Consider the following 228,647-nt stretch of genomic DNA (forward strand, 5'->3'; position numbering starts at 1 on the left):
CATCGCTGCGCGATGTGCAAGGGGCGCGGGCGCTGCGCTCCCTTCGCCCACGCGGAGCGTGGGCGCCTCCCTCCGCTGCGCTCCTGGAGGCAGTGGGGCGGGCCGCTGCGCGCCCGGTTGGCCGCGCATCGCGCGGCCGTGCCGCTGGGGTGTGGTGGTGCGGCTAGTGGGGCCTCCAGTGCGGGAGTTGGGGGAGCGCGGGGCGCTCCCGGCGGGTCCGCTGCGCTCCCCCGCCTGACGGTCCTTCCGGCTGCGCCTCCAGGACCTGGGGCCCGCTGGCGCGGGCCGGGCTGGCTATGAGGGGTGGGGGCGGCGGGTTTGCGAGTCGTGCCCTTCTGGAAGAATGCACATGTAGAGTTGGTGGAAGCAGGGCACATCCCCTGATGCCCGGAAGGGCTCTTCTCAGGAACGGAACGCGCATGTGGAACCGCCTTTTTGCAGCTTATCGAGGAGTTCGCTGATGTGGTGTGCGGATGACGTGGCCCGGGACGTGGTGCGCCGCCGGGGAGCGGGGCTGAGTGCGGCGGAGGTGTTGGGGAAGGTGGCCGAGGCCGCGGTGCGGGAGCGTGAGACCGCCGGGGGGCTGACGGGCTGGGCCCGTCAGTCGTCCAGTGAGCTGTCGTATGAGGATCCGCAGCATCTGGCCGAGGTGTGGAAGGCCCGGCATGCGGAGTGGCGTCGGGTTCGGGACTGGATCGCCGCCGCTGGAACGGCTGCGTATGACCCTGAGCAGGACAGCGTGGGCAGTGCGTGGGCCCGTGAGCGTGTGGAGCGGAGGGCCGCCGCTCTCACCGGCCATGCGGCGTGGATGGCTCAGCGGCGCGGGGCGAAGGACGAACTCCGTGCGGAGGTGTGGCTGGACGCCTCCACCGGCCGGCGGCTTCGTGCGGTGGCCGAGGGCGCGGGACTCGCCGCGGAGCAGGTCCTCGCCCAGCTCGCGCAGCACGTCGTGCTCGGCCCGGACGGCACCCTCTCCGTTCCGCCTTTCACGCCGGTCAATTCCTAGAAAGGGACCAGGGAATGCCTGCTATTCAGCTTCGGGAACACCAGGTGGATGCGAATGCACGTATCCGGAAGTGGGTGGGGTTCCCTGCAAGAACTGCTGTGCCGGAGGGTGGTGCCCGTGCCACGGTCGTGTCGGCGACCGGGTCCGGCAAGACGATCACCTCCGCCTGGGCCGCGCTCGACAATTTCCGGGACGGGCGGATCCTCGTCATGGTCCCCACCCTGGATCTGCTCGTGCAGACCGCTCTGGTGTGGCGCAGGGTCGGGCATCACGCGCCGATGGTGGCGGTGTGTTCGCTGGAGAAGGACGACGTCCTGGAGCAGCTCGGGGTGAACACGACCACGAACCCGATCCAGCTGGCGTTGTGGGCAGGGCACGGGCCGGTGGTCGTGTTCGCCACGTACGCCTCCCTCGTGGACCGCGAAGACGTCGACGCCCCCTCGGGCCAGGAGAAGGTGCGGGGGCCGCTGGAGGCCGCTCTCGCGGGTGGGGAGCGGTTGTTCGGTCAGTCCATGGATGGCTTCGACCTGGCTGTGGTGGACGAGGCGCATGGTACGGCGGGTGATCTTGGCCGGCCGTGGGCGGCGATCCACGACAATGCCCGCATCCCGGCCGCCTTCCGGCTGTACCTCACCGCCACCCCTCGCATTCTGGCCTCCCCGCGGCCCCAAAAGGGCAAGGACGGCAAGGAGCTGGAGATCGCCAGCATGACCTCCGATCCGGCAGGCCCCTACGGTGAGTGGATTTTCGAGCTGGGTCTCTCGGAGAGCGTCGAACGGGGCGTACTGGCCGGGTTCGAGATCGACGTCATCGAGATCCGCGACCCCGAACCGGTCCTGGGCCTGTCCGAGGAAGCGCTGCGCGGCCGGCGCCTCGCACTCCTCCAGACCGCTCTGCTGGAGCACGCCGCGGCGAACAACCTGCGCACCGTCCTGACGTTCCACCAGCGGGTCGAGGAGGCCCGAGTCTTCGCGGAGAAGCTGCCCGAGACCGCGGCCGAGCTCTACGCCACGGAGGCATCGGACCGGTTCCTCGAGGACGCTGCCAAGCTGCCAGCGTCCTCGATCGACGCGGAACTCTACGACCTGGAGCCGTACCGGCATGTCCCGCCGGACCGGGTCTGGGCGGACTGGCTGTGCGGCGACCACCTCGTGTCCGAGCGGCGTGAAGTGCTCCGTCAGTTCGCCAACGGCATCGACGCCGATGACCGCAGGGTGCACCGGGCATTCCTCGCCTCCGTCCGCATCCTCGGAGAAGGCGTCGACATCGTCGGCGAGCGAGGTGTCGAGGCCGTCTGCTTCGCGGACACCCGCGGGTCGCAGGTCGAGATCGTGCAGAACATCGGGCGGGCCTTGCGCCCGAAACCGGACGGGGCCACGAAGGTCGCCCGGATCATCGTGCCGGTGTTCCTTCAGCCCGGTGAGAACCCCACCGACATGGTCGCCTCCGCCTCGTTTGCACCCCTTGTAGCCCTCCTCCAGGGCCTCCGCTCTCACGACGAGCGCCTGGTCGAGCAGCTCGCCTCCCGCGCCCTGACACGGAGCAGCAGGGAGCGGCCCGTACATGTGAAGCGGGACGCGGACGGGCGGATCATCGGCGCCGAGGGTGAGGGCGAGGACGTCGAGCAGGAGGACGGCACGGAAGCCGTGGTCGAGTCGGCGCTGCTGCACTTCTCCACGCCGCGTGATCCGGCGACGATCGCGGCGTTCCTGCGGACCCGGGTGTTCCGGCCCGAATCGCTGGTGTGGCTGGACGGATACCAGGCACTGCGGCGCTGGCGCGCGGAGCACGAGATCACCGGGCTGTTCTCGGTGCCGTACGACACCGAGACCGAGGTCGGCGTGGTGCGGTTTCCCCTTGGGCGGTGGGTGCATCAGCAGCGCCGGGCGCAGCGGGCCGGTGAACTCGACCCCCACCGCAAGGAGCTCCTCGACCAGGAGGGCATGGTGTGGGAACCGGGCGATGAAGCGTGGGAGACGAAGCTCGCCGCATTGCGGTCCTTCCACCGCGCCCACGGGCACCTCGCGCCACGGCAGGACGCCGTATGGGGTGAGGCGGATGACGAGCTGGTGGCGATCGGGCAGCTGATGGCGAACCTGCGCCGAAAGGACGGCCTGGGCAAAGACCCGGAACGGGCCGGGACGCGGGCCGAGCAGCTGGCCGCCATCGATGAGGACTGGAACTGCCCGTGGCCGCTGGACTGGCAACGGCACTACCGGGTCCTCGCGGACCTCGCCGACACCGAGGCCGGCGGGACCTTGCCCGCCATCCAACCCGGTGTGCTGTTCGAGGGTGACGACCTGGGGAAGTGGCTGGCACAGCAACGGCGGGCGCACACCTGGGCGCAGCTGAGCGGTGAGCAGCAGGAGCGGCTCGGCGGGCTCGGCGTAACACCCGACGCGCCGGAACCCGCCCCGGTGACAGCCCGCGCGGGAAGAGGGGCGGGCGGGCTGTCGGCACCCTTCCGGCGAGGGGTCGCGGCCCTCGCCCAGTACCTCCAGAGGGAAGGACACGAACGGCCCGTCCCGAGGAAACACGAAGAACCCATCGACATCGACGGCCAGAAACACCTCGTGAAACTCGGCGTATTCATCAGCAACACCAAGAGCCGACGCGACAAACTCACCCCCGAACAACTCGACGCACTACGCGAACTCGGCGTGGAATGGGCCTGACACGGTCTGGCGCTGAGCCGCAGCGCGCGACAGCCCGGGCCGCAATGACCTGGGCTGTCGAGCTTGTACCCGCTCCGGCTTTGGAGGTGACGGCAGCTTGTATAACTTCCTTATGGGGGCGGAGCTTATGGAGCCAGCAACTGGTCGAAGAACCCGCTCAGCATGAGCTTGGCAGCCTGTGGGTCCACGAACTCGGCGCCGCCAAACCGGTACACCTCGTACCCCTGAAGACGAATCCGCCGATCTTCTCGGACCATGTCGGCGTATAGGTCGGGTGCGGCCTTCCCATCACGCGTGTAGTGCTCCTTCCCGTCCAGCTCGAGAACGTATCGGCGACCGCCGGGAGCGAGCATCAGGAAGTCCATCCGCTGCCGCGTCAGCACCTTGCCTTCCGCCCGTTGGTTCCGCTGATGTTGCGCCAAGGGGTCGTAATGGAGATAGACCTGTGGCAACAGAGCAGGAGAGTCTCCGAAGCCTCGCTGCATCGCGTGATCCCAGTAGGTGTCCAGCAACAGCTGCTCCGGGGCGTTGAGTGACCCCCTCAGCCGCTTCAGGAGCGCCTGCAGCCTGAGATGCTCAGACATCCCGTACATGCCGTCCTGGAGGTGCCACCACTTGCTGAGTGCGCTCCAGGTGAGGCCTGAGGCTCCCACTGGGCGGTCATATAGCAGGCAGTGGTCCTTGTTCTTCGTGATCTCGATGACACCACCCGCGACGTCCCTCCAGACGATCTCTGGCTTCTGCGCGGCGGCGAAGATGAGGTTGCGCAGCTCGCCGCGCAGCCCCCGCAAGCCTCCGGTGAAGGTGGTCTGCTCGCGTCGTTCCAGCGCTGCGCGTGCTGGGGCGAAGACCCTGGTCAGGTCAGTAATGAGGCCATTTTTGTGCTCCATCCGGAACGAGTAGTAGCCCTGCTTGTCGTGAAAGGGGATGTCGAACTCGATGCCGAGGCGGCGGAGTACGGCCTTGAGGCACCGTATGACCGCTCCCGTCTCCGAGTTATCCATCAGTCCGTCGTGCTCAGGGTCCTGGGGCAAGTCGTCGATCAGCAGGTCGATGAGAGCGTGCGCAGCCTCTTCGTCACCGCCGGCGGCCGGGGCGGTGCGAAGCTCGTTGATGGCCGCGCGGTTCAGCCTCGTGTATGAGTAGTGGTCACGCTGGACGGTTTCAAAGAAGAGTTTTTGCGGCACCCTGTCCCCCTCAGCCCTCGTCGTCCGGCAGAACCCGAACGCCGGAATGATGATCTCGTAGGCCACTGACATCGAGCAGGAACTTTTGAAGGCTTTGCGTTGCGGTGGCACTCCCGGCGATAGCGGCACTGGCGACCACGCCACCGATGAGGACGCTTTGGCCGGTGCAGAAGGACCGCAACGCCAGGGGGCCCCTCGCATGCTGGCTTGCTTTGCACGTTCCGCGTAGGTCCCGGCTATGGCGCTGGTCTGGGGGACCGAACGCGTTCCGGCACCCGCTCTACTCGTCAGTGGAGACCATGCGGAAGCGGTCGAACCGCTTCGGCGCACTGAACATGGGGCGTCTCCAGTAGCCGCCGGTGTCCCGGCGCTTGAGTACATCCTCCACGACCTCTCCTGCATCGCGGTCGAAGTCGGCGGAAGCGAGAGAGACGCGGTGGCACAGCAGGTCCGACTCGTCCTGCGAATACCCCTCCCACTTGCCGGAGTCGTAGCGCTTCTCAGGCCTGATGACGTCGAGGAGCTGGTAGGCGTCGAGGGCTTGGTGTGTCTCGTATGCCTTCCGCCCCAACCCGTAAAGGCCCTGCCTCACGTCGCCGGTGACGTAGGTGATGGTGAGTGGTTCGCCCTCCTCGGCGCCGACTACGACGCCGGTGTACTTGAGGCGGTCGAACCACATGAGCAGGGCGGCGATCTCGCTGTTGGTGAGCACGCGCACCCAGCCGTGAGTGAAGAACTCGACCGGGATCTCGATGTACGGCTCGGTGTCGTCTGCGGCGGTGTAGGGGATGGCTGAGCTGACGGTGCTGGTCCCGTTCTCGCACAGGAGCTGCAAACCGGTGCTGAAGCGGCCGGGCCCGGTGTTGGCCCGCACGAGCGCCATCGATTCCAGCGTATTCAAGGCCTGTGTGATCTGGCGTCGGCGGTTGACATCCTCGGACGCCAGCTGGATGCCGGGACCGGCGTGTTGGCTGATGGAGGCCGACAAGCTCATCCATGACACCGGGTGCTGCGCCGTCGACTCCACGGCATAGGGGGCGTCCCACTGCTTGCCTGGCCCCACGGCGCACTGCGCGGCGTAGAGCATCGTCAGCATGAGCCGAAGCTGGAGTCCCTTGGGGGTGACCATCCGGGCCGCGAACGGCTGCTGCTCTTTCGGAAGCGGCTTCCGCTCGTCCTCCAGGGTCCTCATCTCGTCAAGCCGGTAGAAGGCCTGGCGGACTCGAACGGAGGTCGGCTTTTGTCCTTGCTCCCAGATCTGGCGCATGACCTGGTTGACACCTTCGAGCATGCGGGCTCGAAGGGTCTGGAGGTGTGCAAGGCGGGTGTCGACCTTGCCGTCCTTGGGGCGCATCTCGATACCTTTTGAAAACTACGGATTGATTCTCATGCTGCCGCGATTCATCGCTTACTCAGCCATGTTCAATTTCTCTAGGTGTCATTCATGCGAATCAATGCGTAGTTGAGAGTACCGGACGCCCCCTCAGACGGGCTACATCATTTGATGTGTGGGGCGCTGAACAGGGGCCCACATGCGGCCTGGAGGCTTCTCCAGCCGAGTCCAATCGGGGAGCCTCGGAGCACCGACGCCGGCAAGCACTTGGTGCTCCGGGTCCCCAATCGCGAAAGAGGCGGTACCTCTGACGATGGAACGTACAACAGGAGAGCGCACCGAGCCCAGCCCGCGAGCTGAGCTCCCAGACGTAGTCGGTGAGAAGTCCAGCCGGTTCCTGCGATGGATGACCTTCGGATACACGGCGGTCTGCACCGTGGGCGGTACGGTCATCGCACTGACGGTCTCCCCGCCGGTCGGACTGGCTCTGCTTGCCGTTGCGGCTCCCGCCATCACCATCCAGATCCGCCGGTGAATCTCGGCTGGCCGCAGTTCTCGGGCTGCGGCCAGCGAAGCCACTCCCGTGCTCGCCGAGAACCAGAAGCAGAGTTCACGTCATGGGTGCCGGGATCGTGGGCAACGACGTCGACACCATGCTGTTGGGTCAGGAAGGGATCTGGCCTTCAAGGATCGCGGTGACCTTGTCACTCATGAACTCCAACCACTCGTCTCGGTCGTGGCCGTTCAGCGGATGGAGCACTGCGGGTAGCGGGGCTCGGCACAGCGATCGGAGATCGGCTGCCGTTCGGTCCTCGCCGTACTGCAGCCAGTGGTCAACAACAGCCCACCCTTGCCCATCCACCACCGACTGACCGGCATGATGCGCGCTCCCCCGGCCGCTGGGTGTGAGGGTCCAGGCCAGGGGGCGGAAGTAGACTTCCGAGAAGACGTCGTAGTGCTGCGTGTGCTCAATGACCCGGACGGCGTTGTACATGCCCGCCAAACGGGTGTGCCGGTCCAGGCATATGGCCAGGCGCAGACTGGCTCCGTCCGGCATCGTGATGCGATCGCGCCGGTTGAGGAGGTCCTCGGCAAGCTCGCGGAACATCACCCGCAGATGCGGGCTGGTGGCGAACATGCCGATGAGAATGGATCGGGCCACACGGGCCGGTGCCAGGCGCACAGGCGGCAGGTAGAGACGCTGTTGCAGGTTCACCCGCGCCAGCACGGCGTTGCTGAAGTCCGCGTAGGCGGCGTCGTAGTGGACGCCGGCCATGCTGTTGCAGTCGCTGCACAGGCTGTAGAACCACATACCGCCCTGTGCGGCGCGCCCGTGACCCAGGACCCGGTCCGCCAAGCGTACGTTCGCGCTGACTACCCGGTCCCTGTTGCCGGCGGCCTGGGGCGGCACATGGGCCTTGGTCATTTTTCGGACGTCACCGCAGAGACCGCACGGGCGGCTGCCTGCGCTACGCAGGTCAATCCCCAGAGTTCCAGGCGGTCTTCTGTCAGCCACGTGGAGAGCCTAACCGGAGCCTCGGACAAGGCCGGAACGGTTTAACGCCTGCTCCCACCTCCGAGGCCCACCCCCTGCTCTGCCACCTTCACCCGGTCAAGGGTGTGCCACGGCTGGGGAGCGAGGCGGTGGGTGCTCAACAGTCCAGCGATGTTCGATGTTCTGGCCGGGCGGAAAAACGGGATACTCCAAGACGTACTGAGGAGCAGAGTGCGTCTGCCCGTCCCATGGTTTGGGCTGGCCCGGGCTGTTCGGCTTCCAATGCTTCCAGGGGTCGTGCTGCGGGTGGTGGATCACGAACTGGTCGGCCACGTCATAGGCCACCTCCACAAGTGCGAAGCCGATGGCACCCTTGGCGTGCATCAGATGGTCCACCCACTTGCGCGGGTCGGCGGCTCGGGTAGCGGGACCGGGCAGGAAAAGGAAGCGGTGAGGGTCCAGCGGGAGCATGACGTCGCTCAGTGCGGCGGCGCGCAGCTGGTCTTCGTCGTCGGGGCGGTTCCATACGGCAATCGGGGTATCGCTGGTCAGCAGGCACATGTCGCTGAAGCCGAGCGCCCACGGACGTGCTTCCAGGGCGAGTGCCAAGGTGGCGATGTTCTCGACGATGTAGAGCAGGTGGGGGTTGTTCTGCGCGAGCGTGCGCACTTCCTGCGGAAGGCCGGTGATGTCCGGTGCTTCGGCCCGCTGATGGATAAGCCGTTTCCTCTGGCGGGTAGTGCGCAGGATCTGGGCAGCCATCCACCAGGCGAGGACATGGCGCTGGTCCGGGCCCAACGGCCAGTCCGGCGTAAGCGCCCATTCCTGGTCGTGCAACAGCACCTTCAGTACTGGGTCGGCACGTGTCTCAAGGGAGGTGAACAGCTTCTCAGCAGCATGGTGAGGGACTCCCTCAGCACTGATTCCCCAGTAGTAACCGGTCTCAGCAGCGATGCCAGTAGGCGTCACCCGAAACGGTTCGTTGATCTTGTCGAGGCGTCGCACCTTCAGCTCGTACTTACGGCGTCCCATGTGCTGGGCGAAGTGCTTCAGGTACATCTGAGCAGGGCTTGATCAAGTTCCGTTGAGGTCGGGCTTGTAGGTGATGCCCAGGATTGGGAGGGCTCGTTCGGGTTGGTCGCGGATGGCGCGAGTGGTCTTAGAGGCCGCGCGGATAGGGATGCGGTCATAGTCGGTGGTTCGGGCGTTCGTCCCAGCGGTGAGTCGTCCATGCCCGCCGGATCAGACTACGCACGGTGATGATCATGTCCGCGAGGTCGAAGAATGCCTCGATGACGGTGGCGCGTCGCTAGTAGGAGTGGGCGAGGAGATTGCTTCGGGAGCCTGGATCACGAGGTGTTGCTCGCAATTCTGGAGGATAGAATCCACGATGGACGATTTCTGCCGCTGATCCGGCAGATGATCAAGGCCGGGTATTTAGAGGACTGGCGGTGGAACCCCACGCTCAGCGGCGCACCGCAGGGTGGCGTGACTTGCTGCCGGAACAGGCCGACTACCTGGTCCGCCGCGCCCGTCCTCAGTTGGCCTCCCGCACTCTCGCAGCGGTCCGCTCGGCGAGCTCGCGGACGCCGTTCGCGGCGTTCTCCGAGAGCTCGCCGAGTATGGCGTCGGCGGCCGTGAGGAGGGCACAGGTCTCCTCGGGGCGGCCAGCGTCGGCCAGGGCGAGGGTGAGCCGGTAGTGCTCCTCGGCGATGTAACGGCCGAGGTTGACCTGCTGCCAATGGCGCAGTGAGTCGTCGCCCGGGGTGGCCAGGGCGTCGCGCACGGCGGCCAGGCTGTCCGCCGCCTGCGGCAAGCGGCCCGCCTCCCGCTCGAGGCGGGCCAGGGTGTGCCGGGCCGAGGCCCGGTCCCATGCCGTCTCCTGAAGGGCGGCGTACAGGCGCTGGGCGCGCAGCGCCTGGGTAAGGTCGCCGAGTTCCTCGAAGTCCCGGGCGAGCCCACTCAGCGGAGCCGTGGCCAGGGTGCGGGGCGCCTCGGGGCGGCGGAGTCTGCTCTGGTCCATGAAGATGTTGTCGAGTTCGCGGATCAGCGTCACCCGAGCGAGGCCCGTCATCCCCTGGTCCCGCGCCAGGTCGGTCCATGTGGAGACCGGCTCGTCCGACGGGTCCGTCCCGAACATCGACTCGTCGAGCGCCCGCGCCCACTGTTGCAACTCGTCCGCGCTTGCGCCCGGTTCCGGTATCCCGCCCAGGCCGCACGCCGTGTCGAAGTCCGTCTCCCGGACCTCAAGCAGCAGCGGCAGATCTCCGGTGTCCCCGCGCAGCCCCACCAGCACGGCCGCGAGCCGCAGTTCGTTCGTCATCGATGACCGTGTTTCGTGCCGCAGCAGATGCCGCAGCAGCTCCAGATCGTCCTCGGCTCGGTCGAACTGCGCGGCCCGCAGGGTGATCCGGCGCCGCACCGGGTCCTCGGCGACTTCACGCCATGCCATGCGGTCGCCCTCCCGCAACCAGGCGAGATCGGCGCGGCCCACCGCGAGCACCGGTTCCCACAGCGGGGGACCGGCCGGGCCTATCCGGTCGTACGCGCACCCCTCATCCGCGTTGAGCAGTACAAAGTCCGGCTCGGTGCGCAGCAGCGCGGCACGCAGTCTGCCGACCAGCTCGACCGGGGAGCGTTTCGGGAAGCCCAGCGCCGCACGGAGCTCGGCCCGCTCCTCATCGATTCCGTAGTACTCGCGGATCTCGTCCTCGGTCTCCGCGATGCACGCCAGGATTTTCTCCTCGTTGTCGTCCGGCGACAGATGTGTGTAGCCGCGCCAGCCGGGCAGGCCGATCACTAGCTCCAGGGTCTCGTCGACACTTGAGCCGATGATCCCCGCGGCGCCCTCCGAGTCGGCGTAGAGCACCGAGCCGTCCGCGCACACGAAGTACGTACCGCCGGTATCGTCCCCGGCTACCGTCTCCAACGGCCCGCCCGAGGCGAGGCGGACTTCCTCGACATGGCCATGGGCGGCGCGGTCCAGGTCGAAGTCGAAGGGGAAGGCGGCCAGTTCGGCCAGGCGGCGGTCCTGCCGCAGCAGCCGTAGCGCGTGATCGGTCATGTCACAGAACGTAACACCGTCCACTGACAAGGGACTCGCGGCCTCTGTAGGAAGCCGTGCGGATAGCGGTGCGATCATGGTCGGCGGTTCGTGCGTTCGTGCCAGCGGTGGGTCGTCCATGCCTGTCGGATCAGACTACGCACGGTGATGATCGTGTCGGCGAGGTCGAAGAATGCGTCGATGACGGTGGTGCGCCGCTCGTAGCAGCGGGCGAGGCGGTGGAAGGCGTTCTGCCAGGCGTGAGTGCGTTCGACATGCCAACGCCGACTGGCCTGGATGGGCGCTTTCTCACCCTTGTGTGCGATGCGGCCGTGCAGGCCGCGTTCGCTGAGCAGAGTGCGGGTCTTGTCCGAGTCGTAGCCGGCGTCCAGATGCACGGTGATGTCGTCGGGTAACGGCCCCAGGTCGTCCAGGCGGTCCAGGGTCGGGGCGAGCAGCGGGGAGTCGTGGCGGTTGGCACCGGCCAGGACACGACCCAGTGGAATGCCGTACCCGTCCGTCATGCCCGAGCGTTTCAGGCCCTGTTTGCCGCGGTCGACCGGTGAGCGACCGGCCACCTCGCCGCCTCCGGGAGCCTTGGTGATGGAGCCGTCCACGGCGATCTGGTCGAGGACGAGGCCGACGATCCGGTCGTAGGAGTCCAGCGCGATCTGCTTGAGCTGGGCGAAGACGCCGAGTCGTATCCACTCGTCGCGACGGCTGCGGATCGTGGTGGCCGAGCAGGTCGTGTCGGCGATCGCCTCGTAGGAACAGCCGAAGCGCAGCAGTTGCAGGAGCTTGTCGAAGATGATGCGGTCGCTGATGCGTCGGCGGTGGCAGCCGAGTGGATGGCCCGGGTGGAACTCGGGACGCTCGGAAAGCAGTGCCACGAATTGGTCCCAGAGCGGCTCGGTGAGCCATGGTGGCAGCGCGGGCACAGGTCTCCCTCGTGATCACAGAGCGTCGTAATCCCATGATCACCGGGACCTGTGCCTGTTCTGTTGCCGGGCCCTCAACCACGCCTATCCGCGCGACCTCTTAGCGATGTTGGTCGCGCCGAGGGCTTTGAGGGCTCCGATCGCGAGGTTGCGGAGGGTGGCCATGACGTGGGGTGCGTTGCCGGCGTGGACGGTGGAGGCGTCTTCGGCGAAGGTACGGTCGCGGATGTGGTGCTGGGCTTCCACGGTCCAGTGTCCGCCCAGGTGGGAGGCGAGTTCGGCCGGTTTCGCCTGGTGGGCGTCGAGGCTGGTGACCGCGTAGACGGTCTCGCGGGTCTCCTTCCTGCCGGTTGCTTTGCGGCGGCGGTGGACGCGGAGGGCGAGCTTCGCGTGGGGGAAGGCGATGCCGCCGAGGTTGTCGGCGATGGCGAGAGTCTTGACCGAGCGAGACTCGCGACGGCCGTGTCCCTTGTTCGAGGCGGTGTGCTGGATGGCCACCGCGTGCCAGTCCAGACCGTCCAGCTGGGCCCAGGCGGTGGGCTGGTTGGGCTTGATCACGGCCACGTAGTGCGCCTTCTTGGTCTCCACCAGCCAGGCGACATTGGCCCTCACCGAGTGCAGCGCGTCGAAGGTGACCACGTCTTCTTCCAGGTCGAGCGGTGCAAGCAGGGGCTGGAAGTGCCGTGTCTCGTTGGTCTTGGACCCAACCTCGGTCTGGGCGAGGGTGACCGGGCGGCCGTGGGTGACGGCGGACAGAAGGTGCCGGCGGGGCTGATCCAGGCGGGCGGAGCCGCGCAGTGCCTTGCCGTCCACGGCGATCACCCGTCGTCTGTCCGGGGCTGCGGCGGTATGGCGGTGAGCCAGCCAGGCTCCGACGGCCGCATCGAGTGCGTCGGCGTCGAGACGCTCGAGGACCCTCCCGATCGCGGACCTGGACGGTGCATGCCGCCAGTGCAGCAGGTGACGGCGCACGTCGAGCGCGGCGAGCAGCCCGGCGTCGGCACAAGGGCGCCCCACTCGGCGAGTTCGTCGATGGTCCGGGCTCCTGAGACCGCGGCGGCCGCGCAGACCAGCAGGATCGAGGCCAACGAGTACCAACGGCCCCGCCGGGAGCGAGGATCGGGCACCGCCTCCAGGAAGAACCGCAGGTCAGCCACGTCGTCCGGGTTGAGCGGACCCAACTTGGCCAACACGGCAGGGATCGGGGAAGATGAGACAGCGGACACGGGAACCCTCTTGATCACTCGGCTTAGACACCTGAATGATCACGGATTCCGTGTCCGCTCTGTCATCCACCCCAACTCGCCGCAACCTCACGCCAGTTGGGCGAACCCGGAACTGCGCAAGCCCTGCTCCGCCCTGACCGGCGTCTGCAACATCGCCGCCGGCCTCCGCCGGACAGCCCGGCCCGCACTCTCACCCTGCTCGGTCTCACATGATCAAGAAGGACGAGGCCCAACTACGCCGAGGCCCTGCTCCTGAAACTGAACCGTAGTTTTCTTCTCACCGGTAAGAGCGAAGCGCACGGTGCAGTGCAGCAAATTCCTTCGATGGCGTAATACCGGGAATTTGCATCACTTCCCGCACTCTGCGAGCGTTACTTCCCATGCAGCTTGAAGATTCAGGCGCGATTTTCCAGGTCATGCCGCTGGGGTAGAAATATTCATCCTCGCCAGGGCTGAGGATAGCTAGGGGGCCAATACCGAGGTCAGTACCATCCGCGTCGTGGAGCTGAATCGTCACGACTCCCATCCAAGGCGACTTGCCGGCCTCCTTCGAATCGGGGCCGACGGTCAGGGAAAAACGGTCGTTCTCCCCGGACTTCACATCGAAGACCACATCTTCTTCGGTAGCTTTAGTGAATGGAGGTTTCTGCGAAAGAGGGATTTCGATGGCGTAGTGTGCCGAAGTCCCCAGGTCCCCACCCGTCCCTCCGCAGGTTTTGAGGTTCTCCGAGATTTCCACATTCGCACTTACCTTCGTAATGATCGCCGAGCCACTTCCACGATTACGGACGGCGATATTGATCTCTGAGCCGCTGAGTCCTGTGACCTCCTTCTTTGAATCTCTCGATGTCTCGACCCCTTTCAACTTGTCAGTAAACCGTGCGCTTACAGCAGTGACTTCCAGAAGCCCCCTGCGCTCGGCTTCCTTCTTCCCTGTCTCCGCTTGGCTGTCACCGCTCATTGCCGAGTCCCACGCAGGAATCAGTGCGACGATGCTGAGAACCAGCGCCACAGACGCGATCAGTGTGCCGGGTGTGCGCCAGCCGTCTGCTTGCTGCGGCGGCACAGGCGGATTCGCACCCTGCTGCGGCGGCACAGGCGGATTGGCACCCTGCTGCGGCGGCACAGGCGGATTGGCACCCTGCTGCTGCGATGACAAAGCATCCCTCCCGTTATCCTAAATAGACACAAAAGCTTCACCGTATCGAATATCAAAGCGAAACTTAGCCAAAGAATAGGTCACCTGTGGAAACGTCGTAGACTGTGATCTCCTCTCCGTTGTGGCAATAAATCAGATCGTTGGTGACGATCTGAACCGCACCTTTCAAGGGGGATGACCAAATATCCTCGCCTCCTGCCGTGTCGACGGCGCGAACCTTTGGCCCTTGAGTGTTGACCAAAATCACCCCTGAAGGCCCTGGAAGCATTTCAGATGACAGTTCACCCCCTACTCGCCACTGCTCCTTACCCGTTTCAGGATCAAGCGCAAGAAGAGAATATTCTCCGTTGACGCGAACGGAAAAATGGACAATGAGAAGGTCATCGTGAAGCACCATTTGCAGCGGCGTTACCGGCTCCGGCAGCGGAATGGACCAGACTGTCCTACCCGTGTCGCTATGCAGGGTAATTAATTTCTCATCCGTCACTAGGTGAAGGAGTCCTCCCCCCGAGAGAAATGAGGCATCCGAAGACATTAATGCTCGAGTCCATTCAACTCGATCATTTTCAACGGAAAGCGTACGCAATTCCCCCGGCGCGGTAACGAACACAGTAGTTCCGTCATCCTGGCGCCTTTCGACATTGCGAATCCCAACCAAATGAACCAAACTGCCGGCCACTTTGATTCCCAAGTCGCTAGCGTCTGGGATTTCTTCAGCCCAAATTAATTTCCCTGTCTCACGATCCAGCGCCATAGCCCCGAACGGCTCCACACCTTTATGGGTGAAAATAAGAATGTTTCCGTGCGCGATAATTTGACCCGCTTGAAATACCTTGACTCGCCAGAGGATCCTGCCCGTTTTCGCAGACAATCCAAATACGTGGTCCTGCGTGGCGGCTACGACAAAGGCGCCAGATTTAGCAATCTCCACTACCTGGTTTCCAGGTAACTTTCGCCGCCACATGCGCTTTCCGTTGGCTGCGCATAGCGCTACGACCTCGCCGGTCGTGTCCCCGTCGCCACCCCCAACCAGGACCTGCCCCCCGGCTGCAATCACTTGCGGATAGTACGGCTCGCCCCATTTATCCGGCTCACCTGCATTCCCTGCAGAGCTGCGCCATTTGAGGCGGCCGCTGCGCGCTTCCCTCAACCACACTGTGCGGTCCCCCTCTGCCCCGCTCAACCAGGGCCCAGACAGAGAAAGCGAAGTACGTAAAGCACCCGAGAAAGGCACAGGCCACACCGGCGCCCCGGGCGACGGGGTCAACTCAGGCCAGGACGGGCAGCGATGGGCGACACGATCTTTCCCGTCTGTCGCGCTGTCGCCCGAGCAGCCAGAAATCCCAGCAAGGGCACAAGCCGAAGACGTACCCCACCATACGAATGATCTTCTCGTCATGCCGCTGGATGTCACGAGCCCACCGTCCATCGCTGCACCCCTCCAGGAGAGTCACGCCACACGCCAGCCGCCACCCAGCTTGATCGCGCGTGACGAGCTCAACGGACCTCAGATCTTACGGCTCGTCAGGTGGCGACAAGGGGCCAACTTGAAATCATCAGGAGAATCTGCCTGCTCCTGCCGGTGGGGGGAACTTCACAATGATCACGAAGACCGTGCCTGCTCTGCTATGCACGCCAACCGGTCACTACCCGACCAACCGCACGACCCCGGAACTTGCAACCGCCCTGACATCTGAGGCACTGTGTGATCCCGAGTTCCCCCGGCCTTGGTCGCGCGCTTCCCCGACGATGCTTTACCCACCCGTTTTCCCTCCCTGCCTAGTCGTACGTTCCATTCGTACACGGAACCGCGACGCTGATGCCCACGCTTTCGGCAGGCCGCGGTCGGCGCGTGCCAGCAGGGCGGCCGGGGAAGGTGACGCTTCACGCCGGGAGCAGCGAGCGGAGGACGCGCGTCGGCGTGAAGCGCAGAGGCAGGAGGTGGAGATCCGTCCAGGTAGCGCCGTAAGGCGTGGCTGGCTTCCCCGCTTGTCAGAAGGCCCAGCGGAGGCGCGATGAAGCCAAGGCGCGGAGGGACGCACAGAAGGCCCGGGGTCCGGTGTTGTGGCCGTGGATCGGTCGGTGTTCGCAGGTCAGGGGCGCAACGCGGACTCTGTTGCACAGGGCGGTGTTGCGCGAGGCGCTGTGATCCTTCGTGCGGTCGGGCGCGGTCCCGGGCCTCGGGTGCGAGGGCGCCGGGATCCCCGGCTACCGACGGCGCGTGATGCCGAACCGGCCGCGGGGCCTTGCCGCGCGTTCGGTCTCATGCGCCTGGCGGCGCGCGACGCGCTCAGCCTTCGCGCGGTCGGCGGCCTCCGTCGCGCACGGCCCGCACAGCCGGTCCCACTCCCCCGGCCACGAAGACCGCATGGTCTCCTGCCAGCGCTCGTCGGTGAACTTCCTTCCGCGGCGCCTGCGGGTCGCTGTTGGGGGCACGACGCTGTTGGCCCCGGTCCGGAGGCAGCCGGACGCGAGTTCGTCCGGAAGACCACCGCAGAGCGCACGTCGGACCGGGATCACCGGATCAGGGGAAGATCCCCGAACTCCCGTGCCCTCCCCCAGGGCGGGGGGGTTGAGGTTGTGGCATGGGCTCGATGCGGTGGGGGAGGACCGGGGTGTCGGTGGTGGCCGGGACGGCAGCGGCCGTTCAAGAACTCGACGTGGGCCAGCGCGCAGCGCTCGACGCCTGCGTGGTCGCGGCGTTGGCCTTGAGTAGCAGCGAAGGCGAGGCACAGGGGCGGATGCGGCTGCTGATGGAGTGCCATGGTCGCTACGTGCGCTCGTTCGGGGTCCTTGAGCAGGCACCGTCGTACGAGGTGTTCACCCGTTGGCTCTGCGGAAGCCGGGTGGCCGACCTTTTGCCGGGACGGCCCCAGGGATCAGTGCTCGGCAAGCTGTGGCTGCTCGATGACGACGGCATGCCCAGCTCGGCGCTGCACCGGCTCGCGGTGGAGGCCTCTGAGCACGGCCACCAGGCCCCGGGGATCGGTGCCGACATCCGCCATCTGCACAGCCTGCTGCGGGCGGTGGGAATGCTGCCGGTGAGTACCGGGCTGTCACGGATCTCCGGCGAGACCGTCCAGCACGCCGTCTTTCGCGCGCTGGGGGCCGCCGGCTTCGAGGCGTACACCCGGGGCCGGGAGGCGATGGTCCGCACGCCCGTCCTGACACGGCGTGTTTTGTCCCGGAACACCGCGTTGGTCGAGCTGGGCGCGTACACCGGTATCTCCCCGACGCGGCAGTTCGGCGGCCTGTGGGCAGCGTGTCCGATGTGCAGTTGGACGATGCGGGCCGTCTACCGCCCCAACGGCGTGGTGGATGTCGAGTGTGAGGACGAGCGCCACAGCCTGCTGGGCGCCCGGTACCGGGCCGAGCCGACTGCGATGGAGGGCTGGCGCCTGGCCCCGTGCGGCGAACTGCGCACCGTGCCGGAGCTGCTGCCCGTGGAGGGCTATGTGGCGTTGCCCTACGCCCTGTGGCTGTGGGTGACGCTCCCGGGCCTGCTGGAGGTCGAGCTGCGCGACCGGCTGGTCGCTTTGGGCGCGGAGGTGCGGCTGTGGCCGTTCGGCGACGCGTATGACCTGCATGTCACTCGTCCCGGCTGGTCCAGGGTGTGGCGCGTCGACGTCAAGACCTGGGCCGATCCGTACGGGCTGGCCCAGAAGTTGCGCGAGGATCCCGAGGGGCCCGGCGAGCTGTGCTTCGTGGTGCCTGAGCACCTGCGGGGGTATCTGCCGCTGCTGCGCCGGGTGGTGCGGAGCAGCGGGGCCCGGGTGCTGACCGATGCCGACTTGGTGGCGGAGGTGGAGGGGGCGTGAGCAGGACGCTTGCCGGTGCTCTGGCCTTGGCCGAGTATCTTCTTCCCGCCCGGTTCCGCGACGGGCGGCAGGTGGTGCGCGTCGCGGACGCCCATGTCCTGCTGAGCGGGCACGCGCCGCGTGTCGTGGCGGGCTGGGCGCAGTGGTCGGAGGCGGACAAGCAGCGCCTCGGTGCGCTGTTGGGCACCCGCCATCGGGGTGAGGCGCTACTGCACCACGTCGAACGGACCGTCTACGACGTCTTCCACACCCCGGACGCGGACGACCCGCTGCCCGCTCTCTACGCGCTCGGGTACCACGAGCGTGGGCGGGCGTTTGAAGTGCTGCCGGCTCACGGGCAGGACCCTTCGGACGTCGCCGAACGCCTGCTCGCGCCGGCTAAGCCTCGGCGGCTGCTGCGGGTCGCGAGCGGATCGGGCTGGTCGGCGCCGACATCGCGTGGGCGAGTCCAGCTCGCTTTCCCCGACGAGCAGGGGGTGTACAGGCCGCCTCAGGTCGTGACCGCGCCGGCGGTTGAGTTGGTGGTGGACGCCGATGAGCTCGGCTGGCAGAGCCGGGACACCGACCAGGATATGCAGGGCCCGGCTTTCCGTGAGAAGCAGATCGCGCTGCTGCTGCGCGGGACCATCGGTGGCGGGCAGCGCCCCTTGGAACCCGTCGTCCTGCCGCCGGGCCGGACGCACCTGCTGAGTGCGCCCCCGGGCGTGGGCAAGAACGTCTTCGGCCGAGGCCTGGCGATCCAGCAGGCGGGCCTGGACCGCACCACCGTGCTGGTGGTCAGTGACAACGGCGATGTCTACGGCGAGGCCTCCACCTTGCAGCAGGAGCTGCGGGCGGCGGGCGTCAAGGAGACGGCCACGCCGTTCATCGCCCCCAACAGCCGGTACAAGTTCGCGCTGCGCTCCGCCGCGAAGCTGGAGGGCACCGGCGTGCCGCTGGCGCAGGCCTCGGCCAGCATTGCCTTCCTCGTCAACAACTCCGCCTACGGGTGCGCCGCGCAAGCGCAGCTGGAGGGACGTGACGCCTTTGAGGGCGGCAGGGAGCCGTGCACGGTTGCGGCGTCGGATGCTTTTGGCCAACCGGAGCGGGCTCTGTGCCCGTATGTGTCGTCCTGCGGGAAGTTCTCCCACGTCGAGGCCGCAACGACGGCCAGGATCATCGTGACCACCCACGCCTGTTTCCAGTCCGGGATGATCAAAGTTCCGGTGGAGGTCGACGGGGAGGTCCGCAACAGCATCAGCGTGCGGGAGTTCCTTCTGCGCCTGGCGTCCTATGTGGTCGTCGATGAGGTTGATGCCTACCAGTCGCGGGGGTTCGGTGAGTGCGGCGAGCTGGAGCTCGCGTCCCGCTCCCGCCCGACCACGGTGCTGCGGCGCATCCGCGACAGCCTGCACCAGGCGCCGCCTCGGCTGGCGGTGGCGGTGCGCCGGCCCCTGACCCGGGCGGTATTCCTGGCTGAGCAGCTGCTCGACCTGGTGGCCGGGGAGGAGGTCTGCACCGAGGTCGCCCAGGCCCAGGCCCTGGCCCGTGGGCAGGACCCGCGCCGGACGCGGCAGGTCCTGCAGGACCGCAAGCGCTGGTATCAACCCCATCAGTGGGACCGGCATCTGCTGGAGAACCTGATCGGGGTGGATCCCGAGGCCGCGGCCACCGCCGAGCAGGCCGACTGTCTGCAGGCTCTACTCCCGCGCGTGGCCACCCGGCCGGGCGACCGGCCTTCCTGCGCTGTCCTGCCGGATCGGCTGCGGCCCGTCCCGGGCGTGCTGGAGCGGATGCTCACGATCGACGAGGGCGGGGAGTGGCAGCTTGCTTCCTTCAAGGACGAACTGCGGGAGATCGTCTCCACCGCGCTGCCCGCCTTCTGCGCTGCCGAGAACGGAGCCGACGGAGCACCTGCCGAGTCCACGGTGCCGGCACAGCGCGGGCTCGACCGGCCGGAGCCGGTGCAGGCGCTCACGCGCACCGAGGTCACCGCGGGCGTCCTGCACGCGTTGATGATGAAGACGTGGCTGACGGCCATCGTCCACACGATGTTCACCCTGACGGACAGGGCCGGCGAACTCACCGGGCACGGCATCGACGCTGCCTCCGAGCTCTCCGACGCCATCGGCCACCGGGGCTCCGGCACCGTCGTCCCGTTCGGTCCTTTGGGCCGGCAGCTGGGCGGTTTCCGCTTCGAGGGGCTGGACGATCCGGGTGGCCACGCGAGTTTCAAGATGGAGGTGCTGCGCGCCGATCCCCATACCGAGACGCAGTTCCTCGGCAGCATCGTCTCCCTCGCCCTGAGCGGCCGCCAGCGCACTGTCCTAGGCATGTCCGCCACCGGGTTCATGCCGGGCGCGGCACGCACCCACCTGCTCGCCCGCCCCGACTGGGCGATGCCCGACACCCTCCGAGATGGTCTGACCATCTTCAACAGCACCCCTGTCGCCGACGGCAAGCTCTTGGCTGTCGGCAGCACCCCCTACCGCGAACGCGACCAGCGGGTCATCTCTCTGGCCGCCGGCTACGCACCGGGCCTGGTGCGCGACCTGGACCGGCTGGCCGCAGACGCGCGCACCCGCCATCGTGCGCGGGCCCTGATCACCGTCAACTCCTACCGGCATGCCCGCCTGTTCGCCCAGGCCCTGTACGACACCGCGCTCGCCCTCGGACGGCGGCTGCGGATCTACGTCGCCGTCGCGGATACTCCCGACCCGTCTCTGCCGCCGGTCTGCGATGCGATCGGCCAGCTCACCCGCGACCGTTTCGCGGAGCTGGCGGACCTCGACGGTGAGGTGCTCATCTCGCCGCTGCCGCGCACCGAGCGGGGCTTGAACGTGCTAACCGTGTTCGAGGGCATCGCCGTGTCGGCCATCACCCTGATCGCCATGGGTGTGCGGCCGGTCATGCCGGCCGAGGACCCTGCGGTGCTGGCGGCCAGTGTCGCCGCCCGGGCCTGGCGCGACACCGTACCCGGCGACGACCCCGCCGCCGTACTGGCCCGGGCCCGCGCGGCGGCCGACGCGCACCTGCGCCTGAACCTCAACGCACCCAAGCGCTTCTCCGCCCTGCCCGACGAGCTGAAGTACGAACTCGTCGCCACCCTCCTCGGGCAGAGCGTCCAGTTGGCAGGCCGCGGACGCCGCGGGCAGACCCACGTCGAGCTCCACTTCATCGACGGCGCCTTCCACGACCCCACCTGGGGATCCGACCTGCCCACCCTGATCCGGGGATGGCTCGAGCAGTCCCCGCAGGACGACCTCGCCCAGCTCGGCGCTTCCTACGGCCACACCGTCGAGGAATTCGCCGAGTACGCCCACGCCCAGCACATGCTCCCCGCGCTGCGCGCGGGCTTTGACTCCTACCTGGGAGAGTACGCATGAGTCGCCCGCTCGACAGCGTCGCTCGCAAGCAGGCGCGCCTGCTGCAGTTCCGCACCGCTCCCGCCGACCTGGGCGAGGTCATCGCCTACCGGCCCGAGGCTCCCGTGCTGGATCTGGCCATGGAGCTGTCGCGCGAGTACAAGCGCAACGTCGGCACCGGTCTGGACGTGCAGCCCCCCTACCGGGCACTGGAGTGTGTCCTGCGCGCGGCGGCGGGCACCTGGGCGCGCTGGCAGTGGAACGACGGCTGCTACGAACTCCTGTGCGCGGCGCCGATCAGCGCCGAGGACCGGCACGACGTGTTCCGCTACTGGGCCGAAGCCGTGGTCCTCGGGCCCGACGGCCAGCGCATCGGCGAACAACTGGCCGAACTCCTCGCCCGGGCCGAGCCCCGCTCCGCCGTCCTGCCCGCGCCGCCGAGCGCCGGCAAACGCTCGCGCGCATGGTGGCCGGGCGAACTCGCCCGCTGGCGCCTGGCCGAGGAACTCGCCGCCCTCGAGTGGCCCCGCAACAACGGCACCCCCGTCCGTTTCACCCTGTGCACCGACGGCCGGCTGGCCGCGATCGGCCACGAACTGCCCGCCCAACCCGACCGCAAGGGCGTCGTGCGGCACCTGCTGCCCCGTATCACCATCGGCACCGCCGCCAGCGGTCACTCCCGGCGCCACGCGGTGACCGTGAACGCCACCACCACCCTCCTCGCCACCTCCTGGAAGAGGGTCGCCACCGTCCTGCTGGCCAACCCTGACCAGCCGCTCGTCGTCTCCGCAGCCGCCGACGGCCCGCCGTGGAAACGCCGCCTGAACGTCCCCGCGGTAGCCGCCAGTCGCCGCCTGGCCGCCCTGCCCCGCCTGAGCGCGAACGTGCCTCCCTTCCCCGAGCACCTCGCCGACGACGCCCTGGCCGACACCGCCCCGGGGCCGGTCTGGGCCGTCGCCCCAGCCAGCGCCCGCACCCCCGGCCTGGGCCGCGGACACGGCATGGAGTTCTTCCGCCACATCGAAGAAGCCATCGACAGCCGGTGCGAGAAGTACAGCCACCGCAGCCCCGTGTTCATCGAGGTCCCCGGCATCAAGGTGCCTCCCACCGAGAGCGGCTCACGCGTCAGCGGACCGATCCCCTTCGAACGGATCCCCGCCGCCCTGGACGCCGCCGGCGTGGGCACCCTCCTCGTCCCCGTCCTGTGGAGCACCGACGAGGTCCGCGCCCGGGTGAAGGGCGCGATCGCCGACCAGTGGGGCCCCGGCGAGGACTGGAAGGCCGTCGACGGTGTCGCCGAACCCGTCGCCGGCGGGCGTATCGAGGTCGTCTTCCTCCACGACAAGACCGATGCCCTCGGCCACGGACCGCGCACCAGCGCGGAGCGCGAGCGGGACCTGGCGCAACTGCTCGCCCCCTACACCCGCGAGGACATGCTCGTCGCGGCGATCTGCGAGACCGACTGGGACCCCGAGCGCTGGTACCCGAGCGTCGAAGCCCGCGAGAAGGCCGAGGCCGAGGACGGCAAGTGGCCCTCCAAGCAGGCTCTCGCGCGCCTCGCAACGACCTCCCAGTACATCAAGCAGGCCCCGCCGCCGGTCCCCACCCACACCCGGGAGGGCAAGCCCTACAACGAGAAGTACCGCGCGAAGAAGGTCGCCTCCCGCCAGAGCGGCCTCGACAGCTCGACCGCGAACGTGCTGCGCGAGATCCTCAGCGGCGTCGGCGCCACCGACCACCGCCTCGGTGCCGCGTTCGGCAAACTGCCGCTCGAGAACTGGTGGCACATCGGCATCCACGTCCGCCGCCACGCCCAGCGCCGCACACCCGGCAAGCGCCGTACCACCGAACCAGCACCGATCACCGCAACCCTCACCGCGATGCGCCCCACCGGCGGGAAGGACGACCCCTGGCAGGTCTGGGCCTACAGCCCCCAGGCCGGGCAGTGGCAGCCCCACAGCCCGGCCACAACAGCGCTGCACGCCACCGACCTCGCATGGGACGTCAGCGGATACCGCGCCGCCGCGGACGAGACACTCCAGGCCCGTGCCGCCGCGGACATCGTCGAGCAGGCCCTCATCGCCATCCGCACCCAACTCCCCGCAACAGCCCCCGCCGTCCTCTACGTCGACGGCGACGCCGCCGAGTACATCTGGGCGGGCCTAACCGACGAAGCCCTGGGCCAGGACCCGCCCCCCGGCATGCCCCGGCCGGCATCCTGGCTGCCCGGCCACAGCCTCCCCCGCGCCCAGCGCCCCCTGGCCACCGTCCGCGTCATCGGCGACCTGGAACGCATCGGCCGCCCCACCGGGGCCCACATGCGCACCAGCGACGGCACCTGGCGCGCCACCGACACCACCAACAGCCTCTTCCAACTCGCCACCGACACCGGTGCCGTCACCTTTCCCGATCTCCTGCTCGTCAATGTCCCCCGCACCTGGGCCGCCGGCCCCGCCGGCCGCTTCGGCAAGGACGAGACACGCTTCGACAGCGGCATCCAGAGCAAGAACGGCTACGCCCACACCGCCACCCGGTTCACCGTCATCGCCCAGAGCCCCGACGCCGACTGCGACCTCATCGGAGCTGTCGCCGCCGTCCTGACCAACCAGGGCATCACCTCCGACGTCCGCCAAAGCGCCCCCACCCCCCTCCACCTCGCCCGCAGGATGGACTCCACCCACCCCTACTACCGCCGCACCGCGGAAAGCACCGAAGACGCCCCCGATGCCACCGAAGACGGGAACACCGCGCAGGAGGAGACCACCAGCCTGTAGCCAAGGCGCGCTCACCCCGACGAGGAGTCCCTTGAGGAATTCCGGGATACCGACGCCAAAGCTGACGCCGATGCCCTCCACGCCGCTACGGTCCTGGGACAATCTGGCCATGGCGCTCATCCGTGCCATCACCGCGGCCGACTACTCAGTGGTGGCGGCGCTGCTGGCCGCGAACGGTCTGGGAGACGGCTGGGGCTACGAGCCCGAGGGGCTGAGCGTCGTTGTCGCCGAGCTCCACGAAGCCGTCGTCGGGGTGGCCGAGTTCCAGCTCCACTGCGACTTCGGACACGACGCGTCGTTCAATGTCCGGATCGCTGCCCCGGTGCCGGCCCTGCCCACGCGCAAGCAGCGGGACGGCGGGACCGTCGGGGTCGACCTGGGCGTGGCTGTCATCGCGGCGGCCTCCGAGCCGGTGATCACCGCGCAGGGTAAAACGCAGTTGTTCGAGAACCCCCGGCACCTGGACAACGCGGTGCGCCAGCTGACGAAGTGGCAGCGGCGGATGTCCCGCCGCCACGTGCGAGGGCTTCCCGCACACAGGCAGAGCGCGGGCTGGCGGGAGGCCCGGGACCAGGTCGCACGGCTCATGGGGCTGGTCGCGCAGCGGCGCGCCTCGACACAGCATCTGCTGACGAAGCAGCTCGTGACCCAGTTCGCGCACATCGCGGTCGAGGACCTGCGGGTGAAGAACATGACCCGCTCCGCGCGCGGCACCCAGGACGCACCCGGGCGGAACGTGGCGGCGAAGGCCGGGCTGAACCGGGCCATCCTCGATGTCGGCTTCGGCGAGATCCGCCGGCAGATCGAGTACAAGGCCAAGCGCCACGGCGTCAGGGTCACCGCGGTCAACCCCGCCTACACCTCACAGACCTGCCACCAGTGCGGGCACGTCGACCGCAAAAGCCGGCGCACCCGCTCCGTCTTCGAATGCACACAGTGCGGACACGCCACCCACGCCGACATCGGCGCCGCCCACAACATCAAACACCGCGCACTCGACACCACCGACCAGCGGTAAGAACCAGGCACTGAAGGTCGAGGACACACCATGAGTGAGACAGCACAGATGACCGGCGGCCCGCTGAACGGGCAGACCGTCGAACTCCACCCCGTCCAGGAGCAGAACGGTGAGTACGGCGCCTTGGTGGGCGGGGACACCGGCCCCGGTGACCCCGCCTACGTACGCGACGGACACGGCCGGTGGTGCTGGCAGGGCAAACCCTGGCCCACCAACTGACCGGCACCGCCGCACCCGCGCCCCCAGCCCAGCGCTGGCGGGGCCGAAGAAGCCACCTGGGCTACCACGCGTCGACGTCGCATCCGACGAACGAGAACCGCAGGTGGCCACCCGTACCACCGAACAGGTCAGCCACGCCATCCTCCTCACAGCTGAGGCCGGTAGCGGTATCTTGCCGTGCGACGCATCCGCAGAATGATCAACTATCGCGACTGACGAATCCGAAACCGGGGGAAACGTGAAGGAAGACGATGGTGAAGAAAACGGGGAATTTAGCACTGAATCCAACACCGAATCCAACGGTATTCTAACTGGCATCTGGAGTTACTTAGGAATTGGCGTCGGGCTATTTCTGATGCTTGATTATGTATACTCCCTCGACCTTAAACCTGGTGAAAAACCGTCATGGGAGCAAGACGTGGTCTTCTGCTCTCTCCTCCTCGGCCCTATAGCTCTTCTCTCACTACTCGGAGAGGAGTTGGCTCGAGAGATAAGAAAGGGAAAGCTCTCTTATTCAACATACTGGTCAACCTTTTTCGCTGTCACCGCAGCCGTGTGCACATTTCTAGGCATCACAAGTATTGAAGATGTTAAAAAGATATTCGATTCGTGGGATTGGTGAATTCACTTCAGCTCCCGCGTTACCGGATCGGTCACAGTGAGCCTTTTCCACTTGATCAGGTGGCGAGTTCGAGAGCTGGTACTGCTGGACGAAGCCGGGGTCCTTCAGCCGGTCGGGCTCGGGCAGCTGCTTGTGCGGGTCAGACCGGCGCTGCCCGGCGAGCGACCAGCCCATGGGGCGCAGTCCGGCACGGCCCATGTCCCGGTCGACTCCCGCCAGGTAGTCCGCGTCGACGGGCAGCTCCCAGTTCGACTGCCAGATCAACCCGTCCAGGGCGATGGGGAGGTGCGGGAATCCGAAGAGGAAGCCCAGACAGCGCTCGCGCAGCACTGCCGCGCTCTGCTCGGGGCTCAGCGGGACGCCCTTCTCTTCGTTCCCGGGGCCGGGGAGTGCGGTCCTGCAGTCGGTGTCGGGGAAGATGTCGATCTCCCCGATCACGACGTGCGCCGTTGCGTTCTCACGGTCGGGGTAGGACCAGTGCTTCGGCACAAGGACGATCACGTCGTGGGTGCCGAGAGCGTCGGTCACCGCCGACGTGAGCGGGCTGCGGTCGGTGCGGGGCAAGCCGCGGTCGCTCTCCTGCGAGGCGTGGCGGACCTGCCACATGCAGGCGTGGTGTGTCAGGAGGCCGGGGCCGTCCGGCGAGGCCCACAGCGTGCTGGTCGTCGGCTCCGGCGGGGTGGCCGGCTCAATCTTGCGGCGGCCCCGGCCGCGACGCGCGCCGCTCATGGTCCAGCTCCAGTAGTCCTCGGCTTCCTCGAGGAGCAGGACCCGCTGTCCACTGTGTGCCCAGGCCGCCGCGATCCCGCCAACCAGGTGGTAGAGGTTCCCTGAGCGCTCCGCCAGGAACCGCAGGACGTGTGGTGCGTGCGGCGCATCGCCGGTCCCCGCACGGCGCAGGGCCTCGGTGTACTTGGCTCCGCCCCGGCTCGCCCTGCGGGCGGTCTGTGCGGCGGTGGACTGGTTCTTCGGCATGACGTACTCCTCTGCCGGGCCGGGCCACGCCCCCGGTCCCGGCTCGTACGACTGCCGTGGACACGACGGAACGCAGAACGGGAAGGAGCGGGCCCCGCAGGACCTTGACCCCCGCGTCCGGCGGCGTGGCTCCGGAGGCGGGCGGTGATCGGCAGTACGCACTAGTGTGATGCGCCAGAAATCCCATGGTTAGTCAGTACCCTGTTGTCATGTCACATCCCGGCCCTTCTGCTGTGAAGATCACGTTGTCAGGGGAAGAGCGTGCCGAGTTGGTGCGCCGGACGGAATGGCCAGACCGGCGCTCGGCCGAGAAGGCTCGGATCCTCCTGGCGTGCGCTGAGGGCATGTCGAACGCGGGTGTCGCACGCGTCGTCGGTGTCCAGGCCAAGACGGTTGGCAAGTGGCGTCGGGCTTTCGCCGCAGAGCGGATGGCCGGGCTTGAGGACGCCGGCTGGATCGGCCGACCCAAGGCCGACCTGGTCCTGAACGAGGCTGAGCGGACGCAGCTGACGCAGTGGGCGCGGCGGGCGAAGACCGCCCAGTTCCTCGCGTTGCGAGCCAAGATCGTGCTGCGCTGCGCGGAGGGCGGGACGAACCAGCAGGCCGCGGCCGACCTCGGCGTCGACAGATCGACCGTGGACCGCTGGCGGGCCCGGTTCATCGCCCAACGCCTCGACGGTCTGCACGACGAGCCCCGCTCGGGTCGGCCACCCTCGATCCTTCTCGACCAGGTCGAAGAGGTCATCGTGGCCACCCTGGAGTCGACCGCGGGCAGAGACACCCACTGGTCACGGGCCTCGATGGCTCAGCGCACCGGCCTGTCGAAGTCGACCATCGGCCGGATCTGGAAGAAGTTCGACCTCAAGCCGCACCTGCAGGACTCCTTCAAACTGTCCACCGACCCGCAGTTCGTCGCCAAGGTCGTCGATGTCGTCGGTTTGTACCATCACCCGCCCGAGAAGGCGGTCGTGCTCTGCGTGGACGAGAAATCCCAGATCCAGGCCCTGGACCGCTCACAGCCGGTCCTGCCGATGATGCCGGGCATGCCCGAACGCCGGACCCACGACTACTACCGGCATGGCATCACCAGCCTGTTCGCCGCCTTCAACATCACTGACGGAACCGTTGTCGGCGTACTCGCGTATGTGCAGAGGTGCGTACGGTTGAACGTGCAGAGCAAGTAGCCGCCCGCTGCGCTCATTGCCATGCGAGAGGATGGGGCGGTGGACCTTCGTTACTTCAATCAGACCGGCTGGACCGCGATCTTCAATGGCACCGAGACCGAGATTGGCCGCATGGTGCGGGTGGAGGCATGGGACCCGGCAACTGGAACGGCGCTTGTAGTCGACCCGAGGCGAGGAGCTATGCGTCCCGTCACGGACTACGAGGCCTTCTCCCACCTTGAGAAGGCCGACCAGGTCGTAGCCGCCGTTCCTGGTGGCGGGTGGCGGGCCCACTGGAAGGACGAGGGCCCGGGAAACACCCCGCTCACGGAACAGGTACTCGCGTGGCTGATCACCTCGCAGGGCCGGGCAACGGCCATCACGATGGACGCTCACGGGCATGTTGAGGATGCCGACAGTGCCGACGCCTTCATCCCGCCGGGCGAGGAGCTGGGCCAGGATTGAGTCCCCGGATCAGGCGACTTCCGTCTCGCGCTCGATGGCCTTGAGGCGGTTCTTCAGCCGGTAGCTGGGGCCGTTGATGGCGACGACTTCGCAGTGGTGCAGGAGGCGGTCGAGGATGGCGGTGGCGAGGACTTCGTCGCCGAAGACCTGGCCCCATTCGCTGAAGGTCTTGTTCGAGGTCAGGATGATTGAGCCCTTTTCGTAGCGCTTTGAGATGACCTGGAAGACCAGGTTCGCCTCGGCGCGTTCGAGGGGCTGGTAGCCGACTTCATCGACCACGAGAACGCTCGGCCGCAGGTAGGAGCCCAGTTTGCTGGTCAGACGTCCGGCCGCCTCGGCTGCTTTGAGGTTGCGGACCATGTCGTCGAGGCTGGTGAAGTAGATCGAGTAGCCGGCCCGGCAGGCCGCGACCGCCAGCGCGATCGCAATGTGGGTCTTGCCGACGCCGGGCGGCCCCAGCAGGGCGGCATTGGCCTTTGCTTCGACGAAGGACAGGGTGGCCAGGTCTTTGATCTTGCGCGGGTCGAGCTCGGGCTGGAACGAGAAGTCGTACTCATCGATCGTTTTGTGGTGCGGCAGCCGGGAGAGCCGCAGGCCCTGTCGGAAGCGGCGGTCGTCTCGGACGGCGAGTTCCTCGGAGAGAACGAGGTCGAGGAAGTCGAGGTAGCCCATCTTCCCCTCGTCCGCCCGCCGGGTGTACTCGTTGATGGTTTCCGCCAGGTGGGGCAGGCCGAGCTTGGTCGCCGTGGTGCGGATGCGGTTGCCGGTCAGCTCGCTCAAGACGATTCCTTCGTCGCTCGGTTACTGGTGAAAGGGCGGGTCCCGGTCAGCTCGTCATAGACCGACAACGGTCGGCGGCCGACCTCGACGCGGGTCGCCGCAGCCCGGTTGAGGAGAGCTTGCAGCGGTCCGGCCTCCTCGCCCAAGGGGCGTTCGTGACGCGGCCGGGGCAAGGCGTCGCCGGTGGTGGTCCGGCGTCCTTTGCCGGTGGGCAGCTCGTCCCAGTGCTGTTCTTCGACGACACGGACCCCGCGTCCGACTGCCCGTGGATGCATGGCAAGCAGCGTCTCGCCACCGGAGTCGGCAATGGTGGAATGCAGCATGACCTGCGACTTCGTGGCCCTGATCTCCACCAGCTGACGCGGTCGGACCTTGCGGGCGGGGACTGAGTAGAGGTTCCCGCCGAAGGCGACCAGACAGTCCTTGCCGACCGGCCGCAGATGACGTTCGGCCACCAGATACGGAGTGGGTGGCAACGGCTTGAGAGCCGCGTGGTCACGAGCTGCCCGCTCACCGATGACCTGCTGGTGAGTCCGGTGCGTCTGGGCTCGTCGTTTCGGCACCCAGGCGGTGAAGGCGGCGTCCATTTCCTCGATGCAGGAGAAGGCCCGGCCGGAGAGAACGTGGTCGCGGACGATCAGGACCTGGCGTTCGACGCGGCCTTTGCCCTGGGGGCGGTAGGCGGCCAGCACATCGATGTCGAAGTCGTAGTGGCCGGCGAATCCGACCGCCTCCGGATGCAGTGGAACCGCCTCACCTGGGGCGACGTGACGGCGGACGACTGTCTTGGTCCGGTCATAGACGATCGTCATCGGCACCCCGTTGAAGTGCGCGAATGCCCGCCGATGGCAGTCGAAGAACGTCTGCAGGTCCAGGCTGGTGGTGAAGCAGCAAAACGGATCACGCGAGTACGACAGCACCATGTGGAAGGAGTAGACCTTCGGGATGCCCATGTGGGCCAGGATCCTGCCCTCATCGCCCCAGTCCACCTGAGCCTGAGCACCCGGGATCACCTCGAACCTGCGATGCATCCCTGCCAGCTCTCGCGGGGTGATCCCCAGTTCCTCCGCGATCCTTGGGCGGGCTTCCTGCACGTAGAGCTTGACCCGCTGATAGTTCCCGGTGAACCCGTACTCCGTGGCCAGCCGCTCGTGAATCACCGCGGCCTTCATCAGGACCTCGGCCCGCAGCATCGCGTCGATCAGCGGAGCGACGTCGTCGACCACTCGCTTGCGCGGCTGACCACTCGCCGTCCGGCGCGGAGGCGCGGACGAGTCAGCAGACAGGTACTTGCTGACCGTCCGCCAGTTCAGCCCGGTTTCCTTGGCGACCTCCGACAGGCTTATCGCCCCGGACTCCACCAGGCCGCGGAAACGCCGAAGCTCCAGCCACCGCTGCGGGTCCAGGACCATGGCCCACCCCTCTCTGCAACTTTGGACGACAAGCAGCAGCGTGCCGGGGGCCGGCCCTCAGCGCATCAAAAGCTCTGTACGTTCATCCGTACGCGGCTATGTGCGTTCACGTGTACGCCGACAACCGTCATATCTCAGCTTCACCGCCGCCACCGCGCGATTGAGTTCAAGAAGTTCCTGATCCGGATCGACAAAGCGGTGCCCGTCGGGCTCGACGTCCATCTCGTCTGTGACAACTGTGAGGATCGTGGATGTGCCGCAGGGGGCCGGAGCCTGACCCGTGTGACAACTGGCCGCAGCTGCCTTGGTGTGGAACTGTCGGCCCCGGCCTCCTGCGGTGCGTACTGCCGCCGGCCCGGTGAGCGTGTCCCGATAGGGGCTTTGCTGCACAAAGCACCGTCACAGTTCTGACCGCCCACCGGACCGGTGCCAGCCACCAGACCCAGTCCAAGGGAGCCTCGTGACCGTCACCAGCATGCCCCAGCCGGCGCTGCCCGCGCAGCACCTCCCCCGGCCGGCGGAGGAAGTGGTCCTCGGGGTGGACACTCACAAGGACGTCCATGTCGCCGCCGTCATCACCGTCCTGGGCGCCTCACTCGCCCACCAGGAGTTCCCGGCCACCGCCGCCGGATATCACCAGCTACTGACCTGGGGACAGTCGTTCGGCGTTCTGCGTCGGGCGGGGGTCGAGTGCACCGGATCCTTCGGAACTGCACTGACCCGTCTTCTGCGTCGGGAGGGCATCGAAGTCGTCGAAATCAACCAGCCCGACCGTGCCACCCGGCGCAAGCGAGGCAAGACAGACGCCCTCGACGCGGATGCGGCCGCCCGCGCGGTGCTGTCCGGACGGGCCACCACCGTGCCGAAGAGCGCGGACGGGCCCGCGGAAGACATGCGGGTCCTGCGACTGGCCAAGGAATCAGCGGTCAAAGCCCGCACCCAGGCGCTGAACCAGCTCAAGGCCGTCCTCATGTCCATCGACCCGGACCTGCGAGAACTGCTCACCAGACTCAGCAATCCCGCGCTGGTCGCGACCTGCGCGGCCCTCGACATCGGCGACCGGGGCGAGGCCGTCTTCACCATGCGTCTGCTCGCCCGCCGCGTCCAGTACCTGTCCGACGAGGTCAAAGAGCTCACCCGGCGCACCACTCGGGCCGTCCGCTCCTGCCGCCCCGAGCTGCTGGACCTGGTCGGCGTCGGACCCGACAGCGCCGCAGTCCTCCTCATTGCCGCAGGTGACAACCCAGACAGGATCACCGACGAGGCGTCCTTCGCTGCTCTGTGCGGTGTCAGTCCGCTCGAGCAGTCCTCCGGCAAGACGCAACGCCGGCGCCTGAACCGCGGCGGCAACCGCCAGGCCAACGCCGCGCTCTACCGCGTCGTGCAGACCCGCATACGCTGGGACGAACGTACCCAGAAATATCTGGAGCGACGCACCGCCGAGGGCATGTCCAAGCGCGAGATCATCCGGTGTCTGAAGCGGTATGTCGCCCGCGAGCTCTACCGGCACATCCAGCCCCGAGCCGCCAACCCGGTCCCCTCTGCGGCTTGACGAAACATAGGGGCTTCTACGCCACCCACAACACCGCCGAGATCAAAACCTGGCTGGGCAAACACCCCCGCTTCCACATCCACTTCACTCCGACCGGCTCCTCCTGGATGAACCAGGTCGAGCGGTGGTTCGGCCTACTGACCGACAAGCTCATTCGCCGCGGCGTCCACAGGTCCGTGAAGGCCCTGGAGGACGACATCACCGCATGGATCGACACCTGGAACGAGAACCCAAGGCCCTTCACCTGGACCAAGACCGCCGACGAGATCCTCAACTCCCTCGCCGATTACCTCGCCAAGGTCGGAACCGATAGCCAGCAGACAGGGCAGAACTAACCATCAGGATTTCTGGCGCATCACACTAGGGCGTGTATCGAGTCGGGATCAATCGACGGTCCGGGTGAGGTCTTTGATCCAGATCATCGAGGCACGCAGTTGCAGGCCGGCAAGGTAGCTCTCGGGGGTCTTGTCGTAGCGGGTGGCGATGCCGCGCCACGCCTTGAGCTTGTTGATCAGGCGCTCGACAGTGTTGCGTTCCTTGTACAGGTCGGTGTCGTGGGTGAGGGGTCGGCCGCCCTGGCGGCCCTTGTTCTTCCGGTGGGTGGTCTGGTCCTTCTTCTCAGGGATGACAGCCTTGATGTTTCGTCTGCGCAGGTAGGCGCGGTTGCCGCGGGAGGAGTACGCCTTGTCGCCGGCGACGGCGCCGGGCCGGGTGCGGGGTCGGCCGGCCGGGCCGCGGACCCGCAGCTTGTCCAGGACCGGGATGAACTGCGGGCTGTCGGCGGCCTGGCCCACGGTCAGGGTCAGTACGAGCGGTCGGCACTTGCGGTCGCAGGCGATGTGTACCTTGCTGGTCTGGCCGCCCCGCGAGCGTCCGAGCAGGGCGGCTTTCAACCGGAGCTTGCGGCGGTGCCGGAGGCGTCTTCGCGCGGCGACGCCATCGGCGCCCGGTCCGGTTTGTTCTTCTTCGGTGCCCCCTTTGACCGGACCTTCTCTTCCTCCGCGGCCTTCTCCAGGGCGTCGAGCACGCCGGGGGCCAGACGCATACCGGCCGCGTCCTGGTGGGCCCGGGCGGTGGTGGAGTCCACGCTGACCAGGGAGAGGTCCACCTCACCCCGCGCGGCCGCCTGCGCGATCAGCCCTTCCAGCAGGGTCTCGAAGACTCCGGCGTCCCGCCACTGCCGGAAGCGGTTGTGCACGGTGGACCACGGGCCGAACTCGGCCGGCATCTCCCGCCACTGCGCTCCCGAGCGGAACTTCCAGATCACGCCCTCGAACTGCTGCCGAAGTCGTGCGGGATACGGACCGTACTCGCCGATCGGCAGGTACGGCTCGACGTACTCCCACTCCTGGTCCGTCAGTTGCCGCCGTGTCATACACACCGGACTACCCGATCCACCCGCTCCACGAGAACAAAACCCACAGATTGATCACGACCCGATACACGCCCTAGTTGGCAAAAACGGCGGCAGGGCGCCCCAAGGCAGGGAGCTGTGACGCCTCGTAGTTGGCAAGGATGCCGCAGGTTAGTTGGCAACCAGTGATCACGAAATGTGACCGGCCTATCCGAGGATCGTGTTGGCAACGCCCTGGTGCTGTTCACCACCCGCTACATGGACGCAGCCCTCGACCAGCTCCGCACTGAGGGCTTCGAGGTCCGCGACGAGGAGGTGGCCAGGCTCTCCCCGTTCGTGCGTCACCACGTCAACATGCTCGGCCGGTACTCCTTCCATCTGCCGGAGCTGCCCGGGGCCTGCGGCCCCTGCGCGATCCGGATGCCGCCGACCAGGGGTGAACGTGGCCTCGACGGCCAGACGCGTGTGGCGGTCCTGTCCGGGTTTCCGGACGGGACCGCTCAGCACGGGCTGTTACGGAATGAGCAGGTAGAACGGCTGGTTCGCCGCTGCCCCGTCGGTGCTGGTGGTCACGCGGATGGAGTTGGCCGGGCAGGAGGAGTCGTTGCGAGAGACGCGGACGCCGCTGTTCCGGGGGGCGGTGTTGCTGAGGGTGGCCATCGGGATGGACTTGGAGGCCTGAACGCCCGATGCCAGGACGACGCAGTACGAGCCGGTGGCGGGCCTGCTGACCGAGGTGACGGTGTTGGTCTTCTGGGAGGTGCCGCCGTCCGAGTTGACGGTAGCGGCGGCCTGCGCGTAGGGGGCCACGGTGTTGCTGGTGGGATCGGCGGCCATCGCGATCCCGCCCAGGGTGGCGCCCACGGTGACGACGCCGAGGCCGGCCAGGACCAGCTTGGAACGCATGCGCATGTGAATCGTGCCCTTTCTAGGTCCTGTTTCTCGGATCTCCTGACCTGCGAGGGGTGTTGGGGCCAGGCTGGGTTCATGGGCCGTGGGGATCTGACGAATGCGGAGTGGGATCGGCTGGAGTCGTTCCTACCTCCTGGTGGTACGCGTGGAGGTCGGTGGAGCGATCACCGCCGGGTGATCAACGGGGTTCTCTACCGGGTGCGGACCGGCGTGCAGTGGCGGGATCTGCCGGAGCGATTCGGGCCATGGGAGACGGTCTATAAACGACATCGTCGCTGGTCAGCCGATGGAACCTGGCAGATGCTGCTGTCTCGCATCCAGGTAGCCGAGGACGCCGAGGGCGGCATCGACTGGGACGTGTCGGTGGACTCGACAGCCGTGCGAGCCCACCAGCACGCCGCCGGTGCGAGGAAAGCGCCCCCGGCCGCCGTCCCTCAAAGGGGGGCCAAGTGGGGGACGAACCAGGTCGATCCGGTACTGCGGAGACTGACCATCCGCCTGGAGGAGGTGGTCAGGTCGGCGAATGTCTGGGACGTTCCCGCGGAGGATTCACCACCAAGATCCACCTCGTTGCCGAGGGACGATGCCGGCCCCTCGCCTTCGTCCTGACACCCGGACACTACGGAGACGGACCCCAGCTCGAGCGGGTGCTGGAACAGGTTCTGGTGCCGCGAGCCGGAGTCGGCCGGCCACGCACCCGGCCCGACCATGTCTTGGCGGACAAGGCCTACACGTCCCGGAAGAACCGCCGCTACCTGCGACGACGCGGAATCCGGCACACCATCCCCGAACGTCTCGACCAGCAGAGACACCGCAAGAACCGAGGTTCACGCGGCGGTCGGCCTACCGGTTTCGACAGCGAGCTCTACAAGAAGCGCAACACCGTCGAACGCACCATCAACCGCCTCAAAGGCTTCCGCGCCGTCGCGACCCGCTACGAGAAACGCGCCTACATCTACCTCGGCACCGTCACACTCGCAGCACTCATGATCTGGCTCCGTACATGATCCGAGAAACAGGACCTAGGCAGAGGTAAGGCCCGGTCGGAAACCGGGAGCTCCTCATTCACTCCCGCCGCCCACGTCTCGCCCCAGCCGCGTTCACCCCTGAGGATGATCACGGCCTCTGCAACCACCCGAACGGCCGCCCTCGGCCGCCGGCTGCGGGAAGTGCTTCTCCTGGCAAGCATCTCCGTGGATGCCGCGTTCATCGCACCGTGGACAGCCAGAGTCGCCGTACGCCACCGCTCTGGACAGCGGCCCCAGAGCCGTTGACCAATCTGGCACTCCGCAGAGTAACCACAGGACAACATCGGCGACGCTTGCCAACAAGCGTGCTGCTTTGCCAACTGCGCTGCGTCGTCACAATCAACCGGCGGGGGAGAGGTCTCCCTCCTCAGCGGCCGGACTCTGTCCACAGGGCCGCAAATAGAGGCTCCTCTTGAGGCCGCCGCGATCAGCGGGGCGGCCCGTACGTGAGGAGTCGTCATGCCCGAGAACACCGTCACCGCGCCGCTCGCCCCGATGGAGCCGGAGGGTGTCGTCGGCGCCTTCGCCTACATCCAGGCGTTGCAGGCCGGCGACATCGATACCGCCTGCGCGGTCGTCGACGGCATGGGCCCGGAGGTGCTCAAGATGCTCCTGGACGTCGCCGCGCGCATCTTCATCCCGGTCACCGCCGTGGACGACCACGACGGGGAGCCCTGCGCGCATTCCTTCCTGGCGGCGGCGCTCGGACGGCTTCTGCTGGAGCTCCTGCGACGGCGAGTGCCTGGCCGGTGCGCCGGGCATCGCCCAGACCATCATCCGCTTCACCGAGAACATCCTCACCGACGACCACGGCAACGTCGCCGATGTCCTCCGGCAGCTGGAGGCCGCGGGGATGAAGCAGGCGATGGAGGCGCACCTGGTGCGCCGGACCACCGCGTAGAGCGCATCCGGGACTGTGGTGGTGCGGCGCGCGCCGCACCACCACACCGCACCGCGTATCCGGGGCGCACCACCGCACCGCGTATCCGGTGCGCGCCGCCGCACCGCGCCGCACCGGGCGCGCGGCGGCGGGCCCTATATCACAGACCCCCTAGACCGCGACCTGATCGGCGGCCGGGACCTGCTCTGACAAGGGGAAACGCTCCGCTATCCAACGTGGTCAAGGAGAAACGTGCGCCCGTCCGGACCTGGACAAGGGGTGGGCGGGCTCCCGCCCGAAGCTGGACAAGGGGTGCCGGGTCGCCCGTCCGGAGCTGGACAAGGGGTGGGCGGTTGGCCGGTGCGCCCGATCCGGGAGGTGCGCTTCGCGTGCGGTGCGGAGCATCGGATGCCGGACATCGTCCACTCGATGCTGAGCATCGTGGGTTCCACTCGGTGGGCGATGCCCGGCATCGTCACCACAGCCAGGCACTGGAGTGCCGCACACGGGACAGGGCGCGGGCATCGCGGCGCGCGGCCGCGTTGCCGATCCGGCTCTGCCGGGAGCGGGGCCGGCGGGACTCCCCGGCCGCGAGGCGGCGCTTTCCGGCGTCCTGGAGCCGCCGCCGCTGCTTGTGCAGCTCCAGCTTCTTCGCCGCCTTCGACTTCGGTGTCCGGGGCCGCTTCCAGACCGGCTGCCACCCCGCGGGCTCATCGGGCTCGGGCTCCTGGTCCTCGTCGAGCGCGGTGGCCATCTCCTGGTGGGCTGCGCGAGCTCGGGCGAGGGCGTCCTGCGGGTTGGGCAGTTCTCCGGGGTACTCACGCGACTCCTCCTGTGGGTCGGCCCGGCGTGTGCTGGATGCCGGGCTGCTGGGTGTGCGGCGCCGGGGCGGGCTGTGGGCGGAGGCCGTGAGCGACTTCGCGTGCCCGCTTGCTGTCCTGGATCGTGGCGGCCAACTGCGCGGCGGCGGCTTCCATGGTCTGGCGGGTCCGCTCCACCGTCTCGACGCCGGTCTCCGGCTCCAGGAGGCGGCCGCCGTTCGGTCCGGTGCGGAACGGGCGCGGGTGCGAGCTCGAGGTAGCGGGCACGGCGACGGTGCGCGGCCGGGTGCGGGAGCCCAGTCGCTCCGCACGCCGCGCCGCGTTGACCCGGGCTGCCAGGGCACCGGCAGCGAGGCGGGCCCGCTCGTACGGGGGCGCGGTGCGCTTGCGGGTCAGCGGGCGCAGCACGGCCTGGTCGTCAGTGTCGCGCGGGTACAGGGCGCGCAGGTCGGCGGTCCTCGTCCGGCCCCGGCCGACGGGGCGGGTGTAGTCGTCGACGGCCGTCTGCACGATCTGTTCGTCCAGGCCCGGCTGGTGGGGGCGGCCGCGCAGGACGTAGGAGAGGTGGCGGCGGGCTTCGGCAAGCAGGTGGTGGCGTTTGAACGCCCCGCGCATGACGTACACCACGGCGACGACGTCGACGGCGGCCAGAACCACGTCGACCACCGGCCGTACCCGCGCCCACACCGCCGCGGCGGCTGCCGCCCGCGCCCGCTCCGCCAGCCGGGAGACGACATCGGCGCCGAACGCGGCGATGGCTGACTCCCGCCATCCCTCGCGCAGCTCGGACAGCGACCGCAGCACGGTGCGCTTGTGCGGGCGCGTCCGGTCGGCGGCCTGGCAGGCCAGCGCGTGGGCGGCCCGCTCCCCCGGCGTGTGCCCGTGCTTCTTCTCGTACGTGGCAGTCAGGACGGACATGGCGTCCTCGATCTGCTGGCGGCGGGTCGACTGCCAGCCGATGAGCCGCTGGTCGATACCTGAAATCTCCATGACGGGCCGGCGGCCGGGCGTCACCTCGCGCGGCTCCCAGGACCTCCTTCACCGCGCCGGCTGCGAACTCCAGACCGCGGTCGATCCGTACGAGCTCGGGCACCGCGCCGAACGGCGAGACGTCGCTCTCGTGGGTGAGCGCCATGCGCATCGCGGTGAGGACCGTGCCGGAGGTCGGGGCGGTGGCGATGGCCCAGCCGCGCAGGGCCCGGGTGCCGTCGTCCACCACGGTGGTCGGGGTTCCCCATGGCACCCCGGGCCCGTTCGGCATTCACCGCCCAGAGGCGGAGACGGACGATCCGCCGCAGGACGCGTACGCGGCTGCTGTTCCCGCCCCACGCGACGGGCGCGGCCGGTGAGCGGAATCTGGCGGCAGGTCCTGGCCGCGTACACCACCGACCAGCATGACGAGCGCGACCGCGAGCAGCTGCTCGCCCTGGGCGCCGCCGAACTCGCCCACGCCCGCAGCAGCGAGGGCAGTCCCGCCACCGCCGAGGACGTCCAGCACATCGCGCTCCAGGAATTCGGTCTCCTGCTCGGCATCACCCAGGCCCGCACCGCGCTGCGCGAACGCCGTACCCGCCACGGGTAACCGTCGCGGCGGTCGGGCGTTAGAACGGTGTGACCAAGACGACGACGCGGCCCGCCACTCAGATCAGCGACCGCGCCGCACCGCCGCCTCCCGCTCCGCCAGGTGAGCCGATCTTCGCGGCGCTGGCCGCGCACTGGATGGCGGCGGGGCGTGTCGTGCCCGGTCAGGTGGACCGGGAGTGGGTCATGCTGGCAGGCAGCCCGTGGCCCCTGCGATAGAGACCAGTGTGGTGCGGTGGTCGCCCCACGGCCCGCACCCGCTGCACCCGGCCGGCAGCCTCGGAGTCTGTCCGGTCACCGAGGCTGCCGGACCGGCCGGTCACGTTGGGCCCCTTCCGGTCCGGCAGCCCCACCCTCGTCACAGCGTTTTCACGGGCCTCCCAGACGATTGCGGGCCGCGGCTCCGGTCAACCGCCCCAGCCGCGCCTGCGTCTTCTTGCCGGCATCGCGCGGCGCAACGCCGATGCTTCGACGGCCCTGTCGACCGGGACGCCGAGGCGTTCCGGTCGACGTGCATGAAAGGAGGCGACGAAGTGGCCGATGCCAGGCGTCTCAGGGCACGGCCGTGGGATTCGCCGATTCGGCGGCGCGGCGGTGTTCGGCATTGATGCGCTGGGCCTCTTCGAGCTGGTCTTCGAGGATGACGATGCGGCAGGCGGCCTCGATGGGGGTCCCGTTGTCGACGAGCTCACGCGCTCGGGCCGCGATGCGCAGCTGGTAGCGGGAGTAACGGCGGTGCCCGCCAGCGGAACGGAGCGGGGTGATGAGGCGGGCTTCGCCAATCGCGCGGAGGAAGCCCTGGGTAGTACCGAGCATGTCGGCGGCCCGGCCCATGGTGTAGGCGGGGTAGTCGTCGTCATCGAGACGGCCGAACGAGTCGTCTGCTGTCATTGCACCTCTCTGTGAAACACGCTGGAGGGGCCCTGGTGCCATTGGCACCAGGGCCCCGAAGGAACTGCTACACCATCTGCCGGCCCTGGAACTGCGCCGGCCTTCTGTTTCCGCTGGCCCGACCTGAGTTCTGTCGGGGATGCGGGGATCGCGGTTGCTTGACCGGAGACCACCTCACTATCGATGTCCTGCGGTACCCGGGCTCAGCGATTCCGCCCGGGCGATCCTGATGGCGCCTGGCTCCTCCGTTCTTCCCTCTTGATCAACTACTGCTTTGCACTGCTGGTGATGCGAACTGCTGGTGACCTGAACAAGCGCCACTCTCCGGCAGCCAGCCCCGTCGCCCGTCCTGCGTCTTCTCTGGCTTAGAACCCCACTGCCGAACCTCCCGGCACGCGCGTCCGCAGCCGACGCCTTTACCGAGGAACCACTGACAACCGCACTGCGGTCCTGCGAACTGCACATTCGGGTACTGCCACCGCGTTCGCCGCGGCCCTGCTCACGGCGGCCCCTGAACCTGCGGGCCACCCGGTCCGGCCGTCAGTCCCGTCGCCGTCCTGCAACAACCCTGGCTTCGAAACTCCACCACCGCACCGTCCTGCTACCTGCAACTGCGTGCTGCTGCCCGCCAGTTCGTCTCTGCCGGGCCTCGCTGATCTCGGCTACGAGAGAAACCATAACCACGCTGCCACCCAATGTCTACTCCGACCGACATAGATTTCCATGTGCTCGACAGCGAGATAATCGGACCTTGCCGGTTGAGGGAGGCGGGCGCTGTCACGTTGTTGGGTGTGTGAGTGCCTGATGGTGTGTCGGGTGTGGCGGGGGGTTGGGTTCCGGCTCCGTGCTCAGGCCGCGGCGGGCAGGTCGGCGACGCCGGTGACCTGGTCCCAGATGGCGAAGCGGGTGGTCATCTCGGTGCGGTATTCGGGGGCGGTCATCAGGTGGCGGTGGGGTCGGAAGTGGGGTGAGATGCCCGGCACTGTCACGTTGACTGACCGGGTGGGATGATCTTCTGGTTGGTCATGCTGGGAGGGGGCGTCCGTGGACAGCGCATCGCCGTCGTACAAGGGGCACCGGTACCCGGTCGAGGTCATTGCCCACTGTGTGTGGCTGTACCACCGCTTCCCGCTGTCGTTCCGCGAGGTCGAGGAGCTGATGCTCGAGCGTGGCGTGGTCGTCTCCCACGAGACGGTCCGCCGCTGGTGTGCGAAGTTCGGGCAGGCCCACGCCAACGGCCTGCGCCGCCGCCGGCCCCGGCCCGGGGACAAGTGGCACTTGGACGAGGTCTTCGTGAAGATCAACGGAGAGCAGAAGTACCTGTGGCGGGCCGTCGACGCCGACGGCAACGTGCTCGACATCCTGGTCCAGTCCCGCCGGGACAAGGCCGCGGCCCCGGCGCTTCTTCCGCAAACTGCTCAAGAGAACCTGCTCGGTGCCGAGGGTGATCGTCACCGACAAGCTCCGCTCCTACGGCGCGGCCCACCGCGAGGTCATGCCCTCCGTCGAGCACCGCGCCCACAAGGGCCTCAACAACCGGGCCGAGAACAGCCACCAGCCCACCCGGCAGCGCGAACGCGCCACGAAAGGCTTCCGTAGCGTCGGCGGAGCCCAGCAGTTCCTGTCCGCGTTCAGCGGCATCTCACCCCACTACCGACCCCACCGCCACCTGATGACCGCCCCCGAATACCGCACCGAGATGACCACCCGCTTCGCCATCTGAGACCAGGCCACCGGCGTCGCCGACCTGCCCGCCGCGGCCTGAGCACGGAGCCGGAACCCAACCCCCCGCCACACCCGACACACCATCAGGCACTCACACACCCAACAACGTGACAGCGCCCCTCGGCGCTCCGTCGCGAGCAGCACAGCGGTCGGCCTGCCGGAGAGGAGACAGCCGCCGAAGAGTCCTGCGACTCGGTGTGCGGCCCCGGTCTGCTGCGGCGGATAACCGCAGACAAGTGAGCAACAACCCGCGTTGAGCCAGCGGCGGGGCGACGACCCCGCCGCCGGCCCCGTACCTACGGTGGATACATGCGTATACGTCAATTCCTGCCGATCTACCTCGCAACGATCGCTCTGCTCGCCGGCTGTGCCGAAGCGAACAAGGAGCCGAACGGCGCAACGGACCGGTCGTCGGCGCCCGCCGACCGGCAGAGCAAGCCGCCGGGTGACGGCAGCCGTGCCTGGGAGCCGGACGACGCGCTGCAACGGGCAGAGCGGGCTCTGAGATCGGCCTCCGACAGCGACGCGCGTCCGGAACTCGTCCACACCGCTAGCGCGTTCGTCGCGAGCGGCCTGGACAGGAAGCAGAAGACGCCCGGCGACCGGCCGTACCTCCTCAGCATCACCTGTGACACAGACGGGATCGGGGAACTCACCCTCACCCTGTCGCGAGGCGATCAGGAGCAGGCGTACGGAATCGAGTGCGGGGACCGGGAGGCCGACCAGTTCAACATCCCCGCGGGTAAGCCGTTCACCGCACGGGTCGACCCGGTCAAGAACGGCACCGGCCTGATCCTGTGGCGCCTGGACACCATCGCCCGGGATGTGGTGGACGGGTGTGACGACGACATCGATGGTTGTGACAGCTGAGCGGTGGACGTTCTTTGAGCAACGGTGGCGGAGCAACCTGGGTTCTGTGCGGCCACGATCCGCACCCACGTGGCGTACCGGGCACGCGCGGTCCGGTGTCGCCGCCCGAAGCGCCCGAGGGGTCTCCGGTGCCCGACACTCGGGGGCGGAGGGCCATCAGCGAGGGTCCTTCCACCTGCTGGTGTCGACCAGGAGTTGAACGCTCCCACGCAACGAGGAAGCTCCTGGTAGACGGGTTCTCGACCAAGATCGCCCGCACCGCCAGGAGCTCCGCGTACTCGTGCACCCGTCGTCGATCAATCTGTCCAGCCGTTCCCTGCGCTACTCGACCAGCCAACTCGCTACCCGGAGGCGGGAGGCCGGTACGCGATGGCAGCGCCTCGGTGCCGGTCGTCAGGCTCTGCTCGCACTGGCTCATCTGCGGTGCGACGACACCTACGCCAAGCTCGCCGCCGGGTTCGGCATCGGCATCGCGACCGTCTGCCGTTCTCGATGCGCCAGCTGAGCTTCGCGGTGCGCACGAGGACGGGCAACGTGGTGGTTGCGGGGTGGAGTGACCCCCGAAATTCCGACACCTGGACGCTGGATGTTTCGTCATCCAGGGGAAGTGATCCAAGGTGGCAAAGCGGAAGAACTCCCCGAAGAGTTCGAGCGGGACGCGGTGGACCTGGTGGGTTCCTCTCCGGACCGTTCCCTCACCGACATCGCTCACAGCCTGGGGATCCATCTGGAGACCCTGCGCAAGTGGGTCCGGGAGGACCGGACCCGTGTCCAGGCGGCGGACGGCGGGGGTGACGCCGGCATGACCTCTGACGCGAAGGAAGAGCTCAAGCGCCTGCGGCGGGAGAACGCCCGGCTGAAGGAGGACAACGAGATCCTCCGGAAAGCCGCCGCCTATATGAAGGTGAAGGCGGCGGGTGCGGTGGCCCGCAAGAAGCTGGGCATGCGCTACCGGATGGCCGTGGTCCCGCTGGACCCGGCTCCGGTGCGCGGCAGCCACGGCAGGCTGCCGGAGCGGCCCGAGGACGGTCCCGTACTCCTGTGCTCGCGCCCCGGCGAGGTGAGCGGAACGCTCCCCGCCACGGAGGTCAAGTCGCTGCTGCTGCGACTCGCGGGGCTCACCTGAGGTTGTCGAGAGCGCTACGGAGCGTGTCGATGCGCCAGCCCCCGTCCGCCTCGCGGCGCAGGTGAAAGCGGTAGGCCCCGGAGACGGCCAGTGAGGAGGTGGCATCCTGGATGCGCAGCTGGATCATGTAGGCATGCGCGGTCGCCTCGTCGCCGGACAGGTCGATCACGTGGTTGCTGAACAGGTGGCGCCGCTGGTCGCCCTGCTGGGGCCAGAGCGCCGCTTCGGCCGCCGCGATGGTCTCGGCGCCCCGGTGCAGCGGGGTCTCGATCTCTCCCATGACCGTGGCCTGCCAGGTGGCGTCGGCGGTGAAGCACTCGGCGAGGGCGGCCTGGTCGCGCTCGTCGTAGGCCCAGCCGTAGCGGGCGATGCGCTCGGTGATCAGCAGACGGTCCAGGGTCGGACCGCCGTGCTCGCCACTCGGGGGGCGCGGCGGAGTGAGAGCGAGAATCCCGGCGGCGGTGCCCCAGCCGGGGGTGGGGCGGGCAGTGGTGTCCATGACACTCCCTGTCTGGATATGGACCGGTCCGGGCGGTAGGCACCGCCCGGACCAGTCATGACGCCTGTCACCTGGCCAGTCGGGCCGGCTCGTCGAGGCGTGTCAGCTTGTGAGGGTTGCGCACCACATAGATCCGTGTAATGAGGCCGTTCTCGACCTCGATGCTCACCGCGGCCGGCTCGCCGTCGAACTCGATACGGCCCGCGGGGGCGCCGTTGAGCCACACGGGCGTCGTCTCGAGCGCCTCGACGAGCCGCTCCGCCCTGGCGAGCACCGGCGCCACCTGGGCGGCACCGCAGATCGGCACCAGAGCGGCCGACACGATCCCGCCCCCGTCGGCGATCATGACCACGTCAGGGGCCATGACCTCCAGCAGGTCCTGAAGCTTCCCGGTACGCAGTGCGGTCAGGAACCGCTCCACCACGACCTGCTGTTCCGAGCGGCTCACCTGCATCCGCGGCCGGCGGGCCGCCACGTGCTCGCGTGCGCGCCGCGCGATCTGCCGTACGGCGGCCGCCGACTTGCCGACGGCTTCCGCGATCTCCCCGTACGGCATGTCGAAGACCTCGCGGAGCACGAAGACGGCGCGTTCGGTGGGCGCGAGTGTCTCGAGCACGGTCAGCATCGCGATCGAGACACTCTCCGCCAGTTCGACGTCCTCGGCCACATCGGGGCTGGTCAGCAGCGGCTCCGGAAGCCACTCCCCCACGTAGTCCTCGCGGCTGCGCGACAGCGAGCGCAGCCGGTTGAGGGACTGGCGGGTGACGGCCCGCACCAGATACGCCCGGGGCTCGCGCACCTGGGAGTGATCGACGTCGGCCCACCGCAGCCAGGTCTCCTGCAGCACGTCCTCCGCATCGGCCGCGGAGCCGAGCATCTCGTAGGCGACGGTGAACAGCAGGCTGCGGTGGGCGACGAACGGGTCGCCGGTCATGGCGTCATGAGTCACACCGATCATGGTGTCAGACTGCGCCGGCCGTCCGGGGCCGCTCGGCCAGCGGGATCTGGCAGGCTTCGGAGTAGCCCTGCGAGGTGATCCCGTGCGCGGTGTTGACCCGGGTGGAGAGGTTGGCGAAGCCGACGAACACGGTGAGCTCGACCAGGCCCGCCGGGCCGAGCTGCTTGAGCAGGCTCGCCGACAGCTCGTCCGAGACGGTCGGCGGGGTGTTCGTCATGGCCTCCGAGTACTCCATCACCTCGCACTCCAGCGGGGTGAACGCGTCGGAGTCACGCCAGTTGGGCACCTGGCTGGCCTTGGTCAGGTCCAGGTTCTGGTTCAGCGCGGCGAAGTAGTTGATGTCCAGGCACCAGCTGCAGCCGACCTGGGCCGCCACGGCCATGTGCGCGAACGTCTTGAGGCCCTCGTCCACCGCGTCCCACGCGGCGGCCTTCGCCGAGAACTCCAGGTTGGAGGTGGCGACGGCGGGGTTGTTGAAGACCACCTCAACGGGCTCGGGCACGGAGCCGAGCTGCTGGATGAGAGCTTCCTTCATCTCGGCGGGAAGCTCGGCCTTGGGGATACGCGGTGTCATGGTGTTCTCCTTGTTTCAGCGGCCTTGCGGCCTGTTTGACATGAAGACACCGCCGGGCGCACGAGTGTGACAACTGTGAGGATCGTGGATGTGCCGCAGGGGGCCGGAGCCTGACCCGTGTGACAACTGGCCGCAGCTGCCTTGGTGTGGAACTGTCGGCCCCGGCTCGCCCGTCCGGGTGCGGTCTTTTTCGCAGCGGCGAACATCGCTAACCTCAGGAGTCGCAATTGACAGCCGCGTATCTCATGCGGTGAGAACGGGGGAGCCATGGACGTCACGGTGATCGCAGAAGGCCCCGACGGAGGAGAAAAACTCCGTTCCTTACGGGGATGGTTGGTCGATTCTCAGGAGTTGCGGGGGCGGGTCGACAGCGTGGAGCGGCCGCCGAAGACCGGCACGCTGGGCCCGGTGCTGGACGCCCTGTCGGTCGCACTCGGCCCGGCCGGTGCGGCGAGCGCGTTCGCTACCGGTCTCATCGCCTGGCTGCGCACCCGCCGGGGTGATGTACAAATCAAGGTCACGCTCCCGGACCGTAGTTCGCTGGAGCTGACCGCGAAGCGGGTATCCGGTCTCGACGCTGACGCCCTGCAGCAGCAAGTGACCGAGGTCACCGATCTGTTGAGCCGACAACAAGGAGACACGGGCGGGGCCGAGCGTCGCGAGCTGCCATGACGGACCTGTCCGGCGCGGGCGTACGGGTCCTGCTGATCGCGACCGCCACGCACGAAGGCGCCCTGCTGACGTCGGTGCCCGCAGTCGCCACCTCCTGCCAGGATCTGCGCACCGCCTTGATCGAACGCTGTGGGGTGCGGCCCGACCACCTGCGCCCGCTGCTTGACCCGGCCGACGCGCAGACCATGGCGCGGGCCGTCACCGAGGAGGCGCAGCGCGCGGAAACCGTGCTGCTGGTCTACTTCATCGGGCATGGTCTGCTCGGTCCGGACGGGGAGCTGTACCTGGCGGCGACCAGCACCGACCGCCTCACCCCTGGAATGGCCGAGCACCAGGCACTGTCGTTCTCCTCGCTGCGCCAGGCGCTGGAGGCGAGCCGGGCGTCGTCCGTTGTCGTCGTACTCGACTGCTGCTTCTCCGGGCGGGTCTCCTTGAGCGGCAGCCCGTCCCTGCCTGCGTTCACAATGACGCCCGCGCACGGCATGTACCTCATGGGGTCCGCCGAACAACTGGCTCTCGCGCCTCCCCACGCCGTGCACACCGCGTTCACCGGTGCGCTCATCGAGCTGCTGACGCACGGCGACCCGCGCGGGCTCCAGCCGCTGACCCTTGATGCCGTGTTCGACGGGGTTTTCCGGGCGATGAGTGACCGGCAGGGGCCGCTGCCCCGGCGTCAGGCCGGGGACCGCTCGGGACACCTCGTCATCGCACCGAACTCGGCGGTGCCAACGCAGGCGGGTCCTCCAGAGGAAGCGGAGCCCGCGCCCGGCCGCTGCCCGTATCTGGGCTTGGATGCCTTCGGGGTGGACGACGCCGACGTGTTCTTCGGGCGTGACGGTATGACGGAGCGGGTGTTCGCCGCGCTGACGGAGGTGGCCGCGACGGATGAGCCGGGCCCGCTGGTTCTGGTGGGCCCGTCCGGTTCGGGAAAGACCTCTCTGCTCAGCTCCGGTCTCATGGCCGGGCTGCGTGAGCGGGGCTTGCTCGGCACCACCTCCTGGCTCTCCCTGCGCCTCACCCCCGGCAGAAGCCCGCTGCGGCGGCTGGCAGCTCGGTTCGACACCAGCCCCGAGTCCGTCGATCTGATCCGGGAGGATCCCGACCGCGCGGCCGAGCTGGCCGAACGGCTGCTGGCCGGCCGGCCGGAGCAGAGGCTGATCGTCGTTGTCGATCAGCTGGAGGAACTGTTCACGCTGTGCACGGACCCGTCGGAGCGCACCGCGTTCCTGCGGGCGGTAACTGCCCTGGCCCGGCTTTCGGGCGGGTGCCGGCCGGGGGCGCTGGTGGTGCTCGCGCTCCGGGCGGACTTTTACGGTCAGGCGGCCGCGCACCCCGAACTGCTCGCCGCTCTGCGCGACACCCAGCTGTTGGTCGAGCCGATGACCGCCGACGAACTCCACGCCGCCATCGAGGGACCAGCCGCCGCCGGGGGGCTGGTCCTCGACGAGGGCCTCGCCGACGTGATCCTGCACGAGTTCGGCGCGACAGCAGACCGGCAGCCGGCCGCGGGGGCACTGCCGCTGCTGTCCCATGTCCTGTGGGCGACCTGGCTGCGCCGCGCCGGATCGCGGCTCACCGTCGCCCAGTACCGGGCCGCCGGTGGTATCGCGGAGGCGATCAAGACCACCGCCGACGACACGTACGACGGGCTCGACCTGCAGGGCCGGGAAGCCGTACGGCTCATGTTGCCCCGGCTGGTGCGCGTGGGAGAGGACTCCGCCGACACAGCCCAGCCGGTGGACCGCTCCGCGCTTCTGCATGGGCTGCCTGACACAGCGGCCGCACAGCGGGCCATTGACCAGTTCACCGAAGCCCGCCTACTCACGCTCGATCACGACTCCGCGCGCATCAGCCACGAGACGCTGCTGCGCGCCTGGCCCCGGCTGACGGAGTGGGTCGACGCGGACCGGGACTGGCTACGCGCCCGACAGCAACTCGCCGCCGATGCCCGGGCCTGGGAGAAAGCCGGGAGGGAATCCTCGTTGCTGTACCGGGGGAGCAGGCTGGTTGCTGTACGGGAACGCGCCGAGTCGTCACCGGTGAGCGCCGTCGAACCGGAGTCTGAGCTCGCCAAGTTCGTGGACGCCTCTTGGCATCAGGAGCGCCGGGGTGTGCGCCGGGTCCGAATCGCGGTGGCGTTCCTCGTGGCTCTGGTCGTGCTCGCCACATACGGGCTGATCGGTTCCGTCGCCTTCCAGCGGCGGGCCGAGCGGGCGGGCGAACGCGACTTGGCCCGGTACCTCGCCGCCGAATCCGAGGACCTCCGTGACCAGCAGCCCGGTCTGGCCAAGCAGCTCAGCCTGGTCTCGTACCGGATGAACAAAGACGCGGGGCGCGGGGCGCTACTCAACAGCCGGCGCACGCCCGGTGTGATCAACGCAGAAGAACCTGCCCAAGACCTCGCCTACAGCGGTGACGGCCGCATCCTCGCAATCTCTGTCTTAGACAGGATCGAGCTGCGCTTCCCGGGCGGCTCCGCGCGGGTCGGAGCGGGCGTGATCGGCCCGGTCACGATCAGCCGGGACGGCCAGACACTCGCCGCAGTCACCTACGACAAGCGTCGGCCGAAAACGGCGCGGGTGCAGCTGTGGGACATATCGGATCCCGCCCACCCGAGGCAGACCGCCGCGCCGCAGCTGGACCACGCCGTCCACGCGCTCGCCCTCAGCACGAACGGCAAGACCCTGTACGGCGGTCTGACGACCGGTGAGATCCGCGTCTGGGACATCGGCGACCAGGCCGCACCGAGACCACTGCCCACACTCCGGGCACATTCGGCGCGGATCGACTCCCTGGCAGTGTCCCCCCAACGTGACCTGCTCGCCAGCATGAGCGACGACGGCAGAATCCAGCTCTGGAAGGCGGCCGACTCCGGGCGCCCCGAGCGCGTCGCCATGCTCAAGGGGGCATCGTACGGCCGCAGCATTCTCATAAACCCCAGACCGCTGCACCGGGTGGCCTTCAACCCCACCGGACGGATGCTCGCAGCTCCCCTCGCCGTGAAGAATGGGGACAAGCTCGGGCTGTGGGAGTTAGACGCGCCCGACAAGCCCCGAAAGATGGAGAAGAAGAAGGACGACTCGACGATCGACACATCCACCTCCTGCTACGAAGGCCTGAATTCCCTAGCGTTCAACCCGACCCGCGACTACGTCGCCGGGACCTGCGGCAGCACCTGGCGAGTATGGATCTACCAGAAGACCCTCGTTCCCGGCGCACTTCTGTCCGGGGCGTCGGGCGGCGGCCAGGGAAGCGGCGACGAGGTGGGGATGGTCCTGTTCGACCCCGCCAAGCCCCGCAGACTGTTGCAGGCCACCGACCACGGCGTGCGCGTTTTCTACATCAACAACTCCGCCCAACCAGGTGCCGAGGCATTCCTTCCAGCGACGCCCGGAACCGGAGGCCAGTTCGACTACCGGTTGGCAGGCAAGAGGCAACTGATTGCTCTTCAAGGAGTGGGCTTGAACTACCTGTGGGACGTGACAGAGATGCCGGACTCGGCCACGCTCTTGGCCGCGACCCGCTCCCCCGACATGTTCACCGGCGGGGATATCGCCCTCAGCCCGGACGGACGCCTCCTCGCCGACGTGGAAGTGTACGAGGGCAGTAGGGTCGACAAGAAGGGCAAGAAGCAGGAGAAAGTCGGTCTGCGGCTGCGCAGCACCTCGGCGCCCCGAAGAAGCGCACCGCTGGCTACCATCGACGAGTTGGACAACGGTGTGGCGGCGATCGCCTTCAGTCCCACCGAGCCCGTCCTGGCCGTGTCCGACATGAACGGCTTCAGAGACAACAACCACAAGACACCCGTCGTACGGCTCTACGACATCGCGAACCCCAAACGCCCGCGGCAGATCGCCCGAATCCATGCGGCGACCACAAAGCTCGACTTCTCCCCCGATGGTAAGTCGCTCCTCCTCACCAATTCCCCCTTCGCCGACCCGGACGATCCCCAGCCCCAGCCCGCACAGAAGTTGGAGAGCTGGGACCTCACCAACCCAGCGCAGCCCGAGGAGCAGTGGGCGCGCCCCGTTGAGACCGGAATCGACTCAGTGCACGTCGCGTTCCGGCCGGACGGCAAGCTGCTCGCCGTCTACGACAATGGGGGCACGCTGAGGCTGTGGCGCGTCGAAGGACACCGGCTCACCGAGGAGCTGTCTCGCGTCACCGTGGGCGTTCATGGCGGCACGATCGCCTTCAGCCCCGATGGAACCCACCTCGCCCTGACCGCGACGAAAACCATCCTTGCCGACGAACGTCCCGAGATCTGGGACCTGACCGATCCGAAGTATCCCAGACGATACTCCTACCTGCCCAGCTCATCGCGCGCCGCCGATTTCTACGCACTCCAGTTCAGCCCGGACGGCGAATTCCTCGCCATCGTCAGGGCATCCGCGGGCGTCGAGATATGGGACACCAACCCGGAACGGGTCATCGCCGACCTCTGCGACTCGGCGGGCGATCCCATCAGCGGGCAGGAATGGAAGCACTACCTGCCCGACAAACCGTACGAGCCGCCGTGTCGTCCGTCCTAGTCACGGGCGGAGCGGCGGAGCGGATCTGGACCTGCCGATCGGTCGGGGCATCGACACTCATGCCGCCCTCACTCCGCGATAGTCGCCGCGGGCCTGACGGCGCAGCTCAATCCGGTCCGCCGGCCTGCCGGGCGGTCGGGTGTTCCAGAAGGGGTGCCACCAGATGCGGGCGGACAGGAGAAGCAGGCGGCGGCGCAGTGCGGTGTTGCCGTGCTGGCGGGGTGCTGCGAGGGCGTCGTACGTGGCGTTGAGGTCGCGCTGGGCCTGCACCAGGTCGGCAGGGAAGGTGGGGGCATTCATCCCCGCATTAGATCGTGTGTTCGATTTTCTTGTCACGTCTGGACACGCGCGTCCGTGCTCGCTGCCCGATCATCCGCACGACCCTACCGGCAGCCACCGAACATGGCGGGGGCCTGCAACGCACGGCCCTGCACCGGCTCCACGCACCTCCATCCAGGGCATCGGCGCAGTTCAGGGGTGAAACGTGCAGGAGCGTTTCACCGGTCGCGTTTCACTGCCACAGGCTGGTGTTGCACCTGTATGGGCTGCGCAGCGGGCAGGGACTCTTCGTGGTGAAGTCGCGCCGATTCCCGTGCTGGTGGACCCGCGTCGCACCAGACTGGTCGCATGACACAGGGACCGAGGGTGTGCGGCAGCGAGCGTGATGACCCGGAGCACGGGCCACAGCCCGGCCGCGACTACCGCGAGCTGACCGGTGGGCGGACGGGCAGCTGATCGAGGTGACCGGCTGGACTGAAGAGGAGATCACCACCGGCGCGTACCTGATCACCCCTCATAGCGCATACGGGCCGGGCGGGCGGGCCTCCTACGGGCCTACCTTCAGCCGTCCTGGCGGTCCGTGGGTATGGGAGGGTGACACGCCCTGATCGGCTGAGGGCGCGGCAGGCTGACCGGTTGCGGTCTCCAGGCGGTCCAGGCGTGCGTAGAGGGCACGAACAAGCCGCGCACGGCTCTGGGCGCAGCGGACGGTGCCCTCGATCATCGTGGACAGCCGGCCTTCCGCCTCACGCAGGACGACGTCGGCGAGTGCCTTCGGCCCGCTGTCCTTGGGCAGCTGGTCGGCGCGGCGGCGGACGTCGGCGGCGACCGCGCGGGCGTGACCTGTGAGCTGGAGGGCGATCTGCTCCAGGTCTCGGGTGGTGAGCGTGTCCTCCCCGGTCCATGCGAGGACGGCCGTGACGAGACACTCGTACGACTCGCGGTCGAGCGGGAGCTCCGCCTCGATGAGGCCGTCGGGGTCGTACAGGACCGTGTGGGCGCTGGTGTGCACGGCGGGCCTTGCTGCTGGGGCGTCTTCGCGCGGGTGGCCGGCGGTCACCGCTGGGGGTCCTCGCCGTCGCCGTGCCTGTCGTCCTGGTCCTCGGTCCGCGGAGCGAGGAACCTGGCGAAGCCCCGGTCCGCGCGGGCCAGCAGGGCCGGTGAGGGGATGCCGTAGGCGGGCGACTGGAGGCCGCGGCCCACCGGCTCGGGGGCGGGGGTGTCGGTATGTACGCGCATGGGGACCCGCCTCTCCGGCCGGTGGTTCGTCGGTGACTTCGACGCTACGCAGCGTTGGGGCCCGTCCTCAACGAAGTTGCGAGTAATTGCGGAGGTTCACTCCAGGGCATCGATCGCGGCCTGGATGAGCGTGCGGGCGGCGTCGCCGTACACGGCCATCTCCGCGAGGCCGGTGAACGCCTTCGCGTAGTCGGCGAGCTCGCGCGGCTGCGTCACGTTGATCTCTGCGGTGAGTGTCTCCACCACGGCCTGGAAGTCGTCATGCAAATAGAACGCCTCGAGCGGCCACACGGTGCGCTGCGCGGTGAACGGGATGATCCCCAGCGAGACGGACGCGAGCGGCATCACGGCCAGGAGGTGGCGCAACTGCCCGCGCATGGCATCGGGGTCTGCGGTGCGGAAACGCAGGACGGACTCCTCGATGAGGACGACGAAGAGCCGGCCGCCCTCGTAGAGGAACCGGGAGCGGGCGACGCGGGCGGCGACAGCTTCGGAGACGTCGTTCGGAGTGCCCTGGAAGCTGGTGATCTGGTTCATGAGGGCGGTCGCGAAGCCGGGGGTCTGGAGGAACCCGGGCGGCACGTTGGAGAGGTACGCCCGGCAGACGCGGGTGCGCTCGTAGAGGGCGTAGAAGTCTTCCTGGACCTTGCGCATGCCGCCCTGGTGCAGGCGGCGCCACTCCAGGTACATGGAGTCGACGGCGCGGGCGGTGGCAATCAGGTCGTCGGCCTGGTCGTCGGCGCCGCACGCCTGGCACCAGGTGCGGATGTCCGTATCGGAGGGCGGGGCGGCGCCCTTCTGGATCCGGGTGGTCTTCGCGGGGTGCCAGCCGCACCGGGCGGAGAGTTCGCGCCCGGTGAGGCCGGCGTCTTTGCGCAGGTGCTGCAACCGCACGGCGAGCGCCTCGCGGGCTCCCTGGGCGCTGGACGATGGAGATGCGGTCATGTGGCTGCTCAGGGGCCTAGACGGTGTACTTCTCGTGCGGGATGCCGCGCTCCCAGACGGTCTCGAACGCGGCCGCGCACAGGCGCACCGCGGCCGGGTCCTCGGTGATCTCGCAGCCGGGGGCCACCCAGTCGCCGTCGCCGCTGAAGAAGTGGAACATCGCGAGGCGTCCGTCGATCAGCCAGTAGTCGTTGCCCGGCAGGGCGATGTCCGAGGCGTTGCGGCGGGGCAACCAGCGGACCTGTTCGCCAGCGCCCACGTTCATCTCGGTCACCGCGTGCTCCCACCGGATGTAGTCGGTCACCGGCTCCGAGACGATCCGCGCGCGGCGCATCACCACGCCCCGGGCCAGGGTCTCCTTGACCAGACCGAGCCACTCGGGCCACCAGCGGGCAGTGGGGTCCAGCGTGATTTCGCCGGTCCGCGCGAACTGAGCGATCTCTTCGGCCTCATCGCCAACGCCGTAGTGGTCGCGCATCTCCAGATGCACCGCGCTGTGCTGAGCGCCCCTCAGCAGTTCAGCGAAGTCCGGAACGCTGCTCTGCGACATCACACGCCTCCCTCAGAATCGACGCCATCCGCACCGGGATACGGATCACCGTCTCGTGCGGCGGGACGCCCACCGCGTGGCCAGGTACCCACTCGGTCCCGCCGATCATCGCCTTCAACAACGCTTCGGCCTCCGCACCCTGGAGGACCAGGTCGGCGCTCTCTTCCTCCACCCACACCGTCGGCGACCCACCGCCTCCCGTGTTCGGGTCGATCCCGACGAACCGTAACGTCATGGCGCTCTCCCGTGTCGAGTCGGTTGCGCTTAGTTGCGCCAACCGTCTCGCGCACCGGCACTCTCGGTCAAGACCGGGGGCCGCTCGGTCCCACGTTCGGTCAACAGCGTGCTCAATCCGACAGCCGGGTGGGCCGGGTGAGTGAACGGCGAGCCCCGGGCGTAGCCCGGTCGGCGTGCTGCCGGTTGGTGGGTTCAGCGGACCGATCGGCCCGCGCACGGGGCCACGTCTGCGAGGCACAGCATGGGACGTCACAAGCAGCACAAGCCGCGCCGCCCCCGGAGCGAGAGCGGCCAGCCGACCACGGAGTGGTTCGGCACCGCGTTCCACTCCACCGAGGGAATGCAGCACCTGGACGTTCGCCAGTCCGGCAACGGCATCCTGATCACGTCCTCCCCTGCCGAGATCGACGGTCTTCCGGCCTCCTGGCCGCTGCGCCTACGCAACGACGTCGACGGCGGGCTGAACGAGGTGGGCACGGCCCTCGCGGCCGGGCGCGGCCACGTCTTCGGCGTGACCGAGGGCCCCGGCTACAGGACCGTCCTGGCGTTCATGCCCAACCACCCGGATAGAGCGCGTGCAGGTATGAGGGTCGTCTGTCGCCGTAGCGGGTGTGGCACGACGCAGTTCAGTTGGCAAATCAGCATGCTTGTTGGCGCAGCGGCCGCCAGGTCACACTGGTCGGCAGGGAACCATTGGACCTTGAGGACCCTTCGCTGCCGCCGCACGCGACCCGCGGCGACTACCAGCTCGGCGTCCCCCTGCGCCTGGTCGACCCCGACCAGCCCAAGCTGGTCCTGGGCGAGATCGACCACGCCGACGCCACGGTGAGTCTCGCCAGGTAACGCCTGGACCGAGTTACGCCGGGGTTGGTCAGGATCCCGAACCACCTTCGCGGTTTGCCTTGCTGACCCGCGGTAGCGCAGCCGGCGCTCATCGACGCATGCGCGCCGGCATCCCTTGGAATCGATCAAGGACATCTGCCTGGGGGCGGGTGAGGGCGGTGAGGGCGTGGAGGTCGGCGACGACGGGATAGTCGAAGGCCAGGGGCCGTGGGCCGGTCTGGTCGGGCGGGGCAGGGAAGCGGCCGGTGTCGTCCTGGCAGGAGAGCAGGCAAGCGGTCGCGGCGGCGGTGGCGTGGGGTGGGCCGTAGCGGGCGAGGACGGGGATGGCCTGGGCGGTGGACAGCGGGTCGGTGTCGTGGTCGGGCGTGTGGCCCCATCCTCCGTCGGGTTGCTGGGTGGCGGTCAGCCTCGCCACGGCGCGCGTGATCGCTGCGGCGGCCCGTACGGAGTCGACGCCCAGGGTGTCGCGGGCAGCGTGCAGGGCGTCGACGGCGCGCAGGATGACGCTGGACTCGCTCAAGGTCCAGCTCCGCTGCCAGGTGCCGTCACCGTGTTGGGTGTCGAGGATGTAGTGGGTGGCGGCGGTGACCAGTGGCGCGTGCGTGCGGCCGTGAGGTGTCAGGGCGAGGACGGCGCCTGCGGTCATGTCGAGGTCGGGGTCGTCGCCTTCTCTCCAGGTGGGGAAGCCGCCGTCGGGTCCGGCTTTCGCGGCGAGGTAGGCGGCGCCCCGTGCGAGGTGGGTGCGGTAGCGGTGGGGGTCGAGGGCGTGGAGGAATTCCATGCAGCGGGCGGCGGTGTCGACGTCGGTCTGGCGGATACCGGCCGCGAAGGGCCAGCCGCCGTCCGGGGCCTGCCAGGCGGCGACGAACGCGCCCATCCGTGCCGTGTAGGGGCGCAAGGATCGCCGGGCCAGGAAGGCGAGGCCGCCCACGGCGGACAGCCATACGTCCTGGCTGTCGAGGAACGGCATTGCGCCGTCACTGTCGCGGGCCAGGAGCAGGCCGGTCACGGCCGGGGCGACCACCGGGTGGCCGGGCCGGCAGGACTGCAGGGCGTTCAGCGCGAGGAGATGGGTGGCGGCGCTGGCCTCCCACAGCAGCCTGCCGCTCCCCTTCTCCAGCACGTCGGCCAGCTGGAACCGTTCACCGGTTGAAACCGCGTGCGGCCGGTCGGTCGCCTGGGCGTAGATGACGCGTACGGCCAGGAGGTTGGCCAGCGTGAACGTGGACACGGTGCCACCGGCCGCGGGGGGAATCTCCGCCGGGTTCAGTCTCAGGCCGCCGAGCACGTGGAGTACGGCGTGGAGCATGCTCCGCTTGAGCCGGCCCCGCCTGCCCGCAGATGACACCGCATCGCCGACGAAGGGGGCCGCCGCTGCGGCGGCGTCGGCCGGCAGGGTCTGGGGGCGCAGAACCGCGTCGATGAGCATCCCGTCGAGTGCGTCGGCGCCAGCACGCCGCTCCTCGAGCCAGCACGCCAGCTCCCGCTCCTCCTTAGGGTAGGTATCGCGGGCGCGGAGCAGGGCCAGGAGCAGCGCCGTCTCCAGCACGCGGCCCGCGCACCGGTCCGGCAGCGCCCCGCCTGGCGCCACCGCCAGTGCCAGCCGCCGCTCCAGCCGGACGGCGGCGCTCTCTATCGGATCCGCGGCCCGGTTACGGGGGGCATGCTGTACGGGGAGGGTGGCGCGGTAGCGGCGGCTCTCGTACTGCCAGGCCACCGCCCCGTACAAGAAGGTACGCACCCGCTCGATCCGCGAACGGACACCCCCGTCATGCGGATTCAAAACCGCGAGGCGTTCGGCGGCTGACTCGAAGTCGTCCAGGCGTTCCTCGATCATGGCGCGGGCCATCGCGGCCGCCTCACCGCGCCCGACCCCCCGCTCCCGCGCCAGGACACCCACCAGGCCGATCTCACCGGCGTGCTCCGTACCGGCGTCGAACACGTCGTTTGTCCAGGCCACGGCATCGGAGCAGACATCGTGCAGGACTTCAGCCTGCGGCCACGCGTCCAGGAGGCGCTCGGAGACCAGCAGCAGCGGGGCCACCGTAATCGTGCGCCGCCGCACCGCGATGTACTCCGCCACCGACGGCGTGTACGACTCCTGCCGCCACCGCGCCTCCTCGCAGGTCGCCTTCGCGAACGACGCGTACGACGCCGCGAAGCGTGCACACCACCCCGGCGCCGTCCCCACGACGGTGCGCCGCCACAAATCTTCAAGAGCGGCCACCGCGGGCGCATCGCACCCGGCCCGGGCACCGGTCGTCCCCTTGAGTACCTCGACCAGAGGATCGAGCACAGCCCGCACCTCGGACACCGAGGCATGTTCACCGCCCTGGTCGAAGCCGTCGTCGACCAGCGTGATGAACGCACCCCAACAGGCCAGCACTTCCAGCTCCGCCGACGAGCCCGCAGGCGCCACGAACCCCGCCATCCGGCCGTGTCCCATCCCCGCCAGACGCCGCGCCTGGGCCGCATCCCCCACCAGGCCCCACCGCTTGGCCCACGACCGTGCCCCGAGCTCGGCCCCCTGCCACCAGGCACTGCACACCCCCGCCCCCGCAAGACCGCCGCCCCCACGCACCAGGAGCGAGAGCCCTTCGTCCGCACCAAGGAACCGAGGCGGATTACTGCGCAGATAATCGTTCATGGCCTGCCCAACGCAGACCCAGCCCTTTGGTAATGCCAGGTTCACGCACAATGACGGGCTGTCAGAGAGATCACCGCCCGTGACCACAACGTGCCAACTGACTTGCGCTCGGCTTGCCAACTACCGGACGTCACGGTCGGCTCACCAGCGACGAAGCAGGCCGCTCCTTGCCAACAAGGCTGCTTCGTCACAGCGGCCGGTGTCAGCGCCGCACAGCGCTGTACAAAAACGGTGTGCTCATTGAGGGCAGTGAAGCAGTGTCCGGCATTCAGTCGGCCGCGGGTTTCGGCTTCCAGACCACCGCCGGGCAGACGTTCCTGCACACCTTCGCCGCCCAGGACCAAGTGGCGCTCTACGCGCACCGCCAAGGGCCCGCGGCCGGCGTCGCTGCCGTCAGCAGCGGTGGCGACGGACGCACCGGAGTCATGGCTCACTGGGTGAGCCCAGGGTTCTGAACTGCTATCGGGACGACTCCTCGGCCTGAGCAGCTAAGGGTCGCCCGTGCCGAAACCGGGGGCGGATCCTAAGCGACGAATGCGATGCGGCACGGCGTGATGCTGCCGTGATCATGCGAGGCGCTGGCGGCGGCCACCCTCGAGAGGGGAGGTTCAGGCAACGCGGAGAGGGCGGGGCCAGCTATTCGTGATCTTCGGTGTGCAAGACCGCCACGCCCTTGCGTCCGAGCCGTTTCTTCAGCGCGAGGTTCTCTGCGTAGAGGTTCGCCGTCACCGTGGCGAGGGCATCGAGCTTCCCCTGCTGCTCGGCGACTTGCGCCTTCGCCCCGCGCAGCTGCTTGCGGAGCTCGGCGATCGTCTCGTCACGCTGGACCTCCCCGGGTGTGCGCAGGACGGGGCGGACGACCTGCGCGTCCCACTCGGCGAGGACGTCTTCGGCGCGGTGCACTGTTGCGTGGCTGACCTGTGCTTCGCGGGCGAGGTTCTCCTTGGTGAGCGCGCCGTCGGTGTGCAGGGGCTTGCCGGCCAGCAGCCGGGCCATGGCCGCTCTCAGTTTCTCGGCGGACGCTGCGGATACCGGCATCAGGCGGTGCCTTCCTCTTCGAGTGCGCGCGTGATGCGCTGGACGTCGGCGAGTCGGACGAAGACCGCCTCTCGGTTCGGGGGCGACAACCGCAGGTCCTTGGACAATGCGATCAGGTCGTCCTCTTCCGCGACCCAGTACGGGGCGTGGGCACGGGTGATGGTCGAATTGCGGCAGCGGGCCGGCTGGCAGGCGCCGATCAGCGGGGCCAGCCCGCGCTGATCCTCAGGGAGCTCGTCCTGGCACTCGGCCTGCGGGGCGTCGAACATGCAGTGGTTGACGGTGCCCAGGTGGAGGTTGGGGAACTCGTCGGCGAGCAGGGCCTCTTCGACCCGTTCGTCGGCGATCTGCGCCCGTAGCTGTGGATCGTTGTCGATGGTGGCGATGACCTTGTCGAGGCCGGCGTGGAGCCGGGCGGCGCCGGGTCCGACCGCGACGCGCTCGCCCTGGCGGCGGCCACGCAGCAAATCCACGAGTTTGCGGGCGGCGGCCTACTGCAGTTCGGTGTCGAACTCCTTGGCCCAGCTCGCGTCCATCTGTGCGTACGCCTGGGTGGTGCGGTTGGCGAACGCCCGGCGCGCGGCGTGCTTGAGCTGGAGGCCGAGCGCGATCTCCGAGTCGGGTTCACGTCCGGCGAGCTGCGACATGGTCTTGCGGAACATGTGCGAGCGGACGTGCGCGGGCGGGATTTTGGCCAGGCCGGGCTGGTGAGCAGTGGTGTTGACGGCGTTGATGAAGAAGTCGATCTCGGCCTCGGATTGGATTCCGGGCTCGGTGTGGGTCTGTTTTCCGGTGGGCGGGGCCAGCGCCACGAACAGGTGCGTGGAGTGCCAGGACAGCTCCTCGATGACCGCGAGAGCCTCAGCGACCGGCTCGATGATCCACCAGTGCAGTTCCGGGCGCGCCGGGTCCATCTTGGTCTTGCGGGAGACGATGGCTGGGGAGCCGAAGTAGGTACGTACGGCGTCGCGCTGAATCTCCTGGACCTCCGAGTCGCGCATCAGGCTCAGCGCCGCGACGAACACGTACACCGCTGCTCTGAGCATGTGCAGTTCGAAGGTGAGCTCTATGGCACTGATCTGTGCTCGCCACGGCGCCGATGTGCCGTCCTCACGGTGGATGTGGGCGGCGTCCGGGCACTGCAGGGGGTAGGCGCGCCAGCCCACTCCGACGCCAAGATCGACGGGCAGGCCGCGGCCGGCGGCCACGGCCTGCCTCAGCAGTCGCATGCGTGCCGCTCCTGTCCGGTGGCGCGGGTCGAATCTCTTGGCGTACCGCTTCCGGTGGGCCCCTGGGGGAGGGGGACCCCAGATCATGCGGGCGGCCATCGCCCAGATCGGTTCTCCCGTCTTCCCGTGGTCGTCGGTGGCGTGCACGGGCACCAGCGTGGAGGGATCGGCCAGCCAGCGTCGTACGTCGTCGTCCAGTTGTTCCTGGGTGACGCCCGGACCGGTGCCCGGCGCGATGTAGCTCGGCGCGGCGGAGCCTTTGCCACGGCCCACGCCCGCCGTTGCGGTCGCCACGCGGCCTTCACCGATCGCGGCGAGGACGATGGCTCGTCGCTTCTCTGGCCTGCTGCTCGTGTTGTTCGCCCCGAAGATGTTCATCGTTCTGCCGTTGGTGACCATCTTGCTGAGGGCAGTCCACATAGGCGTCCCCGCCTTGGTGTTCTGGTAGTCGACCTCGTGGACCGGCACCGCGTTGCCCGGCGCACTGAGCCACTCCTCCAAGAGGGTGTCGGTGTCTTCGGCAGGGGTCGGTCGTGCGCTGGTGGAAAGCGGTGTATCGGGCCGTGGTTGCCTCTGCTGGGCGAAGTGGTCGCGCCAGCGGAAGATGTCGGGGGCGAAGGTGTGGATGTAGGTCCAGGCTCCGCGCAGGAGCGGCCACCAGGTCTCGGGCGGGATGGACGGGGTGGCGAGCGTGTCTTTGCTGGGGATGTCCTCGTCGTACGCTTTGGCTCCGATGGCCTCGGCTGTCTCGTCGCCCCACGGGTCGTCGAAGGGGCTGATGCCGGTGATGACCTCGGCGAGCTGGCGCAGGCGGCGGATAGCCGTCACGTGGAAGGCGACGGTCTTCGCGCCTTCGACCTGGGACGCCTTGTGAACGATCGCCTCGTGCCAGTCTTCCTGGTCCCACAGGCCAAGGTCTGCCGGCAGTCCCTGTTCGCGGCCCCAGCGCATGACCTTCCTGATCTCCAGCATCGACGCATTGATGGTGGCGACGGCAAGCGGCACGGCGGGCAGGAAGATCAGCGACTTACGCAAGACCGGGTGGGAGGGGTTGAGCAGGGCAAAGCAGTACTCCCGCAGCTGCAGATTGATCAGCGGGTCATCCTGGGAGAAGGCGAACCGCCACTCCGACGGCTTCCGATTGGCCGGGCGGCCGAGGCAGTCGGCCGGCCAGCACCGGGTGTCGCCGAACTGCGGCACCGCAATGTCGTCGAGGAGTTGGTAGCCGCCGTGGCTGAAGACCTTCTCGTCGTCCCGGAAGGTGAGCGACGACAGGGGCGCGGGAGCAGGGCGGGCCGTCATCGGTCGAACTCCGTCCTCATGCCCAGGGGGAGATCGAGGCGCAGGCCGCGTTCGGCGATCTCGCGGCGCGCGGCCGGCACGAGGTCGGCGCACTCCTCGAAGACCTCCGCCAGAGCGGCCGCCTGCCGACCCCACAGAGCTTGCCAGTGCGGCGGGGCGAGGGTGGTCCGCATCCGTTCGATGTGATCGGACAGGAGCAGAAGGCGCGGGATCGGCGCTGTCACGGGTGAAGGGCGCGGGCCGCCCAGTTCAGGCGTGGCCCGGCGTTGTCGGTGAACAGGGCGGCGGCCTCGTGCAGCGGGCAAGAGGCGTCGCCGTCGCGGTCGGTCTGCTCCGCCCGCCGTGCGGCGGCCGAGACGAGCTGCGCAAGCGCGGGAAAGAGGCCGCCGGGGACGTCGATGTCCTCCTGGACCTCGCGCAGGATCGCGGCGGGGCGGGGTGTCACCGCAGCAGGCTGGGTTGCCGACGCTGGGTGCTTGGCGGGCCAGGCGGCCCCGAACGCGGGCGGCGAGGTGAACGTGGACATCGACGGGGTGCTGGTCTCGCGCACTCGCAGAAGGAACACGCGGCCGCGACCTGGCGGAAGGCCTTCGGTCATCACTCGCTGTTCGCGTTCGTCGACCCCGGCCGGGCAGGGTCCGGCGAGCCCGTCGGCGCTCTGCTGCGGCCGGGGTCTTGTGGGTGGCCGACGGATGCCGGGCCGCCACGCCAGGTTGGACTTTCGTCGTTGGCCGTCGCGACCAATGGCCGGTGCGGAGCGGGTTGAGAGGGGCTTAACGTGACCGGGTGACTCGTGTGGAATCTACGGCCCTTAAAGCATCGGCTCGCCAGGCACTGGCAGCGAGGCTGCGTTCGGCTACCCTGCGGCTGGCTGCCCCGGGCAGGGCTCTCTTGGTTCCCGGAATGTGGTCTCCCTGGCGCATCGTGGGCGAATCGCTGCTGAGCGTAGCGTTTGGGCTGCTGGGAGCAGGTCTCGCGGCCCTGGACCACGGCGGCACCGTACGGATCGCTGCCGCCGGGCTGGCGATCGCAGCGCTGTCACTTCTGCGCCGGACGTTGCCCGCGTCCGTGCTGCTGGTGACGGCCGTCGGCTCTGTCCTGTTCGGCGGTCTCGCTCCGTTGGTCCTTGTCGCCGCGTGGTCGGCGGGGCGGCGGATCGACGGGGTCGGCAGGGCCGTCGGCACCTTCGCCCTCGCATACGTCCTCAACCTCGGCCTGGCAGTCGTGCAGGCGCTGCCTCACCTCTCACTGCCCCGCTTGGTCTTCGGCGTCCTGTGGCCGCTGGTCGCGATCATCGTTCCCGGCCTGGCCGGCCGCTACCGGTCGCAGCACCATACGCTGACCGACACGCTTCGGGAGTACGAGGCCCAGCAGCAACGCGAGCGCGCGATGATCGCCGGACAGGCCCGGGCGCGGGAGCGTCAGCGCATTGCGCAGGACATGCACGACAGCCTCGGCCATCAGCTGGTGCTCATCTCGGTGCACGCGGGCGCGCTGGAGGTGGACCGCGAGCTGACCGGACGGCAGCGGGAGGCAGTGGGGGTGCTGCGCGAGGCGTCGGTGGCCGCGATGCATGAGCTGCGCGAGGTGGTACAGGTGATGCGGGACAGCACGGAGGCTCCACACGAGGACCGCACCACCCCAGGCGTCGCGGCTGCTGCGGCGGAGGCGGAGGACACCACGGCGCTGTCGCGCGGGGTGGCGGGCATCGAGGGCCTGGTAGGAACGTCCCGGAGCGTGGGCGCGGCCGTGAAGCTGCGGCACTCCGGCGAGCCGTGCCCGCTCCCCCCGACCGCCGATCACGCGGCGTACCGCATCGTCCAAGAGGGCTTGACCAACGCCCACAAGCACGCCCCGGGCGCCCCGATCACCGTCGAGCTGCGGTATGAGCCGGACTCGCTGGTCGTGGAGGTCGCCAACGGTCCCGCAACCAGGACGACGGACAACGGCCGGGGCGTGGTGAGCGGCGGCCAGGGGCTGACCGGGCTCGGTGAGCGGACCCGGCTCATCGGGGGCCTGGCGCACGCGGGCCCGACGGCGGACGGCGGCTTCCGGCTGGCGGGCGTGCTGCCGTACACATCGCCGGAAGGCGGGATCCCGAGCCCCGAGCCCGGCAACGTGACGACGACGTTCGTTGATCCAACGAACACCTTTTGGCAGCAGACCCCGGGGGACTCCTTGGACGAGGGTGGTCCCGTCATGAATGGGAACGGTCTGAAGGAGCTGGCCAAGGCAATGAGCAGGAAGAACGGAAGCGGCATAGCCATCGGCTGCGGGATGGCGGTACTGATTTCTCTGCTGCTGGTGATCGCCGCCCTCGGCGTCGGGGGATACTTCCTCCTGAACAAGGCGGAAGAGGCCAGGATCGAGCCGAAGCAGTACGACGCGGTGAAGGTGGGCCAGTCCGAGGCAGAGATCCGCAAGCAGTTGCCCAAGGAGAACTCCTTCGTGACCGACGGCCTGGAAACGGATGCGCCGCCCGTGCCCAAGGGCGCGAAGTGCCTCAGCCTGACTTCCACGGAGTCCAGCAACAATCCGGACAAGGAGCCGGTCTTCCGGTTCTGCTTCAAGGACGGCAAGTTGACCGAGAAGAAGTCTTTCGAGGTGAGGAACTGAGGAGTAGCGGGCGCTCGATCAGGGATGATGGCGAGTGACCGCAGGTAGACACTCAAGGACCGCGCAGGGGAGTCATGATCAAGGTTCTCGTCACGGATGACGAGCCGCTCATCCGGGCAGGCGTCAGGATGATCCTCTCCTCCGCCGACGACATCGAAGTCGTCGCCGAGGCGGTGAACGGCCGTGAGGCTGTCGAACTGGCCCAGACCCGCCGCGTGGACGTCGTGCTGCTCGATATCCAGATGCCGGTCATGGACGGACTGACGGCCCTGGCCGAGCTGCACCGGACCGTGCCTGACACGCGGGTGCTGATCCTGACAACCTTCGGGGAACAGCGAAACGTACTGCGCGCACTGACTGGGGGCAGCGTGGGCTTTCTGCTCAAGGACTCGGCGCCCGCGGAACTCATGCGCGCGGTCCGGGCTGCCGCGGCCGGAGACGCGTACCTGTCGCCGGGTGCCACCCGCCGTGTCGTGGACTCGTTGGCGTCCAGCCAGAGCGCCCACCGTGCTGAGCAGGCCCGCTGCCGGCTGGACGCGCTGACCAACCGCGAGCTGGAGGTCCTGGCACTGCTGGGTGAGGGCCTGTCCAACGCGGACGCTGGTCAGCGGATCCATATGAGCGAGGCCACGGTCAAATCGTACGTGAGCCGGATCCTGACCAAGCTGGACTGCGAGAACCGAGTGCAGGCCGCACTGCTGGCACGAGACGCCGACCTGGGAACCTGACCACACCACTCCGTCACTGTCGAACCGGGCTGCAAGATCGTTCGATGACCTCCGCTGACGTGGCGCTCGGGCTGACATGGGGTGTCGAAGAGCGATCTTGCAGGCCGAGGTCGCCATGCTGGCGCCAGCGGTTGACCCACTTGGATGTGCAGGCTCGTGAGATTCCCATCTCAGCCGCGACGTGGGCGATGGGGCGGCTCTTGCAACGTTCGATCAGTCGTCGTCGTCCTTCAACAGACAAAGAAGCGTTGGCGTGCGTCGTCATGACTTCACCTCTGCGCTCTGCTCGCCTCCGGCCGGAAGGGACGCCATGATCGGGCTTGTGCTCGCCGTCCGCCTGGTCTGGGTCGCGAGCACCAGGGCGGCCAGGACGGCAAAGGCCGCGCCGGTCCACATCGCTACGGCGGGGTCGTCTCCGAACAGGCTGATGGTGATGGCGCTGATAGCGGTCCCCAGGGTGACGCCCATAGTGATGACCGCGGTGTGCACGGTGCTGACCAGGTTGCCGACACCACCGATCTCGGCCACCCGGGTGACCAGTGCCGGGTTCATCGTCACCCCGGAGAGGCCGACGACGAGCACCATCCCGAGTGCCACGGCCGGCACATGGCCGCGCAGCGCCAGCAGTCCCAGTGAGACGAACAGCAGCGTGTGCCCGAACCGCAGCACCTTCACTGCGTGCTGGTCGGCGAACTTGCCGACGATCAGATTGCCGACGTAGGAGCAGAGGCCGTAGCCCAGCAGGATCAGGGTCGTGGTGTCGGTGGCGAAGTCGGCGCTCTGTTCAAGGAGCGGGGTGAAGTAGGAGAAGGAAGCGTAGGCGGCCCCGACCGTGAGCAGGCTGACCAGGTACCGCGACCACAACCGGGGTGAGCGCAGGTTGCGTATGTCCTGGGCGGCATCATCCTGAGAGGCAGCTGCCAGAGGCGGAAGTGCGACCGCACTGATCACGAACAGCAGGAACGCGGCGGCCCCGAGTACGTAAAAGCTGGACTGCCATCCCCACCGGCCAGCGATGAAGTGGGACAAGGGCAGGCCGATCACGGTCCCGACCATGATTCCGCCGAGCACGACCGAGATTGCTTCACCGATCTTCTCCGGACGCGGCGCCAGGCGTGCCCCGAAGGTGACCGACAGTCCGAACCCGGCACCGGCCAGGCATCCAGTCAGGATGCGGACCAGTGCCACCCACCAGTACGCGTGCACGAGCGGAACCATCACCTCTATTACGGCGTAGGCCACGACCACGGTCAGCAGAGCTCGCTTGGGTGGGCTGTGCCGGAAGACGAAGGCGAGCAGCGGGCCTCCGATCGCCATGCCCAAGGCGTACAAGGAGACCAACAGGCCTACTTGGCTGGTGCTCACACCGAAATCGTCGGCGATCGCCGGCATCATTCCGGCGATCTGGAGCTCGCTCATCACCACGACGAGGATCGTCAGCATGAGCACATAGAGCTGTCGTTTCACTTCAGGACCTTCCTCCGCCGATCGACGAGTCCGTGTGTCGACCGGCGAATCCATTCTTTTGTATTTGAGAATTCAAAATCAGGGCATACGGAAGTGACGCCCACAAGGACGCTAATGCTTGACCGTTTGTGACGCTCAGGCCACGAGCGCCCCAAGCGCCAGTCGTGCGATCCGGTCGAGCTCTTCAGGTCGAGTACCGGCCTGGGCCATGACCCGCAACCCAGAGATGAGGGCGACGACGGACAGCGCAGCCTCCCGCACCGGCAAGTCCGACCTCAAGGTGCCATCGAGCCGTCCCGCACGGAGGGCCTGACTGAGCAGCGCGATCTGCTGCTGCAGAGCCCCGTCGAGAATCCGCTCGACGCGAGCGTCTCGCACTCCCAGATCCGGATTCATGCGTGTGGCCACCGCCATGCATCCAGCGGCGTGCCCTCGGACAGCCGCCTCGCGCTCCTCGCCGATCACGAGACCGAGCAGGCCGGCCAAGCGCGCCGCGCCGCTGAGCTTCTCATCGGTCAGGATCGACTCATGCCTGCCGCCAGTGACGTTCACATAGCGCTCCAGCGCCCTTACGAACAGTTCCTCTTTAGAGGTAAAGGCGTTGTAGAGGCTGCTACGCCGCACGCCCGCCGCTTCACAGAGCTTCTCGGTCGACGTGTCGGCGAAGCCGTGCACGCGGAACTCGCCCGCCGCCGCGTCGAGCACGTCGGACTCTCTGAATGACCGTGGCCTACCCATGCCGCTCACCGTAACGCTTTATAGATTCTGAAGTCCAGAATCTATCGGCTCGCCGCACGCCGGCAAGCGAGCGCCATCAACGTCATGCCCCGCAACAACTAGCGGTGGTTTGTTAGGTCCTGTTTCTCGGATCATGTACGGAGCCAGATCATGAGTGCTGCGAGTGTGACGGTGCCGAGGTAGATGTAGGCGCGTTTCTCGTAGCGGGTCGCGACGGCGCGGAAGCCTTTGAGGCGGTTGATGGTGCGTTCGACGGTGTTGCGCTTCTTGTAGAGCTCGCTGTCGAAACCGGTAGGCCGACCGCCGCGTGAACCTCGGTTCTTGCGGTGTCTCTGCTGGTCGAGACGTTCGGGGATGGTGTGCCGGATTCCGCGTCGTCGCAGGTAGCGGCGGTTCTTCCGGGACGTGTAGGCCTTGTCCGCCAAGACATGGTCGGGCCGGGTGCGTGGCCGGCCGACTCCGGCTCGCGGCACCAGAACCTGTTCCAGCACCCGCTCGAGCTGGGGTCCGTCTCCGTAGTGTCCGGGTGTCAGGACGAAGGCGAGGGGCCGGCATCGTCCCTCGGCAACGAGGTGGATCTTGGTGGTGAATCCTCCGCGGGAACGTCCCAGACATTCGCCGACCTGACCACCTCCTCCAGGCGGATGGTCAGTCTCCGCAGTACCGGATCGACCTGGTTCGTCCCCCACTTGGCCCCCCTTTGAGGGACGGCGGCCGGGGGCGCTTTCCTCGCACCGGCGGCGTGCTGGTGGGCTCGCACGGCTGTCGAGTCCACCGACACGTCCCAGTCGATGCCGCCCTCGGCGTCCTCGGCTACCTGGATGCGAGACAGCAGCATCTGCCAGGTTCCATCGGCTGACCAGCGACGATGTCGTTTATAGACCGTCTCCCATGGCCCGAATCGCTCCGGCAGATCCCGCCACTGCACGCCGGTCCGCACCCGGTAGAGAACCCCGTTGATCACCCGGCGGTGATCGCTCCACCGACCTCCACGCGTACCACCAGGAGGTAGGAACGACTCCAGCCGATCCCACTCCGCATTCGTCAGATCCCCACGGCCCATGAACCCAGCCTGGCCCCAACACCCCTCGCAGGTCAGGAGATCCGAGAAACAGGACCTAGACCGGGGAGTAGAGATCGAGTGGGTGGCCTGCGCCGACGGCGTTGATCAGGGCTTGAAGTTCGGGTGGCGGGGGTGCGTTGCTCCAGGCTCGCCAGCAGCGTTGGAGGGTGGTCCAGGGGTCGAGCCAGGCCCGGACGGCGCGGATTGCCTGCGGCCAGCTGGCCGGTTGGGGCTGGTGGGTTCTGCTTGGGCCCCCTCTCAGCCGGCCCCACCGCTGTGACAGTCGGCGGGGCCGTGGGGACGACGGCGGGCTCCCGGTCCGGAGGTTGAGCGAACCAGGTGTCCCAGCAGAACGAGAACGCGCAGGTGACCAGGGTCTGGTGGCGGCGGATGGCGGTATCGGAGCGGACCTGGAAGTCGGCCCAGCCCAGTTCGTCCTTGATCTGCTTGTAGCTCTGCTCGATCCAGTGCCTGATGCCGTAGATCCGGACGACTTCATGCAGGTCGGCGGCCGGTTCAGGGTTGTCGGCCTCGCGGGGTCCGCCGGGGCGGGGCAGGTCGGTGGCCAGATACCAGGTGGCTTGCGGGGGAAGGGTGGCCGGGTCGGTGGTGGCCACGACGAGACGGACGTTCCCGTCGGGTCCCCACCAGCCAAGGGTCGCGTCGGCGGCCCACCAGGTCTCGGTGTGTCCGTCGCGGAAGGTGCGCTCGACGGAGGTCCAGCCACCCGGGTGCTCGGGGTCCGTCCAGGTCAAGGCGTGGGCGGCATGGACGGGGGTGTAGGCATCCTTGCCGTGGGCCCAGGTGCCGTGGCTCGGTTTGAGAGCCATGACGAACGGCAGTCCTGCCGAGGCGAGTTGTCTGCGGAAGCCGTCCTGGTCGCCGTAGGCGCAGTCGGCGGCCACGGCGCGGAAGGCCACCCCGGCAGCCTTCGCGGTGTGGGCCAGTTCTGCGGCGATCTGCAGCTTCGTGCGGAAGCCGGTGTCGCTCTTGCCCTTGGGGAAGTGATGGGCGGGGCTGTAGGGCACGGCGTGCAGCGGGTAGTAGAGGTTCTCGTCGGCCCAGCAGGTGGTCACGGTGACGATGCCGTTGTCGGTCTTGCCCAGCCGGCCCAGCCACTGGCGGCCGATGTGCGCGGTCGCCTTGCCGTCCTTGCGGTCGCCCGAGTCGTCGATCACCAGCACCCCGCCTGGGTGCGGGGCGGTCGCGGGATCGGTCAGCAGCAGTTCCAGTCGGCGGGCGTTGACCTGCTCGTGGTCCCAGGACGACTCGGACAGGAAGAACTGCAGCCGCTGTACCGAGGCGCGCTGGGCCCCGACGACGGGTTCGGCGCCGGCCAGGCAGCTCAGTGTCTTGTTCCGGTCCCGCGGCAGCAGCAGTCCCGCGAGGTACTCGCGGAACCCGCGGCGCTGTGCCAACGTCGAGAGCAGGTCATCGAAGCGCGCGGCGTAGGCTTCCAGCGGGCCCGGAGCGGGCGGACACGGCAGACGGCGAGTCATCACAAGCCCCCAGGCGGCGAGGCGACGTTCCTCTGCTACCGGCCTACTACGGCCCTGACCCGCCGTCAACAAACCACCGCTAGCTGATGCGCGGCCAGGCACAGTGCCGGCCTGTGCGGAAAACCTGGGCGCCCGGGGCGACCGGTCGCGTCTAATGGCGCCCATGACCCCATCACCTTCTGCCTTGTGGCGCTTCGTCGACGAGGACGATGCCACCGCGCTGACGCTCGTCGTCGACCCTCCGGCCGGGGTCTACACCCGCCGTGTCCCGCCGGCGCTGCCTCTGGCCCCGGGCGTCGAGCACGGCCCTGCGGCGGAACAGGCGGCCCATCATGCCGCGGCGGCCTGGGGTCTGCCCGACTTCGTCTTCCGCCAGGCCGCCCACGCCCAGAAAGGATCAGGCCTCCGTGAACTCGGTGACCGCCTGCTGCTGGCCGGCCATCGAGGTGCGGTCGTGCAGGTCAAGGCCCGCACCATCGCGCCCAAGGACGACACCGCAGAAGCCGCCTGGATCAAGAAGGTGGCCACCAAGGCGATGAGCCAGGCGAAAGGGACCGTCCGGCAACTGCGGATGATGCCAGCCGACATGGTCAACGGCCGTGAGCGGATCCTGAACGTCGACGGCAACGCCTACGAGTGGATAGCCGTGTTCCTGCTCGACCACCCCGGTGTCCCCGCGGGCACGGTGGTCACCTGGCAGGAGATCGGCATGCCGGGGATCGCGCTGACCCGCCGCGACTGGGACTTCCTCTTCGACCAGTTGCGCTCCACCACTGCAGTGCTGGACTACCTCTTCCGCGCCGCGAAGGAGCCCTCTGTCCCACTCGGCGAGGAACCGGTGCGCTACTACGAGTTCGCCGCCGCGGACGCCGACGCCTCGCCGGCGCAGTTCGACACGGAGCTCGTGGGCCCCGGAGGCGTTGCCTACTCCACCCCGCTGCTGCCTCAGGCCCCGGCCGGGGACGACGGCACCCAGGCCCACCTCGTGATCCGCCTGCTGTTCGAGGACATAGCCCTCAGCCCCCTGAAGCCCCCGCTGACCGAAGCCAACCGTTTCGCTCTCCTGTACGACCTCGACCGGCTGCCCGTCGACGCCCGCACCGAATGGGGTCACCTGCTCGCCGACATGCTCCGCGACGTACCCGAGGTTCCCGAGGAACACTGCAAATGGCGTTTTCGGCGCATGCTCCACGAGGACGACACCCGCCAGCTCATCTTCGGAGCGGCCACCCTTCTCGACTCCCGCGTCAAAGCCGCTTTTCAGGCTTACGTGCTGCTGCGGCATCACGAGGTCACCACGCGTACCGGACTGGCTGAGCAGACCGCCACGCTCGGTGTCCTGCTCACCCCCCGCCGCGGCGGGAACTCACCGTGGGACACCACCAGCATCCGCGTCGAAGGCCACCTGGACCTCCCCGACGACGAACTTCAGCGCTACCGGCAGGCATGGAACCGCACCCCCGAAGACGGCACTCCCGGGCTGACCGGCTCACCGGCCCGCCGTACCGGTGAGCCCCGGACGCCACGCCGAAGGGGCCAGATGTGCCGGGAGCCGTGCTGCGCGTCAGGTGACGGTGGGGCTGCGGCGTTCCAGGAGGACGACGTCGCGCCAGTGGCGGCCGATGCGCTCACGATGGCCGATGACGCGGAACCCGGCGCGCTCGTGGAGGGTGAGGCTGGCGTCCTCGCCGTGCTCCTCCCGCCCGACCGGCCACCGTTCCCCGTCATCGACAGCGACACCCTGCATAGCCTTGACGCGCTCATCGGCCTCGACACGCTGCACAGCCGCCTCGGCCCACTCCTCGCCGCCCCAGCAGACCCCGACAACCCCCAGAACGAACACCCGGCACGCATCCTCCAAGCACTCCGGGAACACCGCGGCAACCCCCCAGTCAGCGGCTGACCACCCCCTGCCGCATCCCTCCGGACAAGACGGAGCAGCAAGCCGTGACAGACCAACCACTCGCCCTCGCGCCCGATCGATGGCAGCGCCTCGCCGCCGCCCACCAGGCCTACACCGAGACCGTCAGCCCTTACTACGACGAGACCCTGCAGGAAGTGACACGCCGTGCGTGCACCAGCGGAAGCATCGGCAAAGCCGACATCGGAGCACTGCTGATGTGGAAACGGCTCAGGGCCGATACGCCCTGGGCCTCTGAACTCATGGCGCTCGCGGACGCTGACGTACGCCGCGCAACCGCCGCGGCCGCGACCGCCGCCCGGGACACCTCTCTCAGCCGCAGCTCGGCAGCGCAAGCCGGCCGAGCAGCCCTGGCCTCACTACCCGGTTTCCGCACCGGTGACGCCCTCGCCTCCGCCGTCCTCACAGCAGCCGCACCGGACCGCATGGCCGTCTACGACCGCCGAGCCCACAACGGACTGCACACCCTCGGCATCAACCTCAGCCACGCACCCGGACGCTACAGCCGCTACATAGAAGCGATCGACCAGCTCCTGACCGCCGCTCCAGACCCCATCCGCAACTGGACCGCCCGCGACATCGACACCGCCCTGTACTGGATGACCACATACCAGCACTCAACGAATCTGATCAACACACCCGGAGCATGACCACACCTGACCAGCACCCGCTCCACCTGATGAAACAGCAGCTCAGCTCAGAGAACTGAAACCCGGTCCCCCATCACCAAGCGGTGAGAGCTCGACCCGGAACACTATCGCCACCCACACCAAACTGATCAGCCCAGGCCAGCCCACCACCCACTGATCAGAAAAACCGCCCCTGGACAGCGCTGTGCTGACCGCCGCCGGGATGCAGCTGTGACCTACGCCGTCAAGACCGTAGCCGCCGCCCTCACAGCTGGCTATCTACTCGGACGGCTGCGGCCTTGGCAGCGGCTGGGCGCCTGGGCAGCCGATCAGATCCGGTTCACCGGATCATGGGCCCGGGGCGGCAACGGCCGCCAGGCCGTCGTTGTCCTGGCGGCCACCGTGACAACGCCACGCACCAGCTGGCGCATCCTACGCACCCCGGCCACCGAGACGCGGGCACCAGCGCCCGTACGCGATCCGGAGTGGATCGCCCACCGCACCCAGGAAGACAGGGGAGGCACAGCGTAAGCCTCAGCAGGGCGGGCCGCGTGGTCTTGTCGACGACTGCTGCTGTTACGGCTGCGTACCGAAACCCCTGGCCTCACCCGCAGATCCGTGACGGTGGCATCCTCGGCGTACCGGGATGGGCGACGCGTGCGGGGAGTTGCGGACGTTGCGGGTTGGCGTGTGGGGGCGGGGCCGGTGGCGGTACATGCTTGGCCGACTGCTGTAGAGACCACGGTGGCGGGCGGGATCACGTCGGCATTCGCACGGGTCAGGCTGGAGGCGACGGTCCGCTCCCGACACTTCCGGGCGGCCTGTGTCCCGGCTCCGCCACGACCCGTTCAGCCGACCGCGCCGCCTGCCCCACACGGTGACAAGCAGCAGCCGCGCGGATACAACGCCTGCGAAGGCCCGTTGCAGAGCGCATGCAGAAGACGGCGAAAAAAGCTCGCCGGACCGCTGGACGCTTTGCGGCGTGCCGACGGCATCCCTTGTACAGGGCAGTGCGCTGTCGAAGATCTCGGGAGGGGCCGGATGCGCAACCAACGGGCAGGGGCGGATAGCGGGAGGTGGAGCACAGGATGACGATCACCTCCGAGCCTGTCTGCTCCCAACCGGTCTGCCGTCGCACGGAACCCGAGCCCGACTGCCGCACCTGTCCCTGGGCGCTTTCGGCGAAACCTGCGGTAGACACCGGCGTCGGTCAGGGGATCCTTCCGCACGAGCTGGCGGACTTCCACGACGTTCACCGCGTGGTGTTCCTGAAGTACGCGCGCAGTCGCGGTATCACCCGTGACGAGGCCGAAGACGTGGTCAGCCAGACATTCCTGCACCTGTATCGGGCCGGGCAGTCGTTCCTGTCGGCGGACAACCGACCGGCATTCGGCTTCAAGGTCCTGCGAAACGTGCTGGCGGACCACTTCCGGGCAACAGACCGCAGGCCCAGGGCCTTGCCGCTGACGACCATGAACGAACGGCCGGCTACGGACGGGGGCATCAGCGAACTGATCTGCCGCCTCGACGTGGAGAAGGCGCTGGAACTGCTGCCACTACAGCAGGCCGACTGCCTCCGCCTCCACCTCTTCCTCGATCTGTCGCCCACACAGATCGGCTTCTACCTGGACATCACGCGTTCAACGGTGTCCTCGCATCTCTCCGCCGGACGACAGCGGCTGGCGGAACACCTGGAGAACTACCGCCCGTCCTGGTTCGGCCGCGGAAAGGAGCAGCACGCATGAACATCGACGAGCTGGCACAGGCAGCCCGTGCCGCCCTGGACGAGGAGTACGCCGACTATGACCCGGCCATCGGCCACAGTCGGCTGGAGGACGACGCCATCGGCCAAGCACTCACCACCGACGCCGTCGGCATCACCCAGACCTCGGCCGATACCGCGACCTCGCCCAGGCACTCCTCCGACTGGGTCACCGACTGGATCAGCCAGGCAGCGTGCCGCACCACCGGTCCGGATGATTTGTTCGTCCTGGGCGCCGCACAGAACAGGGCGAAGGCCGTATGCACGGGATGCCCCGTGCGGACCGAATGCCTGGGGGACGCCCTGGACAACCGGATCGAGTTCGGCGTCTGGGGAGGCATGACCGAGCGCGAGCGCCGGGCCCTGCTGCGCCGTCGCCCCACAGTGACCTCCTGGCGCCTGCTGCTGGAGACCGCGCGTCGGGAGTACGAGCGCAGTGCGGGGATCCTGCCGCTTGAGGACGAAGACCTCACCATCATCTTGGAGCAGGTCATGTAGAGAGCGGGCGCGGCGCGTACCGCGCGCGCAACCACCGCCACAAGCACGGCGTTCAAAGGCGGCCGGGCTACTCCGTGATGCCGCCATACACCCCAACCAATGCAGAAACCGTCAGGCGAGACCCGACACACACTCCACCCGCCACCGACCCGTGAGGAACGACCGATGGCCTCTACCAATCCCCCCGAGCCCGACGCGAACAGGCCACTGCTCAACCAGCGATCCGCCATGATCTTCCTGCTGGCCACACTCGTCGGCCTTGGTGCCGGCCTGCTGACCTTCCTCGCCGCGAACCCCTGGCCAGTGGCAGTCACGGCTGGCGCGGCAGCAACCGCCGCCGGAGTCCTGTTCTTCGATCGGATTATCGAATAGACCCACACCATCCAGCCGGGATGTCAGCGGACGCCGCCAAGTTCGATGCCGGGGCCCTCTCAGGCGCCTTCCGAAGTGGTGAACATCTGCTGTCGGGTTCTCGGGTTCTGGCACACATTCCGTTTGACCGCTGTCATCCAATCGAGGCATTTGACAGCGAACCCAGCCGTTTCGGCTTCTATGACAGCGAACCTAGTCGTGCGGGGTGAGCGCGCTGGGGGTGTTGTATGGCTGTACCGGCTGGGACGGACGAGGCCGTGCCGTACGTCGAGGTGTCGTGCGTGGATGCCGCAGGCAGGCGTCGGCGGCGTCCCCTGCTGGACTGTGCGACGGTCAGGTTCGAGGACGTGGTTCCGGTACGGCCGTTTCGGTGGGCAAGAGGTTCGCGCCATTTCCCGGGCTGGTACTGGTCGGCGACGACCGGGCAGCACGTCGGCTTCGAGTCGTGGCTGGAGCGGGACCGCTCCACATGCCTGCATGCTGAAAACGGGAGTCGAGTTCGCCGGTGATCCGAGAAGGAGACGCTTGTGAGGATCGGGTCCGCGAAGCGGCCGGAATGTGTAGCTGTCATCGGAGTGGGCACCCTCGGAGCCAGCGTGGGCTGGAACCTGTCCCGGCACGGTGCCAAGGTGGTCTTCATCGACGCAGGCCAACCGGGCGAAGGCGTCACCAACTGGTCTTTCTCTTGGGTCAACGCCAGCAACAAGACCGCGCGCAAGTCCTACTTCGACCTGAACGTCGCGGGCATGGCAGCGCATCATGAACTTGCCAGGACCATCGGGCCAGACTCCTGGTGGTATCCCACTGGCCACCTGCGCTGGGCAGACAATCCCGCAGCCCAGGCGAAGCTCCTGAAAACAGCCGAACTGCTGGCTAGCTGGGACTACCAAGTCGAGGTACGCACGGGGGCCGAGGTGCGCCGCCGCCTCGAACCTGCTCTCACCATGCCCGGCGAGGTTCCAGTCGTGTTCTACCCCGACGAAGCCTGGGTGCACGGACGTCATCTCGTCGGCCGCCTGGTCAGCCAGGCCGTAGCATCCGGCGCCGAACGCCGCTCCGGCACCGCGGTCTGTGACATCAGTATCGGTGCTGACGGGAGCATCCGGACAGTTGCCCTATCCGATGGGACCAATCTCGACGTCAACATCGTCGTGAACGCAGCGGGCCCCGGCGCCTCCCACGTCGCCGGACTCATCGCACGGCACCTGCCGATGCGCCGGGAACCCGGCGTCGTCACTCGGATCGGCTGTGCTCAGGTCCCGGTTCACCGGGCCATGCACGCGCCTCACATCGAGATCCGTCCTGACGGAGACTCTTCGGTGGTCCTCCACAGCCGCGAGATCGACGCACTCATCGACACAGGCGAAGACCCAGCGGAACTCGCAGGGCTGCTCCACGAATCGGCGCGGCACGTCGTTCCCGAGCTCGGCAGCTCACAAATCGCTCAGACGCGGGTAGCCAACCGACCCATCCCAGCCGACGGATTCCCTTCGGTGGGAGCGGTACCGTCCGTGCCGGGCTACTACGAGGCCGTTTCCCACAGCGGCATCACGCTCGGGCCGGTAATCGGCCGGCTGCTTGCTTCGGAGATCCTGAGCGGGAAGAGAGACGAGATGCTCGCGGACTTCCGCCCGGAGCGGTTCTCCCCGTGACAGCCCGGGCAAGTGCCACCAGCACCGCGACCAGGCGGGGGCGTCTCCGTGCGTCTGAAACAGGCCCGTAAAGCCGCGCTACTGCGGCACAGAGGCCGGAAGGGAGGACGGTCCGCCACCTCTGCCACTCCACCTCGCGCATGAGTTACCCGCGTCTCAGTGAGCACCACGCCAAGAGACGTGTCGCAACCGGCACCAGCCACAGAATATGTCAGTAGGAACATGACCGTCGTGTCAGCGAGGTTCCGGACATCACCCCGAACAGCGTCAGCACGAGCAGACTCATTGACATCCAACCTAGCCTCGGGCTTTCGCGAGTGAGCCTGTCCGGGTCTTGATCAAATAAGCGGAGAGTGCTTCTGACCTGCAACGATGGGACTTGTCTAGGGTCCTGTTGGCTGCACGGAAAGAAGCACTCTCCAGGTGAGTAAGCGTATCGGGTTGTACCCGCGTGTCCGTGTCGAGGGCGGTGGCAGCGGGACGGTCTCGCAGGCCGGCGCGGTGCTGTTGGTCGAGACGGTCCGCAAGTTGGGTCTGGACACCGCGATATCGACGGCGTTGGAGCCGTGGCGCGAACCGCGGACGGTGCATGATCCAGGCAAGATCCTTCTGGATGTCGCGCTCGGAGTCGCTCTGGGCGGGGACTGCCTCGCCGATGTCGCCATGCTGCGGGCCGAGCCCGACGTGTTCGGACCAGTGGCATCCGACCCGACGGTTTCACGGCTCATTGACGCCCTTGCCGCTGCCGGACCGAAGTCGCTCACCGCGATCCGGTCGGCTCGGGCGGAAGTACGCTCGCATGTCTGGGAACTGGCCGGGGCGAACGGTCCCGCCGCCGACGGCTCGGCGATCGTGGACATCGACGGCGTGCTCGTCCTTGCGCACTCCGAGAAGCAGGACGCCACCGCGACCTGGAAGAAGACCTTCGGTCATCATCCGCTCGTCGCGTCCGTCGACCACGGCCAGAGCGGGTCCGGGGAACCGGTGGCCGCGCTGCTGCGGCCCGGCAACGCCGGGTCCAACACCGCGAGCGATCACATCGAGACCACCCGCCTCGCCGTGGCTCAACTTCCCAAGCACCTGCGGCGGGGACGGCAGACGCTGATCCGCACCGACTCCGCCGGCGGGACCCATGCCTTCCTCGACTGGCTCTCCAAACCGGGCCGGTGGCTGTCGTATTCCGTCGGAATGACCATCACCGACGCCATCCACCAGGCCGTCCTGAAGATCCCGAAGAAGGCATGGACACCGGCCTACGACGCCGACGGCACCGAGCGGCCCGGCGCCTGGGTCGCAGAGATCACCGACATGCCCGACCTGACCACCTGGCCGAAAGGGATGCGGCTGATCGTCCGCAAAGAACGCCCGCACACCGGAGCCCAGTTGCGCTTCACCGACCTCGACGGACTCCAGCTCACCTGCTTCGCGACGAACACCAAGGGCAGCCAGCTCGCCGACCTGGAACTACGTCATCGACGGCGGGCCCGCTGCGAGGACCGGATCCGAAACGCCCGCGACACCGGCCTGCGCAACCTGCCGCTGCACGACACCGCACAGAACCAGATCTGGCTGGAGATCGTCTCCCTCGCACTCGACCTCCTCGCCTGGATGCCGATGCTCGCCCTGACCAGCAAAACCCGCCGCTGGGAACCCAAGCGGCTCCGCCTTCGGCTGTTCTCCGCTGCTGCCCAGCTGGTCACCACCGGCCGCCGCCGCTGGCTCCGCTTCACCGCCCGATGGCCCTGGACGGATGTAATCACCCGCGCGATCCAGCGACTCGCAGCCCTGCCGAACCCCGGCTGACCAACCACTTCAACCGCCCCGACGAACCAGCAACATCCCGGAGCAGTGGAACCCGGCGCCCACCCAACGCGACAGCCGGGCCGCCAACCTGCCCCAGCCCACGAAATTCCGCACCTCGCAAGCACAGAGTCCCCATCAGCGAACCGACGAGGACCCATGAACGATCGAGGCTAAACGGCAGCCACTTGGTCACCTCATGACAGCAGACCAGCACACGCCCACACCGCATGACCAGCCAATCAACAACCGAACACCGCTGACGCACAACCGCTGCCACCGACACGCCCACTCACACCGGATGCCCAGGCCGGTGCCGGAGAACCGGCACCGGACCGTACGGAGGCGTGACCTATCGGGTCAGGCGCAGGTTCCAGCCGTTGGCGCCGTGTGGTCGTCGTCGTAGCAGACCAGGGCCGGGGCGTAGGTCTCGGAGGTCGGGCGCCCGGCCTTCTCCGGCCCCGGGGGCTTGCCGCTTTGTTCAGCCGTGCTCGGGCTCCACCGGGAGCCACAGTTCGGCGTCGGCCTCGGTCTTCTCCGGCGACAGGCGGGTGCGCAGGATCTCAGGGCCGGTGCGGGTGCGGTACGGGTTCGACGGGAACCATTCGGTGAACACGTCCCGCCACAGCTCCTGGATGGCCAGCGGTACCGGCCCGGACGTGGTGAAGACCGCCCAGGTGCCAGCCGGGACAGCCAACGTGGTCGTGCCCTCCAGAGCGGCCGGAGAGGTGATGACGCCGTGGTGATAGTCGAGTTCGGTGCCCTCGGCGCGGCTGGGGTCCATGCCGTCGCAGACTGCGACGATGCCGTGCGGCTCCTGGTCCGACAGTTTCTCCAGGCGCTCCAGGGTCGGCGGGTCGATCCCGCGGACAAAATCCATGATCGCCTGGTTCGGCCCGGCATGCACCAGCGGTACCCGGGTCTTGAGTCCGACGACGTTGAAGTCCGCCTTGTCCACAACGCGGTATCGCATACTGCTCCTCCCTTCGATGGTGAGGCGGAAGGCCATCCGGGACTGGGAGTTGAGCGCGGCGCCGGCACGTCGGGCCTCGCCCGGTCCGATGCCGTGCATGGCACGGAACGCCCGCGCGAACGCCTCGCCGGAGCTGTAGCCATAGCGCACCGCGATCTCCAGCAGCGTCTCACGTCCCGCGAGTACTTCGGCGCCTGCGAGGGTGAGCCGACGGCGCCGGATGTACTCCGACAGCGGTATGCCCGCGAGCGCGGAGAACATCCGGCGCAGGTGGTACTCAGAGGTGGCCGCGATGCGTGCCAGCTCCTCCATGTCGACGGCCTGGTCGAGATGGCACTCGATGTGCTCCATGGCCTGGTTCAGCCGCTCCAGCATGCCCGGCCTCCTTCCTCTTCTCTCACGGCCACTTTGCCAGCGGTGGTCGTGAGGCACGGTTACGCTGCGCTGCAATCGGTGCCGTCCCCGTCCGGGCCGGGGGTGTCCTGGCCCAGGCCCCGGCGGATCGCGATCTCCACGGGTGAGTACGCGCCGTCGGCCCGCTCCAGTTCGTACGGCGCGGCCGGCATCAGCGGCGGCTGGGCCATGAAGCGCGGCCGCACCCCATGGTGCGGTTGCGCCGCGTGCACCAGGAACGGATGGCACAGGAAAACGTCGCCCGGGGACCCGGTGGCGAGGACGACGGGCCGGTGGCCGGACGCCGCCACCAGGTCGGGCGCGAGGGCCAGCCCGCTCGCCCCGTCCTCCCCGTGCTTCTCCAGCACCTTCGGCACATCGAGGTGCGAGCCGACCCGGATCCGGGTCGGGGCGTCCTCCTCACCGACCTCGCTGAACAGGAACAGCATCAGCAGCGCCCGGCCCCGGGAGCGCAGATTGGTGAAGTACCAGCTCTCGCCCTCCGGCAGATAGCTCCCCTCGATGTGCCAGCCCGCGTCGTCCGGCTCCTCCTCGTGCGGGAAGCGCAGCGGGAACGTGCCCAGCGAGTAACGCGGCTCCCAGCATCCCGCGCCGACGAGCAGGTCGTACGCGTGCTGCAGGGACGGAGAGTTGGGCGCGGCGGCGAACGGCCCCTGCGCCATGCCGGCCACCCAGTGCACGGGCTGCGTCCACGTCGCCGGATCGTCCGGGTCGCAGCCCGTCTCCCGCCACAGCAGCCGCGCACAGTCCGCGGCCACACGCGGCGCTACCGCGCCCTCCAACTTCACGAAGCCGTCGCGCAGGAAACGGGATACCAAGGTCGTGTCATCCATGCCCCCATCGTGCGGCGACACCGGCCCCGATCACCCGACATTCCCCGCACCGCCTTTGTCGGGTGATCACCGGAGCGCGGTCAGGCGGCGCACCGCCCAGCCGACCGTGATCGGCTCAGCGGTACTTCCTGTACCGCAACTACACACCCGCTCTTCCTCGTATGTCCCCAAGGGGCCCGGCAGGCCGGGCGTGACGCCGAGCTGGGCCGCGCCGCCCTTGGCCCGATGGAAGGCGGGGATCACTTGCTGCCCTCCAGCTGGCGCGGGACGCGGGAGGTCCGCAGTTCCTTGAGGTCCGGGATGTGGTTGTAGAGCGTGCCGACCGAGACGCCGAGGATCTTGGCGATGGTGGTGACGCTGTTCTCGGGGTTGGGCAGCATGTCCCGGGCCGCCCGGATGAGGTCGTCGTTGACGACCGACGGCCGCCCGCCGACCTTGCCTCGGGCGCGGCGGCGGCTACTGAACTTGATTGGGTGATGTCGGGCCGTTCGCCTGACATCACCCAATCAAGTTCAGTAGTGAGACGGGAAGGTGCACGCGAGGAATCAGTGCTTGACGCCCCGTAATTACGACACCGGTCCAACCTGGCGGATGCGGGCCGGATGCAGTGTACGGTCGCCGATGGCGGCGGCCGACTCCGAAGCCGGATCTACCTACCGGTGGGGAGGCCACGCCGAAAGCCTGCGGCGTAAGCGTGGCGATGCTGCCGGGGTAGAGCTGGGCACCTCACCCGTCAATCGATTCCGTGGTGAACGTGGGAACTGCCCGCAGTCGCCCGATGCCGGATATCCAGTCCGGTGGAGGGCAGGCCCATCGCCGGCTGATGGCCGTCGGGCAGGACGGAGGCTCCGTAGTACTCCGAGGCCGGGAAAGCCGGCCACATGGGGAAGGGGGCCAGCAAGTCGGCAGTAAGGATGCTGGAATGCCAGGAGGTGGTCGCCGGTGAATTCCGGCGAGCTGGCATGGGCCTTGATGAAGGCCGAACGCCGGGTACTGGAGATCCAGACCAAGCTGCACCGTTGGGCTGCTGATGATTCTCATCGCAGGTTCGACGATCTGTTCAACCTCGTGGCCGATCCCGCCTTCCTGTTGGTGGCGTGGGACCGTGTCCGGGGAAACAAGGGTGCCCGCACGGCCGGAGTGGACGGGAAGACCGCCCGCTCCATTGAGGCCGGGCAGGGAGTCGAGGTGTTTCTCGGCAGGCTGCGGGCTCAGATCAGAGATCGCAGCTTCCGGCCGGTTCCCGTGCGTGAGCGGATGATTCCCAGGGCGAACGGAAACTCCGTCGCCTTGGAATTCCGACCGTGGCGGACCGAGTGGTCCAGGCGTCCTTGAAACTGGTGCTGGAGCCGGTGTTCGAAGCGGATTTCCTCCCGTGTTCCTATGGGTTCCGCCCGATTCGCCGGGCTCATGACGCGATCGCCGAGACTCGCTACCTCGCCAACCACGGATATGAGTGGGTGGTGGAGGGCGACATCACGGCGTGCTTCGATGAGATCTCGCACCTGTCTCTCATGGAGCGGGTGAGGCATCGAGTCGGGGACAAGCGGGTGCTGTCCTTGGTGAAGGCGTTCTTGAAGTCCGGGATCCTGTCCCGGGACGGAGCCTTCACGGACACACGCACCGGGACCCCGCAGGGCGGGATTTTGTCGCCGCTGCTGGCCAACATCGCGCTCTCGGTTCTGGACGATTACATCGCCCAGGGGATTGGAGGATCAGGTAACACCTCCGAGGATCGACGCAGGAGACGGCGCCGTGGATTGCCCAACTATCGGCTGGTCCGGTATGCGGATGATTTCCTCGTGCTTGTCTTCGGGCGCCGTGAGCATGCCGAGGCATTACGCGACGAGGTCACGGAGGCGTTGAAGCCGATGAGCCTTCGCCTGTCGGTGGAGAAGACAAAGATCACGCACATTGACGAGGGCCTGAATTTTCTCGGATGGCGCATCCATCGTCACCGGAAACTGGGCACTGACCGGCAGTACATCTACACCTATCCGGCACGGAAGTCAGTACGTTCCGCGACGGGCAAGGTGAAGAAACTGACCGGACGGCAAAACGTCGGCTTGTCGCTGGAGTCCCTGCTCCAGCGGTGCCGACAGGCGGCCGGCGGCTTCGCGGAGGACGACTTCGGCAAGGGCGCCGCGGCCGTCACTCCTGGGCAGCGCGGCGGCGTGGCGCCGGACGTCGGAGGCGACCGCACGGGCGTGCCCGGCGAGCCGGAGAGCGATCTGCTCGTAGTCGCGGATTGCGAGCGTGTCGGGGCCGGTCCACGCGAGAGAATAGCCTTGACTCTGGGGCACCGTACCAACAGGGCTCACGACAGCCGAGATAGACTTATTGTGCGCCGTCAGAGCCATTCGCTGAAAACGTAGGCGACAGCCTGACGGGTCAATTCCTCCTCGATATGAAGCTGCCGATCGCTAATTGGGCGAGGGGTTATCTCCACCTTCGGGATGCGTGCCCACCATCGGGGATGCCCTCCGGGCAGAGCAAGAAGTCCACCGAACCTCACGTCACCCGCGAACCAGACCACTCCTCGCCCGTCAGTCAGTCCGGTCCATACGTCCTCGGGCATGGGGGACTGATACGTGCAGGCCACCTCTCCCTCGGGGCCTAGGAGCAGCACCGCCTTGTCGCCTACCCCGGCTATTTCCTGCACTCGGCAGGGCCAAGCTTGCCAGGGGCTCGCAACTGCCGCCGTTGAAACGCGCTCGAAGTCGGCCAACTCTTCTTTTGCCTGCCCGCTATTTTTCTCGGCAGAATGGCCGATCGCCAGAGCGAGAGCTATGGCGACAAGAAGTATAGGAAGCGTCTGAGTTGTGATCGCGAAAACAAAGCCTCCGATGATTAGGAAAAGTCCCCCGACGTAGGCACCGCCGGGTTCCTGCTTCTCCACCCACTGCTTCTTCACTTCCAGCAGTGAGGCGACATCCGTCCGCACTTCTGGTGTCATCTCTCCTGCCGGTCTTGGCGAGACCTGGTATCCGAAGTCCTCTGCCAACATGACGCCCCCCTGCGGTCGCCTTCCATCCCGGATGAGCGTGCGCCGACGCCCTCATCGCCCTCGCCATGCTCAACCTCGGCGGACACCGACCCCACCTACCAGGCGTCAAGCCGCATGAACCCATCCACGGAAGCGACCGAAGAGCCTCATTTCCCCGGTACGGCGGGACTCGCGCCGTACCGTGCCCGGAGGCGCAGCGCCACGCCGAATACGCGGTCGCCCGGGAAGTAACCGGCCTGCCGGGAGTCGGCGCTGGCTTGGGGGTTGTCGCCCAGGACGACGAGCCTTCCTGCTGGCACGCGTGTTTCCGGCACCCGCGCGAGCGAGGGGACCAGGTCTCGCGGTACCGGGTCGCCCGGCACTGCGACGACACGCTTGATCACCCACGTGCCATGGGACGGCGGCACCGTCGTGGGCGCGCAGGCGCGTGGCGACGCGGGAGACCATGAGCCGTCGGGCATCGGCTGCTCGACGACGACCACCTCCCCCACCCCGGGATTGCGTCTGCGGCGGACGAGCACCCTGTCGCCGTCCCGGTAGAGCGGCTCCATGCTCGCGCCGCGCACGGTCACCGCGACCATGCTGCGCGCCAGCAGCGCGGTGGCGACGAGGCCGAGGCTGAACGCGAGCGCGGCGACGCCGCACAGCAATGCCCAGGCGCAGGCGCTGACGGCAGCCAGGGCGGGGGCGCCGCACCAGAGCACCACCGCACCGAGCACCAGTGCCCGTCGGGCCCGCGGTGCGCGTGGTTCGCCGAATCGGTCCGCTGCGGAGCATCTCCTCTCGAGACCTCGCTTCATGAGGGTCCTCCTGCGAAAGTGGGTTTGTCCGGGGTATCGGCCCGGTATCCCGACGCCTGGAGAGCGAAGAGGCGGGCGTACTCCCCGTCGGCCGCCATCAGCTCGGAGTGGTTGCCCTGTTCCGTGATCCTTCCCTCCGCGAGAACCACGATGAGGTCGGCGTCGCGCACAGCGCCGAGTCGGTGGGAGATGAGCAGACTGGTCCGCCCGGCCCGATGGCGCCTGAGGGAGCTGTGGATCTCACTCTCGGCAGCGGCGTCCAGGCCGGAGGAGGGCTCGTCGAGGATCATCAGGTCGCGTCGGTCGCGTAGGAAGGCGCGGGCCAGCGCGAGGCGCTGGCGCTGGCCGCCGGAGAGCACCACACCGGTGGTCGGGTCGCTCCTCTCGGATTCCATGAAGAACATTCGCGAGAGCAGGGTGTCGTAGCCGTACGGCAGCGCGGCAAGCCTGGTGTGGATGCCGGCCCGTTCGGCGGCCGCGCGGATGCGCGCACGGTCGTCGAACGCTGTCAGATCGCCCAGCCCTATGTTCTCGGCGGCCGTCATGTTGTAGTCCATGTGGTCCTGGAACACCGCGCTGATCCGTTGCCGCAGTTCGGCAGGGTCGATGTCGCGCAGGTCCACGCCGTTCCAGCGGATCGAGCCGCGGGTGGGATCGTAGAACCGGCACAGCAGCTTGACCAAGGTCGACTTCCCCGCCCCGTTCAGTCCCACCAGAGCCAGCGACGTCCCATGGGGTACGAAGAGGTCGACGCCCCTCAGGATCCAGGGATGGTCGTCGGAGTAGCGGAACCACAGATCGCGCAGTTCGATCCCGGTCCTAAGCGGAGGCAGCGCGCGGGGCGCGGCGGGCGCGGGCAGGTCGGGTCCGGCGGTGGTCACCGCCAGGTAGTGGTCGAACATCAGCAGCGCCTGGTGGCCCTGGGCCACCTCGTTCGCGAGCGTGGCCAGCGCCGCCTGCACGCCGGCCACCGCGGCCACGAAGATGGTCACCCCGCCGACCGACAGAGTCCCGGCGTGCGCCGCACTCACCGCCCACAGCATGCCACCGCCCGACATGAGGGCGGTCAGCAGTCCCAGACCTGCCTGTAGGCGGGCCTCGCGCCGGTCGGTGGCCCGCTTGGCGGAGTTAGCCGCCCGCCGCTCGCCAAGCATCCGCTGCCGCAGGAAGGCGCCGATGCCGAACAGGCGCACCTCCTTGGCCGCGTCCACGTTGGAGAGCAGCTCGCTGTAGAAGAGTTCCCGCCGTTCGACCGGCCCAAGGTTCCAGAACATGCGCGCTCGCCTGCGCGACATGGCGAGTTCCGCGAGGAGTCCCGGCAAACCGGCCGCCACGACCAGCAGGGCCATCAGCGGGCTGATCACCATCAGCGAGCCCAGGAATCCGACGACGGTGACCCCTGCCCGAACGATGCCCAGCACCCCTTCGACCGTCCGGGTCGGGGAGTTACGGCCGGACTGCTGGGCGAGGCGTAGCCGGTCCAGAAAGGCCGGGTCCTCGAAGCGGGCCAGCCCCAAGAAGCCGTCCACCGCGGTGAACAGTCGGTCCTGGGCGAACAGTCCGACCGCGCGTTCCAGCTCCGTCCGCTGGTACTGGATCGCATGCGGCACGGTCCCGATGACGACACCGGCCACGGCAAGGCCCACACCGGACCTGATCAGCGTGCTGGCCGCAGCGCCCGAAACCAGGCCGTCCAGCACCGTTTTGGTCAGCCACGCCGTCACCACGGGCAGCGCCCCGGCTGCCGAAGTCAGCAGCGTGTACAGCGCCAGCGACCCGGGAGCCGCTCTCGCCACGAGCGAGCAGGCGGCGGCGGCTCGCCGTGCGACGGACGTGGGCCGGCCCGTACCGGGGTCCGGGATGTTCGCGCCGCGGCCGCCGGACGGCATCCGCCGGCCGCTCACGCCGCCGCCGCAGCCGGTACGGCCAGATCTACCTGGTTGGCGGTCACCACGAGCCTGCCGGCGCCGACCGGTGAGACGCGCAGCATCGTCGGGTACGCCTTGGCCCTGAAAGCAGTGCTGACAGGACCGTCAGGGGCCTCGACGACCACGCGGGCCACCGGGCTCAGCCTTGAGACGAACGACGAGGCCTCGGCGGCATCCCCCACCACCGTCACCAGGACGTCATCACGATCGATCGAACGGGCATGCATGTATGCCACAAAGTCCGCCAGCTTCTCCCGGCACGGTGTGCAGGAAGGCGAGAGGAATGCCACCAACGTGTCGGCAGCCAGATCGGCGCTGTTCACCGGCTCGCCCGCGACGGTGGACGTCGCGAACTCACCGATCTCCTCGCCCACCGCGATGACCGGCAGTTCGGTCATCGCCGGCGGGCTGGACAGCAGGGCGGTGTGCTCGCGCAGCCTCTTGACCACGCCGAGTGTCAGCACCAGGTCGAGCGCGCAGAGCAGGCCCACAAGAATGACGGCCGCGATGAGGACGGGCACGGAGGTTCTCCTATCGACTCGACTCGTCCCGGACCGCGGGAACGCCCCGAAGCCGATTCGGGACTGAGCTGTTGACGGGTTGGAAGAGTTCGACCAGGTCGTCGAGCGAGACGGTCAACCCACCCAGAAGCAGGCCAGCCAGCGTTGCCACGACCGCTCCGCCGACCTGCGGAGGACCCGCGGCGAAGGCCGTGGACAGGCCGACGCCCGCGAGCACGGCGAGCAGCACGTTGCGTACGACGTGCCGCAGCCCGATCGGGACCGCAGACTCGCCGAAACACTGGCAGGGTGCCCGCACCCCTCGGCGGAGCAGCAGGGCGATCCCGGCGGTGAACACGGTCAGCAGGGCCACCGCGATGGTGAAGCCGGCCGCCGCAGGGGCCGGGAAGGGCGCGGAGAGGTCCGCAGACCGCGCACTCTGCGACGGCGATTCCCAGTGCCACCGGCCGGACCAGCGGGGTGGGCAGCAGCCGCAGGTCCCGCAGGAACGCGCCGAACGTCCGGAAGGCGTCACGGCTCCGCACTTTGCTGATGAAGGAGACCAGGAACACCACCCCCACCAGGCCGCGCAGGCCGACCGTCAGGTAATCCACAGGTACCCCCGTCGGGTCGTCAACGGCAGTTTCCAGCTGGGCCAGAGGCGGGGCAGCCATCGACGGCTGCCCCGCCTCGTCGGCCCTGTCAGCAGCGGCTCTCCGACCGCGACGTGCACCCCGAACCGACGCAGCACCACCACCACCAGCCTCCCGTGCACACCGGGCCGCAGCTGGCGGCCGACGCCTCGGCCTTGGGCACGAAACGGGCGAGAAGGCTGCTGCCCACCGCCTCCAGCTTTCTGTACATGTCCCACTCCTCACGTGATCGGGCTCCGCCCGGCCAACCCACCTCGGTGGCCAGCGCCAGGCCGGCTTCGGCCTGGACACATCTTCTTTGGCCGGGCGTGCACTCGACAAAGACCGTCGGCTGTAGCCGAATGTCCCTGGTCAGCGCGTGCCACGCCGATGAATTCGGACACCGGGGGCTTTATGCTGCGAATCCACTTCACTTCGAAAGATCTGGCGCGGGTGGCGCTCGGCTACAACAGCTCGCTGCCGGTGAGTGAGGCCGTGATGAGTCTGCAAGCGCTCCGTCATCGTTCGGGCCCGCGGTTCTCCGCGTGGCGGCACGCTGTCGGAAAGCAGCTGCCCGCACGGGCGTCACTGCTCGGTTCCCTGGTACCGGCCTCCGGCTGGGCTCCGGACTTCCTGACCCCGGGCCCCGACCACGCATCCCCCACCACAGGGGCGTTCGACGCGATACGAGCCACGCCGCAAAGGCGTCTCACGGCCGAACTGCGCCGCCTGTCGCACCACCACCCTCTGCCCGCCTGGGCACAGCTGCTGGCCGACGGGGACCGCGCCACGCTGGACGTGGTGACCGACACTCTGGCCGCCTACTACGACGTCGCGGTAACCCCGTTCGTCGACCGCATGCGGGCCGTACTGGACGCGGACCGTGCCTGGCGGGTGCACACCCTGACAAGCCTCGGCGTCGGCGCGGTACTGGCCGGCCTGCACCCACAAGTACGCTGGGAAGAACCCGTGCTGGAGCTACCCGGCCCATCCGGACAGGGCCAGATCGACTTCCACCTGGAGGGGCGAGGACTCCTCCTGTCCGCCCACATCTTCTGCGGCTCCCGCCCCCGGGCACTGCTCAACGAGGTCGGCACCCCCGTTCTTGTGTACGCGCCCGTCTGGAATCTCCAGAGCGACAGCGTCGTCGCCACACCACCGGATACCCGGCCACGCTCATCGACAGCCCTGGCGACACTGCTCGGCCGCACCCGCGCGGCCGTCCTGGAGGCCCTGGCATCCCCTGCCGGCCACACCACCAAACGACTCGCCCAGACTCTCGCCATCTCACCCGCCACAGCCTCGGAACACGTCACCGCACTGCGAGACGCCGGCCTCGTCACCAGCCTCCGGCAAGCCAACACAATGCGACACACCACAACCGCCTTAAGAACCAAACTCATCTCGACCGCGACCGGCAGCGGGGGAATCCAACTACCCTGAGAGGGCGTTTGCTGTAGGCGAATTGCCGCTTATGACCTATTAATTTCCTCGCCAGGTTGGTGCGGTCTCGTCCGTTATGCGCTTGGCGAGGTTGTCAATCGAGGCAATGTGGATCATGGCTTCGGAGCTGGCGGTGAGGGTCTCGAAGTCGCGGGCCAGGCGGCGGTGCATCGTGATCCAGCCGATGCTCCGCTCGACTACCCAGCGTCTTTTCACGACGTGAAATCCGCGAACTCCGGGGTTTCTGTTGACGACTTCGACGTCGAACACCAAATCGAGGCGGGACAAGCTCACCGCAGCCCAGCTCGCCGCCCTCGCCGCGCTGGGCGTCGACTGGGCAAGGCCGGCGCCGGTCGCCCAGGCCGCTCCGGCGCAGCCCGCCGTGCAGGCCGCACCGCCGACGCGCCTGCCGCAGCGGGAGCAGCACCACGATGAGTGCGACAAGACGCTCTACGAGGGCGGAAACTGCACCTGCGACCTCATCGAGCAGTACGGGCCCTCCGAACGCGACGACTACTGACCGCTCCCCGCTCCCGACCGGACCCCGGGCCTGCCAAGGGCCGGGGTCTCGTGCCGTCGGCAGGCCGGCTGTTCGGCCTCGATGTCCGCGAGGGCCTGAAACGCACGGGCCGCCCCGGCTCCATACGGGCGTTCCCGCAGGCCAGATGTGAAACGCGGGCCGTTGCACGGTGATGTTTCACCGTGCGTTCCAGCCGGGACGGGCGAAGCGGCCGGAATCCCTGCCCGCCCCGGACCGGCGCTGACACACTCGTCACTTCCGGATCACCGAACGTCGACGGAGGATGCGTTGAGCCAGCCGGAGCAGCCCTGGCAGCCGGGCCCGAACGACCTGCCCTTCACCACCCACCTGATCAACCCGCACGGCGACCGGCATCTCGGCTTCAACGATGTCGAGGGCCGGTACTACCGGCTGTGGCAGCACAAGGCCCCTGAGCGGCTCCACACCGGCGACGCCATCTTCTTGCGCCCCAGCGACATCAACCAGATCATCAGCTACGCCATGACCTGGGTCCGCAACCACCCCGATGACCCCCGCGGCCACGAACTCATCGACGAAGTCGCCGCCGGCGCCAAGGGCATCGTCATGCACTTCGCAACCTTATCGACGGCTGCCTCACCGAGACCGGCCTGACCATCAGATCCGCATGACGACACCACGAGTTAAATCTCAGTAGTTGCTGAGCGCGGAGGCGCAGGGAAGAGGTGGACACGTCCACGCCGGACGGGTAAACAATCATGTGAAGCCTCTGGTGGAGACGGTTCTCTCGGTCGAAAACCCATCTACCAGGGGCTTCACCACGTTTTCAGCCCAACTGCTCAACAAGCCACCCAGATCGGAAATGGGCTCACTGTGACAGAGGTCAAAGTCACCTACGACAAGTCCGTGGACGCAGCGTACGTGTACTTCACCGAACCCCAGGTCCGCGCACGGTCTGCGCACATGTATCCCTGCGCTCCGGTGGACGTCGACGGCATGATCAACCTCGACTTCGACGAGCACGGCCGCCTCATCGGCATCGAGGTGTTGGCGGCCGGTTCAAAACTGCCCGAGTACCTGCTCAAGTCCGCGGAGCGGCTGGACGCCGACGACATATGAAGCAGTCAAGCACGGCGATCGCCCCACCCGCCACGCTCTGCCGCAGGTTGGAAAAGGCTCACTGTCTGGTCGATAACGCCGCCAGATGTGGAACCAGGCCCCATCGATCCTCTCCCCATCCACCATCCGATATGTCGGTCCCCGCCAAGTCATGGACGCGCGCTATCGCCTGCGAGACGATCATGGGAGTGCCACGGGAGTCCACAGGCCGCTGCTTCCTGCCCGGGCGGAGAGGCCGGGTAGCAGAAGGCCTCAGACTGCGACGGAGAGCAGGTCCACCACGAAGACTAGGGCGTGTATCGAGTCGGGATCAATCGACGGTCCGGGTGAGGTCTTTGATCCAGATCATCGAGGCACGCAGTTGCAGGCCGGCAAGGTAGCTCTCGGGGGTCTTGTCGTAGCGGGTGGCGATGCCGCGCCACGCCTTGAGCTTGTTGATCAGGCGCTCGACAGTGTTGCGTTCCTTGTACAGGTCGGTGTCGTGGGTGAGGGGTCGGCCGCCCTGGCGGCCCTTGTTCTTCCGGTGGGTGGTCTGGTCCTTCTTCTCAGGGATGACAGCCTTGATGTTTCGTCTGCGCCGGTAGGCGCGGTTGCCGCGGGAGGAGTACGCCTTGTCGCCGGCGACGGCGCCGGGCCGGGTGCGGGGTCGGCCGGCCGGGCCGCGGACCCGCAGCTTGTCCAGGACCGGGATGAACTGCGGGCTGTCGGCGGCCTGGCCCACGGTCAGGGTCAGTACGAGCGGTCGGCACTTGCGGTCGCAGGCGATGTGTACCTTGCTGGTCTGGCCGCCCCGCGAGCGTCCGAGCAGGGCGGCTTTCAACCGGAGCTTGCGGCGGTGCCGGAGGCGTCTTCGCGCGGCGACGCCATCGGCGCCCGGTCCGGTTTGTTCTTCTTCGGTGCCCCCTTTGACCGGACCTTCTCTTCCTCCGCGGCCTTCTCCAGGGCGTCGAGCACGCCGGGGGCCAGACGCATACCGGCCGCGTCCTGGTGGGCCCGGGCGGTGGTGGAGTCCACGCTGACCAGGGAGAGGTCCACCTCACCCCGCGCGGCCGCCTGCGCGATCAGCCCTTCCAGCAGGGTCTCGAAGACTCCGGCGTCCCGCCACTGCCGGAAGCGGTTGTGCACGGTGGACCACGGGCCGAACTCGGCCGGCATCTCCCGCCACTGCGCTCCCGAGCGGAACTTCCAGATCACGCCCTCGAACTGCTGCCGAAGTCGTGCGGGATACGGACCGTACTCGCCGATCGGCAGGTACGGCTCGACGTACTCCCACTCCTGGTCCGTCAGTTGCCGCCGTGTCATACACACCGGACTACCCGATCCACCCGCTCCACGAGAACAAAACCCACAGATTGATCACGACCCGATACACGCCCTAGTGTCGAGCCCGCCGGGATCAACGGCGAGGGTGACTGGTTGCCGTAGCCGAGGTGCGGGGGAACGCTGATCTCGCGCCGGCCGCCGACCTTCATCCCTCTGACCCCGCGGTCCCAGCCCTTGATGACCTTGCCACCGCCCACGGCGAACTTGAACGTCTGGCCCCGGTCCCAGGAGGTGTCGAATTCCTTTCCAGACTCGAAGGTGACCCCGACGTAGTGAACCTGGACAACCCTGCCCGGCTTCGCCTCAAGCCCGTCCCCGACGACGAGGTCGCGGATTGTCAGCTCGGTGGGAGCGTCACCCTCCGGAAGGTCGATCTCGGGCTTCGTCAGATCACTCATTGCAGCCTCATTCGCTCGCCGCCGGAAGCCCTCATACAGACCAGCCAGGCGCATGGTCACTCTCTGCAGTAGATCACCATGCTGCCGTGAACGCTGATCTCCTGGAGTACATCAAGCCCAACGGAGCACGATGCTCAGCGTGGCTGGGCGTGCTACGTCATCGGTACGCTGCGCTCGTACTCGATGATGGCGAGGCCCTGCCCCCCGCGTCCGCGGGTATGGCCCCGGGTCTGACCGCGCCGGGGCTGGAATGGGCTGCGTAGCCACGTCGGCGGCGGGGCGGGTCAGGTAAGGGGCCGCACCGGCTTCCCGGCCCGCCTGGCCTGCATGGCCTGCAGTATCCGGGAGGCGTAGTCCAGGGTGGTGTTGTCGGCGAGGAGGTGGGCCGCACCAGCTTCCCGATCCACCCTGGCCAGAGCCTCGGCCGACTGCTGGAGGAGACCGGTGTCCTCCAGCATCCCGTGTTCGAGACACCCACTGATGTGGCTCGTTTCACTCTCCTGCGCGTGGCGTATGCCGGCTGGAAGGCCATGGCGGAGGAGGGCGACTCTTCCACGGTGATGGAGCTGATACGGCAGCTCACCGACAAGATGTTCACCGACCCGCACGATCCCGGAAGCGTCTGGGAGCGGATCTATGCCGGGCTGATCCCACGCCTCGCGGGCGTCGCAAGCGATACCCTCCATCGACAGCAACAGGACGAGGCTGCCGCCATCATGGCTGTCGGCCTCCCCTTGTTCGAGCAGGATCCGACGCTCCGCGACGAATTCACCCTCGCCCGTTGCCATGCCCTGTTGTTCCTGTCCTCCGACCCCGTCTATGGGAACCTCGCCGGGCGCTGCACTAGCGGGCTCCTTGCCGGAGGGCTTGTCTCCGTCCGCCTGCAGCCTGAACCGACGACAGCACAGACGCGCCCTGCCTCTGGCCGCAAGCAGCCCCACAGCACCAGCCGAGCCCGGCAACGCAAACGCTGAGCAGTGAACAATCCTGCGCTGCGCTCCGGCAGCGGCACAGGCAGGGATGGGCCAGGCGCGGGCAAAACCGTCTCCGTCCACACCGTCCTGCACGGCATCGCCCCCTCGAAACACGAAGCGGTACTCGGACGAGTACAAGCGGCACGCGATCGAGCTCGTGGGCGTTGTCACGTTGGTGGGGTGTTGAGCGATTGAGGGCGCGTCAGGGGCGTGTAGGGGTCGGGCGGGGGCCTGGGTCACCCTGTGGTGGGCGGGGCGGGGCGGTGATCTGGTCCCAGATCGCGAAGCGAGTGGTTATCTCGGCGCGGTATTCGGTGGCGGTCATCAGGTGGCGGCGGGGTCGGAAGTGGGTTGAGATGCCGCTGAACGCGGCCAGGAACCGGAGGGAGGCCTCCTGGTCACTTCCACGCGTGAAACTGAGATGGCCAGCTGAGCCGCAGCGCCTAGGCAGCTAAGGGCTGTCCGACAGGTTGCACCATGGTCCGTCTCAGCCAAGGTCGAGCGTTCTCACTCAATCTTGAGCGAGACCCCGCGCAGCCGCACTGGTCGCCGTGAGAAATCGCTGCTGCCCGTTCCGGAGGATGGGGTCAGGCATTGCGGGCACTGGCACAGGCTGCTGACCGTTCTGAGCCTCCTGCGCCCGAGCGGGCATCATCATTCCCCAGGACTGCGAGCTGTGAGACTCGAACGGCTGTCCTTCGATGCGTGTCCCGTCGATGATGACTCGATGATGCCCAGAACGGGAACCGGCGCGGAGAGCCGTTCGACAGGTGCCTCGTAGGTGAGGGGCTACTGAGCGGTCATCGTGTGATCCCCGGTAGAGCGTCGGCTGTGGCGGCAATCCGGCTGTGGCTCGGGGCATGACCCGACGGCTTGGACCCAGTTCGCCCATCCGAAGGTGAATCGCCTCGCCGTCCGGGCCTCCGGCTGAGTTCCGGGAACCGGGAACGGAGCGCTGCCGGGCGGACGTGTTCCGGTCCGGCCGGCAGCGCGGGGATGTGCGGGCGGAGGGGGTGACCCGTACGTCAGCTCCGCACGATGAAGCCGTCCACGATCATGTACTGCCCGGTCTTCATCGTTCCTGTGAGGGTGTGCACCCCGGCCGGGAGACCGCTGACCGAGTAGAGCTTCTGCTGGTACTGACGGGAGCCGCTCGTGGCGTCGACCGTCTCCCGGTGGACGCCGTCGACGGCGATGTCGATCGTTCCCTCGTCCGAGTTCAGCTCGGTGAGGAAGTCCGCTCCGGTGCCGTTGAAGGTGATGGTGAAGGACTCGCCGATGGTGGTGGTGGCGTCGATGTCGTTCTGAAACGAGTCCTGGCCGCCGGCCGTGGCACCGCGCCATCCCCAGCCGGTCCCGGTGTATGTCACGCCCGCGGTGTTGTTGTACTGCTGCGGCCCGGTGGGCTTGACGAGGCTGACGGTGGTGGCTGCCTGCGCACGCCAGACGCTCAGGGTGACGGCGCTGCCAGGGGCGAGCTTATTGTAGACGGTCCAGAAGCTGCCACGGTCCGTTACACCGGTCCCGTTCACGGACCGGATCACGTCGAGGGGACGCAGCCCCTGCTCGTAGGCGTACGAGGTGGACGGTACGCCCTGGAGGTAGAGCCCGTCGAAGTCACCGAGTCCGACGGCCGACTGGGTGGCCTTGTCGTAGACCTGACGGGCGGTGGCGCCCATCAGCGGCTCGGGCTGGGTCTCGATCACGGTGTCGGGTTCCGGGGCGGCAGGCCAGCCGACCGCGGGGGATGTCGCCTCTCCCGGCCTCCCGGTGCCGAACCGGTTCATCGGGAAGCTGACGAACCCCAGGGCCTTGGCGGGTGAGTCCGCGGCCGGCGTGTAGTCCGTCATGCCGGGCGAGTCCCACGGCGATCCCCCGGCGAACCGCGGGTCCGCGGTCACCGAGTGGGTGTCCAGGCCGCTGGTGCGCCAGACACTGGGCAGGGCGACCGGCCGGCCGTTGTCCCAGAACAGGTTCTTGTCCGCGGTGTACTTGGCGGCGGCGGGATCGCTGCCGGTGAGCGAGTAGGGCGAGTCCGCCAGGATGATGTTCCTGCTGATGGCGTCGCCGTTGTCGCGGTGCGAGATCTGCTCGTAGACGGAGCCGCCCACGACGATGTTGTTCGTGACGGTCCGGTTGAACCCGTCGCGCAGCTTGATGCCCGCGCCCAGCAGCAGGTTGTTCTTCACGACGTAGTTGCTCGAACCGTCGTCCAGGTCGACCGCCCACTCGCTGTTGTGCCAGATCCGGTTGTTGCTGATGGTGATCGGCTGGACAACGTCGAGCTGCGAGTAGCTCTTCTGCAGGGCGTCGGACTCCGCGCTGGGGTTGATGCCGGGCCCGGCGATGGGCCAGTACCTGTCCCGGCCCCAGGCGTTGACCGGCCCGTGGTCCGACGTCTCCTTCACGCAGTCGAAGATGTCGTTGTCCTGGATCCGGTGGCCGCCCCAGGTGCCGTCGTTGACGTTGACGCAGGACCGCGGGCTGCCGTGGATGGTGTTGTGGGCGACGGTGACCCGGCTGCTCATCGAGATGTTGACACCGGCGCTCTGCTTCTCGAACCGTCCCATGTCCGCCATGCTGTTGTGGCTGACGTCGATGTCGCGGGGGTAGTCGTCGGTCCTGGGGCCGGGGGCCAGGTCCGTGGGCGGATCGACCATGTGCGCCCAGGTCGAGGGGTTCCGTACGGCCTGGGTGGAGCCCACCACCTGTACGTCGCTCGCGCCGGACCCGGTGAAGCTGTTCCCGGTGACGGCGTCGCCCTTGTTGTAGCCGTCGATGAAGACACCGTTGCCGCCGACCTGGGCGAAGGAGGAGCGGGAGACAGTGATGTTTCTGGCGTTCTTGATGTGGACGGCCCCGGCCCGCGCCACCGCCCAGTCACCGAGCTGCAGTGGCTCGTACGGGGTGTCGAAGAGAGTCCGGTGCGTCGCGGTGTAGGTGAAGCCGTCGAAGGTGAGGTCATGGACGGGGCGGGAAGCGGACGCGCCCTCGACCCGGACGAGTTCGTCCAGTTCGGCGGTGTCCACCGTGGACTTCGACAGATCGGTGCCGGCCGACGGGATCACGTACAGCTTCCCGGCGTCCTTGTCGTAGAACCACTCCCCGGGTGCGTCGAGTTCCTCGAACACGCCCTCCGCGACAACGTGCGCGGTGTCCACGTCGCCGCCCCGGTTGTTGTCGCCGACCCACTTCAGCGTGAGTCCGGACCCGTCGCGCCCGGTGATCGTGTAGTCGTTGCCTCCCCAGTGGGAGGAGTGCAGGCCGCGGATGTCGCCGGTGGACGGGTTCTTCCACTGCACGGAACGGGAGTTGAGGATGGCCATGGTGGTCGAGCCGTTGAGCACGGCCGTGTCCGGGTCGAAATTGGGGTAGCGGGCGAGCACCTGCCTGGCGCCGCCCACGAACAGCCCGTCGATCTTCCGGTGCGCACCGATGTCCGCCACCCGGATCGCGCTGTTGTGCTGGTCGGCCTTCCATCTGGCCGTCACCCTGCGGCCCCCGCTGAGCACGGCTCGCTCTCCGGGGTAGGAGGAGTAGGTCACCGGGGCGGACGCGCTGCCCGAGTCCGCGGCGCTGAACTTCATGGTGGCGGCGAGGTGGTAGGTGCCGCCGCGGACCCACACATGAACAGGGTGGCCTGCCCTGGAGGCCTCCCTCGCGGAGACCTGCGCGGCCGCCAGGGTCAGCAGGGGTTTGCTGGTCGACTGTCCGGTGTTCCGGTCGCTGCCGGACGCCGATACGTAGATGTTCCTGTCCGAAGGGGCGTGGGCCGCCGCCGCGGTGCCCGCGGTGAGCGCGGGGACCGCGCCCACGGTCACCGAGGCGAGGACCGCCGCCGTCGCAAGCCGCCGTTTCCGGGTGGCTCTGCTTCCTGGTCTGCCGTCTGAACTGCGGTGCACGTCTGACTCCCTGACATGGTAGGGGCGAACTATCCAGCAGAAACGTCTGCCGCGACCATCTTTCATCGGATGTATCGATGAATTCACGACCGGGCGGAACTCTGCTATCCGCTTCATCCAAGTGTCAAGGGATCCGGCCAAACACGCTCTACTACAGCGAGTTCAGTTGACGCAGAGAGTCCCAACTCCCTCTTCTGCGCTGGATCAGCGATCTTCGCCCGCCATCAAGTTGTCCGATGTATCAGGGAAGATCGGAAGGGGACGTTCATGTGGACCACCCCTTTCTGTGCCCTGGCGCACCGCGAGGGTTACTGCCGGCGTACACCCTTGAGCTCCCGCGGGGGCGTTGTCACGTTGGCTGACCGGCCTGGGATGATCTTGGAGTTGGTCGTTCTGGGGAGGGGTTCGCTCGTGTCGTCCGCGCTGCCGTCGTACAAGGGGCACCGGCACCCGGTCGAGGTCATCGCGCACTGCGTGTGGCTGCACTTCCGCCTCCCGCTCAGCTTCCGCGAGGTCGAGGAACTGATGCTCGAGCGCGGTGTGCTCGTCTCCCACGAGACCGTCCGCCGCTGGTGCGCGAAGTTCGGCCAGGCCCACTCCAACGACCTGCGTCGCCGGCGACCCCGCCCCGGCGACAAGGGCATCTGGACGAGGTCTTCATCAAAATCAACGGAGAGCAGAAGTAGCTCTGTCGGGCCGTCGACGCCGACGGCAACGTGTTCGGCATCCTCCTGCAGGACCGCCGGCACACAGCCGCAGCCAGGCGTTTCTTCCGCCGCCTTATGAAGAAGACGTGTTCGGTGCCGCGGGTGGTGGTCACCGACAAGCTCCGCTCCTACGGCGCGGCCCACCGCGAGGTCCGGCCCTCGCTCAAGCACCGCTCCCACAAGCGCCTGAACAACCAGGCCGAGAACAGCCATCAGCCCACCCGGCAGCGCGAACGCGCCATGAAGGGCTTCCGTAGCGTCGGCGGAGCCCAGCGGTTCCTGGCCGCGTTCAGCGGCATCTCACCCCACTTCCGGCCCCGCCGCCACCTGATGACCGCCACCGAATACCGCGCCGAGATGACCACCCGCTTCGTGATCTGGGACCAGATCACCGGCGCCGCCGCCCCGCCCACCACAGCGTGACCCAGGCCCCCGCCCGACCCCTACACGCCCCTGACGCGCCCTCAATCGCTCAACACCCCACCAACGTGACAACGCCTGCCGGACATCTCCGGTGCGCACCGGCCCGATCGAGTGGACCGCACCGGGTGCGCTCAGTGGCCGGCCTCCGGTCCGCGGTGCGGGCCGGGCTGCTGGGGGCGTGCGCGCGCTGGTCGTCCTCGCGCGCCGGGCGGGTGCGGGGGCGTCCTCGGGGTCGGTGTATTTCTTCGTCCTCGCGCGGGCTCCGTCGCCGGCCTTCGTGAAGGCGTCCTGCATGTGGCGCAGCTGCTCGGCGGTCCAGGCTGGTCAACGGCACGTTCGCCGCTCGGGACGCCGCCTGGTGGGGCTCCGGGACCGCATGCGCGTCGGACTCGGAAGTTTGGGTCCTGGTCCTCAAACTTCATGACCGAGTACCACGCCCGCTACGGCGGCAACGGCGTGATGGTGTTCTGGCACGTCGAGCGGAAGAACGTCTGTATCTACTCCCAGCTCAAGTCCTGTTCGTCGTCCGAGGTTGCGGCGATGATCGCGGGCCTGCTGCAGCACTGCACGGATGCCGAGATCGAGTCGAACTACGTCGACACCCACGGTGCGAGCGTCGTCGGGTTCGCCTTCACGGAGCTGCTCAGCTTCCGGCTGCTGCCGCGGCCGAAGCACATCGGCAGCATCCGCCTGTACCGCCCGGACGACGCCCCGCCCGGCTGGCCCGCCCTCGGGGCCTCGCTGACGCGGCCGATCCGCCGGGACCTCATCGCCCAGCAGTACGGCCAGATGATCAAGTACGCGACAGCCCTACGCCTCGGCACAGCGGAGGCCGAGCAGGCGCTGCGACGCTTCACCCGCGGCGGCCCCAAGCACCCCACCTACGCCGCGCTCGAAGAGCTCGGGCGCGCGGTCCGCACGGTCTTCGCCTGCGACTACCTGGCCAGCCCCGGTCTGCGCCGCGAGATCCACGGCGGCCTCCAGGTCGTGGAGAACTGGAACAGCGCGAACACCGTGCTCCGCTACGGCAAGGACGGCGCCCTGACCGGCCCCGACAAGGAGCACGCCGAGACCTCCATGCCCCCCTGCACCTGCTCCAGTCCGCGCTCGTGCACGTCGACACCCTGCTGGTGCAGCAGGTCCTGGCCGAACCCGTGTGGGAGAAGAAGCTGAGCGGCGAGGACCGGCGCGGACTGACCGCGCTGTTCTGGTCCAACATCAACCCGTACGGCACCTTCCGCCTCGACATGAACAAGCGCCTCAACCTCAGGCCAGCCTCAGCCGCGCCCATCCCCGCAGGCCAGCGGACGCCGCCGACCGATCGAATCCAGTGACGAAGCGGGCGTTCCATCCAGGGCCGAGGACGGCCCGTACCTTCTGACCAGGGAGGCTGATACGCCGTTGACATAATTCTGAGCGTTTCTGGACGCACCGTCCTGATCGCCTGGATGTGGTCCTCACCAAGGCTTGAGACGTGCGCGGGCACCGCGTGCAGCTCGACTTGAAGAGGGGATTGCTGGTGACTGACCTACGGACACACGCGGCCTGGACTGGCCTGATGCGGACTTGGACGGTGTGCGCGGCTGCTGTGGTTCTGGTTGGCGCCGCGGCCGGTGGATGGATCGGCTTGCGGGGCGACGGCCCGAACGCATTCGGTCAGGCGAGTGGTGACGCCGTGGCCTCGGCGGACGCGCGGGCAGCGGTCGCCGACCGGCTTGATCTGCCGTGGCCCGACGAGGGACAGGCGAGCATCGAGGTGGAGGGGCTCGGCAAGCTGGGCGCCACCGCCGGGCAGCGTCCGCTGCCGATCGCCAGCGTCACCAAGGTGATGACGGCGTACGTGATCCTCAAGGAGCATCCGCTGGCCGACGGCGAGCAAGGCCCCGCCGTCGCGGTGGACGCGGCCGCCGCGCAGGAGTCGCACTCGCTGACCGAGTCCACCGCACCGCTGCGCGAGGGCCAGCGGCTCTCCGAGCGCCGGATGCTGGAGCTTCTGCTGCTCCCGTCGGGCAACAACGTGGCCCGGCTGCTGGCCCGTTGGGACGCGGGCAGCCAGCAGGCGTTCGTGGCCAAGATGAACCGGGCCGCGCGCGACCTCGGGATGCACCGCACCACGTACACAGGTGCGAGCGGGCTCGAGGCCACCACCAGGAGCACCGCCGACGACCAGCTCAAGCTGGCCCGGCAGACCATGAAGGATCCGACGTTGCGCGCCGTCGTCGCCATGCGGAGCACGACCGTGCCGGGCGAACCCGACCCGGTCGTCAACACCAACCGGCTCCTCGACCGGCCCGGTGTCGTCGGCCTCAAGACGGGGTCGAGCACCCCGGCGGGCGGAGCTCTGATGTGGGCCGCCGAGGCGGGTACCGGCGGCAAGCGCCACTTCGTGCTCGGGGTGGTGCTCGGCCAGCGGGCCGGGACCACGCCCGCCGAGGGACTCGAAGCAGCCTTCGAGAAGAGCGGTGCGCTGATAGACGCCGTGCAGAAGGAACTCCCGGCGGCGCTCGGCGAACAGGGGGACCGGACGTGATCACGGTCATGGGCCCCAAAGGGCTGAGCGCCGCGACGACCGACCGCACCGGCAACTCCCCGGGCGACGGCGCCCCACGGCCGCCCCGCACCACGCCCCGGCTGCTCCGGCGCGGCCGCCTCCTCGCCACCGCGGTCGTCCTCTGCGGCATCGGCATGGTCGTCGCCGCCTGGCTGCCCGCCGCGATGGGCAGCTTCGGGAGCCTAATGCAGACGTTCCTGCCCTGGTCGGGAGTGGGCGTGCTTGCGCTTCTCGCCCTGGCCGCCGTGCGGCAGTCGGTGGTCGCCGCCGTAGCCGTCCTGGTCCCGGCCGTGGTCTGGTGCTCCCTGTTCGGCGTGGTGCTCGTCGATAGGCGCGGGGACGGCGCGGCGGGCGGGGACCTCACCGTCGTCAGTCACAACGTGCACGACGGGAACCCCGACCCGGTGGGCACCACCCGCTCCCTCGCCGCTTCCGGCGCCCAGGTGATCGCCCTGGAGGAGCTGTCGCCGCGCACGGCCCCCGCGTACGAACGGGCGCTGGCGGATTCCTATCCGTACCATTCGGTGCAGGGCACGGTCGGGCTGTGGAGCACCTATCCGCTGCGGGATGTGCGGCCTGTCGAGATCATGCCGTGGACCCGCGCCCTGCGGGCCACGGTCGACACTCCGAAGGGGCCGCTCGCCGTGTACACCGCGCACCTCGCCTCGGTGCGGGCCAGTCTCACCAAGGGCTTCAACACCGCGCGCCGCAACGACGCGGCCGCCAAGCTCGCCAACGCCGTACGCGCCGAGCCGCTGCACCGGGTCGTCGTGGTCGGCGACTTCAACGGCACCACCGACGACACCGCCCTCGGCCCGGTCACCGCGGGGCTCCGCTCGGCGCAGGACGAGGCCGGGGCAGGCTTCGGGTTCAGCTGGCCCGCGTCGTTCCCGGTGGTCAGGATCGACCAGATCCTGGTGAAGGGCGTCACCCCGGTCTCCGCGTGGACGCTGCCCCGCACGGGGAGCGACCATCTGCCGGTCGCGGCCTCCCTGCGGCTGTGAAGGAAGGCGAGCGGCGGGCGGGACGGGATGGCGGACACGGCGGCGCCGGGTCGGCAGATACTGTCAGGACCAGCAGCACGGCCCCCAAGACGGACATCGACAGACACCGGCAGACGCCGGCAGACGCTCACGAATCGACCTCAGGCGACCACATGCGCGACCAGCCCGCCCCCGTGCACATCCTCCTCGTCGAGGACGACGACACAATCCGCAGGTCCGTGGGCCTGTCCCTGGAGCGCTACGGCTACCGGGTCTCGGCCGCCCCCGACGGCCTGACCGGCCTGGAGATGTTCCGGGAGACGGAGCACGACCTACTGCTCCTCGACATCATGCTGCCGCACCTCGACGGAATCGGGCTGTGCCGCAAGGTCCGCGAGACCAGCCAGACCCCGGTCCTGATGATGTCGGCCCGCGGCGACTCCCTGGACGTGGTCGCGGGTCTGGAGGCGGGCGCCGACGACTACGTCGTCAAACCGGTCGACACCACTGTGCTGCTGGCCCGCATCCGCACCCTGCTGCGCCGCGCCACCTTCACGGCTCCCGTCGAGCCCGATCCCGCCACCGGCGACGGCACGGGTCTGCTCGCCTTCCGGGACCTGACCGTCGACACCCGCGGCCTCGAGGTCCGCAAGGACGGCAGGCCGCTCGCACTGACTCCCACCGAACTGCGGCTGCTCCTGGAATTCGTGGCCGTACCCGGCATCGCCCTGCAGCGCGCGACCCTGCTGCGCAAGGTGTGGGACTACGGCTGGGACGGCGACATCCGGGTCGTCGACCTGGCGGTGCAGCGGCTGCGCAAGAAGATCGGCGCCGACCACATCGAGACCGTGCGCGGCTTCGGCTACAAGTTCCGCCGCTGAGCGCCAGGCGGGCCGAGAGAGAACGTGAGCGAATGATGGACCCTGCGCCCCCACCCGGCGACACCGGCCGGTCCCTGTGGCGCCTGGCCGACCCGAGATCCCTGCGCTGGAAGATCGCCGCAGGGGTCGCCGCCGCGGCCTGCGCGATGGCCCTGGGCATCGGCCTCCTGGTCCACCGCACCACCGAGACCCGCTCGATGAGCATCGGGCGGGCCGACGCCCTGCGCGAACTGGACGCCGCCAAGGCCGAGTTCAGCGGCGCCCGGCCCAGCAGTTCGCCGCAGCCCGGGTACCGCACCGGCGACGAGGTACCGGGCCATCTCCTCGACCTGCTCGCCGCCGGACCGGCGCCGGTCACTTGGTACGACACCAGCAAGCCGGCCCACGGCCCGTCCATGTGGGCGGCCACGGAGGTCGACGGCACCCCGATCGCCGTCAGCGTCAACATGATCTCCGACCTGTACAGCCGCCAGGCCCTCGACCGGCACATGCGGTACGCGGCGCTCGCCACCCTCGCCGCCGTCGTCCCCCTCACCCTGCTCGCCGCCGAACTGGTGGTGCGCAGGCTGCGCCAGGTCGCAGGCACCGCCCGCCGCATTCGCCACGGCGACCTCGACGCGCGGACCACCGGCCGGGGGCACGACGAGATCAGCGAGATCTCCTCGGCCGTCAACCACATGGCCGACGCGCTCCAGGGCCGCCTCCACACCGAGCAGCGCTTCACCGCCGACGTCGCCCACGAACTGCGCACCCCGCTCGCGGGGTTGGTCACCTCCGCCACACTGCTCCCGGAGAGCGAGGCCACCGATCTCGTACGGGACCGGGTGAAGGTGCTGCACGCCCTGGTCGACGACCTGCTGGAGATCTCTCGCCTCGACGCGGGCGCGGAGCGGGCAGAGCTGCAGCCGGTGCCGCTGGACGAGCTGGTCGAGGAGTCCGTACGGCGCACGGGGCTCGCCCCCCGGATCGCCGCCACCGGTCACCCGGTCGTCGAGACCGACCCCCGCCGCCTCGACCGCATCGTCACCAACCTGGTCGTCAACGCACATGTCCACGGCGGCCCGCCGGTCGAGATCACGGTCGAGGACGCCACCGTCGCCGTCCGTGACCACGGCCCCGGCTTCCCTGCGGAGCTGCTCGCCGAAGGCCCGCAGCGATTCCGCACCGGCGCCACCGAACGCGGCCACGGACACGGCCTGGGCCTGACCATCGCGGCCGGCCACGCCCAGGTGATCGGCGCCCGGCTGACCCTCGCGAACGACGACACCGGCGCGGTCGTCACCCTCGACCTGCGACCGGGGCAGCCGTAGAGCAGCCGACGAACCTGATACTTCCTTCTCCGAGCGCGACTGCAGACGGCAGGGTGGACCGGTGAAGCGTATCCATGGGCGTTTCATAGGTGGTCGCTCATGAAACAGTCGGTGCTCGTGAGCGACGACTTCAAGCGCGTGGAAGCGCACCCCTGTCCGATGTCCACCTGCGCCGCCCCCGCGGGCTCCCCGTGCCGGACCGGCAAGGGCAAGGTGGCCATCCAATACCACACCGCCCGCTTCCGCCTGGTGCCCCAACTCGCCAAGGTCCTCAGCGCGCCGACACCCGCCGTACGCAAGCCCGGCTCGGTCTGGACCGAGCTGCCCCGGTCCGCGAGCGCCAGCGCCGAACCGGTCGGCCACGTCCGGCTCGGGTACGCCCGCGCCTCGACCGCGCGGCAGTCCCTGGACGCGCAACTGGACTCCCTCACCGAGGCCGGGGTCACCCGGGTCTTCTCCGAGAAGATCTCCACCCGCGCCACCAGGCGCCCCGAGCTGGAAGCCGCCGTCAAGCTCGCCGGGGAGATCCGCTCCTCCGGCGTCGCCGTCGCCCTCGTCGTCCACGAACACAAACGGCTCGGCCGCGGCATCGAACTCGCCATGCTCGCCGAAGAGCTGAAGGCCAACGACGTCGGCCTGGAGTTCCTCACCGGGGAGCTGAAGGGCTCGCACGCCCCCTCCGGCATCGTCTTCACCGTGCTGGCCGCCATGTCCGGCATGGAGCGCGAGTACATCCGCGACCGCACCCTCGAAGGCCACGAGTCCGCCCGCAAGCGCGGCAAGACCATCGGCGGCGCCGGCGTCACCGACGACTCCATGCTCTCCATGGCCCTCCACCTGCGCGACCAGGAGATGAGCCTGCGCGACATTGCCAAGCGGCTCATCATCACCACCGGCAAGAAGAAGGGACAACACCCCTCACCCGCCACCGTCATGCAGATGCTCCGCGAACACGACGAACGGGCCGCCGAACCGGCGGGCACATAACGACAAGTCCAGGACCGGAACCTACTGGCAGGGTATCGTCCACCGGCTGTTCGGGACGGCGCTCGGAGACGACGGCCGGCCGTTGTGCTCGGTGGTGACCTGTGCGCCGCAACCCGGTGAACTGACCACGGACGCCGACTTCACCGTGAACGTGTCAGATGGCCCTGAGGCGTTGGAGAGCGCCGACACAATGCTCGTGCCAGCGGCCGTGGAGGACTACGAACCGCAAGAGCGCGGGCGGCTGGCCGAGCCGGTGCGTCGGCCCTGGAGCGGATCCCGGTTGGAGCGCGGGTGGGTTCGATCTGCACCGGGTCGTTTGTGCTGGCGGCAGCCGGACTGCTGGCGGGGCGGCGTGCGACGACACACTGGAAGTCGTGCGACGAGCTGCGGACGTTGTACCCGGAGATCGGCGTCGACCCGGACGTGCTCTACACGGACGACCGGGGCGTGCTGACCTCGGCAGGGGGCGCCGCCGGCATCGATCTGTGCCTGCACATGATCCGCAGCGACCACGGCGCTGACGTGGCGAACACGGTCGCCCGGCGCACTGTTGTCCCCCCGCACCGGGAGGGCGGGCAGGCGAGCGCGGTGCGCACACCCGTCCACGAGCAGGAGGCCCCCGGCTTCGGGGCCGTCCGCCTCGTCCCCGTGGACCCCGCCGCGGACCTCGACCTGATCCACGGCTGGGTCACCGAGGAGCGCGCCCGCTTCTGGGGCATGGGCGACGCGAGCCGTGAAGAGGTCTGGAGACCTACGAGTCCCTGGACTCGCTCACCACGCACCATGCCTTTCTGGCCCTGCGCGACGGTGTTCCGGTCGCCCTCTTCCGTACGTACGAACCGGCCGCCGACCCGCTGGCCGACTGCTACGACGTCCGGCCCGGCGACTTCGGCGTCCACCTCCTGGTCGGTCCGGGCGCCACCGCCGAACGCGACTTCACGGCCGCCCTGCTCTCGGTGCTCATCGGCTACGTCCTCAGCGACCCGGCGCACCTGCGGGTCGTCGTCGAGCCGGACGCCCGCAACGAGAAGGCCGTCGCGCGGATGGTCCGGGCGGGCTTCGAACTCGTCCCGGAGATCGACAAGCCGGAGAAGCGTGCCCGGCCGGCGTTTCTGAGCCGGAGGGCCGCAGCGGGCGTGCAGCGGGCCGGGGCGGCGGGCCGCTCCCTCAGGCCCGCGCCGCGACGTCGTCCACGACGTGCTTGTCCAGCGCGGCGCGCACCAGGGCCGCCGCGAGCACGGCGGGCCCGCGGTCGTCGGCCTGCTCCGCCAGTCGTGCGAGCTTCGCCGGCGAGGCGGGCAGCCCCAGCTTCTCGGCGCCCTGGAGAGCCATTCCGTCCAGGAACGGTGCCGCCTCCGGCCACACGGCCTGCACCTCGCGTACGAAGATGTCCGCACCTGCCGGGCCCATGCCCGGGGTTCTGCGCAGCCCGGACCGCAGGATGTCCAGGTCGCCGTCGGCCTCCTTGCGCAGCCGCCGCAGATCGCCCCCGTACTCGACCAGCAGGAGCTCTGCCCCGTCGCCGAGCTGGGTGGCGGTGCGTTCGTCGTAGCGCCGGTAGCCGCCCTCGCCCAGTGCGTCGACGCGCTGCTGCCATGTCGTCCCGATCATCCGGTCCGGGGACCGCATGCCGTGGGTGAACAGCGCGCGTGCCGCCGCCACCGCCACGGATGCCCGGATGCGGGCGCTCAACAGATCGCAGAGCACGAGGAGTTGGTACAGAGGCTGCGGTGTGTTCCGCAGCCTGATACCGGCCTCTGCGGCGTAGGTGGTGCCGTAGCGGCTGAGAAGGACCTCCACGGTCCTGCGGGCGGTCACGAAGCTCCGCCCCCTTCCTCGGCGGCGACCTGCTGCAGGGTGCGCCCCGTACGGGCCGAACGTGCCCGGAACGGGTCCGGTGTGTCCGGCCCGTCATGGGGGGCGCGCCCGTCCTTGGCCTTGATCAGCAGCCATATCTCCTCGCCCGGGGCGCCGCCGTCACCGCCTCCCTTGAAGCGGGTGAGGGCGAACTCGCCGTGCAGCTTGGTGCCGTCGAGCCAGAAGGTCGCGTGCCCGTCCTCCAGGGACTGCTCGAACGGCACGGGTGCGCCCCAGCGGTCGTGGCTGAGCGGCCGGTAGGTGCCCTGGTCCCAGACGATCACCGTGCCGCCGCCGTACTCGCCCTTCGCGATGACTCCCTCGAACGTGCGGTACTCCAGCGGGTGGTCCTCCGTGGGGACGGCCAGCCGCCTCTCGCGCGGGTTCTCCGAGGGTCCGCGCGGCACCGCCCATGACTTCAGTACGCCGCCGACCTCCAGCCGGAAGTCGAAGTGCATGCGCCGCGCCTGGTGGATCTGTACGACGAAACAGGGCGCCGCACCCGGCCGCTCCCCGTCGCCGCGCGGCTCCGCGGTCGCGTCGAAGCGCCGTTCGCTGCGGTAGTCCCGGAGCCGGTCGTCGTTTTCGCCGGTCACATCCATCCGGATACCTCCTCCGGCAGGCCCACCCGGTGTCCCCCTTCCACTGTGACGCTCCCGGCCGTGAAGCGCACAGGGACGGGGTGTGCCCGCGCGAACGCGAGGTATGTCGACGTCAAGTATCTTGGCATCGAGACGGCTCTCCCGGCATTCTCCCCCTTGATTCATTGATCTCTTGATGTCGAGGCATGTCGGAGGGGGCATGCGATGCGGCGCGGCAAGGGCGGCGGGGAACCGGACACCTCGAAGGCCGGGCGGGGCCTGCCGGCCCAGCTGCGCAGTCCTCCGGGCGGCCGCTGCTGACCGGCGTGGTGATGGCCGCAGGGCCGGCGGCTGGTGCCGGGCGCGGTGGTCGCAGGCCTCTCGGTCGTGCGACGACGGGCCTGTACGCGACGGCTTCGCACTCTCGCACCGCCAGCCCCGAAGAGACCACCCCCGCGTAGGTCTAAGGGACCCCCAGTTCGAAGAGTACGTATCCCGCGTACGAACCCGACGCGACCGCCGCGATGCCGAGCAACGCGAACAGCATGGGCAGACGGATATTGCGCAGTTGGACGGCGAGGGGAATGAAGAGGGGGAAGGCCGGGAGAAGGTAGCGGGAGACGTTGCCGAATATCTGCTGGCTGCCCAGGACCAGGGCGAAGGTCAAGACCGTGTAGACGGTCAGGACGGCTGGGAGACGCAGGTGGAACAGGAGAGGGATCAGAAGCACGCCCAGCAGGACGGTCAGCGCGCCGATGGTGTCCTCGAAGGGGTATGCGAAGAGGTAGTCGAAGCGGCCCACCGCTATGGAGGTGAAGACGTCGAGGGTCTGCTTGCCGTAGTCGAAGGTGTGAGCCCAGGCGCCCTCCTGGAGTTTGAAGTAGCCGCCGAGGTCGCCCATCCGATTGCCGACCCAGAGCAGGTAGCCGATGAGCCCGAGCGGCGCAATGAGTACCGCGGTCCACGGGCGTGCGTGGTCTTCTCGGCGACGATGGAGTGTCAGCAGCGCGGCGACGGTGAGGGCGGCGATGAGGGCGACGGCGGTGGGCCGGTTGAGGCCGGCAGCGAAGGTGAGGACTCCCGCGGTGAGCCAGCGGTCGCTCATGACGGCGTGGCAGGCCCAGACGGCGAGGGCGACGTAGAGGGAATCCGAGTAGACCGACCACTCCACGCCGGAGCCGGGCCAGACGGCCCACAGTCCGGCCGCGGCCAACCCGGCGCGCCTGCCGCCGAACCTGGCGGTGACGGCGTAGATGCCGAGGGAGGCGGCGAACGAGGCGACGACCGAGACCAGCATGCCGGCGCCGTACAGGCCGAGGCCCGTGCAGGAGGAGACCAGCCGCATCGCCGCGGGGTAGAGGGGGAAGAACGCCGCGGAGTTGCCTTCGAGGGTGATCAGCCCGGTGGCTCCGGGGACGGGGACGAGCGCGGGGTGGTAGCCGTGTGAGGCGATCTGCTGGTACCACCAGCCGTCCCAGGAGGCCAGTACGTCCCAGGCATGCGCGCCGCCGCCGAAGCGCGGGTGCTTCTTCCGGAAGTCACCGGAGGAGTCGAGCAGGTGCATGAAGACGCAGAAGCCGATGAGCTTCAGTACGCCGTACAGGGCGAGTACGGGTCCGTACTGCCGAACCGCATGGCGCAGGCGCGGCCCATGGCCGCGGTCCGGGCCGGGGACCCGCTCGGAGGATTCGGGGGTGCTGATGCAGGGGCCGGCTGTCGGCGTCATCGTGTGGTTCATGCTGCCGTGGCTCCCGTCCCGGGGCGGCGGGCAGGAAACACCCAGGCCCGGAAGAGCAGAAACCGCAGGAGGGTTGCCGCCAGGTTGGCGGCGACGAGCACTCCGACCTCGGTGGGGCGCGCGGCGCGGGGCGCCACGTCATGTAGCGCGGCGAGCGATCCACTGGTGATGACGAGGCCGATCACGAAGACCAGCAAGCCCTTGGCCTGGTGGCGCATCACACCGCCTCGGCCGCGCAGTCCGAAGGTGAGCCGCCGGTTCGCGGCCGTGTTGGCGACCGCGCAGATCAGCAGTGCCAGCGCGTTGGCGCCCTGCGGTCCCGCCGCCGGGCGCAACGTGGCGTAGAGCAGCACGTATCCGACGGTGCTCAGGGTTCCCACGGCGGCGAAGCGCAGCAGTTGGCCGGCCAGGCCCGGGCTTCCCGGCCGGTCGCCGTCGGCTCTCCGGCGCAGCCCGGCCAACGGGAGCGTGCCGCAGGCCAGTGCCCGGCCGATCCTGGTGATGCCGCGCAGGTCGGCCAGCGCCGTGGACAGGATGTCGACCCGGCTGTCGGGGTCGTCCACCCAGTCGACCGGCACCTCGTGTATCCGTAGCCCGGCCCGCTCGGCGATCACCAGCAGCTCGGTGTCGAAGAACCACCCCGAGTCCTTCACCAGGGGCAGCAGCCGTTCGGCGACGTCGCGCCGTACGGCTTTGAAACCGCACTGCGCGTCGGAGAAGCCCACGGCGAGCGTGGAGCGCAGCAGGGCGTTGTAGCAGCGGGAGATGGTCTCGCGCTTGGGTCCGCGTACCACCCGTGAACCGCGTGCGAGGCGCGTGCCGATGGCGATGTCGGAGTGGCCGGAGATCAGGGGGGCGACGAGGGGCAGTAGTGCCCTCAGGTCGGTCGACAGGTCCACATCCAGGTACGCCAGCACCGGCGCCGGCGAGTCCGACCACGCGGCGTGCAGCGCCCGGCCCCGTCCCTTCTCGGCCAGCCGCAGCCACTGCGCCTCGGGCAGCTCGGCGGCCAGCCGGGCCGCGATCCGCGGAGTCTCGTCCGTGCTGGCGTTGTCCGCGACGGTGATCCGGAACGGGTAGGGGAAGGTCTCGCGCAGGTGCGCGTGCAGCCGCCGTACGCTTCGCTCCAGATCACGCTCCTCGTTGAACACCGGGACGACCACGTCCAGGACGGGTTCCCGCTGATGCGCCGACACGGGTGTGCGCAGTGGTAGTCGGCCGGTCGGGTCGTTCGGTGAGTCGTCCTTGGAGGAAGAGGGGTGCTTCACGGTGACCGATCCTGCTTCTATCATGGTTCATCCAGGTTTGTGTTCTGGCACAGGGCAGACCGAAGTCATGTACGGCAGCGCTGCGATCAGCGGTGACGGTGGCGGGGGGCGGAGCGGCTTCCGCCAGCCGGTGGCCGCCGAACCCACTGACGACGACACCACCGTCGTAGGGGTGGCGGTGCTCTACGGTGTCGGCGGTGCGCTCAGCGTTCCCGAGTCGGAAGGCGACGGTGCCCCGGGCTCGGTTGTGGTCGGGCCCGAGGGCGCCGTTGCCGAACCTCCTGTCGTGGGCGGGGCCGCGGGCATGGTGGTGGCCCCGCCCGCAGTCCCGGTCGGGCTCGGCGGCACGTCCGATGTCAGTGACGTGCTCGGACGCGGGGACGCCGGGCTCGTCACGGGCTCCGGGAGGGGAGCCTGCGGCCTGTTCTCGACTCGCTCGTGGGGCAGCAGGAAAAGGCCCATGGTGAGTCCGGCGACGGCCAGGACGGAGCCGACGGCCTTCCGCACCGCGCGGGCACAACGTCGGGCCCGCACGCCGGACCGGAGGCGGCTCTGATGCTTCGGCTCGAAGGGGGTGTGATCCTGGGCGTCGCGCATCATGCGCGCCAGCTCCCGCTCGAAGTGATCCATGGATTCCCCTTCACCCCACTGGTTCGGTGACATCGGCCAGGATCCGACGCAGTCGCGCCACGCCACGAGACGCATGGGATCGAGCGGTGCCCACCGGGCACCCCAGCATCTCCGCGACCTGCCTCTCGGGCAGGTCGAGGTAGTAGCGCAGCACCACCGCGGCCCGCTGCCGCGGCGGCAACTGGGCCAACGCGGCTCCCAGCCGCGAGCGCTCCACCACGGAGGCGGACAGGTCACCCACCTCCGCCAGGTCAGGCAGTTGCTCGGCCGGTCGCTCGCCCCACCAGCGTCGTCGCGCCGAGCGTGCCGCCGCGCGCGCCAAAACCTTGCGTATGTACGCCTCGGGGGCCTCCTCTGCGATCTTGGGCCAGACGAACCAGAGCTTGACCAGGGCTTCCTGGAGCAGGTCCTCGGCCCGGTGCCGATCGCCTCCGACGAGCAGGAGAGCGAGATGGAACAGCGCCGACCAGCGGGCCGCCACGAACGCGTCGAACCCCTTGGCTCGATCCTGCTCCATCTGCACCGTCTCCCGTTCCGGCCAACCCCCTACACCTAGAGAAGACATTGGCCCCCTCGCTGCGATGCACTTCGCCCCAGTGACTCATGTCACGTCCCGCCTCGAGCGAGGCTCGATCGCCCTCCGCACGATTTCCTGCCGACCGATCGTCCAAGGCGCCGAGTCAGGGCCGGGCAGCACATCGCCCTGGCCTCGCCGCCGCGTTGGGACGACGAGGCTTGTCCGGGGTCTCCGTCGTTCCATGAGGAAGACAGATTCTGTGTGCACACGACCGGGCTCGCCGACGGGCCCGCGGCGGGATCCTCACCGGTCGCGGCACCAAGGGCCGGACCCAACCCTCCAGGAACACCGGATTGGTGAGCGCCGCCAGAGCCCCCGGCAGCCCCGGCACCGTCGCCGGGTGCCGGACCTCGGCCCGCACATAGGCCGCGTACACCGGCGTCGTACGCCACTGGACCGTCCCCGAGTCCGGCAGCGTGGCCGTGAACAGCGTGCCCTGGTCGGTGACGAAGTGCGCGGTGCAGCCGGGTGCCCCGGTCACCTCCAGCCGTACGGTGACCGAGGTGTCGTCCCCGTCCACCCGCAGCCGTTCACCGATCCCCGCACGCAGGCCGCGCCCGCCCGAGGCCCCGAAGGACAGAGGGACGGCGGACGACTCGGCGATGTAGAGTGCCCGGCCCGGATTCCGGCCGTGATCGCCTCGCGCGACAGCTCGTCGGCGAGGACGACGGTCTGCGGCAGCCGACATCTCGCTCTGCACAAGGCAGCCGACGCCGACCGCCGCAAGGCCGGAAAGCAGACCACTGTCGCCCACGAGAAGCTTCAGTCCGCAACCGCCGAACACGCCCGGGCCAAAGGCGCCCTCAGCGAACTCCTCGCCCCGCTCCCCGGCGACTGCACCCGCTGCGGCCACGTCCTGCCCGAACGCGAGGCGGGACTGTGCCAGCAGTGCGGGCAGTCGTGCCCGGACGGCGACAGCCACCACGAACGGAAGATCGCCACTGCCCGGGCGAAGGCCGAGCACCTGCAGCAGAAGCTGCGTCGCCTGGAGGACGCCCTGGCCACCGCCACCGCCGCGGCGGACAGGGCCGGCGACGCGGCTGCCGCCGCGCTGACAAGCCGTGACACCTACGATCAGGACCACCTGCAGCCGACCCGCTCCACCGCCCAGCAGGCCGAGAAGGCAGCGCACGGCTTGAGCCGGGACGCCGCCCGGCTCAAGGAGTGGCTGGACTCATCCGACTACCTCGGCAAACAGCAGATCATCATCGACAACGCCAAAGCGGAAAGCGAGAAGGCCGCGGCCGCCCGGGACACAGCCCTCACCGCCCACGAGGTACGCCGCAAGGAGATCGTCGGCCGCTGGACCGAACTGTTCCTCACCCGGCTGAAGCAGATCAACCCCGACGTCGAGACCGCGTACATCGACCCCGCCGACTTCACCACCCGCGTCGAAAAGCGCGACAACCCCGACAAGACCTTCCAGGACAGCTCCGTCATGGGAAGCCCCAGGGCCATCATCAACGTCGCGGCGCTGCCGGCCCTGCGCGACCTCGGCCGCGCCGACCCCTCGGTCCGGGTTCCGCCGTTGCTCATCATCGACTCGCCGCTCGCCGACCTCGGAGCCGTCGATCAGGCGACCGGACACCGCCTCATCGACACGCTCATCGACGCCGCTTCCGACACGTCCGCCGACGGCTACGCCTGCCACGTCATCGCCGCCACCAACGATCCGCTGCCCCGCCGCTGCACGGGCGTCCGGGAGATCCCCGTCAGCACCGGCCCTCGGTCCAGTCCCGCAGCCGGCGCCAGGCCGTCACCCCTGAGCAGCCCACGGTCTCCGCAGGGACATCGCGCCATGCCACACCGGTCCGCAGCACGTACAGGACGCCCGCGAGCGCCACTCGGTCGGGAACACGCAGCCGCCCAGGGTGGCGACGGCGCCGTTCGGGAGCGGCCGGCAGCAGCGGGGCCACCCGCTCCCACAGATCGTCAGGAACAAGATCAGCACGCACCCCGGACACCCTGCCGACCAAGATCGTTGAGCACAAGACCCTCAGCTGAACTCATTCTGAAACGATCAGTTAGGGCTTGCCGGGAATCAACTCGTCGATTTGGTCTTGATTCTGTCGGGGTCGAGGAAACTGGCGACGTCTTCCGCTCTGCGGAAACTGGCCGTTGAGGCGGGGAGGTAAATACCATGGGATTCCAGGAGGGGGCGCTCGGTGAGTACCCCACCGGCATCCGCATTAGCGACGACGAGATCGCTGCCCTGCCCATCACTCGCCATCGCTTCCACGGCGACTGGAACTACACCCTCCACCCCCAGCGTCCGATGGACGGGGCGACCACCGGCAGCACACCGGACGAGGCCCTGGCGGACCGACCGACTCGCCTCACGCGGCATTCACTCAGGACCCAGAACTGACCGGGATGCCCCGCCGACAGCTCAGCGAACTCATCGACGCGTTGACTCCAGCGATGGGGGTTCAACGCGAGCAAATACTCCGCACACGTCGAGGTCACGAGCGCCTGGTGGCCCCTGGCGCAGGTGCCAAAGCCAAGCTCACCTCAGCCGACCGAGTCCTGGCCACCGTGCTCCACCTGCGAAAACTCGCAACCATGGACCTCCTGGGCCAGCTCTTCTACACCACCGCCATGACCATCAGCCGCGCAGCGAAAGACGTCCGCCGACCTGATCACCACCGCCCGCCGCCACGGCGTGCCCGCCGTCGCGCTGCTCGTTGGCGTGAGGCGAGAGCCATCGACCTGGCCTGCGTCGCTCCCGGTACCCGCGCCCAGGCCAAGGACGACAACGCCCACGCGGCAGACCGCGTAGCGAGCTGAACCACACTTGGGAAGCCACGAGGTCCCGTTCGATCCATGCCGACGAACGGGACCTCGTCGGCCGCCAAACGCGCCGGTCCTGCCGAGTGACACGATCACCTGCGGGGTGGCGCCCGCGGCCCTGACATCAGCGGGTGACATCAACAGGCACGTACACCGGCGGTCCGCTGAGGACCCCTCTGCCATGAATGAGGCTGAGGCAGGGGCCTCAGGCGCTGGTCCCCCTGACGTGCAGTCGGGGTGCACGCGCCTACGGATGAGAAGTCGCGTGGTGAATTTCTGCGCCGACAGCCCGTGCGTAGGGCCTCATGACGTCCCGGCATCACGCCTCGGCCCTTTGGGTGATGGCTGCCTCGGTGCGGTCTCCCAGGAACTCGTACCACCGGCGTTCCAGGCAGACGTGTCGCACGTCCGCTTCGACGAGGCTGAGGAAAGCCGTCACGGTCTCGGTGAGACGTTGCTGCAGCCCCGGGTCGGTCAACGTTCCGTCCTCGGCGAAGGCCTGGTAGCTATTGGCCAGGCTGAACATGTCCGGGTAGACGCGGGTACCCAGGTGCTCCAGGGGAATCCTCAGGGTCCACAGCCCGCGGTTGCCGCCGATCAGGGACGGCGAGGCGGAGACGAGCATCGCGTGCTTGGTCTTGAACGGCTGCGGCCGGACACGGGAGACCCAGTCGATCGCGTTCTTCAGCACTCCCGGCACGGAGGCGTTGTACTCCGGCGAGGAGATGACGAAGGCGTCGCTCTGCTCGAGTCGGTCGCGCAGGGCGAGGGCCCCTTGCGGCAGTCCTCCGGCGGTCTCCATGTCGCCGTCGTACAAGGGCATGTCGAAGTCGCGCATAGGGGCGAGGTCAGCCGTGGCACCGGTGTCGGAGATGAGGCGGGCCACGAGGGCGGCGAGACGGGCGTTGGTCGAATCGGCCCGCAGCGCCGCGCCGAAAACCAGAACCCGCAGCGGGCCGGGATGTGTGTCCGTGGGCATGGCTCGGTCCTTCCGTCGTGGGCACGCGCCCCAGACGGGGCGCCCCACCGACCAGTGTGGTTCCGAGAGCGCCGCCGTGCGACAGGGCCGGAAACCGACAGCCCGGAGCCGGCCAGGCCGATGGTTCGGCGCCCGCTCGGGGCCGCCAGGGTGGGCATCGCCCTCCGCGGCGGGCACGGTGGGCGGTTTCCGCGGTCGCCCCCGAGTCGGGCGAGGTGCTGGGAACCGTGTCCGATCCGGGGCGAGACTGGGGCCGGGTCCGCCGGGGGCTCGGGCTGCTGGCGGGGAACAAGGCCGGCACTCACCTCTACCTGGGCACGGACGACGGGGTGCTGGTGATCGAGATCGGGCCCCTGAAGACGGTGGCCCGGATCGAGGTCGATTCCGTGTGGGGGCTGGCGGTCTGCCAGGACCGGGACCGGCTGTACACCGTGCGGGGCAAGGGCGGGGTGGGCTTGATCCGCTTTGACGGACATTCGAGATCTGGGGTTCTGCCCCGGGAGGATGTCCATCATGGAGAGCATGGGGAAGAAGAAGCCTCGCCGCCCTCGTCGTTCGTTCACGCCGGAGTTCAAGGCCGAGATCGTCGGTCTGTGCCGACGAGGTGACCGCTCGGTCGGGCAGGTCGCCAGAGACTTCGAACTGACCGAGACGACGGTGCGGGACTGGGTGAAGCAGGCCGAGGTCGACGCGGGCGAGCGCAACGGGCTGACCAGCAGTGAGCGCGAGGAACTGGCCGCGTTGCGGCGGGAGAACCGCCGGCTGCGTGAGGATGTCGACGTCCTCAAGCGGGCCACAGCTTTCTTCGCGAAGGAGACCCGGTGACGGTGCACCCGTTCATCGAGGCGGAGAAACGCGCAGGTCACAGCGTCAAACGGGCGTGTGAGCTGATGAAGGTCTCCCGGACCGCCTTCTATGCCCGTCGCTCCGGCCTGCCCGGACCCCGCGCGTTGCGGAATGCCGAGCTGACCGAGCAGATTCTCGAGGCCCATGCGAAGTCCCGCGGAACCTACGGGTCCCCGCGCGTGCATGCCGTGCTCAAGCGCGAGGGTGCCGGGTGTGGCCGTCGTCGTGTCGCACGACTGATGCGGGCCGCCGGGCTGCAGGGCCGGCACCGCAGACGACGGCACGTGACCACGATCCCCGATCCCAGGGCTGCCTTCCGTCCCGACCTCATCGTCCGGGACTTCCAGCCCGACCGCGCCGGGCTCGATGCCCGCTGGTGCGGCGACATCACGTATGTCCCGACCGAGGAGGGCTGGCTCTATCTGGCCACGGTCATCGACATCGCCTCCCGGCGCGTGGTCGGCTGGGCAACCGCTGATCACCTGCGGACCGAGCTGGTGGCCGAGGCGCTGACAGCCGCCTGCCAGCAGCGTCGCCCCACCCACCCCGTGATCTTCCATTCGGATCGCGGCTGTCAATACACCAGCCAGCAATTCGCTTCCCTGGCAGCCCAGTTCGGGGTCCGACTTTCGGTCGGTCGCACCGGCCAGTGCTGGGACAACGCGCTCGCCGAGTCGTTCTTCTCGACCATCAAACGCGAACTGCTCGGCACCTCCGCCTGGCCCAGCCGGGCCGCCGCCCGAACCGCGATCTTCGATTTCATCGAGGGCTGGTACAACTTGCACCGACTGCACAGCAGCCTCGGCTACCTCAGCCCCGCCGAGTACGAGACTGCACTCACAGCCTGACCACCACACCAATGGTGTCCGTCAAAGCGGAACAAGCTCACGACCGTCGCCGCATCGGTCGGAGCCGCGACACCGGACGTGATCGCTACCCGCGACCTAACCGTGCTGCAGAGGGCCGCCGACGCGGCCCTCTACGACGGCAAGCACTCCGGCCGCGCCATCCTTGCGACGGCCCAGCACGTCAACAGCCAGCGCTCCCCGGCGGTGTCCGTGGCCATCGCCTCGGCGTGGAGCGTGCGGATGTAGCCATCGAGAGGCGGGGCATCTGGGCCGGGGACCTTGATCCAAGGCCGGGTAGTTAGGGCCTGCGGATCAATAACTCGCCGTGTTGATCTCTGGGGTGGGGATGTCGAGGTGTGCGGCGAGGTCGGTGAGATCGTCGAGGGTGGCCAGCTGTGTCTCGGTGGGTTCGATGGTGTAGTCGACTTCGTGGAGAAGATGTCGGGTCTGGCTGATGACCCGGTTGAGGCTCTGGGGTACTACTCCGAAGAGCGGGGCGATCGTCACTTGCGGGAGCCCGTGACGTTCGTAGAGGAGGGTGGCCAGAAGCCGGTCGACGAGGCTGAGGCCGGGGCGCCGGCCGGTATAGAGGCCGGCTGCGGGCACCTTCTGCCGGTCGCCGCCGCGTCGCTGCTGCAGGACTTCCTCCCGCTGGGTCTCGCGGGCCGCTGCGAGTTCGGCGAACAGCTGGTCCCACTGATCCGGCTGGATGCCGGTCAGGGCCGGATGAGCGAGCCACTCCCGGCCCTGGCCGGGCTGGTTCTGGGGCGGGAGCGGCGGGATCCCGTCCCGGCAGTGCTCCTGGGGGTGCAGCGTGTAGTTCCAGTCGCCGTGCCAGTCGTGGCTGTGCAGGGGCAGCGCGTCCATCTGCCGGTCACCGATGCGGACTCCGGTCTCGTAGGCGCCGGTGTCGAGTTCAGCGTGCACGGTAAGCCCGGTGCGCGTGGTGGTCGCGGCGATACTGTTCACGATGACTTCGTGGCTGGTCAGCGGCCTGCCGCGCCAGTTCATCGTGATATGGGAGAACAGCCGGTGCTCGATTCTGTTCCATTTTGAAGTACCTGGCGGAAAGTGACAGACGGTGATTTCCAGGCCGGTTTCCACGGCCAGGGCGGCGAGTTCGCTCTTCCAGGCGCGGGTGCGGTAGCCGTTCGAGCCGCCCGCGTCCGCGGTGATCAGAAGCCGCCGGGAGTGCGGATAGGCGCCGCGTCCTTGGCTGTTCCACCAGCGGCGGACGGATTCGACGGCGAAGGCGGCGGTGTCGTGGTCGGTGCCCACGCTGACCCAGCCGGTGTTTGCGGTCAGGTCGTAGATTCCGTACGGGATCGCCTTGCCCAGCTCGCGGTCCGGGAAGTCGTGAGTGTGCACCCGGGTCGGTTCGCCCTCGCGCTGCCACTCGTGGCCGGCGTTCTTGTAGTTACCGACCAGCTCCTTCTTCTTGGTGTCCACGCTGACCACCGGGTCCCCGCCAGCCTGGTAGTCCTTGGCGCGTTCGTTGATGTAACGGAACTGGGCGTCTCGGTCCGGGTGTTGCCTGCCCTCGATGGTCTTGGCGTTGCCCTGCAGACTGAAGCCCTCCTCCCGCAGCAGGTCGGCCACAGTCTCCGCCGAGACACGGTGTCCCTGCCCGGTCAGCTCGGCGGCCAGGTGACGGGTCGACTTCGTCGTCCAGCGCAGCGGCGACATCGGATCACCCCGCATGTCCGGTTCGACCAGGGCCAGCAGCGCGGGCCGCAGGCCCGGGTCTAGGTCCTGTTTCTCGGATCTCCTGACCTGCGAGGGGTGTTGGGGCCAGGCTGGGTTCATGGGCCGTGGGGATCTGACGAATGCGGAGTGGGATCGGCTGGAGTCGTTCCTACCTCCTGGTGGTACGCGTGGAGGTCGGTGGAGCGATCACCGCCGGGTGATCAACGGGGTTCTCTACCGGGTGCGGACCGGCGTGCAGTGGCGGGATCTGCCGGAGCGATTCGGGCCATGGGAGACGGTCTATAAACGACATCGTCGCTGGTCAGCCGATGGAACCTGGCAGATGCTGCTGTCTCGCATCCAGGTAGCCGAGGACGCCGAGGGCGGCATCGACTGGGACGTGTCGGTGGACTCGACAGCCGTGCGAGCCCACCAGCACGCCGCCGGTGCGAGGAAAGCGCCCCCGGCCGCCGTCCCTCAAAGGGGGGCCAAGTGGGGGACGAACCAGGTCGATCCGGTACTGCGGAGACTGACCATCCGCCTGGAGGAGGTGGTCAGGTCGGCGAATGTCTGGGACGTTCCCGCGGAGGATTCACCACCAAGATCCACCTCGTTGCCGAGGGACGATGCCGGCCCCTCGCCTTCGTCCTGACACCCGGACACTACGGAGACGGACCCCAGCTCGAGCGGGTGCTGGAACAGGTTCTGGTGCCGCGAGCCGGAGTCGGCCGGCCACGCACCCGGCCCGACCATGTCTTGGCGGACAAGGCCTACACGTCCCGGAAGAACCGCCGCTACCTGCGACGACGCGGAATCCGGCACACCATCCCCGAACGTCTCGACCAGCAGAGACACCGCAAGAACCGAGGTTCACGCGGCGGTCGGCCTACCGGTTTCGACAGCGAGCTCTACAAGAAGCGCAACACCGTCGAACGCACCATCAACCGCCTCAAAGGCTTCCGCGCCGTCGCGACCCGCTACGAGAAACGCGCCTACATCTACCTCGGCACCGTCACACTCGCAGCACTCATGATCTGGCTCCGTACATGATCCGAGAAACAGGACCTAGGTCCACCGCACGCTTGCGGCCGCCGCCCTCCCGGCGCACCCGTCCCAACGGGGCTTCGCCCGACTCCAGTTCAGCCACCCCACGCGACACGGTGCCCTCACGGACGTCAGCGGCCCGGGCCACCAGCCGGATCCCGCCATGGCCCAGCGAGCGAGCCTCCGCTCCTATGGCCAGCCGACGCTGACGCTCGTCCAGGTGCGGGAACAGCGCCTGAACCTTCGCGGCCAACGCCTCCTCGATCTCCTCCGAACTCCCCATACCACATCAACGAGGCTCAAGGCGGGAAGCAACGACTTGATTCTCCGCAGGCCCTTAACGCATTCGCGCTGGTAGCAAGCGTGTTGGCGGTGACTTTGACGCGGGAGGGAACATAGGCGACGGAGCCCCGTTGGAGCAGGTAGTCCGCCAATACTTCTGCCACTCACGGAGCTCCGTTGCCTGTACGTCATTGCGCTCTGATCCCTGGTCTGAGGACCGTGTCCCGCGAGTTCACGGTGGCGGGCGGTGTTGTATCGGTGCAGCCATCGGAAAAGATCCAGCCGGGCCTGGTGTTCGTTGGACCAGCCCTTTCATGGGCGATGGGGATGTCCTGCAGGCCGACTGGCAGGCGAACGGCCAGGAGATCGACCTCACCATGATGATGACCTGGTACTACGACGGCATTGGCCCCGCCTTGAGCTACCACAGCAACGACACGATCAATCGGTCGCTCCAGAGCCTGCTGGTCGCCAATCCCAACGCCTGGTGGTGGCTGCACCGCACCTGACCTCACTACCACTCCCCCGAGCTACCGGCGCGCCCCTTTCGCTCCACCACTTCCACGGACGGTCGCAACGGCCGGTCCGTGTACACAAAGGGGGCTCTCTTGTAGCGGCCTCGTCGGGGTGGGTGAGGAAGCCTTGGCGGGTGAGGCGTCCGAGGCGGCTTCGGGTGACATTGACGGCCCGGTCGTCGGTGGGTATGCAGGTGCCGCTCCCCCGACGACCGGCCGTGCTGAACGGGTTGGTGTGCATCGAGGATGTTTGGGCAAAACGCGCAAGTTGCCCATTGCTCACGAAAATTGACCGCCAGAATCGGGGCATGGACGGCCGATCAGGAAGGTCCCGGTACGCCGAGACGCTCGCTCCTTCCGCAGGCCACCAGGAAGCCGTACAGCCATTTTCCCCGTCCACGATAGCTGTTGACAACGAATTCCGGCCGCCGATCGGCATGTTGAGAGAGCGCTCCAGTTGGCCCTATGGCGAACTGCTTGGCCCGGCTGAGCGTCGTAGTTGGCCTTTCGGCGTGCAGTGAGCCCGGGTCGCTCCCGCTGTCACTGGCTCCGCATACGGTCTGCGCATGGTTGATCAGCAGTGGAACGATATACGCCGGCGCGTGGCCGCATTGGGTACCCAGCCGGGGAGCGGCACGGTGTTCGGCTCACCCGGGCACGGGTGGATCCTGGAAGACCCGCTGACCGATGAGGAGCTTGCCGAGCTCGAAGCGCAGGTGGGTGTGCGGCTGCCGGGGGACTACCGGGATTTCCTCACCTGCGTGGGCGCCGGCGGCGCAGGTCCCGCATACGGCCTCTTCCCCGTGCACCGCGTGCAAGGCCGCTGGCGCTGGGAAGGGGACGGTGCCGACCTGGCCGACCTGTCCATGCTCGCCCGGCCGTTTCCCGACCGGTCCTGACCTCGAATCCCTCGACGCACTCCTCGCCGAACGCCCTGAAGAAGAGGACTTCGACGAGATCGAGGACTTCGACGACGCCATCGAAGCATGGGACGAACGGTGGGGCGCTCTGATGTTCGCCCCCGAGCGCACCGCAGGCGCCATCGTGATCTCCCACCTCGGCTGCGCCCAGAGGGAATGGCTGATCATCAGCGGCACCCACCGCGGCACCATCTGGTCCGACTGCCGCGCGGACGACGCCGACCTCGCCCCACTCCTCGCCGACGGGAAGCCGGTCACCTTCACTCACTGGTATACCGGCTGGCTGGAGAAGGCAGAGCTCATTGCGCATCACCCACCCGCGAGAACCTGACGCCGATTGACGGTGAGGCACGCCAGGGGCCCGCCTTCACGATGAGTGTCGCGTACCTTCACGGTCCTGCCACCCGCCCTGCGGGCAGAGGTCGCCATCCGCCGGGAGTTCCACCGAGATCCACGGCCGCCATCTGGGCTCGCCTTCGACGCGGGCAGGTGCGCGGTCCGGTCGCGGACGGATCGGACCCGCGTCGGCCCACGGTCCGGAACACCTCAACTTTGGACTTGCGAGTCCAATTTTGCCGTTGCACAGTGGCACTGCGCCCTGGTTGTCCAGGGCCCCGTCCGGTCGAAGGCGGCATGCGGTCCGGCCGTTCGGGTTAACGGTGGAGAACCAACCAATGGAGTGGATCATGTCTATGCGGCTTGAGGGCCTGACCGCCCTGGTGACCGGAGCGACCAGCAACATCGGGCGTGCGATCGCGGAGGCTTTTGCCGCCGAGGGCGCGCACGTCGCCGTCTCGGGCCGCAACGCCGAGCGTGGCAAGGAGGTCGTCGACGGGATCCGCGTATGCGGCGGCCGCGCCGACTTCGTGCAGGCTGACCTGGACGGAAGTGCCGCCGCTTCGCAGGCGCTGGCCCAGGAGGCTGCGCAGATCCTCGGCGGCCGTATCGACGTCCTGGTCAACAACGCCGGCATCTACCCCAGCAACACCACGGCGACCACCGACGAGAAGACCTTCGACCAGGTCTACGCGGTCAACGTGAAGGCCCCGTTCTTCCTGACCGCCGCCATCGCACCCGCCATGGTGGAGGCCGGCGGCGGGGTGATCATCAACCTGGGCTCCTGGATCGCGCGATTGGGCATTCCCAGCGCCCTCTACAGCTCCACCAAGGGGGCCATGGAGACCCTGACCCGGGCCTGGGCAGCGGAGTTCGGGCCGCAGGGCATTCGCGTCAACGCGATCTCTCCGGGCGTGGTGCAGACGTCCGCACCCGGAGAGGCTCACCCCGGCGAGATCATGATGAAGGGCACCCCCTACGGACGGATGGGCACCCCCGATGCCATCGCGAACGCCGCCGTGTATCTGGCCTGCGCCGAGTCCTCGTTCGTCCACGGCATCGTGCTCGACGTCGACGGCGGCCGCACCACCACCGCCGTCATCGCCGGCTGACGTGCGGCACCTTCCCCAGAAGCGCCCGGCCCGTTTCGCGTTCGCACGCGAACGCACCGCGCGGGGGCAGGTGCGCGGCAGCCCGGCACGACGGCGCCCAGCCCGAGGCCGGACCGTGAATCAGCCGACACCGGGTCACGCCACGGCGCAACCAGCCCGGCGCAGGTCTGCGATCCCTTGATCGAGAGCGGCGCGCAAATGCGTGGACCGACCCGTCGTCAGCAGAATCGACACGCCGCCCTGGATCGCGGCCAACAGCGCCGCGGCCCGCACGTCGACATCGAGCTCGGCGGGAAGCAAGCCAGCCGCCTGCAGCGCCCGGATGCCCACCACCAGGCTCTCCTGCCAGCGGCGCATCAACTCGATCACGATCGCCCGCGCCCCGGGAGTCGAACGCCCGATCTGAAGGAACAGCGACCCGAGCGGACACTGTTCCCCCTGCTCTTCGTAGCGCTCGATCAGCACGTCCCGCCACCGCTCCCAGGCCTCCCACGAGTCGAGGCGGCCCAGATACGGCTGCTGGTCCTCCAAGACCTGATCCGCCTCGAACCGGGCCACCGCGAGGAGCAGTTCGTCCTTGCCGGCCGGGAAGTAGTGGAACAACTGGCTCTTACTGGTGCCGGTCCGCGCCATGATGTCGTCCAGCGTCGTCGCGGCGACGCCTTTCTCCCGCAGCATCGCCGCGGCCCCCTCGACGATCCGGCTCCGCGTCGCCTTACCCTTCGCCGTCAGCTCCCCTGGCATGCTCCGCCTCCTCAAAATGGACTTCATGGTCCATTTTAACCCTGCCGCATCGACGTCTACGGGTCAGCCGCGCTATGAATGCGAAGGCCCCCGGACGTGGTCCTCGGGCACACACCTCACCCTGGGGCCGGCCCTTCGGAACTGGTGTCAACAAGGATGACAAGCAACTGCAGACAGCCGCTGCGTTCGCCGGCCTCGAATGACACCATCGCACTCACGCACCACATTCCTTCTGCTGACCCTCCACGCGGTACTGGACGTACGCCTGCCCGACGCCAAAGAGCAGCTCCGCAGCCCGGACCCCGCCACGACGCGATCCGCATGGCCGGAGAACTGATCATGGCCCCTCGGGTCGGCCTGGACCTCTGGAAGGGTGCAGCCCTGAAGGATGAGCGGGCCGGACTTGGTCTACCCCGCCCCTGGGGAACCGCCACTGTGCAAGGGACCTTGTGCGCGAGGACGGGGCAGAGAGTCTGTCTGCCCGGTCGAAGGCCCTTCGTCAATCTCTAGTGCAGCGCCTCGTTGATCCTGCGGGGGTCAGGCTGCCTTGAGCGGGGTGCCGTCGTAGGTCCAGCGGAACGGGCAGCCCTGGTCGTCGTAGGCGAGGGTGAAGTCCCTGATCTGGTCGATCAGTCCTGGCGGGAAGTGAACTCGCCACGGTGTAGGAGGCGGCGGCGGGCCAGGATAGAGAAGAAGATCTCGACTTGGTTGAGCCAGGAGGCGTGCTTGAGAGTGTGGTGCACGGCGAACCGTGGGTGTGCCTCCAGCCAGGCCCGGGTGGCCTTGGACGTGTGCGAGGAGCCGTTGTCCATCGCCGGGTGGATGGTCAGGTCCGGGGCGATGCTGTGATCGAGCAGGCGTAGGAACCGGATGAAGGTGGCCGAGTCGTTGCGGGCGATGCTCTCGATCAGAACCTGTCCGGTGTGGATGTCCAGGGCCGCGACGATGGATGCGGTGCCGTGCCGGCGGTACTCGAACTCGCGGCGCTTGACGTCGCCCCGGCGGGCGGTGCGCGTCGGGTGTCGGCGGGAGCGGGCCTGCATCGCGGTCTTCTCGTCCACGCTGAGCACCACCGATCCGGGCGGACAGTGCAGGTGGAGCGCGCAGAGCTCGGCCGCTTTGAGGAAGAAGTCGGGGTCCTCGGGCGGGTGAGCCAGCCGCGCACGAGATGGGGCTTGAGGTCCAGGTCGGCCAGGATCCGTCCGACCTGGGAGGCGGAGGTCCCGGTGGCGGGCAGGTGCTGGGCGATGGCGCGATGGGGCCAGTGGCTCTCGGTGGCGGGCCTGGCCCAGGTCACCGTGGCAACGATGGCCAAGTGCACATCGGGTCCATAGCGGCGGGGGCGGCCCGGTCGGGGCCGGTCCTCAAGCGCGGCCAGGCCCTCGGCGGCCAGCCGTCTGCGCCGGCGCCGAACGGTGTCCAGGTGCAGGCCCAGCGTCCGCGCGATCACGGCGTCGGCGGTGCCGGCGGCGGCCAGAGCAGTGCGCGCACGCTGGACGCGCCGCAGCGGGCGGTTCGCCAGCGCCAACTCCTCCAGCAGTTCTCGCCGGCCGTTGTCCCAGATCACTGTGAACGGACTGCTCACCGCCGTGCCCCACCCCCGGCGTCCATGGTCATGGCGGTCAGTGTCGCGCGCCGTATACGTCATCGGGGCTGCTGTCCGCTTGCTGGACCGGACGGCTGGCAGGATGGTTCCATGGCGAACACCCGCAGCAGCGTCCACCGGATCAAGGTCACCCTACGCGGGTCCAAGCCCCCGATCTGGCGCCGCCTGGAGGTTCCCTCCACCGGCACCCTGCAGCAGTTGCACCGCATCGTGCAGGAAGCCTTCGGCTGGCAGGGCTACCACCTGTGGGTCATCGAGACCCCGTGGGGGGAATTCGGCATATCGGATCCCGAGTTGGGCCACCGCAGCGCTGCCGCGAAGAAGCTCCGCGACGTCGCCCGGGCAGGCGACCGGCTCCGCTACACCTACGACTTCGGCGACGCCTGGGAGCACGACATCCTCGTCGAGGCCGTTTACGCCGCCGAGCCCGGCACTGCCTACCCGCACTGCCTGAGCGGCCGTCGCGCCTGCCCACCGGAGGACTGCGGCGGTATGTGGGGCTACGAGGAACTCGTCGAGATCCTCGCCGACCCTGCCCACGACGAGCACGACGAGCGGCTGGACTGGCTCGGCCTCGACTCCGCCGAGCAGTTCGACCCGACGGCCTTCGACCTCGCCGCCGTCAACGCCGCCCTGGCCGCCGCTTCGGCAAAGAAGGTGGACCAGTGAAGCCGGCGGTTCGCCGTGTGGTCAACGACGTCCTGGTCGAGGGAACGGACGACTTCGTATCCCTCCACCACCTGGTTTGGTACTCGCGGGTCGCGGCGGAAGAGCAGCAGTCGGACCCACCGCGAGCTTGTATCCGACGCCGCCCGGGCCCTGCTCGAAGGTGGCCTGGCCAAGATCGGCAACCCCTGCGAACGGATCATCCCGTGGCCAGGCACCCCCGAACAGGTCACGAGCCGACTGATGTCCCAGTGCGTGGCATTCGACTGGCAGCCGATGGGTGACGGCTGCTGGATCGAGAACACGCCAGCGGGAGACGCATGGGCCGAACACCAAACAGAACAGCAGTGAACAGCCCAAGCACCAGTCAAACCCCCGCAGGATCAACGCGGTGCTGCACTAGGTTGGTCGGGTGACTCTCCTTGATGATGTGGCCGAGCGCGACGGCTGGCGGTGCTGGGTGTGCGACGAACCGGTCAATCCCGACATGTCGGTGAACGACCCGCGGGGGCCCAGCGTTGACAGCCGGACCGCCGACCGGAAGGCCAAGGTCGCCGAGCGGCTCGCGCACCGCGGGTGCAACACCCGCAAGGGCGCGGTCAAAGTGGTCATCGCCTGGCCGGACCGCCTGTACGTGGTCGACCCCGCGCCGCTGATCACCGTTGCCGAAAGGCTGGAGCGCAAGGGGGGCCGCGAGATGGTGGGCCGTTGTCCGAACAGGCAGGACGCCCAAGAGGCGGCGGATTGGCTGGTGGATCGGTTCTCCCGCCTGGTACCGGGGCTGCCAGTGACCGCCGCCATCGAAGCGGGCGGCGGCCAGTTCCTCGTCACCTTGGCCACCGGCCGCCGCTGACCGGGGATCATCAGCGCACACTCGCGTCGAACTGAACCGTTGGCCCACATCGACCTGCCCTGACACAAGCCGACCCACGGGCGCGTGGCGGACCGCGGCCGGGTGGCCGGCGGGGAGGCCGGGCCGACCCGCCGGGGACCACCGTGAATGGTGGCGGCCAACGGCTTCCGGCAGCGCCCGGTCGGCCTGCCCCGGACACAGCTGTGTGCCTGGGGCCTGCTGTCGACTCTTGCCCACCTGCAACGCGCCGACGACGCCGACCGGGCCTGCGCACAGCGTTGGCGGAACTGGAAGCCGACCCATCCGGCACCGCGCCGGGCAGGCTCGGGTTCGACGACCCCGAGCTCAACCTCCACCAGGCCGAAGCCGACCTCGCCCTCGGACACCACCAACAGCCCCGCGCTCGCGCCGAAGCTCCGCAGCCGCATGCCCCGACCGAACAGCTCCGTGCCCTGCCCGCAGCCATCGACCACCACGGACACGCCCTCTGAACTGAAACAGGGCGCCCACGGATCAGGCCAGCCACTGAGCCTCTTCCAACCTGATGTTCCGGAGCGTGAGTTGGTCGGCTGTACAACATGACGAAGCTCCTGGATTCACGACCAAGATCACCCGTGTCGGCCAGGAGCTTCGCGTGCTTGTCTACCCGTCGTCGATCGATCTGTCCAGCCGCACACTTGGGTTTTACGTTACAGAACGAACCGGAGGGATTCGCGGAGATGTTGCGCTTTCATCGTGAACCTCCTCCCGGGGTCAGGGCTTTACTCAGTCTTACATTTGGGGGAAATCGCAATGAAGAAGTCCTCGCGTAAGGCAGTTGTATATCTTTTAGCCGCTCCTGCGACCATGGCGCTGAGCGGGATTACGGAAACTGCGTATGCCACCGAAGGTGATGATGCGTCGGTACTCACTGCTGGATGCCCCAGTTACGAGCGGTTCAACAACAATTACGTTTGCACCTCCCTGTCGAGTGGCGCCCTCTTCCACCCGAAGGGTCATTCGGGCGCCACGGCGACCTCAACAGCTACGAAGTACACGAAGTTGAGTGGATCCAGCATTACTGCCAAGCTCGGGTACACCTACAAGGGCACGACCTACTGGGGAGGCACCTTCACTCAGGCCTCCGGTACGACAAAGACCAACACTTGGACTCGTAACGACTACGACTGGGTCTGTAACTCCACCTTCATGAATGTCTCTGGCCAGGGTAACTTCCAGACCCCTGTCGCCAGTTGCTGACGTAATGGGCTGGGGTGCCTCCCCGGATGCGGGGAGGCACCCCTCTCTTCCTATGAATAATTGGGGTGAACCTCGGCCCGAACCTCACCTACGTCGGCTCGCTCGCCACCCTGCTCTGGCGCCGCATCCTGCACACCCACGGCGCCGCGCCCGACCTCGGCCACTTCACCCGGCTCGGACTGCTGACCGTACCGGCGACGCTCGCCGTGTCGACGGTCGTGCTGTGGGGTGCGCCGCAGCTGATCGGAGTGTGACCAGGTGCGGGGCGCGGTTGGACTTTCCTGGCCGACCTGTTGGACGTTCACCACCGAGCCGTACGGAATCCCTCCCGGCGTCACCTGGCTTGATTAGTCTCCGGGCTGAACGACACGACTCGGGAGGCTCGCTTGACCACGGACATTTCACGGCGCCGGCTCTTCGCGCTCGGCGGCGGTGCACTCGGCGTCGCGGCTGCGGGGTCGCTGCTTCCGCCGTCACTGCAGGTCGCGATTGCCGCGCAGCCGGCACATTCGGCGGGGTCCGGTGGCGGTGACGGGCTCGGAGCCATCAAGCATGTGGTGATCCTGATGCAGGAGAACCGTTCCTTCGACCATTACTTCGGGACGCTCCGGGGAGTGCGCGGCTTCGGCGACCGCAACGCCGTCGAGCTGCCCTCCGGCAAGCCGGTCTTCGAGCAGCCCGCGCTGCTGGGCACCTCTGTGCTGCCGTTCCCGGTGCGGGGCGCTGCCGAGACGCAGAAGAAAGAACTCCAGTACATCGGCGCGCTCGACCACTCCTGGAGCGGTGGCGGGAAGGCATGGGCCGGGGGGTGGATGAACGGCTGGGTGACTGCGAAGACGGCCGCCACCATGGCGTACTACGACCGCCGTGACATCCCGCTGCACTACGAACTGGCCGACACCTTCACGGTCTGCGACGCCTACCACTCCTCCATCCACACCTCGACCAGCCCCAACCGCAACCACCTGTGGAGCGGGAAGACGGGCAACGAGGCGAACGGCAAGCGGGCCGTCGGGAACGACGCGTACAACGAGGGCACGCACCCCGGGTACGACTGGGGCACGTACGCGGAGCGGCTGGAGAAGGCCGGGCGCAGCTGGCGCACGTACACCGAGTGGGAGAACTTCACCGACAACCAGATCGAGTTCTTCGCCACCTTCAAGGCGATCGCCCGCAAGGCGTTGGCGCAGACCGGCGGCCATACATACATGGAGTCGTTCTACTCGGCGGTACGGGACGCGGACGCCACGGAGCGGGAGCGGCTGTTCGGTCTGCTCGAAGAAGGTGTCGCCACCCTGGACAAGGCTGAGCGCAGCCTCTTCGAGCGTGCGTTGCGCCGGGTGGAGACCGGAAAGCTGGCCGATGAGTTCGCCAAGGACGTGGCGGCGGGCACGCTGCCCGAGGTCTCCTATCTGGTGCCGTCGGCCGTCGACTCCGAGCACCCGAGCGTCTCCTCGCCGATCCACAGCGCGACGATCGTCTACAAGGTCCTGGACGCGCTGGGCAAGCACCCCGATGTGTGGCGGCACACCGCCGTCCTCATCAACTACGACGAGAACGACGGCTTCTTCGACCACGTGCCGCCGCCGGTCGCACCGCCCGAGGTGGCCGAGGAGCAGTGGGAGGGCAAGCCCACCGGTCTCGGGATCCGGGTGCCGCTGCTCGTCGTGTCGCCGTGGACCGTGGGCGGCTACGTCTGCTCCGAGGTCTTCGACCACACCTCTGTGATCCGCTTCCTGGAGCGCTGGACCGGCGTGAAGGAACCGAACATCAGCGACTGGCGGCGCACCGCCACCGGCGATCTGACCTCGGCCTTCGACTTCGAGCGCGCGCGGCGCCGGCCCAAGGTCGAGCAGCCCGGTGCCATCCCGCCGTTCAGCGGACGCTGGGCGCCGAAACCGCCGCTCGTGCAGCACATGCCCGTACAGGAGTCCGGGGCCCGCCCGGCCCGCGCGCTGCCGTACCAGCCGGACGCCCAGGCGAAGCTGGTGGACGGGGCGGTGCAGGTGGCCCTGAGCAACACGGGGCGCTCGTCCGCGCACTTCGCGCTGTATCCGTACGCGGGGGAGTTCCCCGTACCGCAGCACCGGGATGTAAAGGGCACGGCGCAATGGACGGTGCCCCTTACCGGTGCGGCGTACCGGTTCACGGTGACAGGCCCGAACGGCTTCCGGCGCGAGTTCGCCGGGCCCGCGAAGGACGGCGCTTCGGCCGGGGCCGAGGTCGCCTCGCGGGTCGACGCGCATGAGCGGGATCTGCATCTCACCCTGCGCAACACGGGGCGGACGACGCTCACCTTCACCGTACGGCCGCTGGGCTACGTCGAGGAGGCGGACCTGCGGGACTGGACCAGGACCGTCAAGGTCAAGCCGGGACGCAGCCGTACGGTCGTGCACTCGGCGGCCGACGCACACGGCTGGTACGACCTGTCCGTCACCGTCAACGGGGACGATGTCTTCCGGCGACGGCTGATGGGGCACATCGAGAACGGCCGGGCGAGCGTCTCCGGCTGACGGGCCGCCCCGGCAGGCCCTGCATTACGTACGGGAGTTCGGCGCCCACCGGAACCGCCGCGGCGCGGCCGGCATTTCCTTGATCATGACTGAACTGATCGAGAGATGGGCCGGAGTCACGGCGGGCGCCGCCCCCGAGGAGGCGGACCCCGTCGTCCTGGAGTGCGCCCGCCTGCTCGCCGCCGAACCGGACGGCGAGCAGGCGGTCCTGCTGACCTTCGGTCTGGTGAACATGGCGCGGTACGTCCTCGGGCGACGCGACGCCCCCGTCGAGCGGGCCGTGGTGGACGCGCTCGGCGCCGCCGTCGAGGCCATGGACGAGCAGCACCTCCAGGCCGGCGGGTGCGGGCACGCGGCTCATCCGTGCACCGGGAGCCTGGAGGAGTGGGACACGGACGCGGACGCGCTGCTCGGCGCGCCGGAGGTCCAGGTTCCGCTCGCTGAGTGGGACGGGCCCGAGGCCTGCCCCGCAACGCCGCCGGATGGGCGCGGACAGCCGCCGATGTGATCCTGCCGGGCAGCACGGACGGCGTCCCCGAGATCATCCCGGAAGGCCACCGGGCAACATCCGCAGCCTGGGCAGTGTGCTCAACGACTATCCGAACGGTGATCCGTTCTGGGACCTGGAGATCCACGCCACGCCGCCCAGCAGCTTCTCCCGAGCCTCTCTCGCCGGTTATGTCGTCGTCGCCCATGCGAACTGCTGGTACGCGGGGTCGGGTTGCCGGACGGTCGTCGGCCTGACGTCTCGCCGCACATCATCAGCGCGACGGCCGGTCGGCGCATGCGCGTCCGTCTCACGCCGAGCCGTAGACCTCGCGCACGTTGTCGCGGGGTGCCGGCCTGGTCTTCGCGGCCGGTCCCTCCGCGAAGGCCCGGAGCAGGTTCTCGGTGGTGCGGGTCACGAAGGCTCCGGTGCGCGCGTCCATGCCGTGGTTGCGGCCGTTCTCCCCCGTCCCGGCCATGAGGCCCTCGACCCACCGCATCGTCCCGGACGCGAAGACGCCCGCCCCGCTCGGCACCGTGTAGTACGCCGAATCGGAGTGGCTTCGCCTGCCGTTGCAGACCAAGGAGGAGTGGGCGATGATCTCGATCGGCGCGTCCGGAAGTGCTCCCGGGGTGACACGGTCGTACTCGACGCCGACGAGGTGGGGGAAGGAGTCGCCCTGCTTCACTCCAGTGCCCGCGAAGAGCCAGTGACCGGCGTTGCGTACGACATAGGGAGCGTTTGTGGGATAGCCCTCGTAGAGGACTCCCGTCAAGGACGATTCCGGGTCGGGATCGGGTACCTGACGGAAGTCGGTGGTCACCAGGGCGCCGTGGCGGGGATACAGGGGATCGTGGCGGTAGTCGGTCTTGTAGCAGACCACGGTGCGGTCCCCGTCCTCGATCCTGATCCGGCGAAAGCAGGTGTTGGCGCCGAGGAAGGCCAGGTTGGTGCCGGCGTCGCGGGCCCGGGTCATGGACTGCCGCTGCTGGGGTGTCCAGTACTCGTCGTGGCCGAGCGTGACCGCGGACACGGCACTCCGCAGCACCGCAGGATCGCGGTGGATGTCGATGCCGGTGGTGTACGCCAGCGGTATGCCCAGCCGCTCCGCGAGGACGACCATGGCCCGCTCGTACACCAGGAACTTCTCGGCTCCGTTGCTGTCGTACGGCCGGGCGAAGGAGACGGCCAGGGCACGCGTCCCGTACGACGCGCCGGCGCCCTCGTAAAGGCTGTAGCCGCCCCACTGGTTGTACGCCTGCCAGGTCGCCGGCGCATGGATCAGCAGGGTCTTCCCCCTGGCGTTCGCCGAGCGAACGATCAGGGGGACGTATCGCTGGTGACCGTTCTCCGCGTCGAGGCGGAGCAGGTAGGCACCCTCCGGCCAGCCGTCGGTGTGTACGAGGACCGTACGCTTCCAGTCCGCCCGCACCGTACGCGTTCTGGGAGCCAGACCCGGCTCTCCCTGGATGCGCCCGGCCACCCTGCCGGAGTGCCAGACCAGGCGGGCCTGCGCGCCTTTGTACCAGCCCATCCGGTACGCCGAGACACGGAACCCCGGCGCAGTGGTGGACACGTACAGCCCGAAGTCCTCGCCCGGCAGAACGCTCACCTTGTCGGTATAGCCGAGCGCGGCCTCGGGCGGACCCGCCGAACGGATGCGCCAGCCGGAGTCGCCCGGACGGGAGGCCTCGGACGGGCCGGCCGACGCGCCCGGGTCGCCGCCGGACGCCATGTCGCAGCCTGCCAGCATCGTGCCCGCGGCCCAGACCCCGGCCGCCGCGGTCGCCCCGAGGAACCGCCTGCGGTCCAGGCCTGTGCCGTCACCACCGCCCCCGGCGCGTTCTCGCTCCGCGTCCATCGGAACATCCATCGGATCCGTCCCACGTGTCAGAGGCCTCGCGTGCTCTTGCCGCAATCGTGGTCGAGCACCGCGCCTCCGGCCACCAGGGAGGGGCCGGATGCCCGGCCGGTCCCGCAGCCTTCCGGGTGCATCGACCGCCCGGGTTCGAGCGTTCGCGCAGCGGTGGGGAACGATGTCCGGTGAGACGGGAAATGATCTCCGACGGGCTTCATCGCCGCACCTCGCACCCACTCGTGAACACCCGCAGCCTGACCAACCAGGCGGACGCCCTGGCCGTGCTCACCGCCAGGGCCGGGCGGCGCATCACCGCGTCCGACGTCGGATGGGACCTACATCGTCCTCGGAATCGTCACCATCACCTCGACACGCCCGGAGACGCCCGGAGACGCCCCCCGGAGGCTCTGCTCCACGAAATCAGCCAGGGAGACATCATGGACCGCCGAAACCTGCTCATGCTCACCAAAGCGGCAGCCACCGCGCCCGCTCTCACACTCCTGCTCGGCCCGATAGCGCGCCAGCGCCGCGCCAGCTGCCACGCGCCTGAACGAGAAGCTCGTTCGCTCGATCGAAAGCGCCGTCCGGGACCTCCGGGAGATGGACGACTCCACCGGGAGCGCCAGCGGCGACCTCACCTGGGGCCTCGGCATCTGGCAGAGCACTTCCCGGGTGGTGTCGACTGGATGCTCTTCGACGCACGCCAACACCCTCAGGCTCAGCGCGTCTACCACACGGGGATTCGGCTGGCCCGCGAGGCCGGAACATCACTGACCACCCGTCACTCAACAACGAACCTCGTTACCTCCGCCGCGTATAGGCCGCGTGGCTGGGCCACCACAACGACGCTGCCGCGCTCCTGGACATCGCCGCGCGGACGCCGGAGCTGCCGTCCGCTGTGGCCGCCGTGATCGCCGAGCGGCGTATATACGCCGCAGGGCAGCGGCACGATCCTGAAGCGGTCCTCCGGTTCCGGACGCGTCGGCTCGTCAGGTCCGGGCAGTCGCGGGCACGGCCTGCCGGGCCGCCCGCTCCACCAGTGAGATGCCGTCGCTCATCGACGCACTGCCGTCCGACAGTACGGCGACGAGGTAGCGGTGTCCGTCCGCAGTGACCCGGCCGACACTGTTGACGTCCCAGAGCCCGGAGGCAGTGCGCTGCAGCCAGCCGTTCTTCAACGCATACTCGGCGCCGGAGGCTTTCGATACACCCCACGCCTGGTCGCTCGCGACACGGCTCATAAGGGTCTGGATGTAGGCCTGGGATTCCTTGTTCAGCGGGGAGTCGGTCTTCGACGTCGCAGCGCTGTCGAACACGGTGAGCAGGAGCCTGATCTGATCACTCGCCGTCGTCCGCGTCAGCCCCCACTTCGTACCGGGGCCGCCCTTGGTCGAGGCCAGTCCCAGGCGCTTGTTGGCCGCGTCCAAGCCCGGTGCCCGGCCGATCTCGCTCCACAGGGCGTTCGCCGCCGCATTGTCGCTGTTCCGGATCATCGGTTCGGCTAGCGCGCGTTCCTGGACCGTGAGATGCCGGCCCGCGTCCTGTGCCTGCAGCAGCAGCGCCGCGAGAATGTCGACCTTAACGATGCTGGCGGTGTCGTAAGGGGCGTCCTCGCCATACAGCAAAGGCTTCCGGCTCCCGCCGTCCAGACTGAGCACCGCCGCTGTCACACGCGGCTTGCTCTGAGGCTGCACCGCGGCGTTGACGCCAGCCGTGGCACGGGTCTGCTCCGACGGCGCGGGCGCGGCGGCAGCGGGCGCCGCGTGCAGCGCGGCGAGGGAGAAGAGGGATGTCACCGAAGCCAGGAACACACCGGCGCAGGCGCCGGCACGGCTACCTCGGTGCCTGGCTGAGGTCTTCGAATGCGGTATGGAATGCGAGTAGGGCATGGTCAGGCAGGCCTCGGCAATAGGTCACTAAAATGGAATTGCATGGCGAAAGTAGACGAAAAGCGTGCCAGGTGAAGTAACCCTCGTCACTCATGACCCGTTTCGACCCGAATTGTGATTAGACCCACAGGCGGTTCGGCATCGAGCACACCTTCAGAATGATCAAGCAGACGCTCGACTGGACCGCGCCACGTGTCCGTCACCCCGCCACGAACGGCCCGTGGACCTGGCTGATCGTCACCGCACACACCCAACTCCGCCCGCCCACTCGCCGAGGACCTACGCCAACTCATGCAGGGCGAGGCTGGCGACCCGGGCCCGCTCGTACCGGGACGACCCACGCGGCGGCTTCCCGTCAGTACCCGCGATACACCAGCGGATGAGCCAGGCGAAGTCCGTCGAGCGCGGTCTTCAGGGAGGTCACTCTTGCTGGGTACGTCGCTTTGTCGGTGAGTTCGACGCGGTTTTGGCCGGTCGCTCCAGCGAGCGTATGGCAGGCGTGGGCGAACTGGGTCGCGGCGGTCCGTCCGGCATCGGGGACAAGGTCGACTTGCAGGACAGTGAGGGTGCCGGCGCGGCGGCCGAGGTCGGCGCGTCCGACCAATTGCCCGTGGTGGCCCCGCGTGGTCAGCTGCTGATCGCGCTCACCTTCACCATCGAGAAGGGACGGATCGCCGCGTACGAGGTGATCGCCGACCCCGCACGCCTCCGCCGACTCGACCTCGCCGTTCTGAGGAATGAGCCCAGTCGGCAGCGATCCTCATCGTTGCTGCCGCGCCGGTGCACACGGAATCCGGGGACCGTCGTCGTCGGCGGTCGTGCCGAGCGGGCCACCGCAGGCACCTCCCCGCGCGTCCCGGACCCGCCCCCCGCGAGGGTCCGGGACGCGCGGGGGCGGTCAGCTCGCCTGCCGCTTCCAGGCGGCCTTGCGTGCCGCCTCAGGAGGCCTGTCCCGCCTTGTCGGCGACGCCGTGCTCGATCTCGGCACTGCTCGACAGGAGGGTTCCCGACTCTCCCCACGGGGTGTCCTTCGTCAGGTAGTTGCGGGAGCCGAGGAAGGAGTAGTCATCCTTGTCGAAGACCCACTCGCTGCGGTTGCCGTACCGGGTGTCCTCGCGGACGATGCCGAGGCCGCTGCGGCCGATCGCGTCCTTGGCGTCCGGGACTTCTTGGACGCCCGGGATCTTCGCCGCCGCCTGGTAGAGGGCCGCGGCCGTCTTCGGCGGCACCAGTCCCCCGAGCCAGGAACCGATCTGCTCGAAGACGATCTGATCGGTTTCCTGGTCGGGGTCCTTCGTGACGTGGGCGTACAGGTAGGCCAGGAGTTCGTCGGGGTCGGTGGAAAGCGTGGCGAGCCAGTTGTAGGTGGGGCGGTCCAGCCCGGCGGGAGTGCCGTTGTCGTCGCCCAGCGGGGCGTTGATGACGCTGTCCTCGCCGTCGGCCCGGACCAGGCCGAGCTTCTTGAGCGGGCGCGGGTCCTGCGCCGACCAGACCTGCTCCTCGTGCAGCGGGCTCAGCACGGCCTTGCCGCTGGTGATATCGGCCTCCTGGATCTTGGAGCGGGTGTAGAGGAACTGGTCGTCGCGTACGACGGGGGCATCACTCGCGAGGGCGACGGTCGAGAGGCGGTGCAGCAGGCCGCCCGCGCCCCGGACCGCCGGGGCGGACGAGGTGGCCGCCGTGGTGCCGTGGTCGTCGCCCGTGCTGAGGGCGATGCCTCCCGCGAGTACCCCGGCCAGCGCCACCGCCGACACGGGAACGAGGAGGGCCGGGCGCAGGAGACCGCGGGCCGGACGGGGAGCGGCGGCGGCCGGACGGTCGCGACGGGGGGCGGTGGCCTGGTCGGCGTCGATGCGGTTCATCAGGATTTCTTTCTGGCGACGGAATTGCTCGGGCGACAGGTCCTCGGTCACCGGAGCCGGAAGCAGCCGGGCCAGGTGCTGGCCGTCGTCGTTCCCGTCCTTCTGAGGAGGGGCGGCGTCTTCGCGGTTCATCGGGTTTCCTCCCGCACGGGCAGAGCCGCGAGTGCGGCTGTATTCATTACCTCTCCGCGGGCCCTCGTGGGTTCCGCTTCCTCGCTGGGGAGTTCCGCAACCTGCGCGAGCCGCGCAAGCTTCTTGCGGGCCCGCGAGAGACGCGAGCGCACCGTGCCCACCGGGACGCCGAGCGCTTCGGCCGTCTGCTGGTAGTCCAGCCCGGACCACACGTGCAGGGACAGCACTTCCCTTTCTTGGCGGCGCAGTTGGCCGAGCGCCACTGAGACCGCCTGGAGATAGCGCCGGTCGTCGAGCCGAGACGCGGTCTCGCCCGAGAAGTCGGCCACGGCGGCGGGCGCCGGCTGACGGGCAAGGAAGGCGAGCCGGCGCCGCAGTCCCCGCCGGGTGTTCTCGCACTTGTGCGTGGCGATGCCGAGGAGCCACGGCAGCGCGGAACCCCGGCCCTCCTCCAGCCGCTCCCACCCCTGCCAGGCGGCGAGGAAGGTCTCGCCCATGACGTCCTCGGCGGCCGACCAGTCACCCGTAAGGCGCAGCGCGTGACGGTAGACGGCGTGGGCGTACCGCTCGTACAGCCCGGCGAACGCCTCGCGGTCCCCCGCGCGCAGACGTCGGCGCACATCGTCGTTCTCCGGGCTATCCGAGTTTTCCGGGGCCTCTGACTCTGGTGGTTCCCTCACACTCAGTATCTCTCCGCGACCACGCCCCAGTTCCTGTGACCTGCGCCACAGCCGGGCGGGTGGACAGACGGGCCGGGTTACCGCCCACCGGGAGAGAGGGTACTGAGGGGTGCTTGTCCCGCGTGAGCCCAGGGGTCGACGCGGGTTTACGCGACGGCGCCCCCCGTCCTGGTGTCCGGCATGGCCGGTGGCGTGGCAGCGCTGCTTCCCCCTCACGAGGGGGGCACCTGGACGCCGGCGGGACGCTGCCCACCCTGGCGGGCAGTGTCGTGCGCCTGGGCGAGGACCTCGGACGGTGACTGGCATCGGTGAGGCTCGGGTGTGAGCAGCTCGGCGGTGGTCGGCCGTGGATGTGCGAGCAGGTACTGGGGATCGAGCCGGCAGGCGAGGACAAGAATCTGAAGCCACGCATCAGCCAAGGCGAGAAATGGGTCATGCACCTGACCGCCGCCCGGCAGCACTTCGAGCGTGACGGGCACATCCGTCTACCTCGCAAGCACGTCGAAACCATCACCGTCAACGGAGACAGCGGTGACCAGAAGCAGCGGCCTCTCAAGCTCGGCGCCTGGGTCGCCAACCAGCGGACCCGGGCAGCGACACTGACACGGAGCGGGCGGAGCGGCTGTCCAAGGTCGGAATGCGGTGGACCGCCGGCGGCATTGCGGGGCCGTTGGTGACGATCACGCAGGTCCAGCCGTCGTCCTGTGTTTCGCTCAGCGCTTCACGGGATGAGTGCGCCAGGACGGCATGGTCGGCGACGCCGATGTCGAGAAGGGCGCGGACAGCCGTGGTTGGCACGGCGTCGCCGTATCTGTCGGTCAGCCGAGGCGACTTCGTGCAGCGCGGAGTAGCCGCTGGCGTATCGTCGCCACTCGCGTGAGGTCGGAATCGGGCAGGCCGTGCTGGGCAAGGAAGTCGGCGACGGCAGCACGGAAGGCCACATCGCGGTCGACCAGGGTGTTGTCGAGGTCCAGCAGTAGCAACTGCATGGCCAGCTCACATCTCCGCACCCCGGCGCCCGTCCCGCGACAGCGTCAGCGTCGCGCCCGCCGTCAGTACGAGCCCGGCCGCCGCGAGCAGCACGCTCCACCGCATGCCAGCCAGGAACGTGTCCGCTCCCGCCAGCAGCGCTCCGAAGACTGCCACCGCGATCGCGCCGCCGACCTGGCGGCCGGTGTTGAGTACGGCAGAGGCGGTACCCGCCCGTTCCGCGGGCACCGCGTCCAGCATCATCGCGGTCAGCGCCGGCACGGTCAGCGCCCCGCCGAGGCCGACCGGCACCATCAGCGCCGCCACCGCCCATATGTTGGTGTGCGCGCCGATGGTGAGCAGCGCCAGTAGCCCGGCTGTCCCGATCAGTTGTCCCGCCACCATCGGCACGCGCGGGCCGAACAGCTCGGCCAGCTTCGCCGAGGCCAGGTTCACCACTGCGACCAGTGCCGTCATCGGAATGAACATCAGGCCCGCGTGCAGCGCGGTCTGCCCGCGCTCCTGCTGTAGGTACAGGCTGAAGACGAAAACCCCACCGTAGTAGGTGGCGTTGAGCATGAAGCCGACCATCAAGGACACCGCCACCACCCGCGATCGGAACAGCGGCAGCGGGAGCATCGGGTGCGCGCCCCTGCCCTGCGCGGCCAGGAAGGCGGCTGCTGCGGCCGCGGCTACCAGCAGTGACGCCACCACGAACGGCTGGCCGAAACCCTCGGCGCCGCCCTCGATCACGCCATACGTCAACGCGCCCATCGCGACCGCCGCTGTCACCTGCCCGATTGCGTCGAGCCGGGCGGGCAGCCGCGGGGAGGCGGGTACACGGGTAAGCAGGGCGAGGGCCAGCAGGCTCGCCGGGAGGTTGACGAAGAAGATCCATCGCCAGCCGACGGAAGCGGTGAGTGCCCCGCCGAGCACCGGCCCGGCGGCCACCGCGACCGCGCCGCCCACGGTCCAGATGGCGATGGCCCGAGCCCGCTTCGCCTGGTCGGGAAAGCCCTGCCGGACCAGCGCCAGCGACGTCGGCATCATCACCGCCGCCGCACCTCCCTGAACCAGTCGCGCCGCCACCAGCACGCCGAGGTTGGGCGCCAGGCCGCACGCGGCCGAGGCCAGTGCGAAGAGCACAAGGCCGCCGCCGTACGCCCGCCTGGCCCCGATGCGGTCGGAGAGGGCACCTGCGGAGAGCATCAGGGCGGCGAAGATCAGCGTGTATCCGTCCACGACCCATTGCAGGCCGGACATGCCGCCGCCGAGGCTGCGGCCGATGTCGGGCAGCGCGACCGTGACGATCAACGCGTCCAGAGAGATGAGGAAGAAGCCCAGCAGGGCGGCACCGAGCACCGTCGGGGATCCGCCCCGGGGCGGATCCGGCGTCGTGCCCGCGGTGCGGGCGGCCGGGGAGGACTTGAGCAGGGGTTTCATCAGGACACTCCTGAGGCGTTCTTGAAGGTATGCGGCCGAGTCTGGAAGCCAGGTGGCGACCACGGACAGACCGGCCTGCAGCAGGGAGCCACGTCCCGGGTGCGACAGGGATCCGCCGTCCGGCGTACTGGTATGTGCGGCCAGCCTGCTGTCTGTGCGGGCAGTTGCCGTCACCACAGCTCGCTGTCATCACTGGGCCGGAATGCGCTGGTCGGAGCGCGTCGCGACGATCGCGGTCGGAAGGTGCGCGCCCGACCGCGGCGCCCTTTATGGGCAGTACACCGTCCGCAGCGCCCGCTGCCTGAGTCCCGCCGCGCCTGCGTGGAGACGGTGGGCGGGACGGGGGCGGAGGCGGCTGGAGGTGTCAGTCGTCGAAGTCGGTGGATCGGGTGAGCTTTTCCCAGGAATGGAGTTCTGTGCGGGCCCGGCCGAGGTGGTCGGTGATCGCATCGGCGGCGTCGTTGCCGAGCGGCAGACGCAGCGGCGGTTCGTCGGCGTCCAGAGCGGTGAGGATGGCGGCCGCGGCTTTGGCCGGGTCCCCGGGTTCCTGGCCGCTTCCGCCCGGCAGCCCGGAAAGGACGGGGCCCACGGTGTCCTGGTAGGCGCCCAGGGCCGGGGAGGGCCGCAGTGCTGCGGCGCCGGCGAAGCCGGTACGGAACGCGCCGGGCTCGACGATCAGCACCCGAATGCCGTGCGGGACGACCTCGGCGGCCAACGCCTCGGAGAGCCCCTCCAGGGCGAACTTGGTGGCGCAGTAGGCGCCGACTCCCGCGAAGGCGAACCGGCCGCCCATGCTGGTCAGCTGCACGATGGCGCCCGAGCCCCGGCGGCGCATGTGCGGCAGCACGGCCCGGGTGAGCGCGGCCGGGCCGAAGAAGTGCAGGTCCATCAGGTCCCGCAGCTCCGCGTCGGTGGTCTCCTCGACCGCCCCCACCATGCCGCGTCCGGCGTTGTTGACCAGGATGTCGATCCGGCCGTGCCGGGCTGCCACGCCGTCGACCGCGGCTTGGACGCCCGCGATGTCAGTGACGTCCAGCGGTAGTGCCTCGACCTGGTCCGGGTGCGCAGCCACCAGGTCGTCGAGCAGCGCAGTGCGGCGGGCGGCGGCGACCACGATGTCGCCCGCAGCCACCGCCGCTTCGGTGATCGCCCGGCCGAACCCGCTGCTCGCCCCGGTGACCAGCCATACCTTGTTCATGTTCTTCTCCTTGTGCCAGGTGATCCGCTGCTCTCGGCGGTCCGTGTGTGAACTACCTTGCGGGGCAAACCGGTTGCCCGTCCAAGATCTGCTGTGATAGCCGATGGTTATGGACGTTCACGGACGGGACCTGAGGTATTTCGCCGCAGTGGCCGAGGAGCTGCACTTCACGCGCGCAGCCGAGCGGCTGTACGTCTCGCAGCCTGCACTGAGCAAGCAGATCAGGATGCTGGAGAAACAGGTGGGGGCCGCGTTGTTCGAGCGCAACCGGCGCGAAGTGCGTCTGAGCGCGGTCGGTGCAGCGCTGCTGCCGCATGTTCAGCGCATTCTCGCCGAGTGGGAGGCAGCCCAGGAGGCGGTCGCCCGGGTCGTGGCCGACCAGGCGGCCGTCCTCGTCGTGGGGATGAGTACCAGCCCGGGGCGCGGGGGCGTGCTGCCGGCGATCCGCTCCCGCTTCACCGCCGCACGCCCCGATGCCCGCCTCAGACTTCGCCAGGTCCCCTGGCACGACTCGACCGCCGGGCTCGCCGACGGCACGTGCGACGCGGCGTTCGTCTGGCTCCCGCTGCCCGATCCGGACCGCTACCGGTGGGTGGTGGTCGCCGAGGAACCCCGCTTGGTCGCCATGGCCGATACTCACCCGCTCGCCGACCGGGAGATCATCGACTTCACCGACCTGCGGGACGAGCCGTTCCTCGCTCTGCCCGACAGCGCCGGGCCGCTGCGGGACTACTGGCTTGCCATCGACGCCCGCGGCGGGAAGCCGGCACTCATTGGTGCGGAAGTGGCAAGCACCGAGGAGACGTACGAGGCGCTCGTCGCAGGTCTCGGCGTGGTCCTGCTGGCGGCCGGGAACACCCCGCTGATCACCCTCGGCGGAGTCGTCACCCGTGAGGTGAGGGGTATCTCGCCCAGCCGCTTCGCCCTGGCCTGGCGCGCCGACGACCGCCGCCCGCTGGTGCAGGAGTACGTGCGCGCATGTGAGGTGGCGACCGGGACAACGGACTGAGGCGGGGCGCAGCCGCGCCCTGGCGGAGGTACTGAGGCGGATGGTTCGACGCCGGTGGATCACCACCCAGCACCAGAACTGGCAGACGGCAGACCGCCCGGCAGGAAGAGCAGCGCCGCGCCCTGGCCTCCTTCGCCTGGGGTTCGTCCGGCTCCAGCGCTACGACCTCGCACTGCACGGGGTGCTCGATCTCGAAACCGTGGCGGCGCGCGACGGCCGGCCACCTCGGGTCGCCGCGCTTGCCTTCGGTCGCGGGCAGTTCGTAGTCGTGGACGGCCTGGTCGCAGGTGAGCAACACCCGCTCGGTGCCCCCCGTCGAGAAGAACGCCGAGCAGGAGACGATCACGCGCGGTCCGGGCGGCCGCGATGATCTGCCGGGACGGCTCGGCGGTCAGTGTGGCCGGCGGGTTCTCGATCTCCGGGGCCTTGACGATGCGAGCCCTGACCACCTGGTGCTCGCCTCTCGCCGTTACGGCAAAGTCGAATCGCTCCAAAGCTGACAAGGACCCGGCGCAGTGGCTTCCGCCGGCCGTCGGCTCCGGTGCCAGTACGCCGCGGAGTGGACGCCCACCAAACTCCGCTGGAACCTGGCCGCCGACGAGGCCGAACTCCAGGCACTGCAGAACCTGGCCGTCGAGTGCCCGACCACCGTGGTGGTCTACGAGCCCGCTCCGTAAGTGAACCCGCCTTCAAGGGAAAGGACGCCGGTTCGGTGAGCGGTGCTTGTCGGCGCAGGGTGTAGTGAAGGAGGCGGGCGCGGGCGTCGCGGTCAGGCAGGCCGAGGCCGGGGCCGATCGCGTTCCCGGCCGTGTCGTCCGCCTCCGCATGGAAGGCTGCTGTCCGGCCGGCCTGGTTGAGGGTGTGTCCCGGGGTGGCGATCGCGCGCAGCGTGGCGAGGGGTGCGTCGGAGGCGAGGGTGTTGAGGCGTTGTAGGGCATGCGGACCTGGCACAGGCGCCCGGAGCCTATGGTGCGCACACCTGAACCTGGCGGCCGGTCAGCCGGCGGGGGTGACGTAGGCGCGCGCGAAGTAAGTGTCAGCAAGGCGGCCTGAGCCGTGGCGGGTCGACAGCGCCTCCGGAAGACGTCACATGTCATGCGACATCTGAACCGCCGCGCAGGCGGAACGCTATGTTCAATTTCGCTTGCACTTGGCCTACTTACACGTCTTTTACTCCTCGGCATCTTCACATGTACACCACATAGATGGTGCACATGTGAAGAAGAAGCTGAGGAATGATGACGGTTCACAGACCCACGCTTCATGGGCGCGGGCGGCCTTGGTCCGGGGGGAATCTTCGCTTCACAGCGGGGAGTCTGACCCTGGCTCTGGCCATCACCCTGCTCGACAGCACAAGTCCGGCCATGTCTGCACCTCAGCAGGCAGCCTCAGCACCGGAGAAGCCCGCAGCCACCCAGGCAGCTGACATTGCGTCCACGCGGGTGACCGCGCGACTGTCCGGCAAGCGCGTCGAGGCTCTGTCGGAGCGGACGGAAACGTCCACAACGTGGGCCAACAAGAACGGTTCGCTCACCACTGAGCTGACGGCGGGTCCGATCCGCTTCGAGGACGAGACCACCGGTGCGTGGCGGGACGTCGACCTGGATCTGGTCCGCGGCGCGGATGGATCCGTGGAGCCGAAGGCGCACCCCCGCGGACTGAAGATTGCGGGCAGGACCGGCGGTCCCACTGCCTCGCTGAAGGCAGCGCAAGCCTCCAAAGCCACGGACCTGGTCACGCTCGGCGAGGGGGATCAGCAGATAACTCTGCAGTGGAAGGGCGGCCTGCCCGCGCCGAAGCTGGACGGCACGCGTGCCGAGTCAAGCAGAAGCCCACCACTGACACCTTCTCCTACACCCTGCCGCTGAGGGCCAAGGGCCTCAAAGCCAAGCAGCAAGCCGATGGCAGCGTGCTGTTCACCGATAAAATCAACAAAAAGCAGGCGCTGATGCCGGCGCCGGTGATGTGGGACTCCACCGTCGACAAGCGATCCGGTGAGCACACCCGCCGCGTTCCCGTCGCGATGAAGGTCGTGCCCAAGGGGTCCTCGGTCAACCTGGTAATCACACCGGACGCGAAGTTCCTCGCCGACCCCAAGACGAAGTATCCGGTGACGGTGGACCCCTCCACCTCCTCCCTCTCCAGCGTTTTCGACACCTATGTCCAGCAGGGCGAGACCGTCGACTGGTCGAACGATGTAGAGCTGGACTTGGGCAACCCGGGAACGAAGAACGCCGACGGCACCTTCCGCACCGCGCAGTCCTTCATCTCCTGGAACACCTCGCCAATCCAGGACGCGCTCGTATCCGATGCGAAGCTGTCCCTGTGGAACTTCCACTCGGGCAACAACGTGGACTGCAAGGCATACCCGTGGGAGGTATGGTCGTCCAGCGCGGCCTCTACGTCCAGCCGGTGGACGAACCGGCCCACCATGACGACCAAGAAGGCCACCTCCACCGAGACGCGCGGCAACACCTCGTGCACCACGCAGCCGGACGGGTGGATCAACGCCAACGTCACGACGCTGGTACAGGAAAAAGCGGGTCAACTCCGCCAACGCTGCGTCCAACCCGCCCAAGCTGGTCGTCACCTTGAACCGTTCCGGGTTCGGTAGAGACTCTAGATTGTGGCTGTGACCTGCGGTTCTTGGGTGTTCTGTTGGTAGTAGGTGGCTTCGTATTCGACTGGTGGGACGTGTCCTATTTCACCGTGGAGTCGTCGGTGGTTGTACCAGTCGGCCCATTCGGCCGTGGCCAACTCGACGTCGCTCAGGGCCTTCCAGGGACGCTGCGGTTTGATCAGCTCGGTTTTGTACAGACCGATGGTCGATTCCATCAGGGCGTTGTCCAGGGCGTCGCCGACGGTGCCGATGGAGGCCGCGATCTGTTCGGACGCCAGGTGGGCGGCGAGCCGGAAGCTGGTGTATTGCGAACCGGCATCGGAGTGATGGATCAACTCCCGTGCCATCACAGGGGTGTTCGCGCGGTCACGTTGCCACAGGCCCATCTCGAGTGCGGACAGCACCAGCGGGGTCTGCTTGTTCGTCGCGGCGGACCAGCCGACAATCCGGCGGGAGAAGGTGTCCACGACGAACGCGACGTAGACGGTGCCGGACCAGGTGGCCACGTAGGTGAAGTCGGCGACCCACACCCGGTTGGGGGCGCTGGCCACGAACTGCCGGCCCAGCCGGTCCGGCGCCCGGTCGGCTTCCTTGTCCGCCCTGGTGGTGACGATCTTCTTCCCGCGCACCGCCCCCGTGAGGCCCTCGGCTTTCATCAGGCGCTCAACAGTGCACCGCGCCACCTGATGACCTTGCCGCTTCAGCTCGGCCCAGATCTTGCGGGCCCCGTAGACGCTGTAGTTGTCCCGGAATATCTCCACGATCAACGGAGCCAGTTCCGCGTCCCGCATGGCACGGGCTGACAGCGGGCGCTTCTTGTGTGCGTAGTAGGTGGACGGGTGGATGCTGCAATCGTGCTCGGTGAGCGTCCTGCAGATCGGCTCGACTCCGCCGAAGCGGTCCCGTTGCTCGTCGATGAACGCTACGAGCGTGTGTGTGGCCGGTCGAGCTCGGCCGCGAAGAAACTCGCCGCCGCCTTCAAGATCTCGTTCGCCCGCTTCAGCTCGGCGACCTCCTTCTTGAGGGCTTTGAGCTGGGCGGATTCCTCGGTCGTTGTCCCGGTCCGAGCACCGGCGTCGACCTCGGCCTGCCGCACCCAGTTGCGCAGGGACTCCGGCCCGATGTCGAGCTTCGCTCCGATCGAGCCGATAGCCGCGGACTCGGTCTTGTACTGATCACGAGTCTCCAGGACCAGGCGCACGGCCCGCTCCTTGAGCTCCTTGGGGTATTGCTTCGCCATAACGGACTCGATCCTTCCAAAAGATCGAGTCTCGATCAAACCCGGAACGGTTCACCTACAACTACAGGCCGCGGACAGGCGCCAGGCAGGAAGCCGGACCCCCGTACTTCTCCTTCGCCGGCGCCTACACCGTCACACCCACGCTGCGCGACACGTTCGTCGATGCCAACGGTGACAAGGTCAACGGCACCTTCCAGATCTTCGACAACGCGACCAACACGCAGGTCGGCGATGTCATCGTCTCTCCATACGTCCCCTCCGGGCAGGTCGCCTCGGTCACGGTGCCCTCAGGCGTGCTGAGCAACGGCAAGACCTACAAGTTCCGCACCTCGCCGTATGACGGCAGCCACTACAACCTGGGCTGGTCGGCGTGGAAGACGTTCACCATCGACACCAGCTCTCCCTCGGCCCCGACGAAGATCACTTCGACGGACTACCCGTCGGACAAGTGGATCAAGGGCGCGGGGCAGGCAGGTACCTTTACCGTCACCCCGCCCGCGGCCGACCATAACTGGCTGGAATGGTCACTGGACGGTGTGACCTGGTCCAAGGTCGCCACCGGCGGCGCGAGCGCGGACAAGAGCATTTCCGTTAACCCGCCGAAGAACGGCACCCACACCCTTCAGGTCCGGTCCGTGGACAAGGCCGACAACAAGTCGGAACCCGTCGAGTACACCTTCCACGCCGGACCTGGCGGATGCGTCCAGCCAGCCGACGGTGAGCGCACCGCGCGCCGGGTGCCCTTGGTTGCCGAGGCCGAAGCCGGCAAGTACGACAAGGTGTCCTTCTCGTGGTGCCGCTCGGAGGCCGACGCGTGGACGAAGATCCCCGCCGGTCACGTCACGGCTGGGGGAACACCTCTGACCGCGTGGCCGGTGCCACTGACGAACGGCAAGAACGCTGCTCTGGTGTGGAACGCCACCGAGACGGTCGACCCTGATGGTTCGGTTCAGATCAAGGCCGACTTCACCGGCCCGTCCAGCGCCAGTGGCGAGACCCAGCCGCTGGCAGTCGTAGTCGACCGCAACGCTGATGGCACCGCAGCAGCCGAGGCCGGCCCCGGCTCGCTCAACCTCCTCACCGGCGACTACACCCTGTCAGGTACCGATGTATCGGTGCTGGGCATGACGGTCACCCGCAGTGTCTCTTCCCGCTCACCGAACGCCGGCGCCAAGCAGGACGGCCAGGCGCCGATCTTCGGCAAGGAGTGGCTGGCGGGAACACTCGCCCAGGCGGTCCAGTCGGACTACTCCGAGCTGCGCAAGACCTCGGCAACCTCTCTGGACGTCGTCACGGCCGACGGTGAGACGTTCTCCTTCACCGCCAATGCGGCCAAGACAGGATGGGTCCCCGAGCCCGGCAGCGAGGAGCTGACCCTGAAGGGTTCTCTCGCATCTGGTGACTTCACCCTGTCGAACACCGACGGAAGCGTCACCACCTTCAGCCCCGTGGCGGGTTCGAGTACCGCATGGCCCGTCTCCCGCTCGCTGATCGACGGGCAGGCCAACTCCACCACCGAGGTTGTCTCCGAAGCCGTCACCGTGGACGGCAAGGTCCTGGCTCGGCCCAAGCGCGTCATCGCCGCGACCAGCGCGGTGACGCTCGGCACCTGCGAGGCCACCCCGTCGACCCGTGGCTGTCGGGTTATGGAGTTCATTTACGCCGCCTCCACCACAGCGACCGGCTCGTCCCTGGGCAACTTCAAGGACCAGGTCTCCGAGATCCGCATGTGGGCGACGTCCCCCGGTGCCTCTGCAGCCACCGCGACCGCCGTGGCGTCATACACCTACGACGACGCCGGGCGTCTGCGTGAGACCTGGGACCCCAGGATCAGCCCTGCGCTGAAGATGTCCTACAGCTACGACAGCACGGGGCGCGTGACCCAGATGAAGCCCCCGGGGCAACTGCCGTGGAGCTTCAGCTACGGCAAGGTGGGTAGCGACCCGCTCTCCGGTGAGGGGATGCTCCTCAAGGTCACTCGCCCGACCCTCAAGGCCGGATCCGCCGGGGAGACGGACGGCAGCACCGCGCAGACATCCATCGTCTATGGCGTTCCGCTGACCGGGACGAAGGCACCCCATTTGCTGGGCGCCAGTGACGTCAAGGCATGGGGGCAGCTTGAGGCGCCCACCGACGCCACGGCCGTCTTCCCCACCGACGTGGTGCCCTCCTCGAATGACGGCCAGGCGCTGACCGCGGGCGACTACCGTCGCGCCATGCTGCATTACCTCGACGGCTCCGGCCGAGAGGTCAACACCGCTGACGCCGGCAAGAACATCACCACCACCGAGTACGACCAGTTCGGCAACGCGGTCAGGGAGTTGTCGGCAGCCAACCGCGCCCTGGCGCTCGGGAGCACCGACACGGCCAAGGCGCAGCTCGCCGATCTTGGTATCGCAGCCCTGCCCGCAGCGGAGCGAGCGGACCTGCTCTCCAACCGCGGCATCTACAACGCCGACGGTTCCCGTGAGGTCGAGACGCTCGGTCCCCTGCACCGCGTCGTGCTGGCAGCGGACCTGAAGGAAAGCGCGACCACGGTGGCGGCCTCGGGCGAGCAGGCCATCGCCCGGCACCGCACGGTCAGCGAATACGACAACGGGCGCCCCACCGACGGCACGGCATCCGTCTCCGACAAGGTCACCAAGAACACGGTGAGCGCGCAACTGCGCAACTGGCCAGCCCTCACGGCTGACGCGCGGGTCACCCAGACGGTCTACGACTGGGTCAAGGGCCAGCTCACCAGCACCATCCAGGACCCGGGCGGTCTGGCCATCACAGAGAAGGCCACGCACGACAGCTCCGGGCGCCTGATCAGCCGCAGCCTGCCCGCTTCCGGCGGAACCGACGCCGGCACCCAGATCACCGACTACTACACCGGTGACGGCACCGGCGTCTGTGGCGGAAAGCCCGAATGGGCCGACGAGGAGTGCCGCACACGCCCAGCCGCCACGGTCACCGGCGGCGGATCCAACCCCACCGAGCTGGTGACCACGACCGCCGAGTACGACCGGTGGGGCGAGACCGCCAAGCTGACCGAAACCGCCAACGGAAGCACCCGCGTCACGAGCACCACCTACGACGCCGCAGGCCGCGCATCCAAGGTCACCATCAGTGGAGGGACCGGCACTGCCGTCCCGGCCGTGACCACGACGTACAACCCCGACAGTGGCAAGGTCGCCACGATCACATCCACCGACGGTGGAACGGTCAAGAAGGGCTACGACCAGCTCGGACGGCTGATCTCCTACACCGACGCCGACGGCGGAGTGACCACCAGCCAGTACGACGCCGAAGGGCAGCCGCTCCTGGTGAGCGACAACATCCCCTCCAGCACTGCCTACGGCTACGACACCACGGCCGACCCCCGGGGACTTCCCACCCCCATCACCGACTCGGTAGCGGGTAAGTTCACCGTCACCTACGACGCCGATGGCCAGGTCCTGACCCGGAAACTGCCCGGCGGCTTCACCATGCGCCAAAACACCAACCCGGCGGGCATGCCCACCGACCGCAGCTACAGCCGCGACAGCGACGGGGAAGTCCTCTTCTCCGAAACCATCGTGCCCACCGATCCACGGGCAGCGCTCCTCCTACACCGGCTCCGCCGGCCAGACCGCCGACCAGACCTACACCTACGACAAGGCCGGCCGACTCACCCGGGCAGCGGACGACGCGGTCGACGGCACCCGCGTAACCCGCAGCTACGCCTTCGACAACAATTCCAACCGCAAGACGCTGGCCACCGCGGCCGCGGCCTCCGGACTGGAGTGCACCACCACAGGCGCGACGACCACCAGCCACACCTACGACAGCGCCGACCGCCTGGTCGGCGCCGGCTACACCTACGACGCCTTTGGTCGCACCACCACAACCCCCAGCACCACGTTGGCGTACTACACCAACGACCTGGTCCGCCAGCAGGCCACCGGAAACCAGCGCCAGATCTGGACCCTCGACTCCCAGCTGCGCTCCCGAGCCTGGACGGTCGAGACCAACGCCTCGGGCACCTGGACCAAGACCCAGTCAAAACTCAACCACTACAGCTCCGACGCCGACACCCCGCGCTGGATCGTCGAAGACACCGCCACCGGCGCCCTGACCCGCAGCGTCAACGGCTTCGACGGCCAGCTCGCCGCGACCACTGCCAAAACCGGCGGAACCATCCTGCAACTGGTCAACCTGCACGGTGACGTGGCAATCCAGCTGCCCACCACCGCCGGACAGGCCGCCACGGTCCTCAACACCGACGAGTACGGCAACCGCGCCGCGGACCAAGCCGCCACCCGCTATGGCTGGCACGGCGGACAGCACCGCTCCGGCGAGACCCTCACGGACCTCACCCTCATGGGCGTGCGCCTCTACAGCCCCACCCTGGGGCGCTTCCTGTCCGCAGACCCGGTCCCCGGCGGTAGCTGCAACGCCTACGACTACGCCTGCGCCGACCCGATCAACAACGAGGAAGTGACCGGCTGGAGCTACGGCAGCTGGCAGAACTACAACTACCACTGGTTCTGGGACGTCGTCAGCGGCGACTGGGGCCCGCTGCCCATCACGTCCTGGAAGCGCCAGTACAAGTACCGCAAGCAGTACGTCTTCAAGTGCAAGGTCGTGGCCTGGTACGGCTGGGGCCGGCAGAAAATCCTCGCGTCCTTCGAAACCCGCTACCAGTACTCCTACCGCGACCGCACCACGTACCGCGTCGCATGGTCGGGCTACAAGTGGACCCGCACCGGCGGCTGGAGCTGGACCCGAACATCACGGACCTACGTCTCCTCCTACAGCATCGTCTACACCAGAGGCTGATCCGGGCACCGACCGAACCTGAGTAATGTGGCGCTCCGCGGATCCCTCTGCGGAGCGCCACATTCGCTTACAGCCTTCAACAACTGGTGAAGGCCTGCCCGCCCTCGCAGACCCGCACCGGAGACACTCATGCTGTTCGTCATCGCCATCATCGGAATCTCCATACTCGGCTTCACCCTGTGGCACTCGGTGCGCGTTGCCAGAATGCGCGGCCTGCCCGCGTGGCGCAGATTCTTCCCTCTCAGCCTTCTTGTGCTGTCCATCGCAGCCAGCCTGCTGCGAGCCGCCGACATCCCCCAGGTCGCGAACGCTGTCGCCTTCCCCCTGCTCCTGGCCGCGATCGCGGTGTCCCTGATGGAAGTACGGGCCGAGAGCAACCGGCGCACATCAACGGTGACGCAGTAGAAGACCCACACCCGAAACGCTTCTGGCACGGGAGGACCCGCCCCATACGCCCGGTAGTTCCGGCTCGGACACCAGGGAGCAAGTAGCCCGCTCGTCAGCGCCAACGACCCCTCTCTGTCAAGCTGGGGTGAGACATCCCGCTCTGTTGTGACCTGCTCCTCCTAGCGTGGAGCCTTATTGATCCGGAACGCTTTGCGTTCAGGCTCGTTGATGGCGTGTGAGTGATCTGGTGGGGGACGCGCGGACCTGGTCGCCGGACGCGCAGGAGGCCGTGCGGTTGCTGGCGGTGTCGGCGCTCGCGGAGGGCCGGGACCGGGTGGAGGTTGCGGACCTGTTCAAGGTGTCGGTCAGGGTCGTGGACAACTGGTGGGCGAGGTGGCAGGCCGGCGGGCGGGACGCGCTGCTGTCCCGGCCGCGGGGCCGACGCGGGGTGAACATCAGGTTCTGTCCGAGGCCGAGCAGGCCGCCGTACGGCAGGCTGTCCTCGATCACACCCCATCCGGCCTGGGGCCTTCCGGTCAGCTGTGGACGCGGGGGCAGATAGGCCGGCTGATCTTCAAGCTGTACGGGGTCCGCTTCACCGAGCCCGGGGTTGGCAAGTAGCTCAAGCGCTGGGGGCTGACCTTCGCGGACGGTGTCCTCGTCGGCGGCCACGAGATGGGCGATGACAGGGACGGTGTTGTCGCCCGCAGAGGCCGGCAGGATCATCGCCCGCCGGTAGCGCGCGCTGTTCGTGTTGCCCCGCCGGACGATCTGCTGCAGCTTCTGCCCCTCATAGTCGGCGATCCTGCGGACTTGAACCCGTGCTGTCGCCACGTCTCCTGACGCTGAATCGGGTCGATCGATCCCACCCGATCACATCGGCAGCCAGACAGGACACCCGTGAACCGGTGAACCTTCCCGGTCGCAGCACAATCGTGTTGACCGCCCCCGGCAGGCAGTGCTTGAGTCGGCGCGTGGACAGCATTTCTACCAACCGGCGGTTCTGGAACCAGATCAGCAGCGCCTACCAGCACAAGCACGACCCGCAGATCGGCGCCATGCCCCGGCTGTGGGGCACGTACGCCATACCCGACGCGCACCTGCACGCCCTTGGCGACGTCACAGGCAAGCGCGTCCTCGAACTCGGCTGCGGCGCCGGCCAGTGGTCCAGGGCGCTCGCCGCTGAGGGCGCCACCGTGGTCGGGCTCGACCTGTCCGAAGCCCAGCTCGCCGCGGCAGCTCGCGCGATGGGAGCGGCCCGCTACCCGCTGGTGCAAGGCGCCGCCGAACACCTCCCGTTCGCCGCCGACAGCTTCGACCTGGTGTTCTGTGACTACGGCGGGCTTAGCTGGGCTCCCCCGCACCTGGCCGTCCCGCAGGCCGCACGCATCCTGCGCCGCGGTGGGCGCCTGGTGTTCAATGTCGCCAGCCCATGGTTCGAAGCCTGCTACGACGAAGCCGCCAGCCGCGTAACCACGACGCTGCACCAGGACTACTTCGGGCTGGACACCATCGCCGAAGACCAGGGCGCGGTCAGCTATCAGCTCACCTACGGCGCCTGGATCAAGGTCCTGCGCGGCGCAGGTCTCGTCATCGACGACCTCATCGAGCCGCGGCCCGAACCCGGAACAGCCAACGGCTACAACCAGACCGACCCGCCTGACTGGGCATACCGCTGGCCGGCAGAAATGCTCTGGGTAACCCACAAACCGTAAGCACCGCCGCACCGGGACGTGAAGGTATCTCCTCCCCGGTAGGCCCTAGCCGTACGGGTTGAGTGCCCAGAAGCGGACGGTGTCGCTGCGACGGTCAAACCACAGTTTGGTGGAGTAGCCGCTGCCGTCGCGGTCAAGCTCGTGCGACCGGATCCACTGGGGGTTCTCCGGCCCCTCGCCCTTGAGCGGCTTCTCGAACCACGAGGAGAAGTCATCGGCCGGCCTCTCGGAGACGAAGGCGTGGGCCGCCGTCAGCTCGGCAAGTTTCCCCGGTGTCAGCCGGGCGAAGCCCGACATCACCCGCTCCGGCGACGGTACGCCCCGATCGTTGTCCCGGCTGCTCACCCACTTGGCGTCGGTCAGCGGGCCCAGCAGCGGGAACGCCCGCTCCAGCGGTGTGGTGTTCGGTGTGCCAGTCCCCCTTGGCCCCGTTCGCCACCTGACGCAGGGCCCACCAGCCGGGTAGGACCGCCAGCCCCGCCCCGATCCCGATCACCTTCCGTCGCTCCAACGCGATCCCCCCATGCCTGACTTCGGGGGCACCTTATCTGGCTCGAGCACCTCACCCGGACCACCCATTGATCACAAGCAAATACGCGCCCTAGGACGTGTTTGAGATGTCGATCAAGGTCGTGAAACGATCTTCAGATGTCTCGTGGCGACCTGACGGATGCACAGTGGGAGCGGCTGGAAGCGGTGTTGCCGCTGATACCGAAGATGGGCCGACCTCCGAGGGATCGGCGGCAGGTCTTCGACGGGATCTGGTGGCGGGCCCGGACCGGCTCGCCTTGGCGGGACCTGCCCGAGCGATACGGCCCCTGGGAGACGGCGTATGCGGTGTTCCGGCGATGGCAGATCGACGAAACATGGGCCCGCGTCCTAAAGAAGTTGCAGGTCAAGGCAGACGCAGACGGGATCATCGAGTGGGAAGTCTCGGTCGACTCCACCGTCTGCCGGGCCCACCAGCACGCCGCCGGGGCCCGCAAAAGGGGGCTGACGATCCAGGCCGGACGCGTCCGAATGGCCTCGCGGCCGAGCCGGACGACCACGGCCTGGGACGCTCGCGCGGCGGACTGACTACCAAGATTCACCTCGCCGTCGATGCCTCTTTCCACGTCCTCGCAGCCGTCATCACTGCTGGCCAACGGGGCGACGCGCCCGCCTTCGTGCAGGTGATGGAGCGAATCCGTGTTCCCCGGGTCAGCGGTGGACGCCCCCGCACCCGGCCGGAACATGTGCTTGCCGACCGGGCGTACTCCTCCCGTCAGATTCGCTCCTACCTGCGCAAACGCGGGATCGCGCACACCATCCCGGAGAAGCGGGACCAGGCCGGACACCGGCTCCGCCGCGGTTCTGCCGGCGGCCGTCCTCCCGGCTTCGACCGCGAAATGTACAAACGCAGGCACAAAGTCGAGTGCCGGATCGGCCTTCTGAAGCAGGCGAGAGGCGTCGCGACCAGATACGACAAGCTCGCTGTCCGCTACGAGTCGACCGTTCAGCTCACCCTCATACGGCAGACGCTGTGACCACATCTCAAACACGTCCTAGGTCCTGTTTCTCGGATCATGTACGGAGCCAGATCATGAGTGCTGCGAGTGTGACGGTGCCGAGGTAGATGTAGGCGCGTTTCTCGTAGCGGGTCGCGACGGCGCGGAAGCCTTTGAGGCGGTTGATGGTGCGTTCGACGGTGTTGCGCTTCTTGTAGAGCTCGCTGTCGAAACCGGTAGGCCGACCGCCGCGTGAACCTCGGTTCTTGCGGTGTCTCTGCTGGTCGAGACGTTCGGGGATGGTGTGCCGGATTCCGCGTCGTCGCAGGTAGCGGCGGTTCTTCCGGGACGTGTAGGCCTTGTCCGCCAAGACATGGTCGGGCCGGGTGCGTGGCCGGCCGACTCCGGCTCGCGGCACCAGAACCTGTTCCAGCACCCGCTCGAGCTGGGGTCCGTCTCCGTAGTGTCCGGGTGTCAGGACGAAGGCGAGGGGCCGGCATCGTCCCTCGGCAACGAGGTGGATCTTGGTGGTGAATCCTCCGCGGGAACGTCCCAGACATTCGCCGACCTGACCACCTCCTCCAGGCGGATGGTCAGTCTCCGCAGTACCGGATCGACCTGGTTCGTCCCCCACTTGGCCCCCCTTTGAGGGACGGCGGCCGGGGGCGCTTTCCTCGCACCGGCGGCGTGCTGGTGGGCTCGCACGGCTGTCGAGTCCACCGACACGTCCCAGTCGATGCCGCCCTCGGCGTCCTCGGCTACCTGGATGCGAGACAGCAGCATCTGCCAGGTTCCATCGGCTGACCAGCGACGATGTCGTTTATAGACCGTCTCCCATGGCCCGAATCGCTCCGGCAGATCCCGCCACTGCACGCCGGTCCGCACCCGGTAGAGAACCCCGTTGATCACCCGGCGGTGATCGCTCCACCGACCTCCACGCGTACCACCAGGAGGTAGGAACGACTCCAGCCGATCCCACTCCGCATTCGTCAGATCCCCACGGCCCATGAACCCAGCCTGGCCCCAACACCCCTCGCAGGTCAGGAGATCCGAGAAACAGGACCTAGGACAGGCTGAAGCCCAGGCCTACACCCGCGGCAGGATCAGCGCCTACGTGGGCCAGATCAACACCACATCCGACAGCGGACACCTCCAGCGCCTGGAATCGAATATCACCGTCGCCCAGCAACTCGTCCAAGGCCTCGACGACAGGCTCACCCACGGCCTCAGCCGGCACCCTTCCCCGCCACACCCCATACCGCGAACCAACAACACACCAGGCCAGCAGCCGCCCTGCGCACGAACAAACCCCCTCCCAGCGTCACGGGCTCTGCTGGGGATTCGGGATGTCGAGGACGGCGAGTTGGAACTGCGACAGTACGTCGCGGGCCGGGTATGGGTGTCCAACGAGGGACCGCGGGCTCTGTTCGACCGCGCGGTGACGCGGCTGCGGCGCAACCGGTGCCTGCTGCCCGGGATCACCCGGCTGGCCTACCTGGGCACCGAGGTCCGTATCGCCGAGCAGGCCCTGACGGTTATGCGAGGGACAGCCGACAGCACGTTGTATGTCTTGTCTTCGAGGAGCCTCACATGACTGCAGAACTGGCCGGATCCACCGCTCTTGTGACCGGCGCCACCGCTGGCATCGGCCGGGTCATTGCCCTTCGCCTGGCCGCCTTGGGGGCCTCGGTCGTCGTCCATGGGCGGGACGAGGAGCGCGGTGCCGAGACCGTCGACGAAGTCACCGCCGCAGGCGGAAACGCCCGGTTCGTTGCCGCGGATCTGAGCAAGCCTGAGGAGGTGCTGCGTCTTGCGGTTGAAGCAGGCGAGGTGGACGTTCTGATCAACAACGCCGGCATCTATCGGTTCGCCAGTACCCCGGAGACGACAGCCGAGATGTTCGACACTCATATGGCCATCAACTCGCGTGCGCCGATGCTCCTGGTCGGTGCGCTCGCACCGGCAATGGCCACACGGGGACGCGGCGTCATCGTGAGTCTGAGTACAGGGGCAGCCACCACGCCGGTCCGGGGCGCGGCAGCCTATGGGGCCTCCAAAGCCGCGCTCGAACTCCTCACCCGCGTGTGGGCTGACGAGTTCGGTGCCCAGGGTGTCCGCGTGAACGCCGTGGCCCCCGGCCCTGTCCATACCCCCGGGACGAAGGAGATGGGAGATGAAGCCCTCCAGGTGATTGGGCGAACCACCGTGCTGAGGCGGGTCGCAGAGCCTGAAGAGATCGCGGAAGCAGTTCTGTTCCTTGCTTCCTCCCGCGCCAGCTACATCACCGGCACGGTCCTTGAGGTTCTCGGCGGACAACTCGCGATCGGCTGACTCCAGGGGAGGCGCTGCTACTGATCGACGCCATGCACCACCATGTGGTGGAAACGGCGGGCCACGGTCAGCAGGAAGACCCTCAAGCGGAGGGCGCCCCGGGGCAGGACCGACATTCACCCCAGTGGGCGAGTGCTCCCGCCGACCCTAGCCCTTGATCGCCATCACCTGGACCGAAGCGGGACAACTCACCCTGCACCTCAGGGCGTCTCGCTACGCGGGCCGAACCAAGATCAATCTCATCGTTACGGCCGGGCAGGTTCTTGACCTGGCGGGCGTTGACGAGGATCACGTTCAGATCGTCGGCCAGCACGTAGGAGAAGGGTTTCCAGTAGTCCGGGGTCGCCTCGATCACCACCAGGGTGACCTCGGCGGCGAGCAGGTGGCCGAGCAGGGCCAGGACCGCGTTCGTCGTCGAACCCCAGGTCGTGGTCCCGTCGGTGAACGATCCCCGCCGCTTTGCACTCGGGGTCCGGACGCACACCTTGGCGTCCTTCTTGCCGATGTCCAGGCCGACGCACCGTTCGTGCAGTACGTCCATGCTCCCGCTCCCTCCCGGTCGGTATGCCGTTCCGGGAGGGCCAGGGTGAATCAGGAATTCTGACGCACGTGCTCACAGCAATACTCCACGGTCCCCGTGAACGCCCCCAGCACCACGCTGACCTGCGAACTCACAGGCATCACAGAGACATCGGTTTCGGCCGGAACGAACCCCACCAGCATCCCGAACCGGCAACATCCCACGTCAGAGCGGACAGAAGCACCCCCCAGCGCACGCCACGGCATTTACCACACCCCCGGCGCGCACCGAAGGTACGCTGGATCGCTGACCTGTGCGGATGGACTGCACGTGGCCCTGATGCCGGTCTGGTGCGGGCCCCAGCGGGGTGTTCTTGCCGCGCCCGGTGCCGCCGTCACGGATAAACGCACCGTTGGCCAGACCGAGAACGGTCACGCTCTCGCTCTTCCGCCCCACCAGGGTCACCGTCCGACTCCCACCTGGTGTCGCGTGTTGCCAGACCGGCCGTATCGCGCCACACCCCGCTCCCTGTGAGGTGCGGGGTGTGGCCGATAGCGCCTGCGTCATCCAGCGCGCAGGCTGGGGGCATGGACACCATCGCGCTTGGAGACGTGGAAATCACCCGCGTGGTCGAACTGCCTGCCAGAGGCAGCGCCCGCGACTACATCTTCCCCGACGTGCCCATCGAGCACTGGGAGGCGCATGAGAACTGGCTCGTCCCCACTTTCCTGGACCAGGCCGCCGACGAGGTCCGCACCATGATGCAGACCTGGCTGATTCGCAGCGAGGGCCGGACGATCCTGATCGACACCGGAATCGGCAACGACCGGGAGCGCCCGGCCATGCCGGCCTTCCACCATCTGAACACCCACTACCTCGATGAGCTGGCCGCGGCAGGCGTCCGCCCGCAGGACGTGGACACGGTGATCTGCACCCATGTCCACGGCGACCACGTCGGCTGGAACACCCGCCTGGCAGACGACGGGGAGTGGCGACCGACCTTCCCCAACGCCCAGTACGTCATCTCGCGCGCCGACTTCGACTACTGGAACCCGGCCAACGGACACCGGACCCGCTCCGGCCCCCAGATGGCCAACGTCTTCGAGGACAGCGTCGCCCCCGTACACCAGGCCGGGCAGACAGTGCTGTGGGAGGGCGAGCACTACGACATCGACGCCCAGCTCCATATCGAGCCCGCCCCCGGCCACACGCCCGGCTCCTCCGTCGTATGGCTGCGGTCGGGCTCGGACCCGGCAGTGTTCGCCGGGGATCTGCTGCACAGCCCACTGCAGATCGCGGAACCGGACGACTGCCCCGGGTTCGACGAGGACGAACCCCGCGCACGGGACAGCCGGCGCCGCCTGCTGGGGGAGGCTGCAGACCGGGGCGCCCTGTTGTTCCCCGCGCATTTCCCCGGACCGGGCGCAGCCGAGGTGCGGCGCGTCGGCGACCGGTTCGCGGTGAAGAAATGGGCGGCATGGCGGTAAGAGTATTCCGCGGCGTCCCTTACGCGGGCCCGGCCGGGCACGGCGCGGTTCACAGCACCGACACATGCGGACGGCCGACTCGGAGCCGGCATCCGGTGGCCGGGGCCGACGCAGGGCGCCGGACTGATCAGACCAGCGTCCCGACGGGGCCTCCTCGGGGCTCCCCAGTCGTTGTGCTGCGTATGACGCCGAACGGGGCGGTCTCGGCCGCCATCACGCGGGTGAAGCCGTCCGCGGCGTACTTCGCCGCCTGATAGGAGCCGAGCCCCGGGGTACCGACGGCACGGCCGCCGATGGAGGAGAACTGCACGATCGTGCCGCCGCCCTGGGCACGCAGGACCGGGAGTGCTTCGGTCGAGACGTTGTAGGCGCCCCAGAAGTTCGTGTCGAACTGGCGGCGGAAGTCGTCCTCCGGCGTGGTCTCCACGGCCGAGGCGTCGGCGTAGCCGGCGTTGTTGACCACGACGTCGACCCTGCCGCCCCGCTCGAGGGCCGCCCGCAGGCCCGCAGCGGCGGCGGACCGGTCGGTCACGTCGAGGACGACGGAGTGACCAGAGCTGGTTTCCTGCGGGCCCGCAGTCCCAAGGCCAAAGCCACCCGGGAGACCGAGATCCTCTCCGCGGCGGCACACCTCGCCACGGCGAAGGGCGTACGGGAGGTGACCATGACCGCGATCGCCGACGAGGTCGGCATGCACAAGTCCGCGATGCTGCGCTATTTCGAAACGCGCGAGGACATCTTCCTGCGCCTGACCACCACCGCCTGGCACGACTGGTCGGCCGAGGCACGCGACCGCCTCAAGGAGACCGCCCCCTGCCCCGACAACGCCTCCAAGGAGTGGGACGAAACTGCCCACTCGATCGCCCCCAGAGCTTTCCCAGTCACTGGTGGCGCGACCGCTGTTCTGCGACCTGCTGGCACACACCCCGCTAAACCTGGAACGCAACGTCTCCACCGACACCGTCCGGACGTTCAAGAAGGGCGCGATCACCGAGGTCGAGCGGACCGCCGACACGCTGTCCGCGATCACGCCGCTGGAGGCCGACAGGCGCGAGCAGTCGTGACGACCACCACCTCGATGGCCGGCGTCCTGTGGCAGATGGCCGCCCCCGGCACCCAACTGCGCGCCTTCTACGAGAGCGAACCCGAACTGTCCCGCTCCGTCGTCGATGTCGAACGCCCGCCTGACCGACATCCTGACCGCGCTGCTCACCGGCTACGCCATCGGCTCGAGCCGGCCCACCGAGAACTGAGGAACCCCCGTGCCACGCCATGGCCCTCGGACCGGCGCCGTTGCCACGGATTCAATTATCCATCAGTGGTAGACCGGGCAGCACCTTCTCGATGGTGATGGGGAAGTCGCGCACGCGCACGCCGGTGGCGTTGAACACCGCGTTCGCGACCGACGCACCGGCCCCGCAGATGCCCAGCTCGCCGACGCCCTTCGCGCCCAGGACGTTGGCCTTGTCGTCGTACCCGTCAAGGACGACTGCGTCGACGTCGGGGATGTCGGCGTGGACCGGCACCAGGTATTGCGCGAAGTCCCGATTGACGAAGGCGCCGGATCGCAGGTCGACCACGGCCTCTTCTTCGAGGGCCGCGCCGGCTCCCCAGATCATGCCGCCGATCAGCTGCGAGCGAGCCGTCTTGGCGTTGAGCACGCGGCCCACCGAGAACACGCCGAGCATCCGCCGCAGACGGATCTCGGCGGTGTCCGCGTCGACCCCCACTTCAGCGAAATGGGCCCCGTAGGTGTTGATCGAGTAGTCCGTGTAGTTCGGATCGTCGCCCATGAAGCGGGTATCGCCTTCCGCCTCGACACCTTCCGGATGGTTGCGTGCGACGATCTCGTTCAGCGCCTCGCACGCGCCGCCGATAGCCACGTTGCCGTCGGAGAACACGGCGCCCGCCGGGTCCAGGCCGTGCAGCGGGGAGCGCGTGTCGTCGCACGCCGCATCCAGGAGCTGCTCGCGCAGGGCCATACACGCACCATGCACCGCAGTGCTCGAGCCGGCGGCGCCCCACGAGCCGCCGGACCCCCAGCTGGTGGGAAAATCGGAACGCCCGAGCTCGATCCGCACCCGATCGGGCGGCAGCCCGAGCCCGTCGGCCGCGACCTGGGTCAGGACGGTGTACGTGCCCGTGCCGAGATCGGTCATATCTGTCTGGACGACGGCGGTGCCGTCGGCCTCCAACCGCACCCGCGCCGCTGTCGGCCCTTGGAAGTGTCCGCGGATGGCGGCCGACATGCCGTAGCCGACCAACCACCGCCCGTCGCTCACACTCGCCGGGGCAGCGGGGCGGTGCTCCCAGCCGAACCGGCGCGCGCCTTCGCGCAGACACTCGACCAGGTGCCGGTCGCTGTACGGCACGTCTCGCTCGGGATCGACGGTGGGCTCGTTCAGGATCCGCAGCTCGACCGGGTCCATCCCGAGCGCATGGGCCAGCTCGTCCATCGCCGACTCGACCGCCAGCATGCCCGGCGCTTCGCCCGGCGCGCGTACGTCCGTCCCGGGCGGCAGATCGAGCGGCGCCAGCCGGTGGCTGGTCAACCGGTGGGGCGCGGCGTAGAGGCTGCGGGTCGTGGCGGCGGTCTGCTCGGCGTACTCCACGTCAGGGTTGGTGTGCATGGTGACGTCATGGGCGATCGCGGTCAGCCGTCCGTCCTGGTCCGCGCCCAGTCGAACCCGCTGGCTGGATGTGGGACGGTTGCCGACGAGCTGGAAGATCTGCTGCCGGGTCATCGCGACCTTGACCGGTTGGCGCAACTCGCGAGCGGCGAGCGCCGCCAGGATCGTCTCGGAATGGACGCCCAGCTTGGAGCCGAATCCCCCGCCGACGAAGGGGGTGACGATGTGAACCCGCTCCGGGTCGATCCGAAGCGTGCCGGCGACCGAGGCCCGCGCCGCGTCGACGATCTGGCAGCTGACGTAGACGACCAGGTCCTCGTCGCGCGGTTCCACCAGACACGCGTGCGGTTCCATCGGCATCGAGAACTCGTACGGCGTCGAGTACTGCTGGTCGACCTTCACCGCCGCGCTGTCGAATCCGGCATCGAAATCACCGACCGCAGTGTCGGTGGGGATTCCGGCGTTGACGACTTTCGGGATGTACACCTCCTCTTCCTGCTCGGCAAAGTTGAAACGTCCCCGCCCGCCGCTGTATTCGACTTCGACCAGATCGGCCGCCGCTCGGGCCTGTTCGAGGGTCGTGGCAACAACGAGTGCCACCGGCTCGCCGTAATAGTGGATGTCGGGGCCGGTCAGCACCGGTTGGGCGCGCCAGTATTCGAACGGAACGGACTCATCACGGACACCCTGCATGGGGGCGTTATGATAGGTCATCACCATCTTTACGCCGGGTGCGCGTTCGGCGCTCTCGGTGTCGATCCGGGTGATGCGGCCTTTGCCGATCGTCGCGCCGGCGATGACCCCGTAGAGAGGTTGGCCGGCCCCCCACTGCTCGTAGGCGTATGTGGCCCGGCCGGCGACCTTCAACGGGCCGTCGACGCGGTTCAGAGCTTGCCCGATCATCTCGTCTCCTCAGCTCGCCTGAGCCGCTTGCGCCAGCGTGCGGCACAGCGTGCGCCTGGCCAGCTCGATCTTGAAGTCGTTGTGCCCCTGCCCCACGGCGTCGCGCATCGCGGCCTCGGCGGCGGCGCGATAGGTGACCATCGTGGCGGGACGGCCGGTCAACGCGGCCTCCGCCTCGATGGACCGCCAGGGCTTGTGCGCCACACCGCCGAAAGCCACTCGCGCCTCACTGATCGCTCCCTGATCGGTCGAGACGACAGCCGCCACGGAGACCAGCGCGAACTCGTACGACGCCCGGTCTCGCACCTTGCGGTAGATCTGCCGGCCCGACAGGGGCGGGGGAAGGAGCACGCTCGTGATCATCTCGCGAGGACCCAGCACGGTCTCGATGTGCGGCGTATCGCCCGGCAGCCGGTAGAAGTCTGCGATGGCGACGCGGCGTACCGACCCGTCGGCGTCGAGCAGCTCGATCTCCGCCTCCAGCGCGGTCAACGCGACGGCCATGTCCGAGGGGTGGGTGGCGATGCAGGAGTCGCTGACGCCGAGGAGGGCGTGAATCCGGTTGAACCCGCCGATCGCCGAGCATCCGGAACCGGGATCCCGTTTGTTGCAGCCCGCAGCCGTGTCGTAGAAGTAGGGGCAGCGAGTACGCTGCAACAGATTTCCACCGGTGGACGCCTTGTTGCGCAGCTGGCCCGAGGCACCGGCCACCAGCGCCTCCGACAGCACCGGGTAGCGGGTACGCACTCGGGCATCGGCGGCCACATCGGAATTTGCCGCCTGTGCCCCGATACGCAGTCCGCCGTCGGGGAGCTCATCGACGCCCCGCAACGGAAGCCGACTGATATCGACCAGATGGCTGGGCTTCTCGATGTCGAGCTTCATCAGGTCGAGCAGGTTGGTGCCGCCACTGATGAACTTCGCGCCGGTTCTGGACACCGCAGCGACGGCGGCCTGTGCGTCGGTTGCTCGCTCGTACGTGAAGGATCTCATTCCGGGCGGCCCACCGCGATGCCACGGATGGCCGCGACGATGTTCGGGTAGGCGGCGCACCGACAGATGTTGCCGCTCATCCGCTCGCGGATCTCCTCATCGGTCAACGCGATCCGCAGCGAGGCCACGTCAGCGGTGGCGTGGCTGGGCCAGCCCGCCTCCACCTCGGCGAGCATGCCGACAGCCGAACAGATCTGGCCGGGAGTGCAGTAGCCACATTGGAAGCCGTCGCGCTCGACGAAGGCACGTTGCATGGGGTGCAGACCATCGGGATCGCCCAGGCCTTCGATCGTCACGATCTCATCGTCCTCATGCATCACGGCGAGCGTCAAACAAGAGTTGACGCGTCGGCCGTTGATCAGCACGGTGCAGGCGCCGCACTGCCCGTGATCACACCCCTTCTTGGTCCCGCTCAGGCGCAGGTGCTCGCGCAGCGCGTCGAGCAGCGAGGTCCGTGGATCTACCTCAAGCCGTCGCACCTGATCGTTGACGTTCAACTCGATCGCCGAGAGTTGGGCCATCTCGCCCTGGCTCCGCCCAGCGGCGCCCGTATCCGAATCACTCACCACAGCCCTCCTTCCTCGCTGGGTGCGGGTGTCACCCTGGGTATGCGTCGCCACCGTGGGGCGCGCTCCTCCTCAAGGTCTCGCAAAAACCGATGGACCGCTCGTCGGAAGGTGCTCAACCGCGCCGCCTTACCCGGCCGGGCGTTTCTGCGCGGCAGCCCGGCGCGCATCCCGCGCAGCCACCCCGCGAACCGGCGCCGGGCGGCGAAGATGCTCTCGAATCAGCCGGGTGGCAATGTGCGGTGGAGACTGACCACGCTCGATGAGCTGGCTTTCGGATCCGCGATCTGCTTCTCAGTGAAGCGGAGAGTCGATAGTGGCGGCGGGACCCGCGCACCTGGGTCAGCCGGGCCGGACAGGGAGCGTGGTTCGTGGGGCAGCAGTGGAGGGCGAGGCAGCCCCGATTCCGTCCCCTTCCCCGAAGGGGGCGGAATCGCCGCCCCTCACAGTGAGCGGCTGACAGCGTGCAGGCCGGACGGCAGCGGAAGCCAACGAGCTCGCACAGTCCCGCCCGAAGCCCCTGTCGGTCAGATGGTCGGACAGTCCCGGACGCGCGAAATCCCTGCCCGGTATCCCACTCGTCCGGCTTCGGGTTCGCCAGTGCCCACAGGATGGGCAGCCCGGTCTGGTTACCCACCAGGTACAGGCGCAGGCGTCAGAAGAACCGGGAGTGCGAGGCGCAGTACCCGTGTCCGGCCCAGCCGGCCGTGTCCGACCGCTTCACCGTCGGACGCGAGCGACCGCACTCCACCGGCGTGGAGTCGGTGATCGAGTGGCGGCGTCGCGTTCCGTCTTGCGCAAGCAGTCCCGGCACAACGTCGCTGTCTTGTCTCTCACCGGGTGACCGCAGCCAGTGCACACGCGTGAGCAGGTGATGCACCGGGCGGTGTCCTCCTGGAGGACGCGCTGTTTGGTCGCAGCGGGGGCAAGCGGCCCTGGCCGCAGCCTCTTTCTGCCAGGCCGTGCAGCGACAGCAGTACTGCCGGTCGAGGAAGCCGACCGGGGCTCCGCAGCCGATGCAGTCGCTCTGTCCGACGCCCACGATGTCACCCGGGTCAAAGCGGCGGCACTGAACGGCCGCGGGCGGTGGCCGCTCGGGGCAGTTCAGCGACTGGCCGTGCGGGGCGGCAGGGTGCTCGACGGGGGTGGTGTCGACCTCGAACGCGTCGTTGTCGGTGGCCACAACCGGTGGCGCCTTGACGGTGGTAGCCATGCTGCTACCCCTGCTCCTGCCAGCCCTGCGGCGAATCGAACTCGGCACATCCAAAGCAGACTGAGCCCGTGCCTTCGGCCAAAAGTGCTCCACAGTGCCCGGCCGCCCGCCGTGGCGACGGCCGGGTCGAGGAGTTCGCCGTTCATGGGCCGGTGAACAGGTCGGCGTGGGTCCGGACGAAGTCGGCCACTTCCGAAGAGGGCCGCCCGGTGACCCGCTCCACACCGTCCGCCTCGCGGTCATACCGGTTCTCCGCGTGGAGGCGGGCCATGGTGGAAATGTGCTGGAAGACGTGATCCGGCAGCCCAAGCGGCCTGAGATCGTGGTCGATCCACTCCTGCAGAGGAACGTCGCGGTAGCCGACCGGCCGGCCCAGGACTGCGGAGACCTGCGCCGCCATTGCGGTGATGCCCTCCGAACGGGGGCCGGTCAGCTCGTAGATCCGCCCGATGTGCGGAGGCGGGTCGGCCAGGACCTCTTCCACGACCGCAGCGACGTCGCCGGCCGCCACCGGGGAGGTCTTTGCCTCGCCGAAGGGCAGACTGATGGTGCCCGTCTTCGCGATCGAGGAGAAGCCGACGCGGAAGAGCGGGTTCTCCAGGAACACGGTTGGCCTGATCTGGACAACGGGCAGGCCCGACCAGTCGAGGACCTGCTCGACCAGCCACTGCTGCCGCTGCTGATCCGACTCGGAGGTATGGGTCAGGTCCATCTCGGCGACGGTCAGCTGTGACATGTTTACGAACACCTCCAGGCGCCCGTACGCGCGCGCGACGACCGCTGCCGTCAGGGCCGCGTCCAGGTACTGCGCCGACACGCCCATGCCGAAGTACATCCGCCCGCAACCGTCCAGGGCGCCGGCAACCTCGCCCGCACGCGTCAGGTCTGCGACCACGACCTCGGCGCCGGTCGCCCGCAGCGCCCGTGCGCGATCGTCCTCGCGACGTACCGCGGCCCGGACGGGCAGGCCGCGTCGCCGAAGGCCCTCGACGACGGAACGTCCGACGGCGCCGACACTGCCCGCGGCACCGGTCACCAGGACGGGCAGCGCACTGGCTCCCGGGGGGTGGTCCATAACGGCAGCCTGCGACGCACACGGCCAGGACGCAACCGAAGCCATCCACCCGATGAAGCGGAGCCGCTCGGCGGAGCCTCCTCGGGTACGCGGGTACGCACCGAGAAACCAGGCAAGCCCCGGCTCAGGTACAACGGAACGGCGGTTGGCGAAGGCGAGGATGAGCCGTGTGGCCGGGGTGGTGGCTGCCGCGACGGACCGGTCGACCTGAGCGGGGACGAGCGGTTGCGGCACGTCGTACTGGTACTGCCCGGCCTTGATCCAGCTGGTCGGGTTGCGGAAGATCAGTCCTGCCCGCTTGGCCCAGGTGAACAGTGATCTCGGGGCGACGAGCTGGTCGTGGCTGCCGCCGCGAAGCCCCGACAGTTACTGGAAAGTAATTTGTGGGTGAGCCGATGCTCAGGGGATGGGTCTTGATCGAATCGCCTGCACTTGGAAGTCCTTGAGCGCGACCGCGTGCTCGATGATGCCGCGCAACGACGGCGGCAGTTGGTTCCGCAGGCCCTCGACGACGATGATGCCGGACTCGCCGCCCGCGACCTGGGCAGCGGACATCATGTCGGCGTGTGAGTGAAACCAGGAGGTGCCGGTGGGCCAGTGCCGTCCGGGCGGCACGCTCGCCCGATGCCCGGAGAGACCCTACGACCCGGACAATCCCACCGCAGACGCGTACTGCTGGGGCTGGCACCGCATCCTCGTCCCCGCCCATCAACCGAGTGCCTTCGAAGGAGAGGACGGCCTGACCCTCACGCCAGTTCATCTTGGAGGCCGCACCGTTCCAGCGGGGCGGTTACCACGGCTGGCTCCCGGGCGCGGCAGTGGCAGATGTACCTGGCAGCTAACGGACCTGCCGTGGACGACCAGGAGCGCGCACCATCAGTTCGGCAGGGCGACCGGAAAGATCGGCGCACCGAGGACCGTCCGGCCTCGGACGTGCGAGCTGAACCGAAGGAGAGGCGCGGGAGTCGAATGATCGTCCTCGAGACCCGTGCCCGGGAAGCGGAGACCGTCGAGGTTGCGCTCGACGCGTCAGGTAACCAGATCCCGCAGTGCCGCTTCGGCTGTGGCATGCCCGCAAGCATGTCGGGACCGGAGTGGCAACGGGAGCACTGATCGTGCCGCAGGAATTACGAGGAGATGCAAGGGTGCGCAAGGAGGTGGCGTGACGTCATTCCGAGCTGATGGCCCGCCGACCGTCAACGCTCAGGCTTACGCCGTAGAGACAGTCGCCCGCCACCGCGAGGAAGCCTGACAACCTGCCCGGGCCGGTCCTGTGTGGTCGGCCAGGGCGGACGACTACCCATCACTTTCACAGGGGGAATCATGACCGACACCACCGATGACCAGGCGCCCGAGCCGACCCCAGACCCCGAGGACACACAGAGATCTCTACGTCGGCGCGTCGCTGACCGTTGGAACAGTCTCAACGTCGCGGGTAAGGCAGTCGTGATCGGCGGCGTGGTCATCACCGTGGTGGGAGGCATCATCGTCCTTGCGGGCGCTCGTAGGTCTTCGGCCGGGCCTGAGTGCGACGACGACAGTGACGGCAACGACGAGAGCAACGACGACAGCCCAGTCGTCCCGGAACTCATCCGCCGGGTCACCAACCACATGGGCGGCTACGTCCTGTGCAGCCACGGACCGTGCACCAAGAAGATGAGACCCTCCATCACCGGGCATGACTGTTGCGGCCGGTGCAGGACCAGCCGAAGCCGGGACTGCTCGGAGGTCGCACGGCGCGACTACGACGGCCCCGGCGGATTCGCCCACGACTACTTCGAGGGGCTCCTGTTCCCCGGCGTCTGCGTCACCTGCGGGGAGCCGCCCGAAGGGCACTGGGTGCTCGACGGGGCAGCCACCCGCCTCCTCTCGCCGTGATCATGTTCGTCTGGCCGTTCCTGTTCGAGTGACGGCTGAGGTTCGGCCACCGCCGCGGGGGTGAGCGGGACCATGTGTACCCCGTGTGGCGCCGTACAGCCACCTCGTCACGCCAGACCCCCGCCGTACCGGCCGGATCGCGCCCTGGCGTACCTGACGGCCCGTCCGGACCCTTTCAGTCATGGGGGACACCGAAAACACCGAACCCGGGCCGGGCAACTCAGACGACGCACTGCAGGCACTCCGCGAAGGCGTCAGCGCCCCACCACCCCCCGAACCACCGAACTGCCCGCACTGCGGCCTCACACAAGACCGCTACCCCACCCTGTACGACGGGCACTGGGTTCTCCTCGAACCCGACGTGATCGCCCCCGCCCACCATCTGCCGCCGCGCCGCCGATGGGTCATCACCGTGGACGGCATCGCGGTCAACACGTGGGACGCCGAGCCCACACCCGGAGCCGAATGCCGGGTGGCACACCGAATGCTCTGCCCGCACCTCGAACCCGCCCCCTGGACGTGGCCATGGGGTACGGCGATGCGCAAGGAGAACGAGCGCCGGGCCGGCCGGCTGTTCAACCTCCCGGACCTACGGGACCTGCCCGATGCCAGCTGAACAAGCCCCAGCTCCGAGTACGGTCCTTGCGCGTCCCGGTGTCACAGCTCTAGGACGTGTTTGAGATGTCGATCAAGGTCGTGAAACGATCTTCAGATGTCTCGTGGCGACCTGACGGATGCACAGTGGGAGCGGCTGGAAGCGGTGTTGCCGCTGATACCGAAGATGGGCCGACCTCCGAGGGATCGGCGGCAGGTCTTCGACGGGATCTGGTGGCGGGCCCGGACCGGCTCGCCTTGGCGGGACCTGCCCGAGCGATACGGCCCCTGGGAGACGGCGTATGCGGTGTTCCGGCGATGGCAGATCGACGAAACATGGGCCCGCGTCCTAAAGAAGTTGCAGGTCAAGGCAGACGCAGACGGGATCATCGAGTGGGAAGTCTCGGTCGACTCCACCGTCTGCCGGGCCCACCAGCACGCCGCCGGGGCCCGCAAAAGGGGGCTGACGATCCAGGCCGGACGCGTCCGAATGGCCTCGCGGCCGAGCCGGACGACCACGGCCTGGGACGCTCGCGCGGCGGACTGACTACCAAGATTCACCTCGCCGTCGATGCCTCTTTCCACGTCCTCGCAGCCGTCATCACTGCTGGCCAACGGGGCGACGCGCCCGCCTTCGTGCAGGTGATGGAGCGAATCCGTGTTCCCCGGGTCAGCGGTGGACGCCCCCGCACCCGGCCGGAACATGTGCTTGCCGACCGGGCGTACTCCTCCCGTCAGATTCGCTCCTACCTGCGCAAACGCGGGATCGCGCACACCATCCCGGAGAAGCGGGACCAGGCCGGACACCGGCTCCGCCGCGGTTCTGCCGGCGGCCGTCCTCCCGGCTTCGACCGCGAAATGTACAAACGCAGGCACAAAGTCGAGTGCCGGATCGGCCTTCTGAAGCAGGCGAGAGGCGTCGCGACCAGATACGACAAGCTCGCTGTCCGCTACGAGTCGACCGTTCAGCTCACCCTCATACGGCAGACGCTGTGACCACATCTCAAACACGTCCTAGCCGTGTCTCCACCACCAAGACGGTCCGGTCCGGCAATCTGTGTGCATGACCGACGTCTTTGAGCACGCCCCGCAGGTCTGGAACGCCGCGCAGCTCCGCGACGCACTGAAGGACCTGCCTGACGACGCACCCATCCATATCGGCATGGCAGGCGACCCCGGCGACTTCGACGGGTACCGCCCCGGTGTGCTCGTGGACGCGCATCAGGTCGAGAACTGGTGGCCGGCCACCAATGCCGCTCCGGAGCGAACGGAGACAGAGAAGGCCCTGACACTGTTCGCGGACTGGGAGCCGGGCGCCTACGACCGTCTGGACTGAGCTGAGCCGCTGTCCGCAATGGGCGGGCATCGCATCGACGAAGTCGCGGATGCCGCGGTGCAACTGCCGGCATGTCGGCTGGTTCTCTACACCTCGGGGGCGAGGTTCGGGCCCGCGGCGGTGTCATCGTTCTGCGGCCGCGGGTTGCAGCGGTCCCATTCCCTGCCCGCCGCCATCATCGCCATCGCAGCGATCGACGCCGTCGTCGTCGCAGGGAAGACCACCGCCCTCCTCCACGTCGGGCGTGCCTGCCACCTCGCCCACACCCGCAATAACCCGCCCCCGACCGGACCAGCGCACGCCGCGGTACCCGTCGCGTACGTCCTCGTGCCGCCCGGCGCCACCGCGAAAACCCTCATCACCGAGTTCGCCCGCTACCTCGGCATCCCCACCACCACCCGCATGACCCAGACCCAGATCACCGACGCCGTCTGCCACACCTACACCCAAGCTGGTATCCAACTCGTCCTCATCGTCGAAATCCACCGCCTCAACCCCCGCACCACCACCGGCGCCCAAACCGCCGACCTGATCAAAGACCTCACCGAACGCCTGCCCGCGACCTTCGTCTACGCCGGCATCAACGTCACCGACACACCCCTGTTCACCGGCGTGAGAGGCGCCCAGCTCGCCGGACGCGCCACCCTGGTCGACTGCGGGCCCCTCCACGCCCGCCACGGCACCCGCCAACCGTTCCGCAACGTCATCACCGACATCGAAAACAACCTCGACCTCCAACAGCACAAACCCGGCACACTCCCCCGCCACGCCCCCTACCTCCACCAGCGCACCGTCGGCCGCATCGGATCCCTCACCCGACTCATCCGCCAAGCCGCCATCACCGACGGCACCGAACGCATCACCAAAACCACACTCGAGACCATCCGCCTCGATCACCTCGCGGAACCCCACCACCGCCCCCGCGCCCGAGACCGCTAACCCCACCCGTCCACATAGGTCTGCCAGAGCCCCCTGGCCTGCCCCGGGCCGCCTTGGGTTTGTCACCACCTTCCCGCGATGTGCCCGTGGGCTTCACGGACTCTCTTTGTGGTCGCCGTCTTCATGGTCCGGTACACGAACAAGACGCAGGAGTGCTACCAGCCCGACAGGTTCCACCAGTACACGCGGTGCGTCCGCCAACACCTCAACGGAAACTGATCGGCCTTCCCTCACCGGTGAACCGGCTGCCCACCCTCCTCGACAAGGACGAGCACCACCGTGCGAAACAGAAACACCCGCATAGCCCCCTACTCGCCGCCGGCCTCGCGACGGCCGCCCTTTCGGCGCTGACCTTCGCCGCTTCCAAGGCATCCGACGCCTCCACCGCCAAGGACCCCCTGCGGAAGTACACGCAGCAGAAGCTCCAGTGGAAACGCTGCGAGCGAAGGGCCCCGACACCTTTCAGTGCGCGACACTCAAGATGCCGCTGGACTACAGCGACCCCGGCGGCAAGACGATCGGCCTCGCGATATCCCGGCTGACGGCGGGCAGCACGAAGGAACGTCGCGGCGTTCTGCTGCTCAACCCGGGCGGCCCCGGCGCACCGGGACTGCATCTGCCTGCCGACCCGCTCATGAAGTTCCCCGCGGAAGTGAAGCGGCGGTACGACCTCGTCGGCTTCGACCTGAGGGGCGCCGGGCAGAGCTCTCCCGTCAGCTGCGGTCTGACCGCCGAGGAACAGTCCGACCAGCCGTACAAGGCCGGGACCTTCGCGAAGGGCGCGGACCGGGTACGTACGGTCGCCGGGAAGTGCCGGGCCAAGGCCGGTGACAAGCTGCCGCAGCTCACCACCCGCAACAGCGCCCGTGACATGGACGTCATCCGCGCCGCGCTGGGCCAGAAGAGGATCTCCTACCTGGGGATCTCCTACGGCACCTACCTCGGCGCCGTCTACATGCAGCTGTTTCCCCAGCGCGCCGACCGGATCGTCCTGGACAGTGCGACCGACCCCACGCGGATCTACCGGGGGATGTTCCAGGACATGGCGAAGGCGGCCGAGCGGGCTTTCACGCGATGGACCGAATGGACCGCCCGGCGGCACACGACGTACGGACTGGGCGACACCCCGGCCAAGGTCCGCCAGACCTTCTGGAACCTGATCGCGCGGGCGGACCGCGAGCCCCTTCCTTTCGACGGGCAGACCCTCGCCGGTGAAGGCATCCGCGCCGACAATCGCACCTGGTCGCACGTGCCCGAACGGTACCGCCGCGACACGGCCCGGCATCCGCTGTGCGGCGACTTCGCGGCCACCATCACCCCATGTGCCTTCTGGAAGCAGGGAAACGAGCCGCAGACCACGATTGACAACAAAGTCGGTGCACTGATCACACAGAACGAGTGGGACTCCCAGACGCCCCTCTTCGCAGGCCAGGCCATGCACCGGGCCCTGCGCGGCTCCCGGATGCTCACCGTCGCCGACGGGCGAGGGACACGGCGTCCTCTACGCGCCCGACGGCAATCCCTGCGCAGACAAGGCCGCCACGGTCTACCTGAACACGGGCAGGCTCCACGCCAAGGACCTGACCTGCCGGGCTACGACCGGGCAGAAGTAGCAACCCCGCACGCAATACCCCCGGGCTCCCCGGGAACGCACGACCGCCTCTGACTCTGAACGGTCCAAGGCGCGGCTGCGTCCACGGACGTGGTGTACGGATTCGTTGACGAGGCTGTCGGGACCGGAGTGATCGAGCAGGGCTGGGGTGACCATACGGGTGCCCTGTTCCCGTGCGGCGGCGATGAGGTCGGCGGACGAATAGCCAGAGTCGAGGTAGTGCTCGGCGGGCCTGATGCCGTGCTCGGCCAGGCGTTGTTGGACCGGGGCGGTCGCGCCCAGCACCATCGATCCCAGGCGACCAACCGGGCCGAGAACTCCCATCAGCCGACCCGGCAGCGTGAACGAGCGATGAAGGGCTTCCGCTCCATCGGTGGAGCGCAGCGGTTCCTGTCGGCGTTTCAGTGGCATCTCACCGCACCTCCGACCCCGCCGCCACCTGATGACCGCACCCCAACGCCGCGCCGAGATGACCGTCCGCTTCGCCATCTGGGAGCAGATCACCGGCGCCACCGGCCGGCCTACCGCGGCCTGAGCCCAGGCCGGCACCCGGCCCCGCCACGCCTCGACGCACCGTCAGAGACCCGCATACCCAACAACGTGACAACGCCCACGACCGGCTGCGCGACAGTTGCCGTGGAAGACCTGCACGTGGCGGGCATGACCCGCTCAGCCCGCGCACCATCGAAGCGCGCGGGAAGAAGGTCCGACAGAAAGCTGGCCTCAACCGGGCCATCCTGGATTCCGCCCCCCGGCGAGTTGCGCCGTCAGCTCACCTACAAAGCTTCCTGGTACGGCTCCCAGCTCGCCGACCGGGTATTCCACTGCGCCGTCTGCGGCCTGGCGATGGATCGGGACCTGAACGCCGCCTGAAACATCAAACGGCACGCCGTCGTCGCTGACGCACACCCCGTTCCACCCGTCTCCCTCGGTATGGGGGAGACGCAGAACGCCAGTGGAGTCCCCATCAGACTCCCGGCCTCTCGGGGCCGGAAGCAGGAGACAGCGAAACGGGAAGGCACCGGACCACCTGGCACGGTGTCACCTCGGCGGAGCAATTCGCCGACGTCCCCCAACTCGAGTGAAGAGCAGACAAGGCTGTTCTAACACTGCACGTCACGAAGGGTGCAGCCCGTACTCGCAGGGGACGACCCTGGCCGTCCTGGGTGGGGGTTGGTGAGGTGAGGTGCAGCCCGTACGCGCAGGGGACGACCGGTCTCTGACCTGCAGTGGTCCGGTGCTCCCCGAGCCCGGACAGATGCGCCACGTTGCACCCGAATGACATACGGGTGACTGCCGTCCCAGCCGATGCTCCGGCATCGGCGTTTCGTTATGCCCCGATATGACAGCTATGGAGTCCCTACGTACGTTCAATCACGGGTCCGCTGCTCAGCCGGCCTCACTCCGAGACAGGAGAAACGACATGACCGCACGTTCCACCGTCCTCACTGCCGCCATCACCGCCGCCGCGGCCCTGACCGCCACCGGCAGCACCTTCACCTCGGCCGCCACGAACGAGCCGCCCCAAGCCGCCCCGGTCGTCCAAAAGGCCGCAGCCCCAGCCCCAGCCCCCGCTAGGGCTCCCAAGGACAGAGGTGACGCCGGAAGGAGCAACGAAGGCCGGAGCGACAACGAAGGCCGAGGCGGCAACGACGAGGACCGCGGCAATCAGGGCCGAGGCAACGACGAAGGCGGCGGCGAGCGCGGAGGCGACCAGGACCGGGGTCACGGAGGCCGGGACGACGACGAGGGCAGGATTCACCTCAACGAGCGCACGTACTCCGCCTCCCCCGGCGGCTGCGTCAGCGTGGCCAGCGGCCTGGGCTCCACCAGCTTCAACATCTTCAACGACAGCCGGCGAACCGTCGAGGTCTTCAGCGGGGCGACCTGCGACAACGGCGCCCCCGTCGCCACCGTCGGCCCCCACGGTTCCACTGAAGGCGTGTTCCCGAACCGCGTCGAAGGGGGTGTGTTCGTCAGCAACGGAGTAGGGGGCAGCTTCCGAGTGATCGAGAACGACCACTACGACTACTGACCGGATCGCCCGCGCGACGTGACGTGGTACGCCGGCCCGCCGGAATCGGGCCGGCGTACCACACATACCGGCGCACCGGTGTGTGGTGCCGTTGCGGGGCACCGCCGTGTGAGATGACCCCCGCGGTGTGGACACACCTGACAATGAATCTTGTTGATCCTGGAAGGTGTAGATCTCTGTGGCACGGCTCTCGAAGTACAGTGCGGAGTTCCGGTCCGACGCGATCGCGCTGTGGCGGGCCTCGGCCGGCAGGCGAACGTTCAAGGATGTCGCGGTTGATCTGAACGTGGAACTGTAAAACGTTCGGTGTAACTCCCGATCAGGATGATGCGTCGATGACCAGTGACAACGTGACCAAGGTCGAGACCGTTGAGAGGTCTGAGGCGACGCCGTCGAAGTCTGTGGACGACCGGCTGATTGACTAGCTGGTGGGCCGGGCTCAGGCCGAGGGCCTTCAGCTGACCGGCGAGGGCGGACTGCTCCAGCAGCTGACCAAGCGGCTCCTGGAGTCGGCTCTCGAGGGTGAGATCACCGACCACGCCGGCTACGACGAGCACGATCCGGCCGGGAAGAACGACGGCAACTCGCGCAACGGCACCCGTGCCAGGACCGTGTTGACCGATGTCGGCCCGGTGGAGATAACCGTGCCCCGCGACCGTGAGGGCTCCTTCAACCGAAGATCGTCAAGAAGCGGCAGAAGCGTCTGTCCGGTGTGGACGAGATGGCCGTCTCGCTCACGGCGAAGGGTCTGACCACCGGCGAGGTACAGGCCCGCCTCGCCGAGGTCTACGGTGCCGACGGGTCCCGCCAGACCATCTCCACGATCACCGAGAAGGTCCTCGACGGCACGGCCGAATGGCAGAACCGGCCCCTGGACGCCGTCTACCCCATAGTCTTCATCACGCCATCCACGTGAAAATCCGCGACGGCGCGGTCGCCAACCGGCCCATTTATGTCGCCCTGGCCGTCACGGCCGAGGGCCGGCGCGACATCCTCGAGCTGTGGGCCGGCGACGGCGACGAGGGCGCCAAGCACTGGATGCACACTCTCACCGAGATCAAGAACCGCAGCGTCAACGACGACCTGATGCTGGTCTGCGACGGGCTCAGGAGCCTGCCCGACGAACTCCGGGCTCTTCATCGACAGTTCGCGGATCAGCTCCGCGAGCAGCGCGTCCTCCGGGTACCTGCCGACGGCTATGCGCAGGTTGCCCACCCCCGCGCGCGCCTTGCGTTTCCAGTCCGCGTACAGCTCCTGACAGTGCAGGTCCAGGAACAGCATCCGGCTCATGTTCGGGCGTCGCACCGGGTCATCCGGGTCTCGGAAGTCCAGGTGACCGGCCAGCAGGGCATGCCCGAGGGTGTTCCACGCCAGCACGTCCGTACGACGGCCGAGCACTATCGCCGGGACGCCATCGACGGCGAGAAGGAGCGCCGGCCGTTTCGCCCCACCCGCACCTCACCCGGGCTGGTCCGGTGTCCGCGACGGCACGCGGCCCTTGCCCACGGCTCCCCAGCCGACCCGCGACTTCGGCCCGGCTCGGCATGACCCCCTAAGGGCTTGCCGGGAATCAACACGTCGGTTTGATCTTGTTTTTGTCGAGGTCGAGGAATCTCGCGATGTCAGTCGGTGTGCGAAAGCGAGCGGTCGAGGCAGGGATGTGAATTCCGTGGGCTTCCAGGAGTGGGCGGACGTCTTTCGCCGCGCGGCTGATGGTCATGGCGGTGGTGTTGAAGAGCTGGCCCAGGAGGTCCATGGTCGCGAGTTTTCGCAGGTGGAGCACGGTGGCCAGGACCCGGTCGGCTGAGGTGAGCTTGGGTTTGGCTCCTGTGCCAGGGGCCACCAGGCGTTCGTGGCCTCTGCGGGTGCGGAGCACTTGCTCGCGTTGAATCTCCATCGCTGGAGTCAGCACGTCGATGAGTTCGTTGAGCTGCCGGCGGGTCATCCCGGTCAGTTCCGGGTCCTGTAACGAACGCTGCGTGAGGCGGGCCGGTCCGTCCGCCAGGGCCTCGTCCTGTGTGCTGGTGGTGGTCGTCGTGTCCTTCGGGCGCTGGGGGTGGAGGGTGTAGTTCCAGTCGCCGTGGAAGCGGTGGCGGGTGATGGGCAGGGCGGCGATCTCGTCGTCGCTGACGCGGATGCCGGTGGGGTACTCACCGCTGTCGAGTTCGGCCTGGACGGTGAGGCCGGTGCGGCTGGTGGTCGCAGCGATGGTCTGGAGCATGACTTCATGGCTGGTCAGGGGCCTGCCTCTCCAGTTCATGGTGATGTGGGAGAACAGTCGGTGCTCGATCTTGTTCCACTTCGAGGTGCCGGGCGGCAGGTGACACACCGTGATCTCAAGGCCGGTCTCGGCGGCGAGATCGGCGAGCTGGGTCTTCCAGCCCCGGGTGCGGTAGCCGTTGGAGCCGCCACCGTCAGCGGTGATCAGCAGCCGGCGGGCGCCGGGATAGTCGTGCCGGCCGACCGCCTGCCACCAGCGCCGGATCGAGGCGACGGCGAACGCCGCCGTGTCGTGGTCGGTGCCGATGCTGACCCAGCCGGTGTTCGCCGCCACGTCGTAGATTCCGTACGGAATGGCCTTCTCGGCCTGTCCGGGGAAGTCGTGCGTCTTGACCCTCACGGGACGGCCTGCCGGCTGCCACTCGTGCCCGGCGTTCCTGTAGTCGCCGATCAGCTCCTTCTTCTTGCTGTCCACGCTGATCACCGGGTCACCGGCGTCCCGGTGGCCTCGTGCCTGCTCGTTGAGGTAGCGGAACTGGGCATCCCTGTCGGGGTGCTGGGCACCTTCGATGGTCTTGGCGTTGGCCTGCAGGCTGAAGCCTTCCTCCCGCAGCAGGCCGGCGACGGTATCGGCGGAGACCCGGTGCCCCTGGCGGGTGAGCTCCGCCGCCAGCTTCCGGGTCGACTTCGTCGTCCAGCGCAGCGGCGACATCGGGTCGCCCCGCTCGTCGGGCTCGACCAGCGCCAGCAGTGCCGGCCGCAGCCCAGAGTCCAGCTCGGCCGCCTTCTTCCGCCCTCCGCCGGGATGGCGCACCCGCCCCAACGGGGCCTGACCGGAGTCCAGTTCAGCCGCCCCACGCGAGACCGTGGCCTCCCGGACCCCGGCCGCAGCGGCGACGATCCTGATCCCACCATGCCCCAGCGACAGTGCTTCCGCCCCTATGGCCAGCCGACGCTGACGCTCGTCCAGATGCGGCAACAGCACCTGGAACTTCGCCGCCAGAACGGACTCGATCCCCTCCGGTCTCCCCATACCAGACCAACGAGCCCCACAGCTGGAAGCCACGACTTGTTTCCCGGCAAGCCCTAAGGGCTTGCCGGGAATCAACACGTCGGTTTGATCTTGTTTTTGTCGAGGTCGAGGAATCTCGCGATGTCAGTCGGTGTGCGAAAGCGAGCGGTCGAGGCAGGGATGTGAATTCCGTGGGCTTCCAGGAGTGGGCGGACGTCTTTCGCCGCGCGGCTGATGGTCATGGCGGTGGTGTTGAAGAGCTGGCCCAGGAGGTCCATGGTCGCGAGTTTTCGCAGGTGGAGCACGGTGGCCAGGACCCGGTCGGCTGAGGTGAGCTTGGGTTTGGCTCCTGTGCCAGGGGCCACCAGGCGTTCGTGGCCTCTGCGGGTGCGGAGCACTTGCTCGCGTTGAATCTCCATCGCTGGAGTCAGCACGTCGATGAGTTCGTTGAGCTGCCGGCGGGTCATCCCGGTCAGTTCCGGGTCCTGTAACGAACGCTGCGTGAGGCGGGCCGGTCCGTCCGCCAGGGCCTCGTCCTGTGTGCTGGTGGTGGTCGTCGTGTCCTTCGGGCGCTGGGGGTGGAGGGTGTAGTTCCAGTCGCCGTGGAAGCGGTGGCGGGTGATGGGCAGGGCGGCGATCTCGTCGTCGCTGACGCGGATGCCGGTGGGGTACTCACCGCTGTCGAGTTCGGCCTGGACGGTGAGGCCGGTGCGGCTGGTGGTCGCAGCGATGGTCTGGAGCATGACTTCATGGCTGGTCAGGGGCCTGCCTCTCCAGTTCATGGTGATGTGGGAGAACAGTCGGTGCTCGATCTTGTTCCACTTCGAGGTGCCGGGCGGCAGGTGACACACCGTGATCTCAAGGCCGGTCTCGGCGGCGAGATCGGCGAGCTGGGTCTTCCAGCCCCGGGTGCGGTAGCCGTTGGAGCCGCCACCGTCAGCGGTGATCAGCAGCCGGCGGGCGCCGGGATAGTCGTGCCGGCCGACCGCCTGCCACCAGCGCCGGATCGAGGCGACGGCGAACGCCGCCGTGTCGTGGTCGGTGCCGATGCTGACCCAGCCGGTGTTCGCCGCCACGTCGTAGATTCCGTACGGAATGGCCTTCTCGGCCTGTCCGGGGAAGTCGTGCGTCTTGACCCTCACGGGACGGCCTGCCGGCTGCCACTCGTGCCCGGCGTTCCTGTAGTCGCCGATCAGCTCCTTCTTCTTGCTGTCCACGCTGATCACCGGGTCACCGGCGTCCCGGTGGCCTCGTGCCTGCTCGTTGAGGTAGCGGAACTGGGCATCCCTGTCGGGGTGCTGGGCACCTTCGATGGTCTTGGCGTTGGCCTGCAGGCTGAAGCCTTCCTCCCGCAGCAGGCCGGCGACGGTATCGGCGGAGACCCGGTGCCCCTGGCGGGTGAGCTCCGCCGCCAGCTTCCGGGTCGACTTCGTCGTCCAGCGCAGCGGCGACATCGGGTCGCCCCGCTCGTCGGGCTCGACCAGCGCCAGCAGTGCCGGCCGCAGCCCAGAGTCCAGCTCGGCCGCCTTCTTCCGCCCTCCGCCGGGATGGCGCACCCGCCCCAACGGGGCCTGACCGGAGTCCAGTTCAGCCGCCCCACGCGAGACCGTGGCCTCCCGGACCCCGGCCGCAGCGGCGACGATCCTGATCCCACCATGCCCCAGCGACAGTGCTTCCGCCCCTATGGCCAGCCGACGCTGACGCTCGTCCAGATGCGGCAACAGCACCTGGAACTTCGCCGCCAGAACGGACTCGATCCCCTCCGGTCTCCCCATACCAGACCAACGAGCCCCACAGCTGGAAGCCACGACTTGTTTCCCGGCAAGCCCTAAGAACTCCTAACGAAATGATCTTCGAGGTGATTGGATCGCTCCGGGACTGATGATCCGGGGGTGCGGGGTGGCTCGGCCAAAGCCGTGGGAAGTTGATGACGAGTTGTGGGCGGTGTTGGAGCCGCTGTTGCCCAAGGTTGAGCGCCGGACCCGGTACCCCGGGCGCAAGCGGCATCCGGACCGGCTCGTGTTCCAGGGCATCCTGTTCGTCCTGCACACCGGGATCGCATGGGAACACCTGCCGCAGGAACTCGGCTTCGGCTCCGGAATGACCTGCTGGCGCCGGCTGGCCGAGTGGACCGAGGCTGAGGTGTGGTCGCGACTGCACGAGGCCCTCCTCGCCAGGCTCCGCAGCGCGAACGCCCTGGACTTCTCCCGGGCGGCCGTCGACGGCTCCCATATCCGCGCGTTAAAGGGGGCTCCAAGACGGGACGAAGCCCTGTTGACCGGGGCAGGACGGGCAGCAAGCACCACCTGATCACCGACGCCACCGGCATCCCGCTCGCCGCCACCCTGACCGGCGGCAACCGCAACGATGTCACCCAGCTGATCCCACTCCTCCAGGCCGTACCGTCCGTGCGGGGCAAGCGTGGCCGGCCCCGGCGCCGCCCGGACGTGGTGCTGGGTGACCGCGGCTACGACCACGACAAGTACCGCCGCATGGTCTGGGACCTCGGCGTGAAGCCGGTGATCGCCCGGCGCGGCACCGAGCACGGCTCAGGACTGGGCACCCAACGCTGGGTAGTGGAGCGCGCATTCGCCCACCTGCACTGGTTCCGCCGGCTGCGGATCCGCTGGGAGATCCGCGACGACATCCACGAAGCCTTCCTCACCCTCGGATGCGCACTCATCTGCTGGCGGCGACTGCGCGCTCTGGTGACCGATGCCGTGGGCTAGCTATCTGCCGCTAGCCGGTTAAGGACTTCCCCGGGGGTGAAGCTCCAGCCGACCAGACGCGGCCCGCTCCAGTTGATGCCGATCACGAGTCCGTCCCTGGCGGCATCGGGCAGTACAAGATCGCACCAGGTGCCCAAGGGCATGGAATCGACGCGGAGCCCGTGCCCCCAGATCTTCGCCGCCCTCTGAGCCCGGGGCGAGGTCGACCAGAAGGGAAAACTTCGCGTGCCGTCCGCGGAGAGGTGAGTCGGACTTCCGTCGTCATGCCGGACAAGCCAGACCACTCTGTTTTCACGGACGTTTCGGAAGAATGCCGCCGCTTGCGAACCGCTCTGACTCATGGCCACCGAGCCTAGCGTTCCCCAAGACCCATTTCGTTAGGAGTTCTAAGGGCTTGCCGGGAAACAAGTCGTGGCTTCCAGCTGTGGGGCTCGTTGGTCTGGTATGGGGAGACCGGAGGGGATCGAGTCCGTTCTGGCGGCGAAGTTCCAGGTGCTGTTGCCGCATCTGGACGAGCGTCAGCGTCGGCTGGCCATAGGGGCGGAAGCACTGTCGCTGGGGCATGGTGGGATCAGGATCGTCGCCGCTGCGGCCGGGGTCCGGGAGGCCACGGTCTCGCGTGGGGCGGCTGAACTGGACTCCGGTCAGGCCCCGTTGGGGCGGGTGCGCCATCCCGGCGGAGGGCGGAAGAAGGCGGCCGAGCTGGACTCTGGGCTGCGGCCGGCACTGCTGGCGCTGGTCGAGCCCGACGAGCGGGGCGACCCGATGTCGCCGCTGCGCTGGACGACGAAGTCGACCCGGAAGCTGGCGGCGGAGCTCACCCGCCAGGGGCACCGGGTCTCCGCCGATACCGTCGCCGGCCTGCTGCGGGAGGAAGGCTTCAGCCTGCAGGCCAACGCCAAGACCATCGAAGGTGCCCAGCACCCCGACAGGGATGCCCAGTTCCGCTACCTCAACGAGCAGGCACGAGGCCACCGGGACGCCGGTGACCCGGTGATCAGCGTGGACAGCAAGAAGAAGGAGCTGATCGGCGACTACAGGAACGCCGGGCACGAGTGGCAGCCGGCAGGCCGTCCCGTGAGGGTCAAGACGCACGACTTCCCCGGACAGGCCGAGAAGGCCATTCCGTACGGAATCTACGACGTGGCGGCGAACACCGGCTGGGTCAGCATCGGCACCGACCACGACACGGCGGCGTTCGCCGTCGCCTCGATCCGGCGCTGGTGGCAGGCGGTCGGCCGGCACGACTATCCCGGCGCCCGCCGGCTGCTGATCACCGCTGACGGTGGCGGCTCCAACGGCTACCGCACCCGGGGCTGGAAGACCCAGCTCGCCGATCTCGCCGCCGAGACCGGCCTTGAGATCACGGTGTGTCACCTGCCGCCCGGCACCTCGAAGTGGAACAAGATCGAGCACCGACTGTTCTCCCACATCACCATGAACTGGAGAGGCAGGCCCCTGACCAGCCATGAAGTCATGCTCCAGACCATCGCTGCGACCACCAGCCGCACCGGCCTCACCGTCCAGGCCGAACTCGACAGCGGTGAGTACCCCACCGGCATCCGCGTCAGCGACGACGAGATCGCCGCCCTGCCCATCACCCGCCACCGCTTCCACGGCGACTGGAACTACACCCTCCACCCCCAGCGCCCGAAGGACACGACGACCACCACCAGCACACAGGACGAGGCCCTGGCGGACGGACCGGCCCGCCTCACGCAGCGTTCGTTACAGGACCCGGAACTGACCGGGATGACCCGCCGGCAGCTCAACGAACTCATCGACGTGCTGACTCCAGCGATGGAGATTCAACGCGAGCAAGTGCTCCGCACCCGCAGAGGCCACGAACGCCTGGTGGCCCCTGGCACAGGAGCCAAACCCAAGCTCACCTCAGCCGACCGGGTCCTGGCCACCGTGCTCCACCTGCGAAAACTCGCGACCATGGACCTCCTGGGCCAGCTCTTCAACACCACCGCCATGACCATCAGCCGCGCGGCGAAAGACGTCCGCCCACTCCTGGAAGCCCACGGAATTCACATCCCTGCCTCGACCGCTCGCTTTCGCACACCGACTGACATCGCGAGATTCCTCGACCTCGACAAAAACAAGATCAAACCGACGTGTTGATTCCCGGCAAGCCCTAAGCGCCGAATAATTCAGCGCTCGCACACGCCGACCTTCAGGACCGTCGCCGGCCCGGGACCGCCGATCCGCAGGAGGCGGCCGGGATCGCCGCGCTCTACGCGGCCCGGCCGAAGGAGCTCGACAAGGCGTAGGCCGATGCCCGGTAGGCAACGGGCAGGGGCCAGACGCTCGGGTGCGGCCGGCCGATCCGGGCCGGCTGCACCAGCAGCACCGCAGAGCGGTGCTCGGAGGCGAGCTGGGTGCTGTGCCAGAGCACAACGTCCCGCACGATGCCTGCGGCCTGCTCGTCCTCCCCGCCCTCCAGGTGTGAGAAGTCGAGGTCGGAACCCGCAAAGCCCGCCGCGGTGGCGGTGCCTCCGAGGGCGGCGAGCCAGATGAGGAGAGCGGCGAGACGGTGCCTGATGCACCAGCGGGCGATTGCGGCCAACGGGACGGAGGCCCTGCGGTTTCATGGACGTCCACCGGCGGACAGCGTGGTCGGCCGGTGGACGTCACATGACCTGAGACCGCCACTTTGACAGCAAAACATCCTTTGTCTGTTTCGTGTCCACGGTCACAGAATCTGGTCCGCTCCTTGCACAGGGTGCGCCGGGCGACCTCCCCGCGCAGGGGCGCCGGGCCCGTTCAGCCGGAGACGCTCTCCCGGCCGTTCTCGATGTGCCCCATGAGCCGCCGCCGGAATCCGTCCTCGCCGTCCGCCGTGACGTCGAGGTCGTACCAGCCGTGCGCGTCCGCCGCCGAGTGCACGACGGTACGGCTGCGCCCCGGCTTGACGGCGACCCGGCGCGTCCAGTCCCGCAGGTCGTCCTCGTCGACGTAGCCGAGCGGGCGCACGGTGAAGGTCAGCGTGCGGCGGCCGGTGTTGCGCAGCGTGAGGTGGAGGTCGCGCTCGCGGGCGTCGATCCGCGAGGAGACCTCGGCGCCGCCGTCGGCCGGTCCGGCGAACTCGCGCCGGAAGCCATTCGGACCGGTGACCGTGAACCGGTACGCCTCCCCCGCCGGCCGCACGGTCCAGTGCGCCGCGCCGTTCACGTCCCGGTGGAGCGGGGCCGGGACCTCGTCCGCGTACGGGTAGAGCGCGAAGTGCGCGCCGGCACGGCCGGTGTTGCGGAGCTCGACCCGCAGGCCGCCCGGCGAGCGGCGGACCTGCGCGTCCGGCTGGTAGGGCAGCGGCCTCGCCGGGCGCGCGCCGGGCTCCTGCTCGGGCAGCCGCTGGACGGACGGCGGCCTGGGCTGCCAGCGCCCGCCGAACGGAGGGATGGCGCCCGGCCGCTGGAGGGCGGGCCGCCGCCGGGCGCGGGTGAAGTCGAAGGCGGAGGTGAGGTCCCCGGTGGCGGTGCGCCGCCAGTCGCTGATGTTCGGCTCGCGCACGCCGGTCCAGCGCTCCAGGAAGCGGATCACCGAGGTGTGGTCGAAGACCTCCGAGCAGACGTATCCGCCGACCGTCCACGGGGAAACGACCAGCAGCGGCACCCGGATGCCGAGGCCGGTGGGACGGCCCTCCCAGCGCTCCTCGGCGACCTCGGGGGGCGCGACGGGCGGCGGTACGTGGTCGAAGAAGCCGTCGTTCTCGTCGTAGTTGATCAGGACGGCGGTGTGCCGCCACACGTCGGGGTTCCGGCCGAGGGCGTCGAGGATCTTGTAGACGACGGTGGCGCTGTGCACGGGCGAGGAGACGCTCGGATGCTCGGAGTCGATCGCCGAGGGCACCAGGTAGGAGACCTCGGGCAGGGTTCCGGCGGCGACGTCCTTGGCGAACTCGTCCGCCAGCGTCCCCGTCTCCACCCGCCGCAGTCCCCGCTCGAACAGGCTGCGCTCATGGCGGGTGAGCGTGACCACGCCCTCCTCCAGCAGCCCGAGCATCCGCTCCCGCTCCGCCGCGTCGTCCGTGTCCCGGACGGCGGCGTAGAACGCCTCCATGTACGTGTGGCCGCCGGTGCGGGCGAGCGCCTTGCGGGCAATCGCCTTGAAGGTGGCGTAGAACTCGATCTGATTGTCGGTGAAGTTCTCCCACTCGGTATACGTGCGCCAGCTGCGCCCGGCCTTCTCCAGCCGCTCGGCGTAGGTGGACCAGTCGTAGCCGGGGTGGGTCCCCTCGTCGTACGCGTCGTTGCCCACGGCCCGCTCGCCGTTCGCCTCGAAGCCCGTCTTCCCGCTCCACAGGTGGTTGCGGTTGGGGCTGGTCGAGGTGTGGACCGAGGAGTGGTAAGCGTCGCAGACGGTGAAGGTGTCGGCCAGTTCGTAGTGCAGCGGGATGTCGCGGCGGTCGTAGTACGCCATGGTGGCGGCCGTCTTCGCGCTGATCCAGCCGTTCATCCAGCCCTCGCCCCACGCTTCGGCGCCGCCGTTCCAGGAGTGGTCGAGGGCGCCGATGTACTGGAGGTCCTTCTTCTGCTGCTCGGCCGCCCCGCGCACCGGGAACGGCAGCACGGTCGAGCCGAGCGGGCCGGGCTGCTCGAAGACGCTCTTGCCGGAGGGCAGCTCGATCGCGTTGCGGTCGGCGAAGCCGCGCACCCCGCGCAGGGTCCCGAAGTAGTGGTCGAAAGAACGGTTCTCCTGCATGAGGATCACCACGTGCCTGATCGACCCCAGCCCCTCGCCGGACCCCGTGCGGTCGGGCTGCGCGGCGATGGCCGCCTGGAGCGACGGCGGCAGGAACGATCCGGCCGCAGCGGCGCCGAGCGCTCCGCCGCCCAGGGCGAAGAGCCGTCGCCGTGACATGTCCGTGGTCAAGGAAGCCTCCCGGTTCCGGTGGTTACAGGCGGGAAACTAGCCAGGCCAGGTGGCGGTGGGAAGGACTGCGTACAGACCGGTGGTGAACGTCCAGCAGGCCGGACTGGACATCCCGTCCCGCCTGCCGACGTCCTCACGCCGCGGCCCGCAAGGGAAAGCACGGTGGGCGCCCGGCGGTCATCACCGACGAGATGCTGCATGCGGACGGCTCCTGGGCCCGCGCCGTAGCGCCTGGGGCACGGGAGCTGCCCACCGTGCACCAAAGTGGCCCCCGCCGTCTGTGGGACGAGAGTGCTGGGCGACCGTCTCGGGCGGGTTCCCGATGTCCAGGGCCGGGACCGCAAAACGTTCGGCTCGGTTCTGTAGTCGGTGGTGACGACATGTGACGAGTCTCGTTGACATCACATGCGTGACGCCAATTCCCTTGTGGGCACGGTGTTTTCGGGGCTCGCGGCGCTGGTCGTCGAGGAGGTGGTGGATGGCGGTGAGGCGATCCGGGTCGCGTCCGGACCCGGGATGCTCCCTTACCCTGCCCTGCCCTGCCCGGTGTGCGGGGTGCTGACGGGGAAGGTGCACGGGTACTACAGCGGTCCGTGGCGGATGCAACAGGATCCCCTGAAGACAGAGCCGGTCGGATACCGGCCTCGGCCCCGGCGCCCGCTCCGGCCACGGAGGCAGCAGCGGCTCGATCAGTGCCCACAAGTTGTCGTACACGGTCCACGGCCGAGTGCTCACACGCTCACGAACGGCCGAATCATCACACCGGTACGACGCCATCGCCAACGCCTCTGTCTGGAGCCTCACCCCTGAAGAGGCCGCCCCAACAGTCTCGTGCCCGTCATCGGCCTGGCCGGCTGCACGGCCCTTGCCCTGCCGGTGACCGCAGTCCTCCCGGGCACGGGTGTCCTTGCTCTTGGGGCGGGGGTCAAGGCCCCGACACGAGCGAACCCCTCCCCGGCACGACCAACCACAAGATCATCCCACCCGGTCAGCCAACGTGACAGCGCCGAGCAAACGCATGTGGCGGAGAACCTCGGACGTCGTTGCACCGGTCACCTCGGGATCAACGCCCCCATCGAGCCCAGGACCCACCCGTGCGGTACGGGTTCCCGCCCGGTGGCCGGCCTCCACGTCACGCGGGGAGTCGCCGACCATCCACGACCGGGCGAGGTCGAGATCGAGGTCGCGGGCGGCTTGGAGAAGCATGCCGGGGGCCGGCTTCCGGCAGCGGCAGACGAGCCGGTATCGGGGCACCGTGCCCTCCGGGTGGTGCGGGCAGGCGTAGATGGCGTCGAGCCGAACCTCCTGGCGGCCCAGGAGGGCGCGGAGCCGGTCGTGCATCGCGTCCAGGACGGTGGCGTCGAGCAGGCCCCGGGCGACCCCGCTCTGGTTGGTGACCACGACCAGAGCGAAGCCCTCCTCCTGAAGGGCGCGCAGCGGTGCACCAATGTCCGGCTGGAGGGCCAGCTCGTCCGGGTGGGCAGGGTAGTGGCGGTGCTCCGTGAGGGTGCCGTCGCGATCGAGGAGGACCGCCGGACGCCGGGGCCGGTCCGCGTTGCCGCCGGTGGCGGTCACTGGGCACCGACCCGCCCGGTGAGCCGGTCGATCCGGCTGGTGGTCGAATGCCCGTCCAGGTAGGGCACGGTGACGACACTGCCTCCCCAGCTCTCCACGAGGCCGGCCTCGGGGACGCGCTGCCCCGCGTAGTCGCCGCCCTTGACCCAGACGTCCGGGCGCAGCTCGGCCAGGATCCTCTCGGGGGTGTCCTCGTCGAAGACGAGCACGCCGTCCACGCAATCCAGCGCTTCCAGCAGCATCGCCCGTTCCCGCTCGCCAACGGCTGGTCGGCTCTCGCCCTTGAGACGGCGCACGGAGGCGTCGCTGTTGAGGCACACGATCAGTGTGTCTCCGAGGCGGCGGGCCTGTTCCAGGAGCGCCAAGTGCCCGGCGTGCAGCAGGTCGAAGCATCCCCCGGCGCCGACCACGCGCCCGCCGTGCTTCCGCACACGGGCGGCCAGTTCCTGCGGGTCTGTCGTGGCGGTGACGGGCCGGGCGGTCAGCGAGGAGGGGCCGCCCGAGGTGACGTATTGCGTGGCGGCGTCGACGGCCGCGGCCACCGCGTGCGAGGGCAGTCGTCCGGTGCCCAGCATCAGCGCGGCGGTGACGGCCAGTCGGTCGCCGGCCCCGCAGGCGTCCCCGGTGGCCCGCCGGGCCGGGACGACCAGGGGGTGGCTCTCGGGATCCGCGACGAGGACCGCGCCATCGCAGCCCCGGGTGACGGCCACCTGTTTGACGGGCCATCGGGCGAGCAGCCGTACGGCCCTCGCTGCATCGCCCGCGAGGTCGCGCGGCGCCGCGTCCCCGGTGAGGGCCAGGGCTTCTTCCGCGTTGGGGACGGCCAGCGCGGTCCCCGGTACCGGGGCGGTGCCCCGGGGATGCGGGTCCCACACCAGTGGTCGGCCCGTGGCCGCATCAGTCAGCGCCTGACGGACGTCGTCGTGGGCTGTGATGCCGCGCCCGTAGTCGCAGACGAGGACGGCGGAGGCTTCCGCAAGCCGGGCACGGGCCTCGGGCGGGAGTGGGCCGAGCCGAAGTGCCGCGGTGCCGACGCTGTCGGCACCGGAGTCACTGTCGGCATCGAATCGCAGCAGTGTACGGCCAGCCGCGCGGACGCGGGTCTTCGTCGGCGTGGCGCCTCCAATTGCGAGGCTTATGATCTCCACTCCCGCTTCGTCCAAGAGGGCGCGGACCCGGGCCCCGGGCGCGTCCTGCCCGAGGCCGCACACGAGGGTGATCCTCCAGTTGGGTTCCCGGGCGGCGAGTGCGGCGGCCAGCCCCGCGCCGCCCGGCCGTTCAGTGGTGCGGACGTTGGAGACGACGGGGACGGGGGCTTCGGGAGACAGCCGCTCGGCCGTACCGGTGATGTCACGGTCTAGCAGCACGTCGCCGACCACCACCAGCCGCCGTGTGTCACCTGGTTCCTCGGCAGCGGCGGCGTCGGCCTCGACGAAGTGGGCGTCGACGGCCGCGCACAGCAGGTGTATGGCGACCAGGTGGCATTCCTGGACGGTCGCCACCTGGGCGGCGTCCACGTACACGGCCAGATCGCTCGCCTCGGCCAGGGGATTCGGGCCGGGGCCGGTCAGTGCCCAGACGGTCAGGCCCGTCTCCCGACCCGCCCGGGCTGCGGCGAGCACGTTGGGGCTGGTTCCGGAGGCGGAGAGCAAAAGGAGGACGTCACCGGGCCGCCCGTGCGCGCGGACCTGCCGGGCGAAGACCTCTTCGGGCCCGTAGTCGTTGGTGAGGGCGGTGACCGAGGAGGAGTCGGCGTGCAGTGCGATCGCCGACAGCGGCGCACGCTCGGCGCGGAAGCGCCCGACGAGCTCGGAGGTGAGGTGCTGGGCTTCGGCCGCCGAGCCGCCGTTGCCCGCGACCAGGAGCCGCCCGCCGGCCGTCAGGACGGCGGCGAGGGCTCGACCCCACCGGTCCAGCGCAGCGGTGTCGAGGCGGTGCAATGCCCCGGTCAGGGCATGGATGTGGTCTCGGCCCGATATGGTCACGATGTGCCTTCCGAAAGGATTGGGACAGGGAGAGGGCCGTTGAAGTCCGGGCGGCACGCGACCACCCGCCCCGGTGTCACACGCGCCGGTGTCACACCGGCTCGGGTGCGACACCGGCGCGGACGCGCCGGGCCTGAAGCCGCAGCAGAAGAGCGGTCGCGAGCAGCCACAGTCCTGCCACGACCGTCTCGTGCACGACCGCGCCCCACAGCTCGCCGGCCGTGCCGGTGCCCAGGGAGCGCAGGGCGTCCAGCCCGGCTCCCAGGGGCAGCACCTGGCCGACCAAATGAAGGACGCCCTCCGGACCCACGGGAACGACCACGCCGGCGCAGAGCAGGATCAGATAGCCGGCGACGTTGACGACGAGCCCCTCGTCAAGGCCGGACAGAGCGAGGGCACAGCAGAACAGGCCCGTGCAGAGGCAGCCCACCGTGGTGAGGAGCACCAGGGGATACCCGGCCGCAACATCGGCCGTCCCGTGCCCGCCCAGAACGGTCGGCCCCAGGACGAGCAGCGCCAGGAGCGAGGCCGCCAGCCCTTCGGCGACGTACACCCAGGAGCGCAGGAGCAGGACGACGAGCAGCGGGGTGTCGCCGAGGCGCAGGCGGTACATGGTCCCCTGGGGTACCTCGGAGGTCACCACGGCGGAGACATGGCTGGTGACCGCGGCCACCGGGGCGAAGGCGACGGAGCCGACGAACGCGTGGGCGCGTCCGGCGTCTCCGGCAGTGAGCTGCCCGAGGAGGGTGAAGAAGGCGACCTGGAAGACGGTCCGGACTCCGATGCTGGCCGACGCCGCGAGTCCGGCCGAGGCGACACGGTAGTCCTTCCACGAAAGATGGCAGATCCTCAGGGCCGTGGTGAGCACATGGCGAACGGTGTCAGGCAAGTTCAAGGGTCCCCCCGGCTCGGCCGCGCCGCAGCACGGCGTTGAACGCCCACACCCCGCCAGCGAGATAGAGCATGGTCAGCAGCAGGACGCCCGCCAGATGCGCGTAGGCGAACGCCCGGCCGTGGGAGGCGTCTTGGACCAAGCCGGCCACGTGGTGCAGGCTGACGGCCTGGGCCGGCCAGCGCAGCACCGGGGCGAGCATGTCCGGAGGGATGACGATGCCGCCGAGGACGAAGACCGGGTAACCGAGGGCCTCGATGATGCGCAGGCCCGCCCGGGAGAGGAAGACGACACAGCTCAGGACGAGCCCCATGGCGGCTGCGGAGACCACGGCCGCCACAATGACGAGCGCGGCCACCGATGGCCGGGGAAGCTGCGGGTGCAGCCCGAGTACGGGAACGGCGATGGCCGCCGCGGCCAGGGTGCGTACGAAACCCGCCGCCGCGACACCGAGAGTCTTGCCCAACAGCACCGACAGCAGCGACACCGGGCGGACCAGCAGGGCCGCGAGGGTACCCTGCGACGCCTCACGACGGAGCAGCGTTCCCGCTCCCCAGAGGGTGGACGACCACAGGGCGATCATCACGACGCCGAACACGATCTCGGTCGTCCGCTCCGGGCCCAGGTGCGCGCCGTCCCGGGAGACGACGGCCAGCAGCACGACCGGTTGGATCACGGAGACGACCGTCGCGGTCTTGACCTGGGCTGTCTCCCGCATCTGGAGGACGGCGGCGCGCCACATCGCCCAGGCCTCGGCCTTCGCAACACGAAGAGCCTCACCCATGGTTCAGCGCCAGTCGTCGCAGCACGGCCTCGACACCGGGCGAGGCAACGTCGATGTCCGCCACCGGATGCCGTCGTACGACCTCGGCCAGCCGGTCGAGTACGGCCGCGTCCCAGGCGCCAACCTGGAAGGTGAGCCTCCACCCTTCCTCGTCCTGATGGATCCGCACGGACGCGTCGGTCAGGAGCGCGGCGGCGTCGCGCGGAGCGACTCCCGGGCCGGACAGCCGCACCTCGGCGGTGAAACCGGCCTGCTGCCGGAACTCGGCAATGGGCAGGTCGTGGGAGACCGTTCCGGAGTCGAGCAGGACGACCCGGCCCGCCAGGCGGTCGATGTCCGTGGGGTAATGGCTGGTGAGGATGACCGCCGTGCCCGCGCGGGCGAGGCGGGCGATGGTGTCGCGGACACGCTCCGCCTCCGCGAGGTCGAGGCCGATGGTCGGCTCGTCCAGCATGAGCAGGCACGGCCAGTTCAGCAGCCCCACGGCCAGATGGAGGCGTTGCCGCATCCCCTTGGAGAACGTCTCGACCCGGCTCCCCGCGCGCTCGGCAAGCCCGACCTCTTCCAGGGCAGCGAGCGAGCGCGTACGCAGGTGACGGTGCGATCCGGACAGACCGCCGAAGAACATGATGTTGTCGAGGGCCGAGAGTCGGGGGTACAAGCCCCGGTCGCCGCCGAAGACCACACTGAGGTGACGTCGCGCCAGGCGCCCATCCCTGGCCAGGTCGATGCCGCAGACGCTGGCTCCCCCCGCCGACGGCAGGAGGAGCGTGGAGAGGATCTTCAGGAGCGTGGTTTTGCCCGCACCGTTGTCCCCGAGCAGTCCGACAATCTCACCGATTCGTACGGTAAGGCCGACCCCGCGCAGTGCCTCGACGGGAGGGGTTCCCTGGAAGGTTCTGCGGAGGTTCTCCACCTGTAGTACTTCTCCGTCCGGCTGGCACGGCCCTACGACAGTCCTCATCCTCATTCCACGTCACCTCGTCATATTCCGGGCGTGTGCGGCAGAGACCTGACCTGCCCCGGGCTGGCGCGGCACCGGCCAGCCCGGGACCCGGCTTCCGCGGACGGAATTCCGGGCGATCTGCTAGATCACGCCGTCGGCGCGAAGGAACTGCTGAATCTGCGCGATGCGCTCCTCCTTGGTCATGTCGGTCACCTCCTCCTCTGATCGGACGACGGGCCTCCCGCAGCGTGGGCGCCGCCTTCACGCCCCACGACCACGCTCTACCCGGGGGCCGTGGACGTGCCGGGGAGGAAGCTCACGAAGTCGACGTCCTTGCGTCGGCCGGCGCTGTGGAAGTCGCCGTCGGCGACCGTCCGCACCCGGCACCTGACGCCGGCGCCGAGAACGTCCTCGAGGTTCCGCGTCAGCTCCGCGGCGTCCGCCGCAGTGAATGACGGGGCCGGTGCGACCAGTACAGCCACGGAGAAGTCCGCCTCCTGCACGATCTGGTAACGCCGAACCGGGTGGCGGCGAGCCGCCCGCGCGACCCAGAGCACGGGAAGAACCGTCCCGTCAGGCCGTCGCAACTCGCCGGGGTTGCGGCCTTCCACAAGGTCCATCACTTTGTGCGGGAGACCGCAGCCGCACGCGGCGGACGCCAGCGAGCCGAAATCACCGGTCCGGTAGCGGATCAGAGGCATCGCCCGATTGGTCAGGTCGGTGATCACGATCTCCCCGGTGTGCCCCTCCGACAGCGGTACACCGTCGTCGTCGACGACCTCCAGCCAGAGCCGCTCGGACTCGATGTGATAAGAGCCCGCCTCGCACTGCACCGCGATGGTGCCGGCTTCCTTCATCGCGTACATGTCGATCATTGGTAGGCCGAAGAACTCCGTGAGCGCTTCCCGTACGGCGGGGACGAGAAGCTCACCGCACGTCACGACGGACCGGACCGACAGCAGCGGGCCGCCGTGCGAGCGCAGCAGCTCCATGAAGTCCAAGAGGTTGCGTGGTGTGCCCGCCAGGACGTCCGGACGGAGGCTCCTGGCGCGCTCGGCGAACGCGGCGCGCTCGGCGGATCCGGCGCGGTCGGACGCCTCGCGTCCCGCGAGACCGAACTGCGCGACCCGCGCGAACCCCGCCCCGGGAGAGGTGTACTCGAACCAGCGGTCCATCCGCGCCAGGCACGGCATCAGCACCGTACGGTCGAACGCCTTGCCCTGCCGCTGGTTCCTGACGAGCGCGGTAGCCCACTCGTGGACCAGCGCATCATCGTGACGGACCATCCGCAACGGCACTCCGCTGGTCCCCGACGTCTCCAGAACCCGGCAGGTCGTCGGATCGATGTCGTCGTCGCAATGGTCGACCATGCCCTCGGCCAGCTCGAGCTTGCTCACCAGAGGGAACGTGGAGAGCAACCGCCAGGGATCTCCCCGGTCATCTGCCGTAATCCCCGCCCGCCGATACGCCGGGACGGCGTCGATGGCGTGCCGGAGCGACGCGGAAAGGCGCTCGCCCTGCAGGTCCCTGAGTGCTCCGGGCCGTCTCGCGATCTCGGAGTACCGCTCGTACTCCTCGTACACGCGCGGGAAGAGCAACCCCTCATGGATCAACTGCGACCGCCAGTGCCGCTCGTCCTCCGGCTCCACCAGCGGATCGAATCGCTGCCGCAATGCCCCACCGCCTCCGCTCCGCGCCCGTGTCCAACACCCCGGCGCTGTGCCTCACGCCGACCAGTCTGATGACCGCCTCTTGCGTCGAGCTAACGTCTCGCTAACGCGTCGCTGCTGAGGTGAGCTTCCCCTCGTAGCGTGGAGTCCGTGACTGCAGGGGAAGTTGGGAGTCATGGCGGAGAAGCGACGAAGGTTCAAGCCGGAGTTCCGTGAGGGAGCTGTACGGATCGTGACGGAGACGGGCAAGCCGATCGCCCAGACGCTTGTGCCTCACGCTCTCATCACGACCTGTGAGGCACAGCAGGTGGGAACACCTGTGGCGTACGTGGCTCAGCCCTTCAGAGGCTATGCAGACAACCCGGAAGGAAGTCCTCATCGCCGAGGCGGTCAAGGTGCTGGAACAAGGCGCGCGGTGTGCGCTGACGGGCGGAGAGTGGCTGAGCTACTCCGACGAAGTCACCGTGACCTCCGCGACGAAACTCGATATCGACCACCTCGTGCGGCTCGCCGAAGCCTGGGATTCCGGGGCATCGAAGTGGGACGCCGACCGGCGCGAGCAGTACGCCGACGACCTCACCGCTGAACGGTCGCTGGTAACGGTCACGGCGAGGACGAATCGCAGCAAGGCCGACCGCGACCCCGCGCAGTGGCTTCCGCCGGCCGCGTCCGCGCAGTGCACCTACGGTGCCGACTGGATCGCGACGAAGCTGCGGTGGAAGCTCACCGCGGACACCAAGGAGCGTGCGGCACTGGCGAAGCTCGCGAAGGGCTGCGCCAACACGGTCGTGAAGTACAAGGTCGGCTGACCTGACTTGGGGTCACCGCATCCGGGTCACGGTCAGTGTCCCGTGCCGGCCTGACCCGGCCAGGATCTCGACCACCAGGTCCGTGTCGATTCCGGTGTACGACCCGTCTCCGGCCCGCAGTTTCCCCGTCACCGGCGCATCGGCAAGGGCTGTTCCGGCATGCACGGCGAGGACCTGGTCGAGCCGGGCCGACAGCCGGACCCGGTCCTGCTCGGCGTCGGTGACTAGGGCCCGTATTGGGTTGTGATCACTGAGCGGTTCGCGTGAGGTCCTTGATCCAGATCATGGAGGCCCGGAGGTGGAGTCCGGCTTGGTAGCTCTCGGGCGTCTTGTCGTAGCGGGTGGCGATGCCGCGCCACGCCTTGAGCTTGTTGATCGAGCGCTCGACCGTGTTCCGTTCCTTGTACAGGGCGGTGTCGTGAGTGAGAGGCCGGCCGCCCCGGCGGCCTTTCTTCTTCCGGTTGGCGGTCTGGTCCTTCTTCTCCGGGATGACGGCCTTGATGCTGCGTCTGCGCAGGTAGGCGCGATTGCCGCGCGAGGAGTACGCCTTGTCGCCGGCGACTGCGTCGGGCCGGGTGCGGGGCCTGCCGGCCGGGCCACGGATCCGCAGCTTGTCGAGAACGGGGATGAACTGCGGGCTGTCGGCGGCCTGTCCCGCGCTCAGAGTCAGCACGAGCGGTCGGCACTGACGGTCGCAGGCGATGTGGACCTTGCTGGTCTGCCCGCCACGCGAGCGCCCGAGCAAGGCAGCCTTCAGCCGGAGCTTGCGGCGCCGCCGGAGACGTCTTCGCCCGGCAGCACCATCGGCTCCCGGCCCGGTTTGTTCATCTTCGGTGCCCCCTTTGAACGGGCCTTCTCCTCCTCCGCAGCCCTCTCCAGGGCGTCGAGCACTCCGGGGCCCAGACGCATGCCGGCCGCGTCATGGTGGGCACGGGTGGTGGTGGAGTCCACGCTGACCAGAGAGATATCCACCTCACCCCGCGCGGCCGCCTGCGCGATCAGCCCTTCCAGCAGGGCCTCGAAAACTCCGGCGTCCCGCCACTGGCGGAAGCGGTTGTGCACGGTGGACCACGCACCGAACTCGGCCGGCATCTCACGCCACTGCGCTCCCGAGCGGAACTTCCAGATCACGCCCTCGAACTGCTTCCGCAGCCACGCGGGATACGGGCCGTACTCGCCGATCGGCAGGTACGGCTCAACGTACTCCCACTCCAAGTCCGTCAGTTGCGCCCGTGTCATGCATTACGGACTACCGGACCCGCCCGCTCGACGAGGGCGAAACACACAGATTGATCACGACTCGATACACGCCCTAGGGCGAGGTTCCGAGGCCGGCGCCGGGGGCCGGTGTAACCGACCACGGCCGCTTCGGCCGTGGTCGCGTGCCTGATCTTCACCCACGACGACCGGCGCCCCAGCGGGTAGGCAGCCGTCCCGCGCTTCGCGACCAAGCCCTCCAGTCCCTGCTTGTTTCCGCACTGGGCGTGTCCCGATTCCTGGTCCTGTCCCTTATGACGGGGTGCTGTTGTCAGCGGGTGTCGCTCTGTGCGTGTCGCTTTGAGGCGTCCTTCGTGCGGGACGGGGTGGGCTGATGATGCGGCAGATGGTGTCGGCGTCGCTGCAGGACTGGGGGTCGGTCTTGGCTGCTTGCTGGGCCAGGTCGCGCAGAGCGGTGCGGGTTTTGCGGAGCTCGGCGATTCGCCGGTTGATCTCTTCGAGGTGCTGGTGGATGAGGTCGGTGACGTGTGCGCAGGGGGCCTCGCCGCTGTCTCGGAGCGCGAGGATGCCGCGGATCTCGGCGAGGGTGAGGCCGGCGTGCTGGGCATCGCGGATGAAGGTGAGGCGGGCTTCGGCGGCGGGCGGGTAGTCGCGGTAACCGCTCGAGGTCCGGGGCGGCGGGGGCACCAGGCCGGCCTGTTCGTAGTAGCGGATGGTCTTGGCGGTCAGTCCGCTGATGGTGGCGAGGTCCCCGATGCGCATGGCTCCAGGCTAACTCTTGACCTTCCAGTGTGCTGGAAGGTCTAACGTCGGCTGCAAAGGCGATGAGCTGGGAGGACGACATCATGCGGATCAGGGTGCTGACGGTTCCGGACTGTCCCAACGGGCCGGTCGTGCGGGAGCGGATCACGACCGCGCTGGCCGGGCGGGACGTCGAGGCGGAACTGATCGAGATCTCCGAGCAGGCGGAGGCCGAGCGGGCAGGGATGACCGGCTCACCAACCGTCCTGTTCGATGGCATCGACCCGTTCGTGCAGGCCGGAGCGGTGGCGAGCGTGTCGTGCCGGATCTATCGGGACGCCGACAGCAACGCGGATGGGGCGCCGAGCGTGGACGACCTGCGCCGGGCCCTGGCCGCCGCGGGTTTGCCGGAAGTGGCGGACGACGATTCCTGTGCGGATGTGCTCGACCTGGTTGGGCGGGACGGTCGGGGTCGTGTCGCGCCGGTCGAGGGCGGGCTGCGGGCGGTGCATCAGGCGGTGTTGCGGCACTTCGCCGCCACCGGCAGCGCGCCCGAGCTCGCCGAGCTGGAACCGGTCGCGGCAGCCATCGGTCAGACGGCATCCAAGGTGCTGGCCGAGCTGGCCCGGGAGGACTTCTTGGCTCTGGACCGGTACGGACGCATCCGGGCCGCGTATCCCTTCTCCGCGGTGCCGACCGCGCATCGGGTGGCGATCGCGGGCGGAACGCAGGTGTGGTCGATGTGCGCGATCGACGCACTGGGCATCTCCGCGATGCTGGAGACGGACACCGTGATCTCCTCTGCCGATCCGGTCACCGGAGAGAAGGTCACCGTCACCAGCGAGGACGGGAAGACCATATGGGCGCCGGCATCGGCGGTGGTGTTCGTCGGGCGCCGCGGCTGCTCGGGGCCCGCCGCCGAGGTGTGCTGCGACACCCTGAACTTCTTCACCAGCACGTCCTCCGCCCAGGCGTGGATCGAGCAGCATCCGGACGTGGACGGGCAGATCGTCGACCGGGACCGCGCCGAAGAGATCGGCAGGACCACCTTCGGGCCACTGCTGACCGCCAGCTGACCGGCCGGGCAGGCCCGTCAGGAGCTTCCTGGCTCCATAGAGCACCGACGCAGGACATTCCCCATGGACGGGACGGCCGGCGTTTCTGCGGAACGTCTCGCAGGAGCGAGCGCGGGCCGGGACGCGTCGCCGGTCGGCCACGGGTGAGTCGGCGGACCATGATGCCGATCATTGCCCAGCGGATCATGGTCTCTGAGCGGGCCGGGCTGGTCTCGTAGTCACGCGCGAGGCGGCGGTGGGCGGTGAGCCACGAGAAGGTGCGCTCGACCGCCCATCTCTTGGGCTGGACCTGGAATCCGCGCTGGTCCGGGGCCTTGCGCACGATCTCCAGCTCACGGCCGAGGATCGTGCCCGACCACTCAACGAAGCGGCCGGCGAAGCCCTGGTCCGCCCAGATCCTCTGCACGCCCTGGTGGTCCAGGCGGGTCCACAGCAATAAAGGCTTTGCGCCGTCGCGGTCCTGGATGTTCGCCGCGACCACGTGAACCGCCAGCAGCAAGCCCAGGGTGTCCGTGACGACGACCCGCTTGCGGCCCTTCGCCTTCTTGCCCGCGTCGAAGCCCCGGGTGCCTGCGGGGACAGTGTCGGCCGTGCGCACGGACTGCGAGTCGATCAGCCCGGCGCTCGGCTCCGCGTTACGGCCGTCAGCCTCACGGACCCGGCCGCGCGAGGGGTCCTGGAGCTGCTCGACGGTGCCGTCGTCGTGCCACCAGGTGACGTACCAGTACACAGTGGGCCAGGGCGGGAAGTCCTTGGGCAGTTTGAACCGTTCCGGGTTTGATCGAGGCTCGATCTTTTGGAAGGATCGAGTCCGTTATGGCGAAGCAATACCCCAAGGAGCTCAAGGAGCGGGCCGTGCGCCTGGTCCTGGAGACTCGTGATCAGTACAAGACCGAGTCCGCGGCGATCCGGTCGATCGGAGCGAAGCTCGACATCGGGCCGGAGTCCCTGCGCAACTGGGTGCGGCAGGCCGAGGTCGACGCCGGTGCTCGGACCGGGACAACGACCGAGGAATCCGCCCAGCTCAAAGCCCTCAAGAAGGAGGTCGCCGAGCTGAAGCGGGCGAACGAGATCTTGAAGGCGGCGGCGAGTTTCTTCGCGGCCGAGCTCGACCGGCCACACACACGCTCGTAGCGTTCATCGACGAGCACCGGGACCGCTTCGGCGGAGTCGAGCCGATCTGCAGGACGCTCACCGAGCACGATTGCAGCATCCACCCGTCCACCTACTACGCACACAAGAAGCGCCCGCTGTCAGCCCGTGCCATGCGGGACGCGGAACTGGCTCCGTTGATCGTGGAGATATTCCGGGACAACTACAGCGTCTACGGGGCCCGCAAGATCTGGGCCGAGCTGAAGCGGCAAGGTCATCAGGTGGCGCGGTGCACTGTTGAGCGCCTGATGAAAGCCGAGGGCCTCACGGGGGCGGTGCGCGGGAAGAAGATCGTCACCACCAGGGCGGACAAGGAAGCCGACCGGGCGCCGGACCGGCTGGGCCGGCAGTTCGTGGCCAGCGCCCCCAACCGGGTGTGGGTCGCCGACTTCACCTACGTGGCCACCTGGTCCGGCACCGTCTACGTCGCGTTCGTCGTGGACACCTTCTCCCGCCGGATTGTCGGCTGGTCCGCCGCGACGAACAAGCAGACCCCGCTGGTGCTGTCCGCACTCGAGATGGGCCTGTGGCAACGTGACCGCGCGAACACCCCTGTGATGGCACGGGAGTTGATCCATCACTCCGATGCCGGTTCGCAATACACCAGCTTCCGGCTCGCCGCCCACCTGGCGTCCGAACAGATCGCGGCCTCCATCGGCACCGTCGGCGACGCCCTGGACAACGCCCTGATGGAATCGACCATCGGTCTGTACAAAACCGAGCTGATCAAACCGCAGCGTCCCTGGAAGGCCCTGAGCGACGTCGAGTTGGCCACGGCCGAATGGGCCGACTGGTACAACCACCGACGACTCCACGGTGAAATAGGACACGTCCCACCAGTCGAATACGAAGCCACCTACTACCAACAGAACACCCAAGAACCGCAGGTCACAGCCACAATCTAGAGTCTCTACCGAACCCGGAACGGTTCAGTTGGCGCCAGGCGCACCCGGTGCGTACCACGTAGAAGATCGCGTCCACGATCCGCCGACGCGGGTGCTTTTCCCGCCGCCCGCCCTTCGGCCCGACCCTCGCCCCCGGTAGCAACGCCTCGACCAGAAGCCACTGCTCATCCGTCAGATCCGACGGATACCCGCCCCCAGAACCACCCACGCAAGGCTCAACGACCCCGCCCACCCCGGGACGGCAAATCTCAAACGCGGTCTGAACAAGCCGTACCCTCACTTGCAGATGAGGATACTGTCGCAGTATCCAATTCCCCGGACAGCAGGGGGATTCGTGAGGTCTTTCCGGCTGTTCAGAAGGTAATACCCATCCTTCTGACTGCCTCCCGCCCCAATGACGATCAACGTCTGATCTGCCATTTTCTCCCCTGTGGGGGTGACAATATAGTCGTGGAGCGCAGCGAAGAGATTGAAATCCAAGCTATCCGTGTGGACGACGCGGTAGCTCCGCGGGTCAGTCTTGGATGTCTGCCCGTCCCAGCCGTTGACCGTGGTCAACTGGTTGCGCCAGTGATTCAAGTCCTTGGCGACCGTGCCCGCGGTGCTGGCTTTGTCGAGCTGGCCTGTCACCCCCTGGCCGACGACCACAGACATGTGGATGTGCAACTGGTCATGGGAGCGCGACCCGGCCGCGTTGACCCCCAGCCCGAAGGTGCCCCAGGGCGGCTTTGAGAACCAGTCGTAGGCTCTGTCCCAAGCCCACTGCCAATAGTTGTGATCTTTGTCGGAGTAGGCGCCGGACACGAGCTCCGGGCACTCGATCCCTCTGATGCGATCGGTGGGAACCAGGAGGTGCCCCTGTTGCCCTTTGGCCACGAGCCAACGGCTGCCTTTCGGCCTCTCTTGGCACTCCCACGTCATTTTCCAGAGAGTGTCATCGTCCGAGGTCTGTCCGCACAGCAGGGGATCAGGTGGGGAGAAGGTGCTCTCCCCATGGTCGCGGGTCATGGCAGTACCTCCATGGTGATCGGCCGGGGAGCGGCTGCCCGGCCGGTAACGCCCTGACCCCGACCCGACCAAGCGGTCAAAACGTCCGAAACCTACCGGTCGAACGGACATCGCGAGTTACGGTCACTGCCAGCCCACGGCGGCGGCGCTGATGGAGACGGCATCGCACTGCTCTCGGCGGGCGCGTGGCTCAGTGGATGGGGCCCGGCTTCGGGCTGCACAACCACCGTGTCACCAACTATGAGCGGGCGCATCTGCTGGCTGCGTCGACCCTCCGCAGCTGGGAACCCCCACTCCAGCGTCAGCGGCATCGCGGCCCTGCGATCTCTCGGTTTGGTGTCGGTGATGGTGAGAGTCGGTGGTGCTGGTCCTGGGATGTGGGGTTTCGGAGCTGGTCAGGGGGTGTTGAGAGCGGAGTTGGTGCTGTCATGAGGTGAGGGGTTCTGGGTGTGTGTTGCTGTCGTGGGGCTATATCTCATGGCGGGTGATGTTGTCTCAGGTTCAAGAGTTCTTATCCGTTGAGAGGACGGCACGTCGGCGGGTTCGTATGCGACGCCGACATGCCCCCATGGACGACCCCCTCCACCGTGATCAGCCCGAGGATCCTCCCACCCTGTCAGCCAACGTGACAGCGCCCTTGTCACCGCGGCGGGCGGGACCGGCATCGCCGTGTTGCCGACCGACCACTTGGTGCCCGCGCAGGTCCGCGCGCCGGCCGAACGCATCGACGCCGAGCAGGGGCGGCTCGACGTGCTGGTCAACGATGTCTGGGGCGGAGAGCGGCTGTTCGCGTTCGACAAGGCGGTATGGGAACACGGCCTCGACAACGGACTGCGGCTGCTCCGACTTGGCGTGGAGACCCACGCGATCACCAGCCACCTCGTGTTGCCGCTGTTCGTGCGTCGACCGGGCGGGCTCGTGGTCGAGATGACCGACGGAACGTCTGCATACAACGCAACGCACTACCGCAACTCGCACTTCTACGACCTGGTCAAGAACAGCGTGTTGCGCATGGCGTTCGTGCTCGCACACGAGTTGACGTCGCATGGCGGGACGGCGGCGACACTCACCGCGGGCCGGCCGCGTTCGGAGATGATGCTCGACACGTTCGACGTCACCGAGGACAACTGGCGCGACGCGCTGACCACGGTGCCGCATTTCTGCATTTCGGAGAGTCCGTCGTACGTCGGACGCGCGGTCGCGGCGTTGGCCGGCGACGCCGACATTGCGCGCTGGAACGGTCAGTCGCTGTCCAGCGGGCAACTCGCACAGGAATACGGCTCGACAAAGCTGACAAACCGGCGGACGCGACCGGTATCGGTGACGGGCCGGGGTGCTAGTACTCCAGCCGGACCTTCGGTGTATGTGCTGGTCAACGGCTTGGGTGTGGGGATTTTAGCTGGGTGGTGCCGGGTGTGGGGCGGGTTCGCCCGGCTGCCCCGCAAAGGTGTGGCCGCGCCGTGTGTAGTGAGAGCGGCGGGCCCGGGCCTCGTGTCGGCGGCGCCGTCTTGGAGGTGTTGTGCGCGTGAGTGATAGCTCGTAGCGCCGACGGTGAATGAGGCAGATCCTGCTGGGCTTCGTTGATCGTCACGCATCGTTCGCTCGACCGCACGAACTCGACGCACAGGGCGTTGCCGATCCGCGCCTTGTTCCCGAACCGCTCGTCTTCCACGAAGGGAGGGGTGCCCGGAGGCGTACGCACGAGGAGATTCGGTCGGAAGCGTCGCTCATCGACGGGACCATTGGGTACGACTGAGCGCACCCAGTCGAGGGTGGCAGTGGTCAAGATACTCAGCGGGAGCTGGTCGAAGTGAGAGATGGCTTCCTCGCGCGCGCTTGGACGTCGTCGCGGCCGAGGTAGCCACGGAGGTAGGCAGTCGGGTCCGGAACAGCCACGCCTCGCGGGTCCAATAGCTCCGGCTCACCCATGTCGCCAGGGTAGCGAGAACGCAGGTGCAGCAGGCCGGGCATCCTGCGGAAGCGGCGAGTGTTCTTCCCCGAGCCGAACTTGCCCCCGACGTCGCGTACCGCAAAGAGCCGGTCCCCAGAAGGCCCCGCGGGTCAACGTCCACCCGTTGCAGCAGCTCACCGCCGGTCGATTTGATCGGATACCGCCAGATCCGACCAACCATGCCCACCACGTCCGCCTTCTGGAGGATGGCTACAGGAGCCTGGTCGCACCCACTTTCGAAACACGCCCCAGCGACTGTGGGGGAACCTGTCCGGCCGACCGCTGTTGCATCGGTCGAGGAGAATCCGCTGGCGGCGCGGTGGATTCCTGCGGTAGGAGTGGGGACATGGCCAGAAGTGCCCACCACATGCGCCGCAACGCTGTCCGCTCTGGACGGGCAGCTTCGCGTCCCTGGAGTCCGTGGAGGGTCGCCCTGGTGCGCGACCTTCGCTACAGTTCCGAGCGCCTGCGCTCAGCCGCAATGGAAGGGCGGCGCCCGCTGCCACAAGAGGTACGGCGGTCTGTTGCCGTGTACTCCTTCGCCCGCAGTGATACGCGAGGAGGGGCGGTGGCCGCTCTCGCCGACATTGCGGAGCGGCGCGCTCGTCAAATGACCCGCCGCCAGCTGGATCTGTTTCGAACGGGACTGGTGCCGGACATCGAGATCGAGCCTGGGCGCCACCGGCACAGTGCCCGTTGGCTTGCCTAAGGGCGTGCAGAGCATTAACTTGCGTGTTGTAGCCCTTGACACCGCTGCTCAAGCAGGGTGTTCGACAGCAAGTTGTTTACCGGCACGCCCTAAGGGCTTGCAGATCATTAACACGGTGTCTTGATCTTGATGCTGGTGTCGCCGGTCAGTGCGAGGACCCTGGCTTGGAGGACTGTGAGGGACGCGGGTGGGGTCTTCGCGGGCGGGATAGTGATGCCCTGGGCCTCGAGCAGTCTTCTGTTCTTGAGGAGAGTGCGGTGCATGGCCGTGCGGCTGCTGGCGAACAGTACGGCGAGTGGTTCCGCGGCCAGGGCGACCCGCAGGTGGAGCACGGTGGCCAGGACCTGTTCAGGGAAGGTAAGTCGGGGTGGGCGACCTCGCTGAGTATCCCCGTCGGGAGCCAACATTGTCGTGAGGTTGTCCAGTTGCTGGCGGGGCATCCCGGTCAGGGAAGGATCGGTCAGTAGGGCCTGGTCCCACTGTGTGTCAGCGGCCTGCGGGGCTCGTGCCGCCGGGATGGCAGGGCGTGTCTGGGGGTGCAGTGCATAGTTCCAGTCGGCGTGGAAGGCATGCCGGGTCAGCGGCAGGGCAGCCATCTCTGCGTCGCCGATCTTCACCCCGATGGGATAGCTGTTGGTGTCAAGCGCGGCTTTCACGCGCAGTCCGGTGCGGGTGGTGGTCGCTGCGATGCTGTTCACGATGACTTCGTGGCTGGTCAGCGGGCGGCCGCGCCAGTTCATGGTGATGTGCGAGAAGAGCCGGTGCTCGATCTTGTTCCACTTTGACGTGCCCGGCGGTAGGTGGCACACGGTGATGGTCAGTCCCGTTTCGGCGGCGAGCCGTGCGAGTTCGAGTTTCCAGGCCCGGGTGCGGTAACCGTTCGAGCCGCCCGCGTCGGCGGTGACGAGCAGTCGCGTCGCTTGCGGGTAGGCGGCCCGACCCTGGCCGCACCACCAGCGGCGGATCGATTCCACTGCGAATGCGGCGGTGTCGTGATCGGTGCCCACGTTGACCCAGCCGGTGTTCGCCGCGAGGTCGTAGATCCCGTACGGGACGGCCTTGCCCAGCCGGGGGTCGGCGAAGTCATGGACGTTCACCGGCGCCGGATCAGCCGCAGGCCGCCACTGGAGACCGTTGTTCTTGAACTCGCCGACGAGTTCCTTCTTCTTGGTGTCCACGCTGATCACCGGCTGGCCAGCGTCCCGGTGATCACGGGCCTGCTCGTTGAGATAGCGGAACTGGGCATCTCGGTCGGGATGTTGGCTTCCCTCGATGGTCTTGGCGTTGGCCTGCAGACTGAAGCCTTCCTCTCGCAGCAGGTCCGCGACGGTGTCCGCACTGACTTTGTGTCCGGTTCGGGCGAGTTCCCGCGCCAGAGTGCGGGTCGACTTCACCGTCCACCGCAGCGGCGACATCGGATCGCCTCGCTCGTCTGGCTCGACAAGCGTCAGGAGAGCCGGCCGCAGCCCCGGATCGAGATCTGCGACCCTCTTGCGGCCTCCGCCCGGCCGCCGCACTCTCCCCAGAGGCTCCTCGCCGGCCTCCAACTCGGACACGCCCTTGCGGACCGTGGTCTCACTCATCGAGGCCGCCCGCGCGACGGCCCGAACGCCACCGTGTCCCAGAGCACGGGCCTCTGCGGCCATCAGCAGCCGTCGTTGCCGCTCATCCAGATGAGGGAACAACACCTCGAACTTCATGGTGAGTTGGGCACAGGCCTCTTCCAGGATGCGCATACCACATCAACGAGCCAAGGGACGGGAAGCAACACCTTGATGATCTGCAAGCCCTTAGCCTCGATCGTTCATGGGTCCTCGTCGGTTCGCTGATGGGGACTCTGTGCTTGCGAGGTGCGGAATTTCGTGGGCTGGGGCAGGTTGGCGGCCCGGCTGTCGCGTCGAGTGGGCGCCGGGTTCCACTGCTCCGGGATGTTGCTGGTTCGTCGGGACGGTTGAAGTGGTTGGTCAGCCGGGGTTCGGCAGGGCTGCGAGTCGCTGGATCGCGCGGGTGATTACATCCGTCCAGGGCCATCGGGCGGTGAAGCGGAGCCAGCGGCGGCGGCCGGTGGTGACCAGCTGGGCAGCAGCGGAGAACAGCCGAAGGCGGAGCCGCTTGGGTTCCCAGCGGCGGGTTCTGCTGGTCAGGGCGAGCATCGGCATCCAGGCGAGGAGGTCGAGTGCGAGGGAGACGATCTCCAGCCAGATCTGGTTCTGTGCGGTGTCGTGCAGCGGCAGGTTGCGCAGGCCGGTGTCGCGGGCGTTTCGGATCCGGTCCTCGCAGCGGGCCCGCCGTCGATGACGTAGTTCCAGGTCGGCGAGCTGGCCGCCCTTGGTGTTCGTCGCGAAGCAGGTGAGCCGGAGTCCGTCGAGGTCGGTGAAGCGCAACTGGGCTCCGGGGTGCGGGCGTTCTTTGCGGACGATCAGCCGCATCCCTTTCGGCCAGGTGGTCAGGTCGGGCATGTCGGTGATCTCTGCGACCCAGGCGCCGGGCCGCTCGGTGCCGTCGGCGTCGTAGGCCGGTGTCCATGCCTTCTTCGGGATCTTCAGGACGGCCTGGTGGATGGCGTCGGTGATGGTCATTCCGACGGAATACGACAGCCACCGGCCCGGTTTGGAGAGCCAGTCGAGGAAGGCATGGGTCCCGCCGACGGAGTCGGTGCGGATCAGCGTCTGCCGTCCCCGCCGCAGGTACTTGGGAAGTTGAGCCACGGCGAGGCGGGTGGTCTCGATGTGATCGCTCGCGGTGTTGGACCCGGCGTTGCCGGGCCTCAGCAGCGCGGCCACCGGTTCCCCGGACCCGCTCTGGCCGTGGTCGACGAACGCGACGAGCGGATGATGACCGAAGGTCTTCTTCCAGGTCGCGGTGGCGTCCTGCTTCTCGGAGTGCGCAAGGACGAGCACGCCGTCGATGTCCACGATCACCGAGCCGTCGGCGGCGGGACCGTTCGCCCCGGCCAGTTCCCAGACATGCGAGCGTACTTCCGCCCGAGCCGACCGGATCGCGGTGAGCGACTTCGGTCCGGCAGCGGCAAGGGCGTCAATGAGCCGTGAAACCGTCGGGTCGGATGCCACTGGTCCGAACACGTCGGGCTCGGCCCGCAGCATGGCGACATCGGCGAGGCAGTCCCCGCCCAGAGCGACTCCGAGCGCGACATCCAGAAGGATCTTGCCTGGATCATGCACCGTCCGCGGTTCGCGCCACGGCTCCAACGCCGTCGATATCGCGGTGTCCAGACCCAACTTGCGGACCGTCTCGACCAACAGCACCGCGCCAGCCTGCGAGACCGTCCCGCTGCCACCGCCCTCGACACGGACACGCGGGTACAACCCGATACGCTTACTCACCTGGAGAGTGCTTCTTTCCGTGCAGCCAACAGGACCCTAGACAAGTCCCATCGTTGCAGGTCAGAAGCACTCTCCGCTTATTTGATCAAGACCCGGACAGGCTCACTCACGAAAGCCCGAGGTTAGGAGCGTGAGGCGTCTGATGCGGCACTAATCCGGCTCAGGAGCGTCCGGAGGCGCCGACGGCCGTCGGCTTGCGCCGAGTGCGGCGGCCCCTGGCCATGATGCCGTTGATGATCTCGGAGTGGCGGCCTTTGAGCGCGGCGACCGGCACTTCGATGGTCCTGTAGGTCTCGTGGCCGCCCTGTCGTTCCTCCACGCTGTTCTCATCGTGCCAGCGCAGGTCCGTGCCGCCCGCCTCGATGTACGGGATGTCCGGGACCGTCTGGAGAAGTACGCGGCCGCCGCCAGGAACGGGGAGTTCGATCCAGAAGTGCTCGGGGACGCCGAAGGCGCCGTCCATCTTGTACTGGCACATGATCCAGCCCGCCGGTTCCCCGGCGTCGATCCTCAGGCCGTGCGCCTGCACGAACGTCTGGACCGACTGCTGCATGAAAGGGAGGATCTCCGCCTCGTCGTGAATGGCGTCGAGGTCTTCCAGATTGAAGCTCAAGCCCGCGGCCGCGATGTTGTTCCGCAACTGGTCCAGATCGCTTCTGACCGCGGGCTCCAACTGCTCGATCTCCCGCACCTCTTCGTCGTCCACCATGCTGAGGAGGTAATTCCAGAACTCGCCGCGGTCAATGCCGCCGGAGTCCGCAGCGGCCCGCACGGCCCACTCCCAGCAGGCGGCGCCCTCGGGCGTCTTGGGAATCCGTCGTCCCTGGCCGCCGGCGTAGGTGTCCTCCCGTCCCATGGGACTGGCGATCAGGTTGACGGCGTCCTCGGAGATCTCGCCCTCGGTGCTCTCCTCACGGCCGCGTTTCACGCGTTGAACGGCGGATGCACCGGCGCCGCCCTGCGGGCCGTGTCCGTAGGCGGAGTGCCCGGCGTGGGCCGTCTCTGCGCCGGCGGGACCACTCAGCGCCCGCCTGGCGTTGGCCTCTGCCTCGCGCTCGAAGCGGTCGCCGGGGTCGGAGACCGACAGCCCTTCGCCGTTGTCGGTGCCCGCGACCGGGCCCCTGCGCTGCTGAATGACGTGCGTGAGCTCGTGGGCCAGCGTGTGCCGGTCGCCGCCTCCGTTGCCGATGACCACGTGCTTGCCGGAAGTGTAGGCGCGGGCACCGATCTGGGCAGCGGAGCGACTGGCCTCGGCGCCGGTGTACAGGCGCACGTCGGAGAAGTCGGCGCCGAGCCGGCGTTCCATGTCCGTGCGAGTCGTTTCGTCCAGCGGCCGGCCGCTGCCGCGCAGCACATCGTGGACAGCCGAACGCTGCACCGTTGGCGCGGCTTCGGCCTGGCCCGGCTCACCGGCGTGTCCGCAGCCGGTGCCGTGACGGTGGCGGCCCTGCGCCCCCGCGTGCCCGGCCCGGCGCAGCATCCGCACCACGGCATCGTTGCCGACAGCCCGCTGCAGGCCGAGCAGACCGGCTCTTCCCACATCGGCCGCGGGCTGCCGCGAGACGGCCTTCGGCGCGATGGCGGGCTCCCGCTCGGTGTCCCGGCTGCCATGTGACCGCACGCTGGTTCCTCTCCCCTCGGGGTACAAACTCCCTGTCTAACAGGACATGGAGCCGGATACGAGTGGCACACGGGCACTCTCCCTGCCCGTAGGGGCGGGGCGTGTCTGCCCCTACGGGCGTGGGGCCCATCCACGATCGGCGAGGTCGAAGCCTGCCATCTGCTGCCCGTAGAGCCGGTCCCCACCCGTCAGAGCGGTCTCCAGCGGCCCGCGAACCTTCCGCCGGCCTCCCGGGTGCGTCGCGATGTCCTCGCGGTCCACCAGAGAGGCGTGCGCGTGGCGAGCGCGCTAGTGTGATGCGCCAGAAATCCTGATGGTTAGTTCTGCCCTGTCTGCTGGCTATCGGTTCCGACCTTGGCGAGGTAATCGGCGAGGGAGTTGAGGATCTCGTCGGCGGTCTTGGTCCAGGTGAAGGGCCTTGGGTTCTCGTTCCAGGTGTCGATCCATGCGGTGATGTCGTCCTCCAGGGCCTTCACGGACCTGTGGACGCCGCGGCGAATGAGCTTGTCGGTCAACAGGCCGAACCACCGCTCGACCTGGTTCATCCAGGAGGAGCCGGTCGGAGTGAAGTGGATGTGGAAGCGGGGGTGTTTGCCCAGCCAGGTTTTGATCTCGGCGGTGTTGTGGGTGGCGTAGTTGTCACAGACGAGATGGACGTCGAGCCCGACGGGCACCGCTTTGTCGATCCGGATCAGGAACTTCTTGAACTCAATCGCGCGGTGGCGGCGGTGAAGCTGAGATATGACGGTGCCGTCAGTGATGTTGAAGGCGGCGAACAGGCTGGTGATGCCATGCCGGTAATAGTCGTGGGTCCGGCGTTCGGGCATGCCCGGCATCATCGGCAGGACCGGCTGTGAGCGGTCCAGGGCCTGGATCTGGGATTTCTCGTCCACGCAGAGCACGACCGCCTTCTCGGGCGGGTGATGGTACAAACCGACGACATCGACGACCTTGGCGACGAACTGCGGGTCGGTGGACAGTTTGAAGGAGTCCTGCAGGTGCGGCTTGAGGTCGAACTTCTTCCAGATCCGGCCGATGGTCGACTTCGACAGGCCGGTGCGCTGAGCCATCGAGGCCCGTGACCAGTGGGTGTCTCTGCCCGCGGTCGACTCCAGGGTGGCCACGACGACCTCCTCGACCTGGTCGAGAAGGATCGAGGGTGGCCGACCCGAGCGGGGCTCGTCGTGCAGACCGTCGAGGCGTTGGGCGATGAACCGGGCCCGCCAGCGGTCCACGGTCGATCTGTCGACGCCGAGGTCGGCCGCGGCCTGCTGGTTCGTCCCGCCCTCCGCGCAGCGCAGCACGATCTTGGCTCGCAACGCGAGGAACTGGGCGGTCTTCGCCCGCCGCGCCCACTGCGTCAGCTGCGTCCGCTCAGCCTCGTTCAGGACCAGGTCGGCCTTGGGTCGGCCGATCCAGCCGGCGTCCTCAAGCCCGGCCATCCGCTCTGCGGCGAAAGCCCGACGCCACTTGCCAACCGTCTTGGCCTGGACACCGACGACGCGTGCGACACCCGCGTTCGACATGCCCTCAGCGCACGCCAGGAGGATCCGAGCCTTCTCGGCCGAGCGCCGGTCTGGCCATTCCGTCCGGCGCACCAACTCGGCACGCTCTTCCCCTGACAACGTGATCTTCACAGCAGAAGGGCCGGGATGTGACATGACAACAGGGTACTGACTAACCATCAGGATTTCTGGCGCATCACACTAGGGTGCTTGCCGAACGGGCGGATCCTCGTCACCGTCCCGGCCCTGGACCTGCTCGCCCAGGCCGCCCAGGCGTGGCGAAAGCCTACGCCGCGCGCTTCGATGACCTGCTCTCGACGTTGGCACGGCGCCGCAGGTTCCGCGAGTACCTCGCGGGACTGCTGCTGCCGCGGGACCGGAACAAGACCCTGACCTGCCTGGCCGGCGCCGAACCCGTCGTCGGGGCCCAGCGCGGTAGAGGCTCATGCCACGGATGGACAGTCGCGCCGAGGTGGTGGGTTCCGGCCGGCTGAGGGATACGTGACGGCACACCTGTCCCGTACAACCCTGGGGGCCCTCCAGTAGTCCACATCTGCACCGAACGACGTGGGTGCACGCGCACGCGCCTGAACGCCTGCCCACCCGCGCACCCGCGCCGACCGATCAACCGAATTCCGGATGCCATACCACCGGCATCCAACCTGCCGCAGGAGAACAAGACCCACATGCACCAGAGCCTCCGTATCGCCACCGCTACCGCCGCCGCGGCCGCGCTCACCGGCGCGCTGCTCGTCGCCGGCGCGGGCAGCGCCTCCGCCGCGCCTTCCAGGCTGCAGGGCGACTTCAACGGCGACGGTTACCGCGACCTCGTCATAGCCGCGCCCATCGGCAAGATCTCGGGCAGGGAAGGGGCCGGTTACGTCACGGTCGTCTACGGCACCAAGAGCGGCCTCGACAAGTCCAAGCACACGGTCATCAGCCAGGCCACCACGGGCATCCCCGGCACTCCGGAGGCCGGTGACTACTTCGGTGACCGGCTCACCACGGGCGACCTCGACGGCGACGGGTACACCGACCTCGTGGTCGGCGTGCACTCCGAGCGGATCGGCTCCACCGACTCGTTCGGTGTCCTCACCGTCATCTGGGGCGGTGCGACCGGCCTCACGACCGGCACCGACATCGCGTCCCCCCTGCCCAAGTACCGGAACGAACTCGGCTGGGCCCTGGCGGCCGGCGACTTCGACGGCGACGGACACACCGACCTCGCCGCCGGCAACAACTCCACCCCGAGCCTGAACATCTTCAAGGGCCCCATCTCCCGTACCGGCAAGGCCGCTGCCCTCGTCGGCATCGACACCACCGCCGCCACCGGCATCTACCCGGACAAGCTCGTCGCCGGCAACGTCAACGGGGACGGTGCGGCCGACCTCCTCGTCATGGGCCAGCAGGAGAGCGGCAACGTGTACGCCACCCGCAGCATCCTCTACAAGGGCGGCTCCACCGGCCTCAAGGCGTCGAGCAAACTCGCGGGCGGCTACGCGGCGGCCATCGCCGACGTCGACAAGGACGGTTACGGGGACATCATCACCGGCAACTTCATGGAGAAGTCCGCCGAGGAACCGAACGGCGGTCCGGGCGGTGCGGTCACCGTGACGTACGGAAGCGCCTCCGGACTGTCCACCCGGACCCCTGTCCGGATCACCCAGGACACTGCCTCGGTCCCGGGCACCGCCGAGAAGAACGACCGCTTCGGGTGGAGCGTGTCCGCGGGTGACACCAACGGCGACGGGTACGCCGATGTCGCCGTCGGCGCCTCGGGCGAGGCCCTCGGATCCAAGCAGTCGGCCGGCACGGTCACCGTGCTGCGTGGCTCGGCCAAGGGACTGACCGGCACCGGCTCGAAGAGCTTCTCCCAGGATACGGCGGGGGTCCCCGGCGCCGCCGAGAGCCGTGACGAGTTCGGCGGCTCCGTATGGGTCACGGACAGCAACAACGACGGCCGTGCGGAACTGGTGGCCGGTGCCGCCGCGGAGAACAGCGGCGTTGGTTCGGTCTGGCTGTTCAAGACGGGGTCCGGCGGCATCACGGCGACCGGATCGACGGCCTTCGGTCCGGGATCGGTCGGCGGGCCTGCCGGGATCTCCTACTTCGGCGACGATTTCGCCAACTGATCGCCCGGGCTCAGCCGGAGCCCGGGCCCGGGTCGTGCCCACGTACGCTCAGGTTCTGCACCTGTGCGTACGTCGGTACGTCCCCGCCCACCGGCCGGCCCGCCCGGATGTTCGCCGCCACGGCCATCGCCTCCCCGAGCGCCGCCCGGTACAGCAGCGAGCCGAGACTCACCCTGTGCGCCCCCATTTCGCCGAACTGGGCGGCCGAGGGCCAGGACGTGGTCGACCATGTCCGCGACGATCCCGGCGGGGTCGCGGCCGTCGGTCGCCGGTGTGGAGCCGTTGCCAGGTGCCCAGGCGTAGGGGCTCAGGCCCTGGAAGTCGGGATGCGGTCGTCGTGACGGCCATCGATATGTGTCGTCAAGTGAGAGTGGCGGCAGACCCAGCAGAAGGTTCCGCTTGGCCTGCCGCCCTGCTTGATCTCCGGTTCGCCTTCCGGGCGTGCTTTCGGACAGTGACAGTGCGTGAGTTGGACTCCTGGCTTCGGCATGGAGGGGGCAGAAGGTTCCTCAGCTACGGGTGCGCAGGAGCCGTACGACCAGGAAGGCACCGGCCGCACCATGCGTCACCGGGAGTGGCTCAGCAGCGGCTGACGTCGATGCGGATCAGGTTGCGATTGCGGATGGCGTAGAACCTGCCGCGCTCGTCCACGGCGGCTCGCGGGATGCCGTACCAGTCGGCGTCGAGCGCGACCAGGTCGGTACGCGCGAATGTCTTCCGGTCGTAGCGGACGAAGTCTGAGCTGGACGCCCCGTATACATACCCCCGGTCGGCGAGCAGCGTCCCGTAGTTCGGCACCACCGGGCCGTGGTTGGCGGAGTGGATCACCTTTCGGGTGTGCAGGTCGATCACGAAGAAGTCACCCCTGAAGCACATGACGTACAGGTTCTGGCCGAGCACGGTGAGGCCAGTGATCCCGGTGGGCTTGGACTGCGGCGTCATCCGCCACAGCTCTCGCTTCCGGATCGGGTCCCACGCGACCAGGGTGCCGGCGGTGGCGGCGACGTTCTGGCCGCCGAGATAGGCCACGCCGTCGTGCGCCACGACGGCACGGATCATCTGGTCGTCATCGATCGGGTTGACGGCGACCGTGGTGGCGCCGTTTTTCGGGTCGAACGTCATCAGCGATCCGCCCAACTCGTAGTCGGACTGCAGCCCGATCATCATCAGTCGGTGACGATCGTCCCAGACGATCTGGTGCGGGCGGTTCTGCTCCGCCGGCAGATCGGCCAACTTGCGGGCCCATTCGTCGTCGATGTGCGGGTTGTACGCCAGGAGGCCGACCGCGTTGTACTGGGCGAGGTGGGCAGTGCCCCGGTGCAGCAGGATGTCCTTGGCTTCGCTCGTCGCCAGCACCCTGCTCTGTTTCCCGGTGCGCAGATCATGCCGTGCGACCGAGTTCGTCCCGCCGACGTACACGTTGTGCGTGTCGGCGGCTATCGACATCGCCAACTGGGGCCCGATCGGGGCGCCTGCCGCGATCAGGTCCCATGAGGTGTCCGAACCCGTGCTCGGATCGACCTCGAAGATCAGGCCGAAGGCCGAGACGACGATTACCTTGTCGTCGCGGATCCACAGGCCCCAGATCTCGCCGAATTCCCCGTCCTTGGGCTTGATCTCGCGGAACGTACCGGTGCTCAACGTCAACTCGATCAGCGCGGCACCATTGAAGTACATCGTGTCGCCGAGCTTGCGCGGCAACCGAAGGAAGTGCTGCTCACTCTGCACGAGTGTGTACTGGGTTGGGTCGTCGGCGTCCATGATCGCGACCGCTGCGCCGTCGTCGGTGGTCGAGCACACGTACAGCGTGCCGTCGTAGAGACCGACGTCACGAACCTCTACTTGCCCCGTGAACTCCTTCGGCAGGATCGATGTGATCTTCTTCGTGGCGCGGTCCATGACAAAGAGTCCGGCCTTGGTGCTGGTCGGAGTGGCGCCGAGCGACGCGCCGGTGCCGATGTAGATCTTGTCCTGCGTGGCCAGCAGGCAGCGGATCATCGGTACGTTCGGATCGGGGATCGCGATCTCGGTGAGCTCACCGGTGGCCGGGTCGTACTGGCGCAGCTTGGGCTGGGGCTCTCGGCCGCCGAAGAAGATCTTGTTGTCCGGCGACGCACTGATCGCGTACGGATCGAGGCCGGGGATCGAGTGGAGATCCTCCTTGGGTGCGCCGGCCGCGGAGAGATCGAGCCGGATGAAGCCCGGGCCCGGGGCGGAGTCGTACTCCCGGATCGCTGAGTACAGATACCGCCCGTCCGGGTCGACGGCGAGCAACTGCGTGCTGATCCCGGGCCCCTCGGTGACACTGGTGACCTTCTCGGTGTCGAAGTCGAAGCCGATGATCCGCATCGGATCGATGTTGCGCGAGGCGATGTACGCCTTGTTTCCCACCGGAATGGCAGCCGCGAGAGAGAAGTTGTTCACCCCCGGACCGAGGTCCGTGACCCGCACCCCTGACCTCGGCGTCGCCCTGGCGTCGGTCGCGGGGAGGCCGGCGACGGCCAGTGCACCCGCACCGACGGCCCCCCACTGCATCATCTGACGTCGTGTGATCGGTACGTCCTGCATGGTTGTGTGCTCCTTCGTCGGGTTCTGAGGATGCGCACGGGGAATTCATGGCCTTCCCCGTGGCCGGAGGGATCAGCCCGCAGTCCAGCGCAGGCCGCCCAGAAGGTGGCCGCGGAAGGCCGGGTCGGTGTAGGCGTCAACCGCGTGGCCCAGCGATGTGTAGAACGAGCGGCCGGCGCCTGACTCCTTGCACCACACCAGGGGGTGATCGGCGCCCATGCCGCCTCCCTCGTAGCCGGCTTCGTCGATGGTGGCGAGGACCTGCACGCCGGGGCGCCGCGGATTGCTCCGGAAGTCGTACCACTCGTCGTTCCAGTCCCACCGCGGCGGAAGATGGCGCATCGATGGATGGCTCCGGTCCTCGACCAGCACGGTGCCGGACTGGAAGTCCGGGTGGCCGGCGAAACGCGCGCCGAGCAACTCCCCGTAGTACGGCCAGTCGTACTCGGTGCACGCAGCGGAATGGATGCCCATGAAACCGCCACCGTCCGCGGTCCAGCGCCGCAGCGCCAGCTGCCCGTCCGGGGTGAGCACCTCGCCGCTGGTGGACAGGAATACCACCGCACTGCGCCCCGCCAGGGAAGCGTCGGTGAAGACCGAGGGGTCCTCGGAGGTCTCCACGGTGAAGCCGTGCTCCTCGCCCAGCTCACGCAGAGCCGCCTGCCCGGCGGGGATCGAGTCGTGCCGGTAGGCCGTGGTGCGGGTGAAGACGAGAACGTCCGACAGGCGGTCGGTCTGGGACATGCTGGCACTCCGGGTTCTGACGCGCAGGGTGGTCGCGGTGATTGGCACGCTCATGGGGCGGGGCGGTGCGGCGGTCGCCCGGTACTCAGGCCGAGGCGGTCAGGCCGAGGTGGAAAGGGCCGCTCGGGTCACGGGATACGCGAACTCTCGCCCGGCGCAGTAGCGTTCGACCTCATCCAGCGCACTGCGGGTGATGCGCAGGAGCTCACCGCCGAGTGAGCCGGCGATGTGCGGGGTCAGCAGCACATTCGGCAGTGAGTACAGCGGTGAGGACACCGGCAGCACCTCGGGCTCGGTGACGTCGAGGACGGCGTGGATGCGTCCCGACAACGCCTCGGCGGTGAGGGCCTCGGTGTCGATGAGGGAGCCGCGCCCCGTGTTGACGAGGGTGGCGCCGTCCCGCAGGAGCGACAGTCTGCGGGCATCCAGCAGGTGGTACGTCTCGGGCAGCGCGGGGGCGTGCAGCGAGACGATGTCGGAGACGGCCAGCAGCTCGTCGAGCTCGACGAGCCGGGCGCCCGTCGACCGGGCCGCCTCGGGATCGAGGTGCGGATCGGCCAGCAGGATGTCGAAGTCGTGGGGCCGGAGCAGCTCCAGCACCCTGCGTCCCACGAGGGACGCGCCCACCAGGCCGATCGTCCTGCGGTAGTTGCCGAAGCCGGGGAAGTGAGCCGCCCAGTCCAGGGTGTTTCGGTGCTCGCGGTAGAGCCCGCCGATCTCCAGGACGCGCTTGTTGGCGAAGAGGATGGCGGCGAGCGTGTATTCGGCGACGGGTACGGCGTTGGCGGCGGCCGCAGTGGAGACGAGGAGCCCGCGGTCCCAGCAGGCTTCCGTCACATGGTGTTTGACGCTTCCCGCTGCGTGCACGACTGCCTTCAGCGCAGGCATGCGGGCCAGCACGGCGTCGTCGAGCGGGTGGCATCCCCAGGATGTGATCAGGATTTCGACAGCTGCCAGGCGGGGCACGCGGTCGAAGTCCTCGGCGACGAAATGCGGTTCGATATCGACGAGACGGGTCAGGCGGTCGATCGCGGCACGAGGGAAGAGGGCATCTCGGTGCGGGCGGCCCATCGCGAAAAGCGCACGAGGGCGGGGCGGAGTGGATGACATGGGGATCCTCAGGACGATGGCCTACTTGACGGCGCCGGCTGTCATGCCGGACTTCCAGAACCGCTGGAGCATCAGGAAGAGGACGACCAGCGGGACCACGGACACCAGCGATCCGACGATGGCCAGGAGGTAGTCCTGCGGGTGCCCCTGGGAGAGTGCGGAGGAGTACCAGACGTACAACCCGAGGTTGACCGGGAAGAGGTCCTTGTCGGACAGCATCACCAAAGGAAGGAAGAAGCTGTTCCAGATCTGGGTGAACTGGAAGAGGAAGATGGTCACGAAGCCCGGCGCGATCATGGGCAGGGCGATCCTGCAGAAGGTCCTGAGCTCGCCTGCCCCGTCCACACGGGCGGCTTCGAGGACCTCGTCGGGGATGTACGAGGCGCTGAAGACGCGGGCCAGGTAGACCCCGAACGGGAACACGAGGCCGGGGATGAACACGCCCCAGAAGGTGTTCACCAGACCGGCTTTGGCAGCGATCAGGTACAGCGGGATCGCCATCGCCGTTCCGGGCACCATCACGCCCAGCAGGACGAAGGAGAAGAGCTTCTCCTTGCCGGGGAAGTTCAGCTTGTCGAACGTGTACCCGGCGGCCACGCTGAACACGGTCGCCAGCAGCGAGCCGACACCGGCGTACAGGACCGTGTTGAGCAGCCAACGCAGGAAGATCCCGTTGTCGACCTCGAACAGGTACGTGAGGTTGTCGACGAGCGCAAAGTCCTTGCCCGGGGCGAAGCCGTTGGTGGCGAACAGGTCCTGGCGGCTCTTGGTGGACGAGAGGACCAGCCACAGCATCGGAAGAAGTGTGTAGAGGGCGGCGAGGCCCAGCATCGCGGTCACACCGGCTTTGGACAGCAGGACCGATGGACGGTTCCCGGGGCCGCGCCGGCCCGGCCGGGGCTTGTCCGTTCGGCTTCTGTCCGTCCGCTCCGGTGCCGGACGGGAGCCGGCGGGGGCAACGCGCGTCATGGTCTTGGTCACGGCTTGCTCCTGCTGCGCGAAAAGCGGGTGACGAGGAACGACAGCAGCGCGGCGAACAGCGCGATGAGCAGCGAGGCCGCTGCTGCCAGTCCGAAGTCGTTGTGGGTGAAGGCGGCGGTCTGGACGAACATGTTGGGCGTCCAGCTGCTGCCGATCGAGCTGGAGGCGCTGTAGATGACCTTCGGTTCGGTGAAGAGTTGAACCGATCCGATCACGGTGAACAGCACGGCCAGGGCGATGGCCGGGCGGATCATCGGCACCTTGATCGACAGGGCGGTACGGATCTGGCCGGCACCGTCGATCTTCGCCGCGTCCAGGGCCTCGGTCGGCACCGCCTTGAGGGCGGCGTAGAAGATGACCATGTTGTACCCGATCCACTCCCAGACGGCGATGTTCGCCGCGGAGAAGACCGCGTTGTCCGCCGACAGGAAGTCGATGTCGAGGCCGCCGGCGCCGAGGAAGTCGATCACCGGGCTCAGTCCGGGCGTGTACAGGTAGACCCAGATGAGTGCCGCGATCAGACCGGGCACCGCGTGCGGGAGGAACAGCGCCAGCTGGAAGAAAGTACGAGCCCTGGTCAGTGCCGAGTCCAGCAGCAGGGCGAGGACGAGGGCGCCGCCGATCATCACCGGAATGTAGATCGCGACGTACGCGGCGATGGTGAGGAATCCGCCGCGGAAGGCGGGGTCCGCCAACGCGCGTACGTAGTTGTCCAGTCCTGCGAAGACCTCTTCCGTCCCGCCGAAGCCGAGGCCGGAGGTGTGGGTGGTGAACAGGCTCATCCAGCCGGCGTAGACCAGCGGGGCAAGGGTGACGGCGGCGAACAGGATGAAGAAGGGTGCCAGGAGCAGCGTGGCGGTGCGGCGCTGGGCGCGGGCTGACGGAGTTGTCATACCGGGCCTTTCTCGAGGGGAGCGGAAAGCGTCGGGGCGGGAGCCGATGCGGGCCTCGACCTGCGGTGCGGGCATCGGCTCACTGGGGTTCGCGTACTACGGGGCGACCTTCATCCCGCGCCGCTCCATGTCCTTCACGGTCGCCTGCTGGGCCCCGGTGAGGACGTCGAAGAGCTTCACCTTGCCCTGGGCGACCTTCGGAAGCTGATCGACGATGGCCGTATTCGTGGTCCCCATGACGGGTCCCCACGTCCAACCGGGCCGGACCGCTGCGTAGGACTTGCTGCCCACGGCGTACACGTCCTGGCCGCCGAAGTAGTCGGTGGGGAAGGCGGCCTTGGTGACCGGCACGAGCTTGGGGTCGGCGGGGAACATGCTGCTGGTCCCGGAGGAGACCCACGCCTTCATGCCCGCGGGGTCGGTGGTGATCCACTTGATGAACTCCTCGGCGGCACCGCTGTTCTTGGCGCCCTTCGGTATGACGAACGAGGAGCCGCCGTACATGGCCGAGGCCGGCTTGCCGTCCCAGGTAGGCACCGGGGCCACCGACCACTTGCCCTTCTGGTCGGCGACGGTCGCCTGCTGGGCCCCCGCGCACCAGCTCGCGCAGACGTAGGCGACGGTCCGGTTCTGCTGGACGCTTGTCCAGAACGGGTCGAGCGAGCTCACCGAGGTGACGAGGTCCTCCCGGGCGAGGTCACCCCAGTAGTCGGCGACCTTCCGGGAAGGAGCGTCGTCCAGCGATACCTTCCAGGAATCCTTCTCCGTGCCGAACCACTGCGAACCGGCCTGCCAGGCGAGGGCGGTCAGCAGTCCCGGGTTGTCGGTGTAGAGAACCCCGCCGCGGGCCTTCGGGTCCGCCTTCTTCACCTGAGCGGTCATGTTCCGATACGCGTCCCACGTCTTGGGGACACTGATCTTGTGGCTCTTGAAGAAGTCGTTGCGGTAGTACAGCATCAGCGGAGCCGCGTCGCGGGGAACACCCCACGTCTGGCCCCCCAGCTCGACCAACTGCCTTACGGACTGCGGGAAATGTTCCTTGACCAGGGGCGCGAGCGAATCGCTCAGCGTCTCCAGCTTGCCCTGAGTGGCGAACTCCGGCAGCTGCGGGTACTCGACGACCGCGGCATCCGGGGCGGTGCCGGCCTTCACGGCGTTCGTGAGTTTGGAGTAGTACTCCTGGCCCGAGGGCACCGCCTCGAAGGTCACATTGATGTCCGGGTGGGTCCGGTTGAAGGCCTTCGCCACTTCGTCGGAGCCCTTGACGAAGGACCAGAAGGTGACCTTTCTGGTGCCCTTCTCCGCCGTGGGAGTCCCGCTGTCCGAGTCTCCACATCCCGCGGTGAGAAGGCCGATTGCTGCGACGGAGCAGACCAGCGCTGCCAGTCGTCTACGAAACATGATGTGCCACCGATCGTTTGCTTGGGTGTCACCGCAATCATTCGTTACGTACGACAGCACGTCAATGCATCTGATTTCGTTTTTTTGATAACGAAACCACATGGCTTCACATGGTTACGCGTCGGTCCGGTGGCTGGCGCCACAGGATGCGCGGACTCGCAGTTCCGGGCGGAGCAGGATCTCGGCCAGCGGGGTGGCCGGGTCGGACAGTCGGCGTACCGCCAGGTCGAGCGCCCATGACCCCACCGCCTGTTTGGGGGGTGCGACGGCGGTGAGGGGGACGTCGCTCAGCTCGGCGACCTCGTCGTCGTAGGTGACCAGTGCCAGATCTTCCGGCACGCGCATACCGCGTGTGCGCAGGATGCCGACGAGGGCGATGGCGTCGATGTCGTTGTGCACCAGTGCGGCCCGGACCTCGCCGGATTCCACGGCCCGGACCACTTCTTCGAAGCGCGCGTCGGCCGGAGCCGCATCACCGGTGGTGCTGATGCGGAACTCCGGCCCCGGCGTCAGCCCCATGGCCTTCACGGCGTCGGCATGACCGGCGCTGAGAAGAGCCGTGTTGGGGCTCTCGATCCTGGCGACGAGGGCCACCTTGTCGTGTCCGAGCCCGGCGAGATGGCGCACCGCGAGGGCCGCGCCGTAGGCGTGGTCGGAGGCTACCTGCTCCAGTCGGCCGGCCTGTATCCCGGCCCGGCGCTCCACCAGTACGGCCGGCACATCGAGGGTGCTCAGCCACTGTTCGGCCTTGTCCAGAGGGTGCAGGCCCGGGTGCAGCATCAGCAGCAGGCTGTTGATCCCGCCGGCCACGAGTTGGCGGACCTGCTCCTGGTTCTCCGACAGCGACTCCCCGGAGACGGTCAGTACGACGCGGACGCCACGCGCGCGGGCCGCGTTCTGGACGCCCCGGATCACCTCCGCGTAGTAGTAGCCGCCCGGCGGCACCACCAGCCCGACGGCGTACTTCTCCCCGGTGGGGGCCGGGGCGGCGGCCGGGGACTCGACGGGAGCGGGGGCGTCCGAGGCCAGGGCCCTGGCGCCGCCGTGCACGCGGTTCAGCAGTCCCTGGCCGGCCAGCTCCCGTACGTCCTGGCGCAGGGTCACGGCGGAGACTCCCATCTCCTCCGCCAGCGCCTTCACGGTGATCGACCCCTGGCGCTCCACCGCGCGCAGGATCGCTTCCCGCCGCTCGTTAGCCAACACCTTCAGTCCCCTCTCGGTAGCGAGTGAGTCATCGTTCTTCACTCGACAATCGAAAAGATATCAATCAAAGGTCAACGATGGCCTGGAGCAGCGAATCTCCGCGGCGGGGTCAGTGCGACGGCCTGTCGTCGACGGCGACGAGGTTGCCGCCGCGGAGCGTGTAGAGCAGACCCTCGTGGACGTTGACGTGCGGGCCGCTGTACCAGGCCCCGTTGATGTCCGCGACGACGGTGGTGACGGCGAACGTCTTCGGATGGAAGCGGAAGAGCGTGGTGTCCGAGACGCCGTAGACCGCACCCCTGTTGGTGACCATGGCGGCGAATCCCTTGCTGACACTGCTGACGTCCGCGGTGTGCACCACCTTCCTGGCCCGCACGTCGATGACGAACAGGCCTCCCTTGGTAGTGAGGCCGTAGAGGCTCCGGCCCTGCACCGCCAGAGCCGCCACGCCCGCCGCCTGCTTCGTGTCGACGCGCCACTGCTCCTTGCCGGTGGCCGGATCGACGGCGACGACGGTGGCGCGCGGTCCCTGCTTGGCGGCGTTGTCACCGCCCAGGTAGGCGACGCCGTCCCGGTTGGCCACCGCTCGCACGAGTTGGACGTCGTCGATGGGGTTGACGTAGGACGCCGACTTCCCGGTCCGTGGAGAGTACGTCCACAGGGCGCCGCCGCCCTCGGTGTCGGACTGCACGCCGACCAGGAGCAGCTTGTTGTCCGGGTCCCACGAAAGGTCCAGCGGACGGTTCTGCTCGCTGGGGAACTTCGCCGTCTGCTGCGGCTGCTGTCGCCGGGAGGAGTCGTAACGCCAGATGCCCTGTGCGTTGTACTGCCCGGTGTACAGGACGCCTTCGATCACCTCGGCGTCCTTGGCCTCACCCGGTGCCTGCAGGTTGACGACCTCGCCGGTCTTCAGGTTGCGCCGTGAGATGGCGCCGTTGCCGCCGAGGTAGACATACCCGTGGCCGGCGGCGATCCCCATGCCTGCCTGCGGTCCGGCCTTTACCCCCGCCTCGTACAGGTCCGTGACCACCGAGGTCTTGGCCGGCAGGTCGATCTCGGCGACGAATCCGTAGCCCGAGACGACAGCGAGCTTTCCGTCGGCGTGGTCCAGCCCCCAGATCTCGCCGAGGTCCGGACCGGTGAACTCCACGTGGGAGATGGTCCTGTCGGCCTTCGAATAGGCCTCCACTCCCGACTCGGAGGCGAAGTAGATCCGCTCGGCGTCGGAGGTGAACGTCTTGATGACAGCCCCCTCGGTCTTCACCACGGTGTACGAGGAGAAGTCCGCCAGGTCGATGACGGCGAGCTTCGCAGGGTCGACCGCACCCGACGTGCCGACGATCAGCTTCCCGTCATGGACGGCGAGTTCCCGCAGGCTGGGGTCCTTCTCCATCTCCTTGGGCACGATCGAGGTGAACTCGCGGCTCTTCCGGTCGAAGGCGAACAGGGACGCCTTGCTCGCGCCGCTCCCGCCGGAAAGGACGCTGCCCGCGCCGAAGAAGACGGTGGTGTCCGTGGCCGCGACCGCCCTGGCCAGCGTCGCCTTCGGATCAGGGGCGCCCAGATTGGCCACGGCATCTTTGGCAGGGTCGTACTGCCACAGGACGGGCGGCTTGTCCGGAACGCCGCCCACGGCGAAGACCGTGCCGTCGGGGGCGACGGCCAGGTCACGGATGTCGCGGTCCTCGGTCCTGCCGATGGGCACGGCGGGCTTCTCGGGCGTCTTCAGGTCCCACCGGTAGAGATTCGGCTTGCCCTGGTCGGACTTGACCAGGACGCCGATGTAGAGGTAGCGGCCGGTGGGATCCGCCGCGAGTGCCTGGATGGAGGGCTCCGGCCCCGCGTCGAGGTTGGTGGACGACACCACCTTCCGGCTCGGCAGATGGAAGCCGACAACGCTGGAGGGGGTCAGGTTGCGCGAGCCGATGTAGACGGTGTCGCCGACCAGCACCCCGCTCATCAGCGAGAACTGGACCAGGCCCGGCCCGAGGTCGGTCACCTTGGTCGCGGCCGCCGCCTCGGGTGCCGCACCGGCCTGCGGGGCGAGAAGAGTTCCGGCGGCGGTGGCCAGCCCGAGCGCACCACCGGTCTGGATCAGCCGGCGCCTGCTCAGGGAACGGGTATGGGGCATCTGTACTCCAAGGGGTGTTGAGTCTGCTGTTCCACACATCCGGGGATCCAGGGATCCGCGTCAGGAGAGGTCGAGGATGCGGATGTCGTCGTGCTGGACGATCCGCGTGGGTACGTCACCGTTCTCGATCGACTCCGAGGGTCGGTAGAGCCCCCACTTGATGTAGCCGTGCTCGGCCGGGTTCTCCGGCTGGTAGGTACGCACGTTCTCGTACGAGGCGGCCGGCTTGTAGTCGGACTCTCCCGGCAGCCGCACGGAGACCTTGAAGTAGCCCGTCTCGTCGGTGGTCCAGCGTGCGTCCACGCGGAAGCTCATCCACTTGTTCACATACGGACGGAGGTCCGGCACCACCGCCGTCTGCTGGTTCAGGTGTGGGGACCTGAACGCGACCTCGTTGCGCTTCGCCATGAGGTAGAACGCCGGGACGTTGCCACCCGCGTACTTCCCCTGGAAGAGGATGTCGCCCGATTCGCTGCCACCAGGCGTGTAGGTCTTCCAGTCCTTGAGCAGCACGCTGAACTCGTAGCGCTGCACGTCACCGACGTCGAACTGCCCGGATGGAAGCAGATCCGTCGCGCTCTCGCTCCGCGGCGCGCCGTTGGACTCGTATCCCGCGTCGCCGAGCGTCACCTTGTGCTGAACCGCGTACGAGCCCTCGTGCCCGGGCTGCACGACGCCGGAAGCGTCCGATGCCGTCGCGTGCGTGGTGCTCAGGCCGTCCACTCCGGAGTTCAGGGCTCCGTTCTCGTAGTCCACCTTCAGCTTCTCCGTGGTGGACTGCGCGGGCGCGGAGCCGGCGAGCGGGGCGCCATCCGGTTCGGCTCCTGACGAGTACGACACCAGAACGGGAACCATCAGCGCCCCTGCGCATAGGGCGGTCGCCACCTTGAGAACCTTGATCATTTTCACTCCTCGACATCGTGGGGCTGCGAGAACCGGTCGAAGGCCACCCAAGGGTGTTCCTCCAGCACCGTCACACCGTGTGGCCGAAACTCAAACGGCGAGACGACATCGTTTGGTGGGCGATGGAGGTACTTCGAACCGCCTGCATGCTGACACGCTTGCGAATGAAACCGGAAGACCGATGGCAAAACTTCATTCAAGCCAAGGGATGGCGAGGTTCTGGCCATGCATTCACAGATGTACCGGGGCGAGAGGTCATCGATTCGACGATCCCGCTCGCCATGGAATGTTCATCTTTCGACGGAATACGATGTCGAATGACGCAAGAATGACGAGGGTGGCTGGATCGTCTGGGCCGATCACGGACACGTGCGGTGCAGTGCTCGATCATGAGCTTGGTATGGGTCGAAAGGTCACGTGCCGTGACTTCCTCGACAAGGTGGCCGTCACTGCCGTGGGCGCGGCCGCGGCGATGGCGCTTCTTGGGGCGACGCCGAGCGCAGAGCCCGGCCCCACCCGTCACGGGCCCCGCAGGCCGCTCACGCCCTACCTGCCAGGCGGGACCGGCCTGACGTGGCGCACCCCGTGCGTGACGGCGCGTTCGCACGGCCGCATATCGGATACCCGTGAAACCTACGACCTGGTCGTGGTCGGCGGTGGCCTCAGCGGTGTGGCCGCGGCTCACCTCTACCAGCGAGCACGCCGGCCCGCGGGCCCGGGTCCTCGTCCTCGATGCCCTCGGCGGGCATGCCGGGCGCAACGAGTCCGCGTCGGCCGCACTAAGCTCCTGTCCGACGGCGGCACGGTCAACATCGACACTCCGAGCACCTGGTCGCGCGGAGCCCGCGACCAGCGTGCACACCATCGACTACGCCGAAAACCCGGGTGCGCCATCACGTCCTGCGACCGTCATACTCGACGCCCGTACGGCCCCTACCTGCCCGGGGCCGTACGGGGCCTGCCCGGAACAGCTGCGGTGCGCTCCTGGGAGTGCCGGCCCACGCGGGCGGGCGCATGCTGTGAGAAGGACCGGAATCCTCTTGCCCGACAAGGGGGCCCTGTGGGATCGAGGAACGAGGCGGGGCACACCGAGCGCCCCATGAGCGTTTCCCCCCTCGACAGCATCGCGGCGGCCCTGCTCGACGCCGAGGGCGGCATCTCATGGTGGTCGCGGGCCGCCCACGAGCTGCTCGGCTGGACCGGTCAGGAGGTGGCCCGCCATCCCGCCCAGCGGCTTCTGGTCGACCCCGATGACGATTCTTTCTGCCGCACCGAGCGGGCCATCGTGCACCGGACGCGCCTGCGGCATCGTGCCGGGCACGTGGTCAAAGCCGACATTCACATCGCGGGGGCAAAGGACTCGGACGAACGACTGGTCCTCGCCCTGCCGCCCGAAGGGCCGGGCAGCTGCCACCAGGACCGGGACATTGCCAGGGCCCTCCTCGCCCAGGACTCCATCGGTGTCGCGCAGTTCGATATGGACATGGGGCTCGTACGGACGAACGCGGCCATGGACGCGCTGCGGCCCCGGAACGCGGAGGACAACTGGCTGTGCCGTCTCGTCGCGCGCGACGGCGGCGGTGAGGCCCGCGCCGACTTCGGACACGTAGCGGCCACAGGGGCCTCCGTCGCGGCCCGCATCTACGGGCTCGGCACCGACGCCGCTGCGTCTTCGGCACTGTCGCTGTCCTGCTTCCGGATCGATCAAGCCCTGGGCGTACCGGTCGGCATCATGGTCGAGGCGACAAGGGTTCCGGAGACCGGTCCGACCCGCCTCGGCGACGCTTACCGGAATGCCTTCGACATCGGCCAGTCGCTCGATGTCGTCCAGGTGGCACAGGACCTCACCACGGTGCTGGTACCGGCCATGGGCGACTACGCGGCAGTCGATTACCCGGACGACGTGTTGCAGGCCCGCGACCCGGCGTACGGATACCACGGTCAGGAGGCGGCCGCTCCGCGCCGCGTGGCGGTGAAGTCCGAGCACGGCGCGTGGCCGGCCCAGCTGGTTCAGGTCGGCGAGGCGGTTCCGCGCGTCAAGGAGTCCCCGGAGATCGCAGCCAAGGTCGTCGGCGACGTGCTTGTCGCGGACGCCGCACTCGCGCGGCGGATCCTCGGCAACGACCCCGTACTGCTGCTGAAGTTCATGCCAGAGGGCATGCACCACTCCCTCGGCTGCCCGCTCTATCGCGGCGGCCGGTTCTTCGGCTACGCACAGGTGTATCGCTGCGGCACCTCGGCACCGTTCGACGACACGGACATCAAGCTGATGCACGACCTGTGTGCCAGGACCGCGACGGCCATCGACCATGCCTTCCGTTTCACTCGCGAGCATCAGACGGCGGTCGTCCTCCAGCACAGTCTCCTGCCCCCGTCGGCGACGCACAGCGTGGCCGCCGAGACGTCAGGCATCTACGTGCCCGCCGGCGGAGCCGTGAGCGTGGGAGGAGACTGGTACGACGCCGTCAACCTCTCCTCGCTGCGGATCGGGCTCGTGGTCGGCGACGTCGTGGGACACGGTCTCGAGGCCGCCGCCACGATGGCCCGCCTCCGCACAGCGGTCCAGACGCTCGCCGACCTGGACCTGCCGCCCGACGAACTGCTCACCCGCCTCGACGATCTGGTGCGGCGGATGCAGCTGGAGGCGGACGAGCCCGACACCGTGGGCGGTTCCTGTCTGTTCGCCGTGTACGACCCGGTCGACCGAACGTGTCGGATGGCCTCCGCCGGTCACCCACCGCCGGCTCTGGTGACACCCGACGGCGACGTCGGCTTCATACCCGCCGCACCGGGGCCGATCCTCGGCGTCGGCGACAACCCCTTCGAGGTCACGACGGTGACGCTGCCTCCGGGAAGCACCCTCGTGTGTTACAGCGACGGGCTGCTCGGGCGGGACGTCGTGCAGGGATCGGAGCATCTGAAGTCGGTTCTGGCCGAACAGTGCACTGCGGACCGTCCTCTGAAGGCCGTGGGAGAGGCCATACTGGCCCGCACTCCCCACGCGGAACACCCGACCGACGACATCACCGTCCTGATCGCCCGCACCCACGCCGTGGCGGACGAATCCACAGCGATGTGGGAGTACCCCGCCGACCCCGCTGCCGTCCAGCACGCCCGCGCCCATGTCAACGCCCAACTGGAGGCATGGGGACTGCACGAGTTGCTGTTCAGCACCGAGTTGATCGTGAGCGAGCTCGTCACCAATGCCATCCGGTATGCCGGCCGGCCTGTCACGCTGCGCCTGATCCGCGACCACGTGCTCTTCTGTGAGGTTTCGGACCCGAGCAGTACTCAGCCCCGGCTGCGCCGTGCTCTTGCCACCGATGAGGGTGGCCGCGGGCTCTTCCTCGTCGCCCAGCTGACGACACGCTGGGGCAGCCGGTACACGGACCGGGGTAAAACCATCTGGACGGAGCAGAAACTGACGCCCCGGTGAACGCAATTTCGCGGTCGCCCGCTCACAGGGGGATCAGAAGAGGCCCCCTCCGCGGCTGCGTCGCGGTGGACGCCCCGACGCCGCCGACCAGGAGCGCCACCGCGCCCAGCCCCAGGAGGATGGCGTCGAAGGCTTCTTTGACGGCCAGTTGTGCGGCCGGGGCGTCGGACGGGCGGAGACCGACACTTCGTTGGGGGTCGCCGGGTTGACGGTGGGGGCCAGCGAGTCTCGGACCGCTTCGGCCTCGGACTCGACGGTCCGGGTGCAGACGGTGGTCGGGCACCTGAGCTTTACCGTCGGCGTGGACCTCAGTTCCGACCACACAAGTCGGTGGTCAGAACTGAGTGAACGTCACCCATGTTCGACCCCGGGATCACGAGGGGCTCGAACGGGTGGACTCCATCGCTCTCTGGGGGCGGTCACGCCGGGACCCGAACAGCCGGTCCGATATCTGGCCGTTGACGAGGGCGCCCGCTGCCATGCCCACCGGAAGGGCGACCGAGATCCTCAGGGGGCTGATGCTGCTGCCCCCGTCCTCCCAGTTGTCGCCGAGGAAGTAGAGGGGAACCCAGATCAACAGGCCGTAACGGGCCATGTTCTGAAAGCCGATGGCGATACCGGTCGACCAGATCCTCGGGTTGCGCAGCACTGCCGCGTACCGCTGGAAGGACGTCTCACCCGCCGACGCGCCGGCTTCCTCCGCGGCCTCGTCCGCCTCGATGGCGTCGGCCGACCCGGCCGGCGGGGTGACACCGGCCTGAGCGGGACTGTCCCTGGCGATGACGTAGAAGGTGACACCGCCCACCAGCATCAGGAGCACCGGCATCCGAAGATCCACTGCCAGTCGAGGTCGAGCGTGTCCACGACGATCGTGGAGGTGACGAAGGCCAGGACGGATGCCATCCCGGCGGCGAAGGTGTAGAAGCCTCTTGCCCCGCTCGTGCGGGGCCCACCAGTTGGAGATGACCCGCCCGCCGGCCGAGGTCCTCCTCGATGCCGGGAACGACGAAGCCGAAGGTCTGCCTGCCGGTGCAGAAGAAGAAGTAGCAGAACATGGCGGACAGCAGCATGCGCCACTTGAGCCGGGTGTACGCGTGCTCCTGCAGGGGGTCGGGAGTGCGGCTCCCGGCCATCACGTTCTCGGCGTTCGACATGGTTTCTCAACCAGTCCGGGGAAAGTGCCGCGTGTCCGGCCGCGGGGGAAGGGGCCGGTGTGTGAGGCGGTGGTGGCCGCCGGGGCGTGGCCGACCTCGCGGGGCAGGTCCGGAGCGGCCGGATCCCCGGAGGTGACCTCGTCTCATCAGGTGGTCCGGGCCGACGCGTTCTCCTGCTCGGCGACCAGCGTGGTGGCGACCCAGAGGGCGTCGTAGTTGTGGATGCGGGCGGGAGCGCCGAACGGCTTGTCCAGCAGCTCCGGCCGCGCCGGCCGCCGGTTGATCAGGAACGGGATCCGCAGCTCGCCCAGAGCCCCGTGGGATCGCAGCGGCGCGTCGAGCCCGCTGAGGTCGTGCCAGGCAGCGAACCGGCCGAGCGCGGTGCAGGCCTCCGCGAGGACCACGATGTCGCCGATGCGGTCGGCGGGCAGGGCGTAGCGCTCGGCGGCCTCCTCACGACCGTGCACCTCCTGCACTCCCTCGATGGCCCGCAGCGCCTCGACGGTGGAGGTGCGAACGGCTCCCGGCGGCAGGTACACGCTCGCGAAGGAGCCGAGCGCACCGTGGTGCACGGTGTAGGGGTCGGTGATCGGGAGGATGACCCGCAGGCCCTCCGCCTCGGCGTCCTCGGTGATTCCGAGAATCCTGCGGACCTCCTCCTCGACGTAGATCACCCGGGCCACGCCTGTACCGTCCGTCTTGGCGCTCATGCCGTGATCGGCTGTCAGGACGACGGTCGCGCCGAGTTCGGCCAGTCGGCCGGCGTAGTGGTCGATCTTCTCGTACAGGTCATTGGCCGCTTCGGTGCCGGGCGCGTGCTTGTGCTGGATGTAGTCCGTGAGCGAGAGGTACATGAGGTCGGCGCCGCGGGTCTCCATGATCCTGACGCCCGCGGCGAGTGCGAATTCGCTGAGGTCTGCGGAGTAGACGCTCGGCAGCGGCCTTCCGACGAACTCCAGTACGTCACCCATGCCGTTGTCCTCGACGGTGGCGCGGTCGGCCTTCTCCGCCGAAAAGCAGATGCCGCGTCGGGACGGTGCGACGAACTCGCCGGAGCCGTCGAGCGAGAGCCCCTCCTCGACGAGCCCGGCGCCGAGCAGCCTGCGGAGCTTGTCCTTGGCGGTCACGACGACCACGTCGAGGCCGGCCTCGTTCGCCGCCCCGAAGACGGTGGGGACGCGCAGGAACCGCTTGTCGTTCATCAGCACCTCCTCACCGAGCTCGGTGTCGAAGATGTAATTGCCGCTGATCCCGTGCACGGCCGGCGGGTGGCCGGTGGCGATGGACACGTTGTTCGGATTGGTCAGGGCCGGCATCGCGCAGTGGGCGGGCCACGACGTGCCCTCTCCCTCAAGCACCTTACTGAGCCAGGGCATGCGTCCGGCCGCCATCGCCTCGATGTGGTAGTCGGGCTCACTGCCGTCGATACAGATGACCACCACCGGCCCGCGGGGCATCGAGTAGGTCCTGCC

At 68.3% G+C, this 228,647-nt stretch carries 186 protein-coding genes and 47 pseudogenes (1 of these 233 running past the window's edge); 103 read left to right on the plus strand and 130 right to left on the minus strand.

The genetic code is table 11. The annotated features are described in order from the left end of the window. Positions 1–460: 460 nt before the first annotated feature. Together OG322_RS00005 and OG322_RS00010 are read left to right on the plus strand one after the other, a co-directional pair. Entirely contained in the window at positions 461–1,006 is a 546-nt protein-coding gene (locus tag OG322_RS00005) for a hypothetical protein (protein ID WP_329305836.1), read from the plus strand. A gap of 14 nt (positions 1,007–1,020) precedes the next feature. Next, positions 1,021–3,681 carry a DEAD/DEAH box helicase gene (locus OG322_RS00010; protein WP_329305837.1) on the plus strand — a complete coding sequence of 887 codons (2,661 nt, stop codon included), beginning with the start codon at positions 1,021–1,023 and terminating at the stop codon, positions 3,679–3,681. A gap of 125 nt (positions 3,682–3,806) precedes the next feature. Here OG322_RS00010 and OG322_RS00015 read toward each other — a convergent pair whose 3' ends face one another. After that, the gene (locus OG322_RS00015; protein WP_329305838.1) at positions 3,807–4,940 is read right to left on the minus strand and encodes a hypothetical protein; all 1,134 of its coding nucleotides are present in this window, start codon (positions 4,938–4,940) and stop codon (positions 3,807–3,809) included. Between the two features lie 208 nt (positions 4,941–5,148). Beyond that, complete coding sequence (locus tag OG322_RS00020; protein ID WP_329305839.1) at positions 5,149–6,222, minus strand: hypothetical protein; 1,074 nt, start codon at positions 6,220–6,222, stop codon at positions 5,149–5,151. Between the two features lie 385 nt (positions 6,223–6,607). Between OG322_RS00020 and OG322_RS00025 the strand changes: the two genes are divergently transcribed. Next, positions 6,608–6,736 carry a hypothetical protein gene (locus OG322_RS00025; protein WP_266413044.1) on the plus strand — a complete coding sequence of 43 codons (129 nt, stop codon included), beginning with the start codon at positions 6,608–6,610 and terminating at the stop codon, positions 6,734–6,736. Positions 6,737–6,865: 129 nt separating this feature from the next. On the opposite strand, the gene OG322_RS00030 is transcribed toward OG322_RS00025, so the two are convergent. The 3 genes and pseudogenes from OG322_RS00030 to OG322_RS00040 form a co-directional block, all read right to left on the minus strand. Next, a complete protein-coding gene (locus OG322_RS00030; protein WP_329305840.1) occupies positions 6,866–7,627 on the minus strand; it encodes a hypothetical protein in 762 nt (253 codons plus the stop codon). A 186-nt stretch (positions 7,628–7,813) separates the two neighbouring features. After that, positions 7,814–8,755 (minus strand): DUF4238 domain-containing protein, encoded by a 942-nt coding sequence (locus tag OG322_RS00035; RefSeq protein ID WP_329305841.1) that lies wholly within the window; start codon positions 8,753–8,755, stop codon positions 7,814–7,816. Positions 8,756–8,882: 127 nt separating this feature from the next. After that, positions 8,883–9,005: pseudogene (locus OG322_RS00040) on the minus strand (IS5/IS1182 family transposase); the annotation flags it as partial. Positions 9,006–9,025: 20 nt separating this feature from the next. On the opposite strand from OG322_RS00040, the pseudogene OG322_RS41420 reads away from it, so the two are divergent. Further along, a pseudogene (locus OG322_RS41420) lies at positions 9,026–9,238 on the plus strand (hypothetical protein); the annotation flags it as partial. Here OG322_RS41420 and OG322_RS00045 read toward each other — a convergent pair. The 6 genes and pseudogenes from OG322_RS00045 to OG322_RS00070 all read right to left on the minus strand — a co-directional run bounded on the left by OG322_RS00045 (position 9,234) and on the right by OG322_RS00070 (position 15,218). Next, positions 9,234–10,760: a hypothetical protein gene (locus OG322_RS00045; protein WP_123467442.1), complete on the minus strand. Its 1,527-nt coding sequence runs from the start codon at positions 10,758–10,760 to the stop codon at positions 9,234–9,236. The pseudogene OG322_RS41420 and the gene OG322_RS00045 overlap by 5 nt on opposite strands. 74 nt (positions 10,761–10,834) lie before the next feature. Beyond that, on the minus strand, positions 10,835–11,677 hold the full coding sequence (locus tag OG322_RS00050; RefSeq protein ID WP_123467440.1) for an IS5 family transposase: 843 nt from the start codon (positions 11,675–11,677) through the stop codon (positions 10,835–10,837). Positions 11,678–11,761: 84 nt separating this feature from the next. Continuing rightward, entirely contained in the window at positions 11,762–12,694 is a 933-nt protein-coding gene (locus OG322_RS00055) for an ISAs1 family transposase (RefSeq protein WP_329305842.1), read from the minus strand. A 50-nt stretch (positions 12,695–12,744) separates the two neighbouring features. After that, positions 12,745–12,921 (minus strand): annotated as a pseudogene (locus OG322_RS00060) (hypothetical protein); the annotation flags it as partial. A 259-nt stretch (positions 12,922–13,180) separates the two neighbouring features. Continuing rightward, the gene (locus tag OG322_RS00065) at positions 13,181–14,062 is read right to left on the minus strand and encodes a hypothetical protein (protein ID WP_329305843.1); all 882 of its coding nucleotides are present in this window, start codon (positions 14,060–14,062) and stop codon (positions 13,181–13,183) included. Positions 14,063–14,126: 64 nt separating this feature from the next. Then, positions 14,127–15,218, minus strand: coding sequence for an outer membrane protein assembly factor BamB family protein (locus OG322_RS00070; protein ID WP_443066511.1), 1,092 nt, complete (start codon positions 15,216–15,218; stop codon positions 14,127–14,129). A gap of 1,429 nt (positions 15,219–16,647) precedes the next feature. On the opposite strand from OG322_RS00070, the gene OG322_RS00075 reads away from it, so the two are divergent. The 6 genes from OG322_RS00075 to OG322_RS00100 all read left to right on the plus strand — a co-directional run bounded on the left by OG322_RS00075 (position 16,648) and on the right by OG322_RS00100 (position 25,857). Continuing rightward, a complete protein-coding gene (locus OG322_RS00075; protein WP_329305845.1) occupies positions 16,648–17,880 on the plus strand; it encodes a restriction endonuclease-related protein in 1,233 nt (410 codons plus the stop codon). Further along, positions 17,877–21,245: a hypothetical protein gene (locus tag OG322_RS00080; protein WP_329305846.1), complete on the plus strand. Its 3,369-nt coding sequence runs from the start codon at positions 17,877–17,879 to the stop codon at positions 21,243–21,245. Before OG322_RS00075 ends, OG322_RS00080 begins: the two co-directional genes overlap by 4 nt. Continuing rightward, positions 21,242–23,998, plus strand: coding sequence for an RNaseH domain-containing protein (locus tag OG322_RS00085; protein ID WP_329305847.1), 2,757 nt, complete (start codon positions 21,242–21,244; stop codon positions 23,996–23,998). The genes OG322_RS00080 and OG322_RS00085 overlap by 4 nt, the downstream gene beginning before the upstream one ends. A gap of 109 nt (positions 23,999–24,107) precedes the next feature. Continuing rightward, positions 24,108–25,016 (plus strand): RNA-guided endonuclease InsQ/TnpB family protein, encoded by a 909-nt coding sequence (locus tag OG322_RS00090; protein WP_329305848.1) that lies wholly within the window; start codon positions 24,108–24,110, stop codon positions 25,014–25,016. Positions 25,017–25,046: 30 nt separating this feature from the next. After that, positions 25,047–25,235: a hypothetical protein gene (locus OG322_RS00095; RefSeq protein WP_329305849.1), complete on the plus strand. Its 189-nt coding sequence runs from the start codon at positions 25,047–25,049 to the stop codon at positions 25,233–25,235. A 238-nt stretch (positions 25,236–25,473) separates the two neighbouring features. Beyond that, positions 25,474–25,857, plus strand: coding sequence for a hypothetical protein (locus OG322_RS00100; protein ID WP_329305850.1), 384 nt, complete (start codon positions 25,474–25,476; stop codon positions 25,855–25,857). Here the strand turns inward: OG322_RS00100 and OG322_RS00105 are convergent. Next, positions 25,801–26,832, minus strand: coding sequence for a hypothetical protein (locus OG322_RS00105; RefSeq protein WP_329305851.1), 1,032 nt, complete (start codon positions 26,830–26,832; stop codon positions 25,801–25,803). The genes OG322_RS00100 and OG322_RS00105 overlap by 57 nt on opposite strands. Before the next feature lie 209 nt (positions 26,833–27,041). Between OG322_RS00105 and OG322_RS00110 the strand changes: the two genes are divergently transcribed. Together OG322_RS00110 and OG322_RS00115 are read left to right on the plus strand one after the other, a co-directional pair. Then, on the plus strand, positions 27,042–28,016 hold the full coding sequence (locus tag OG322_RS00110) for an IS630 family transposase (protein ID WP_443066512.1): 975 nt from the start codon (positions 27,042–27,044) through the stop codon (positions 28,014–28,016). Positions 28,017–28,196: 180 nt separating this feature from the next. Beyond that, positions 28,197–28,460 (plus strand): hypothetical protein, encoded by a 264-nt coding sequence (locus OG322_RS00115; protein WP_260146888.1) that lies wholly within the window; start codon positions 28,197–28,199, stop codon positions 28,458–28,460. Between the two features lie 9 nt (positions 28,461–28,469). Here OG322_RS00115 and istB read toward each other — a convergent pair whose 3' ends face one another. Beyond that, positions 28,470–29,240 (minus strand): IS21-like element helper ATPase IstB, encoded by a 771-nt coding sequence (gene istB / locus OG322_RS00120; RefSeq protein WP_329305852.1) that lies wholly within the window; start codon positions 29,238–29,240, stop codon positions 28,470–28,472. Then, complete coding sequence (gene istA / locus OG322_RS00125) at positions 29,237–30,652, minus strand: IS21 family transposase (RefSeq protein ID WP_329305853.1); 1,416 nt, start codon at positions 30,650–30,652, stop codon at positions 29,237–29,239. Before istA ends, istB begins: the two co-directional genes overlap by 4 nt. A gap of 475 nt (positions 30,653–31,127) precedes the next feature. Here istA and OG322_RS00135 point away from each other — a divergent pair, with 475 nt between their 5' ends. Together OG322_RS00135 and OG322_RS00140 are read left to right on the plus strand one after the other, a co-directional pair. Next, the gene (locus OG322_RS00135) at positions 31,128–32,204 is read left to right on the plus strand and encodes an IS110 family transposase (RefSeq protein ID WP_443066585.1); all 1,077 of its coding nucleotides are present in this window, start codon (positions 31,128–31,130) and stop codon (positions 32,202–32,204) included. Between the two features lie 20 nt (positions 32,205–32,224). Beyond that, positions 32,225–32,539, plus strand: a pseudogene (locus OG322_RS00140) (transposase); the annotation flags it as partial. Positions 32,540–32,587: 48 nt separating this feature from the next. Here OG322_RS00140 and OG322_RS00145 read toward each other — a convergent pair. Then, positions 32,588–33,579 (minus strand): annotated as a pseudogene (locus OG322_RS00145) (IS5 family transposase). Between the two features lie 207 nt (positions 33,580–33,786). On the opposite strand from OG322_RS00145, the pseudogene OG322_RS41425 reads away from it, so the two are divergent. After that, a pseudogene (locus OG322_RS41425) lies at positions 33,787–33,998 on the plus strand (Tn3 family transposase); the annotation flags it as partial. A 73-nt stretch (positions 33,999–34,071) separates the two neighbouring features. On the opposite strand, the gene OG322_RS00155 reads toward OG322_RS41425, so the two are convergent. After that, positions 34,072–34,464 (minus strand): hypothetical protein, encoded by a 393-nt coding sequence (locus tag OG322_RS00155; protein ID WP_329305856.1) that lies wholly within the window; start codon positions 34,462–34,464, stop codon positions 34,072–34,074. An 81-nt stretch (positions 34,465–34,545) separates the two neighbouring features. Between OG322_RS00155 and OG322_RS00160 the strand changes: the two genes are divergently transcribed. Continuing rightward, positions 34,546–35,477, plus strand: a protein-coding gene (locus OG322_RS00160) for an IS5 family transposase (protein WP_266411293.1) whose coding sequence is annotated in 2 segments (ribosomal slippage) — positions 34,546–34,893 and positions 34,896–35,477 — 930 coding nt in all. Because the reading frame shifts where the segments join, the coding sequence is not laid out codon by codon here. A gap of 360 nt (positions 35,478–35,837) precedes the next feature. Here OG322_RS00160 and OG322_RS00165 read toward each other — a convergent pair. The 3 genes and pseudogenes from OG322_RS00165 to OG322_RS00175 all read right to left on the minus strand — a co-directional run. Further along, positions 35,838–36,284 (minus strand): hypothetical protein, encoded by a 447-nt coding sequence (locus tag OG322_RS00165; RefSeq protein WP_329305857.1) that lies wholly within the window; start codon positions 36,282–36,284, stop codon positions 35,838–35,840. Between the two features lie 569 nt (positions 36,285–36,853). Then, positions 36,854–37,132 (minus strand): hypothetical protein, encoded by a 279-nt coding sequence (locus tag OG322_RS00170; RefSeq protein WP_329305858.1) that lies wholly within the window; start codon positions 37,130–37,132, stop codon positions 36,854–36,856. 64 nt (positions 37,133–37,196) lie between these two features. Then, positions 37,197–38,231 (minus strand): annotated as a pseudogene (locus OG322_RS00175) (relaxase domain-containing protein); the annotation flags it as partial. A 92-nt stretch (positions 38,232–38,323) separates the two neighbouring features. Here OG322_RS00175 and OG322_RS00180 point away from each other — a divergent pair. From OG322_RS00180 to OG322_RS00190, 3 genes are read left to right on the plus strand one after another with little or no spacing between them, the layout of a single operon-like run. Then, positions 38,324–38,548 (plus strand): hypothetical protein, encoded by a 225-nt coding sequence (locus tag OG322_RS00180; RefSeq protein WP_329305859.1) that lies wholly within the window; start codon positions 38,324–38,326, stop codon positions 38,546–38,548. Next, the gene (locus tag OG322_RS00185) at positions 38,545–38,781 is read left to right on the plus strand and encodes a hypothetical protein (protein WP_123466100.1); all 237 of its coding nucleotides are present in this window, start codon (positions 38,545–38,547) and stop codon (positions 38,779–38,781) included. Before OG322_RS00180 ends, OG322_RS00185 begins: the two co-directional genes overlap by 4 nt. 29 nt (positions 38,782–38,810) lie before the next feature. Further along, complete coding sequence (locus OG322_RS00190; protein WP_124287013.1) at positions 38,811–38,999, plus strand: hypothetical protein; 189 nt, start codon at positions 38,811–38,813, stop codon at positions 38,997–38,999. A 333-nt stretch (positions 39,000–39,332) separates the two neighbouring features. Here the strand turns inward: OG322_RS00190 and OG322_RS00195 are convergent, their stop codons facing one another. After that, a complete protein-coding gene (locus OG322_RS00195; protein ID WP_123466098.1) occupies positions 39,333–39,671 on the minus strand; it encodes a helix-turn-helix domain-containing protein in 339 nt (112 codons plus the stop codon). 848 nt (positions 39,672–40,519) lie between these two features. Continuing rightward, positions 40,520–40,648 (minus strand): annotated as a pseudogene (locus OG322_RS00200) (IS6 family transposase); the annotation flags it as partial. A gap of 67 nt (positions 40,649–40,715) precedes the next feature. Here OG322_RS00200 and OG322_RS00205 point away from each other — a divergent pair. The 5 genes and pseudogenes from OG322_RS00205 to OG322_RS00225 form a co-directional block, all read left to right on the plus strand. Further along, a pseudogene (locus tag OG322_RS00205) lies at positions 40,716–41,394 on the plus strand (IS6 family transposase). 311 nt (positions 41,395–41,705) lie between these two features. Beyond that, the gene (locus tag OG322_RS00210; RefSeq protein ID WP_123466096.1) at positions 41,706–42,266 is read left to right on the plus strand and encodes a hypothetical protein; all 561 of its coding nucleotides are present in this window, start codon (positions 41,706–41,708) and stop codon (positions 42,264–42,266) included. A 280-nt stretch (positions 42,267–42,546) separates the two neighbouring features. Continuing rightward, positions 42,547–42,753, plus strand: a pseudogene (locus OG322_RS00215) (transposase family protein); the annotation flags it as partial. Positions 42,754–42,852: 99 nt separating this feature from the next. Then, a pseudogene (locus OG322_RS00220) lies at positions 42,853–43,119 on the plus strand (transposase); the annotation flags it as partial. 42 nt (positions 43,120–43,161) lie between these two features. After that, positions 43,162–43,392: pseudogene (locus tag OG322_RS00225) on the plus strand (alkaline phosphatase family protein); the annotation flags it as partial. On the opposite strand, the gene OG322_RS00230 reads toward OG322_RS00225, so the two are convergent. The 3 genes from OG322_RS00230 to OG322_RS00240 form a co-directional block, all read right to left on the minus strand. Next, complete coding sequence (locus tag OG322_RS00230; RefSeq protein ID WP_123466092.1) at positions 43,385–43,891, minus strand: nuclear transport factor 2 family protein; 507 nt, start codon at positions 43,889–43,891, stop codon at positions 43,385–43,387. The pseudogene OG322_RS00225 and the gene OG322_RS00230 overlap by 8 nt on opposite strands. A 67-nt stretch (positions 43,892–43,958) precedes the next feature. Next, the gene (locus tag OG322_RS00235) at positions 43,959–44,825 is read right to left on the minus strand and encodes an RNA polymerase sigma-70 factor (RefSeq protein ID WP_123466090.1); all 867 of its coding nucleotides are present in this window, start codon (positions 44,823–44,825) and stop codon (positions 43,959–43,961) included. Positions 44,826–44,853: 28 nt separating this feature from the next. Continuing rightward, positions 44,854–45,423: a carboxymuconolactone decarboxylase family protein gene (locus tag OG322_RS00240; RefSeq protein WP_123466088.1), complete on the minus strand. Its 570-nt coding sequence runs from the start codon at positions 45,421–45,423 to the stop codon at positions 44,854–44,856. Positions 45,424–45,690: 267 nt separating this feature from the next. On the opposite strand from OG322_RS00240, the gene OG322_RS00245 reads away from it, so the two are divergent. Together OG322_RS00245 and OG322_RS00250 are read left to right on the plus strand one after the other, a co-directional pair. Beyond that, the gene (locus OG322_RS00245; protein WP_185095547.1) at positions 45,691–46,095 is read left to right on the plus strand and encodes an effector-associated constant component EACC1; all 405 of its coding nucleotides are present in this window, start codon (positions 45,691–45,693) and stop codon (positions 46,093–46,095) included. Further along, complete coding sequence (locus tag OG322_RS00250) at positions 46,092–50,627, plus strand: caspase, EACC1-associated type (protein WP_329305860.1); 4,536 nt, start codon at positions 46,092–46,094, stop codon at positions 50,625–50,627. Before OG322_RS00245 ends, OG322_RS00250 begins: the two co-directional genes overlap by 4 nt. A 57-nt stretch (positions 50,628–50,684) precedes the next feature. Here the strand turns inward: OG322_RS00250 and OG322_RS00255 are convergent, their stop codons facing one another. From OG322_RS00255 to OG322_RS00285, 6 genes are all read right to left on the minus strand, one after another. Continuing rightward, a complete protein-coding gene (locus tag OG322_RS00255; RefSeq protein ID WP_123466084.1) occupies positions 50,685–50,927 on the minus strand; it encodes a hypothetical protein in 243 nt (80 codons plus the stop codon). A gap of 526 nt (positions 50,928–51,453) precedes the next feature. After that, entirely contained in the window at positions 51,454–51,918 is a 465-nt protein-coding gene (locus tag OG322_RS00265) for a DUF6415 family natural product biosynthesis protein (RefSeq protein ID WP_221198159.1), read from the minus strand. 44 nt (positions 51,919–51,962) lie between these two features. After that, complete coding sequence (locus tag OG322_RS00270; RefSeq protein ID WP_123466082.1) at positions 51,963–52,145, minus strand: hypothetical protein; 183 nt, start codon at positions 52,143–52,145, stop codon at positions 51,963–51,965. A gap of 96 nt (positions 52,146–52,241) precedes the next feature. Further along, a complete protein-coding gene (locus tag OG322_RS00275) occupies positions 52,242–53,090 on the minus strand; it encodes a helix-turn-helix domain-containing protein (RefSeq protein WP_123466080.1) in 849 nt (282 codons plus the stop codon). 16 nt (positions 53,091–53,106) lie between these two features. Continuing rightward, positions 53,107–53,640: a DUF6879 family protein gene (locus OG322_RS00280; RefSeq protein ID WP_123466078.1), complete on the minus strand. Its 534-nt coding sequence runs from the start codon at positions 53,638–53,640 to the stop codon at positions 53,107–53,109. Further along, positions 53,609–53,875 (minus strand): hypothetical protein, encoded by a 267-nt coding sequence (locus OG322_RS00285; protein ID WP_123466076.1) that lies wholly within the window; start codon positions 53,873–53,875, stop codon positions 53,609–53,611. Before OG322_RS00285 ends, OG322_RS00280 begins: the two co-directional genes overlap by 32 nt. Before the next feature lie 695 nt (positions 53,876–54,570). Here OG322_RS00285 and OG322_RS00290 point away from each other — a divergent pair. Further along, positions 54,571–54,720: a hypothetical protein gene (locus tag OG322_RS00290; RefSeq protein WP_164494527.1), complete on the plus strand. Its 150-nt coding sequence runs from the start codon at positions 54,571–54,573 to the stop codon at positions 54,718–54,720. Positions 54,721–54,808: 88 nt separating this feature from the next. On the opposite strand, the gene OG322_RS00295 is transcribed toward OG322_RS00290, so the two are convergent. Continuing rightward, complete coding sequence (locus OG322_RS00295) at positions 54,809–57,367, minus strand: terpene synthase family protein (protein WP_148085561.1); 2,559 nt, start codon at positions 57,365–57,367, stop codon at positions 54,809–54,811. A gap of 257 nt (positions 57,368–57,624) precedes the next feature. Between OG322_RS00295 and OG322_RS00300 the strand changes: the two genes are divergently transcribed. Continuing rightward, positions 57,625–57,822 carry a hypothetical protein gene (locus OG322_RS00300; protein ID WP_123466073.1) on the plus strand — a complete coding sequence of 66 codons (198 nt, stop codon included), beginning with the start codon at positions 57,625–57,627 and terminating at the stop codon, positions 57,820–57,822. A gap of 181 nt (positions 57,823–58,003) precedes the next feature. On the opposite strand, the gene OG322_RS00305 is transcribed toward OG322_RS00300, so the two are convergent. The 5 genes from OG322_RS00305 to OG322_RS00325 are packed head-to-tail and all read right to left on the minus strand — an operon-like array spanning position 58,004 to position 61,462. Further along, positions 58,004–58,405, minus strand: a complete 402-nt coding sequence (locus OG322_RS00305) for a hypothetical protein (RefSeq protein WP_123466072.1) — start codon at positions 58,403–58,405, stop codon at positions 58,004–58,006. Beyond that, positions 58,405–58,872, minus strand: coding sequence for a hypothetical protein (locus OG322_RS00310; protein ID WP_123466071.1), 468 nt, complete (start codon positions 58,870–58,872; stop codon positions 58,405–58,407). The genes OG322_RS00305 and OG322_RS00310 overlap by 1 nt, the downstream gene beginning before the upstream one ends. Positions 58,873–58,896: 24 nt before the next feature. After that, a complete protein-coding gene (locus OG322_RS00315; RefSeq protein WP_123466070.1) occupies positions 58,897–60,936 on the minus strand; it encodes a hypothetical protein in 2,040 nt (679 codons plus the stop codon). After that, complete coding sequence (locus OG322_RS00320; protein ID WP_123466068.1) at positions 60,933–61,160, minus strand: hypothetical protein; 228 nt, start codon at positions 61,158–61,160, stop codon at positions 60,933–60,935. Before OG322_RS00320 ends, OG322_RS00315 begins: the two co-directional genes overlap by 4 nt. Further along, positions 61,157–61,462: a hypothetical protein gene (locus OG322_RS00325; RefSeq protein ID WP_266413011.1), complete on the minus strand. Its 306-nt coding sequence runs from the start codon at positions 61,460–61,462 to the stop codon at positions 61,157–61,159. The genes OG322_RS00320 and OG322_RS00325 overlap by 4 nt, the downstream gene beginning before the upstream one ends. Between OG322_RS00325 and OG322_RS00330 the strand changes: the two are divergent. The 3 genes and pseudogenes from OG322_RS00330 to OG322_RS00340 form a co-directional block, all read left to right on the plus strand. Beyond that, positions 61,413–61,633 (plus strand): annotated as a pseudogene (locus OG322_RS00330) (IS1380 family transposase); the annotation flags it as partial. The gene OG322_RS00325 and the pseudogene OG322_RS00330 sit on opposite strands and share 50 nt — an antisense overlap. Positions 61,634–61,839: 206 nt before the next feature. Then, positions 61,840–63,552: a sensor histidine kinase gene (locus OG322_RS00335; RefSeq protein ID WP_123466066.1), complete on the plus strand. Its 1,713-nt coding sequence runs from the start codon at positions 61,840–61,842 to the stop codon at positions 63,550–63,552. A gap of 74 nt (positions 63,553–63,626) precedes the next feature. Continuing rightward, complete coding sequence (locus tag OG322_RS00340; RefSeq protein WP_123466064.1) at positions 63,627–64,280, plus strand: response regulator transcription factor; 654 nt, start codon at positions 63,627–63,629, stop codon at positions 64,278–64,280. A gap of 37 nt (positions 64,281–64,317) precedes the next feature. Here the strand turns inward: OG322_RS00340 and OG322_RS00345 are convergent. The 6 genes and pseudogenes from OG322_RS00345 to OG322_RS00370 all read right to left on the minus strand — a co-directional run. Continuing rightward, positions 64,318–64,545 (minus strand): annotated as a pseudogene (locus OG322_RS00345) (leucine zipper domain-containing protein); the annotation flags it as partial. After that, complete coding sequence (locus OG322_RS00350; RefSeq protein ID WP_123466062.1) at positions 64,542–65,747, minus strand: MFS transporter; 1,206 nt, start codon at positions 65,745–65,747, stop codon at positions 64,542–64,544. The gene OG322_RS00350 and the pseudogene OG322_RS00345, both read right to left, overlap by 4 nt. Before the next feature lie 135 nt (positions 65,748–65,882). Continuing rightward, positions 65,883–66,452: a TetR/AcrR family transcriptional regulator gene (locus tag OG322_RS00355; protein ID WP_260147227.1), complete on the minus strand. Its 570-nt coding sequence runs from the start codon at positions 66,450–66,452 to the stop codon at positions 65,883–65,885. 164 nt (positions 66,453–66,616) lie between these two features. After that, positions 66,617–67,548, minus strand: a protein-coding gene (locus OG322_RS00360) for an IS5 family transposase (protein ID WP_266411293.1) whose coding sequence is annotated in 2 segments (ribosomal slippage) — positions 66,617–67,198 and positions 67,201–67,548 — 930 coding nt in all. Because the reading frame shifts where the segments join, the coding sequence is not laid out codon by codon here. A 32-nt stretch (positions 67,549–67,580) separates the two neighbouring features. Continuing rightward, positions 67,581–69,047 carry an IS701 family transposase gene (locus OG322_RS00365; protein WP_329305861.1) on the minus strand — a complete coding sequence of 489 codons (1,467 nt, stop codon included), beginning with the start codon at positions 69,045–69,047 and terminating at the stop codon, positions 67,581–67,583. Between the two features lie 1,564 nt (positions 69,048–70,611). Continuing rightward, positions 70,612–70,728 (minus strand): annotated as a pseudogene (locus OG322_RS00370) (GNAT family N-acetyltransferase); the annotation flags it as partial. A gap of 266 nt (positions 70,729–70,994) precedes the next feature. Between OG322_RS00370 and OG322_RS00375 the strand changes: the two are divergent. From OG322_RS00375 to OG322_RS00410, 8 genes and pseudogenes are all read left to right on the plus strand, one after another. Further along, complete coding sequence (locus OG322_RS00375) at positions 70,995–71,618, plus strand: hypothetical protein (RefSeq protein WP_260147226.1); 624 nt, start codon at positions 70,995–70,997, stop codon at positions 71,616–71,618. A gap of 210 nt (positions 71,619–71,828) precedes the next feature. Further along, positions 71,829–72,128 (plus strand): hypothetical protein, encoded by a 300-nt coding sequence (locus tag OG322_RS00380; protein ID WP_123466051.1) that lies wholly within the window; start codon positions 71,829–71,831, stop codon positions 72,126–72,128. A gap of 557 nt (positions 72,129–72,685) precedes the next feature. Further along, positions 72,686–73,342: an RNA polymerase sigma factor gene (locus OG322_RS00385; protein ID WP_123466049.1), complete on the plus strand. Its 657-nt coding sequence runs from the start codon at positions 72,686–72,688 to the stop codon at positions 73,340–73,342. A 131-nt stretch (positions 73,343–73,473) separates the two neighbouring features. After that, entirely contained in the window at positions 73,474–73,857 is a 384-nt protein-coding gene (locus tag OG322_RS00390; RefSeq protein WP_123466571.1) for a WhiB family transcriptional regulator, read from the plus strand. A 165-nt stretch (positions 73,858–74,022) separates the two neighbouring features. Further along, entirely contained in the window at positions 74,023–74,229 is a 207-nt protein-coding gene (locus OG322_RS00395) for a hypothetical protein (RefSeq protein ID WP_123466047.1), read from the plus strand. 227 nt (positions 74,230–74,456) lie between these two features. Next, a pseudogene (locus OG322_RS00400) lies at positions 74,457–74,696 on the plus strand (TnsA-like heteromeric transposase endonuclease subunit); the annotation flags it as partial. 60 nt (positions 74,697–74,756) lie between these two features. Continuing rightward, complete coding sequence (locus OG322_RS00405) at positions 74,757–75,881, plus strand: NAD(P)/FAD-dependent oxidoreductase (RefSeq protein ID WP_329305862.1); 1,125 nt, start codon at positions 74,757–74,759, stop codon at positions 75,879–75,881. Positions 75,882–76,304: 423 nt separating this feature from the next. Then, positions 76,305–77,684 (plus strand): IS1380 family transposase, encoded by a 1,380-nt coding sequence (locus tag OG322_RS00410; RefSeq protein WP_329305863.1) that lies wholly within the window; start codon positions 76,305–76,307, stop codon positions 77,682–77,684. Positions 77,685–78,162: 478 nt separating this feature from the next. Here the strand turns inward: OG322_RS00410 and OG322_RS00415 are convergent, their stop codons facing one another. The 3 genes from OG322_RS00415 to OG322_RS00425 form a co-directional block, all read right to left on the minus strand. Further along, positions 78,163–79,029 (minus strand): AraC family transcriptional regulator, encoded by an 867-nt coding sequence (locus OG322_RS00415; RefSeq protein WP_123466040.1) that lies wholly within the window; start codon positions 79,027–79,029, stop codon positions 78,163–78,165. 59 nt (positions 79,030–79,088) lie between these two features. Next, complete coding sequence (locus tag OG322_RS00420; protein WP_266413005.1) at positions 79,089–79,901, minus strand: phytanoyl-CoA dioxygenase family protein; 813 nt, start codon at positions 79,899–79,901, stop codon at positions 79,089–79,091. Between the two features lie 239 nt (positions 79,902–80,140). Further along, positions 80,141–80,407, minus strand: coding sequence for a helix-turn-helix domain-containing protein (locus tag OG322_RS00425; RefSeq protein ID WP_329305864.1), 267 nt, complete (start codon positions 80,405–80,407; stop codon positions 80,141–80,143). Positions 80,408–80,843: 436 nt separating this feature from the next. Between OG322_RS00425 and OG322_RS00430 the strand changes: the two genes are divergently transcribed. Together OG322_RS00430 and OG322_RS00435 are read left to right on the plus strand one after the other, a co-directional pair. After that, entirely contained in the window at positions 80,844–81,236 is a 393-nt protein-coding gene (locus OG322_RS00430) for a hypothetical protein (RefSeq protein ID WP_329305865.1), read from the plus strand. Next, positions 81,218–81,790, plus strand: a pseudogene (locus OG322_RS00435) (reverse transcriptase/maturase family protein); the annotation flags it as partial. The gene OG322_RS00430 and the pseudogene OG322_RS00435, both read left to right, overlap by 19 nt. 120 nt (positions 81,791–81,910) lie before the next feature. On the opposite strand, the pseudogene OG322_RS00440 reads toward OG322_RS00435, so the two are convergent. From OG322_RS00440 to OG322_RS00470, 8 genes and pseudogenes are all read right to left on the minus strand, one after another. Further along, positions 81,911–82,180 (minus strand): annotated as a pseudogene (locus OG322_RS00440) (hypothetical protein); the annotation flags it as partial. Positions 82,181–82,251: 71 nt separating this feature from the next. After that, a complete protein-coding gene (locus OG322_RS00445) occupies positions 82,252–82,908 on the minus strand; it encodes a hypothetical protein (protein WP_329305866.1) in 657 nt (218 codons plus the stop codon). A gap of 146 nt (positions 82,909–83,054) precedes the next feature. Beyond that, on the minus strand, positions 83,055–83,708 hold the full coding sequence (locus OG322_RS00450; protein WP_123466034.1) for a S26 family signal peptidase: 654 nt from the start codon (positions 83,706–83,708) through the stop codon (positions 83,055–83,057). Further along, a complete protein-coding gene (locus OG322_RS00455; protein WP_329307687.1) occupies positions 83,705–85,597 on the minus strand; it encodes an ABC transporter ATP-binding protein in 1,893 nt (630 codons plus the stop codon). Before OG322_RS00455 ends, OG322_RS00450 begins: the two co-directional genes overlap by 4 nt. 11 nt (positions 85,598–85,608) lie before the next feature. Beyond that, positions 85,609–86,157, minus strand: coding sequence for a hypothetical protein (locus OG322_RS00460; protein ID WP_329305867.1), 549 nt, complete (start codon positions 86,155–86,157; stop codon positions 85,609–85,611). A gap of 10 nt (positions 86,158–86,167) precedes the next feature. After that, a complete protein-coding gene (locus OG322_RS00465; protein WP_329305868.1) occupies positions 86,168–86,671 on the minus strand; it encodes a MauE/DoxX family redox-associated membrane protein in 504 nt (167 codons plus the stop codon). Next, a pseudogene (locus tag OG322_RS41430) lies at positions 86,571–86,810 on the minus strand (MauE/DoxX family redox-associated membrane protein); the annotation flags it as partial. The pseudogene OG322_RS41430 and the gene OG322_RS00465, both read right to left, overlap by 101 nt. Positions 86,811–86,838: 28 nt before the next feature. Beyond that, positions 86,839–87,000, minus strand: coding sequence for a hypothetical protein (locus OG322_RS00470; RefSeq protein WP_185095544.1), 162 nt, complete (start codon positions 86,998–87,000; stop codon positions 86,839–86,841). Between the two features lie 182 nt (positions 87,001–87,182). Here OG322_RS00470 and OG322_RS00475 point away from each other — a divergent pair, with 182 nt between their 5' ends. Next, on the plus strand, positions 87,183–88,211 hold the full coding sequence (locus OG322_RS00475; protein ID WP_329305869.1) for a winged helix-turn-helix domain-containing protein: 1,029 nt from the start codon (positions 87,183–87,185) through the stop codon (positions 88,209–88,211). 39 nt (positions 88,212–88,250) lie between these two features. Here the strand turns inward: OG322_RS00475 and OG322_RS00480 are convergent. Beyond that, positions 88,251–88,484: pseudogene (locus tag OG322_RS00480) on the minus strand (transposase); the annotation flags it as partial. Here OG322_RS00480 and OG322_RS00485 point away from each other — a divergent pair. The 3 genes from OG322_RS00485 to OG322_RS00495 all read left to right on the plus strand — a co-directional run bounded on the left by OG322_RS00485 (position 88,459) and on the right by OG322_RS00495 (position 89,829). Beyond that, the gene (locus tag OG322_RS00485; RefSeq protein WP_260147223.1) at positions 88,459–88,731 is read left to right on the plus strand and encodes a hypothetical protein; all 273 of its coding nucleotides are present in this window, start codon (positions 88,459–88,461) and stop codon (positions 88,729–88,731) included. The pseudogene OG322_RS00480 and the gene OG322_RS00485 sit on opposite strands and share 26 nt — an antisense overlap. Before the next feature lie 288 nt (positions 88,732–89,019). Then, complete coding sequence (locus tag OG322_RS00490; protein WP_123466022.1) at positions 89,020–89,364, plus strand: hypothetical protein; 345 nt, start codon at positions 89,020–89,022, stop codon at positions 89,362–89,364. A gap of 219 nt (positions 89,365–89,583) precedes the next feature. Beyond that, the gene (locus tag OG322_RS00495) at positions 89,584–89,829 is read left to right on the plus strand and encodes a DUF2283 domain-containing protein (protein ID WP_329305870.1); all 246 of its coding nucleotides are present in this window, start codon (positions 89,584–89,586) and stop codon (positions 89,827–89,829) included. Positions 89,830–90,139: 310 nt separating this feature from the next. Here the strand turns inward: OG322_RS00495 and OG322_RS00500 are convergent. The 3 genes and pseudogenes from OG322_RS00500 to OG322_RS00510 all read right to left on the minus strand — a co-directional run bounded on the left by OG322_RS00500 (position 90,140) and on the right by OG322_RS00510 (position 92,008). Further along, positions 90,140–91,131 (minus strand): annotated as a pseudogene (locus OG322_RS00500) (IS5 family transposase). Further along, positions 91,128–91,550: an FKBP-type peptidyl-prolyl cis-trans isomerase gene (locus OG322_RS00505; protein WP_329305871.1), complete on the minus strand. Its 423-nt coding sequence runs from the start codon at positions 91,548–91,550 to the stop codon at positions 91,128–91,130. Before OG322_RS00505 ends, OG322_RS00500 begins: the two are co-directional and overlap by 4 nt. 284 nt (positions 91,551–91,834) lie before the next feature. Then, complete coding sequence (locus OG322_RS00510; RefSeq protein ID WP_266412996.1) at positions 91,835–92,008, minus strand: hypothetical protein; 174 nt, start codon at positions 92,006–92,008, stop codon at positions 91,835–91,837. 3 nt (positions 92,009–92,011) lie between these two features. Here OG322_RS00510 and OG322_RS00515 point away from each other — a divergent pair, with 3 nt between their 5' ends. Then, positions 92,012–92,524, plus strand: a complete 513-nt coding sequence (locus OG322_RS00515) for a hypothetical protein (protein ID WP_329305872.1) — start codon at positions 92,012–92,014, stop codon at positions 92,522–92,524. Positions 92,525–92,726: 202 nt separating this feature from the next. Here the strand turns inward: OG322_RS00515 and OG322_RS00520 are convergent. Both OG322_RS00520 and OG322_RS00525 read right to left on the minus strand, forming a co-directional pair. Continuing rightward, positions 92,727–92,906, minus strand: a pseudogene (locus OG322_RS00520) (hypothetical protein); the annotation flags it as partial. A gap of 643 nt (positions 92,907–93,549) precedes the next feature. Continuing rightward, entirely contained in the window at positions 93,550–96,426 is a 2,877-nt protein-coding gene (locus tag OG322_RS00525) for a PDZ domain-containing protein (RefSeq protein ID WP_329305873.1), read from the minus strand. A gap of 411 nt (positions 96,427–96,837) precedes the next feature. Between OG322_RS00525 and OG322_RS00530 the strand changes: the two are divergent. The 10 genes and pseudogenes from OG322_RS00530 to OG322_RS00575 form a co-directional block, all read left to right on the plus strand. Then, a pseudogene (locus OG322_RS00530) lies at positions 96,838–97,556 on the plus strand (IS6 family transposase). Positions 97,557–97,976: 420 nt separating this feature from the next. Further along, the gene (locus OG322_RS00535) at positions 97,977–98,729 is read left to right on the plus strand and encodes a Tn3 family transposase (protein WP_329305874.1); all 753 of its coding nucleotides are present in this window, start codon (positions 97,977–97,979) and stop codon (positions 98,727–98,729) included. Further along, positions 98,666–98,890 (plus strand): hypothetical protein, encoded by a 225-nt coding sequence (locus OG322_RS00540; RefSeq protein ID WP_329305875.1) that lies wholly within the window; start codon positions 98,666–98,668, stop codon positions 98,888–98,890. The genes OG322_RS00535 and OG322_RS00540 overlap by 64 nt, the downstream gene beginning before the upstream one ends. 341 nt (positions 98,891–99,231) lie before the next feature. Then, a complete protein-coding gene (locus tag OG322_RS00545; protein WP_329305876.1) occupies positions 99,232–100,086 on the plus strand; it encodes a D-alanyl-D-alanine carboxypeptidase family protein in 855 nt (284 codons plus the stop codon). Further along, the gene (locus tag OG322_RS00550; RefSeq protein WP_329305877.1) at positions 100,083–101,111 is read left to right on the plus strand and encodes an endonuclease/exonuclease/phosphatase family protein; all 1,029 of its coding nucleotides are present in this window, start codon (positions 100,083–100,085) and stop codon (positions 101,109–101,111) included. The genes OG322_RS00545 and OG322_RS00550 overlap by 4 nt, the downstream gene beginning before the upstream one ends. A gap of 152 nt (positions 101,112–101,263) precedes the next feature. Next, a complete protein-coding gene (cseB, locus tag OG322_RS00555; RefSeq protein ID WP_266412990.1) occupies positions 101,264–101,971 on the plus strand; it encodes a two-component system response regulator CseB in 708 nt (235 codons plus the stop codon). A 35-nt stretch (positions 101,972–102,006) separates the two neighbouring features. Then, on the plus strand, positions 102,007–103,281 hold the full coding sequence (locus OG322_RS00560; RefSeq protein WP_329307688.1) for a HAMP domain-containing sensor histidine kinase: 1,275 nt from the start codon (positions 102,007–102,009) through the stop codon (positions 103,279–103,281). A gap of 99 nt (positions 103,282–103,380) precedes the next feature. Next, positions 103,381–104,268: a recombinase family protein gene (locus OG322_RS00565; protein ID WP_266412989.1), complete on the plus strand. Its 888-nt coding sequence runs from the start codon at positions 103,381–103,383 to the stop codon at positions 104,266–104,268. A 34-nt stretch (positions 104,269–104,302) separates the two neighbouring features. Next, positions 104,303–104,907: pseudogene (locus OG322_RS00570) on the plus strand (GlxA family transcriptional regulator); the annotation flags it as partial. A 158-nt stretch (positions 104,908–105,065) separates the two neighbouring features. Then, positions 105,066–105,290, plus strand: a pseudogene (locus OG322_RS00575) (GNAT family N-acetyltransferase); the annotation flags it as partial. A gap of 145 nt (positions 105,291–105,435) precedes the next feature. On the opposite strand, the gene OG322_RS00580 reads toward OG322_RS00575, so the two are convergent. The 4 genes from OG322_RS00580 to OG322_RS00595 all read right to left on the minus strand — a co-directional run bounded on the left by OG322_RS00580 (position 105,436) and on the right by OG322_RS00595 (position 109,736). Further along, positions 105,436–106,086, minus strand: coding sequence for an endonuclease (locus OG322_RS00580; RefSeq protein ID WP_123466009.1), 651 nt, complete (start codon positions 106,084–106,086; stop codon positions 105,436–105,438). After that, positions 106,083–106,727 carry a DNA polymerase ligase N-terminal domain-containing protein gene (locus OG322_RS00585; protein ID WP_123466008.1) on the minus strand — a complete coding sequence of 215 codons (645 nt, stop codon included), beginning with the start codon at positions 106,725–106,727 and terminating at the stop codon, positions 106,083–106,085. The genes OG322_RS00580 and OG322_RS00585 overlap by 4 nt, the downstream gene beginning before the upstream one ends. Positions 106,728–107,169: 442 nt before the next feature. Next, positions 107,170–108,444 (minus strand): glycosyltransferase family 39 protein, encoded by a 1,275-nt coding sequence (locus OG322_RS00590; RefSeq protein ID WP_241200397.1) that lies wholly within the window; start codon positions 108,442–108,444, stop codon positions 107,170–107,172. Then, on the minus strand, positions 108,441–109,736 hold the full coding sequence (locus tag OG322_RS00595) for a bifunctional glycosyltransferase family 2/GtrA family protein (protein WP_329305878.1): 1,296 nt from the start codon (positions 109,734–109,736) through the stop codon (positions 108,441–108,443). Before OG322_RS00595 ends, OG322_RS00590 begins: the two co-directional genes overlap by 4 nt. Positions 109,737–109,779: 43 nt before the next feature. Between OG322_RS00595 and OG322_RS00600 the strand changes: the two genes are divergently transcribed. Then, on the plus strand, positions 109,780–110,268 hold the full coding sequence (locus OG322_RS00600; protein ID WP_123466005.1) for a hypothetical protein: 489 nt from the start codon (positions 109,780–109,782) through the stop codon (positions 110,266–110,268). 84 nt (positions 110,269–110,352) lie between these two features. Here the strand turns inward: OG322_RS00600 and OG322_RS00605 are convergent, their stop codons facing one another. The 4 genes and pseudogenes from OG322_RS00605 to OG322_RS00620 form a co-directional block, all read right to left on the minus strand. Continuing rightward, on the minus strand, positions 110,353–110,859 hold the full coding sequence (locus tag OG322_RS00605; protein ID WP_123466562.1) for a SigE family RNA polymerase sigma factor: 507 nt from the start codon (positions 110,857–110,859) through the stop codon (positions 110,353–110,355). Between the two features lie 340 nt (positions 110,860–111,199). Then, positions 111,200–111,597 (minus strand): annotated as a pseudogene (locus OG322_RS00610) (CehA/McbA family metallohydrolase); the annotation flags it as partial. A gap of 496 nt (positions 111,598–112,093) precedes the next feature. Next, entirely contained in the window at positions 112,094–112,570 is a 477-nt protein-coding gene (locus OG322_RS00615) for a hypothetical protein (RefSeq protein WP_329305879.1), read from the minus strand. Between the two features lie 73 nt (positions 112,571–112,643). Then, positions 112,644–112,874 (minus strand): annotated as a pseudogene (locus OG322_RS00620) (transposase); the annotation flags it as partial. 212 nt (positions 112,875–113,086) lie between these two features. Here OG322_RS00620 and OG322_RS41435 point away from each other — a divergent pair. Next, a pseudogene (locus OG322_RS41435) lies at positions 113,087–113,550 on the plus strand (ISAzo13-like element transposase-related protein); the annotation flags it as partial. 478 nt (positions 113,551–114,028) lie between these two features. Here the strand turns inward: OG322_RS41435 and OG322_RS00635 are convergent. Further along, positions 114,029–114,688: an NADPH-dependent FMN reductase gene (locus tag OG322_RS00635; protein ID WP_123466001.1), complete on the minus strand. Its 660-nt coding sequence runs from the start codon at positions 114,686–114,688 to the stop codon at positions 114,029–114,031. Positions 114,689–115,201: 513 nt separating this feature from the next. On the opposite strand from OG322_RS00635, the gene OG322_RS00640 reads away from it, so the two are divergent. The 3 genes from OG322_RS00640 (at position 115,202) to OG322_RS00650 (ending at position 116,628) form a co-directional block, all read left to right on the plus strand. Further along, positions 115,202–115,513, plus strand: coding sequence for a transposase (locus OG322_RS00640; RefSeq protein ID WP_443066513.1), 312 nt, complete (start codon positions 115,202–115,204; stop codon positions 115,511–115,513). Then, the gene (locus OG322_RS00645; protein WP_329305880.1) at positions 115,510–116,382 is read left to right on the plus strand and encodes an IS3 family transposase; all 873 of its coding nucleotides are present in this window, start codon (positions 115,510–115,512) and stop codon (positions 116,380–116,382) included. Before OG322_RS00640 ends, OG322_RS00645 begins: the two co-directional genes overlap by 4 nt. Before the next feature lie 102 nt (positions 116,383–116,484). Continuing rightward, on the plus strand, positions 116,485–116,628 hold the full coding sequence (locus OG322_RS00650; RefSeq protein ID WP_329305881.1) for a hypothetical protein: 144 nt from the start codon (positions 116,485–116,487) through the stop codon (positions 116,626–116,628). A gap of 66 nt (positions 116,629–116,694) precedes the next feature. Here the strand turns inward: OG322_RS00650 and OG322_RS00655 are convergent. Continuing rightward, a pseudogene (locus tag OG322_RS00655) lies at positions 116,695–118,149 on the minus strand (ISAzo13 family transposase); the annotation flags it as partial. Positions 118,150–118,186: 37 nt separating this feature from the next. Between OG322_RS00655 and OG322_RS00660 the strand changes: the two are divergent. Continuing rightward, positions 118,187–119,118 (plus strand): IS5 family transposase gene (locus OG322_RS00660; RefSeq protein ID WP_266411293.1). Its coding sequence is split into 2 segments (ribosomal slippage): positions 118,187–118,534 and positions 118,537–119,118, totalling 930 coding nucleotides; the frame shifts between segments, so codons are not numbered across the junction. 10 nt (positions 119,119–119,128) lie between these two features. Here OG322_RS00660 and OG322_RS00665 read toward each other — a convergent pair. Further along, positions 119,129–119,395, minus strand: a pseudogene (locus tag OG322_RS00665) (ISAzo13 family transposase); the annotation flags it as partial. Between the two features lie 313 nt (positions 119,396–119,708). Between OG322_RS00665 and OG322_RS00670 the strand changes: the two are divergent. The 3 genes and pseudogenes from OG322_RS00670 to OG322_RS00680 all read left to right on the plus strand — a co-directional run bounded on the left by OG322_RS00670 (position 119,709) and on the right by OG322_RS00680 (position 122,277). Next, a complete protein-coding gene (locus OG322_RS00670; protein WP_124286060.1) occupies positions 119,709–119,903 on the plus strand; it encodes a hypothetical protein in 195 nt (64 codons plus the stop codon). Positions 119,904–120,475: 572 nt separating this feature from the next. After that, positions 120,476–121,160, plus strand: a pseudogene (locus tag OG322_RS00675) (SMI1/KNR4 family protein). Positions 121,161–121,515: 355 nt separating this feature from the next. Then, complete coding sequence (locus OG322_RS00680; RefSeq protein ID WP_164494524.1) at positions 121,516–122,277, plus strand: SDR family NAD(P)-dependent oxidoreductase; 762 nt, start codon at positions 121,516–121,518, stop codon at positions 122,275–122,277. A gap of 135 nt (positions 122,278–122,412) precedes the next feature. Here OG322_RS00680 and OG322_RS00685 read toward each other — a convergent pair whose 3' ends face one another. From OG322_RS00685 to OG322_RS41440, 3 genes and pseudogenes are all read right to left on the minus strand, one after another. After that, positions 122,413–123,021, minus strand: a complete 609-nt coding sequence (locus OG322_RS00685) for a TetR/AcrR family transcriptional regulator (RefSeq protein ID WP_266412986.1) — start codon at positions 123,019–123,021, stop codon at positions 122,413–122,415. Between the two features lie 629 nt (positions 123,022–123,650). Next, complete coding sequence (locus tag OG322_RS00690) at positions 123,651–124,313, minus strand: IS630 family transposase (RefSeq protein ID WP_329307689.1); 663 nt, start codon at positions 124,311–124,313, stop codon at positions 123,651–123,653. Further along, positions 124,226–124,669, minus strand: a pseudogene (locus OG322_RS41440) (helix-turn-helix domain-containing protein); the annotation flags it as partial. The pseudogene OG322_RS41440 and the gene OG322_RS00690, both read right to left, overlap by 88 nt. A gap of 48 nt (positions 124,670–124,717) precedes the next feature. Between OG322_RS41440 and OG322_RS00695 the strand changes: the two are divergent. The 7 genes and pseudogenes from OG322_RS00695 to OG322_RS00725 all read left to right on the plus strand — a co-directional run bounded on the left by OG322_RS00695 (position 124,718) and on the right by OG322_RS00725 (position 130,406). Continuing rightward, positions 124,718–125,296: a plasmid pRiA4b ORF-3 family protein gene (locus OG322_RS00695; RefSeq protein WP_206432452.1), complete on the plus strand. Its 579-nt coding sequence runs from the start codon at positions 124,718–124,720 to the stop codon at positions 125,294–125,296. A 409-nt stretch (positions 125,297–125,705) separates the two neighbouring features. Further along, entirely contained in the window at positions 125,706–126,146 is a 441-nt protein-coding gene (locus OG322_RS00700) for a hypothetical protein (RefSeq protein WP_123465979.1), read from the plus strand. Positions 126,147–126,424: 278 nt separating this feature from the next. After that, positions 126,425–126,637, plus strand: a complete 213-nt coding sequence (locus OG322_RS00705) for a hypothetical protein (protein ID WP_123465977.1) — start codon at positions 126,425–126,427, stop codon at positions 126,635–126,637. Between the two features lie 301 nt (positions 126,638–126,938). Then, positions 126,939–127,385, plus strand: a complete 447-nt coding sequence (locus OG322_RS00710) for a hypothetical protein (protein WP_266412983.1) — start codon at positions 126,939–126,941, stop codon at positions 127,383–127,385. Positions 127,386–127,441: 56 nt separating this feature from the next. Beyond that, positions 127,442–127,639: pseudogene (locus tag OG322_RS00715) on the plus strand (ArsB/NhaD family transporter); the annotation flags it as partial. Between the two features lie 132 nt (positions 127,640–127,771). Beyond that, a complete protein-coding gene (locus OG322_RS00720) occupies positions 127,772–129,898 on the plus strand; it encodes a phosphocholine-specific phospholipase C (protein ID WP_329305882.1) in 2,127 nt (708 codons plus the stop codon). 85 nt (positions 129,899–129,983) lie between these two features. Continuing rightward, positions 129,984–130,406 carry a hypothetical protein gene (locus tag OG322_RS00725; protein WP_329305883.1) on the plus strand — a complete coding sequence of 141 codons (423 nt, stop codon included), beginning with the start codon at positions 129,984–129,986 and terminating at the stop codon, positions 130,404–130,406. 289 nt (positions 130,407–130,695) lie between these two features. On the opposite strand, the gene OG322_RS00730 is transcribed toward OG322_RS00725, so the two are convergent. The 6 genes from OG322_RS00730 to OG322_RS00760 all read right to left on the minus strand — a co-directional run bounded on the left by OG322_RS00730 (position 130,696) and on the right by OG322_RS00760 (position 137,285). Further along, positions 130,696–132,246: a N,N-dimethylformamidase beta subunit family domain-containing protein gene (locus OG322_RS00730; RefSeq protein WP_260147218.1), complete on the minus strand. Its 1,551-nt coding sequence runs from the start codon at positions 132,244–132,246 to the stop codon at positions 130,696–130,698. Between the two features lie 332 nt (positions 132,247–132,578). Continuing rightward, the gene (locus OG322_RS00735) at positions 132,579–132,977 is read right to left on the minus strand and encodes a hypothetical protein (protein WP_329305884.1); all 399 of its coding nucleotides are present in this window, start codon (positions 132,975–132,977) and stop codon (positions 132,579–132,581) included. A 255-nt stretch (positions 132,978–133,232) separates the two neighbouring features. Beyond that, complete coding sequence (locus OG322_RS00740; RefSeq protein ID WP_123465967.1) at positions 133,233–134,132, minus strand: serine hydrolase; 900 nt, start codon at positions 134,130–134,132, stop codon at positions 133,233–133,235. A 938-nt stretch (positions 134,133–135,070) separates the two neighbouring features. After that, entirely contained in the window at positions 135,071–136,126 is a 1,056-nt protein-coding gene (locus OG322_RS00750) for a CU044_5270 family protein (protein WP_329305885.1), read from the minus strand. Further along, the gene (locus OG322_RS00755; RefSeq protein ID WP_123465961.1) at positions 136,123–136,746 is read right to left on the minus strand and encodes an RNA polymerase sigma factor; all 624 of its coding nucleotides are present in this window, start codon (positions 136,744–136,746) and stop codon (positions 136,123–136,125) included. Before OG322_RS00755 ends, OG322_RS00750 begins: the two co-directional genes overlap by 4 nt. Before the next feature lie 272 nt (positions 136,747–137,018). Beyond that, complete coding sequence (locus OG322_RS00760; RefSeq protein ID WP_329307815.1) at positions 137,019–137,285, minus strand: hypothetical protein; 267 nt, start codon at positions 137,283–137,285, stop codon at positions 137,019–137,021. Between OG322_RS00760 and OG322_RS00765 the strand changes: the two genes are divergently transcribed. Next, positions 137,241–137,483: a helicase associated domain-containing protein gene (locus OG322_RS00765; protein ID WP_266413257.1), complete on the plus strand. Its 243-nt coding sequence runs from the start codon at positions 137,241–137,243 to the stop codon at positions 137,481–137,483. The genes OG322_RS00760 and OG322_RS00765 overlap by 45 nt on opposite strands. A gap of 141 nt (positions 137,484–137,624) precedes the next feature. Here OG322_RS00765 and OG322_RS00770 read toward each other — a convergent pair whose 3' ends face one another. The 3 genes from OG322_RS00770 to OG322_RS00780 form a co-directional block, all read right to left on the minus strand. Beyond that, positions 137,625–137,795, minus strand: coding sequence for a hypothetical protein (locus OG322_RS00770; protein WP_266412976.1), 171 nt, complete (start codon positions 137,793–137,795; stop codon positions 137,625–137,627). 7 nt (positions 137,796–137,802) lie between these two features. After that, positions 137,803–139,218, minus strand: coding sequence for an MFS transporter (locus OG322_RS00775; protein WP_329305886.1), 1,416 nt, complete (start codon positions 139,216–139,218; stop codon positions 137,803–137,805). 364 nt (positions 139,219–139,582) lie between these two features. Beyond that, positions 139,583–140,416 (minus strand): oxidoreductase, encoded by an 834-nt coding sequence (locus OG322_RS00780; RefSeq protein WP_329305887.1) that lies wholly within the window; start codon positions 140,414–140,416, stop codon positions 139,583–139,585. Positions 140,417–140,519: 103 nt separating this feature from the next. Between OG322_RS00780 and OG322_RS00785 the strand changes: the two genes are divergently transcribed. The 4 genes and pseudogenes from OG322_RS00785 to OG322_RS00800 form a co-directional block, all read left to right on the plus strand. Then, positions 140,520–141,425 (plus strand): LysR family transcriptional regulator, encoded by a 906-nt coding sequence (locus OG322_RS00785; RefSeq protein WP_164494521.1) that lies wholly within the window; start codon positions 140,520–140,522, stop codon positions 141,423–141,425. A gap of 287 nt (positions 141,426–141,712) precedes the next feature. Beyond that, the gene (locus OG322_RS00790) at positions 141,713–141,925 is read left to right on the plus strand and encodes a hypothetical protein (protein WP_164494447.1); all 213 of its coding nucleotides are present in this window, start codon (positions 141,713–141,715) and stop codon (positions 141,923–141,925) included. Next, positions 141,882–142,102 (plus strand): annotated as a pseudogene (locus OG322_RS00795) (HNH endonuclease); the annotation flags it as partial. The gene OG322_RS00790 and the pseudogene OG322_RS00795, both read left to right, overlap by 44 nt. Positions 142,103–142,789: 687 nt before the next feature. Beyond that, positions 142,790–144,022, plus strand: a pseudogene (locus OG322_RS00800) (sugar-binding protein); the annotation flags it as partial. A 22-nt stretch (positions 144,023–144,044) separates the two neighbouring features. Here OG322_RS00800 and OG322_RS00805 read toward each other — a convergent pair. After that, positions 144,045–145,285, minus strand: a protein-coding gene (locus OG322_RS00805; protein ID WP_260147196.1) for an IS3 family transposase whose coding sequence is annotated in 2 segments (ribosomal slippage) — positions 144,045–145,012 and positions 145,012–145,285 — 1,242 coding nt in all. Because the reading frame shifts where the segments join, the coding sequence is not laid out codon by codon here. Between the two features lie 35 nt (positions 145,286–145,320). On the opposite strand from OG322_RS00805, the pseudogene OG322_RS00810 reads away from it, so the two are divergent. Both OG322_RS00810 and OG322_RS00815 read left to right on the plus strand, forming a co-directional pair. Beyond that, a pseudogene (locus OG322_RS00810) lies at positions 145,321–150,088 on the plus strand (RHS repeat-associated core domain-containing protein); the annotation flags it as partial. A gap of 129 nt (positions 150,089–150,217) precedes the next feature. Continuing rightward, on the plus strand, positions 150,218–150,493 hold the full coding sequence (locus tag OG322_RS00815; protein ID WP_123465953.1) for a hypothetical protein: 276 nt from the start codon (positions 150,218–150,220) through the stop codon (positions 150,491–150,493). A 623-nt stretch (positions 150,494–151,116) separates the two neighbouring features. On the opposite strand, the pseudogene OG322_RS00825 reads toward OG322_RS00815, so the two are convergent. After that, positions 151,117–151,309 (minus strand): annotated as a pseudogene (locus OG322_RS00825) (IS630 family transposase); the annotation flags it as partial. Between the two features lie 140 nt (positions 151,310–151,449). Between OG322_RS00825 and OG322_RS00830 the strand changes: the two are divergent. After that, positions 151,450–152,190, plus strand: coding sequence for a class I SAM-dependent methyltransferase (locus tag OG322_RS00830; RefSeq protein WP_329305888.1), 741 nt, complete (start codon positions 151,450–151,452; stop codon positions 152,188–152,190). Between the two features lie 45 nt (positions 152,191–152,235). Here OG322_RS00830 and OG322_RS00835 read toward each other — a convergent pair whose 3' ends face one another. Continuing rightward, entirely contained in the window at positions 152,236–152,535 is a 300-nt protein-coding gene (locus tag OG322_RS00835; protein WP_329305889.1) for a hypothetical protein, read from the minus strand. A gap of 303 nt (positions 152,536–152,838) precedes the next feature. On the opposite strand from OG322_RS00835, the gene OG322_RS00840 reads away from it, so the two are divergent. After that, positions 152,839–153,716 (plus strand): IS5 family transposase gene (locus tag OG322_RS00840; protein WP_370375188.1). Its coding sequence is split into 2 segments (ribosomal slippage): positions 152,839–153,184 and positions 153,184–153,716, totalling 879 coding nucleotides; the frame shifts between segments, so codons are not numbered across the junction. Positions 153,717–153,753: 37 nt separating this feature from the next. Here OG322_RS00840 and OG322_RS00845 read toward each other — a convergent pair. Next, positions 153,754–154,685 (minus strand): IS5 family transposase gene (locus tag OG322_RS00845; RefSeq protein ID WP_266411293.1). Its coding sequence is split into 2 segments (ribosomal slippage): positions 153,754–154,335 and positions 154,338–154,685, totalling 930 coding nucleotides; the frame shifts between segments, so codons are not numbered across the junction. Here OG322_RS00845 and OG322_RS00850 point away from each other — a divergent pair. Both OG322_RS00850 and OG322_RS00855 read left to right on the plus strand, forming a co-directional pair. Next, positions 154,684–155,271 carry a DUF4158 domain-containing protein gene (locus OG322_RS00850; RefSeq protein ID WP_329305890.1) on the plus strand — a complete coding sequence of 196 codons (588 nt, stop codon included), beginning with the start codon at positions 154,684–154,686 and terminating at the stop codon, positions 155,269–155,271. The two genes, OG322_RS00845 and OG322_RS00850, sit on opposite strands and share 2 nt — an antisense overlap. After that, on the plus strand, positions 155,268–156,008 hold the full coding sequence (locus OG322_RS00855) for an SDR family NAD(P)-dependent oxidoreductase (protein WP_123465943.1): 741 nt from the start codon (positions 155,268–155,270) through the stop codon (positions 156,006–156,008). The genes OG322_RS00850 and OG322_RS00855 overlap by 4 nt, the downstream gene beginning before the upstream one ends. Before the next feature lie 82 nt (positions 156,009–156,090). Here OG322_RS00855 and OG322_RS00860 read toward each other — a convergent pair whose 3' ends face one another. Further along, a complete protein-coding gene (locus OG322_RS00860; RefSeq protein ID WP_266412970.1) occupies positions 156,091–156,549 on the minus strand; it encodes an IS110 family transposase in 459 nt (152 codons plus the stop codon). A gap of 566 nt (positions 156,550–157,115) precedes the next feature. Between OG322_RS00860 and OG322_RS00865 the strand changes: the two genes are divergently transcribed. Next, positions 157,116–158,015 (plus strand): MBL fold metallo-hydrolase, encoded by a 900-nt coding sequence (locus OG322_RS00865; protein ID WP_329305891.1) that lies wholly within the window; start codon positions 157,116–157,118, stop codon positions 158,013–158,015. A gap of 184 nt (positions 158,016–158,199) precedes the next feature. Here OG322_RS00865 and OG322_RS00870 read toward each other — a convergent pair. Beyond that, positions 158,200–158,559: pseudogene (locus OG322_RS00870) on the minus strand (SDR family NAD(P)-dependent oxidoreductase); the annotation flags it as partial. Positions 158,560–158,902: 343 nt separating this feature from the next. Here OG322_RS00870 and OG322_RS00875 point away from each other — a divergent pair. After that, complete coding sequence (locus OG322_RS00875; protein WP_241200390.1) at positions 158,903–159,079, plus strand: hypothetical protein; 177 nt, start codon at positions 158,903–158,905, stop codon at positions 159,077–159,079. 240 nt (positions 159,080–159,319) lie between these two features. Here OG322_RS00875 and OG322_RS00880 read toward each other — a convergent pair whose 3' ends face one another. The 6 genes and pseudogenes from OG322_RS00880 to OG322_RS00905 all read right to left on the minus strand — a co-directional run bounded on the left by OG322_RS00880 (position 159,320) and on the right by OG322_RS00905 (position 165,950). Next, the gene (locus OG322_RS00880; protein ID WP_123465937.1) at positions 159,320–161,548 is read right to left on the minus strand and encodes a xanthine dehydrogenase family protein molybdopterin-binding subunit; all 2,229 of its coding nucleotides are present in this window, start codon (positions 161,546–161,548) and stop codon (positions 159,320–159,322) included. 9 nt (positions 161,549–161,557) lie between these two features. Next, a complete protein-coding gene (locus OG322_RS00885) occupies positions 161,558–162,541 on the minus strand; it encodes an FAD binding domain-containing protein (protein ID WP_123465935.1) in 984 nt (327 codons plus the stop codon). Next, entirely contained in the window at positions 162,538–163,107 is a 570-nt protein-coding gene (locus tag OG322_RS00890; RefSeq protein WP_398912400.1) for a 2Fe-2S iron-sulfur cluster-binding protein, read from the minus strand. The genes OG322_RS00885 and OG322_RS00890 overlap by 4 nt, the downstream gene beginning before the upstream one ends. A gap of 562 nt (positions 163,108–163,669) precedes the next feature. Next, a pseudogene (locus tag OG322_RS00895) lies at positions 163,670–163,876 on the minus strand (IS982 family transposase); the annotation flags it as partial. 586 nt (positions 163,877–164,462) lie between these two features. Further along, a complete protein-coding gene (locus OG322_RS00900; RefSeq protein ID WP_123465933.1) occupies positions 164,463–165,395 on the minus strand; it encodes an NmrA family NAD(P)-binding protein in 933 nt (310 codons plus the stop codon). A gap of 399 nt (positions 165,396–165,794) precedes the next feature. Next, positions 165,795–165,950, minus strand: a complete 156-nt coding sequence (locus tag OG322_RS00905; protein ID WP_266412963.1) for a hypothetical protein — start codon at positions 165,948–165,950, stop codon at positions 165,795–165,797. A gap of 768 nt (positions 165,951–166,718) precedes the next feature. On the opposite strand from OG322_RS00905, the gene OG322_RS00910 reads away from it, so the two are divergent. The 9 genes and pseudogenes from OG322_RS00910 to OG322_RS00955 form a co-directional block, all read left to right on the plus strand. Then, complete coding sequence (locus tag OG322_RS00910) at positions 166,719–167,273, plus strand: hypothetical protein (RefSeq protein WP_241200389.1); 555 nt, start codon at positions 166,719–166,721, stop codon at positions 167,271–167,273. A gap of 181 nt (positions 167,274–167,454) precedes the next feature. After that, positions 167,455–167,889, plus strand: coding sequence for a DUF6083 domain-containing protein (locus tag OG322_RS00915; RefSeq protein ID WP_123465929.1), 435 nt, complete (start codon positions 167,455–167,457; stop codon positions 167,887–167,889). Between the two features lie 96 nt (positions 167,890–167,985). Beyond that, positions 167,986–168,863, plus strand: a protein-coding gene (locus OG322_RS00920) for an IS5 family transposase (protein ID WP_370375188.1) whose coding sequence is annotated in 2 segments (ribosomal slippage) — positions 167,986–168,331 and positions 168,331–168,863 — 879 coding nt in all. Because the reading frame shifts where the segments join, the coding sequence is not laid out codon by codon here. Positions 168,864–168,930: 67 nt separating this feature from the next. Continuing rightward, positions 168,931–169,203: a DUF6225 family protein gene (locus OG322_RS00925; protein ID WP_123465927.1), complete on the plus strand. Its 273-nt coding sequence runs from the start codon at positions 168,931–168,933 to the stop codon at positions 169,201–169,203. Positions 169,204–169,221: 18 nt separating this feature from the next. Next, entirely contained in the window at positions 169,222–170,142 is a 921-nt protein-coding gene (locus OG322_RS00930; protein ID WP_329305892.1) for a TniB family NTP-binding protein, read from the plus strand. 427 nt (positions 170,143–170,569) lie between these two features. Then, complete coding sequence (locus tag OG322_RS00935) at positions 170,570–171,808, plus strand: alpha/beta fold hydrolase (RefSeq protein WP_443066514.1); 1,239 nt, start codon at positions 170,570–170,572, stop codon at positions 171,806–171,808. A gap of 246 nt (positions 171,809–172,054) precedes the next feature. Then, positions 172,055–172,289, plus strand: a pseudogene (locus tag OG322_RS41445) (IS6 family transposase); the annotation flags it as partial. 888 nt (positions 172,290–173,177) lie between these two features. Next, the gene (locus OG322_RS00950; RefSeq protein WP_123465917.1) at positions 173,178–173,789 is read left to right on the plus strand and encodes a hypothetical protein; all 612 of its coding nucleotides are present in this window, start codon (positions 173,178–173,180) and stop codon (positions 173,787–173,789) included. 425 nt (positions 173,790–174,214) lie between these two features. Next, a pseudogene (locus OG322_RS00955) lies at positions 174,215–174,911 on the plus strand (IS256 family transposase); the annotation flags it as partial. 27 nt (positions 174,912–174,938) lie between these two features. Here the strand turns inward: OG322_RS00955 and OG322_RS00960 are convergent. From OG322_RS00960 to OG322_RS00970, 3 genes and pseudogenes are all read right to left on the minus strand, one after another. Continuing rightward, a pseudogene (locus OG322_RS00960) lies at positions 174,939–175,187 on the minus strand (MmyB family transcriptional regulator); the annotation flags it as partial. Positions 175,188–175,359: 172 nt separating this feature from the next. Further along, on the minus strand, positions 175,360–177,042 hold the full coding sequence (locus tag OG322_RS00965) for an ISAzo13 family transposase (protein ID WP_266411580.1): 1,683 nt from the start codon (positions 177,040–177,042) through the stop codon (positions 175,360–175,362). 71 nt (positions 177,043–177,113) lie between these two features. Further along, entirely contained in the window at positions 177,114–178,796 is a 1,683-nt protein-coding gene (locus OG322_RS00970) for an ISAzo13 family transposase (RefSeq protein WP_266411580.1), read from the minus strand. A gap of 106 nt (positions 178,797–178,902) precedes the next feature. Here OG322_RS00970 and OG322_RS00975 point away from each other — a divergent pair. Continuing rightward, positions 178,903–179,750 (plus strand): IS5 family transposase gene (locus tag OG322_RS00975; protein WP_260147306.1). Its coding sequence is split into 2 segments (ribosomal slippage): positions 178,903–179,266 and positions 179,266–179,750, totalling 849 coding nucleotides; the frame shifts between segments, so codons are not numbered across the junction. On the opposite strand, the gene OG322_RS00980 is transcribed toward OG322_RS00975, so the two are convergent. Beyond that, positions 179,747–180,091 (minus strand): DUF2750 domain-containing protein, encoded by a 345-nt coding sequence (locus OG322_RS00980; protein WP_123467438.1) that lies wholly within the window; start codon positions 180,089–180,091, stop codon positions 179,747–179,749. The genes OG322_RS00975 and OG322_RS00980 overlap by 4 nt on opposite strands. Before the next feature lie 103 nt (positions 180,092–180,194). On the opposite strand from OG322_RS00980, the gene OG322_RS00985 reads away from it, so the two are divergent. Further along, positions 180,195–181,877 carry an ISAzo13 family transposase gene (locus tag OG322_RS00985; protein ID WP_266411580.1) on the plus strand — a complete coding sequence of 561 codons (1,683 nt, stop codon included), beginning with the start codon at positions 180,195–180,197 and terminating at the stop codon, positions 181,875–181,877. Between the two features lie 112 nt (positions 181,878–181,989). Here OG322_RS00985 and OG322_RS00990 read toward each other — a convergent pair whose 3' ends face one another. The 9 genes and pseudogenes from OG322_RS00990 to OG322_RS01035 form a co-directional block, all read right to left on the minus strand. Continuing rightward, positions 181,990–182,322 carry a hypothetical protein gene (locus OG322_RS00990; protein WP_123465913.1) on the minus strand — a complete coding sequence of 111 codons (333 nt, stop codon included), beginning with the start codon at positions 182,320–182,322 and terminating at the stop codon, positions 181,990–181,992. A 197-nt stretch (positions 182,323–182,519) separates the two neighbouring features. Then, positions 182,520–184,628, minus strand: a complete 2,109-nt coding sequence (locus OG322_RS00995; protein ID WP_124286046.1) for a phosphocholine-specific phospholipase C — start codon at positions 184,626–184,628, stop codon at positions 182,520–182,522. Between the two features lie 606 nt (positions 184,629–185,234). Then, positions 185,235–185,342, minus strand: a pseudogene (locus OG322_RS01000) (IS5/IS1182 family transposase); the annotation flags it as partial. A gap of 261 nt (positions 185,343–185,603) precedes the next feature. Next, complete coding sequence (locus OG322_RS01005; RefSeq protein WP_329305893.1) at positions 185,604–186,203, minus strand: D-glycero-alpha-D-manno-heptose-1,7-bisphosphate 7-phosphatase; 600 nt, start codon at positions 186,201–186,203, stop codon at positions 185,604–185,606. Next, a complete protein-coding gene (locus OG322_RS01010) occupies positions 186,200–188,188 on the minus strand; it encodes a PfkB family carbohydrate kinase (protein WP_398912395.1) in 1,989 nt (662 codons plus the stop codon). Before OG322_RS01010 ends, OG322_RS01005 begins: the two co-directional genes overlap by 4 nt. Positions 188,189–188,279: 91 nt before the next feature. Continuing rightward, positions 188,280–189,077, minus strand: a complete 798-nt coding sequence (locus tag OG322_RS01020; RefSeq protein ID WP_185095533.1) for an ABC transporter permease — start codon at positions 189,075–189,077, stop codon at positions 188,280–188,282. Next, positions 189,070–189,864 (minus strand): ABC transporter permease, encoded by a 795-nt coding sequence (locus OG322_RS01025; protein ID WP_123465903.1) that lies wholly within the window; start codon positions 189,862–189,864, stop codon positions 189,070–189,072. The genes OG322_RS01020 and OG322_RS01025 overlap by 8 nt, the downstream gene beginning before the upstream one ends. Next, positions 189,857–190,780: an ABC transporter ATP-binding protein gene (locus OG322_RS01030; protein WP_329305894.1), complete on the minus strand. Its 924-nt coding sequence runs from the start codon at positions 190,778–190,780 to the stop codon at positions 189,857–189,859. Before OG322_RS01030 ends, OG322_RS01025 begins: the two co-directional genes overlap by 8 nt. A gap of 311 nt (positions 190,781–191,091) precedes the next feature. Then, on the minus strand, positions 191,092–192,483 hold the full coding sequence (locus tag OG322_RS01035) for a phenylacetate--CoA ligase family protein (RefSeq protein WP_329305895.1): 1,392 nt from the start codon (positions 192,481–192,483) through the stop codon (positions 191,092–191,094). A gap of 347 nt (positions 192,484–192,830) precedes the next feature. On the opposite strand from OG322_RS01035, the gene OG322_RS01040 reads away from it, so the two are divergent. Beyond that, a complete protein-coding gene (locus OG322_RS01040) occupies positions 192,831–193,289 on the plus strand; it encodes an HNH endonuclease family protein (protein WP_124286043.1) in 459 nt (152 codons plus the stop codon). 12 nt (positions 193,290–193,301) lie between these two features. Here OG322_RS01040 and OG322_RS01045 read toward each other — a convergent pair whose 3' ends face one another. From OG322_RS01045 to OG322_RS01055, 3 genes and pseudogenes are all read right to left on the minus strand, one after another. Further along, a complete protein-coding gene (locus OG322_RS01045) occupies positions 193,302–193,454 on the minus strand; it encodes a hypothetical protein (RefSeq protein WP_329305896.1) in 153 nt (50 codons plus the stop codon). An 82-nt stretch (positions 193,455–193,536) separates the two neighbouring features. After that, a pseudogene (locus OG322_RS01050) lies at positions 193,537–194,528 on the minus strand (IS5 family transposase). A gap of 270 nt (positions 194,529–194,798) precedes the next feature. Continuing rightward, positions 194,799–195,269, minus strand: a complete 471-nt coding sequence (locus OG322_RS01055; protein WP_123465895.1) for a heavy metal-responsive transcriptional regulator — start codon at positions 195,267–195,269, stop codon at positions 194,799–194,801. A gap of 62 nt (positions 195,270–195,331) precedes the next feature. Between OG322_RS01055 and merB the strand changes: the two genes are divergently transcribed. Next, the gene (gene merB / locus OG322_RS01060) at positions 195,332–196,324 is read left to right on the plus strand and encodes an organomercurial lyase (RefSeq protein WP_241200388.1); all 993 of its coding nucleotides are present in this window, start codon (positions 195,332–195,334) and stop codon (positions 196,322–196,324) included. 169 nt (positions 196,325–196,493) lie between these two features. On the opposite strand, the pseudogene OG322_RS41450 reads toward merB, so the two are convergent. Then, a pseudogene (locus tag OG322_RS41450) lies at positions 196,494–197,117 on the minus strand (IS5 family transposase); the annotation flags it as partial. Positions 197,118–197,140: 23 nt separating this feature from the next. Between OG322_RS41450 and OG322_RS01065 the strand changes: the two are divergent. Then, a protein-coding gene (locus OG322_RS01065) for an IS3 family transposase (RefSeq protein WP_260146865.1) occupies positions 197,141–198,381 on the plus strand; the annotation gives its coding sequence in 2 pieces (ribosomal slippage) (positions 197,141–197,414 and positions 197,414–198,381; 1,242 coding nt in all). On the opposite strand, the gene OG322_RS01070 is transcribed toward OG322_RS01065, so the two are convergent. Beyond that, positions 198,365–198,661, minus strand: a complete 297-nt coding sequence (locus OG322_RS01070; RefSeq protein ID WP_443066515.1) for a transposase — start codon at positions 198,659–198,661, stop codon at positions 198,365–198,367. The two genes, OG322_RS01065 and OG322_RS01070, sit on opposite strands and share 17 nt — an antisense overlap. After that, positions 198,658–199,389: a CDP-diacylglycerol diphosphatase gene (locus OG322_RS01075; RefSeq protein ID WP_164494577.1), complete on the minus strand. Its 732-nt coding sequence runs from the start codon at positions 199,387–199,389 to the stop codon at positions 198,658–198,660. Before OG322_RS01075 ends, OG322_RS01070 begins: the two co-directional genes overlap by 4 nt. Positions 199,390–200,016: 627 nt before the next feature. Here OG322_RS01075 and OG322_RS01080 point away from each other — a divergent pair. Continuing rightward, positions 200,017–200,694: pseudogene (locus tag OG322_RS01080) on the plus strand (SDR family oxidoreductase); the annotation flags it as partial. A gap of 67 nt (positions 200,695–200,761) precedes the next feature. On the opposite strand, the gene OG322_RS01085 reads toward OG322_RS01080, so the two are convergent. From OG322_RS01085 to OG322_RS01105, 5 genes are all read right to left on the minus strand, one after another. Continuing rightward, a complete protein-coding gene (locus OG322_RS01085; protein WP_329307691.1) occupies positions 200,762–201,151 on the minus strand; it encodes an MOSC domain-containing protein in 390 nt (129 codons plus the stop codon). Positions 201,152–202,156: 1,005 nt separating this feature from the next. After that, complete coding sequence (locus tag OG322_RS01090; protein ID WP_329305897.1) at positions 202,157–203,785, minus strand: ISAzo13 family transposase; 1,629 nt, start codon at positions 203,783–203,785, stop codon at positions 202,157–202,159. A 228-nt stretch (positions 203,786–204,013) separates the two neighbouring features. After that, positions 204,014–205,393: an IS1380 family transposase gene (locus tag OG322_RS01095; protein WP_329305898.1), complete on the minus strand. Its 1,380-nt coding sequence runs from the start codon at positions 205,391–205,393 to the stop codon at positions 204,014–204,016. A 160-nt stretch (positions 205,394–205,553) separates the two neighbouring features. Further along, positions 205,554–207,014 (minus strand): eCIS core domain-containing protein, encoded by a 1,461-nt coding sequence (locus tag OG322_RS01100; RefSeq protein ID WP_398912243.1) that lies wholly within the window; start codon positions 207,012–207,014, stop codon positions 205,554–205,556. Positions 207,015–207,331: 317 nt separating this feature from the next. Further along, positions 207,332–208,651 (minus strand): IS630 family transposase, encoded by a 1,320-nt coding sequence (locus OG322_RS01105; protein WP_329307692.1) that lies wholly within the window; start codon positions 208,649–208,651, stop codon positions 207,332–207,334. Between the two features lie 143 nt (positions 208,652–208,794). Here OG322_RS01105 and OG322_RS41455 point away from each other — a divergent pair. Continuing rightward, positions 208,795–208,950: pseudogene (locus OG322_RS41455) on the plus strand (IS701 family transposase); the annotation flags it as partial. 255 nt (positions 208,951–209,205) lie between these two features. Next, positions 209,206–210,651 (plus strand): FG-GAP and VCBS repeat-containing protein, encoded by a 1,446-nt coding sequence (locus OG322_RS01110; RefSeq protein ID WP_123465094.1) that lies wholly within the window; start codon positions 209,206–209,208, stop codon positions 210,649–210,651. A 10-nt stretch (positions 210,652–210,661) separates the two neighbouring features. Here OG322_RS01110 and OG322_RS01115 read toward each other — a convergent pair whose 3' ends face one another. The 10 genes from OG322_RS01115 to OG322_RS01160 all read right to left on the minus strand — a co-directional run bounded on the left by OG322_RS01115 (position 210,662) and on the right by OG322_RS01160 (position 222,585). Then, positions 210,662–210,838: a hypothetical protein gene (locus OG322_RS01115; RefSeq protein ID WP_164494494.1), complete on the minus strand. Its 177-nt coding sequence runs from the start codon at positions 210,836–210,838 to the stop codon at positions 210,662–210,664. A 392-nt stretch (positions 210,839–211,230) separates the two neighbouring features. Then, on the minus strand, positions 211,231–213,219 hold the full coding sequence (locus OG322_RS01120) for a hypothetical protein (RefSeq protein ID WP_329305899.1): 1,989 nt from the start codon (positions 213,217–213,219) through the stop codon (positions 211,231–211,233). Positions 213,220–213,291: 72 nt separating this feature from the next. Beyond that, the gene (locus OG322_RS01125) at positions 213,292–213,963 is read right to left on the minus strand and encodes a ThuA domain-containing protein (RefSeq protein ID WP_123465089.1); all 672 of its coding nucleotides are present in this window, start codon (positions 213,961–213,963) and stop codon (positions 213,292–213,294) included. A gap of 99 nt (positions 213,964–214,062) precedes the next feature. Beyond that, positions 214,063–215,034 (minus strand): hydroxyacid dehydrogenase, encoded by a 972-nt coding sequence (locus OG322_RS01130; RefSeq protein WP_329305900.1) that lies wholly within the window; start codon positions 215,032–215,034, stop codon positions 214,063–214,065. A gap of 60 nt (positions 215,035–215,094) precedes the next feature. Beyond that, complete coding sequence (locus OG322_RS01135) at positions 215,095–216,042, minus strand: carbohydrate ABC transporter permease (RefSeq protein WP_123466407.1); 948 nt, start codon at positions 216,040–216,042, stop codon at positions 215,095–215,097. An 8-nt stretch (positions 216,043–216,050) separates the two neighbouring features. Then, positions 216,051–216,947 (minus strand): carbohydrate ABC transporter permease, encoded by an 897-nt coding sequence (locus OG322_RS01140; protein WP_123465087.1) that lies wholly within the window; start codon positions 216,945–216,947, stop codon positions 216,051–216,053. A 96-nt stretch (positions 216,948–217,043) separates the two neighbouring features. Continuing rightward, the gene (locus tag OG322_RS01145; protein WP_329305901.1) at positions 217,044–218,348 is read right to left on the minus strand and encodes an ABC transporter substrate-binding protein; all 1,305 of its coding nucleotides are present in this window, start codon (positions 218,346–218,348) and stop codon (positions 217,044–217,046) included. A gap of 114 nt (positions 218,349–218,462) precedes the next feature. Continuing rightward, positions 218,463–219,593 (minus strand): substrate-binding domain-containing protein, encoded by a 1,131-nt coding sequence (locus OG322_RS01150; RefSeq protein WP_329305902.1) that lies wholly within the window; start codon positions 219,591–219,593, stop codon positions 218,463–218,465. Positions 219,594–219,660: 67 nt separating this feature from the next. Beyond that, positions 219,661–221,682, minus strand: coding sequence for an outer membrane protein assembly factor BamB family protein (locus OG322_RS01155; protein WP_329305903.1), 2,022 nt, complete (start codon positions 221,680–221,682; stop codon positions 219,661–219,663). Positions 221,683–221,742: 60 nt separating this feature from the next. Beyond that, on the minus strand, positions 221,743–222,585 hold the full coding sequence (locus OG322_RS01160) for a heparin lyase I family protein (protein ID WP_123465081.1): 843 nt from the start codon (positions 222,583–222,585) through the stop codon (positions 221,743–221,745). Positions 222,586–223,684: 1,099 nt separating this feature from the next. Between OG322_RS01160 and OG322_RS01165 the strand changes: the two genes are divergently transcribed. Next, a complete protein-coding gene (locus tag OG322_RS01165) occupies positions 223,685–226,021 on the plus strand; it encodes an ATP-binding SpoIIE family protein phosphatase (RefSeq protein WP_185095519.1) in 2,337 nt (778 codons plus the stop codon). 373 nt (positions 226,022–226,394) lie between these two features. Here OG322_RS01165 and OG322_RS01170 read toward each other — a convergent pair whose 3' ends face one another. Both OG322_RS01170 and phnA read right to left on the minus strand, forming a co-directional pair. Then, the gene (locus OG322_RS01170; RefSeq protein ID WP_185095518.1) at positions 226,395–226,847 is read right to left on the minus strand and encodes a hypothetical protein; all 453 of its coding nucleotides are present in this window, start codon (positions 226,845–226,847) and stop codon (positions 226,395–226,397) included. A 474-nt stretch (positions 226,848–227,321) separates the two neighbouring features. Beyond that, positions 227,322–228,647, minus strand: partial view of a phosphonoacetate hydrolase gene (gene phnA / locus OG322_RS01175; RefSeq protein ID WP_241200327.1) — the 3' portion only. The gene runs 27 nt beyond the window's last position; the window shows 1,326 of its 1,353 coding nt (coding positions 28–1,353); its start codon lies beyond the right edge, outside the window; it ends in the stop codon at positions 227,322–227,324.

This window comes from Streptomyces sp. NBC_01260 (assembly GCF_036226405.1).
GTDB classification, from domain to species: domain Bacteria; phylum Actinomycetota; class Actinomycetes; order Streptomycetales; family Streptomycetaceae; genus Streptomyces; species Streptomyces laculatispora.

What these genes read in the sequence shown, in the direction of transcription:
- OG322_RS00005 (WP_329305836.1), top strand. Translation starts at nt 461, where the DNA reads ATGTGGTGTGCGGATGACGTGGCCCGGGACGTGGTGCGCCGCCGGGGA.
- OG322_RS00010 (WP_329305837.1), top strand. Translation starts at nt 1,021, where the DNA reads ATGCCTGCTATTCAGCTTCGGGAACACCAGGTGGATGCGAATGCACGT.
- OG322_RS00015 (WP_329305838.1), bottom strand. Translation starts at nt 4,940, where the DNA reads ATGTCAGTGGCCTACGAGATCATCATTCCGGCGTTCGGGTTCTGCCGG.
- OG322_RS00020 (WP_329305839.1), bottom strand. Translation starts at nt 6,222, where the DNA reads ATGCGCCCCAAGGACGGCAAGGTCGACACCCGCCTTGCACACCTCCAG.
- OG322_RS00025 (WP_266413044.1), top strand. Translation starts at nt 6,608, where the DNA reads ATGACCTTCGGATACACGGCGGTCTGCACCGTGGGCGGTACGGTCATC.
- OG322_RS00030 (WP_329305840.1), bottom strand. Translation starts at nt 7,627, where the DNA reads ATGACCAAGGCCCATGTGCCGCCCCAGGCCGCCGGCAACAGGGACCGG.
- OG322_RS00035 (WP_329305841.1), bottom strand. Translation starts at nt 8,755, where the DNA reads ATGTACCTGAAGCACTTCGCCCAGCACATGGGACGCCGTAAGTACGAG.
- OG322_RS00045 (WP_123467442.1), bottom strand. Translation starts at nt 10,760, where the DNA reads ATGACCGATCACGCGCTACGGCTGCTGCGGCAGGACCGCCGCCTGGCC.
- OG322_RS00075 (WP_329305845.1), top strand. Translation starts at nt 16,648, where the DNA reads ATGGGCTCGATGCGGTGGGGGAGGACCGGGGTGTCGGTGGTGGCCGGG.
- OG322_RS00085 (WP_329305847.1), top strand. Translation starts at nt 21,242, where the DNA reads ATGAGTCGCCCGCTCGACAGCGTCGCTCGCAAGCAGGCGCGCCTGCTG.
- OG322_RS00090 (WP_329305848.1), top strand. Translation starts at nt 24,108, where the DNA reads ATGGCGCTCATCCGTGCCATCACCGCGGCCGACTACTCAGTGGTGGCG.
- OG322_RS00095 (WP_329305849.1), top strand. Translation starts at nt 25,047, where the DNA reads ATGAGTGAGACAGCACAGATGACCGGCGGCCCGCTGAACGGGCAGACC.
- OG322_RS00105 (WP_329305851.1), bottom strand. Translation starts at nt 26,832, where the DNA reads ATGCCGAAGAACCAGTCCACCGCCGCACAGACCGCCCGCAGGGCGAGC.
- OG322_RS00110 (WP_443066512.1), top strand. Translation starts at nt 27,042, where the DNA reads ATGTCACATCCCGGCCCTTCTGCTGTGAAGATCACGTTGTCAGGGGAA.
- OG322_RS00115 (WP_260146888.1), top strand. Translation starts at nt 28,197, where the DNA reads ATGCGTCCCGTCACGGACTACGAGGCCTTCTCCCACCTTGAGAAGGCC.
- istA (WP_329305853.1), bottom strand. Translation starts at nt 30,652, where the DNA reads ATGGTCCTGGACCCGCAGCGGTGGCTGGAGCTTCGGCGTTTCCGCGGC.
- OG322_RS00135 (WP_443066585.1), top strand. Translation starts at nt 31,128, where the DNA reads ATGCCCCAGCCGGCGCTGCCCGCGCAGCACCTCCCCCGGCCGGCGGAG.
- OG322_RS00155 (WP_329305856.1), bottom strand. Translation starts at nt 34,464, where the DNA reads ATGCGTTCCAAGCTGGTCCTGGCCGGCCTCGGCGTCGTCACCGTGGGC.
- OG322_RS00170 (WP_329305858.1), bottom strand. Translation starts at nt 37,132, where the DNA reads ATGGCCACCGCGCTCGACGAGGACCAGGAGCCCGAGCCCGATGAGCCC.
- OG322_RS00195 (WP_123466098.1), bottom strand. Translation starts at nt 39,671, where the DNA reads ATGACAGCAGACGACTCGTTCGGCCGTCTCGATGACGACGACTACCCC.
- OG322_RS00210 (WP_123466096.1), top strand. Translation starts at nt 41,706, where the DNA reads ATGCGTATACGTCAATTCCTGCCGATCTACCTCGCAACGATCGCTCTG.
- OG322_RS00230 (WP_123466092.1), bottom strand. Translation starts at nt 43,891, where the DNA reads ATGGACACCACTGCCCGCCCCACCCCCGGCTGGGGCACCGCCGCCGGG.
- OG322_RS00235 (WP_123466090.1), bottom strand. Translation starts at nt 44,825, where the DNA reads ATGACCGGCGACCCGTTCGTCGCCCACCGCAGCCTGCTGTTCACCGTC.
- OG322_RS00240 (WP_123466088.1), bottom strand. Translation starts at nt 45,423, where the DNA reads ATGACACCGCGTATCCCCAAGGCCGAGCTTCCCGCCGAGATGAAGGAA.
- OG322_RS00245 (WP_185095547.1), top strand. Translation starts at nt 45,691, where the DNA reads ATGGACGTCACGGTGATCGCAGAAGGCCCCGACGGAGGAGAAAAACTC.
- OG322_RS00250 (WP_329305860.1), top strand. Translation starts at nt 46,092, where the DNA reads ATGACGGACCTGTCCGGCGCGGGCGTACGGGTCCTGCTGATCGCGACC.
- OG322_RS00255 (WP_123466084.1), bottom strand. Translation starts at nt 50,927, where the DNA reads ATGAATGCCCCCACCTTCCCTGCCGACCTGGTGCAGGCCCAGCGCGAC.
- OG322_RS00270 (WP_123466082.1), bottom strand. Translation starts at nt 52,145, where the DNA reads ATGCGCGTACATACCGACACCCCCGCCCCCGAGCCGGTGGGCCGCGGC.
- OG322_RS00275 (WP_123466080.1), bottom strand. Translation starts at nt 53,090, where the DNA reads ATGACCGCATCTCCATCGTCCAGCGCCCAGGGAGCCCGCGAGGCGCTC.
- OG322_RS00280 (WP_123466078.1), bottom strand. Translation starts at nt 53,640, where the DNA reads ATGTCGCAGAGCAGCGTTCCGGACTTCGCTGAACTGCTGAGGGGCGCT.
- OG322_RS00285 (WP_123466076.1), bottom strand. Translation starts at nt 53,875, where the DNA reads ATGACGTTACGGTTCGTCGGGATCGACCCGAACACGGGAGGCGGTGGG.
- OG322_RS00295 (WP_148085561.1), bottom strand. Translation starts at nt 57,367, where the DNA reads ATGAACGATTATCTGCGCAGTAATCCGCCTCGGTTCCTTGGTGCGGAC.
- OG322_RS00305 (WP_123466072.1), bottom strand. Translation starts at nt 58,405, where the DNA reads ATGCCGGTATCCGCAGCGTCCGCCGAGAAACTGAGAGCGGCCATGGCC.
- OG322_RS00315 (WP_123466070.1), bottom strand. Translation starts at nt 60,936, where the DNA reads ATGACGGCCCGCCCTGCTCCCGCGCCCCTGTCGTCGCTCACCTTCCGG.
- OG322_RS00325 (WP_266413011.1), bottom strand. Translation starts at nt 61,462, where the DNA reads ATGTCCACGTTCACCTCGCCGCCCGCGTTCGGGGCCGCCTGGCCCGCC.
- OG322_RS00335 (WP_123466066.1), top strand. Translation starts at nt 61,840, where the DNA reads ATGTGGTCTCCCTGGCGCATCGTGGGCGAATCGCTGCTGAGCGTAGCG.
- OG322_RS00340 (WP_123466064.1), top strand. Translation starts at nt 63,627, where the DNA reads ATGATCAAGGTTCTCGTCACGGATGACGAGCCGCTCATCCGGGCAGGC.
- OG322_RS00365 (WP_329305861.1), bottom strand. Translation starts at nt 69,047, where the DNA reads ATGACTCGCCGTCTGCCGTGTCCGCCCGCTCCGGGCCCGCTGGAAGCC.
- OG322_RS00385 (WP_123466049.1), top strand. Translation starts at nt 72,686, where the DNA reads ATGACGATCACCTCCGAGCCTGTCTGCTCCCAACCGGTCTGCCGTCGC.
- OG322_RS00395 (WP_123466047.1), top strand. Translation starts at nt 74,023, where the DNA reads ATGGCCTCTACCAATCCCCCCGAGCCCGACGCGAACAGGCCACTGCTC.
- OG322_RS00415 (WP_123466040.1), bottom strand. Translation starts at nt 79,029, where the DNA reads ATGCTGGAGCGGCTGAACCAGGCCATGGAGCACATCGAGTGCCATCTC.
- OG322_RS00420 (WP_266413005.1), bottom strand. Translation starts at nt 79,901, where the DNA reads ATGGATGACACGACCTTGGTATCCCGTTTCCTGCGCGACGGCTTCGTG.
- OG322_RS00445 (WP_329305866.1), bottom strand. Translation starts at nt 82,908, where the DNA reads ATGTTGGCAGAGGACTTCGGATACCAGGTCTCGCCAAGACCGGCAGGA.
- OG322_RS00450 (WP_123466034.1), bottom strand. Translation starts at nt 83,708, where the DNA reads ATGAAGCGAGGTCTCGAGAGGAGATGCTCCGCAGCGGACCGATTCGGC.
- OG322_RS00455 (WP_329307687.1), bottom strand. Translation starts at nt 85,597, where the DNA reads ATGCCGTCCGGCGGCCGCGGCGCGAACATCCCGGACCCCGGTACGGGC.
- OG322_RS00470 (WP_185095544.1), bottom strand. Translation starts at nt 87,000, where the DNA reads ATGTACAGAAAGCTGGAGGCGGTGGGCAGCAGCCTTCTCGCCCGTTTC.
- OG322_RS00475 (WP_329305869.1), top strand. Translation starts at nt 87,183, where the DNA reads ATGCTGCGAATCCACTTCACTTCGAAAGATCTGGCGCGGGTGGCGCTC.
- OG322_RS00505 (WP_329305871.1), bottom strand. Translation starts at nt 91,550, where the DNA reads ATGAGTGATCTGACGAAGCCCGAGATCGACCTTCCGGAGGGTGACGCT.
- OG322_RS00510 (WP_266412996.1), bottom strand. Translation starts at nt 92,008, where the DNA reads ATGCTGGAGGACACCGGTCTCCTCCAGCAGTCGGCCGAGGCTCTGGCC.
- OG322_RS00535 (WP_329305874.1), top strand. Translation starts at nt 97,977, where the DNA reads ATGACCGAGTACCACGCCCGCTACGGCGGCAACGGCGTGATGGTGTTC.
- cseB (WP_266412990.1), top strand. Translation starts at nt 101,264, where the DNA reads ATGCGCGACCAGCCCGCCCCCGTGCACATCCTCCTCGTCGAGGACGAC.
- OG322_RS00560 (WP_329307688.1), top strand. Translation starts at nt 102,007, where the DNA reads ATGGACCCTGCGCCCCCACCCGGCGACACCGGCCGGTCCCTGTGGCGC.
- OG322_RS00565 (WP_266412989.1), top strand. Translation starts at nt 103,381, where the DNA reads ATGAAACAGTCGGTGCTCGTGAGCGACGACTTCAAGCGCGTGGAAGCG.
- OG322_RS00585 (WP_123466008.1), bottom strand. Translation starts at nt 106,727, where the DNA reads ATGGATGTGACCGGCGAAAACGACGACCGGCTCCGGGACTACCGCAGC.
- OG322_RS00590 (WP_241200397.1), bottom strand. Translation starts at nt 108,444, where the DNA reads ATGAACCACACGATGACGCCGACAGCCGGCCCCTGCATCAGCACCCCC.
- OG322_RS00595 (WP_329305878.1), bottom strand. Translation starts at nt 109,736, where the DNA reads ATGATAGAAGCAGGATCGGTCACCGTGAAGCACCCCTCTTCCTCCAAG.
- OG322_RS00600 (WP_123466005.1), top strand. Translation starts at nt 109,780, where the DNA reads ATGTACGGCAGCGCTGCGATCAGCGGTGACGGTGGCGGGGGGCGGAGC.
- OG322_RS00605 (WP_123466562.1), bottom strand. Translation starts at nt 110,859, where the DNA reads ATGGAGCAGGATCGAGCCAAGGGGTTCGACGCGTTCGTGGCGGCCCGC.
- OG322_RS00635 (WP_123466001.1), bottom strand. Translation starts at nt 114,688, where the DNA reads ATGCCCACGGACACACATCCCGGCCCGCTGCGGGTTCTGGTTTTCGGC.
- OG322_RS00640 (WP_443066513.1), top strand. Translation starts at nt 115,202, where the DNA reads ATGGAGAGCATGGGGAAGAAGAAGCCTCGCCGCCCTCGTCGTTCGTTC.
- OG322_RS00670 (WP_124286060.1), top strand. Translation starts at nt 119,709, where the DNA reads ATGGGCGATGGGGATGTCCTGCAGGCCGACTGGCAGGCGAACGGCCAG.
- OG322_RS00680 (WP_164494524.1), top strand. Translation starts at nt 121,516, where the DNA reads ATGTCTATGCGGCTTGAGGGCCTGACCGCCCTGGTGACCGGAGCGACC.
- OG322_RS00685 (WP_266412986.1), bottom strand. Translation starts at nt 123,021, where the DNA reads ATGCCAGGGGAGCTGACGGCGAAGGGTAAGGCGACGCGGAGCCGGATC.
- OG322_RS00695 (WP_206432452.1), top strand. Translation starts at nt 124,718, where the DNA reads ATGGCGAACACCCGCAGCAGCGTCCACCGGATCAAGGTCACCCTACGC.
- OG322_RS00710 (WP_266412983.1), top strand. Translation starts at nt 126,939, where the DNA reads ATGAAGAAGTCCTCGCGTAAGGCAGTTGTATATCTTTTAGCCGCTCCT.
- OG322_RS00725 (WP_329305883.1), top strand. Translation starts at nt 129,984, where the DNA reads ATGACTGAACTGATCGAGAGATGGGCCGGAGTCACGGCGGGCGCCGCC.
- OG322_RS00730 (WP_260147218.1), bottom strand. Translation starts at nt 132,246, where the DNA reads ATGGACGCGGAGCGAGAACGCGCCGGGGGCGGTGGTGACGGCACAGGC.
- OG322_RS00740 (WP_123465967.1), bottom strand. Translation starts at nt 134,132, where the DNA reads ATGCCCTACTCGCATTCCATACCGCATTCGAAGACCTCAGCCAGGCAC.
- OG322_RS00750 (WP_329305885.1), bottom strand. Translation starts at nt 136,126, where the DNA reads ATGAACCGCGAAGACGCCGCCCCTCCTCAGAAGGACGGGAACGACGAC.
- OG322_RS00765 (WP_266413257.1), top strand. Translation starts at nt 137,241, where the DNA reads ATGCACCTGACCGCCGCCCGGCAGCACTTCGAGCGTGACGGGCACATC.
- OG322_RS00770 (WP_266412976.1), bottom strand. Translation starts at nt 137,795, where the DNA reads ATGCAGTTGCTACTGCTGGACCTCGACAACACCCTGGTCGACCGCGAT.
- OG322_RS00775 (WP_329305886.1), bottom strand. Translation starts at nt 139,218, where the DNA reads ATGAAACCCCTGCTCAAGTCCTCCCCGGCCGCCCGCACCGCGGGCACG.
- OG322_RS00780 (WP_329305887.1), bottom strand. Translation starts at nt 140,416, where the DNA reads ATGAACAAGGTATGGCTGGTCACCGGGGCGAGCAGCGGGTTCGGCCGG.
- OG322_RS00785 (WP_164494521.1), top strand. Translation starts at nt 140,520, where the DNA reads ATGGTTATGGACGTTCACGGACGGGACCTGAGGTATTTCGCCGCAGTG.
- OG322_RS00815 (WP_123465953.1), top strand. Translation starts at nt 150,218, where the DNA reads ATGCTGTTCGTCATCGCCATCATCGGAATCTCCATACTCGGCTTCACC.
- OG322_RS00850 (WP_329305890.1), top strand. Translation starts at nt 154,684, where the DNA reads ATGAACCCAGCCTGGCCCCAACACCCCTCGCAGGTCAGGAGATCCGAG.
- OG322_RS00855 (WP_123465943.1), top strand. Translation starts at nt 155,268, where the DNA reads ATGACTGCAGAACTGGCCGGATCCACCGCTCTTGTGACCGGCGCCACC.
- OG322_RS00860 (WP_266412970.1), bottom strand. Translation starts at nt 156,549, where the DNA reads ATGGACGTACTGCACGAACGGTGCGTCGGCCTGGACATCGGCAAGAAG.
- OG322_RS00865 (WP_329305891.1), top strand. Translation starts at nt 157,116, where the DNA reads ATGGACACCATCGCGCTTGGAGACGTGGAAATCACCCGCGTGGTCGAA.
- OG322_RS00880 (WP_123465937.1), bottom strand. Translation starts at nt 161,548, where the DNA reads ATGATCGGGCAAGCTCTGAACCGCGTCGACGGCCCGTTGAAGGTCGCC.
- OG322_RS00885 (WP_123465935.1), bottom strand. Translation starts at nt 162,541, where the DNA reads ATGAGATCCTTCACGTACGAGCGAGCAACCGACGCACAGGCCGCCGTC.
- OG322_RS00900 (WP_123465933.1), bottom strand. Translation starts at nt 165,395, where the DNA reads ATGGACCACCCCCCGGGAGCCAGTGCGCTGCCCGTCCTGGTGACCGGT.
- OG322_RS00905 (WP_266412963.1), bottom strand. Translation starts at nt 165,950, where the DNA reads ATGTCCGCTGCCCAGGTCGCGGGCGGCGAGTCCGGCATCATCGTCGTC.
- OG322_RS00910 (WP_241200389.1), top strand. Translation starts at nt 166,719, where the DNA reads ATGACCGACACCACCGATGACCAGGCGCCCGAGCCGACCCCAGACCCC.
- OG322_RS00915 (WP_123465929.1), top strand. Translation starts at nt 167,455, where the DNA reads ATGGGGGACACCGAAAACACCGAACCCGGGCCGGGCAACTCAGACGAC.
- OG322_RS00925 (WP_123465927.1), top strand. Translation starts at nt 168,931, where the DNA reads ATGACCGACGTCTTTGAGCACGCCCCGCAGGTCTGGAACGCCGCGCAG.
- OG322_RS00930 (WP_329305892.1), top strand. Translation starts at nt 169,222, where the DNA reads ATGGGCGGGCATCGCATCGACGAAGTCGCGGATGCCGCGGTGCAACTG.
- OG322_RS00950 (WP_123465917.1), top strand. Translation starts at nt 173,178, where the DNA reads ATGACCGCACGTTCCACCGTCCTCACTGCCGCCATCACCGCCGCCGCG.
- OG322_RS00965 (WP_266411580.1), bottom strand. Translation starts at nt 177,042, where the DNA reads ATGGGGAGACCGGAGGGGATCGAGTCCGTTCTGGCGGCGAAGTTCCAG.
- OG322_RS00970 (WP_266411580.1), bottom strand. Translation starts at nt 178,796, where the DNA reads ATGGGGAGACCGGAGGGGATCGAGTCCGTTCTGGCGGCGAAGTTCCAG.
- OG322_RS00980 (WP_123467438.1), bottom strand. Translation starts at nt 180,091, where the DNA reads ATGAGTCAGAGCGGTTCGCAAGCGGCGGCATTCTTCCGAAACGTCCGT.
- OG322_RS00985 (WP_266411580.1), top strand. Translation starts at nt 180,195, where the DNA reads ATGGGGAGACCGGAGGGGATCGAGTCCGTTCTGGCGGCGAAGTTCCAG.
- OG322_RS01025 (WP_123465903.1), bottom strand. Translation starts at nt 189,864, where the DNA reads ATGGGTGAGGCTCTTCGTGTTGCGAAGGCCGAGGCCTGGGCGATGTGG.
- OG322_RS01040 (WP_124286043.1), top strand. Translation starts at nt 192,831, where the DNA reads ATGCAGACAACCCGGAAGGAAGTCCTCATCGCCGAGGCGGTCAAGGTG.
- OG322_RS01055 (WP_123465895.1), bottom strand. Translation starts at nt 195,269, where the DNA reads ATGCGCATCGGGGACCTCGCCACCATCAGCGGACTGACCGCCAAGACC.
- merB (WP_241200388.1), top strand. Translation starts at nt 195,332, where the DNA reads ATGAGCTGGGAGGACGACATCATGCGGATCAGGGTGCTGACGGTTCCG.
- OG322_RS01075 (WP_164494577.1), bottom strand. Translation starts at nt 199,389, where the DNA reads ATGACCCGCGACCATGGGGAGAGCACCTTCTCCCCACCTGATCCCCTG.
- OG322_RS01090 (WP_329305897.1), bottom strand. Translation starts at nt 203,785, where the DNA reads ATGCGCATCCTGGAAGAGGCCTGTGCCCAACTCACCATGAAGTTCGAG.
- OG322_RS01110 (WP_123465094.1), top strand. Translation starts at nt 209,206, where the DNA reads ATGCACCAGAGCCTCCGTATCGCCACCGCTACCGCCGCCGCGGCCGCG.
- OG322_RS01115 (WP_164494494.1), bottom strand. Translation starts at nt 210,838, where the DNA reads ATGGGGGCGCACAGGGTGAGTCTCGGCTCGCTGCTGTACCGGGCGGCG.
- OG322_RS01120 (WP_329305899.1), bottom strand. Translation starts at nt 213,219, where the DNA reads ATGCAGGACGTACCGATCACACGACGTCAGATGATGCAGTGGGGGGCC.
- OG322_RS01125 (WP_123465089.1), bottom strand. Translation starts at nt 213,963, where the DNA reads ATGTCCCAGACCGACCGCCTGTCGGACGTTCTCGTCTTCACCCGCACC.
- OG322_RS01130 (WP_329305900.1), bottom strand. Translation starts at nt 215,034, where the DNA reads ATGGGCCGCCCGCACCGAGATGCCCTCTTCCCTCGTGCCGCGATCGAC.
- OG322_RS01135 (WP_123466407.1), bottom strand. Translation starts at nt 216,042, where the DNA reads ATGACGCGCGTTGCCCCCGCCGGCTCCCGTCCGGCACCGGAGCGGACG.
- OG322_RS01140 (WP_123465087.1), bottom strand. Translation starts at nt 216,947, where the DNA reads ATGACAACTCCGTCAGCCCGCGCCCAGCGCCGCACCGCCACGCTGCTC.
- OG322_RS01145 (WP_329305901.1), bottom strand. Translation starts at nt 218,348, where the DNA reads ATGTTTCGTAGACGACTGGCAGCGCTGGTCTGCTCCGTCGCAGCAATC.
- OG322_RS01155 (WP_329305903.1), bottom strand. Translation starts at nt 221,682, where the DNA reads ATGCCCCATACCCGTTCCCTGAGCAGGCGCCGGCTGATCCAGACCGGT.
- OG322_RS01160 (WP_123465081.1), bottom strand. Translation starts at nt 222,585, where the DNA reads ATGATCAAGGTTCTCAAGGTGGCGACCGCCCTATGCGCAGGGGCGCTG.
- OG322_RS01165 (WP_185095519.1), top strand. Translation starts at nt 223,685, where the DNA reads ATGAGCGTTTCCCCCCTCGACAGCATCGCGGCGGCCCTGCTCGACGCC.
- OG322_RS01170 (WP_185095518.1), bottom strand. Translation starts at nt 226,847, where the DNA reads ATGCCGGTGCTCCTGATGCTGGTGGGCGGTGTCACCTTCTACGTCATC.